Genomic DNA, 230,686 nt, shown 5'->3' with positions numbered 1-230,686 from the left:
TGTATGGATGTTGTCCAACCCCATGCCTGCATGCGAAATGGAAGTATCATACCCCACACCATCATCTTCAGCCAGTATTTGTAGTTGCTTGTCTTCAATGATGATCTGAAGAGTAGCCTGATGAGCTTTAGCATGCTTCAGTACATTTGCCAGTAATTCTGATATCATCCTATAAACCGAAAGTTGAAGCTCCGCAGGCAGCAGAGTGTCATCGCCCTGCGCTATAAGCGAGAACCGTGTCCTGTTGAGATCATTTAGCTCTGAAATTTTTGATTCTGCTGCATTAAAGAGTGTTGTGTTATGTAGGTTGGAGGTTGAGAAATTACCAATAAAAAAGCGGAGGTCATTACTCGCCCGGTTGATCAGGTTTACCAGATGTTCATCCTTTTTATAACTATTGGTAATAATCAGTTTTATGGCACTTATAGTAGCCCCCAGGTCGTCGTGTAGATCACGTGCAATTTGCTTCCGTTCCCTCTCCTGGGTGGCCAGCTCACGTTCAAAAAGTTCATTGAGGTGAATGGCTTTTTCCTGTTCAAGCTGATGGTTTTTATCAAGAGTTTTCCGGTACCTCCAGCCGATAAACAAACCAAACATTATGAACTCAACACATAGTACCCAATAGAAGTAGTTAGGATAGGTAATTTCGTAATAGGGTAACAAGCCTTCGTAATTAAGGTAATACCCGGCAGCATTAAAATATAGAAGTAAAAATGCCAGGGGGATGAAAAACAGTAGTTCTAGGGGTTTTTGAGCTGCATTAATAATATTGATAAACATGCTAATCATTATCGAAACGATAAGAATGATCGCTGTTTTCCAGAAGAACTGATAGGTGGCTGACTCGACGGAAACATATTTTTCAAAAAATGCATAGAACAGTATGTACAGCAGCGCGTAGGCCATACCCGTAATATTAATACGCCTCAGTATTTTCCGTATAGGGAGCCGGCCCCTTTGTTGCCCTAAGGTGTAGTCTATTACTACAAAATGCAGGCAGGAACCCAACAAGGTTAGCCCTGTGGTAGGAAGGTGCATTAATATATCAAAAAAGTACTCCCCCGGATAAAAAGATATCAGCAGCTCCTCCTGAAGTATAACTACCGCGACTATTAATATATAGGCTGCCAATATAAACAGCGTCTGTTGGCGCAAGATGATCCCCAAAACCGAACATAAAATACCCAGCAGGATTAAAGCTCCTATAAAAAAACCAATGGTCCAGAAAAACTTCTTCTCCCAAAGCAGGTTATGGGCGGGAGTAGTAATATCAGTGATGGCGTTTTGCGGTTTTTTAAAATTACGAACCTTAAGGAGTAATGAGGCAGCCTCGCCTACTTTCAGGTCTATGCGAGTGGCCAGAAAACGGACAGGCACGTTACGATGCCGGGCTGGTTGGTTAAAAGAAGATGTGTCAACCGGCAACCAGAAATCGTCGACCTTCCGGTAAAGAATGATGCTATCGGCGTGTGAATAAAGGCTCCACCAATAAGTCTGCCTTCGATCGGATATATTTTTCACTTTTAAATGGAGCCACAGCGGATGCGGGTTTGGACCAAGGTTTAATGTGGTATTCAGGTCCCAATGTTTAAATTCTCCGAGTGTTATCATTTGTTCTGCGTTGGCCACCTTGCCGTTTCCTCCTTCATCGATCCAGTAAGTCGCGTACTTGGACAAGTGCTCTAGTGATGGTCCATTCAGGTACAGGGTATCCATATAGTCGCTGATATCCTGCGAGAGTGCCTTTGGGGAAAGCAGGTGAAGGACAACAGAAAGCAGGATTAAACGGAGCCGCATTGAACAAAAATGGCTACAAAAAACCTGAAATAAAATACCTCCAAGTAGGTATTGTAATTAAACCGGCCTCTTTCAATCTTTGAAATAAAAGTTTTTTCAATAATGAAGGCTATATTTTTCATTCTCCTCACGCTGCTGTCTCTCAATGTATTTGGGCAAGAAAACTACCCTGCCCGAGTAGTTGGGGGGGCACTTTATGCCCATGATCTGTTCAAGTTTCAGGCTCAGGATGCTGCAGGCAAAGTATCTCACTTACATACTCTCGATATTGACGTGGGATTTACCAACTGGTACTGGACTGCCAACGCTTTCGTGGCAGGGGCAACAACAAATTTAAATATTGAAATTGAGGCGAAATTCAGAGGATTCACCATGAAAATGCCGGATGGTTCTTATCGTCACATCACCTTTGAAGAGGCCGGGATGAGCAAACCAGAAGGCTATGCCATCAATCATCTGGTATTGGATGTGGAGTTCGGAAAGATTGATGCATGGGCTGAAGTGATGTTTCAACTTAACGGAGGAAATTACAATCAGAAAAAGCACTGGACGAGTTCGGTCAGGTGGACATCCAATGGCAAGGCTTATGATAAATATGTGGTTGATAACAAGCTGAAAAATGTAACTGACATTATGAAATCACTCGATCCTCAGATTACAGTAAGGGAGAAAGGGCGCATTAGTGATCATAGTTTTTTCCTGGGGCAGATTGAAAAATATATCGGCAAAGTTTATGCTGACCACGAAAAGCAGCAACAAGAGGAACAATTGAAAAAAGAGGGAGAAACCCTTCTCGCCCAGGCCAGAGACGCAGAAGCAAGTGGAGATATGGAGTCTGCAGAAGCCTTGTACGAACAGGCCCAAACCAAGCTCAATGAACCATCAATACAGGAGGATATCCGGAGAGTTAAAAATATCCGTGAGGAGCAGAAAGGACAGGTCGAAGCCGGGGAAGCCGCTGAATATGAAGATGCCGATAACTACACTGGCACAATAAGTAGCAACAATAGCGGGGCACCACAATCACAGAACAGCACTGCTCAAAGTAATACCGAGAACACCTACAGCTATGACCCACAGGCATGGGCAAAATTTAATCAGTCGCAACAACAGGTAAAGCAGTGGTCTGAAAACTTTGACAGACAGATTACTATCAATCAGCAAAATCAGAAGATAAAACAGCAGAGATATGAGCAGATGGGAACGGAAATTGGCTCTGCAATTGGCAATTTTCTCAATGAGATGGAAAGAAGGAAGGAAGAGCAGAGGATCAATAAAAGGACAAGGGAAATTAATGGGGCAGTTGATGGTGCATACGGTCAGCTTTATGATGATGCAGATTACTGGCTCGATTTTCAAAAACAGCTTATTGATTTTGGCGGCAGGTATAAGAGCGTAATTACTCCCAAAGCTTTGGAGAATATTAATATGGCCGTAGCTGCTATTAAAAGTAACCTGGAGCGGATTGAAGATAAAGTAAAACAGCTTGATGCGGACGTTGAATATCAATGGGGTTTTGCCCGGGATATGAATGATGTATTTAAGTTTCCGCTCACAAGCTTTCAAAACATGAATTTAGGAAAGACTGACCCTGGGATCGGATATTACCTGGTCACAATTCTCAATTCGGGCGGAGGTATTCCAAACACCCGGGACAGGTCAGCTTATATTACTGATATAGCCTCTCTCCTCTCAGAATATGCCGTTGATGTTCAAAACTTCAACTACATATTGTCTTCAGCAGGGGTTTATAAATCAGGCAAGGGAGCCAGCAGCAGATATGAGGCTTTGCTATCAGGCGCCCAGGCTATTGAGGCCTATATTGCTTTAAAACATCAAATTCAGCTGGAGTATGATGCCTTTGAGAAAGATTTAAAGGAAAATAAGGGATTCCTGAAGATCACCAATTCCAACAGCCTTATCCATCTTGTGGATGTCTACCCTCTTACAGGGGCTCAAAAAAATCAGCAGCCTACGGGCAATACAGCCCATGCCATGCCTTATTCCCAATCTATGGAGACACTTTTCCCAAGGATTACAGAGCTAAATATTGCTTACAGCGACCTGAAGGACAAAATAGGTGAGTTTCGTCACTTGTACTCCAGGTATTCACCGGATAAATCAGCGGATTTCAAGGCAGGCGGGTACTATGTTGAACCCGGTACGGTGAAGATATTGCTTTCCCAGCGTTTTATGGAACCTGACCCTTTGGAAGTTTCTCTCAACGTTGCAAAAGGCAGCCATATTAGTGTTGATCTTGCAAGTTATTCAAACCGATTCAGGCTCAGCAAGCTTTTCAGACCTTTTGGAGTAACCCTGAAAGACGGAAAATTTCATCAAACTAAATCGTTCATACCAGCATCGCGAAACAGGGGATTTCCTAATAACTATAAGCTCAATTTTGCCTATACTGCCTATAATTTCGGAATATCCGAGTTTTCGACCACCCTTTTTGGCAAAAAAACTTATAAGGGGATGAGAGGATACGAAAGGAACAAATGGGCCTTTTTTAGCAGCTTTGATTTCCCCAGAGTCTTCTATGGTAAAGGTTCTATAATTACGGGCTATGAAGATATTTCCGGAGAAATTTACAAGCGCGATATCACTGACCTTTCGTATATAGGTACAGATTTGGCACAGGGAGGGGTAGGGATAACCAAAGGGCTTTTCGGTGGTACCTCACAGCTGGAAATAGGGGCCTTTGCCACATTGCTTAACTTTAGAAGCTTCTCCGTGGAAGCTACTCATGAAAACTCGTCAGGAGGCAGCAAAAGTCTGACAACCGGAGATTACAGGTATCCTGTTTTGAATTACGCTATAGGCCATGGCAAGGTAGCGTTCAATACACATATAGGGCAGTTGTTTATCAATTTAGAGTACTCATTAAACTATTATCCTGCCAAAGGAGCATCCGATATTGAACTGGGGGAAAACGGCGACATCAGCCAGCTAGATGATGATTATAAGGAGCGTTTCACCTCTTTTTTTGAAGATGTTCATGCCGATTACTTTAATAATAGCTTCACCATTTACATTTTGTTTTAAACCATGAGAAAAATTGCAGTAATATTATTGATCCTGCTTGGCTCCTGCGAAATAAATGATGTGCAGGTTGTTGATATTGAAACTTCAGCCCCGGCAAAAGATAGTCCATGGATATTGGAAAATGGTACTTTTGTGCGTGCAGTAACGCAAACGGCCACCGGTGACCCGGTGTTTTTAGGTTTGGATGAAAACAATACGTCCATTTTAGGTATGAGGAAAATAACGGGAGAAATAATAACCCGCGAAATTGGTGAATCAGCCTATGAGATAGGTTCATACGGCAGTTACACTGTTTTATTCGATGGTAATGTTACCGTGTACGACGATAACCTGGAGTATGTTGACTATTATACAGCCGATACCTATGCTTTTACAAGCCGTTACAATAAAGTGACCTGGGCACAGGGCTCCACTATCTATCAACTTTCATTACAAGCCGACCTTCAAAGCTCTTCGTTGGATGATCCCGGCGGGGGTACGGTATCTTTTGAGCCTTCCGGGTTTTTCCACCTACCCAACCGCACCTTTGCAAAAGCGAGAGTAGATACTAATGAAGCCACCTATTTTCATATGGTGCAGTATGATGATGCATTCAGGTTTGTTGACGACTTTATTATAGATGCCAACTACGCCTTATTATTTAATAATGCATCCAGGTTTTATCTGGGGCATGGCCTGGGTACACCTACTACCATTTATGAGTATGCATCAGACGGTAGCTTTTTAAGAGAGATTGAAGACTTCTCCATTCCGGATTATGACTATGCAGGCAAATATCAATTGCTGGAAGATGGCAATATTATGGTGTTGAGTAACTTAATATTGTCCATCCTGGATTTTGAGACCAGGGAGGAATTGTGGTCGCTCAGAGGTGTACAGGATTATTATCTTAATGCGGATGGTTCTGTGGTAATAGCCACTACCTATAACTCCGGGGTGCAGGGCGACGGACCAAATATTTATATAATAGAGCCATATAATTAATTAGCAATAAGTCTGAGAACTCAATATTTTATGCCGGCAACCTAAAGTTTAAGCTCTGGTAATTGTAATAAGTTTTCTCGATATTTTTTTGAGACTGGTATGCTGGCGGGAGGCAGAAAAACTGCATGGTTAGAAATAGCTTTGATATAACTCGTGTTAACTGCATATCGCTGGTGCACCCTGATAATGCTTATCGTGTGTAGCAATTCTAAAAACGACTCCAGCTTTTCCCTGATGGTATACCTCCCTTCGACTGAGTATATGTCAATATAATTACCATCAGATTTAATATATAAGATTTTGGCCACCTCAAGTTTTATCTGCATGCCTCGGTTCTTTATAAAAATAGAATGATCTTCAGAGGGTCTTGTCAGTTCAGAGCTATAAAATGACCTGATAGCAATTGAAATGGTCGTAATAAGCGTCGGCTCGTTATAAGGTTTCATCAGGTACCCATTAGGGTGGAGCGCCTTGAGCTGGTTCAGCGTATTTTTATCACCATATGCCGTTAGGAATATTAACGGCATATTACGGCCAGACCTTATCTTTTGCGCCAGCCAGATGCCGTCATGTTCTCCGGTAAGGTTGATGTCTACCAGCACAATATCAATATCAGTGTTTTTTATTTCGCTCCATGCCTTTTCTGCGCTGGCGGCGCTTCCCGCTATACCGTAGTCGTTATCTTCCAAAGATTGTATAAGCGCTGCACGGGCTACAGCCATATCTTCTACTACATATACTTTTTCCATCATTCGTCTGAAAATTGAACTGTTACAGTTACTCCATCTTTTCCCTTTATTTCTATGCTACCTTCCATTTCTTCCGCCAGCATATATATCAGGCGAAAGCCCATAGTTTTGGTCAGGTTTTTTTCAAAGTCATCGGGCAGTCCCTGTCCGTTATCACTGTATTTAAATACATACTGATTCGTTTTATTCATTACCATGCTCAGCTTTATGCTTCCCTTACCTGCTTCAAAAGCATATTTCATAGCATTAGTGAGGAGTTCGCTGGTTATTAAACCTATGGGTATTGCTTTATTAATGGATAAAAAGATGCGAGAGGCTGAAACCATAACAGTGATGTCATGTCCTTCGGGTGTGTCAAACAATTGTTCCGATAACTTATTGAGATATTTTTCCATCTGCACAGTGGAACCCTCTTCTTGCCGGTATAGCATTTCATGAACCGAGGCTATGCTGCTTATATAGTTCTGTGAATCATTCAGGAGCTTAAGCATATCTTTATTTGTGATTTTTTTTGACTGTATCCGGAGCAGGCCGGAGATCACCTGCAGGTTGTTTTTTACTCTGTGGTGTACCTCTTTCAATAACACCTCTTTTTCCCTGACCGAGGTCTGAAGGCTCTTTCTCTGGCGTTCTATAGTGTTTTTGTCCTTTCTTGATTTGAAGTACAGACAACCGGTAATAGTGAAGAGCAGAAGGAGGAACCCTAAAACACACCATTGCTGAGTTGCTACTTTTTCCTTTACAATTAAGGCCTCCTTCATCTTCTGAAGGTCTTTATCCTTTTTCTTGCTTTCATAGCTTACCTTGGCTACCAGGTTATCACGCTCCATGCGGAGGCGCCTCACAGAATCTTCCAGGTGATCCGCCTTTTCGAAATAGATCATGGATCGCTTTGTTTCGCCCTTTGTCAGCAATATTTTGCCTTTAAGCTGGTAGCTCTCAATCTTAGTGTCGGTGTGTACATAAGAATTGATGCTGGCAAGCGTACTGTCAATATACAGTTCTGCAAGAACAGGTTTATTGAGGAACATATAGGCTTGTGCCAGTTTATAGAGTACGGCCGTCTGGACAGGATACCCTCCGGTGCCAAAACATGATCTGCGTTCTTCCTTATACACGGACAGGGCTTTGTCAAACGCTCCACGATCAAAATCAATATCAGCAATATTCCCCTTTACTACCATCTCAAAGCATTTTTTATATGCTGCGGATCTTTCTGCAACACCGTTCCTGTTAGGTTTTTTGAGTTCTGCAAGAGCCATTCTGTAATGCTCCATGGCTTTTTTATAGTTAGAAAGGTGATAATAACAAAGCCCGGCATTGTTGTGCATGCTCGAAACCATCAGTTGATTCCCAATAGAGTCAAAGGCTTTCATTTGCCGGATGAAACCTTTGGCAGCCTGAATGTAATTTCCGCTTTTATAATTGATCATGGCAATGTCATAGACTGTGGTAAATCCCTTCGCCCTCCAGCCATTTTCCAGATGTTGATATTTTTCCAAAAGGGGTATCAATCCGATGATCTCACTGTACGCCTCCAGCTGCCTGTAATTGTTGTACAGAATACCCGATATCCTGTTAATGTCAATAGGTGAGTAATATTCTTCGTATTCCAGCAGCTGATTGCCCAATCTTAAGGTTTGCTCCTGCCATTGGAGTTTATCAAACAACATAAGTTTGAGCAGCTTGTTAGAGAGTACGTCATGTATCTCTCCTTTATTTTTGCTCCATGTTTCGGCCTCGGATACTATAGGCAGGAGGTCCTCGTAAAAACACATCCTCCCGATCATGTTATCCTTAAGAAGATTTTTCAGGTTTTGAACAGCGTTAAATTCACTCCTTGAGGTAATGCGTGCCGGAAGATTTTTTTTAAGCGAGTCAGGCACAATGAATTGCCCTTGCAAAGGGGAGAGGTTAACCATAATTGCAAACAGAGTAATAATGAAGGTAGTTAGCGCCCTGCATTTACTGAGGTAGTGAAATAGCATATCGATAGCCGTGGAACAAGTATAAAGTTGGCAGAAGTTTATATAAAAAAAGCCACGGATTCGCAGCTTTTTTACTTAGGAATACAGAGCAGGGTACTTCCTGCCTGTATTCCAGCGTGTTATATTATTCCCGCTCTTTTATGCGCCACCAGTTAAAATTCCAGCTCTCGCCATTTCCGGTAGAAGTGATCGTGAACTCTTCTGTACCTTCTTCCAGTTCCACATAATGTGAGATAGTCTGCCAGTTTTGCCAGCCTCCTGTGTTAGGTATGTCCAGTTCCTGTGTAGTACCATTAACAGCCAGAGAAAGCTTTTGACCATCATTAGGAGAAGCTACCCTGTACTCAATTTTATAAACAGAAGTACCGGGTATGTTTATCTGGTTATATTTTAACCATTGGTCAGAATATAAAGACTCAACATCAACGCCACCGCCATAGTCCGAACATGTTCCGTGAGTTACCTGACTGCTTTTGTCTGAATAATTTTCAGCCTGGATCAGTAGGGGAGCCTCCGATATTCTCCACCAGTCAATATTCAGAAACTCACCGTGGCTCGACTCAGCCAACAGGCGGATATTGCATATACCTTTGGTCAGGTAAGCTAATTGGGAAACGGTGGTCCAGTTATGCCAATCGCCTGTATAGGGTATATCTATAGTGGCTAAATCTGTACTGCCATTGTCAGTCTGAAGCTTTATTTTTCCTGAGCAGGAGCTGTCATCACCGGCAATCCTGAATTCAAAGTTATAATAACCATTAGCAGGAATATTGATGTGATCATACTGTAGCCAGTCGCCATTCGAGATATTACCTGCATGCACAACGCCCGACCCATCATCATGCATAATTATTCCCTGCGACTCGGAGCAGTCCTCGGCCTGAATTTTCAACCGGAAATGTTCTCCCTTCTGATCAGGCGCAATATAGGCAGTCATATAGTTGTGCAACTGATTGGCAAGCTTTTGAGCCTCTAAATTTGGTAAATTCATAGACTCCACCAGTACAGCTATGTTTTCATCGATAATCCGGATGCTTGGTGGATAGCCGGCGTGCTGAATGGATGGCAGCTCATCACGCACCTGTTCTTGATAGCCCAGGAGTATCTTAATTACAATGCTGTTGCGTGCTATACTGATGTCGTCGGGCCTGTGGGTCTGGTTAGGTATTGTTACATGCTTTACGTCATCTGTATTTTCGGCATTCTCTTCAGGAGGTACACGGTTTACATAAGTTACCCTGTGAAACACCCTCCAGACATCATTGGGCCTGGTTAAAGCGTCCTTCAGTGCAATGGCATTGGGGTCATCCGGGTTGTCAAGCCAGTCTTTATCAATAATTTGCCTATCCGGGTTATTCGTTTTGGCCAGGGCATTAAAGTTTTCCTTATCCGGATCGAGGTAGAAACTCATAAAGCGGTATCCTAACACTTTCCCCGGGCATGGGGCCGCCTGGTAATTGATCGGGTACTGTCCGGCTTCAACGCGTGGTGTAAAGCTCGCCAGGTTATCGTTTACTACCACATTAAATATGCCTGCGGTGTCTTCCAGGATATAATTTTCATTATCGACCTGGGCAATGGTATAGTTAGTTGTATACTCATCGGGTTGATACCGAACCCTGATTTTAGTTACTACTCCGGCATCGATCAAGGCGGCAGTCAACGAATTTGCAGGGTTGAGGTAATCAAAATTTCCCGGGGTTGCCGGTCGTTTTCCCCAGCCATCAACAGCTACATTTTCTATAGGTATTACCTGCTTGCCAAGAAAGCCTTCGCCATCTACTTTGGACTGGAGGTTGAAGGAGGCGGTGTCTCTGGAGGCGCTGGTATGAAGGCCTTCTATGTTACCGCTTAGCCCTAATTTAAAATCGCCTTCGCCACCGAAATTCCATCCCATTCCAATCAAAAATTCAAACTCTCCCTTTATATTGTAGGAAAGCTCTCCTTTGAAATTGAGGCCAACAGCCTCTCTTCTGGAGGCGCCTTCTGAGATTTCTTCGCTAAATAAGCCCCCGTCTGCTGTCCATACATAGGTATTGGCAATGCTTCTGTTTGCAACTTCTTTTAACCAGCCTTCCTTCGATCTTAAAGCATTGGGGGTGGCAGCTCTTAAGCTGGAAAAGTAGTTTTCATATTCAGCTTGCTGGCGCCTGATTTTTTCCTTTGTGGCATATGCTTCCTGCACTTTGTAGTAACTCCCTTTTTCAGAAACACCAAGGTCTCTGTAATTAATGTCCTTATCAAAGCCGATGCAACCATCCAGAGAACCGTTTTTTACATAATTAGGGTTAAGCTTAAACATAATGACATTAGTATCCGGCGGAATATTTGAATCTGCAACGGGCAGGTAGCCCAAAGTAGCCCCGGTGCGTTTTGAGCGGACTGCATAATAATCGGCAACCAGTGACTTGACAATGGCGGCTCCCATATTGTTGGGCCTGTAAATGCGCCTGGGCTGAACGCCAAGCTGGTTATGAGGAAAATTGCCCAGATTGTATAGGTTCTGTTCAAAAGCCCCATCCATCACAATGTCACTACTGGTTTGTTTATTCTGAGAAACACGACCACTGGCTACCAGTTGTGCACCTGCCTCCAGCTTTAATGTAAAACCTGCTGTCCCGGAAAAATCACCGGTAAAAATATTTGTTTTCACAGGAAACGAAATACCTATACTTGCTTCACCCTCTGCCCCTGAGGTTATCGTTCCTGATAAAGAGCCACCTCCGTGTAGGGTACTAATACCACTGTAAATCACCTCATCACCCTGCTCCAGGGAAACACTCGATGCCCCCAGATACTTATCAGGATTGCTGGCCTGCTCTATACTGAGATTCTCACTGGGCAATGGCGGTGCACCTTCTATAAAACCGATGATCTGTGCATTGGTCTGTATTTGTCCCAAATAAACCAGCTCCGTGGCATCGGGTTCCTGGTCAGTATCCAGCAGCCAGGAGGTGCCGTCCGACCTGATACCTATGTGTACGCGTCCTGCGCCTGCATCAAGTTCGGCAATTGCAGGGGGAGCGCTGAGGGCCATATTTGCAGCTTCCTGTGTGGTAATGCCATTACTGATATTGATGGCGTATTGCACGTCATCAGAAACGGGAGGTGGGTACAGAAGATTTGAGGTGGCGTCAGGCCAGGATTGCTCTGCTACATAAACTGTTCCTGAATACGATAAAAACTTAGCATCGCAGGGGTCAGTAGTCATGTCGGATAGTCCTACTGAGTTATCGATCCCGGCACCCTGGTTGTCATTGCAGGGCCAGTAGGCAACTAACCCTTCTTCATCACCACGTAAGGGGTGTTGCATGGTTTGCCTGATGTCTCTTTGTTTTCTCTCTACATTCCACAACCTTACTTCCGCCAGGTAGCCGTTATAAAAATTAGATCCATCGGGTGATCCCAGCCAGGCCCGATCTACCATATTCACGGTACCAATATTGACAGTATCTACTTTTTGGCCATCTACAAACAAAGTCCAGTATGAGGTGATTGGTGTTGGCACCCAGAAAGGATCTTTATCATCGGCATTGTCAATATTTCTGACACCCATAATTTTTCCCGGATTACCTCCCGTTTCATCATGTACCTCCTGGCCCTTACCTGCGTCAAAGCTCCAGTAAGCAGCGAGGTCAGCGTGTTCCGAGGGTTTTTCAATGGCTCTTTTTTGATAGTAGGTAAGCTGCTCCGGCAGTCTGACGGTGGTCCATATCCGGATGTCATCCACAATGCCTGAAAGTATGCCGGAACCGGCTTCGTCAGTTTTACCTATAAAAGGTGTTGCGTCACTATCATCCAGTTTGGCAGGTACTTTATTCTGATTTATCTGGCTATAGACAGGAGTATTGTTATCGATAAAAATTGCCAGTGAAGCCTCAACAGGTGCTGCATAAAAATAAGCATCTCCCTGAACTTCAGTGCTTACGGAATTAACAGCATTGGTAATACGAGGCTGGATGCTAAAATCTTCTCCAAAATCGGTATCGCTTGGTGGCGAATCCAGCTTCCAGTAACCGCGCAAGCCAGCTTCAGCCGTTGATACCGGGGTGTTCAAATGATCAATAATTTGCTGCTGTGTTCGGGCAGTGGACCAAAGCTTTACTTCTCTCATGCCGCCCTGATAGTGTTTTTGTATTCCTGTACCACTATCATCCAGTGCGGCACCCAGCAACCAGCCCGACGCCGGAAGGGCCGAAGGCTTTTGATAATTGGATACGGTTATAGTATCTTCCGATTGGGAAACACCATTGATATAAACATTATAATTTAGCTGAGAAGCACTTAACCAATCGAGCACTAATGCGATATGGGTATCAGCACTTGCATCTTCGCTATTATCTGCAAAAGGTATTTTTATACCTGTAGAGTATGTATTTAAATGGGCAACATGGGGAATGTAGATACGAACTTCCAACTCTCTGTCACTCTTCAGTACCAGTGAAAATAAGGAGTGCTGGCCATCCTGTCGTCCGCAGGATATTAGTGTTGATAAATCACTGCTGCTGGTTTTACTTTCAGGCCGGACCCACATCTCAACGGTCATGGCGTCTGACAGGCCTTCATTTTGTAACACTTGGGCATAGGCATTATTGGAATCGCTGAAGTAAAGCATATTTTGAGCCCCGGCGGCCTGGTATACACCACTGAGGTGGGTCCATTCTCCGGCCTTGAGCGTATGGGGACCTGTTGCTATATATTCATCACCGTTACTGTCATGGATAGTGAATACAGGTTTTCCGTCGGTGTCTAAGGCCAGCATAAACCTCCTGTCATTCTCAATATCTGCCCATTGTGATATGATCGGTTGAACTTTTTCATTATCAATACTTTGCTCATCCGGGCAAACCCAGGCTTCTACAGTTATGGCTTTGCCTGGCTGGCGCTGGAGCTGGCCACACTTCACATAGGCCTCATCATGCAGGTGTAGTCCCCAGCTGGAATGGTATGCAGCTGCCAGGTGTGTCCAGGTCGATGTATCCGGAATCGGCTTTTCTGAGATAGCTATTACGGTATCATCTCCTTCATTTTTGGCTGCGTATAATTTGTTCTGCCCGGTTAATGAAAAAATATATGGGGTGTCATAACCCTGATAAAGAATAGCATTGTCATTGTTATGCGTCTGGCTGATGGCCCAGGCTTCTATCGTTACATCGCCGCTGATTTTAAGTTTCTCACTTTCCGGGAGCTCAAACATTGCATTTTGAACGGCTGCAGGGACGGGATCCAACACCCAACGAGGGTCAGCACCTGCCATATAGGTATATTTTATGGTCGTCAGGTCTTCAGGTACGGACTGGTCCAGGTCTTCGTCCAGCTGGTGAATACCATTAACAGCAAACAGCAGTGAAGCATGCGGCCTTAAACGATCAGGCAGCTCAGTTTCACTTATTGTTTCTCCCTCATTTGTACGTGTTACATTGTTTGCATAGTCATATTTTGTGGGTGCATCCGGCTCTTCCGTTGAATCCGGCATGCGGCCATTAATAATGTCTACAATGTCAGAAAGTTTGGCTGGGAGGTTGGTCCACGTTTCGCACACTCCGGAGCCGTTAGTACCAAAGTCAGCCGTTTGGTTTTCTGCCATGATGATACTTAAGCGCCCTTCATTATCCGAGTCGTCTATGATCTCTATCTGGCATTTGTTAAAATCAGTACCTGCAGAGAGTGAGGTGAATAGCAGCCTGGCGGTATCTTTGGCCTCTTCAGGATTTTTCCAGGAAAGGACGGTTTTCACCCTTTGAGTGCGTGTGTCATAGTGCAAAGAACCCCAGTGGTCGTTATCCGTCCGATATGCTATACGGACCAGGCCGTCTGCACTTGGCAGTAGCGAAACGGAACCAATATTTTTGATGTCAGGTAGTAAAGTACCCCGGATACTTAGCAATCCGACATCTCTGGCCAGTACAGGCATACTTACTTGGGCAGGAGATGCTGCACTTATCCAGCGGCCACCTATCACTGCATTTTCATCGGAGGTATTGTCAGCACTGTTGGTTAAAGTATTACCCTGCCCTTCGTTTAGCTGATAGATTAGTTTGATATTGTTTTGGTTTGATACATCTATACTTTGATTACCAATAAGGTCTTCTTCAGAAAGATTTGTATTCCATACACGGATCTCACTTATGGCACCTTTGAAGTATGAATCACTTACCTTGCTGCTTTTTCCTATTGAACAGTGGATGTTATCGTACCTTAACGTTTGTCCATAGAAACCCTCGAATGCAGTTCTTCCATTGACATATAAATTTATGCAGCCGTTTGAAGCGATTGTCATGGACAGGAGCGTCCAGCTATTGGGTGATATGGGTGGTGACCCTGCCGGAATTCCTGTAAGTCCATTTAAATAAGCAAACAGGCTTAAGTTGAAATCTTTATCGATTTTTACACCAAAACTTTTGTTATTGTCAGTTTTCAATTCAATAACATATTGATCATGCTCAGGATCTTTGTATGGCATAATCCATGCTTCAATGGTGATGCCGCCATCAGGGGCAATCTGATGTGAACTTTGAGTAGGTAAACTTATATAGTCACTGCGTCCGTTTAGCTCCAGGGCGGTGCCGTAGAAAGGGGCATTTGCAGGATTTAAAGTGATGGGCGTTAAATCATTTTCCATCCATTTTTCGGTGGGCGAACCGGCAATCCTTCCGTTTAAGCCCAGGTCAAAGTCTAATACGCCGAAGGGTGTGTTATGCAGACTGAAACAAGCCAGAATACCTGCGTTGGTCAGCATACTGATAGAGTCTCCGTCTTTTGTATGTGCGGGTTCCTGTCGATAATAAACAGTAGCAGAAACGTTGCTTGCGTTGACGGCCAATTGATATATTGCCGAAGGCTCTATCAGAGGATATTTTGTGCCGGTGGTGTTAAGGCCAAAGCCATCCAGCTGCGACATGTCAAAAGGCACCTGGAATGATCCGGGAATAGAAAAGGTTGATAAACTGCCCGATGCAGCGAAGATGTGCCATACAAATTGCTTATCGACAGGAACCCTTACCACGTCAAAACAAGCCATGTATGACAGTTCTATATTAAGAGGTAAAAGGTATGCCGGTTCGGGAAAGGATTGTCCGTCCAGAGACTGACTTCCTAAGCTGTCCTTATCAGAGGCTGGTATATCTGCATTTTCGCTGCGTACGTAGCGGGTTTCCGTGGCATGGGCCAAATCCATGTTCTGCTGCCTGAAAACAAACCGGTCTACCAGTAAACCGAAAGGGAATGGCGTGTCGGCTGTATTATACCCCGATGAAGTGGGCGTATCGGGATTTAGCGATGTGGCTCTGAATAAGTAAATGTAGTCGCCATCAGACAGCACCACGAAAGGGTTGGCCTGGGTAAGTGATGCTGAGGTGTTGGGGTTTCCATCGGCATCCACGCCGGGTATGTCACGGGTGATCAAATTCATGCCCGGCACACGGAGTTGCGTGGCGCAGTCCAGAGCTACAAGTTCTGTCCAGCCGTCATCTATAGTGAGATCGCCGGAGTTGATGTCGTTTGCTACATCAGCACCTATTGCAGGATCAAGTACACACCAGTATACTTCGTCATACGCCTTACTGGTATCGTCTGAGCGTGTAGAGGCGAAGGCAAAGGTGTAGCCCTGATGTGTAATGGTTTTAACATTACTGAAGGTGCGTTCTTCGTTTCTGATTTTCATAGGTTATTAAATTTGTTGGTTTACTTGACTAATCTGACTTTTATGTGCCGCTTGTTCCGGTGGTACATGAAAGGGTGTATGAATCTCAATTTTTTAGCAGCGTTTTCACAAAAATTGTGAAGCATGGATGGTTTTTTGTGAAGTATGGATGATTCAGGTTTATCGCAAAGGGGCAAGAGACTTGAATGAGTCAATTCAAATAAACTGTGATACCGCTGTCAGGTATGCTTTTTTTACAAGCGCAAAGTTCGGCGGTAAGAGTAGGGAAGTGAGATGAACTGCCGGGTGTGCTAAATTGTAAGTGGCCTGTAGGCTACAGGCTTAAGGTTTTCTGCTTTTTCAATTACCAGGAATCAGCTCCGGCGGAGAGATGGTGTAATTTAGACTTTGATACTAATGATGGGCACTCGGTAATCAACATACCGGGTGCCAACCATATTTATAGTTTTTTCAACTCCACGCGCCTGTTTTTCGCTCTTCCGTCGGCGGTGCTGTTGTCGCCTACTGGCCGGGTTTCCCCATATCCTTTAGATTCCAGCTGGGTACTGCTCACCTTATATTCAGTAGTCAATATTTTGGCTACTTCCTCGGCTCTTTTTTGAGATAAGCTGAGGTTGTAGTTGTCGTCACCCTGTGAATCAGTATGGCCCTCAATAAGAATTTTGATAGCAGGATTATCGTTGAGCATTTTAGCGATTTCTCCTATCAGCGGGTATGACTCCGTCTTGACATTGCTTTTGTCAGTATTAAAATATATACCATATAATGCTATCTTCCCTTTCTCATCCAAAGTTACTTTGATAGTAGTCTTGTCTAATGAAGTAGTAACCGAAAATGGGACCGGCTCCAAAAGGTCGGGGCCCGTTTCGGCATAAAACATCCTGGCCTGATACTCCCCTTTAATTGAAGGTGCTTTTAATTTGAACTGCCCTTTTAGTTTGGGGTTCAGGTATTGGTAATCAAGGTATTGATTATACTTGTTTTTGCTATTTTCAAATATGCCGATCCAGGCACTTTTAGCTAAATTTTCATGACCGATATAATCAATGGTAATTTCTTCACCTGCCTCGTAGGCCTTTTTGTTTAAAGTAAAACTAATCCCTGTTAAGTCCGGTTGCCCCACTCTAAAGGGTACCCGGGCGGTCAGCTCTCCCTGCTCAGCCGGGTAAAACCTTAATTCATAATTACCGGCTTGGCCTGGTGCAGTGAGGGAAAGGGTTGCTTCATGGGGATTTGATACGTAACTGTATGATTCATACTGCCGGGCATTTTCAGGGTCAACCGTTGAATTAAAAATGCCTATCCATGAACGTGAATCCATGGCATAGGTGGTCTTGACGCTAACTTTAAATTCCTGCGACGGTTTTATCTCTTCGGTAAGAATGGTAATCGTATATTCATCAGGTGTTATAGCGCTAACTACCAATTTGGCAGCACTGACAAATTTACCCGGATCTGATGAGTAAAGCCTTAACTCATATTCTCCCCTTTGTGGTGGGGCAGTCATTTCCAACACACCATTTTGGTGTGCATTGATATAGTTATATGAATAGTAACCGGAGGCGTTGCTCTGGTTTAGATTTGGTTTGAAAATCCCCAGCCAGGCCTTATCATCCATTGAGCCTGCCAGGCTTACCCTTACCTTGAATAGCTGGCCGGGTTTAATATTTTCGGTTTCAACTTTTATAGAAGCTTCAAGATTGGGCTGCACAAGCTCAAAAGCAAATATGACGTTAGTCAGAAAAAGGAGGGCTATGCCAGTGAGGTGAAGTTTTATTTTCATTGCTTTAATTAATTCTTATTAACAAGCTCTAAAATACAATTAATTATTTGATATGAAATAGTTTGTTATATTTTAAAATAAGTATCCATTGCTAAAATAGACCAGGGAAATAACATCCTTAGGGTGCATGGGTATCTCCTTTAAAGAAAAATCCTTTTCATTTTCCGGTCATGCTTACAGTGAAAATTTCCATGGCTTCGTTTCTGCCCCTTAGTTCCTGAGTGCCTATGGGCTGTAAACTATATTTTTCATCAGGCCGCAACTCATTCACCAAATCTTTGGAAATGATGATGTCCACCTGGTAAGTGTTACAAAGTCCCTGAATTCTGGAAGTGGCATTCAGCACATCACCCGTAAAAATGATCTCCTTCTTGAGAGCACCGATCTCTCCCGTAGTGACCTTGCCGCAGTGTAGTCCGGCTTTAAAGGTTGGGGCAATACCAAATTTACTCAAATACCAGCCAGACCTTTTGTCCAGATCTGATTTCATGGCAAAAAAGCATTGGACGCAATGGTTGTTTTCAATTCCCTTCTCAAAGGGCCACGATACCACGATTTCATCACCGATGTACTGATATACCTCCCCATAGTTCCTCAGAATAGCATCCGAGAGGTCGTCATAATACTTTTTGAGCAATTCGAAGTACTTGATGTGGCCAAGCTTTTCAGCAATGGTGGTCGATGATTTCATGTCGAGGAACATAAAAACCCTTTTCTCTTCTACCGGTGTGTGATATTTGCCCGTAAAAAAGTTAAATAATATTTTCTGGCCGATATTTTCGCTGATTTCAGCGTAGAAAAGCGAGATGAACAGTGATACAGCCATTTGCGCGCTGGTGCTGACATTGCCCAGACTGGTCAAATAACCATAGAACCTCTCCCAGACCAGGGGATCGAATACATGAGTACGCAACTGTATACTTACAGCAATGGGGAAGGCCACAAGAACTACGGTAAACAGAAAAAGAGAATAGACCAGGAGTTTATAGATGATTTTTGTAGAGAAACTCTCATTGGAGAATACTTTTTTGAGCCACACCACCTCAACAGCACCTATAAAAAGCCCGACACCTAAAACCACAAGACTGGCAAAAACAAATATATCCGGGCTCATCCGTATGGCCGCAGCCGGGCCATAATTTCCCTGACCGATAGCAGCATACTCCACAAACAGAAATGTCCAGCCCAAAAGCAGCCATATGAGCCCGAATGGAACAATGCGGCTGATAGTCCTTTTGGTTTGCGGAGATAGAGACATAAGCTAAAAGCCTGAGTGATTAATCCCGACGAACTTAATGATAATTTAGGATTTAGGAAAATGAGTCTTTTGTCGTCGACCTCGGGGGCTATTTTATGCCCGCATCCCGGAAGAACTCAAAGTATAGGTGCTATAGCTTGAAAATCAGATAATTACATAGATCGTCGATCCGCAGGTAAAATCGTATGATCAGGGACAGACGATTTTAGCAGATAAATAATTGTATAGAGAAGTTGATTTATTTAGAAATTAGAGTGACTTTTACTTACAGGCCCAACGGCTGCTAATCGTACCTGAGAGGAATTGAAATATGGTATAAGCATGGAGCCGATACATACGATATAAACTGCTAATCGTACCTGAGAGGAATTGAAATACATGGGTGCTAGTCTCATCATTACTTCTGATTGTACCTGCTAATCGTACCTGAGAGGAATTGAAATTTGAATAACATCCTTCGTGTCGTCCTTCGCGCTACTGCTAATCGTACCTGAGAGGAATTGAAATTACAACAAGGGGGAGGAGGCGGAGACTTCCTAGGTCTGCTAATCGTACCTGAGAGGAATTGAAATCCTCGTATACGGCACCGGAACAGTAACCGGAAACACTACTGCTAATCGTACCTGAGAGGAATTGAAATAGGAATAACGAAAACAAAGTACTACAAAAATGATCTGCTAATCGTACCTGAGAGGAATTGAAATTATCTGCCAAGCTTCTGTAAACTTCGTCAAATCCCACTGCTAATCGTACCTGAGAGGAATTGAAATGTCCATGTAAGTTTTAATGTTAAAATGATCTATAAATCTGCTAATCGTACCTGAGAGGAATTGAAATTAATCACACTCTTGATTAAAATGATATCATCATTACTGCTAATCGTACCTGAGAGGAATTGAAATAGCACCGGAACCAGGTCTAGTGAGCTTTTCACGCTTACTGCTAATCGTACCTGAGAGGAATTGAAATATTCCTGAGTACCTTTCAAAATCCTCTCTTATGAACTGCTAATCGTACCTGAGAGGAATTGAAATTTCAACAATACCGGGCTTGACGGGAGGCTGTATGGCCTGCTAATCGTACCTGAGAGGAATTGAAATGTTGATACAGCCTGATATTATGCAGGAGGTTTCGCTGAACTGCTAATCGTACCTGAGAGGAATTGAAATGAAGTCTAACGAGAACAAAGACTATCGAGGCATTGTACTGCTAATCGTACCTGAGAGGAATTGAAATAACTATTAAATACCCTGTTGAGTCTTCGGAGTCGGTCTGCTAATCGTACCTGAGAGGAATTGAAATAAGGAAAAAAAATCCTAGGGGGCTTCGAACACAAACACTGCTAATCGTACCTGAGAGGAATTGAAATTGAGTATTGGTATTAGATCGCCCATCTTGCATGATACTGCTAATCGTACCTGAGAGGAATTGAAATCTCGACCTAACGGACATCGACAATTTTGAACAATTTCCTGCTAATCGTACCTGAGAGGAATTGAAATCCTCGTATACGGTACCGGAACAGTACAAGGCAACACTACTGCTAATCGTACCTGAGAGGAATTGAAATTCTTACAGGACAGTTTTTTCTCGTGTGATAAATCGACTGCTAATCGTACCTGAGAGGAATTGAAATCGACAAAACCGATGCGCAAAAATTTATTAAACGTACTGCTAATCGTACCTGAGAGGAATTGAAATCGTGTAGGTTTGTAATATTTAACCTTTCTTCGGCCCTGCTAATCGTACCTGAGAGGAATTGAAATTCGATTGTAAAGAGCTCGTACATTAAAAGGTTACGAACTGCTAATCGTACCTGAGAGGAATTGAAATAGGCGAACGTAAGAAGCAAAACCAGGAGTAAATCCGCTGCTAATCGTACCTGAGAGGAATTGAAATAGGAAGCGTGACAATTATTGAGCATAATGATTATCTCTGCTAATCGTACCTGAGAGGAATTGAAATATTGGAGTAGGAGCTGAAAGCTCTGCGTTATCTCCCTGCTAATCGTACCTGAGAGGAATTGAAATCACACTGATAAGATGTCAATATCAGGATGTAGATTACTGCTAATCGTACCTGAGAGGAATTGAAATACGAGATCGTTCAATAGGCGAGATTGGCATAGTATCTGCTAATCGTACCTGAGAGGAATTGAAATTGAGTAGCTTGTGCGCTTTCTTCCTCTTCTCATTTTACTGCTAATCGTACCTGAGAGGAATTGAAATTTTGATAAAGTACGTTTTACATACGCCTTATCAGGACTGCTAATCGTACCTGAGAGGAATTGAAATGAATATTGATGTCTGATATTCGATGTCTTTCAATACTGCTAATCGTACCTGAGAGGAATTGAAATAGTTATCAAATAGTGATCATGATTTTTCTTCTGTGTTCTGCTAATCGTACCTGAGAGGAATTGAAATGAAGAAACAAGTCAATTTTTAGAAAACAAGGGATTACTGCTAATCGTACCTGAGAGGAATTGAAATTGTTTCCGTGTGTTTGATTGTTTAACATGATACTACTGCTAATCGTACCTGAGAGGAATTGAAATATTAAAGAAGCCCGGCAAAGTAGATCATAGGGTGGCTGCTGCTAATCGTACCTGAGAGGAATTGAAATAAGAGCAGGCTATTGATGAGATTGAAAAAATAATACTGCTAATCGTACCTGAGAGGAATTGAAATGCTTCAAAAACCTTTGTCAGGTCTTTAGTTAGGTTCTGCTAATCGTACCTGAGAGGAATTGAAATTGGATAGAGCTGCACGTGCTGGATACAGAATGGTAGAACTGCTAATCGTACCTGAGAGGAATTGAAATTTTAGTATATAAATTTAATTATCATTTCACGAATACTGCTAATCGTACCTGAGAGGAATTGAAATTTTGATAAAGTACGTTTTACATACGCCTTATCAGGACTGCTAATCGTACCTGAGAGGAATTGAAATGAATATTGATGTCTGATATTCGATGTCTTTCAATACTGCTAATCGTACCTGAGAGGAATTGAAATAGTTATCAAATAGTGATAATGATTTTTCTTCTGTGTTCTGCTAATCGTACCTGAGAGGAATTGAAATTGTTGGCGCCAGTAATGCATAGAGTAAATGTGTACTTCTGTAAGCACCCCCGTAAATAGGACAGTTTAAAAGTAGAGAAAACAACTTAAATTTGAACTGTTTTTATGAAAAGGAAAAGATTTTCACCCCAGCAGATTGCCAGCATCTTAAAGGAGTTTGATGCAGGAAAAACGGCAGCAGAGATCAGTCGTGAACACGGCGTTAGCCAGGCTTCATTTTACAAATGGCGTCAGCGTTTTGGCGGAATGGAAGCTTCAGAGCTTCGCAAGTTGAAGGACCTTGAGGAAGAAAACCGAAGGTTAAAACATATGTACGCTGAACTGGCCCTTGATCTCAAACTTGCTAAAGAGATTATAGAAAAAAAGCTTTAAAGCCCTGTCATAAAAAGCAGCTCGTTAAAGAAGTACAGAATGAACTGAACTGTGGCATCAGCAGGGCGTGCCGTGTGCTAAATTTAGCCAAATCGGTATATTATTATCAGTCTATTAAGAATGATGAGTCTATAATATCAGCATTGCAGGCAAAGGCTGAGCAATTTCCTCGCGAAGGTTTTTGGAAAGCATTTAATCGTCTCAGAAATGAGGGTAATGAATGGAATCACAAGAAAGTTCATCGTATCTATAAAGCGTTGGGTTTAAACTTGCGTAGGAAAGTAAAGAGGAGATTGCCAGCAAGAATAAAAGAACCTCTGGAGGTGCCTGCTGCACTTAACCATACATGGTCTATTGATTTCATGAGTGATGCCTTATTCAATGGGCGTAAATTCCGCTCTTTCAATGTTATGGATGATTTTAATCGAGAAGCTTTGCATGTAGAGATCGATTATTCTTTAAAGAGCAATAAAGTGGTGTGGGTTTTAAATCACTTAATTAAACGCAGAGGGAAACCTTCGCGCATACGTATGGATAACGGTCCAGAATTTATAGCGGCATTAACACAAGAATGGAGCCGTATGCATGCAATAGAGTTCATTTATATTCAACCAGGTAAGCCTACTCAAAATGCATATGTTGAGAGACTGAATCGTACCTATAGAAACTATGTGCTTGATGCTTATGTGTTTGATTCTATAGATGAAGTACGACAAGCCACTGAAGATTGGATGTATGATTACAACTTTGTGAGGCCACATGAAAGCTTAAATGATAAGAGTCCTGTACAATACGCACAGGTGGCGTTAACAGTGGATAACTCTATCGAGTTACCCACAATTAACACCTACTATAATAATAATAATTAATATAAATTTATATTTTTATGTAGTCCTAAAACGGGGGTGCTTACATTATTGATAAAGTGCATGAAAAGCATTTTCAAGATGAGGAAAAGAATGAACTGCAGAATATTATTCAGAACCATTTAAAAGACATTGAAAGTCAATTGGATTTACACGATACTTTCAAAATTGAAATTCCTGAAGGTGAATTTTATGTCATAAAAAATCTTGGAGACGGTAACTATCTAGCCGTCGATACATACGGTAAGGTCTATGGTATGATCCATGATCCCTACGAAATTGATAAGTTATTTGAAAGTATAGCAGATTTTAAAGCAGGGATTGTTTCTGGATTATTTGATATTAAAAAATATTATGATCGAAAAATGTCAAACCCGTCCTAGCCGATATGACAAAATTAAAGGATGTCTCTCTGTGCTCATTTTCAGAGAGACATGATTCACAAAAGTTTAATCGCGAAACAGTTTGCGTGCAGGATTTATATTATAGAGTTTGTCTATTATTTCTTAGAAGCAAATTCTTTTTTCCTAAACTGCAAAATTCTTTTTATTAAATCTATGGGCAAAGGTTTGTCGAGCGGAAGCTGAATGGCAGACTTTGAAACCTTATAATCCTTCAATTCCGCTTCAAATTCTTTCAGCATTGCTTCGCTCCAAGGACTTGATATTGTCAAGTGCTTTGAAAATGCACAATAGTAGATTAAGTGATATTTCTCCCCCAATTTGAAAGCAGGGATTTGATAACTTATAACCTCTTGTGATTCAGGTGCTACCTTATGCACTAATTCACGAATGGCTTGCATTCTTTTGAGCGTGTCACCTGTAAAAGCTTTGTGATACTCGTCAATTGTTTTGTAGTCTGTCTTAGCCATTTGTTTTAATTTTTAAGTTATATACATATGAAATTGCAAGTATGCCACCGATTACCACTGGGGTTAAAATGTAGCCGATGTTCCCGTCCACTACAATGTGGCTTATTACAGCAAATATTAGGTTGAATGTCAAACCTGCATAAGCCCACTCTCTCAATTTGCTTGGTAATTTTCGTAACATTATCGCTGTTGCTCCTAAGACTTTGCAAATAATTAATGCATAAGCGAAATAGTCAGGATAGCCTAAAGGTTTTGTCCCTGCGTTAAAGTATTCGGGTGCAAACAGTAAGGTACTTAACGGCATCAGACCTTCCCATAAAAAGATGATGCTTGTGGCAATCCAAAAGATTATTCTATTCTTTTTCATTTTTGAAAAGTTTAAAGGTTGCTATTATTCATTAGGAAATTGCGTGATGTCCATATAGGCGAACTCCCACTGGTGTCCATCCAGGTCCGCAAAACTATGCTGGTACATCCATCCGTGGTCTTGTGGTTCACTGTAAAGGGTAGCCCCTAGTGTTTGGGCTTTTGTGACTATCTGTTGGACTTCATCTTTCGAATGTGTGTCCAACGCTATGAGCACTTCCGTACTTTCTTTTGCGTTGCAAAGTGGTTTTTTGGTAAAGGTTTTGAAGTACGCTTCTGTAAGCAGCATTACGAAAATGCTTTCGCTTACCACCATACATGCCGCATTTTCATCGGTAAACTGTGGATTAAAACTAAACCCCAAATTTGTAAAGAATTCCATCGATTTGTCAAGGTTCTTTACAGGCAGATTGATAAATACTTTTGTTGCCATTTTTTTGCTTTTTGAATGTTAATGATGGTACAAAGTTGTGGCAACCATGGGGTTAAAACTTTTACATATGTTGAGGAAATGAAAAAATTACTTATTCGCAAAGAATATTCTGCTTAATTGGGTGGGAGTGATGCCTAAATAGGAGGCAATGTGATGCTTTTTAAGCCTTTTTTCAAGATTGGGATATTTTTGAAGAAAGTCGTCATATCTTTTGGCGGCAGTTTCTGTTCTGAACGCAATTTCCAAGGGTTCTTTCTCAATTATCCAGTGGAGGTCGTTATACGCTATGTAGAAAAGAGCTAAATCCGGAAAAGAGTCAAATAATTTTCTCCACTCAAAAAAATTATATTCAAGAACCGTTGTATCCTCAAGTGCGGTAATGTAAAACCCACTAGGTTTTTTTGCCAACATTGCACCTAATGAAGCGGCCATTCGTTGTTCGGGGAAAAAATATTTTATAACCACATCGCCATTGTCCCCAATGTAGTTTTGTGAAAGCAATCCATTTACAACGAAAGACACTTTTTTGGGATATTGACCAATGTCAAGAATATTGTCACCTTTGTTATATTCTTTTAGTCGTAATAAATTTTTCCAAGCCAATTCTGCTTGTTCAGAAATGTTATGGTAAGTTCTTATTTTTTCAAAAAACAAGTAAGTATTCATTTCATTGCGTTCAATAATTTCCTGGTTGTTTTCAGTTTGCAGGTAATATCTATATAGTAGTATATTTATTATTTTACTATAACTATTTATCATTTACTCATTTGAATGATAGATAGTCATCTGATAATAAGCGTTTACAATCGATTATAACAGGCACTTTTAATTTACTCATTCGCATGACAACATCCTCCAAACTTTTCAAACCTCACAATCCACTTTCCAAAAGTTACTTTTTCGCGCGGAATTTAAAAATAGTCAATGCTAAATGACACACCATTGCTGAAGCCAATCCTTTAAATGTAAATGAATGGTTAGAAAAAACCATAAAAAGGAAAGACTTAGAAATAGGAGCTTTCATGATGCTTCCTATCGTCGTTGCTCGCATGTTCCCTACCGAAAAGGCTAACGCTATTTTAAATGAAATCTCATTTTGAAAAGATTGTAATGGCAAATAGCTGGAATTGGAACAAAAACTATTATTTAGCCTCAGAAATTAAAATCTAAAAAATATAAATATGAGTTATGATTTACATTGTTACTGCACACGCTTAAAAGAACCTACAATTGATGAGGTTGAGGAATTAATAGAGGATGAAGGTTATGAACAAAAAGAAAAATTCGACAGATGGAGTAATAATATTAAGCAACATATTATAAATAGCTTGCCCCAGGTTAATGACGAATTAGAAGTTTATCAACCAAATGAAGATACAACAGGTGATGATGGCTTCATAGACTAATTACACGTGAAGGTGATTTGCCGTCTCAGATTATGATTATGGATAATTATGTGACAATCATGGTTCCCTATGGGTATTCCGGAAAAGAAGCTAGATCAATCTTTAAGAATGTTGATGAATATATTAAATCCATATGTAAAGTCATAAATGGTGTAGTCTATGACCCACAAACGGAAAAAATATTTGATCCTCTAACAATATCAGCCTCACATGAGGCACTTTAGGCATATGAAAAAGTGGTAAATCAATTATATAATCCACCCGCTGGCAAAGAAAAAAAGTGGTGGAAATTTTGGTGGTAAGCTAGATTGATAAATGTATCCATTTGAAATTGCCCCTTTTCTGGTGCAGGTGTTCAGCGATAGTGTCACTTGTACTACTCTCATATCAGTTTAGACTGGCGCTGCATGTTGATTTTAAATATGAAAAATTTATTAATAGGTGTTTACCATTCGCGATCGGATCCACAATTTGCTAGCGGAGGTAGCTAAGCCTGATTGCATCTATGTAAAAATCAGACGCACTAAGCAGGCTGGGGAGCATAAGTAATAATTAGTAACCAGAAATCATAAAATGACCTTTAAAAAGAACTGGATGGTATTGGCCATCCCTATTTTGTTGTGTTTCAAGTGTAGTCCTCAAAGCTATCAGGCTACCGCCAGTCTGCCTGAGCCGGAGCCTGGGAAAAACCCAAGGCTGGTAAAGCTGATCATCCTCAATGAAGAGGTGATGGGCTTTAATAACACAACGGTTTTTATTGATATGCTCAACCATAAAATGTGGAAAGGCATAGAGGAAAAACTCCGGTATGTTAGTGATGAGCAGGCCCGTACGTTTATCAGGGGCATAGTATTAATGATGCAGAAGGAGTATGAGCAGGCATATCGTCAGCTTGCCAAAATTCCTGATTCGGCTTTTGGCTGCCAGGTAGGTATGCTTAAAACTGACTGCCTCTTTGAGTTGGGCAACAAAACCGTGAACTATCAGCACAATTATCAGCAGACCATGGACTGCACGGAAAATATAGACATAAAAGAAATAATAAACACCCGCTACAGATTTACCAGATATGAATAACAGACTACTAACGATGGCTACGGCCAGTATTATTGCTTCACTCTGTTCGTGTACTTCATCAAGAATGGTTCACCAGGAGCTGGCCGGCCAACCGGCCAGCCTGGAGTACCTGCACGACTCGAAGGTTTCGAAACAGGTTACTGATCTGCCTTTGTGCGTAGCCATGCCAGACGTTACCGATCACACATTTAAAGCCAACAGCCGCTTTGACAAAACCAAAAGTAAGGTGGTACCGGCCATATTTTATAATGGCTGGTACACTGAGTTTTTATATACTATTGGCAAATCGCAGATCAAAGAGGATATAGCTGTTTTTGTGCGTGAAAATGTAGCAGATGCAGCTACAAGAGACGGTCTTTTAAAGGCCGATACTGCTACAGCCGATACCAAACTGAGATTAACGATCACTATTGATAGCCTTGGAGCAAGCGGGCCATATGTATCAGAAGGGTATGTTGTGTACCTGCTGATAGCTTACAGCATGTCGCAGACGGAACGAGCAGGCCCCGGGGAAGCTTACTCAAGGTTTATCTATGAGCTTACCGATGACGGGGGTACGGTACTCACGGACACTGTTGAAAGCCTATTGATTACAGAGCCATTTGTACAAACAGCCGGAACAGTACAAAAGCTAAGGACTGATTTTAACGAACTCCTGGTAGAGACCTTGTCAGAGACTTTTAACGAAAATATTGAGCATATAGCAGGTGCTGTTACCAACTATGTAGAAACAACCTACCCCGATACCTTTTATGACAGACCGGTGGTAAAAGAGACGGCCGAATTGATGGAGCCACAGGCCCAGGTAGTGATTTACAGAAGAAGAAAGCGGCAGAAGGCCGAAGAGGTTGTATTAACCGTGAACGGACAAGGCCAGTTCACCTTAAACCCAAATGAGTATGAAAAACTTAAAACCAGCGCCGACCCGTTTGAGCTATGTGCTGATGGAAGTTGCATTACCATAACGCCTACACTAGCCGAGACCACATACGTTGAATGCGATCTGTCAAAGAAAGACGAACGAGCCGGCATAGACGTGGTAAAGCTAAAAGTGGGTAAGTTCTATGTGGAGCAGATCGATAATTTGACAGCGAGAAATTAGGTCTCTTAAGAGATGGAAAAACAAACTTTGATAAGGCCTTCTGCCAAAGCGGAGGCCACCATAAAACCAACCAAAATGAGGAAAATATTTTACGCGCTTATCGTGTGTGCCATGGGTTTGAAACCGGGTTTCGGACAGCAGTTACAAGAGGGAGAAAAATCTGGAGTGCGGAAGACAGGCTGAGCGTTGATGATTTTAAAATAAAGATCAGTGATGCAAATAGTGATGTCGTTTTTGGTCAATTCTACATGAAACACGCTGTTGGTGGATTTGACTTTATGAAGAAAAACTTCAATCACCAATGCTTTTTCAGGAAATGCCTCCTGGATAGATACCACCGGAGTAGTGAGTGTTGAAAAGATAATCGAGTATCAGCAAATGCAATTTGATCTCTCGGAAATACAGGCCCGAAAATTCAGAAAGCGTTTACTGGAAAACAAGGGGCAAATAGCCAAAGGGATGGGAATTGTAGATCAACTTAACAATGAAATTGCCACCGAGCTATCTGAGCTTCGCCTGAATATGGCGAGAGAAACCGAGAGCGGAAGAAACGAGCAAAAGGTTGCAGAGTGGAAAGAAAAGATTGCGGCAGAACTAAAAGCGCTGGATTTGTTCCGCTATGAGAACACAAAGAAAATCAAGCTTGAAAAATAAAGGTAACGGATAACAACTAATTCTTATGAATAAAAAGAACATTCCATCCATTGTAGGGGTAGTTATAGGAGCTGTAGCTTTCTTTTTAGTGTACAATTATTTTTTCGCCGGGCCGTCAACCGATGAAATACTGCAACATGCGGCAGCAAAAGTTAATGAGCAGTGTCCAATGTTAATTGATGATCAGACAAGGCTGGATAGTGCGACTGCTCTGCCCGATAATAATTTCCAGTACCGGTATACCTTATCCAATATTGATAAAAGTAATACGGATTTAGCTGTTTTGGAAGAAAACCTAAAAGCCATGATTATAGAGGCCATAAAGAACAACCCTGACATGACCACTTTTAAAGAGCTTGGCACCACGATTCAATACTACTACGAAGGCAGTGACGGAGAGCAGTTGTTTAACATTGTAATCACTGAGGATATGTGGTGATCATTAGAAGCTTCTCTAATCTGGTCTTAGGCTTAGCGCAACGGTCCTAAGACCCTAAGATGAAATAGGGCGTCCGCCCGGGCTAATTCTTTAATACTGTCTTTGAAACATGGGAAGAAAAGTATGCCATTCGGGATTAGCACGCCGTATCTGGAGCCGTTGCTATCTTCCGAAGACATCAGATGATTATTTAGGACAAGACACTTATTTGTACGCTTTCCGGGAGCAGTGAGTATTGCTCATAGAGGTTTTTGATAATACCGAGTCTAATGATTTACGTTTGCAATTGCTAATACTATTGCTGAAGCCCTTACCATTTTCTAGTAAGGCTTCACAAACAGGAGAGCTGCTAATCGTAATTGAGAGGAATTGAAATACATTAGCAGCATGGCAAGCGATTACACTTTTAATGAGGTCAGGTTTTCGATCAAGGATTGGAACGAGCCATAAGTAGAAAAACAAGTATGACATAAAGGATTGAGATGAAAGCTACACTGGTACAGGAAGGCCGGTTTTATCTGGATACTCTTTCCTTCTTCTTCCTGACAAAGAAAGTATTTAAAAACAAATGTTCCATTTGCTCCGGTCTGCCATATGGGTATGACCGGAGCCAAAAAACAAGGAGGATTCAATGAGAAATCTACTTAAACAACTGATGGCTGTCATAGTACTAACGGTTAGTCTGGCGGCCTGCAAAGACCATGATGTAAAACCGGTAAATGCAGATGCACCAAAGATTGATGTGCTGAATGGACAGGCGGATGGTACCGGAGATGGAGAAGATGAGGGTGATCCTATCATACAGGAAACTCCATAATTATAAAAGGGTGGGTTTCGGCTCACCCTTTTCTTTTAAAGCTCATTTCAAATTCAGATGATCCGTTTAATTTATTAGAAAGTAGTCTGGCGGCTACCTTAAAAATACCCAAGGTTGGGTATTGACAAGCGTTAATGTATTGGTCATTTTGCAAACTGCTGTACCTTGTTTTATAAACCTGACAAAGGAATAGTGGCTGTTCGGAAAGTAAACCTGGCCTTTCGGAAAAGTCAAGACGATACTCCTGATGTTTATATCTATTTTAGGTGCAGACAAAGTCAGGAAATAAGTTAACCCATACTAACAGATGCGCTTTCAAATTTTATTTTCACTTCCGCAAAGGGATAAATTCTTACCGGTTGATTATCAGTACTACATTAGTAGCTGGATATACAAACGCATAGGAGAGGCCAATCAGGAATTTGCGCAGTTTCTTCACAACGAAGGGTACGGTGAAGGCAACCGAAAATTTAAGTTTTTTAATTTCAGTCCATTGAATCTTAAGCCCTACCAGGCACATTGGGATCGGGGAGTTTTTGAATTGCTGGGGCATGAGATTAGCCTGACAGTGAGCTTTTACCTCCCAGAAATAGCTGAGCCTTTTGTGAAGGGGCTGTTTATGAACAATGAAATATTTATAGGTGATCGTATTAATAGTGTACAGTTAAAGGTAAAGGAGATTCGCATACTTGCTACACCAGACTTTAAAGAAATCATGTCTTATCGCCTGATCTCCCCTTGTTGTATTACTCGCCCCAAGCGAGACGGAGAAGCCCATGGGCAGTATCTCCCTCCGGAGGATCCTGAATTTATACCCCGATTGATCGAGAACCTCAAAACCAAGTTTGAGACAGCACAACACGTGCCTTCCTATGTGGGAGACTCAAATGGTGGTGAAATGGACATTGACATTCAAACCTTAGGTCGGAAGCCCAAATCTAAATTGATTAAAGTTAAAGCCCTCACAAAGGAAGCAACAGATGTACGTGGCTGGCTCTTTGACTGTAAGGTTACGGCCCCCGTGGAGGTGCATGAATTTATATGGAATGTAGGGTTAGGCGAGAAGGGGAGTATGGGGTTTGGTATGGTGGAAAACTAGATAAGTGATGAAATATTATGTTGTCAAATATACCGGCCCTTTCGGTTTTATTAAGCCCTGGACTGCGGTGCGGGATAGCGAAACCTTCAGCCAGCAGTTTTTAACTCCTTCTATTGTAGAGGGAATGGAAAAGAAGTTGTTTCCTCAACTTTTGAAGGAGCAGGGAATAAAGAAAATTGTTGGGCACCGACTATCATATGATCAAATAACAAGTCAGCAGGAAGTTATACAGACAAGAGGATGGAACTCTACCCGAAAAGGATCGCAGTACCTTTTTGACAGACCAACAGCAGTGCTTATAAGGGGTATTCTGCATAATCCTGTATTGCATATTGCTTTTGCTACATTACAAGATGCCGAGGATGCTTGTACGCAGCATATTTGTCTTTGTCGAAATGAAGATATACTCTTTCCGGAAGAGATTATTGAAACAACCGATGAACAGTTTCAAAATAATGATGAGCTTTTTGCCGGTTATGAACTGGTTTTTGAAAGGAAAGATAAATCCTTTCTGGTAGGTTATCATCGGGTAAGCCAGCAGCCTATGTATGGATGGATAAGAGTAGTAGGCCAACCTGTAAACGTGTACTGATGAAACAGATTTTTGCTAAATCGGCCCCTGAATGGACACCATTAAAAGACCATCTTTTACATGTTGCCAGTGCAGCACGCGCTTTTGCCAGATACCTGGGCATGGATGAACTTCTTGCTTATCATGGAGCCATTCTTCATGATATAGGAAAGGCTCACTTACGATTCCAAAAAAGGTTGAAAGAAAAAGACACTAACAATAGCGTTCTTCGGCACGAGATCTCATCTCTTCTGTTCTTGTCTGTCTTTCCTGAAAAAGAACATCCAGCTTTAATAGAAATGGTGGCAGGACATCATAAATCTGTACGCTATGATGCTGGCGATAAGGGGCTGCTTGATCTTGAGAATGGATATGACTATGAGGATTTTCATGTTGGAAAGTGGGAAGAATGGAGCCCAGATGCCTTTAATGTTTTAGAGGAACTGGGAATAAACTGTAAGCCATTTGATGAGGAAATTGCCCGTAACAACCTTGCCCTGGCTATTGATTATTGTAAAAGGAAAACAAAAGAAAAAGGTTATTCAGAATGGCGCGGACTTCTGATGGGAGCAGATCATTTTGCCTCCGCTTTAATTGATGATACAGATCATTACCTAAAAAAAGCTTTTATAAAACCTGATTTAAGTTTTTTTAACCGTACGGATGAGCTTTATCCACTGTCACGCAAGGACACCTCATCTTCAAAGAAACACACAATAGTAGTTGCTTGTACCGGGGCAGGTAAAACGGACTTTCTTTTTAAGCGTACACATGGAAGGGTCTTCTACACATTGCCCTTTCAGGCATCGATCAATGCTATGTATAAGCGTGTGCATAAAGATTTGCGGGAAACCAACCCTGATCTGGATATACGGGTATTGCATGCATCTTCCAGTATAGTGAAGAGGAGTGGGGCTGAAGAAGAAGCTGTTTTGCAACCTTTGTTTGGTTCCTCTATTAAGATATTAACCCCACATCAATTAGCTGCTATTGCCTTTGGCATGAAAGGGTATGAGGCGTTAATTCTCGATTTAAGAGGTTGTGACATTATTCTTGATGAAATACATACTTACAACGGTATATCTCAAGCCATTGTATTGAAGCTGGTTGAGATACTGAAATCAATTGATTGCAGTATACATATTGGCACTGCAACTATGCCTTCGGCATTATACCAAAAGATAGCGGCTTTGCTGGGAGATGATGTTTTGGAAGTGAAGCTATCAAATGAAGAAATGGATCAGTTTGATCGGCATGTCATTCATAAGCTTCAAACGTTAGATGAGGCTAATCCACTGATTAACAAAGCTATTGATAATAAGGAAAAAGTGTTGGTGGTCTGTAATCGAGTTGCCAAGGCTCAGGAAGCTTATCAATTGCTGAAAATGCAATATCCGGACGTTGATATTCTTTTGCTTCATAGCCGCTTTAAACGTGGTGATAGAAATAAAAAGGAAAAGGAACTCATTGGGCTTGATGACGATGGCAATTCAGCAGGGCGATTCAATACAGGTAACGACGCATGTATTGTGGTTTCTACACAAATTGTGGAGGTAAGTCTGGATATCAGCTTTGATTTGATGATTACGGAGTGTGCCCCTATAGATGCTTTGGTACAGCGTTTTGGGCGTATTAATCGCAAGCGGTCAAAGAACACAATTGATGTACTTAAGGCTATTTATGTAATTGCCCCTCCTGAAAATGATAAGGATGCCAAACCCTATGATTTGGAAATACTAAAAAGGTCTTTTGAGGTTCTGCCAAATGGCGAAGTTTTAAAGGAGAGGAGCTTGCAAGAGAAAATTGATAGGGTGTTTCCTTCAATCGATTTTTTGAATATTGAGGAGCTTTCCATTTTCAAATCTAACGGTCTGATATCTATAAAGAAGTTGATTCATAGCAGAGATCCTATTTTGATGAAGCTCTTGGAGATAGATTCAGTGACCTGTATAGTAGAGAGTGACCTGTCAGAATACTTACATTCCCAGAATGTGAAAAAGGAAGCGTTGTATGAGCATCGCCTGGAAATGGAAATACCCATTTATTATAATTACGTTCGGCATATAAAGCCAATTGAGAAAGGTAATAGGCCATTTCCTATACCTGATCATGCTTATGATCCGGAGTATGGTTTAATGGTGACCAAAATCAAGGAAAATCAGTTTAACCCAGACCTGCAAATGCTATGATCACATCAGTAGTTGGAAGAACATTTTTGAATGCTTACAATGAACAGTATGGCAAAACATATTCTCCAAAAGAGTTTTTTGAAAAGGAGTATTGGCAGCTTTTTTATAATTACCCAAAATACATGCAGTGGGTAACTAATTCTCCATTTGTACAAATGAGGTCAGGTCAAAAGCCTCATCTACTGAATGACGTGGAAAGAGTGGAGAAGCTTGAAGCACTCTATGAAAAGGCAAATAAAGAAGTTCCGGATGCCAGTTTTGCGCTGGGGTTTCCAGCTTCAGAGTCAAAAGAATATGCCAGTACTTCCGGTCTTGTTAGTGACCTTGCTATACCTGTAAATGAGGAAGAAGTGTATTTGTCATGGATAGGAAGTGGGTTGGGTATTGGGGTTGCAGGAGGCTTTACTATTCTTTTTGATAACCCTGCGATTACCCTTCAAACCTTTGAAGGCTGGAAGGTTTACAGGAAGTATTTAAATGATCCCACTTTAGAAAAATTAAGAGGCAATCAGGTCAATACATGGAACGGACAATGGTTAAGCTATTCAATGAATCCTCAGGAGTATGATTCAGATTTTGATCTGTTTGAACTGACTCAGCAAGGGATTTTCAAAGTAGATGCCTCCTTGGCCGAGGTAAATACAGTGAATTGGTCTCAACTATTTTTCAGTCTTTCGCAACAATTCTTCAAAGTTGAAATGATGGGCTATGTTTATGGGTTTGGACAAACCAATAAGACAATTGGATTTATACCTTTTCAATTCAAATCTGGTAGTGACATTAAGGAAGTGTATAAGCAATTATTTGGCGGGAAGTATTCGAACCCCAAAGAGTTTGAAAGTTTGTTTGGAATGCATATCAAACGAGCTTGTGAGTTGGGAAGTATTGGTCTTTTGGCGCTACGCCCTGAAGGACTTAAGAAATATCTAAAAGAAGGGAAAAACCTTTCATTCAAAAAAGATGAAGATCTAATTAATTATCAAGCATATAAAACCTGGTTAATGGCTATGTTATCAAAGAACAAAGAAGAAATTAAAGACTATACATTAGAGTTGGCGAAGACCATTCAGAAGTATAGGTCTGGGGGAACTAAGCTGGATCGAAAAACCCTCATTGAAAAGGAACTGTTTGCTTCGCCTTCTAAAAGGGGGTTTATAGAAGCATTGACCAAAATGGTGAAAGACCTCGAAGGGGATGACTTAATTACGATTAAAAAATTAAAGGATGAGGTGCACCTGATGACTAATGAAGAGTATGGATACTTCTGCACACTTCTGAAGTTCGATTATGCCTACGTTGAACAGCAATCTTAAATATATAACATAATGAATACCATTTATATAAGGACTCTAAAGAGGGCAGAACATACCGTATTTAACGTATCAGATGGCCAAAAATATTATTATGACAACCAATTTGCTCGGAGAATCCCATTTTCTAGTGGTCAGCAGGTAAAGCGATCCATGATTGATTCGCTATGTGAAGCAATTAATCAGGTTCCTTCCCCAACAACATTTCTTTTTGATGTTACCAAACAAAAAGAACTTAAAGAGGGGGAGGTCTACGGTACATGTGACCCTGCCTATGCCGACCAACTGTTTGGTGGCTGGATGAAGGCAGCAAAAGGAGGAAAAGATAGAACACTCAAACGGCGCAGTCCCCTCTCAATATCTGCAATGCGTGCCCTGCATCCTTTGTTAGCGGGAATGGACACTGAAAATGCTTCGTTTGATAGAAGTGATAGACCAAACAATAAAGTGATCGTTCGAGACGAAAAAGGAAATGAACTCAGTGCTGAGGATATTGTAACTTTTCTTGAAGGCAAGGATCGAAGTTTGAGCAGGAAATGGATTCCTGATAATAGAAGGGCAACAGGGCTCTTTGTATTTGACATAGCCATTGACTTACGCAGGCTCTTCTCAGTAAGTATTAATTCATTTGAACCTGAAATGACTGATTCAACCATTGAAAAACTTAAATCTGAGGGGTGGGTTAATTCTGAAAATGTATTTGGCCCATGTCTGGTTGCTCCAAAAGCTATTCGTGAAAAGTGGATCAAAGGTCTTGCCCATTCAATAATCAACTGGAGAATAACCTCTAACCAGTCAAGAACATTCAGTTTGATGGATACTTTGGCTATCGCTATTAGTGATAACGCTAATCTTGTGGCAGGAAGTATACGAGCCAAGCTTTCTGAAGAAGACTCTAAAAAAGCAGATCCAATTATTGATGAACACCTTGAAGGCGTTGAATCTTTTATCACGCTACAAGCAGGTGGATATATCCAGACAAAAGGGGAAACTGCTGATGCTCTTAAAAAGGCGGAGCAAAAATTAATTGATCTTATGTCTGCTTTTGGTTATGAAAACCAGATGGCCGTAGTGTAGTGTTTGAAATTCAAAACCCTCCAAGGGTTCAAAACCCTTGGAGGGTTATTAAGTAGAATGAACATCACCGCCACCCACATCAACTACTACCACATCTGCCATCGCAAGCTTTGGCTTTTTAGCCAGGGTATACAGATGGAGCATACCTCTTCAGTGGTGGACGAAGGTAACCTTATTCATGAGACCAGCTACCCGCAGCGTGCAGCCAAATTTACCGAGCTGGAATTGGCGGGTGCCAAAATAGATTTTTATGATGAGAAGAATCGTGTTGTGCATGAGATCAAGAAGAGCAACAAAGTAGAAGAGGCCCATGAGTGGCAGGTAAAGTACTACCTGCTGCTGCTTCTACGGGCAGGAATTGAAGGCGCTACCGGCATTTTAGAGTACCCCAAATTAAAGAAAATAACCCATGTTGAGCTTTTTGAAGATGACATACTAAAGCTCGAAGAAGCCGAAAAGCATATAGAAGAGATTGTAAAAGATGATATGGTACCCAAACGGATTAATAAAAGCTTTTGCAAGAAGTGTAGCTATTTTGATTTGTGCTGGGTGGAGTAACCAATATTTATTAACTAACCCTCCAAGGGTTTCGAACCCTTGGAGGGTTATGTGTCAAGTGGATGAAAAAAACATATTACCTCTTTAACCCCGGCCGGCTGAGCCGGCGTGATAATACCTTGAAGTTTACCCCGGTAGATGAAAGTGGTCAGGAACTTATGCCGAAGTATATCCCTGTGGAGTCAGTCTCAGACCTCTTTATTTTCGGTAGCCTGGATGCCAATTCTAGTTTGTATAACTTTCTGGGTAAACAACAAATCAATGTACATTTCTTTGATTATTATGAACACTATACCGGAAGCTTTTACGCCAAAGAATATCTGCTTGCCGGTAAACTACAGGTGAGCCAGACCCAACATTACCTTTCCCATAAAAAGAGGCTTGCCATTGCAAAATCATTTGTTAAAGGCGGTGCCGCCAATATGCTGAGAAACCTGAAATACTACCAAACGCGCGGCAAGGAGCTTACTGCCTGCATCGACACCATGGATTTGTGGTGCGAGAGTATAGACAGTGCCAATGCCATTGCTGAGCTCATGGGTATCGAAGGCAACATCCGCCAATGCTATTATGTGGGGTTTGATGAAATATTAAAAGAGCTGAAGATGGAGGGCAGGAGCAAGCAACCTCCCAAAAATGAAGTCAACAGCCTGATCAGCTTCGGCAACATGCTATGCTATACCATCTGCCTTGACCAGATCTATCACACCCAACTCAATCCTACCATCAGTTTCTTGCATGAGCCGGGAGCCAGAAGGTTTAGCCTGGCACTTGACCTGGCAGAGATATTTAAGCCCATGCTTGTAGACAGGGTTATTTTCTCCGTATTGAACAAACAGCAACTTAAAGCTTCGGATTTTCATGAGGGTACTGGCCGGATAACGCTAAAGGAAGGTGGTAAAAAGGCCTTTTTGAAAACCTGGGAAGAAAAACTAAACCAGACCATCAAGCATCGCAGCCTGGGTCGGCATGTCAGCTATAAGCATCTGATCAAGCTGGAATGCTACAAGTTGTGTAACCATATGATAGGTACGCAAGAGTACAAACCCTTTAGAGCATGGTGGTAGTATGTATGTGATCCTGATGTACGATATCAATGAAAAACGCGTAGGTAAGATGCTGAAACTATGCCGACGATACCTGCACTGGATCCAAAACTCCGTATTTGAAGGAGAGCTTTCCGAAGTTAAGCTAAAGAGACTTAAAAGTGAGGCCAAAAGCATCATGGAAGACACCGATAGCCTGATTATCTTCAAAAGCAAAGATGAACGCTGGCTGGACAAAGAGGTGGTGGGCGATGAAAAAAATAAAATAGATAACTTCCTTTAGTCGTCGGTCTGGTGTACTTCACCCTGAATCCATGTCGTACATATCTTGGATTGATTTTAATTTATTGTAAATCAGTTAGTTGTTGGTGTCGTCTAACCCCCGTATAAATTATATGATAAGAGGTAGACGATTTAGAGGGATAAATAAGTTCTTTGACATGTTGTTTTATTTATGAAATGAGCCGATTTTTACTCTTGAGCCTAACGGCTTCTAATCGCACCTGAGAGGAATTGAAATTAAATTCTGAGCTTGTTTGAATAAGTGAGGCCGTACTTCTAATCGCACCTGAGAGGAATTGAAATTGTCCGGCTTACATTCACCCTCAATAAAAACACTATCGCTTCTAATCGCACCTGAGAGGAATTGAAATAATAATGTTTAGTACTCGTACATCATATATTGACTAACTTCTAATCGCACCTGAGAGGAATTGAAATAGAATTTCGGTTTTGAATCCGTCTTGGATCACTTTCTTCTAATCGCACCTGAGAGGAATTGAAATAGTCCTGAGCGTAGGCGTATTCTGCTAAGTTTTTGTTACTTCTAATCGCACCTGAGAGGAATTGAAATAGAGATAAAGCATACATAAGAATCATTTTGACGGCACTTCTAATCGCACCTGAGAGGAATTGAAATGAGCTTACGATCAGACAATTGTGGATCGTACAAACAGCTTCTAATCGCACCTGAGAGGAATTGAAATCTACGTCTATAAGCATAACCGATGATCTGTTTAAAGCTTCTAATCGCACCTGAGAGGAATTGAAATGGAAATTGAGCCTGTTTTACGAGTAGCAGCCCGGCTTCTAATCGCACCTGAGAGGAATTGAAATGGATTTGAGCTTACTTTCCGGACACTTATTATATCGAACTTCTAATCGCACCTGAGAGGAATTGAAATGAAGGCGAAACAATGACCGCTAAGGAATATAAGGACTTCTAATCGCACCTGAGAGGAATTGAAATCCTTAAGCTTAAATTCATTGACACTTATGATTGTATCCTTCTAATCGCACCTGAGAGGAATTGAAATTGAAAAACTAATGTTTCATAAAATGAAAACAACTATTCTTCTAATCGCACCTGAGAGGAATTGAAATCATTATCATGCTATTTTATATAATATTCATAATGACTTCTAATCGCACCTGAGAGGAATTGAAATTGTGGAAAACTTTTTTTTACAGGTGTTCTGGTTTTCTTCTAATCGCACCTGAGAGGAATTGAAATAAAACGTAATCTTGCAGAGCCAGATAAGAAAATGGGTCTTCTAATCGCACCTGAGAGGAATTGAAATGGGGAACTGGGTAAACGCTTCTGTTTTTAGCTGCCTTCTAATCGCACCTGAGAGGAATTGAAATCAATACAGATGGCAGAAGCAACAACAGCGGCAGGACTTCTAATCGCACCTGAGAGGAATTGAAATGCGGATCAGGAGAGGTTGAATACTACGACAACTCATTACTTCTAATCGCACCTGAGAGGAATTGAAATCTTTTAAACGCAAACGCAATGAACAAACTCAAATCCTTCTAATCGCACCTGAGAGGAATTGAAATGCTTATAATATAGTTAGAAAGCATGAAGGGTATTACTTCTAATCGCACCTGAGAGGAATTGAAATCTGCTAATACCGAACTAATGATGTCCGATGGTACCTTCTAATCGCACCTGAGAGGAATTGAAATCAGCCAGGTATTAAAGGTACGATAGTCGCACTGCAGCTTCTAATCGCACCTGAGAGGAATTGAAATCCAGCACCCGCAACGCCACTTGTAGCCCCTGCAACGCTTCTAATCGCACCTGAGAGGAATTGAAATAAAATATCTGAGATGCTTTGCCCTTGAAAGGGGTTGACTTCTAATCGCACCTAATATTAAATTTGCTGTTAACTATATACAATTTAGCGCTAAATTAGGGAGCCCCATTTGAGAATTTGTTTAAGATAATTGCTTCAAAATCTTATGGGACAACAAACCATCCCGCTACAGCCCCAGGAAATTTACCACATCTATACCCATGCCAATGGCAGCGAAAATCTTTTTAGGGAAGACGAGAATTATCGTTATTTTCTAAGCAAGTATTCAGAATATATTCATCCTATAGCCGAGACTTTTGCTTATTGTTTGATGCCGAACCATGTGCATTTTATGATTAGGGTGAGGGATGAAGAGGAGGTTCTTGAATTCTTGAAATTGAAAAAGCCAACCCTCCAAGGGTTCGAAACCCTTGGAGGGTTTTCAATGGCAGTAAGCAAACAATTTTCACATTTGCTCAACGGCTATACTCAAGCCTACAACAAACGCTACACCCGCAAAGGCAGCCTCTTTACGCCAAACTTCAATAGAAAACCAGTGGAGAGCGACACTTATTTCACAAGCCTCATCGTCTATATACACAATAATCCTATTCACCATGGTTTTGTGACGGATGCCGAAGATTGGCCGCACAGTTCATATCATAGCTATTTACTGGAAAAACGGACTAAAATAGCCAGAGAAGAGGGACTACAATGGTTTGGAGGGAGAAAGGAGTTTGTTGAAGTGCACCGGGAACTAAAAAAGGAGGATGTTGTGTCGCTTGAATGAACACAACCCTCCAAGGGTTTCGAACCCTTGGAGGGTTGGTTTTATTTTATGCTGCGGTCTGGACGGGACTCGAACCCGCGACCTCCTGCGTGACAGGCAGGCATTCTAACCAGCTGAACTACCAGACCGTATTTATTTCCCCTATCGTTTAAGGGGCTGCAAATGTATAATTCCAAATCTTATTATGCAATACCTAATGAAAGGTATGGCATATATTTTTAATATTTTTTCACATGCTCTTGATATCCCATGTACAAGTATTAAAGAATGATTTAGATCTAATGCTTTAATAACAAAAGTTTTTCATCAAAAATTGGGTAATACCTGATTTTATCAACAGAAACAGTGTGATGGAATTACCTAGGATCAAAGGTTTTTTGTTCAATTTAACTATTAATGAAGCCACTGAGATAGTTTCTTACGTCGGTGAGCTAATGTGAGAACTATGATCTTGTGATCCCTGCCGCATCCTCCCCATACAAACGCCGTTTTTACCCCTCATAAGTTATGGTTTTACAACCCATCTTTACAATGTCAACAAAACATAAAAAACACAACTATGAAAAAGGATAAAATTATTTTCTGGATCGCGACAGGCTTTATATTTCTGTTTGAAGGTGTAATGCCCGCCCTTACTTCACAAACTGAGCTGGCAAAAGAAGGAATTGCTCACCTGGGTTACCCGGAATACTTTGGGGTAATGCTTACTGTTTTTAAAGTTCTTGGTGTATTGGCATTAGTTATTCCGTCTGTACCCAAAAGGTTAAAGGAGTGGGCGTATGCCGGTTTTGTATTTGATTTTATAGCGGCATGCGTCAGCCATTGGGTTATTGATGGCTTTGGGTTCCAAACTGTATTTCCATTGATCATTCTAGGTATTTTGATGGTTTCTTATACCTATTATCATCGCCTGGAAGGCAGAAAGGAAGTGCCTGCCAGAAGCGCACTAGCCTGAAAGCTCCATGAGCCATGAGACTGTTGCCAGTGTCTGCTGTTGTTACGCTTACCCTGCAGTGATAAAGGCTAAATACAGTCTCTGGCTCAACGCAAAGGAATGCAATAGAGTCCATGCGTACCTTCTAAGACCTGACGTTTGAAAAAAACCTGTTCACCCGGCATATTGGCTAGAAAATATTACAACAAGCCACATCCCGCAAACTTGATGATTTTTAGTAGATATCATTATCCGGGCAGCCGGCACTCTGGTCTGGTATAACGGCAATGTTTATCATTGAAAATTTTTTAACCTGTTGTCTCCAAGAAAGATATAAACCGCTATTAACAATGCCCAAGACACATTTTCGGCCTTTAAAACCGCAACATTGGGCTAAGTGGATCTAAGGGTGAAATAGATTGATCGATTAACATACCTGCGCAAGAGCCGGTCTGAAAATGACATGTTTTCCGGTACCAATATTGGCTAACTTCACCTTCGACAGAATCATAACCCAACTAAACCAAAAACATTATGAAACTAAAATTTAGCGCACTAGGCCTGTGCCTGCTGCTTTTTATTGCAGTAGGAATGACAGGCTGTAACGATGAATTCGAAGCCCGGCCTGAGGCTGACAAAACAGGAGTTGTAGATCCCAATGACCCCGTGGTCCGGCGCATTATCGATGCTGGCATAGCCATTGAAGATATTGTGGCGTATGACGATCACTATGTAGCTGAAGGTGATATCGTTTTTTATAAGGAAGAGCCACATTTTGATGGCGATGTGCACAATGGCCGCGAAGAGCAGGCGCGCTCTACCTATGTAGTAGCACCTGCTTACAGAAATATCAGAATTTATCTGGACCAGGCGTCCTTTAGTACATTGAACCTTAATGATGCCGTCAATACCGCCATTTCTGCTTTTAATGCGGTAGGTACTGAGATCCAGTTTTCAAGGGTATATTCCCAATCATCAGCTGATATCGTGGTTAAGAGGAATAATGCCATTGGAACCAATGTATGTGGTCGAGCCGGATTCCCCTTTTCAAACGGAAGACCTTTTAATAATGTTGACATCTCCGAAACTACTTTGATCAACTTTGGACTTACCAGTACGAGTCAGTTGAGGCTTTTGGTAGCTCATGAGATTGGGCATTGCATCGGTTTTCGCCATACCAACTGGCAGTCGCAGGGTGAATCTACCGCCATCCATATTCCGGGTACACCCACGTCTGACGGAGCGTCTGTTATGAATGGAAGCACCTGTGGCAACAACTGGGGCGGACTGTCTTTCTATGATAAAAAGGGCATGGAGGTTTTGTATGCTACACCCACCGTTCCTCCTCCCGGTCCGGATAAGCTACTTCCCGGGGAGCAGCTCACCAGTGGTCAGTCCATAAAATCTCCTGATAATCGCTTCACTTTTGTCATGCAAGGTGATGGCAACCTGGTGCTTTACAAGATTAATGTCCCACTGTGGTCGAGCAACACCCATGGTCTGCCTGTAACGAGGTGTATTATGCAGACTGATGGTAATCTCGTGTTATACGACAACCTGAACCGTGCCAGATGGTCATCAAATACCCATGGTAATCCGGGAGCATGGCTGGTTGCGCAAAATGATGGTAATGTAGTTATCTATCGCAATAATTCTGCTTTGTGGTCAACACAAACATGCTGCCACTAAACTGTGCTTAATGATGGAGAGCCCCATAGATATCACTTCTGTGGGGCTTTTATTTATACAAATAATCAGATAATATACATCCAGATCATACGGGCCATCCTGAAATTGAACATGCTCAATAGCAGGAGAACCGGTATCATAATATAAATGAAATGATTAAGGTTAACGCCCGGTATAAAATAGAATAAGATAAATATCGCGATCATTTCTACCAGGGTAAGCGCATAGCTTACATACATAGCTCCTATAAAATATCCGGGTTCTTTTTCAAACCTGAACCTGCAATGTGAGCAGTGTTCGTGCATTTTTGGCATTTTAAGAAGAGCCGGATTTCCCTTCGTCTCAAATACTTGTCCATTTCCACATTCAGGACATTTTCCTTTGATAATATTTACAATTGGATGGGCCATATTCATTGTGATTTTACAATACAAATGTCGCTATTTACGGATTAGTAACGGTTAGCATAATGTTGTATATATTTGTACTTTCAGGACATTATGTTATTTTAATTTATTCAAATGAAAATATTGAACATTGGCCTGTTTGAGTCAGAAAAGGTATCTGCTGATTTTTATTGCAATACTTTTAAAGATCATTTGCTCCATCACCACCAGTCCATTAGTGTCCCCCACAAGCACGATTTCTTTCTGACGGTACTTTTCACTAAAGGGTCAGGGGTACATGAAATAGATTTTGACAGTTATACCATCCTCCCGGGCAGTGTTTTTTTTCTTTATCCGGGACAGACTCACCACTGGGAGCTTTCTGAGGATATTGATGGATACATATTTTTCCATACCAGGGAGTTTTTTGAAATGGGCTTCACCGATCATTCCATTCGCAACTTTCCGTTTTTTTATTCAGTGCATAACCAGCCTGCGATTATGCTTAAGGCTGAATCCGTAAAGCACATTTTGCCTTTTTTTGAATCAGTTTATGGTGAATATATCCACAAAGGATTTTTCAGTCGACAAAAAATATCTTCGCTGCTAAATTTGATTTATATCGAGCTCAGCCGGGTTTACCTTGGTGAAAGCAAGGCTTTGACATTTAATTCGGCGGTTTATTCCTTGCAGGTCAACCGGCTGGAGCAATTGATAGAAACATATTACCGGAGTCAAAAATCTCCCGCGGCCTACGCCGATATGATGAATATTACCCCCAAACATCTTAACAGACTTACCCGCGAGACCTTAGGGAAAACGACTACCCAACTCATCACCGAACGAATACTGCTTGAGGCCAAAAGAATGCTTGTCTATGTAGGAGACCCGCTTTCTACCATTGCCGAGGCGCTGGGTTATGATGATTATGCATACTTTTCGCGTGTTTTTAAAAAGTGGACCGGATTGAGTCCATCTCAGTTTGCAGCGAAGTACAAATCTTTAAAGACATAACCAGTATGCCTGCAATTTATTTGATTAAGGTATAAGTATACTTTAATGTCAGACTCCAGCTTTCAGTTCCTGGTAATGCTGTGCCCTCAATATCCCGGTCAGCAGTATTGGTAACCTGGTTGTAAACCAGGTAAAGATCATTACCTTCCTTCTTGTTATACCGGAGGCCTGTATTGATTGCCACTTTATGGTTAACCTGGGAGTATTGCACCAATGATCTTAAGGACCACTGAGTATCCAGGGCGGCCAGTATCGTAGCGCTGGCAATGTCAGCCCTGAGCAGTTGATCTCTTTCAGCAAATTCAATCCGGTTGAAAGTATAATTCAGAGTAATTCCAAAATGTTTGGATTGGTTCCAGGCAGGTGATACTGAAAAGGAGGTTTTATCTCCATCATAAAACCGCCCCACTTCAGAGCTTAAGTTTACCTTCATTTTTTGGCCGGCGTTCATATTATAGCTGGCTTTGAATGAAGAATAGGTATAATTACCGGCAGGCACATAGCTCTCATCCGATAAACTGAAACCGTTGATTACTTCATCATAGACCCTTACTACCGAAAGAGAAAGATCAGCGCCGCTGACAAATGAAGTGAGTAATCCGGGTTCTGTTGATATGGTCTCCAAAGAATAATCATCATTTCTCAGGTAAATAGAATTGTTAATAAAAGGTTCGAATTTCCTTAGCCATTGGCCGTCAATAAAAATGCCGTAGATTACGTTTTGATTCAATGCCAGGTTATCTTTTCGAAGTATGAAACCTACTCCGGGTTCAAAATTTTTGCCTACATGTTCTGCTTCCACAAAATAACCTAGTCCCGAGACCGCCCTTCTTTCCCACCTGAGATAGGCGAGCGAATTGTCAGAGTTGTCGAGGTTATCAGAAAACACATGGCCACCTTTCAGGGTCAGGTAGTAGGGGCCTGATATGCGGAGAAAGGCATCTGCACCTGCTACCACATTATAATTGCCTTCGGAGTCCAGCCTGGAAGTGAACATGGTGCCGACGAATGAATAAGGATTAAACACCCTTTTACGGAGCCTGATCACCCCAAAGTTTTCTGAACTGATGTCAGGGGAGCTTCCTTCCGTCTGCATGGAGAGGACGGCTACATCAAAATTTTTGAACCGTCCGACCAGCCGTCCGCCGCCATAAACCCTGAGCAGGTTGCCATTTTCATCCAGGCCGATCCTGCGGCTGTGGAATATCCGGTTTTGAGAGATGGTGCTGGTAGCAAAATTAAATACCCCGGACCTTTCCTGGAAAAACTGCCTTTTTTCAGGAAAGAATAACGAAAACCGGCTGAGATTCACCTGTACATTATCAGCTTCCACCTGGGCAAAATCTGTATTCAGTGTCAAATCAAGCGTAAGGTTTGAACTTATGGCGTACTTGATATCCAGGCCGATTTCAGCATCAGTATCAGCATGGTTAATTATTCTATTTTCTGTACTGTCATGGATATTATTCTCACGTATCCTGCCCAATACATATGGGGTGAAATAAACAGGATTTTTTCGGTGGATGCCTTTGATCAATATTTTTTGCGCCCTTGAAGGTTTCCAGGGTGCCATGTTCCAGTTTGGAGGAATAGCCGGATAAGTCTGGCGCTCATTTTTTCTGCCTACCAGGCGGTGTACGATCAGGCCGAAAATTATGTCTTCATTTTTATCGTCAAAGCGCAGGCTGGAAAAGGGAATACGCATTTCGGCATACCAGCCCCGGTCGTCCTGAGTTGTGGCCACGCTCCAGAAGGTATTCCAGCTGGCATTGAATATTTTTGACTGGTCGCCTTCTGCATCATTCAGTATTTCGGCATCCAGCCGATTGCCGGAAGGCATGGTACTGAAGGTATTGAAATTTTCATTGTCATTGTAAGTGTCGAGCATTACGTTGAAAAAATCTCCACCCGGGTCACCGTCCCTGATCAAAGAATTGCCCTGGATACCTTCAGGGTCAGAGTCTAGAAAGATGCCGGAGAAATAGATGTATTCGTCATCGTAGGCCATCCGTATTTCTGTTTTTTCTGTCATTTCACCCTCATATACAGGAGTATACATGGTCATAGGAAATGGTGTGACGGAATCCCAGGCCGGTTCATCAACTATGCCATCGAGCACTACGGGTGAGTTAATCTTCGGGACTTCATAAAGGTCCTGACCTGAAATTGTAAATGAAAAGAGTAAAATTGAAAGGAGTAAAAGGTGTTTCATCTCTAATAGGCTGAGGTTTAGCGTGATAATACTATTACGAACCACAAACCTTCCAAGACCAATTACTTTGATGAATTGTTTTTAACAATTACATGAATTTTATTCATACAACGTAATGTGTCATTTCCGGGGATTACTCTAAAACATATATCTCTCCGAAACTTCCACGCAGCTTTAAAGTTTTACTTTTCAGAGTCACAAGCTATGTATTTTCAGATTATACTGCTCTCTGACAATGGAAGCCTTAAATGCTTGCACTCAAATCTTTTGATCCCTGTCTTTGAATTTGGATTTTTTAAAATGAAAAACCGGATAAAATATCAGGTGATGACTAATACAGTATCCGGAGTTCCTGGGTTTAGGTTAATTGGAATAAATAGTGGCAGCAGAATTATTTAAGAATAAACCTGACTACCAGCAACGCTTTACTTATTTCTTTATCCACATTTTTAATGATTAACTGTATGCTCTCTGCTTTGATCTCTTCATCTCTGATTGCAAAGGTTTTTGTATCTCCAATTTTCACTCCCTCTGTAAAGCTAATCTCCTCCTCATCCTGTGCCACGGCAAGATCGGAAGCTTGTAAATCAGTTGAAGCTGTTAATATCAGATCAGTGATTTTGATGTTTTTAGGATCTCGTGGCTTACCATCTTTATCCAACCTTACATAGTAGGGCAGATAATCGGTTAGTTTATTGATGGTGAGTACACGTTCTGTATCACCTTCATTAACCTGCATGGTCTTATACCATTCATTAGACAGATCATGTTTGAGGTCAATTATAGAAAATAACCCTTCTTGCTGGCCGATCTCTTCATTGTTCTTGTTGAAGTCAATTACCGATTCGAAAGCTGCTTTTTTCATCAATTCACCACCTTCACTTGAAGTGTATTTCATATGAACGATCACATCTGATATTGTATCGTAGTCGAACTGACGGAAGTTGGGAAGCTCTACCCGCCATTTGCTGATAACTCCCGCACCTTCAAAAGGCAGGTAACGCTCGTCTTTAAAGTTAAGCTCAAACATACCACTTTCGTTTTGTGCCGAACTGGCCGCTATGGCTGTTACAGGTATATTAAACGTGTTGAAGCGCTCATCTGTCTCTTCTGTTTTTTCTATGTAATCGTTTTTATCTTTCGCGATGGCACTGTTGCGGAACTTGTTTTCCAATAATCTTAATGAAGCATTCAGTCCGGTATATGGGCCTACAATACAAGGAATAGACATGGAGACTGACTTAATGCGTCGTTTATAATGTCCGGGGTAATCCATATCAAATAGTACCTCTGGCAGTGCAAACTCGCATTTACCGGTTTCCTTAAGCTGTATCAAAGCAATTGGGTTAAGGTTGCGAAGAGAAATGTGCTTGGTTACTTCATAATCGTACCCTTTTTGCTCCTGGTAGGCAGCTTCCAGCTGTTTTAATCCTACATACAGTTTTTCTCCAGCCAATAATCCGTCCCGACCTGCTTCCCAATATCCGGGTTGTATGAAATCTGAATTTGTGAGGCCTCTTTCAAAGCGGAATACTTTCTCAGCTTTTTTACCAAGCTCGTAAGCCAGGCTGTAAACCTGATAGTAAAGTGTGCGCAGGCTGCCTTTCATCCAGGTGTACAGTTCGTCATTGGTGTATTTGTTTTTAATAAATTCCTCGATTTCCTGGTTATGATCTATCAGCTTTTGCTGATTAAGTATCTCTTTCCTGGCGATGTCAATTCTAATTTGTTGAGATAGCATTTGCTTGTCTATTTGCTTGATCTCAAGTCCGGCAGCATTGGCTTGCATAATTCTGTCCTGTAATGACCTCAGGAAGCCACTCTTTTTAGTTGCTTTGGCAGACTGAAAGGACAGATCAGATACTCCGGAGGTTATAAATTTGGCATAGGCTTGTGCCGCGGCTCCCAGGTTGGAGCCTCCAAAACTTACCCCGGCTCCAATACCAATAGGTTTTGCATCAACAGAAAACGATGGAATAATGTGGAGTATACTGGCAATTTTTTCTGGAAGCTCTGCTTCTTTTTGCTTGCTATTGGCTTCCGACGCTTTGTCCATATCCTCTTTTTCGTATTTGATAAGCTTAAGACCGCTTTCATCTACGGGTTTTTCAATGGTATTGGCAAGTTCTGTAAAATCAGTTTCAAAACCCGGCACTTTGGCTACGTCTTCGCCTATCAACTGTAGGTAGTAGCGCATGCGGTGCTCGGGAGATTTCCTGTTTTGTCCTAAGCTTTCCAGTGCTTTCTCAGATTCTTCAAGCTGTTTCTTTTTGATTTCCATGATCATATTCTGCATGGTGCTTTCGTGCTTGGCTCTGATGAGAGAAAGCATTTCGCCTTCTTTTTTCTCCAGACTGGATAACATGGCACCACCAAGGCCTTTTAACTCACCGCACAGTTCAAGCGACTTTTGCAGTAAGTAGTAAAATCTATAATTGGGCATTGGAGTGTTCAGGTCGTTGAGTACTGATGCTATGCTCAGGCCTTGTGCAGCAGCTTTTACCAACAATGCTGGATCAATGGGTGGTTCAAATAATGGTAGATTACGGAAAACACCTTCAATATTCAGACAGTGGCGTATTTTGTACAACCTGTCTTCAATAATGTCCCAGTATCCTATAAGTTTTGGGTTGTTGGGTATACAGAAATAAAGTGTAGATGCAAAACCAAAAATATTGGCAAACCCAACCACACCATTGTCAATGCCCACGGGTAGAGTAGTCTGATTACTAAATGGCAAGGCTATTTCCAGCTCTACCATGGCGTTTGAAAACGCATCCCATTTGCCTAAAAGCGAATTATAGGTCTGAGGTTTGATCTTGCCACGTTTCGGGATCATTTGTGGTCTTTTTCCTAAGATATGATACCCCAGAACATACAATTGTGTGGCCTGATTGATGGTTTCAATGGTATCCTGACGAAATAAATAGTCGCCCCATTGCACCAGATTGTCGATATACTTCATCACTACCCATTTCATATAGGCTACAGGGCGGCTTCTTGCTACCAGGTGGGGTTTGAAGGGGTCGTTTCTCCATTCCGTAATCGCCTGGTCGGCAGTGTTGGGTTTCAGGTTGCTGAAGATCTGATCGAGTATATCCTGGGTGTTGATTTCCTTAAAAGGACTGAACTGCCAAAACCGTTTGTCATCACTTCCCTTGGCCATCGGGTTAAATACATAATGATACCATTTCATGGCTTCTTCGTAGTGCTGTGCCTTGCTTAATGCATCAGCGAGCATTAACGGGGTGTGGAAAAACAGCTCCCAGTTGTATAGTGAATATGGCCTTTTTAATTCGTGGTAGGTGCCGTTGTTACCACCGTAGGCTTTTTGCTTATCTATAACAGGGTTTAAATTATAATTGAAAAATCCCTGAAGCTGCCCTTTATTAAGATAAGTAAACAGTTTTTTGGTGAATGCGTGATACAGGTCGTAATACTGAGCCATGCTGAATGAATTGGTTAAGCTCACAGCAGGATCAATACCAAAGTAGGTTAGTTGCGAGCCACTGACTTGCATCGAATATAAAGTCGATGTAGTATAGTGAAAATCTATGGGCAGAGCAGGTAAGCTGCCCGGAAGGCTTGTTGCCAATGGTACAGTAATTTTATCACCATCGAAATTGAAGGTATTTACCCGGTTTTTATTTACACCATATACCCCAATTTCAATATAGTCGGTCTGACTTTTAGACACAAAGCTGTACTTTCTTAAATCAGGCGAAAACTTTTGTGTTTCTTTAATAGTGGTGCTTCCGGTGGTTTGTGATTTAGTAGTTGTGCCAAAGTCATAAACCGCATTTTTGGAGAGCTTTTTTTGTGTCCATTTGTTGTTTTTTAATTCACTCATGCCCAGTTTGATCTCCAAAAACTCAGAAGTAGCCCCTTCGCTCATAGGATATTTGGATAACTCTTCGGGAGTTAATTGCCTTTCTGACTCCGAGCCGATCTTGATCGTCCTGTTAACAGGCTCGGTTTTCTTGATAATCTGAGGAAAGAATATTATGAGCCGGCCGTTCCATACCACAGGTATCAGATAACAACCATTGCCTATAATTTTATTTTCTGAATCTTCTACGTCATATGACGGGATGTCCATGTCAACCTTTGTCCATGGGTACCAGTTCATCTGATCCAGTGCAAGGTATCGATAGTAAAATAAATAGGGAGCATTGCGAGTACGGCTAAATATGTGAAGCTTGCTTTCCTCCATCCACTGGCCATCAGGATTTTTAGTACCATCAATATATAGCCCAACGACTTCCATATTGGCGACTTCATCCACTTTAAAGAGATAAGATTTTAAGGCATTTTCAACATTTTCCTTGTTGATGTCATTTTGAAGCAGTTCGCCTTCAAGCTCTTTAAAGAATGGAGATTTGTCATCACGGAGGTTGCTTTCTATCCAGTTTTCAGGGTACAAAAATACTTTTCGGTTAGCTTCCCATACACGATAACGTTGCATCCATTCCCATCTGTCTCTATCTAATATATCGGGGGTAATGCCATTGTGCTCTTCTTCCAGCCCCAAAAAGCATCTTTGAATAAACAGCTGGGTAGATGAAAGTGCCTGTTTGATCCTTGAGGTCTCCATACAGGCGTCCATCTGAACATCTATCAGGAAATACTCAAAGAGGCCATCAGCATCTTCTACTCCCCAGGCTATGAGCTCAGGCTGCTGTAGCAGATAAGCAATAAGGGCCGATTGCTGATGATTTCTGATGGTATCATTAAGCGGCTTAACTACCTGCTCCCAATCTTCCTGGCGATATTTAGCGCGTAGTGAGTGTTGTATGCTGTCTGCTATCTTGCGGCATTTTTTGAAGTTGGAGGTAGGCTTAGCCCAGTCAAACAGCAGGTCAATGTCCATTCCAATCTTATCTGCTACTTCAAGTGCTTTTTGAAGTTTCAGGAGATTGATTTCATTATAAAAGGCGTCAGGATTATCAATCTCAAAATGATCTTCCGCAATCAGCTTTTCGATCGATGATTTCTTCCAGGTGGTCAATTCCTCAATCTTTGAGCTCAGCAGTGTTGCGTCCTCAGGGAAATGTGCCCACTTGAAAAAGTCGATCAGCGTGGTTTCGGTTTCTGGCAATGAATTTCGGAGTCGGACATAAGCCTCCAGTCGCAGCCATTGCTTCAAAGTCAGGCTGTTAAAATCCAGCCCGTCAAAATCTGCTTTGTTTTCGTCGAGATAACTGAATTCTTCGGCTTCAACCTCGAAAACGGAAGCTATTATAGCGGCTTTTTGCAGTTTGATATAAGCTTCTTTGCAGTAAGAAGTCGTGAAGTCGGGAAGTAGCATTGCAGGCGGAATATTCTCAATAGCTGAGGTAGGGGTTTTCCAGTATACATGCTTCAGGTCCAGTCCTGTTACCTGTAGCTTATAAAGCTTACCGGCCTGCAGTTTTACGGCATCTCCCCACCACTCATTGGTCGGGTCTTCCTGCTGGGTAAATGATATGGAAGCGCCATCTATGGATACGCCGGGGCTGTCATCACTTTCTTTTATTATTATGGTGAAGTTATCAGATTTGGAAGGGATGAGATAACCAGACCAATTATTGTCTGCGGGTTTTGAACTTTCTTTAATGGCTTCAAAGATGTTGTAGATCGGAGCAGCTGGCGTGCCCGAAGTGAGTACATCAGATACAAGTACATTGGTAACATCTGGTTTTAAGCCACTTGACTGAGACAAGGTCTCTATTACGAAAAGGTGTGTGAGCTTAGCCCGCAGATAGGGAAGGAAAATTTTCATGAAAGCCCGGCTCTTTTCAGGTGCAGTACCCGGATCTTCCTGGCCGTCGGGGATCTGCTCCAGCGGTATCATTATATCACCTGATTTCAAAATGGCTTCAGCCTCTTCAACTATGATTTTATATTCGGGTGATTTTTGTTTTTCTTCTTCAAATACGCCTCCCAGGGCTTCTTTGAACAGTTTGTCTTGCTGTTTTTCAATTCTGGCCAGCGATTTGGCCCATTCAGGATCGTTGCTCAGCGCCTGATAGTCTGTCTTTTCAGCCAGGGTTAATATGCCGGTAACTTGTATTCTTCCCCCTTCTGCATCATAAACCAGTTTATTTTTGAGCGATTTGCTGTCGTCAATGGTGAAAACCAGGTTTTTCGGAGCATTTGTAGTGAATACATTTGTGCCCTCTATAATGCCGGCTATTTGTTCTACTATTGTCTGAGGGAAAAGCAATATAGATTTTGCACGTACAATATCGGTGGTGACCTCTTCGTCATCCATCATATCGGGGTGTGCAGTGTCAATGCCATTGAGGCCGTCATAAAGCGTTTTGGCCAATTGCAATATGACTTTATCCGAAGGGGTGAGAGGTTTTTGCGGATCGTCATATCCCCTGATAATATAGTTAAGCTGACGATAGTTAAACCCGGCATTTTCCATTTTCTCCCATCGATTTGTAAATGTGAGGGTGCCATGTGCACTTTTGAATGGATTGCCAAACAAAGGGGTAATACTGATGAAGTAAGGAATCTTTAGACCGATGGCTTTTGAAAGCAGACGGTAACGATAAATGAGAGACAGGTTAGATAAAGTGAGGGAATCCTGTATCTGTTCGGCTTCCATGATCTCATTTAAATCATCTGCGGATAAGTTGAAAGCGGCCATGATCACGGGCACATGATCAGATATTTTGGCATTCTTAGTGAGATAATTACCATTTTTATCCGCCAGAAATACTTTGTCAATTCCCAAAATGTTATGGGATAGAAACAGGCGTTTGTAAAGCGACTTCTCACCTGAAATGCTGATATCAGTCCAAAAAGTGAGCAGCTTGATCAGCTCAAGGCCGGTGATATCCAGTAGTTTCTTAACTGCTACCAATTGGTGCAGAAATTTGGGTGTTATTTCGCAATGAACAGGATCGGCTATTTCAAAATCGTCGCACCCACAGTCTTCATTATCACTCTCACAATCACTGCATCCGTCTGATTCTTCAAATATATCATCACATCCATTGTTACAGTCATCATTGTCCGGCATGAGGTCATCAGGGCATGTGGTTTTTTCTTTGCCCAGGCCTAAAAGTGCTTTGTCTACCTCATCAATAGTCCACCCGAGTTTTATCCATAATCTGATAAACCTGTGGATGTGATCATATTCTTCAGAGGTGACGGCACTTCCGTCCAGATGTATCAGCCTTACGGTATCCAGGTCGCAGGAGTCAGCCTGACTCACGGCAAATGGCAGGTTTCTGTTTTCGCTTACGAGATATAGCTTGCCATTGACTTCCAGGATCTTCCCTTTTTCTCCTTTACTGCTTACAAACTTTATTAATTGCCATCCGCTGGCATCGGCATCAGGATCTGTTAAGGTGATCTCACCGGTATATTTATCAATATGGCCAATTACTTTTTCTTCACCGGTTTCTTCATCAATGAAGATTATCTGACAGTTTCTTATCTGGGCCAATACAAGTTCATATGTGTTGTCAGAGCCATTGTATTCATAAATGAATTTACCATCGATGCAGGGTGCTCCGTTTTCAAGCACTATTATTTTACCAACCTTTTCAAAGTAGCAGTACACCCATTTTTCAAAGTCCTTGTCATCATTACAGAAATCAGGTTTTTCTCCACATGGGTCAGGGTTAATTACGGCCTCCAATAAAGGAATGAGTGGCTGGTATTTATTCAGAAAATCAATCAGTTTTTTATATCTGGCCTTTGGTGTGGAACTGCTGTTATCCACCAAAGACTGGAGAAACCGATAACTGAAACCGATACTTTCCATTATGGTGAGTGCTTTACCCGTGGGTACATTAGGGTTGAGACATCGGGTTTTCAGCAGCTCGACGAGGTCAGTATATTTTATGCCGGTGCGTCGAAGAAATTGATCTTTTACAAAGGTGAGCCCTTGCTTAAGTCCTTCATCGGCATTAAGCATTTCTGCCTCAGTGCCATATCCGTAATATTCATGAACGGCCTTTGCCCCTATTTTAGTAAGATACTCATCTGCGGTATGTACTTTTTTACATTGTTTGTCCCAGTATTCTTTCGATATAAAGGCTTCCTTGGTTAATATGACATACTCCTCCTGGGTTATACCAAGAAACTCAGCATCAACGGCCCTGTCGATATAGTCCGTATGCAATTTGTCAAGCTCTTCTTTTTCATCATTGGTAAAAACCGGTGCCTCTTCTTCAGCATTCTCTTCATCAGAAACCAGCGGTGCTTTTTCTTTTCTGGGAGACCTGAAGGTATCGATTAACTCATGACGGCTGGTTTCGAGATAGTCGAGATACACCCGGGCAACATCAATAGGTTGGTGGTAGGGGAGCGAGAAGGGGTAAACCGCTTTGTGAAGTATGCAGTATGCCTCATATTCGGTATGTTGAGGTTGAGCTAAAAGTTCACCGCTTGTTTCGTTTTCAGTAACATTAAAAGGTTTGGTATGATGGTAAACCAGGTAGTTTTCCAGTATTTCGTTTACCAGGTCAATATAGGGCAGTATAGTATTGGTGTTTTTGCAGGTAAGCTGGAGGCAACCCAGGTCAGGTCTGCGGTTAAACAGCTTTTCCAAAGGGGTATTGGATATATCTTTTGGGTCGGGTTTGATAGCCACTGGCCCTGATGCGTTTGCATCGATATTGTTATTGCGTAAATATTGAAGCAGATCTACAAAATAGGCAGCTGCACTGTAAACAGAATTGCATTCACCGCATTCGCAGAAGTCGGCATCACCAAATAGCATATCCCAGCTCAGGTTGTGCTTCTGCAGTTCATTATACACAGTACTTTCAGCGTAATTGGCGTCTTTATTAATAGACATTGCCATCATTGTCATATCGGCTGAATTATTGGGAGCTGAAATGTTTAACGATTTGTCTATAAAATCAACTCCGGTGCCTTGTCCGACTTCCTTCATGGCAATGAGTGCCTGTTCATTACGAATTCGGGCATTTACAGCATTGTTATGAAGTTGTCTGGCTACAACATCCCCACTTTCGCCAAATTTTTGAGAAAAGGTTTTTACAAATTGTTCTTCAGGCATCTCGCTGATCCTGTATGCAGATGTCATTCGGGTTTCTAACAATACAGGCATTACCTCCGGTGCCGGACTGATGGCAGCCACGCGTTGTAAGTCCTTAAGGCCCGAAACCACATCTGCACGAGAGCTGTCAGGAATGTTGTCAAATGCATTCTCCTTTTTAAAAGCCTCATAAACTGAAGTGTTTCGTATATTAAAATCATCAGGTTGATTGGCCAGAAAAGTAGCCATGTTGCCACTCAGGGTCTTGTTGGGAACAGGTGTTTCTTTGGGGTCAGCGAGCATTCGGGCAATAGTTACTGTCGGCTCAAGGTGAAATAGCCGAGTGTGTATCTCTTTGGCTATTACCTCAGGGGTTTGCTCTTCAGTTTCTATTTTGGCAGCTTTAATTTTTTTTGCAAGATCTTCTTTGCCATAATTTTTGGCTATATCCCTCAGAGTATTTGTCTTGGAATCTTTTCTGAATATTTCAATAATTTTCTCATTGTCATGGGTGATTTCAGCCAGATTGTAAGTGAATTTTAACTTGGCAATAATCTCCGGCTTAAAATCTTCCTCCGATTCCAGGTCTTCAATTATTGCGTCCCAGTTGCCATTTCTTTCAGTATAGATGGTATCGAACTTTTCTTTAATGGCCTTGCTTTTACCAAGTTCTACATGTAGCAGGTTAAGGCGGGAGGATATATCTTGGTTGGTTGTGGTTTTCATTTTTGTAATGGTTAATAATGGTTGTGATGATTTTTACATATTGCTGTTTGCTTATAAAGTTTCTCTTAAAAATGAAATCTAAATGCATCAATACTTCCTGGTAGCGTCCTTTCATCATACCTCGGTAATATTTGAACAGGAGACTGTCTGTCTGTAGGGCCAGGAAACAGTTGTATTAGCGGCAATGGTGGCGGTGGTGCAAGTTGTTGTCTGAACCTCCTCCATACATCTTGTCTTAGCGTACTTTGTAATGTGTCGTACTCTTCATTCCTGATGCCATTCCTATATTGAGGTACACTTCCGTGTCTGGTACTATCTACTGAAAAATCTCTGAGTGTAGCATTGTTTATATTTTGCCCATTGGCGGCATAAATGGCAAAACTTGCCGATGCTTCCCGGTGACCGGGGTCGAACGTTATGCCAGTGCGTGGATCCAGTGATGTCATGAAATCGCTTTCAAAACGTTCGTGATGGCTATGTGCAGCATCGGGGGCATACCTTTCGTCAAAACCAAGGGTATGTCCTACTTCATGAATAATAGTACGGAAAAGAGCCTCCGGAGAGGAGCCGACAGCCGGGTTGATGGCCATAAGTGCCCTGCTTGTAGGCTCTGGGAAGGTCCGCATAATAGGGAGAAATGATGGTAGTAACTGAACGGTAAGCCCCACTCCAACATGTCCCGAGAAGGTTAATACGCTATCACCAGCTCTGTAACCAGACACTTGTGACGTACCGGAAGCGAAGCTTCTTTGATGTGCATCGCTATACAAACCGAGCAATCCAATAGCCTGTGTTATATTAGGAACTACCGGCGAATTAGGGTCAACTAGTTGATCTATAATGGATTGAATGCCGGTAGGCAGAGGTGATGCTCCGGTTTCATGATATTGAAAGTTTACATTATAATTAACGGTCCACCTGGTGCCATCGATAAGCACGGTGCCGGAAGCATCCGTGAAGAATTGTGTTGCTCTTTCTGCTGCCGGTCTTACCTGATCAATCTCAGCCTGGGTACCATAAAAGTGAACAGTACTGCTATAAGTAATGGTATGCGTAGCCTGATCCACAGTGAGCCTTGCATCCAACCCTGACGGATCTGTCAGAATGATGGGATTATTATTGGAATAACTGTAAGCATTTATACCGGCCTCTGTACCTTTAGGATCAGCGCTTAGCCATCTGCCGAGCCATGGCAGGTAGTACCTGGCTGAGTGATATTCCAGGCCTGTTTCTTCGTCACGCTCCATACCGGTGTACCGATAGCGCTTGGAAGCTGCTTTTATTGCTGCATTTTTGGCCTGGTAAGCTGTGGTGCCGTAGGGGTGATACTCTTCGTAGCTTATCACTTCAGCAGTTTCAGTAAGTTCCAGGCTTGATGAGCCTAAATGGTTGCTGAGCTGGTAGCGAATGGTTTGGGTAGAAGTACTGCCAATTTTAATTCCCAAAAACATCACCGGCTCAGTCTCTGTATCGATCATGGCTATGCGTTTCTGATCATCCATTATATGTAGTGATACCCTTTCCAGATCATCTTCATTTCGGTAAACTTCATAAGATCCTATGTAGAGCCGTTCATCTTTTACAGTGGGTGTATTTCCTGAATCAGCTTCATTTTCAGTGATTTTTCTTACTCTTTGACCGTTGCCGTTATACACATAATAGGTTGTTTCAGGTGAGCCGTCATTTTTTATTTGTCTGGCGGAAGCTGACAGTTCTTCCCTGAAATTCCAGTTCATAAGGGGCAGGTGTGGCATTTCAATAATATAGCCGTGTTGAGGGTGATGCTTATAGGTATAGCTCGAGTTGGCTATATCGGTACTCAGCAGCCGGTTGTTTTTGCTTTGATATACATAATCGCGTGTCCGGGAGTGGGTACCGGCAATATGTTTCATCTGTAGCAGATTACCCACCTGATCATACTGGTACTTTTGGGTATAAATATGCATGGCCATCGGATCGCCATTATTATGATTAAGAATAGCGTGACTGTCGTTCCAGTTATCACCAGGGCCAAAGCTGGCCTGGCTTGTGCTTTGTTCACGACCTGAAGCTGCTATCAGGCGATACAGCGCATCATATGTATATTCGTTTTTGCCAGTGATCTTTTGATTGTTATAAAATACGGTAGGTATGGCTTTATCCTCAATTTGAGTGACGTTTCCTGTCGGATCATAGGTGTATTTTAAATCCTGAAGTACCTCATTATTGCTTTTAGTAGTCCTTAGTGTTTTTAGTCTAAAAGTTCTGAGATCATAGTCATATTTGGTCTGCACACCGTTTCCGTATAAAATGCTCTTGCGTTGCCCTTTTTCATCATAATCAATATTTTGAACATAATCTGTGGTGCTGCTTCCCTTTTTTAATGTTACTGCTTCTAGCAGCCCGCCGGCATTAAATACATTTATAGTTTCGCTACCATCGGGATTAATCAGTTTTAAAGGGCGGTTAATAGCATCAAACTCTGTGCTTGAAGTAAATGTATAATTACTGTCCTCAAGCAGGTCATCCGGGCTAGGTACATCCCAGTTGGGCATGGTTTTATAGTCTTTTGCAAATACACGGGTAGCTGAAAGCAGGTTGCCCTTGAAGTCATAAGTTTCTGAAATTGTTTTTCCTGCAGAATCATAAACAAAAGCAGGTTTGCCTCTCAGGTTATTTAACTTGTCATTAGTCAGGCCCTCGCCGTAAATAGTGAGCTCAAACAGTATATTTACAGGTACGCTTTGTTCACCACCCTTAACCCATTTCTCGATAAGCCTATGTAAGACATCGTATACAAAGGAAAATTCATACTTGCGTTCATCCCATGTTTTCACGGGATTCCCCAATACATTATTGAGCATCCAGCGCTTGCCTGCATCCATGCTTGTTTGCATTACCCTGTGGCCTAACATGTCATATCGGTATTCCATTACCTTGTTGCCGCGGGCATCAGTTACCGACAAGGCATTGCCTTCGATGTCCAGGGTGGCATGTGTATATAAAAGTTCTTCCTTTAAACCTCCATTGCCATCATCAAACCGGTTGTGATCAATAACGAGAATAGGTCTTCCCAGTATGTCGAGCATAACTGTTGAAGGCGTATTGTAGTGAACCTCGGTTTTAACAGCCGATTTTTTTTCAGGATTATTGTCAGGCAAGTCTATGCGCTCCTGATACCATTGACTGTCCTTTATGGTGTCATTAGCATCGAAGGAGAGCCTGCTCCATGGATCAAACGCTGTAGTGATAAAAGTGCCGTCAGGAAGTTCGGTTTTAATGAGCCGCCCCGGAGCATCATAAAACATAAGTGCTGAAACCCCCGCCTCTACCAGTGCCGGGGCAGACTCATAAGCCGGAGATACGGAAAAATATGGTTCATATTGCCTGATGGGATTTCCCTTATTGTTGAGCACAGTGCGTCCGTTGCCCACCCATCTCAGTTGGTTGCCTGTATCTACCTCTTCAATTTTCCATGAACCATCAGGCTGAGGTGATGCTTTTTTTGTCATTCCGGGCTCAGCCTGGACTTTATTCATGGCTACTTTGCCAAAACCATCGCTGTACTCAAAGCTAATTTGCAGTGGGCTTTCTGTGCCAAGCATGGCGTGTTCTTCGCGTGTTATGCTGGCTACAACTATCGGTTTCTGATCAAATTTATAGACCATACGCACGCTGGCCGATTGTAAAAGTTGCCGGGCAACACTTTGCAGCTGCCCGTAATCACATACATCGTTGACCTGCGCCAGAGAGAAAAACTGATCGATCAACGATTGTTCGGCTGCATCAGTAAGCTCTGTAAGGCCAGACAGGTTGTCTCCATCCTCTCCTGAGAGGTCATTGTTACTATCCTTTCCTTCAAGGGTGCTGGCTTTGACAAGTCCTAATTCATCGACCAGGGCAGATCCGATATTGTCATTTGAATCCAGTGATTTTGAAGGCATCAGTGTCCTGTAGTTATAGGCCAATACCCGGGCTTCATTACCCAGGGCATCTAAAGTGCGGTTGGCAAACAGGTGGAAGGGGTCATAAAAGACCTCTAGTTTGCTCTCAAACGGATCGGTATAGGATAATGGGGTTAAGAAGCGGTTTTTGGCATCCTCAATGGTTTCCCCGATAGTCACAAATTGTATGATTCCTGAGCGTATCCACCATGCTGCATTGTCCTGATAAAACTTACCATTGAGCATGTCAGCGTCGGTAACCTCAAATGCTGCCGAATTTCCGTCAGGTGTAAAAATGTCTTGCAGCAGATTTGGTGTATAAGCCAGTTGGTAGCTCTCATAGCCAGTACCCCAAATTCCCAGCTGCCCATCAGTTAGCGGGCCGGATAGGTCGTTATTATAATATTTTGTTTTTATGTGTTCGATCAGCCTTTTCTGTCCGGCTCCCGAAGTCGCTGCTTGGTGATAGGCTATCTCCGGAAGTGAACTATCCAGCCCTTTTAATTCTTCAATTTTGAATATGACATTTGATGGAGAGACACCTGTAATTTCATAAGTGCGCGTTTGATGCAGCTTTCTTAGTAAATAGACAGTCGGGTCAATGATGTCATTGGTGAAATCGTTTTTTATGTATGTGATCAGGGGTTGTTTTTGAGCATTCCTGGTACGGAGTTTGGCATTTCTGATAGTGGCGTTGTCAGTAGCTTTATCTGCCAGCAGCTCTTCGGTTTTTATTCGTGGATATGCTGCAGTTGCAGATTCCAGCACATTGCCAAATTCGTCTATGCTCAGATTGAGTGTATGCGCTATACGCGGATCTTCAGCGTTGCGGTCATAATTGTAGGTAATGGCCTCACTTTCATTTACTGTAAATACAGCAAATTCATTATCGGCCATAGGCTGGATCAGTTGAATGCCACAATTGTGAGTGGATACCACATATGGTGTTAATTGTTTTTTCAGCTGCTCAGCGTTAGCAGTATCGGTTGCATCCAGCCCGAATACTTCTTTCCTGAGTATCATGCCTTTGCATGCCCGCAATGCTTCGCGATATGTGGTGGCCCAGAGATTATCCGGCTCAAAACCTGCGAGATTTTCAGTATTTATTTTAGCATCGGGAAGTGCGTACTCTTGAAAACCTGTTTCAAAGCCCTGCTTTTTTAGTTCTTCATACCAATACTCTTTTTTAAACTGGTTTAGAATGCTCTCCCGGTTAATGAATGCTCCGGTATGATACCAGGTTTTAGTAAGTACCGGGGGTTGATAATGTTCCGGAGGTGTTACATTACTGGCCCCGGTTTGCATAAATAAGTCATAGTCCTCGGTATCTGTTTGCTCTACGCGGCCGAAACCTCTGAATTCTCTTTCGGAGTGGTCAAAATACCCGTGATGGTAGCTGTATTGAGTAGTGAAACGGGCCTGTGTTATTTCTTCCGTTACAATTAATTTGCTTACGCATTGTACAGGAAATGGTAACCTGGTAATCCATGGGGTGCCTTTTCTTTTATCTTCCAGATAATAGGATGTAGAGTTCTTATATTCCAGTTCTGTTTTTTTGCCGGTACCGTTTTCATAGCTCACCATAATATGAGGCTTTTTGCCTCCCATCAGGTCAATGTATTTCATGGGTACATTTTTATGGATGCTCAGTTCCGACGACCATACAATACATGATGTTCCATTGCCCAGCAGGTCAGTCACCGTAATTTTATTTGGTGTTTCGGTGGTTACGAAAGGTTCTATGTGTGTACTCTCACTCCAGGCGTTACCACTCAGGTTGATATATGCCTGGAAGGAATTTTTGCCAAGATATAGCAGGTCTGATGCCCCGGTGCCGCTGATGTCTGCTAATTGCAAATAGGCAGGATTGAACAGGTCGGGAGTATCAAATAAGGGAGAATTACCCATAGTTACCTTAGCACTAAACCTGCCAAAGCCCATGTTGGCCCAGTAACAGACTTCACCATTACGGATACGCACAATATCTGTGAGCCCGTCGCCACTCATATCAGCCAGGAAAATGCGCTGTTCCTGATCCTGAAATACGATAGCAGGCCCTTTTTCCTCATCGTAAGGTTTGGGTATGTGCTGAGGAACGCCATAGCCCTCTTTTCCTTCATTTTCCCACCACCAGAAGGCTCCCTGGTCAGACAGTACAACTTCCGGTTTGCCGTCACCATTAACATCGAGCATGCGCACATTGGGATCGCGCAGGTTAATGTCCAGATGCTTTTTGAAGGCGACGAAGGGTTGCCAGTTTTCCGTATCATCCAGCTCTACATAGCCCTGTAGTCCGTCGGAATTTATTACTACTTGCTTTGAACCGCCAGATTCCAGGTCCTGTAGTTGTAAAACGCCGCTAGAAATTCCCGTCAGGGAAGGTTTGGACATTACAGGCTTAGCCGGAGTGAATTCTACATTTCCCAGCTCATCGGCTCCCAGGTTACTTTTATAAAACCAAATATTAGCCTGTTCGGTAAGTATACCGCTTATTCCTTCGCTATAGAGGTCGACCCATTGATAGTTATTTGACAGTCCGGTTGGTGCATTTAAAAGGCTCTCGGCTTTAACTGCTTTTATTTCTGTATTCCAGTTTAGCCACTGATAATCAAAGCTCATTTTGGGCATGACTTTTACTGAGTAAGAATTATCAGCTTTCTTAATATAGCCCTTCTGAATGATACCGGTGAGGTATGACAGCTCTGCGGGGCGTGTTGATTTTTCTTTTAATCCGTCAGATGTCAGGTATTCAAAGTCAAGTGAACGTACCAGAGTAGCAGTACCTGAATTAAGGTCCGGGAAACGATGAAACATCAGCACTCGCTTACATAGCCGGTTTGTCCTTATCTCGAAACCAGAACGAGCAGACGAAAAGGGGTCAGAGCGGTAATCCCATAGCTGACTATTAGACTCCTCAGGTACCGGTTGGCTTTCATCATGCTCTCCGTAATCAAAAACCGCCTCAAAGAAAAATGTATTTTCAGGAAGTTCAGGCTCATAAGGTTTGGCAGGGTCAGCATAATATGGTGTTTCATGGCCATATATGAGGCGTTTTAAGTATTTATTGGTGAAGGGTGAGATCCCGTTGATCCGGTTCTTTTCGTAAATGGTTGCTGGTACTTTATCAAGGTTCTCTTCCTTATAGTTATAAATGACACAATTTCCTTTATTGTCATAGGCGAAGGCCGGAAGCCATTCAAAGATCCGGGTATTTTCTGAGGGGTCTGCAATGCGTGAGAGGTGGTTTAAACCAAAAAATGTTACTATGTTTTCGCGGGTAGTTACTTTCCAGAACTCGCCCTGAATTGCGTGTCCTATTCGTTCTATTTTTGAAAAACCACCTTCAATACGAGGTCTGTAACATTTTACACTGAACCCGTTCTCTTCAAATTGTTTGGGTAGCCATTCACCCTCATTATTTTGTTGCAAGAGGGGCACCAGGTCTTCAGCCCCGGAAAAAATAAAGGTATCCTCCTTTTCATGAGTATCCTGGTAGAGCGGAAGGCCTTTGTCGGTTTTTCTTTTTATTGATGTAATGCCAAAAGCCCAACCCATGCCTAAAATTCCATTTCCGCTGCCTGAGTTATAATTTATGGAGACCGAAGGTGAAAACCCGCCGCGTCCTGGTGAAAGTGGCAAAGACATGCTAAAGCTTGAGGTGCCATTGGCAGCGTTAACGGCAAACTTTTCATCTATTCCTTTCAATGCGCCTCCGCCTTTTGGCAGAGAGATGGAAGGAATATCAATAGAATTGGATGCGGAAGAGCGCTCCTCAGTCAATACATTAAACCCTGAGGTTTTTAATGATTGCTTTTTATTATCCGGGCTTTGAATTTTCTCATTCATTTTAGTCTTTGTGAATTATCAGCGTAATACCAGAGGCTATTTTTACTTCACTTTTGCTATTGTCTTTTGGAAATCCTTTTAAAGGCAGATCTTAGGCAGGATAGCGAGCTTGTAATAGTAAATTTATAACTTTAAATAGTGTCTGATCAAGGGGAAAAACCCTGTTAATTGTTGTTGAAAAACTTAAAACTTATATTATTAAAATGCGTAGAAGTAGCTCAAATTCTTGTGTGAGAACCACGTATTATTAATTACTCTTACAGGTGAATAAGTTTATCTTCAAATGGCTACAACCTCCCGAAAACTTTCAGGATGCAATTAGAATAAAACTTCATTCGTCTCTCCGTCTGGTATAATTTAGCCTGGCTAAGGTTTATGCCCTTTCATGTGGATATTTGTTCTTTGATGATTTTACTGCATTAATATGAAATTTTTAAATTTTCATTTTTTAGAAAGGGTACCATCCTTTTTTGATTTCATACTCCAATCCTCCCATAAAGTCGGCAACCGGCTTAACAAATGTTTCTTTGGACCATTCCGCTACATCATTTGCGGTATCTGATGTTACTATGTCGTAACCGGTAGTGAGATCCAGAGGCCCGACACCAATTTCTGCTCCCACCCCTCTTATTATTTTCTGACCAGTGGTTGTATCTGGTTCAGGAAACAAAAACTCGCCAATAACACCTCCTACCGGAAAGGTTGATAGAAGTTTCTGTCCACCTTTTCTAATGCCCCATTGTGTTACTTCTTCAGTTGTTTCCTTACCAAGTTTTTCCAATGTTTCTTTTTGAAGTTTTTCAAAAGCTTCTTTTTTTACTTTTTCGCTGCCTTCTTTTACAATTTTTTCTCCGGATGGTTTCAAACCTTTACTTTCAAGGAATTTGCCCCACTCATCGGTAGAAGTGAAAAATTTAGCTTCACCATCAGCACTAATAAACTTATGTTTAATGGGTTTTCCTCCGGTAATTTCCGCCAGGGATTCGCCAAAGTTATTTAGATCGTGTACAGACATCCTGAAATAGTTGTCCCCTGTGATAGGGAGTACCTTTTTTGGATCTATTCCCAATCCCCCAGTTTTCTTTCCTGTAAACCTTAGTTTTCCTCCTGCTGCAGATTCAAGTACAGGTGTATATTTGGGCTGGTTTCCGTGAAGCTTGTTAATGTCTTTACCTTTAAGTTCAGGTATTACCAATTGTCCATTTCTGGGATCCCGGAAAACGATATCAAATCTGCCGGTAGTTATTACTTTACCGGCATCATCTAATAACTCAAAAGTGGCCTCCCCGGCAAATGTTATATTGTTCTTTTGCAGGTACTCTTTGACGGCTGGTACAACTAAGTCTGTTTCCGAACGATCCTCTCCGGTGATATCCTTATATCTTACGGGGCTATTTCCTGTCATTGCGTACATATTTAGCCCATCATTGATATCGGACGGATCACTACTCAACCACCGCCCTAACCATGGCAAATAATACCTCGCCGAATGATACTCCAGCCCCGTCTCTTCATCCCGCTCCATGCCAGTATAGCGATAACGCTTGGCTGCTGCTTTAATGGCTGCGTTTTTGGCCTGATAAGCCGTGGTGCCATACGGGTGATACTCTTCATAGCTGATGACCTCTGCATTTTCATTGAGCTCAAGGCTCGATGAACCTAAATGATTATTAAGCTGATACCTGATGGTGGTGGTTACAGTGCTGCCGATCTTAATGCCGAGGAAGAATTTAGGTTCTGTTTCCGTATCAATCATGGAGATTCGCTTTTGGTCGTCCATGATGTGCAGCGTTTCCCGCTCCAGACCATTTTCATGGCGGTAAACTTCAAAAGAGCCAAGATAAAGCCGTTCATCTTTGAAGGTTGGCGTATTGCCCTGATCCGCTTGATTTTCGGTGACCTTTCTAACCCTTTGCCCACCGGAGTCATAAACATACCATGTGGTTTCGGGTGTCCCTCCATTTTTTACCTGCCTGGAAGTAGCTGCCAGTTCTTCTTTGAAATTCCACTGCATAAAGGGCAGGTGTGGCATTTCGGTAATGTAACCATGTTGAGGATGATGTTTGTAGGTGTAGCTGGAATTGGCAATATCCGTGCTGATCAGCCGGTTGTTTTTGTTTTCGTAAGCATAGTCGCGCGTCCATGAATGAGTGCCGGCAACATGCTTTAGTTGTAGCATATTTCCCACATGGTCGTACAGATACTTTTGAGTGTATTCGTGCATGGCCATAGGGTCTCCGCTGTTGTGGTTTATCTGCGTATGGCCGTCATTCCAGTTGTCGGCGGCACCATAGTTGGGTGAGTTGGTATTTTGCTCACGCCCGGAGGCGGCGATTAACCGATAGAGTGCATCATAGGTATATTCACTTTTACCATTAATTTTCTGGTTGCTATAAAATACCGTGGGAATAGCCTTATCTTCTATCTGGGTAATATTCCCGGTAGGGTCGTAAGTGTATTTCAGGTCCTGAAGTACCTCATTGTTGTTCTTAGTACTGCGAAGCTGGCGGAGACGAAACGTTTTAGGGTCATAATCGTATTTGGTGAGCACATTATTGCCGTACAATATACTCTTTCGCTGCCCTTTTTCATCGTAATCTATATTTTGTACATAGTTCGTGGTGTTACTTCCTTTTTTCAGACTTACCTTTTCCAGAAAACCGGCAGGATTGAAATAATGAATGGTTTCACTTCCATCAGGAGTAGTGTGTTTTACAGGACGGTTTACTGCATCAAATTCAGTGGAGGACTCAAAAGTGTAGTCACTCCCTTCGAGCAGGTCATCAGGGTTGGGCACATCCCAGTTGGGTATGGTCTTATATACTTTTGCAAATATCCGGGTGGAAGAAAGCAGATTTCCTTTGAAGTCATAAGCCTCTGATATCACTTTGCCAGCTGAGTCATATAAAACCGCGGTCTTTCCACGCAGATTTTTTAGTTTGTCATCTGGCTGGCCTTCTCCATAGATCATGCGCTCAAAAAGCATGTTAACCGGTACGTTTCCTTCACCTCCCTTTACCCATTTTTGAGTAGGGCGATGCAAGGCATCATACTTAAATGAAAATTCATGTTTGCGCTCATCCCAGGTTTTGACAGGGCTGCCTAGGGCATTGTTTAACATCCACCGCATACCTGCATCCATACTTTTTTGAGCTACCCTATGACCGAGTATATCATACCGGTACTCCATTACCTTGTTTCCTCGTGCATCAGTTATGGAAAGAGCGTTCCCTTCAATGTCAATGTCGGAGTAGGTATATAGCAGCTCTTTTTTCAGGTTGTTGTCTGCATCCTTGTACCGGTTATGGTCAATTGCCAGCACAGGTCTGCCCAACGTATCCTGAATCATGCAGGATGGTGTATCATAATGCAGTTCTGCTTTTATGGCAGCCTTCTTTTCAGGGTTGTTGTCGGGTAAAGCCATCCGTTCGAGGTACCAGCTGCTGTCAATTACTGTATCGTTGGTATCATAGATGTATTGCTTCCATGAGTCAAATTGAACTTTGCTGAAGGAGCCGTCGGGCAGTTCTGTCCTGATCAGCCTTCCGACAGCGTCATAAAAAAGGGTGGGACTTACCCCTGTTTCCACCAACTCAGGGGCATCTTCATATGCCGGGGTAACAGAAAAATAGGGTTCAAACTGTTTGATCGGCTTGCCTTTGTTATTAAGTACATTACGGCCATTGCCAACCCACCGCAGCTGGTTGCCGGTATCCAGTTCTTGTACATCATATGATCCGTCGGGCTGTTGGGTAGCTTTTATGGCAAGGCCTGCTTCTGCCTGTACTTTCTTCATGGCCACTTTGCCGAAGCCGTCACTGTATTCAAAGCTGATGTTTAAGGGACTTTCCGTACCGAGCGAAGCGTGTTCTTCTCGGGCAATACTGGCGACCACTACAGGTTTTTGATCCAGATTGTAGAGCAGCCGGGCACTGGCTGACTGCAGTAAGTCACGAGCTACACTTTCCAGTTGTGAATAATTACATATACCGTCGGCCTGTGCTATGGAGAAGAAGTTGTCAATTCGGGCTTGTTCAGCATCATCAGTTAACGCCTCGACGCCCGAGAGATGATCTCCCTCTTCACCAGTAAGGTCATTATTATTGTCTTTGCCTTCCACGGAACTGGCTTTGACCATACCTAGCTCATCGGTGAGTATAGATGCTATATTATCATTTGGATCACGGCTCTTTATGGGGGAAAGGGTGCGGTAGTCAAACTGCAGCACATGCGTTTCATTGTCCAGGGCATCCTGCGTGCGGGTGATGAACAGGTGCAATGGATCGTAGAATACTTCAGTTTTGATGTCAAAAGGATCAGTATAAGCTATAGGGCTTAAAAACCTGCTTTTGACATCGTCAATACTTTCTCCGGTCTCAACAAACTGCATGGTTCCTGACCTGATCCACCAGTTTGTATTGTCCTGGTAGTATTTGCCATCAAGCATATCACTATCAGTGACTTCAAAGGGCAACGCATGTGTGCTGGGAGTGAACAGGTCCTGTAGAAGATTCGGCGTGTAGGCCAGTTGATAATTTTCATATTGCAACGGCCATTGTCCTAACTGGCCATCGGGTAAAGGAGCTGTAAGGTCATTGTTATAAAATTTTGTTTTGATGTGCTCTATTAACCTTTTCTGAGGTGCAGTGCCCGAAGCGGTTTTGTGATATTCTATTTCCTGCCAGGAGTCAGGGTTTTCAAAATCACTGAGCTTAAATACGGACTGCGGGGTTAGTCCGGTGATTTCAAAGGAGCGTGTTTGGTAACCTTGTCGCAACAGGTAAGTTTCCTGTGTTATGAAGTCATTGGTGTATTCACTTTCGGTAAAAGTTATCAGGCATTTCTTTTGGGCATTTCGGGCATGTAGCCTGGCTTTTCTGATGTGTGTGCTGTCGGTTGGTTCATCGATCAGCAGCTCCTCATCTCTTTTCCTGGGATATACCACAGAGACTGATTTAAGGATATTTCCGTATTCATCCAGTTTGAGATTGAAGTTATGTGCAATTCTGGGATCTTCTACATTTCGCTCATAGCTGTAAGTAATTGCTTCGCTTTCGTTTACTAAAAAGACGGCGTGTTGGTTAAGGCTTTTGGGTTGTATAAGTTGGATAATGCAGTTGTGTGTAGCTACGGTATAGGGCGTTGCTTGCTTTTTTATCTTGGCTGGCTCCGGCGTATCGTCTGCGTCCATGGCAAATACTTCCTGCCTCAGTACCATGCCTTTGCATGCCCTTAAGGCCTCGCGGTATTCATGGGCAGTCAGCTTATCGACATCACTGCCTTCCAGGTTTGGTGCTCCGACGATTTTGGCATCGGGTAGCTCGTATTCATCAGCTTCCGCTTCAAAACCAATGTCTTTGATAGCCTCGAGCCAATATTCTTTTTTGAATTGTGTGAGTATAGCTTTTTGATTGGTGCAGGCTCCGGTGTGGTGCCACGTTTTGGTCAGCATGGGCGGCTGATGGTGTTCCTTTGCAACAACATTGCTGGCTTCGGACTGAGAGAAAATATCAAAATACTCTGTGTCCAGTTGCTCTACGCGGCCAAAACCTCTGAATTCTCTCTCGGCATGGTCGTAATAGCCATGATGATAGGAATATTCACTGGCGAACCGTACCTGCGTTACTTCTTCGGTAACGACTAACTTACTCACACACTGCACCGGAAATGGAAGCTTTGTGATCCATGGTGTGCCTTCTTTTTTATCCTTTAAATAGTAAAGCGTGGAGCTTTTGTATGCTATTTCTGTTTTTTTTCCCGTCCCGTTATCATAACTGGTCATAATGTGAGGTTTTTTCCCTCCCATCAGGTCGATATATTTCATTGGGGAATGCTTGTAGCCGGGTAATGACGAAGACCAGACGAGGCATGAGGTGCCGTTGCCAACCAGGTCAGTTACATGCAGCCCGTTGGGCTTTTCTGCCGGAAAGAAAGGATCAATAAGCGTAGCACTGCTCCAGGTATTGCCACTAAAATTGAGGTAAGCCTTAAATGCATTGGTGCCCAGGTAAATAATATCGGTGGTCCCTGTACCGCTGATGTCTGCGAGATGAACTTGATCAGGATTATACAGGTCAGGCAGGTCAAATGTAGGGGAGTTGCCCATAGTCACTTTCGCACCAAAATGGCCGTAGCCCAGGTTGGGCCAGTAGCTTATTTCTCCATTCCGGATGCTCACGATGTCGGTAAGACCGTCGCCACTCATATCGGCCAGAAAAATACGCTGTTCCTGATCATTGAATACCATAGTTGGGCCCTGCTCTTCATCATATGGCTTGGGTACATGTTGTGCGGAGCCGTAGCCCTCTTTGCCTAAATTCTCCCACCACCATAATGCTCCCTGATCGGCCAAAACTACTTCCGGTTTGCCATCTCCGTTGACATCAAGCATGCGGACGTTAGGATCCGACAGGTTAATGTCCAGCCTGTGTATAAATGCTTTGAAGGGCTCCCAGCGGCCTGTATCATCCATAGCAAAATACCCCTGAGTACCGGGAGAATTGACGGTTATCTGCTTCAAACCTTCGCTTTCCAGGTCATGTAATTGTAGCACTCCTCCGGAGAGGCCTGAGAAAGCAGGTTTAGGGATGACCGGTTTTGCCGGGGTGAAATGAAGTTCTCCCTGCGCATCCTGCCCCAGGTTGCTTTTGTAGTACCACGAATCCGCCTGCTCCGTAAGTATGCCATTGATGCCTTCACTGAAAAGATCGACCCATTGGTACGCATTGGAAAGCCCGACGGGAGCGTGCACGAGGCTGGTATCCTGAACTTCTCTGATCGTGGTATTCCAGCTCAGCCATTGGTAATCGAAAGTAAGCCCGGGCAACGATTTCGCGGAGTAGGTGCCATCCTGCTTTCTTATATAACCTTTTTGTATTATTTCTGTCAGATAAGAGCATTCGCAGGGGCGGTCTGATTTTTCTTCTAATCCTGTTGAAGACAAATATCCGGCATCCAGTGAGCGGACCAGGGTAGGTATACCAGTATTCAATTCAGAAAATGTGTGAAACATCAGTACTCTTCTGCAACGCCTGCTGGTTCTGATCTCAAAGCCAGACCGATATGAGGAAAAGGCATCAGGGCGGTAATCCCAGGGTTGAACTTCTTCCGGTGAGGGTGCGGCTCCATGATGTTCGCCATAATCGAAAACCACATCGAAAAAAAATATCCCTGCATATTTCTCAGGATTGAATGGCTGGTCAGGATAGGGAAAATATGTATCTCTGTTGCCGTATTTAATCCTTTTTAGGTATTTATTGGTAAACAATGCCGTACCACTTTGCCTGTTCTTTTCAAACAAAGTGTTAGGGATATTTTCAAGGTTTTCTTCCTTGTATTCGTAAAGTATATAATCGCCCTTGTTGTCGTAGGAAAATTCAGGCAGCCACTCATAAATTCGGCTGCTGTCTGAGGGGTCAGTAATTTTGGAATTATCAGAATAACCAAAAAAAGTCACAATATTAGAGCCTGAAGTTACTTTCCAGTAGACATTGTTACCATCGCTGATCTTTTCTATCCTTGAAAATGAGCCTTCTATCCTTGGACGGTATTGTTTTATGGTTAAGCCGTCCTGCTTTAAAATCCTGGCTTTCCAGGCTCCCTGATCTTTGTCCAGCCAGGGTATCAGGTCCTCGACACCAGATAGCATAAAAGTATCTTCAGAGTCATTGTCCTGATACAGGGGTAATGTTTTATCTGTTTTACGTTTTATGGAAGTAATCCCAAGAGACCAACCCAATCCAAATATGCTGTTCCCTGCCCCGGAGTTGTAACTTAGGCTGAGAGATGGAGAGAAATTGTTCCTGCCCGGTGACAGTGGTAGCGGTATACTGAAGCCCGCTGTGCCATTGGCTGAATTGACCTGAAATTTTTCATCGATACCCTTAATCGCACCGCCTCCCTTAGGGAGGGTGATAGATGGTATCTCAATAGCGTTGGATTTGGTGGCATGCTCACGGGACAAAGCATCAATACCGGTAGCACCTGAGCTGTTTGTATCGATATTACTACTTTCAATTTTATTGTTCATATCAAATAGCACTAGTTTTAACTATTGAGAAATCAGGTCAATGGGCAAAACAAAATTCTTGAAAGACCATATCCGTGTTGGCACAGTCCGGGGATATGTTATCGGTATTGCCTGGTAGAATTAATGTAAAGTTATCTTCTGAAGGGCCTGACTTTCAAGGGGAAAAACCCCTGAAATATAGGTAATGAACCCGCCGGAGCGGTTCATCTTTAACAAGTGAAAATATAGGTAGGGGCAGGCTATCCGTTCACCCAGCTAAAAGCAGCTTCCAGGGTGTAAAATGGCCTGAATTCAAGCTCATCCGAACATTCTTCATTGGCCAGTATAGGGATTACGACCTGCTCGGGCTTTTGCATGATCAACGCTACTTTTGCATGATGGAACCAGGAAATGTTCTCTTTGTAGAAATTAGCTATCTCCATAGCCATGTGTGGAGGTGTTAGCAGGTTGGCTTTGCGGTAATCCAGGATAAACTTTTTGACTCCCTTGGGTATTTTGTTTTCGGCTATAAGCTTAGACCAGTCTTCTATCAGGTCTATGTATTCAATATCTCCGTAATAGTATTTGTAAAATATCTTCGACTCGGCGTCGTACCAATGTGTAATTTTTTTCTCCATCCTATGAATATGCATGAACTTAATCGTATGCCTTTTTTAAGCTTGCCAATATAAGTGAGATGATAACACCTTAAACTTAATAATAATAAATTTTTAGTTATCAAATTATTACTACCCATATAACTTCTTCAGCGGAACCATTCTTCAATAAAGTGTAAGGTGCTATTTGTGAATCGGTTAAAAAACAGGGGCATTCCTTTTGAAAACCTTAATAAAATAGCGTATTTATAGCTCTAAATGTCTGTATAGGGGCTTTTTGTTGAATTTATGACGGAAGCAGTGTTCTATTCAGGCACATTTCTACCTAATATTCTTCTCATTTAGGCTACATTTCTTAGAAATATCATGAGATTCTTAATTTTTTCCTATCTGCTCTTATTAATTCCGCTTGGTTCCCACAGTCAGATCAGGCCGGTGTGGAATGAATATAAGGAAATAGATGGTATGGTGTCCAATTACATCTACGATATCAAGGAGGACAGGAGAGGACTTTTATGGCTGGCGACTGAAAACGGGCTGGTAAAGTTTGATGGTTATCATGCCTCCAGGGTACTCGAACCGGATAGTACCGGCCGCCATACACCCGTATATTTTGTCTACATCATGCCTGGCGGGAGGTTATGGCTGGGTACCAAAAACGGACTGAAAATATATGACCCGGAGCTTCGCCGGCAAATAGATCACCCGCTATCCATTACAAGGCCCATTGAAGATATCATCTATCTGGGAGGCAATCGCGCATTGATTTCCTATTTACACGGTGTTTATCTCGTATCCACTGATGCTGACCTTAATCCACTGACTTTTCAGGCTTTTGATGTCAGCCATTTCGGGGAGAATCTGATCGTTAATGAGTTTTTGGTTAGTGAAGAGCGCGATCTGTTCATTTCAGTAGCAGGCTATGGCGTAATTCATGGCAAAACCAATGAGGTCGGGCAATGGAAAAGTTTTAACCTGATCAATAATCCGTTGAAAGATGACCGGCATGAATTTAAGCTGGGTAAGAACCTGCAACAATTACCCGGAAAGCAGCTCTTGATCAATTACATGACAGAAGGCCCTTTCATCTATGACCAGAATAAGCAAATGCTGGAAAGGGTTCCCGGGCTCAACTTTGGTGATATACCTACAATCAGGCCATATTCCGCGGCTTCCTATGCCGACGGATACCTCTACTTTTCGGTTACAGGTATGGGCATGTATCGCATCCACCTCAACACCCGGCACCCGGAGCCTGAGTCAATTTCTTTCGAATCCATTCCAGATTTCAATTTTCTCGATGATGGTATCTCGTCCATTTATGTGAAAAATAATACGCTGTGGATTGCTACCATAGGCGATGGCCTCAAAAGCACATCCATCAATGGCGAAGGGATCAAAACTATTGCCCTGCATGAATATATTGGCAATCTGACCAGCTTGTACTCCGTAAAGCCAGATAATAAAAACGGGCTTCTTGTTTGTACATTTGGCAAGGGTGTAATCTACCTGCAACACCAGGGTGACGGCGCATTTGACTTGTCAGAAGTAGGGAAAAATAGCAAAAGACTCAATCTTCCTTCCGACAGTACAAGTGAGATCCATTTTGACAGGAATAATAATTTATGGATAGCGACATATGGTGGCCTATGCTATTATACAGAGGCACAGTACAGGCGCTTTTTACAAGGTGAAGCGGTTTACCCTAAAATATATGCACCCGATGATGCCGATCCGTTGACCTCCGTTGTTGTTAACGATGTGTTTGAAGATACACGGGGGCAGGTTTATGCTACCACTCAGCAGGGGCTGAATAAAATTGACCCAAAAACCGGTGAGGTTACCAATCACCTGGACTCACTGGCCAAAGGTGCTTTTCAGATGGACAAGCCCATCTACTATGGTGATTTTTTGAGTGACAGCAGCATCATTCTTTTTAGCCATTGGGTCAACGGGATTGTAAAAGATGGTTTGTACACCAGTCATGACTACCTTTTCCCGGACAACTACGGAGTCTTTGTATTTCATTCCGTCATAGCCGGTGATGGTGCCAACTGGCTGGGTACAAACAGAGGCCTTTATAAGTATAACCCTAAAACAGGGAAGACGGTGGAGTTTGGAGAAAAAGCGTACTTCAAAAACAAGAAGATCAATGCTATCATTGAAGATGAGCACCACACCCTTTGGATGGGTACCAACCAGGGGATATTCTCTTTCGACCCTGCTACAGGCAGGATCAATCAGTACAGGGTACCCGGAGCGAAAGGCTGGCCATTTTTTCATTATGGCTCCGTAGGAAAGGATAGTCAGGGCAATATTTTCTTTGGCACCAATAAAGGAGTGGTATTTATCAACCCCGGCCGGTTGGCAGCAAATGATAAGCAATGTAATGCTCCGTGCAACATCATCATTTCTGATATACTGGTTAATGATGAACCGGTTAAAAATACACTGGCAGAAGGAGCAGTTGTAGAAATAAATGAAGATGATGTGATAGATATTCTGCTGGGCTTCCCCACACATCACCGGCACGACGGCATCAGCTTTGAGTATAGTATTGATGATGGAAAGTGGTTTCCGGTAGATCCGGTCAGCCCTCATATTTCTTTGCATCATTTCAGCCCGGGAGAGTACAAGCTCGATGTAAGGGTGATCCGTCATGGAGGAGAGGTGCTGGCCACTTCGTCCATACCCATGGCAGTTGACGGCCCCTGGTGGAAAACCTGGTGGTCGTTTGTGCTGTACAGCCTGGTGGCAGGCCTGATCGTAGCCGGGTATTACCGCTACAGGCTGGCGGGAGTGCGGCTAAAGCAGCAACTGGAACTGGAAAAAGTAGCACGAATCAATCAAAATCTCAAACTGGACTTCGTTTCCAATATCTCCCATGAGTTCCGGACTCCTCTTACCCTCATACTCAACGACATTGATAGCCTGAAAACCAACGGCAACGCACTGAACCCAAAACATCTGGATAAGATTGAGATCAACGCACAGCGCCTCAAGCGGTTGGCCAATGAGCTTATTGATGTAAAGAAGCTGGAGAAGGAAGGGCTTAAACTCATGGTGGCACAGCATGACATCGTCACCTTCGTGAAAGATACCTGTCAGGTTTTTGAAGAGCTGGCCCGGAAAAACCATATTGACCTGAAATTTGAAACGGATAAAAACTTTGAATTGATCTGGTTTAATAAAGACCAGCTTGAAAAGGTAATATTTAACCTGCTTTCCAATGCCTTTAAGTTTACCCCGGCTGAAGGCAGCATTAAAGTCAGGGTCAACTGCGGCTATCAGGCAGCAGGGCAGGATGCGGTGCAGATCACCGTGAAAGACAGTGGTATGGGTATAGCAGAAAGTGACCTGGGTAAGGTGTTTGACAGTACCTTTTCACAACCGCCGATCAATGAAGCCAGTGGTTTTGAAAGCACGGGTATAGGCCTGCACCTGAGCCAAAAGCTTGTCAATCTGCATCATGGAGAGATCAGTGTTAACAGTGTGAAAGGAGAGGGTACTGCTTTTTCGTTATTTCTCTATAAAGGGTCATCACATTTCCAAAGCGACCAGCTCCTCAAGTACCGGCTGCAGCATCACCTCAAACGAACATTGCTACGCTTTAATAAAGAGTTTAAACCCAGCGAAGGAGCCAAAGTGCTGGTGGTGGAAGACAATAAGGAGATCAGAAACTATATATGCAGCATTCTTTCAGAATACTATTCGGTAATTGATGCCAGGTCAGGAATTGACGGTGTAGAGCTGGCCAAAACCAAATTGCCCGACCTGATCATCACCGATCTTTCGATGCCCGGGAAAAGTGGCCATGCACTCATCCGCGAGATCAGGGAGGATGAGATGACCAGCCACATTCCTATCATAGTGCTTACAGCCTTTGCCTCGGATGCCAAAAAAGTGGAGGTGCTTACAGCGGGTGCCGATCTGCACTTGTCCAAACCCTGCGATAAATCGGTATTGCTGGCCAGTGTTCAAAACCTGATCAGCTCAAGAGCCAGTCTGAAAGCTATGTTTTCCGACTCCATGGCCAATATTGATGAGGCAGTACAAAACTCCCCGGACTCTGAGCTCCTGAAAAGGGCTATGGTAATTGTGAATGCCCACATGGCCGATCCTTACTTCGATGTGGCCGACCTGGCAGATAAACTTAAGGTCAGCCGATCGCTGCTGTACCTGAAATTTCCTGCGCTGACTAATTTTTCTCCCAAAGAGTTTATTCATGTGATGAGGGTACGCAAAGGAGCTAAACTATTGAAGTCAGGTCGTTATAACATCAATGAGACCAGCGATGAAATAGGTTATAACAGTCCTAAAAATTTCAGGAAGTACTTCAAGAGCTACTTCGGCATTTCCCCTTCAGACTTTCTGAGAAACAATAAGGTCAAAGGGTGAGTTTTGCACATAACAGCCCCTTTGTAAACAAAACGACCCCTTCTAAACAAAACGGCCTCATTTCCATGCACAGTTTTAGCGCTGCTGTTTAGGCAAAATGCACACCTTGGAGGGTGTTTATTTTTCAAACCTAAAACCAAATTACCAATATGAAAAGAATGTTTATGAGACAGATGAATGCTCATCTTCTCACATTGTTGTTATTATTTAGCCTGGGAATGGCTAATGCTCAGGATGTGAGCAGGTACGAGCAGAAAGGATTATTCCAGCATTTTACAGAATTTGAAAAAACGCCGGCACTTGGCAGCGTTGAATCATTTATTCGGCAGAATTATAAAGCCAATGCTGATTACGGTATTAAAGTTATCAATGTAGAAACTGATGAGCTTGGGATCACCCACTACCGCGTGAGGCAAACCTTTAATAATATTGCTATAGCCAACTCTATGCTTTTGCTGCATGTGAAGGACGGTAAAGTGCTAACCGCCAATGGAGAGTGGTACAGACAATTTCCCGTATCTACTCAAAAGTCGGCCTCGTTGTCAGAGACTGCAGCTTTGAGAAGAGCACTGGAGCATGTAAATGCCCGAACCTATATTTGGGAAACCGAAGAAGCCAGGCAGGTAAAAGCCGGAAAGCATGAAAACCACAGAAACATTAATTATGACAAACCGGAAGGTGAGCTGGTTTATATTACTACCGATAACGAACTGGATGCCGGCAAACTTACACTTACCTACCGGTTCGATGTATTTGCGATTGAACCTTATACAGAGCAAAATGTATACGTGGATGCAGTCAATGGAAAAATTGTATTCGAAGAATCCCTGATCCATGATGCCCTGGTAAACGGTACGGCCAATACAGGTTACTATGGAGCCAAGTCCATCACGGTAGACCAGAGCGGAAGCTACTACTATGCGAGACAAACCGGAAACAGGAATTTCCAGCTTTACAACAACAACAGCCCATACTACAGCACATCTTCTACCTTTTCAGGCACTGGAAATGCCAAATACTACATTGATGTGTACTGGGGCGCTGAAGTTACCTGGGATTACTACAAAGAGAAGTTCAGCAGGAACGGATATGACAACAGAGGCTCTAAGATCAATTTTGTAGTTAACAATCCTCAGGTAAATAACAACGCCTACTGGCAAAACGGAACAGCTTCATTCGGTAACAGCAGCAGCGGCACGCCTTTTACCTCTTTGGATGTGGTGGCGCACGAAGTTACCCATGGTGTTACCGGCACCTCTGCCGGCCTGATCTATCAGGGAGAGTCAGGAGCCCTTAATGAGGCATTCAGCGATATCTTCGGAACTTATGCAGAGCACTATGCAAACGTTGGCGATAAGTGGACTGTTGGAGAGTATATTGCCTTCCAACGGTCTATGAGCAACCCTAATCGTCATCGTCAGCCTGATACTTACAGGGGTACTTACTGGGCCAGCACTTCCGGTGGTGATAATGGCGGTGTACACACCAACAGTGGTGTATTGAACTACTGGTACTACCTGACTGCTGAAGGTGGAAGTGGTACAAATGATAATGGCAGTTCGTTCAGCGTAAGTGGTGTTGGCATTGAAAAGGCTGCTCAGATCGCCTACCGCGCGCTAACAAGATATTTGACAGCATCATCCGGTTATTCCGCAGCCAGAACGGCTGTAATCAATGCAGCACGTGACCTCTATGGAAACGGTTCATGCGAGGAGGCTGCGGCTACGGATGCCATGCATGCCGTTGGTGTTGGAAGTGCCTTCAGTGGCAATTGTGGTGGCGGAAATACGTGCGATGCGCTTACCGGGTTATCCGTTTCGCAGATAGGTACTACAAGTGCTACTGTTAGCTGGAATGCAGTTTCAGGAGTAAGTACTTACACGCTTGAGTACAAACCCAGTACCAGTAGCACATACACTACACTGAATGTAAACACCAATAGCAGAACCATTACAGGCTTAACCCCTGGCACAACTTATAATGTAAGAGCCAGATATACCTGCTCTAATGGCACTACTGCTGACTATGTTACAACATCCTTTACCACGAATTCAGATAATCCGGGTTGCAATGCCGTTACAGGTTTGTCTGTGGGTAGCATAACGCAGACATCTGCTTCTGTATCCTGGAATGGTGTTTCGGGGGTGAGTTCCTACACTTTACAATATAAAGCCTCAAGTGCATCATCTTACACCAGTGTAACTGTAAACGGGACCTCCAGAAGCCTTTCAGGGCTTAGCGCTGGTACCGGCTACGATGTAAGAGTACGCTATACTTGTAGTAGTGGTGATCCTTCTGAATACGCCACTACCACCTTTACTACTGACTCTGATGGTGGCGGAGGTTGCGATGGGCTTCCGGCCTGGAGCCAGTCGGCTTACTATGATGCAGGTGACCAGGTAGTATATAACAATAAAATATACGAAGCCCTCTATAACATCTACTACTGGCCTCCAACCTCAGCATACTGGAGAGAGATCGGTCCATGTGGTGGTGGAGGTAGCTGCAACGCCGTGAGCGGACTGGCGGCTTCTCAAATTACCAGCAATTCTGCCCAGATCTCGTGGAATGCAGTATCCGGGGTAAGTAGTTATAACTTTGGTTACAAGAGAAGCTCACAATCTACCTGGACTACTGAAACAGTAAGCTCCAACAGTGAGCCTTTCACCGGACTGGCAGCAAATACTTCATACGACGTGCGCATTAACTACACCTGCTCTAACGGGCAGTCAGCGCCTTACACCACAATCACGTTCACTACCGATGGTGGCAATGGTGGCGGATGTAACGGAGTAGCACCTTATCAGAATGGCCAGGTTTACTATGCGGGAGACCGGGTGGTTTACCAGGGATACTTGTACGAAGCCCAGATCGATGGCATCTACTGGCCTCCATACTACGGCTGGTGGACCAACCTGGGGCCATGCAACGGGGCTACTTCTGCATTTAGTGGCGGAGAACCTCTAGCTGACGGGCTTAACCTTTACCCTAACCCGGCCAGAAGCTATGTAGATATTAAAATTTATAGCCTTCGAAAGGCTAAAGCAGTAAAACTCCGCGTTGTCAATAGTACAGGGGCTACTGTTTACCAACAGCATGTAGAGCTTAATGAGGGCGTAAATGATATCAGAGTAGACCTGAGATCAGTAAAACCCGGCATTTATGTACTCGAACTGGATGGAAATACTAAGAGGTTGCTGGTACAGGAGTAACCCTTTAGGTTGATTAATTTTACGGGTTAGTTTTAGGGGCTGGTTGTATGACCGGCCCCTTCTTTTATGTCTTGACCGGCAAGGGGCTTAATGCTATTCAGTTATGGTACCAGACTCCATGCGCTCATTAACTTTCGGTTGGTAAATTTATTTTTATAATGGTAGCTTACAGAGCTAAATTGCGGCTTTACTAAACTTCCAAAAGTTTGGTAAAGCTTTGCTGTTCTGTAGCATTGGCTGATGTCGTATCAGCTTACTCGGCAAAGGCCTGTAGGTCGAAATTGGCTAGAATGGGCTTCATAAACAACTCAATCCGTTATTGTCTGTTGATCAAAACAACCAGCTAGTACCTTTTACCTACCAATTTTCCGATTCTTTTTCCAGATCTTCCTGGTCAGTGAAGGTTCCTGATTTAACTCTTGCAGATGCTGACCTTACTCTTTTCACTAATGTTGATTTCGTGATAGGCTCACCTTTGGTAGTATAGCCCGCAATGGGGTCAATAGAAGATGAAAGTCCCTTCTCAATAATCTTTAGATAGGCATTCAATAATTCTTCATCATCTATCCTGTCGATCAATTTGTGAAGTGACTCCTTTAGTTTTACAGTTAACATAGGCAAAATGCTTTCTACAAAATAATGATTACTTAACAATTTTAGATCATTAAAAAGAGTTAAATTAAACTTCTTTTTACGACTTGTGATTGAGGTATTCCCATACGGCATGAGATTCAGTGCCTGGGAATCGAACCGATGCTAACAAACTTAGCCAATCGTTGCGTGTTTTACCAAATAACCATTCCGCCATGATCCTGGCAAATCTCCACGACAACCAAACACGTTTTCATTGCCCTTTATATTTTCTCATAAAAATCGGAGCATTGAAGCCTCTTAAAATGTTTTTTTATTTAAAAATGGGCATATTCGTGTTCATTATTTGAGCATGCGCATTTTAATCAGCTTTATATTATTTGTTGTTGTACACACGGCTTACGGCCAGGTAGGTTTAGCCAAGAGGGCTTTAAAGCAACTGGAAAAAGGCAAGTGGGTCAAGTCGGCCGCTTTGGTGGATAAGGCTTTGGAGAAAGATAGCTTACTTCCGGCCTCTTTGTACGCAAGATCCAGGGTGCTCATTGATACCGCAAATAAACGCCCACAAATTGACTCGGCCCATTTTTATATCCTCAAAGCTCGGATAGCCTACGATAGCCTGGGGGAAAAAGCAAAGAGCAAGCACATAAATGCCGGGATCGACAGTACTGCCCTGGAGCAGTTGAAGGTACGGATTGACAGCATAGCTTTTCAAAGGGCACTGGAAACAAACACTGAGGCAGGTTTTATATATTTTTTAGCCAATTATAATACTTCCATGCAGGTTCCAAAAGCCAGAAGCCTGCGCAATGCGCTGGCCTACGCCTCGGCCAAAGCAGAAAATACCTATAAAAGCTACCAGCTCTTTATGGAAAAATACCCGGATGCCGAACAGGTAGAGGAGGCCAGGCAGCGGTACGAAAAGCTCTATTTCAGCAAAAGCACGGCTGATGGGAAGTTGATGAGCTACCTCAAATTCCTGAAAGAAAACCCTGATACACCATACCGCACGGAAGCCGAAGTGAATATTTACGAGGTGATGACGGCCGATAACCATGCTGACAGTTATTTTAATTTTATCAAACAGTTTCCCCGAAGCCGGGTAAGGCCGAGAGCGGTTGATTTTTTGTATCATGTGCTTAAAGAGCAAGGGAAGTACCTTCCAAAATCTATGGTAACAGATTCCCTGGCAAGGGTCATCATTCTGGAAGGCCGTACATTCATTCCCATCATGGACAACAGGATGTATGGGTTCATGGATACGTATGGTAATGCCATAATCCCACCGGCCTTTGCGGGTATTTTTGAAACAGAGCTTTGCGGTGGCATTGACCGTGATTATTTGCTTGCCGGTGATAAAATAATTGCCCCTGATAATGCAGTGATCTATGAGGGTAGGTACGATCAGGTCACCAACCTGGGCTATGGTTTGTTAAAAGTTGGCCATGACGATAAAACAGGCATGGTTCACAAATCGGGCAGAATCGTATTGCCTGTTGAATATCAGGATGCACGGCTTATCAAAGGAGCATTGATAGCTTTCAAAAAGAACGATCTGTGGGGTTTAAAAACTGTTTCGGGCAGGCAAATAACTGGCAGCAGTTATACCGACATTCTATCTCAGGGGGCATTCATCATCCTGGAAAAAGAAAACCTGATATATGTAAAAAATTTAAACTCATTGGTGGTTTCCGTGGATAACCAAAAGTTTGATCATGGGAAACCTTATGAAGATTTCGAACTGATAAATGATAACCAGATCTGGATGAGTGCAAAAGGAGGCGAAACCATAATAGATGCAAGGCTCAATGAGATCATACCTTTTGCTGACCAGAAAATTAAAATATTAAAGAAAGGTTTTCTGATCGATAAGCAAGGCCAGTTCTACGTGCTGAATGAAAATTACCGGCCGATAGATAAGGAGCCTGCCTTTAAGGCCAGCATAAATGAAGCCTGGGTAGCATTAAAGAATAAAGAAAACTGGCTACTCTATGATATGGACAACTATACCTTGCGAGGCAGGAACCTGGATTCCCTGAGTTTAATGGGGGACGCCTATGCAGTAATGTATAAAAATGATTCTGTTGCTGTAGTTACAAGGGAAAAACCGTTGCTTTTGTCCGCGAATGAAAAAGTCACTTTGCTCTCGTCCTTAAATGCTGCGCAATACCTCATTGTGGATGATGGAAGGAAAAAGAGTATTTACAATCAACTGGGGCAGCGGGTTTTCAGTGGCTCTTTTGATGAAGCTAAAGCACTGGGGCCTCATTATATTATAATCTCACAGCGAGGCAGGAAGGGTATACTATCCGACAGTGCAGAGGTGTTGCTCCGAACAGAATATGATGCCATAGCCAACTATCAGGATGGTTTTGTTTCTTTGCTTCGCAATAAGAAATTTGGACTTTATAATAAGGAAAGAGGCGTATTTATACCCGCGGAGTATGAGAAAAATGTACACCGCTATAATAACGAAGTTTTTATTGCAGCAAAAAAGGAAAGGCTGGGCCTGATCAGTAAAGAAAACAAACAACTTTCCGATTTTACCTATGATGATGTCAGGTACTGGAGCGATAGTGTAGCGCTGGTTAAAACCGGATACCAGTGGTCGCTTTTCAATCTCAAATCACAGCAAATTATTGACGAAGGAATAAAAACCCTGCAAATCGTAGGTCAGGCAGCAGGGGAGCAGATGGCTATCGTACTCAGGGAGTCTGGCTATGGCGTGCTGGGCAGTATACGGGGCCAGATAATTTCAGCAACCTACAATGATGTGATCAATGTGGGCACTGAAACGGAACCAGTATTTTTTGCCGAAAAAAATATTGCTGAGGCCGGTCTGTATGTAGTGATCTATTACGATAAAGATGGGAATCCCATCCGCAAGCAAACCTTTGAAACCGAAGATTATCCGCTGATATATTGTGACAACTGATTGTATCTGAACATGGGGCTATTCCGTTCTATTTTGTTAATATTGTGCGTATTGGATATACCCACTTACTCCTCTTAAACTAGAAATTTATCTGACAAATGAAAAAATTATTGCTGTTTGTACTCATTCTCAATCTGGGAGCTGTTGCCGAAGGACAAACTCAAAAACCAAAGCTTGTGGTCGGAGTCATTGTCGACCAGATGCGCCAGGAGTACCTGAGCCGTTTTGAGGCCAGATTTGGAGCAGACGGTTTTAACAAGCTAACCAGAGATGGGTACGCTTTTAAAAACGCACATTTCAATTATGTGCCCACCTATACAGCACCGGGACACGCCTCGGTTTACACCGGCTCCACACCCGGTATTCATGGCATCATTGGCAATAACTGGTACAATAAAGAGTTGAAAGACATGGTTTATTGCACCGATGATAATACACAACATACCGTAGGTAGTAGCTCTGCACGTGGTAAAATGTCGCCGCACTATCTGCTCTCAACAACAATCACCGATGAGCTCAGGTTGTTTACAAAAAAACAGTCTAAAGTAATAGGTGTTTCGATCAAAGACAGGGGTGCAATTTTTCCTGCCGGCCATCTGGGAGAGGCCTATTGGTACGATAAAGAAACAGGTGATTTTATAACCAGTACCTATTACAAAGAAAAGCTTCCTGCCTGGGTAGAGAAGTTTAACAATAAGAAACGGGCAGATCATTACCTGTCTCAGCTATGGGAACCCCTATATGATATTAAAACCTACATCGCCAGTGACCCGGATAAATCAAAGTATGAAATGCCGATAGGTGACCGTGACGCGGTTTTTCCTTACGATCTATCCAAAAATAAAGGCAATTATGAAAGCTTGGCAGCTACACCGTTTGGCAATGACATACTTGCCGAGCTGGCCCTGGCAGCCATTGAAGGGGAGAAGTTGGGTAAAAGCGAGTACACCGATTTCCTTGCGGTTAGCTTCTCGTCTACTGACTACATAGGTCATGATTTTGGCCCCTATTCTATTGAGCTTGAAGATACCTACCTGAGGCTGGATAAAAACATTGCGCAGTTGATCGCTACCCTTGATCAAAAAGTAGGCAAAGGCAATTATGTCATATTTCTCACGGCAGACCATGCGGTGGCTGAAGTGCCTCAATATCTGATAGATAATAAGGTGCCGGCCGGTTATTTTACTGAGGACGTAGAGAAGAAAGTGGAAGAAGCCTTAAGCTCAAAATACGGAGAAGGAGACTGGGTCGAAAATTTCAGTAACCTGCAGGTTTTCTTTAACAGGGCGCTAATGCTTGAGAAAAAGGTACCGCTGCACGAAGCCCAGGAGTTTATTGCCCATTACCTGATGCAGTTGGAAGGAGTGGCAGAGAGCTACCCTGCCTATGCTATTAATTGGATGGATTATGGAGCCGAAGGTATCAAAGGACTTTTGGCAAGAGGCTATCATCAGAAAAGATCTGGCGACGTATTGTTCAGTCTTCAGCCCGGCTGGTTCAGAAGCTGGGATAAAACAGGTACTACACACCATTCTGCATTTACCTACGATACCCATGTGCCTATGCTATGGTATGGGGCAGGTATCAAAAAAGGGGAATCTTACCGGTATCATCCGGTTACCGATATAGCACCTACGCTTTCCATGATGTTGGGCATCAAACTTCCAAGTGCGGCTACCGGGCAACCTATATTGGAGCTTTTGGAGGAGTAGTTCAATCACGAAGACGCTACACCTGCTTTGTTCAAAAAAAAATGCAAATAGGCTGTACGAGTCGATTGATCAAATGAAATCGTCCAAAGGTTAAAATTGTAATACATTTTTACCCGCTTGTATTCAAAAAATGGCGGAAATGATAGCGTTTATATTCTAATCATTAAATTAGCCGCTCGTGTGCAAACGTTTACGAACATTAAACCAATAATATGCAAGAGCAATTTAGTAATCGCTGGGGTATAGTACTGGCCTCCTTGGGTATGGCCATAGGGGCGGGTAATCTTTGGCGGTTTCCACGGCTTGCCGGTCAGTATGGCGGCTCATTCCTTATCCTCTGGATTGTTTTCCTGTTAATCTGGTCTATCCCGTTATTGATGGCCGAGTTTTCCATAGGTAAAAAATATAAGCTAGGCGTAATCGGCTCGTATGGAAAAATAGGAGGGAAGGGTATGACATGGGGAGGCTTTTTTATTACCCTCTGTACGTTGGGTATTGCCTTTTACTATGCTATAGTTACAGGATGGGCATTGCAGTACCTTGGACTTTCAGCTCAGAACCTATGGGCTTTTGTTGGTGGAGGCAACACTATTGCCGACGAACTAGCTGCTAACCCTGCATACCTGGATCAATACTGGGACACAATTGCCAATAACAATATATGGACTATAGTTTTGTACATACTTGCCGTTATCGTTGGCATCTTCGTGCTTATTAAAGGGATTCAGAATGGTCTTGAAAAAGCCAATAAAATCCTGATTCCTACTTTATTTGCACTTCTGCTCGTGATCACCATTATGGCTCTGAATATGAAAAACGGGTATAAAGGGCTTGAATATATGTTCTTTATTGATTTCAGGCACTTTTCAAACCCGACAATCTGGATTGAGGCGCTATCCCAATCTGCCTGGTCAACCGGGGCAGGCTGGGGATTGATCATGACCATATCATCTTATTCCCGTAAGAGTGAGGATGTAGTATTAAATACCTTCATTGGCGGCTTTGGTAACAATACCGCCTCGTTGATGGCAGGAATGGCAATTTTACCGGCAGTTTTTGCCCTGGCAGCCAGCGAAGGAGAGGCGATCTCCTATCTGCAAAGCGGCAATCAGGCACTGACATTTACCATCATACCAAAGCTGTTTGCTACAGTCAGCGGTGGAGCCATACTTTCTTTTATATTTTTTCTCGCCTTCTTTCTCGCAGCTTTCAGTTCTTTGTTGCCCATGCTTGAGCTGTTTATCAGTAACCTGAGAGATATGGGCATCACTAGGACATCCGCAGCGATAAGGACCGCCGCTTTCTGCATTGTTTTTGGTTTTCCTTCCGCCTACTCGCTAGACTTCTTCAACAATCAGGATTGGGTTTGGGGTATTGGTCTTATTGTTTCGGGACTGCTCATTATTGTCGCTGTTCTCCGGTATGGTGTTTCCAAATTTAAAAGGGACTACATCGATACGGATTCAGACTTTAATGTCCCTTCAAAGTATTTTGCAATTGCCCTGATCTTTAACGTGTTTTTTGGGGTTATCCTCATATATTGGTGGATGTCTCAGGGCTATTCCAAAAATCCATGGTTCGATGAAAATGGAAACTGGAATATTTTTGATGTGTATAGCAATGCATCAATTATTACCCAGTGGGGCCTTGTTATCATCGCAGGATTGCTTTTAAACAAATATTTGTACAACACCTTTGTAAAAAACAAGTCATGAGTACAGCAGCTGTTATTTCCATGATACTTATAGTAGGCACTGTAGTGGGTGGCTTCATTTTCTTTCTCAGGCTGGCCATGAAAAAGGAGGCTGACAGAAAAAAAAAGTACCGGCTGACACAATAATTTTATTTTAACTGTTATTGACTGAATAGCAGTTTGTTACATGAAATTTTTCAGGGTATATCAGGTTTGGATGAGGTATTCTTACATTGGAAATCGCCTCTTTTTTTCTAACTTATGGCTTCAACCATTAAACCTAAACCCAAATGAAAACAAAAACCAAACACTGGAAAGTGGTGTTACCCATTTTCCTATTCTCAATTTCTATGGCTTTTGCTCAAACCCCCACGGAGAAGCAAAAGATCAGTAGCCGGTACGACAAAGCCCGCCTTTCGGAATTACAGAAAGAATATAGCCAAAAGGCTTTGACGGCAAAGCAGAATGCTCTACAAATGGCAGCCCAAAAAGGCTGGGAAGTACTAAAGTCCAACGGAGATGGTTCATTTGATGAATTAATAGCCGTTTCGAAGGATGGCAGGCCTATTTACTACACAGTGTACAACGTAAGTGCGGCACGTTCAACCAGAGCCAATCACCTTCACTCTGGCGGAACCCTCGGGCTTAACGTAAACGGACAAAACATGACTGCCCATGTCTGGGACGGTGGCCCAACGAGACCTACTCACCAGGAATTTGATGGTGCAGGCGGTACCAACAGGGTGACCATTAATGATGGTGTTACTGCCCTGAATGGCAACAGCTTCCATGCCCAGCATGTTACAGGTACCATTGTTGCGTCAGGTGTTCAGGCCAATGCCAAGGGTATGTCGCCACATGCCAAGGCACTGACCCATGAATGGAACAATGACCTTTCAGAAGCTACCGCGGAGGCCGCAGATGGCATGCTTCTTTCAAACCATTCCTACGGTTACAGGGCCAGTCTGATACCTGACTGGTATTTCGGTGCATACATTGCTGAGTCAAGAGACTGGGATAACCTGATGTATAACTCACCATATTATCTCATGGTCGTAGCAGCAGGTAATGATGGTAACGACAACTCTTCGAACGGTGCACCTCTTAATGGAAACTCTGCTTTTGATAAGCTTAGCGGACACTCTACATGTAAGAACAATATGGTAGTTGCCAATGGGCAGGATGCCAATGTGGCTTCAGATGGTACGCTGAACAGTGTTACAATAAACAGCAGCAGTAGCGAAGGCCCTACGGATGACCTGAGGATAAAGCCGGATATTACCGGAAATGGTACAAGCGTGTATTCAACATATGATAACAGTGATGTTGCCTATAACTCAATCACCGGTACATCCATGGCATCACCCAATGTGACAGGTACACTGCTGTTGTTGCAGCAGCATTATAACAATGTCAATGGGAATTTTATGCGTGCGGCATCCCTTAAAGGTCTGGCGCTTCACACCGCTGATGATGCAGGTATTGCAGGGCCTGATGCTGTATACGGATGGGGCTTGCTGAATGCCAAGGCTGCTGCCCAGGCTATTACTGCCAATGGTACTGCTTCGCGAATAGAGGAGCTTACGCTAAGTGCAGGCCAGTCATACTCTATCACGGTCAACTCAGATGGCACAAGTCCGCTGTTGGCCTCAATTTCCTGGACAGATCCGGCAGGTACTGCCAACACCGGTACTGCTAACCTTACTACACCTGTATTGGTCAATGACCTGGACATCAGGGTTACCAAAGGAGGTACAACCTACAATCCTTACCGTCTCACGGGAGTAAACTCAAATGGCACCGGCGATAATAATGTTGATCCATATGAGAGAATTGACATATCAGGAGCAAGCGGTTCCTATACCATTACTGTTACTCATAAAGGATCGCTTTCAGGTGGTAGCCAGGATTATACGCTGATCGTAACGGGTGTTGCCGGTGCTGTAAGCTGTACGGCTACTGTCCCTACAGGACTTGGAGCATCAAATATTGGTTCTTCATCAGCTACAGTAAGCTGGAATGCCGTGCCCGGAGCTACCTATGATGTAAGGTATCGTCAGACAGGCACTTCCACCTGGACTACAAATGCTGTTTCAGGTACTTCTGCCAGCATCACTGGTCTTTCGCCGCTTACTCAGTATGAAGCTCAGGTGAGAAGTAAATGTAGTGATGGTACTACTTCAGCTTACAGCAGTTCTGTAACCTTTACTACCACGGACGTACAACTAAACTATTGTTCATCAAATGGCAATAGCGTGGTAGATGAATACATCAGTAATGTAACTGTGGGGTCAATCAATAATAACTCGGGAGCAGGCAGCGGAGGTTATACAGATTTTACGGCCATTTCAACTAACCTGAGTAAAAATACCTCTTATACTATTTCTGTGACGCCTACCTGGACAGGCACACTATACAACGAAGGGTATAGTGTATGGATTGATTATAACCGGGACGGAGATTTTACAGATTCAGGTGAGCAGGTATGGACGCAGGCTGCTACACAAAACTCACCGGTTGGCGGAAGCTTTACCGTGCCGGCAGGAGCTACGAATGGAGCCACAAGAATGCGTGTTTCTATGAAGTACAATGGCATACCTACTTCATGTGAAAGCTTTAGTTATGGAGAAGTTGAGGATTATACTGTGAACATACAGGCAGGAAGCGGAGATACTCAGCCTCCTACCGCACCGGGTTCACTGACTGCCTCAGGTGTTACCACAACAAGTGCTACACTAAGCTGGACTGCATCTACGGATAATGTGGGAGTAACCGGTTATGATGTCTATTTAGGAAGCTCCCTCGTTGGTACCACAGCAACTACCAGCTATAATCTTACAGGTCTTACTGCTTCAACTTCATACACTGCTTCGGTAAGAGCGAAAGATGCTGCCGGGAATCAGTCAACGGCAAGTTCAGTAAGTTTTACCACTCAGACCCCTGTCACCTACTGTACCTCGGGCGGTAATAGTGTTAACTATGAGTGGATAGACCTTGTGGCTGTAGGATCAATTAATAATGCTACAGGTGCCAATGGCGGATATGGCAATTTCACGAGCCAGAGCACTAATCTTACCCGTGGAGGTTCCCATACCATTAACTTTAGCGCAGGTTTCTCAGGCTCCAGCTATACTGAATACTGGAAAGTATGGATTGACCTTAACCAGGATGGAGACTTTGCTGACTCGGGAGAAGAAATGGTGAGCGGATCATCAAGCAGCAGTGGTACGTTGTCGGGCACACTGAATATACCATCATCGGCGGCATTGGGAACTACCCGAATGAGGGTGTCTATGAGATATAATGCGGCACCTCCATCATGTGGTGCTTTCACCTACGGAGAGGTTGAGGATTATACCGTAAATATTACCAACACATTGGCCAATACAGCTTTCGCTAACTTAAGAAATGCTGAAGAACTTGGTAATGAAGGACCAAAGGCATATTTCGTAGCTACGCCAAACCCTGTAAAAGATATGGTAGAAATAGCCATAGCAGATGAAGCGAAAGGCTATAGCCTCAAAATGATGACGTTAACAGGCGTTGTTATCGAAGAGATAGAGTCAGTAGGTTCGAATGTGCGGATTAATATGTCAAGGCTTCCTCAGGGAGCGTATATCATTTCCATGAAAACGGAAAGAGAAGTGATCAACAGCAAGATCATTAAAGAGTAAATACACCCACATTAAAAAAGAGAGGGGCTGTACCGGAGGAGTGTACAGCCCCTCTCTTTTTATTTTTCTACAGTAGGAGACTGATTAACCACAATGGCTATTTGATTGCCATCAGGGTTAATATCGAGGCGGCTTATACCTGATAAGCCAAATTCAGAAAGATCCGCCACTTTTACCCAGTCTTTATCAAAGGCAGCATGAAATTTATATAGAATGCTGTCGCTGCCCATGAATAACGTACCATCGGGTGCCCAGCATATATCTTCCGACCCATTGACCACATTAATGATCTTTCTTGTGGTACCCGCCACGGGCTCATAAGATTTGATTTGCCATGGTTCCTGAGCTTTGCTTATAAAACTTAGAAGAGAAGTATTTGGGATCAGGTGCAATGATCTTCCTATATTATTATGCCTGGGCAGGCATTCGCCTTTCTGAACGTTACAGATATACAGCGTGGGAGGTTCACCAAGTACAAATGCAGCAATGGTATTTTGATCCAACCAACAATGGTAGCCTATTTTCAACCCTGTTATTAATACCTTCGGCTCCTGAGTAGTATGATCATACCTGTATAATAATTGTAATCCACTGGTATCCAGTCTTATACAGGAAAAATCCTGGCTGCCGGGAATAGGCGTTGGAGAGTACTCGCTCCCGCCATCGGTCCAGGTAAGCCAGCTCCATGAGTATTCCTGAAACTCTACCTGGGCTACATCAGTTTGTCCATTACGCGTTGATACATAGTACATGGAGCCGTCTGGTAAAAAATGAGGTTGATTGTCGTACCCCGGATTTTGATAAGTGACATTAAACGGCTCCGAAACCGAGTAGTTGGTGCCATCCTGGTTCAGGTCAAATACATATATCTCAGTATCATTTTGAGCTACGCTGATTGTAGTAATGAGAAAGGGTGCAGTTAGAAAGAACAGAAGTTGAACTTTAGAAATTTGTATCATCAGAATAGGTGTATAGTTAGATTGAATGGGGACTTCAATTTACATCATTTTACACATGATACCATCTCTTTTGGCCAATAATTGTGGTTTTTGGCCAGTTCTCACTTAAGTTCTTTCACTATAGAAATATGTTGCTATTCATCTTTCAATGAATCGACAGGGTTTCTTAGAGCAGAGTGTATTGACTGCCAGCTAATAGTACTCAGAGCTATCAATACACATACGACGGCAGCCACAATAAATACTCCCGGACCAATTTCCATCTTATAAGCAAAGCCATTGAGCCAGCTGTTCATTGCAAACCAGGAAACCGGAATACCAATAAGCACAGCCACAAAGAAGAGTCTGATGTAATCTTTTGATAAAAGGGTAACTATGCTGAACAATGATGCACCCAGAACTTTTCTGATGCCGATCTCCTTGGTTTTTAGGGCTGTAGTATAGGTGGTAAGGCCAAATAAACCCAGGCAGGCAATCAGGATGGCAAGGCCTGAGAACACCGTAAAAATATTTCCGAACAGAACATCTGCCTCGTATTGTCGGTTGAAGCTGTCATCCAGGAAGCTGTAAATAAACGGACGGTGAGGAACCAGTTGCGACCAAAGTTGTTCCAAATCGGCAAGCGTTGCGGCCATTCCTTCCGGTGCTATTTTTAAAGAAAATCGTCGCAGTGAATTTGAAGGCGCATAACGAATAGAAAGCGGCTCTACTTTATCGTGAAGTGATTTGTAATTGAAGTCCTTTACCACACCTACAACAGTACCTTCACGTCCCCACTGAGAGAATTTTTTGCCGATTACATCCTCCATGTCTGAATATCCATACAATCTGGCTGCAGCTTCATTGATGAGCAGTGCTTTTGTGGTATCTGATGGAAAAGCATCGGAAAAAGCTCTGCCAGCGACTGTTTCTATCTCATAGGTAGGAACAAAATCCGGGTCTATTTCATAGATACCAGGATTGTGCACTATCATTTCCCCACTCGCTGACTCTATGCTTGTACCGGCATTGGGGAGGAAGGCACCGGGAACAGCTCTGGATGCACTGACCTTATTTACTTTTGGGTGTTTGCCCAGTTCTGTTTTAATAGATTCCACCTGCTCCTGAATCCGGGCATCCCACCCGAAATCAATAACCAGCATTTGATCTTTAGCAAAACCCATGTCGAGTGTACGAAGAAGTCTGAGCTGAGAGAAAACTACAACCGTGCCGACGATGAGAGACATAGAAAGTGCAAATTGAAATACTACCAGTGCTTTTCTTAATAAAATGCCTCCGGATGAAGATTTGAATCTGCCTTTTAACACCTGGCTGGATTTGAATTTAGCAAGTACCCAGGCAGGGTAACTACCTGCAAATAAGCCAACAAAAATCACCGATCCGGTAAATATGGATATAAACTGCCAGGAAAGCAGATCGGAGAAGTATAATGCTTTGCCAGATAGTTCTCTGGTGAATGGTAGTACAAATGCAGCTAATACCACTGCAAGCAGGGCGGCCAGCCAGGTCAGCATGATTGATTCTAAAAGGAATTGGGCCATGAGTGAATATCTTTGTGCTCCAATTGCCTTCCTTACACCAATTTCCTTTGCCCTTTCCATGGAACGCGCGGTAGAAAGATTCATGAAATTGATGCAGGCGATAAGCAGAATAAAACCAGCTATAAATGAAAAGATATAAATGTTGGTATAGCTTCCTGTTGTTCCCGGCTGCCTTGCAGCCCTGGAGTGAAGATAGGCAGCAGACAACGGCTCAAAAGCAATCGTATTATCTGACTTGTACCAATCCGGGCCATTGTGCTCAATAAAACCAGGTATTTTACTCTCCAGGGATTCGATGTGGGTGTTCTCCTTAAGAAGGAAATAAGTATAAAAATCTACATATCCCCACGAGTCAAATATCTCGGGTCTCCAGTTTTGAAATGTTGTCATGGAGATCAACCCGTCAAAAGTGAAATGAGTGTTGGACGGCACATCTTCCATAACCCCTGTAACTATAAAGGTCTCGGTTTGGTCTATGTTAATGGTCTTGCCCATTGGGTCTTCATAGCCGAAATACTTCATAGCCGTGCTTAGTGTAAGCACAATGCTATTGGGTTCCTTCAAAGCCGTTTTTGGATTTCCGGAAATGAGGTTCCAGCTAAAAACTTGAAAAGCAGAAGAGTCCGCAAAAACCATATTGTCCTCTTGAAATCTTTTACTGCCATACTGAAAGAGTAATTGAGAGGGGCTCGTAAAACGGAAATAACCTTCTATTTCAGGAAACTCAGCCTGCAATGCAGGGCCTACAGGTGCGCTGCCCCAGACCTGGAAGTCTTCCGGCGAAGGAGGAGGCAGGCTGCCGGGATTTTCAGCATTTCTATAGGTATGCAATATTCTGTAAATACGGTCAAAATTTTTATTGTAGCGGTCATAAGACAGCTCATCGTTAACATAAAGTAAAATGAGCAGGCAGCAAGCTATGCCTATTGCCAGGCCGGCAATGTTTATTACAGAAAAGGCTTTTTGCCTCAGTATATTTCTTACGCCTACTTTGATATAATTTTTAAACATGCCGTACTGGTTTAGTTGATCACTTCCGGATAATGGACGGATGATGCCTGGCCTGAAGAGTCGGGCTACATCTTTGGTAAAGTTCCATCGTGCCGTTTTTGAGCCCTTTACCACGGTGTCAGCCTCAAACCTTTCGATCAGATCGCCTTCGATATCTTCCAGGTAGTCTGGGTGGCAGTACCAGCGCAAAAAGCGACTCGGCCAATGTGGAGGAGTTGGGTTATCAGTTTGATTCATCATTTGTTTAAGGAAAAATTAGGAATAGCTTCCCAAAGGCTAAGTCGCTGCTCTTTAACTTCGGTCAGTACATTTTTGCCATAAGCAGTCAACGAAAAATAGCGTTTGCGCTTCCCGCCCCGCATATTAGTGGCTTCCCCAAATTGTGAAGACAAGTATCCCTTTTTCTCAAGACGCCTCAATACCGTTTGCAAAGCGCCTATACTCACCTTTCGATTCAATCGGGTTTCCATTTCGTCAATAATAGCCACTCCATAGGCTTCATCAGCCAAAATGGCCACCGTCAACATTACGATTTCTTCAAATTCCCCGAGATGATGTTTGCTCATATTAATATATTTTACTCAAATGTAGTTAAAATTCTTATGTGTGAAAGAAATGAACAGAAATATTATTCTTAAATGTAGTTTTTATTAATAAGCAGGATGAGGATTCCTGCTTATATTATTCTATTCATCTTTAAGACACTCAACTGGATTAGTAAGTGCTGCTTTTATGGTTTGGATGCCAACGGTAAGCCAGGCGATGACCAATGATGAAAGTGCAGCTAATCCGAACAACCACCATTTTAACTGGACGTGATAGGCAAAATCACTCAGCCAGTTTTCGGCCAGCATGTAACTCACTGGTAAAGCTATAACTATTGATGCAAGCACCATCTTGGTAAAGTCGTTTGACAATAAGGCAATGATCCTGAAGCTACTGGCGCCCAGTACTTTTCTCACCCCGATTTCTTTTTGCCTCCTTTCTGCTGTAAATGCTGCCAGACCAAATAAACCGAGACACGATATAATGATAGCAACTCCTGCAAAGAACCTTGATAAAGTGGAGATTCTCTGCTCAGCAACGTATTGTGCCTGATAATTCTGGTCGAGAAATTCATATTCCAGAGTATAACCGGAGTTAAATTTGTTGTAGAAAGATTCGATAGCAGAGATGGTTTCGCCTATCTGCTTACTATCAATTTTTATGAAAACATTCTGGAGAAATCCTGTATCAAAATGGAATAGCATGGGCTCTACCATACTATGCAATGAGGAATAGTGAAAATCTTCAACCACGCCGATTATTTCTTTTTCTTCGCCCCACATAATAACCGTTGTACCAATAGGGCTCTCAATTCCCATAGCTTCTATGGCTGTTTCATTAAATATGATCTTTGATTTTTCTGAATCGACATGATCAGAGAAGCTCCTCCCCATGGCCAGTTGGATGCCAAGAGTCTCCAGAAACCCATGATACACACGTGCCTGTTCAAAGCGGATAATTTGATCAGGATCTTTCCCGGCCAGCTCACACCGGTAGTGAATGACCCACTGGAGACAATGGAATGGGAAGTGCAGGAAGCTTCGATTACGCCCGGGACCTGCTTAAGCTCATTCAAAAAAACGGGTATGTTTTCAACGGCCTTGCCTTCTATAGGCACTTTAAGTACGTTAGTCCTGTCATATCCCAGATTTTTGGTCTGTGCAAAGTCGATTTGCTGGTACACTACCAGCACACTTACGATCATGATTATGGATAATGCAAACTGGAACACCACCAGTCCCTTTCTGATCCATACCTCTCCGAAAGAAGCATTGAGTTTGCCTTTTAAAATATTGATGGGCCTAAATCCGGAAAGATAGATAGCCGGATAGCTCCCTGCCAATATCCCCGTGATAAGTGTAATGCCTGATATAATACCAACAAGCTTCCAGGTAAGCTGGAGGGAAATGGATTTGCCTGTCAGTTCGTTGAATTGAGGAATGACCATGTAAACCAGGACCAGGGCAATGATCAATGCTGTTACAGACATGATGATGGCCTCACCCATAAACTGACTAAATAGTCCGCCTCTTTTTGCCCCAAGCGTTTTTTTGACCCCAATTTCTTTAAGCCTTCTGGATGCTCGGGCGGTGGTCAAATTCATAAAATTGATACAAGCGATCAAAAGTATGAAAATACCGATAACAGAAAACAACGTTACATAAGTGATCCTGCCGCCTGTGAGGACGCCATTTTGATAATTGCCATGCAGATAAATGTCAGAAAATTTTGTCACGAAAGCCGTTACATTACTTCCTTCGTCTTTCTGCTTAATGAAGTTTGCCAGCTTTTTATTCAACTGCTTTACATCAGCCCCTTTGGACAGTTCTGCATAGGTATAGCTGTTGAAATTTCCCCAGTGCATACCGTCACTATCCAGGTTATCTTTGAAGATGGCAAATGGAAGAATGAAATCGAATTGGTCCGTTGAATTATCGGATAGATCGTATAGTATGCCTGAAACTTTTGCCTGACCTTTAAAGTGCAATAGGTTCCAGTCTACGGATTTGCCTATGACATCTAAAGAGCCGAACAGCTTTAGCGCCAGCGATTCGGTCATCACTATTGAGCTTTTGTCATCCAACACCTGTTCAGGATCACCAGATCTGAGCTTAAAGCTGAAGAGGTTGAGGTAATCTTTGCCTGAAAATTTTCCTTTGGCTTTGATCTTTTCCTTACCGGCGGATAGTGCAAAATTATTGCCAAACCAGTCCATATCAGTATCCTCTACGGCTGTAACTACTTCCGGCACCTCGTTAGCCAGTGCTTCTGCCAGTATTCCCGGGGTGGGAGGGGCAGTCCTTACGGAACCATTCTCTTCATGGTTTAGATAAACCTGATAAAGCTGCTCATCTTTTTCATGGAATTTGTCCATGGCAAGCTCGTCGGCTATCCAGAGAAAGATTAGCAGTGTACAAGCCAGTCCGCTGGATAAGCCGGCTAAATTGATTAAAAATGAACTCTTATATCTGATAAAAGTCCGGTAACTAAGTTTAAAGTTGTGTTGTACCATAATAAATAGTTTTGAGTTTGACCTGTTTTTTTTCATAGCAAATGGTCTTAGGTACTTAAATACCTGGTACCAATAATTGACCTTGGCCCGCAGCACTGACCTTTGCGCTGCAGTGTGATAAAATTTCTCCTCCAGGTCGCCCAGCACTTCCTCGGCAAGTTCCTCTTTCAGGAACCAGAGTAGTAAGCGGCAGGCAAGCTTTGGAGGGACTGTTTTGTGCTTCGGTGGCATATCCGTTGGCTTTATTCTGACTGCAGATTTTTTACAGGATTAAGTAAAGCCGCTTTAATTGTACGATAGCTTACAGTGACCATAGTTACCGTAATAGCTGCAAGGCCGGCAAGACCGAATACCCACCAGGACATTTCAATTTTATAGTCATAGGCATGCAGCCAGTTGTTGAGCAGATAATAAGCAATTGGCGTTGCAATAAGGCATGCGACAACCACCGGATAGATGAAATTTAAAGAAAGCATCCTCCAGAGACTAACTATTGGTGCTCCCAATACTTTTCTGATACCTATTTCCTTGGTTCGTTTCTCAGTGATGAAAGAGACCAATCCAAACATGCCAAGGCAACTGATAAAGATGGCCAGGACGGCAAAAATGGAAACCAGCTGACCTGCCCGCTCTTCTGCACGGAACTTGGCATTGTATTCCATATCCACGAAACTGTAATTAAACGGTGCAGATGGAACAATATCTTTGATTACCGACTCCAGCCTTGTCAATGCTTCCGCAACAGTCAGGTCAGGATTAAGCCGGACAAACATATAAGGCAATTCATTGTTGGACAGGAACATGATAGCTGGTCTTGGTGCCTGAAAGGGATCACCTTTGATCATATCCCTGACCACACCTACAATCGTGAATTTATTGCTGCCAAAATAATCTTTGGAGAAATGTATTTCCGACCCAACCGCGTTTTCCAGTCCCATAAGCTTTTTGGTCGATTCTGTAATGATTACGGACCTGGAAACATCAGTGGTAAGATTTTTATCAAAATCCCGTCCTTCGGACACTTCCCAACCAATGGTTTTGCCATAATCATAATTTACAAGTATGGTATTAAAAGAGGGGTCAAACGATGGGGCTTTTCCCTCCCAATCAAAACCATTGTTGTTGCCTAAAGTGTTGGTGATGGGGTAATTCGCTTCGCCAACTTCCATTACAGCTCCTGATTTCTTCAGCGCATTGCTGAGCGTTTCGTATTTTCCATAGATTTCCCCGGACCTTTTAGGAATTACCAATAGGTTGGCCTTTGAATATCCCGTTGGGCGGTTTTTTGCATGTTGTACCTGTTGATACACTACAAAGGTTCCACTGACGAGCAGTATGGAAATAGTGAACTGAAATATCACCAGTGTTTTTCGAAGCAAAGCTCCCTTTTTACCGGAGCTGAAACCACCTTTTAGTGACTTAACGGGGTTGAGCGCTGAGAGGTAAAACGCAGGGTAACTGCCGGACAGCATGCCGGTGATCAGCGAAATGGTGAACCCGATAAACCAAAACCATAGGTTGGTTGAAGGGAATGCTATTTCTTTGGAAGCAATGTTGTTAAACCAGGGGAGGACAAGTACTGCAATGGCTGTGGCTATTAAAAAACTTAAAAATGACAGCAGGAATGCTTCGATTAAGAACAGACTCATTAGCTGTAAGCGTTGAGAGCCGAGGCTTTTCCTTATTCCTATTTCTTTTGCTCTCTTTTCAGAAGCAGCAGTACTTAAGTTCATAAAGTTAATACAGGCCAGCGCCAAAATAAAAATGGCTGTGGCACCAAAGAGCCAGATGAATTGAAGCCTTTGGCTGATTACAGGCTGGCCATTTTCGAATTCAGAATGTAAATGCCACTTATCCATCGGGTTAAGGAAAAGATAGCGCTTGCTGTGACCCTCAGTATGTTGCAGGATCAGGTCTTTGATCAGGTCTGATGCCTTTTGATGATTAGCGTGCTGTTTGAGCTTCACATAAGTATGTATGAAGTAATTGTCCCAAACATCAAGGCTGGACCACCCACTGATATATAGATCGAGCGGGGCAAAGTAGGAAGCATCATGAAAGGTTGAGTTATGGGGAAGATCTTCATAAACACCTGTTACTGTCAGTTCAATATTGCCATCCATCGTTATTATCTGGTTTAAAGGGTCGCTATCACCAAATAGTTTTTGTGCGGTAGTTTCAGATAACAGAATAGCGTTTATATCTTTCAGTCCGTTGATGTCTCCCTGTAGCATTTTAAGACCGAACATCATGGCACCAGCAGGTTGCATGAAGTAACCCGACTCGGCAAAATGGCCTTTGCTTGTGGTAAATATCCTCTCTTCCGGGCGTGACCGCATCATGGCCACCTGCTCAAAATGCTCTGAGTAACTATCCCTCAAAAGAGAACCCAAAGCGGGAGGGAGAACTGTGCCCATATGGATATCTTCACCCGGATTGTGATGTTCGATCATTACCTGGGCAATATTTTCCTTATGGATGTGATAATTGTTGAAAGAAAGCTCATCATAGACCCAAAGGCCAATGAGAATAACAACGGTCATACTTACCACAAGACCGCTAAGATTGATTAATGAATAGCCCTTGTTCTTTAATATGTTCCGCAGGCTGGTTTTAAAGTTGTGTTGATACATAATGTTGAATTTTGAGTTTGACCTGTAATTTCTGACGGCAAACGGCCTCAGATACTGAAATGCCTGGTACCAGTAGTTGATCCTGGCGCGCAACACTGACCTGTGTGCTACGGTGTTGTGAAATTTCTCCTCCAGGTCGCCCAGCACCTCTTCACCCAGCTCCTCTTTCAGGAACCGGAGCAAAAAAGCCTCAGCTAACCGGGGTGGAGTATGGCTGTTGTTATTATCCATTAGCAAAGCCGGGATATTGTTCCCAGAGAGATACTTTAAAATCACGGGCTTCTTCAAGCACCCTTTTGCCTATTGCTGTTATCGTATAGATACGCTTTCTGCGCCCACCTCTTTCAGGTGAGGAGCTACCCATCTCAGAGGTTAAAAAGCCCTTTTCGGAAAGGCGGTTGAGCGTTGAATGTACTGCACCTATGGATGCTGCTCTATGAGTCTGGCTTTTAAACTCTTCCGCAATTTTAAATGCATAAGCATCTTCGCCCAAAATACCTACCAGAAGGAGCAGGACTTCTTCAAATTCCCCTAAACGTGTCTCTTTCATTATATTCTAAATTGTAGAACTAATATATGCAATAAATATTTAATTTGTTCTACTTTTTAGAAACATATGTGATGAATAAGGGTGAATATCAGCGGGATAGTGTATGGGAAAAATAAAAAAAGCTAAGATCAGAGTGGATTATTTATTATGTTAGAAGTTTTTAAATCAGATCCGAAATGGAAAATCCTCAGCACAAAAGTTCTTCAGTTGATGAAGCATCGAAAGCAAAGGCTGTAGCCCAGGAAATTTTAATGCGTAGCCGTACTGAAACAGCAGAGAAGCATGTGAAAGCTTCGAGAAATACGTTGTATGTTTTGGCAGGATTGTTCTTTTTGTACGCTATCCTTTATGGTATGGGTGTGATGGTGCATGATATGGTTTCTTTAATTTTTTACTCGGTAATAGGAGTAGTTTATATTTTACTGGCTTTGTGGACAAAATCCAGTCCGCTGGCTGCCGTAGTTCTGGGGTTATTGCTTTATCTTTTAAATATCGGATTAAGTGCTTTTATCGATATTGATACACTGTACAAAGGGTGGTTAATCAAAGGAGTAATCATTGCTTATCTTGTGAGAGGTATAATTGAAGCCCGAAAAATACCAGGAAAAAATACAATTGAGGCAGACACTCTGGATGGAGGGTTAATGTAGTCAACAATCTGTAGAGGGGCATTCAAGCCTGTTTATGAATTATCAACCAAAGGAGCCTCCAGGGCTTCTGCCACGGTCTTAAGTTTATTAATCAGAGCTCCCTTATCCCTTTTTGACATAATATATTCTTTTACACCGTTGTTAAATTTGATGTTAAGCATCAAAATCTACGTTTTTAAATGTTGTAGAGCTATTAGTGTGTGCCGTAAATACGCGCTGGCTTACAACGTTGGCATTAATGTAGATTCTGTCTATACTTTCATACCTCATTGATTTACCGGTTTTTAGAAATAAAAATGAATAATACGGTCTGTAAGTTTTCGTTTGGTGATCAATCTGTATGCCTGAATATCCCGTAAAGACCAATACACTTATAAATATTAGTACTAACGAGAGTATCAGGTTACTTTGAATGTATGAGATACCTGTAACCAACACAATCCCACCGGCCAGTTGAAAGTACCATGGAAATAGTCTTCCCGAAACCAGGTCAAATTTTTTCATAGCGAGAGATGGTTTACGTAAAGATTAAAAATTATACTGAAAAATTTAAATCGGCTTATTCTCCTGTTGAGGAAAAGAATTCGTGAGTGAAGTTTAATGTCTCGTGATACTGGTCAAACAAGCTAAGGTCATTGTGTGTACCTTGTGGAATAATTACCAGTTTCTTTTTTCCTGAATAAGCCTGGTATAGGTTACGGGCATGAGATACAGGGATTAGCGTATCATCATCACCGTGGATCAGTAGTATCGGGCAACTGATGGAATCTAGTTTGTTGATGTTGTCAAAATGAAATTGAAGAAACAGTGAAGGAAAAAGGAACGGCATCTTTTGATTGGCAAGTTTTTTCAGGCTTGAAAAAGGAGATTCCAACACCAACCCTTTCGTTTGATGCCGGCTGGCCAATTCAGTGGCAATGCCGCTGCCAATAGAGCGTCCGTAAATAACGATGTTGTGAGGTGAAAACTTTTTGGTCTCTGTTAAAAATTGGTATGCGGCTTCTGCATCAAGGTATAAACCCTTTTCTGTAATTTCTCCGGAGCTCTTTCCATAACCTCGATAATCAATAATTAAGAGGCCATAGCCCTTATCCGTAAAATCATCCGATACCTGTTGCCACCCTGCCAGGCTCCCGGCATTGCCGTGGAAATACAGGACTACTTCATTTTTTGAACCCGGGAAAAATAAGGCATTAACCTTTTCATTGTCTGAAGTATTGAGAAAAATTTCTTCTGCACCCTCTCTGAGATCAAACCGAAAATCTTCGGGTAGTTTTTCCGGGTGAAATATCAGTTTTTCCTGAGATAAAAATGCAGCCATAACCAGTAATAAATATATGCACAGGGTTATGAAGATGAGTTTTTTAAATTGCCTGCCCATCTTCATAGCCCGTCTATGCTACTTGCATTTGCTCACTCAGCACCTTCAACCCTTCTTCAAAAGAATGTGGCTCATAGCCGAGGTCTTTGCGGGCTTTTTCAATGATAAAACCAGTTTTAGGAGGCCTCTTAGCCGGTTGTTTGAATTTTGATCCATCTGTTTTGTGGATCAGACTTTTGTTCAGCTTAAAGAAGTCGGCCGTTTTGATGGCCATGTCATAAGGTGTTAACATATCCTTGCCGCTGATGTTGTAGATGCCTTTGGCTTTCTTTTTGGCGATCAGGTAACAGCCATTTGCAAGGTCTTCGGCAAGGGTAGGAGTGCGCCACTGGTCATCAACCACATTAATTTCTTTGCCATTTTCCAGGCTGTTCTTCACCCACAATATGATGTTAGAGCGGCTCATGTCATTGGCAATGCCATATACCAGTACTGTTCTGGCGATGGCCCAGGAAATGTTGCTGTTGATCACCAGGGTTTCAGCCTCCAGCTTGCTCTCTCCATAAAAGTTAACCGGATTAGGCTTTTCGTTTTCATCCAACGGTCCATGAGTACCATCAAAAATAAAATCGGTAGAGCAATGCACAAGGTGAGATCCTGTTGCCTCACAGGCCTTGATCAGGTATTTTACGGCATTAACATTCAGATCAATACAACCTTCTTTTTCGCTTTCGCATTGATCCACATTAGTCATGGCAGCAGTATTAATGACGGCATCAGGCTTGTACTGATTCATTACATCCAAAACAGCCGCTTCATCGGTAATATCAAGAGGATGGAACTCGTAGCTGCCATAGTTTACAGGAAGCCGGTCACTATTCCGTGCAGTAGCGATTACTTCTATGTCTGCTTTAGCAGACATTAGTTTGACCAGCTTTTGACCTAATAAGCCGTTAGAGCCTGTTATGAGTATCTTCATTACTTTTCTTCTTTTGGAAATTCGTAACCGTAAAGTTTTGTTATTTTCTTTTTAGGTAACTCTTCTACTTCCACAATCATTCTGATATCTGAAGTAGGACGATCGCGCTGGTCGGTCGGTTGAGCAGCTATTTTGTCGATAACCTCCAACCCGTCGATCACCTTACCGAACACAGTATATTCATCATCAAGATGCGGTGCCCCGCCAATGGTAGTATAAGTCTTTAATCTTTCAGGAGCAATTTCTTTTGTGAGGTCTATCTGCATTACTTCAGAGATGTAATCTCGCATTTCGATAAGCTTGTTGCCATAAGCCTCCGGGCCTTCTGTCTGATAAATATTAATCAGCATTTGTTTCACCGAGTCCTGGTCTCCTCTTTCCATCAACTGCCTGGCAGCGGCACCACACTTATTCATATCCGTAGTAAGCTCTTTCTCAGTCCATTTCTTGCCCTGTACAATATAGAACTGGCTGCCACTGGATTTTTTTTCAGGATTATTCGTTCTGGCAGCAGATAAAGCTCCCTTAGCATGATAAAGGTCTTTGTCAAACTCTGCAGGAATCTGATATCCGGGACCACCCGAGCCTAATGGTCGACCTGGTTTGGCATTTTTAGAATCAGGATCGCCGGTCTGGATCATAAAATCTTCAATAACCCTATGGAATAACAAACTATCGTAGAATCCTTCTTTAGCCAGTTTGATGAAATTTTCTTTATGCTGAGGGGTTTCGTCATAAAGTATGGCGTGCATATCGCCATATTCGGTTTTAATTGTCACCAGATAGTCTTTTTCTGAAGCACATGCACCAAAGAGCATGGTACATATAACTAACAGGATCATTATGAAATTACTTACTCTCATGCGTTTGTTCTTGGTTTAACTTTTCTTTGATGTCTTCTAAAATTTTATCTCCTCCGGCTTTTAATACCTCTTCGGCCAACTCCTGCCCTATGGTTTCCGCATTTTCGGCAGGTCCCATAATTCTTTTTCGGATTATTTTTGTTCCTTCCAGATCAACTATACCACCTTTTATTGTAAGGGTACCTTCCTGTAAGTCTGCAAGGGCGAAAACAGGAATGCTACAGCCGCCGTGCAGGGTTTTTAGGAAACCTCGCTCACAACGCAGCCTTTTTTCTGTGTTTTCATGGTTTACGTACTGACGGATGGCCTGTCTTTTCTCTTCACTCAGAGATGTAGAACACTCTACGGCCACGCTTCCCTGACCAACAGCCGGAATAAATTTATCCAGGGGAAGCTTTGAAATGATCATGTCGTCATAATCCATGCGATGAACACCGGCATAGGCTAAAAGTAGTGCATCGCATACACCATCTTTCATTTTGGCAATTCGTGTCTGAAGATTACCCCGTACCGAAACCGTTTTAACATGGGGGTAGAAGTGCTTCAGTAAGGCCACCCTGCGGGTTGAAGAAGTACCTACCACAATGTCTTGCTTGTCAAGAGAAAGGCAGAGGTCCATGCCCACAAGCACGTCATTGACTACCTCACGTTCCGTAAATGCAATCAGTTCAAAGCCCTTTGGCAGCTCCGACTGCATATCTTTGGCGCTGTGTACGGCAATATCGATATTGCCTAACTGAAGCTGATCTTCAATCTCTTCTGTAAACACGCCTTTACTACCTATTTTGGAAATCGAAACGTCCAGTATTTTATCACCTTTTGTTTCGATGGTGATAATCTCAGATTCAATTCCTCCTTTCTTTAGCAAAGCGGCTACGTGGTCTGCCTGCCACAGGGCCAGCTTGCTTCCTCTCGTCCCTATTCTGATTTTTTCCATATTATTTGATGATTCTGGCGATATGTAATGAAAGATCTAAAAATACCATTTTAGGGCTTGCATTCCGCTCTAAATGATAGTGTGCTTCATTGATCAGTAAAGAAATCCGGCTGACTTTATCACCATCCATAACTTTGCTGAAATTTTCTATAAAGCTGTCAATTGCGCCATTGACCCTTTTAAGCTGAGGGGCCGTTTGGTAAACCAGAGATTCGCGCAACATGTTCAATGCATACAAAAACAGGCTTTTTTGAGCCACTTTGTTCATGCCATGAAACTGGTCGCTGCGGTTGACCAGTTGTGTATAGTCTTTCTTAAAGCAGTCGCGCATCCACTCTGTAAAGAGCAGATGGCTGTTGTCTTCTATGTTGCTGATGAGCTTAATAGCCTGGTTGAGATCTCCATCAGCCAAATGAGCTAATTCTGCAGCTTTTTGCGATTCCACATGGTGTTGCTCAATAAGCATGGCTGCGAGGTTTTCGTCAGTTAGTTTGGGTATAGTTACTATCTGGGTACGGGAAAGGATAGTGGTTAGCAACCTTTCCGCATCATTGGAAACCAGCAGGAATACGGTTTGCTCCGGCGGTTCTTCCAGTATTTTCAATATGCCATTGGCGGCCGAAGGGTGCATATACTCGGGAAGCCAGATGGTCATAACCTTATACGCACCTTCAAAGGCTTTTAGTGATAAGTTTTTTACTATCTGGCGGCTTTCCTCCTTGGATATATTTACCTGTTTGTCTTCGCCTCCAAACTGACCTGTCCAGCTATCAAGGTTACCGAAGGGTGATTCTGTAAGAAAAGTCCTCCATTCCTTGAGAAAGCTTGTACTTACAACATCCTTTCCGGTTACATTTTTAGTGGCACTTACCGGCATTACAAAATGCATGTCGGGATGAATGAATTTAGTATTTTTCGAGCAGGAGGGGCATTCTCCGCATGAATCGGTTTCTGTCCGGTTGGTGCAGTTAAGGTAAGCGGCATATGCCAGGGCCATAGGTAGGTTAGGGCTACCCGCTTTGCCTAAAAACAACTGGGCATGGGCTATTTGCCCGTGGTTCACCGCGTTGATCAACCGCTCCTTTACGTCTTCCAGCCCTTTGATATTAGCAAATCGCATAAGTTTTTAATTTTTCTCCCAGTACCTGAATTCGGCCGTTAAATCGAAAATATTTTTTATAATCTCCTGCTCAGAGCTATCGTATATCATTCCGCGCCTTTGCATCACCATATCTATAACTTCATTAGCTTTATCAAGCCTGTAAGTAATAAAACCGCCGGCACCACCCCATGAAAACGATGGAATAAAATTACGGGGAAATCCGGAACCAAATATATTGGCGGATACACCCACCACCGTACCGGTATTAAACATGGTGTTGATGCCACATTTGGAATGGTCACCCATGATCAGTCCGCAAAACATTTCATCGGTGTTTTTGAACCCGCTCTTTCCATAGTCCCAGATCTTTACATTAGCATAATTGTTTTTCAGATTAGAGGTGTTGGTGTCAGCACCCAGGTTGCACCACTCGCCTATAACGGAGTTTCCTAAAAAACCATCATGGCTTTTGTTGCTATATCCGAATATAACCGAATTGCTCACTTCACCGCCAACCTTACAATAGGGGCCGACCGTAGAATCTCCACGCATTTTGGCTCCCATGCTCAGCTGAGCCCCTTCGCATAATGCTAAAGAGCCTCTGATAATAGCGCCTTCATGGACTACTGTATTCTTACCAATATATACAGGGCCTGCTTCAGCATTAATAATCGCCGCTTTGATGGTAGCTCCTTCTTCTACAAACAGGTTTTCTTCTCCATATACCACGGTGTGCGGATCCATTATATCTTCAGATATCCTGTCATGGGTGATCAGGTCAAAGTCAAGCCTGAGTTGGGTTGCATTTTCTTTGAATATTTTCCATGGCTGATCTATGAGTGTGGCCTGACCGGCAAATGACTTGTGTTTTAGATTTTTGAGGTGGTCGTACTCCCCGTACCCGGTACGGGCGGCCAGTATCGTGTCGCCTTTTATCAGGGCAGTTTCAGGAGTAAGTGCATGAATGGCCTGAATCAGCTCCTGACTGGGGCAAAGAGCCCCGTTTATCCAGATATTATTGTCGCCGGCCAGACAAGGGTATTTTTCTTTCAGGTAATCTATGGTATGAAAGGAAATATTACCTTCAAGTCTCTTATCCCACTTGTCAGAAATTGTGAGTATACCCACACGGATTTCTGCTACCGGTCTGGTAAACGTTAGTGGTAAGAGAGATTGCCTGATGAAAGGATCATCAAAGAGAATAATATTCATGTATATCAGTTTACCTTCAATGGTCACATTGAACAACCAAATGTTGCCAAAAACAGTGGAAGAGCCCTCTATAGGCTGCTAATTACCATATCTGTTGATAGGGGTTTGTTTTTTGATTGTTCACATCACAAAAATAAAAAAGTCTTCAAGATAAGCTTATCCTGAAGACTTTAATTAAATGTTATATAACAGAATTACTTCTTCTTATATTTCTTGTTAAATTTCTCAACTCTACCAGCAGTATCCACAAATAGTTTTTTGCCAGTATAGAATGGGTGAGAAGCAGAACTAACTTCAACTTTTATCAAAGGGTATTCGTTGCCGTCTTCCCATTTGATAGTTTCGCCAGTAGTCATTGTAGACTTCGTCATAAACTTGTGCTCACTTGAAGTGTCATAGAAAACTACGTCTCTGTATTCCGGATGTATGTCTTTTTTCATTTTATTAGTACCTTTTCTGTTCAATCTTCCCAAAGAGGGCACAAAATTACCCATTTAAACTTTAAGTGCAAAACTTTTCAAAACTTTATTCTGCAAAGATAAACACTATTTTTCCTTATTTTGCAGGATATTCAAATTTCTTATGTAATTGGGATAAAACACTGACCTTGGCACATACTGTAAATATATTTTTGTAATGAGGTTCTTGTAAGTTTTTAGGTTGCATTTGAAGCTTAACAGATATTTTTATGAAGCATCTCCTTTCGGTTTTTTTTGCTTTGGCTCCTGTAATGTTGTTTGCCCAAAGTGTTAATGCTCCCCTCAATAGCGATTATTACCACCAGATAGACAGGTATGAAATAAAAAGCGGCAGGATCTACCCCGGTTTTTTCAGTGCCTGGAAGCCTTATCAGAGGAAGCACATTGCTGCCTTTGCCGATAGCCTTAAGCGTAGTGACATACAGTGGTCGGCTACTGACAGGTTTAATATTAACTATCTGAGTAATGATAACTGGGAATGGGCAGATAGTTTGAACAATGAAAGCCGAAAACCTTTTTTGAAGCACTTTTATAAAGTAAAGTCAGATCTTTACCATGTGAATACCGAGGATTTTGACCTGCACGTCAACCCCGTGTTATATTTAGGAGGGGGCAGGGAGACAGCAAATAATGTGAAGACCTTTATAAATACCCGTGGTGTTGAGGTGAGAGGAATGATAGACCGTAAGCTAGGGTTTTACTCATTTATAGGTGAAAACCAGGTGATTTTCCCTCAATACACCAGAAGGTATATTTTTTCGGGCAATAAGGTGGTTCCTCACGAAGGTTTTTGGAAAGACTTCAAAGATAATGGCGTTGATTTCTTTACAGCGCGAGGTTATATCAGCTTTGCAGCTACCAAACATGTAAACCTGCAGTTCGGGCATGATCAGTTTAAGGTTGGCAATGGATACAGGTCGATGATACTTTCTGATTTTGCTCCGGCATTCCTTTTCCTGAAAATGCAAACCCAGGTATGGAAGATCAACTATACCAACCTGTTTACAGAAATGACAGCTGATATTTTCACTTCAGGTAATACCCTTATTGGCAGTGGAGGCTACCCGAAGAAATATATGGCTTTGCACCACCTGGGTATAAATATTGGAAAGAAACTGAACGTAGGTGTGTTTGAGTCTGTGATCTATAGCAATGCAGATTCTCTTAGTGACGGGCACATTGAGTTAAAATACCTGAACCCAATTATTTTTTACCGGGCTGTAGAGCAGCAAAATGGAAGTTCTGATAATGTATTGCTGGGTATGGATTTTAAATGGCTTGCGGCCAGGAAAATATCTTTTTATGGTCAGCTTGTGCTTGACGAGTTCCTGCTCGAAAACATCAGGGAAGGAGATGGCTGGTGGGCCAATAAATATTCGGTGCAGCTGGGAGGCGAGTATATTGATGCCTTCGGTATCGATAACCTCGATCTTCAACTTGAAGGGAATCTTTCAAGGCCGTATACTTACTCTCATGGAGATGTTTATAATAGCTATTCTCACTACAGGCAGCCCCTGGCACATCCGTTGGGGGCAAATTTTACGGAGATTGTTGCCCTGGCACGCTATCAGCCAACGGGGAGGTTAAGCCTGTCAGGCAAGTTGATCTTTGCCAGCTACGGAACGGATAGCACAGGAGTGAATTATGGCGGCAACATTCTTAAAAGTAATACAACGCGGGAAATGGATTATGGTAATGAGATCGGACAGGGCATTGGTAATGATCTGCTTTTTGCTGATCTCACAGCTTCTTACCAATGGAAACATAATTTTTTCATTGACGTTAAGCACATTTTTAGAAAACTGGATAGTGATGTGCCTTCGCTGAATCAAAAAACCAACTACACATCAGTAGCTCTGAGATGGAATATTCCACAGCGTTTAAACGAGTTTTAGGAGTAAAGGCCTAAATTGCAGCGTCTTTAGAATATAAACTTGGAAAACAGGCTAAACTGATGATTTTGGAGCAGGATCTTGGATGTGATGATGGATCTTCGGAATGGAAATAAGTGATGAAAACATTTTTTAGAGTATTTAAATACGGGCGTAACCTGGCGGCATTCTTACCACAGTATGCGGCCTATATTTTATTAGCGGTTATTTTTAGTGCGATCAATTTTACGCTGCTTATCCCCTTGCTGAGTGTACTGTTTGAAACAGAGAGTGCCAAGGAGGTGGTGGACCCGGGATCGTTTGAGCTTAGCACTGATTATATTGTCGATTACTTTTACTACACCTTTGGTAATATCATCGAGCAACATGGCAAGCAGGAGGCTCTCTTGTTTGTTTGTATTATAGTTATTGTCTCTGTTTTTATTACAAATATTTTCAGGTATCTGGCCACGATAATTGTAACTAAAATAAGGCTTGATGTGGTTAAATATCTTAGGATGGATATCTATAACCGTGTTTCGTCCATGCACCTGGGGTATTTTACCAATGAGCGGAAAGGTGATTTGATGTCGCGGATCACGAATGATGTTCAGGAGGTCGAAGCTTCTATTCTAAGTAGCCCCAAGGCCCTTTTTAGAGAGCCGGTTACTATTATTATATATTTCATTTTCCTTTTTACCATTTCTGCAAAGCTTACAATATTTACTATTCTTGTGCTGCCGATTACTGGTGGTGCACTTGCAGAAATTGTGAGGCGTCTGAAAAAGAGAGCAGTGCAAAGCCAGGAATCCCTTGGGAGGATAGTAAATATACTTGATGAGACTTTGGGAGGTATGCGTATTGTGAAGGCTTTTAATGCTCGCAAGTATGTGACTGACAAAATTGACAGGGAAACAGATTATTACAGGAGAGTAAACTTGTCATATTCTTACAAAAGAGAGTTGGGGTCTCCCGTTTCCGAGTTTTTGGGGGTAGCTATTGTTTGTATAATTATTTACTACGGAGGGTCCCTGGTGCTTTCGGCTGACGGAAGTCTGGATGGGCCACAGTTTATCGCTTATCTGGCCATTTTCTCACAAATAATTTCTCCGGGCAAGGCATTTGCTGCAGGTATATCCGGGCTTCATAAAGGTATAGCCTCCGGCGAGCGGATATTTAAAGTAATAGACTCTACCCCCGCCATTGTCAATAAACCAGATGCCATCGAGATCAGTGATTTTAAGGAGGAGGTAGTGTTTGATCAGGTAAGTTTTGCCTACGATAAAGAGACAGTGCTGAAAGATATTTCCTTCACTGTTAAAAAGGGCAAAACCATAGCATTGGTGGGCCCATCCGGTGGCGGTAAGTCCACGCTGGCAGACCTTATCCCCAGGTTCTATGATCCCACTCAGGGTGCTGTTAAGATTGATGGCGTTGATATCAGGGACTATGATGTGGAGTCAGTACGCAGGTTAATGGGAATAGTGGCCCAGGAATCGATTCTCTTCAATGATACTATATTTAACAACATCGCTTTTGGTATTGAAAATGCTGACCGTGAAAAAGTGATCAATGCTGCAAAAATTGCCAATGCCCATAGTTTTATAATGGAAATGGAAAATGGCTACGATACAAACATTGGTGACAGAGGGATGAAGCTTTCAGGTGGACAGAGACAAAGGATAAGCATTGCCAGAGCAGTGATGAAAAACCCTCCGATCCTCATACTGGACGAGGCCACGTCTGCCCTTGACTCTGAGTCGGAAAAGCTCGTGCAGGAGGCGCTCTCAAATCTTATGAAAAACAGGACTTCGGTAGTTATAGCTCATCGGTTGAGCACGATACAACATGCAGACGAGATACTTGTTATACAGTCAGGAGAGGAGGTAGAGAGGGGTACACACGATGAATTAGTGGCCCGTGAGGGGTTATACAAAAAATTAAATGTGATGCAGAATACTTAATAAATTTTCTTACTTTTAATTATAATGAATTCATGCTTCATATTATATTGCCAGTTGTCTAAAAGAAGAGTTTTATGAGAAAACCAAGGTCCATTTTTTATATTATCTATTTCCTGTTCCATATCGGCCTTTTGTTGGTGTCTATTTATGTGAATTATAAGTCCGAAGATTTTGAATTCCTTTTAAAGCTTCGTGAAAGAATGGACCTCATGATCTATGTGGCTATAGCTGGCCTTATTCTGTTTTTTATAGATATTGTTTTGATTTCGATGGAAGTCAGGAATCATAAAAAGGAAAGGGAGAAGCTTGAACACGAGATCAATTCATTAAAAGCCAAGATGTTTGATTTGCAAGAGGCAACAAAATCCTCTACTGCTCCTGCAGAACTGAAACAGAAAGAACAGAAAGAAGATCAGGAATAACTTTTTAGCATGGATAACTACAAGTTGATAAAGCAGGAGCTCCTTCAGGCTTCTGATGTACTTGATAAATTTTTAACAGACCCCAATAGTTTAAAGCAAATCACTGCTGCCGTTGAACTTTTCGTTACTGCTTTTAAAAATGGCGGTAAGGCCATTTCCTGTGGTAACGGAGGCTCTCATTGTGATGCGATGCATTTTGCGGAGGAGCTTACAGGGAGGTTCAGGGATGAACGGGTCCCACTTCCCGCTGTTGCCATATCAGATCCGAGTTACATGTCATGTGTTGGTAATGATTATGGCTTCGAAAGGGTTTTTTCCCGGTTTACGGAAGCGTTTGCCGGAGAAAATGATGTTTTGCTGGCTATCAGTACCAGTGGAAAATCTAAAAATGTATTAGAGGCTGCCAAGGTAGCCAAAAAGAAAGGTGCCAAAGTAGTAGCACTTACAGGTAACGGTGGCGGAGAGCTGGCCGAGCTGGCCGATGTTGAGATCAGAGTGCCCCACTTTGGTTATGCGGATCGTATCCAGGAAATTCACATCAAAGTTATACACATAATTATTTTATTGATAGAAAAATCTTATTTATAGAATGCTGGCAAAAACTTTTGGGGCCGCTGTTTACGGTGTAGATGCCAAGGTAATTACTATTGAAGTTAATGTAGGGAAAGGTACCAGGTTTCATATGAGTGGCTTGCCCGATAGCGCTGTCAAGGAAAGTGAGCACCGGGTGGAGTCAGCCATAAAAAACTATGGTTTTAGAATGCCGCGGATTAAGGTAGTGGTAAACCTCGCGCCGGCTGACATACGGAAGGAGGGAAGTGCCTATGACCTGCCCATCGGGCTATGCATTTTAAAGGCTTCCGGTCAGATAACCGCAGAATTACTTGATCAATACATGATCATGGGAGAGCTTTCATTGGATGGTACTCTGCGCCCTATAAAAGGGGTGTTGCCCATAGCCATAGAAGCCAGGAAAAATAAATACAAGGGGCTGGTGCTGCCAAAAGAGAATGCTCAGGAGGCAGCCATTGTAAATGATATTGATGTTATTGGTGTCAGCAACATCAATGAAGCCGTTGAGTTTTTTGAGGGAAAAATGCAAATAGAGCCTCTGGAAGTAGATACCAGGGATGTTTTTATGGCCGAACTTAATAATTATGATGTCGACTTCAAAGATGTCCAGGGCCAGGAAAATATAAAAAGAGCTTTGGAAATAGCCGCTGCGGGTGGGCATAATGTTATCATGATTGGCCCTCCTGGAGCAGGAAAAACGATGCTTGCCAAGAGACTTTCTTCAATCTTGCCTCCATTATCGCTTCACGAGGCTCTGGAAACCACAAAAATACATTCGGTGGCAGGTAAAATGGGCTCAAATTCATCTTTGATCTCAACACGCCCTTATCGTTCCCCCCATCATACCATCAGCGATGTGGCTTTGGTGGGTGGAGGAGGTAATCCTCAGCCCGGTGAAATATCTTTGTCGCATAATGGGGTATTGTTTTTAGATGAACTTCCTGAGTTTAAAAGGACAGTACTTGAGGTGATGCGCCAGCCGATGGAGGAAAGGAAAGTAACCATCTCCCGGGCTAAAATATCATTGGACTATCCGGCTAACTTTATGCTCATAGCCAGCATGAATCCGTGCCCTTGCGGGTATTACAATCATCCTGAAAAAGAATGCGTGTGTGCTCCCGGCGTAGTACAGAGATACCTGAGTAAAGTGAGCGGACCACTACTGGACAGAATAGACCTCCATGTGGAAGTTACTCCTGTATCGTTTGATGAAATGACAGCAAACAGAAAGACCGAAAGTAGCACTGAAATAAGAGAGCGTGTGATCCGGGCAAGGGAAACCCAGGCCGGTCGCTTTAAAGATAATGCTACAATCCACTCCAACGCTATGATGCCGTCGCAGATGGTAAAGGATGTATGCGAAATCAATGAAGCCGGTAAAACATTGCTAAAGACTGCCATGGAAAGGTTGGGCCTTTCAGCGCGTGCATATGACAGGATATTAAAAGTATCCAGAACTATTGCAGACCTGGCAGGTTCTGACGAAATTAAAATTGAACATCTGGCCGAAGCCATTCAATACAGAAGCCTGGACCGGGAAGGCTGGGCAGGCTGATAAATCAGATACAGAAGAAGATTTTTGGTCCCCTTCTGTATCATGTTGTATTGTAAAACTATTATTTATAGGCCATTCACTATAAGGATACTCTCAACCCACCCAACAGGACAGTACCATTTCCATCAGCTCCCATAAACTCACGGCTTTGGTCGTTAAATGCATTTCTGGCGTTCACATATACATTAATGTTTTTTGTAACATCGTACGAGACTTTTGCATTCAGGATAAGTTTACTGTCTATTTCCCCTGACCTGGTGGCAGGGTTTATCTGGCTGTAAAAACTGTACTGATGCTGGCTGCTCATATAATAAGGATTGAGGTTAACGTTAAGTTGCTTAACAGGCTTGTAATTAATATATATACCTCCAAACAGGGATGGTGTTTGGTCATTGGTAACTGTTACGGTAGTGTTAATGTTGTTGACCGGGTCCACCGCTTCAGTGTTGAACCCCGTAGGAGTATTCTCTACTTCTGTATTTTGCCAGGTAACAAATGGCTTGATATGGAGCTTGCTACTGGCAACATAATTAGCGGATAGTGTGATGCCATTTTGAATAGCCTTTGTATCTATATTCTCAAAGTAAAAATACTGAGATATTTCTGCTATGTAAGGTTCCGGCGCCCTGTCCTGAAGAAGGAAATACATGTCTTTCCCGATTTGTCTGAAAATTTCAATATCAAGCTCCAGGTTACTCTTGATTTTTGAACGGAAGCCAAGTTCCAGCATATTTATTTGAAATAACTTCAGGTCTTTATTGCCGGAATAGCTGATCAATGCTTCTGCTCCCTGTATTCCGGGAATCGGCACTTCTGCATATATATTTGCATAGTTAGAGCCTATAAAAGAGCCGCTGCTGGATTTTGAATATACAGCTCTCACAATATTGTTTTTATTGAGGTGGTATGTGCCTGATATTTGATAGGACATGTAAATGTCATTGGGCGATGAAAATTCATCAAGGCGAACTCCACCGACCAGTCTTAAAGATTCAGTCAGGTTATAATCAGCGGTTAGTGAAAGGGCTGAATTTGTTATTGTTCGTTTTGCATTTAGAATGCCTATGATCCCGGATTGAGGTGACACATAATCTTTATCGCTGTAGGTGGCTGACTGATAAAAAGCACCCGGCCTTACGGACAAGTCATCTGTCAGGCTCCAGTCATATTCAACGGACGCGTTTAGGGTTTCATGGTCATATTTAAGCAGAGGGAATTGCATGCCTTTGTTGAAATGGTCCATTCCATTTACATAGGACACTCTCCCTTTAAGATTACCTTTGGTTGTACTGAGGTTTATATACTTTGTTTCATTCTCAGAAGTGGAAAGCGGAGACCAGTCATTGGTAATGTATACTTTTTGAACCTGAGACTTTTGCAGCCCGGCCTGTAGCTCAATATTTAGGTCATCAACAGGATGATAGTCCAGGAAAAGATTGGCTCCTTTTTTGTCGACAGATCTTTTATAATCAGTGATAAATTCTTGAGGCACGGATTGTTGCAATCCATCAACTGAAATCAATTCGTTAATAGGCTTGTAGGAGTCTGAAGCATATTCAAAGTACAAATCATCATGTCTGTCTCGAACTTCATAATTTCCCGATACATATGTGCTGATTTTATCATTAAATTTATACCCGGCTCCTATGCCGCCTATGTGGGTATTGGGCATACCTGCCCTGACATCGGCATTTAGCGTAAGCCCGTCTTTTTTTAATTCTTTTGTAATGATATTGATTACACCAGCCACTGCATTTGGTCCGTATAAAGGTGCAGCAGGCCCTCGTATAACCTCGATTCTATCAATATCGATCAGGCTTATAGGGATAGTCTCCCAATACACTCCGCCCTGATTATTATTGAAAATCGGCCGGTCGTCTATCATGATAAGTGTGATGTAATTTGCAGCATCTGCCCCCCTGCTGTACCTTGTCAGGTTGTCAAATCCTCTCAGGTGTACATCATACGTGCCGTTGGCCTGCTCTCTTACAATTAATCCAGGGATCAGCCTGAGAGCTTCGGGAATGCTGGTTGCTCCCGAATTAATTATTTCATCCGCGGTGAGTGTAGAGCTGGATAAAGGCGTATCGAAAAGTGATTCTGCTTTTTTTGTAACAGAATATATTTCAATCTGCATCAACTCTTCAATAGTCATCTCATACGGATCAAGTTCCTGTGCATACTGAAATTAGTAGCGATAATAAAAGAAGTCTCATATTTTTTTAATGTTTAAAATGTATCCATCTGTCTGTTGATCAGAATTAATCAATCTGCAATCTTAAGTCTCTTGACTCTTCTTTTATGATGTGGTGGGGTGACAAAAAGGGGGGTAATTAGGTAGACAAAATGGTGTACCTAATATTGATAATGTGCTGCTTATCGTTCAGGTTGGATGTTAATAAGCATAGCTTGCATATATGTAGCGGAAGTCTGACTTACCTTGGAGAGCTTGCGTTGTCGTATTATAAAGTACTTTCGGGCTGGTACAGTATGGTAAAGGTAAATGTACTTCCTTTGCCCTGTATTCCTTCTATTGTAAGGCTTCCTCCATGCAGCTCTGTAAACTCCCTGCAGAGCATAAGGCCAATACCCGAGCCTCTTTCTCCGCTAGTGCCATGTTTTGAGAAGAACTCTTTACTAAGTATTTTATTAATATCTTCGCTGGACAGGCCAACCCCGGTATCAGTTACTGATATATGAACTAAATGTCCTATAACCTGAGAGCTTATTGTGATTTTTCCTTTCTCCGGAGTGAATTTCACGGCATTTCCAATCAGATTTCGAAGCAATAACCTTATCAGGTCTTTATCTGCAAATACCTTGAGCTCATTGTCAACCGTACATATCAGTTGTAATTTTTTCTTCTCAGCCTGACTCACTGTTAGCCGAATGGTTTCTTCCACAATATCGATCAGCCTGAAGTGTGATTTACTTACTTCTATCCCTTTCATCTGGCTTTTGGCCCAATGCAATAAATTATCGGTCAGACTGGATAAGTTTTTAGAGGCCTCTTTAAGAGCGGGAATACAGGATTTAAACTCATCATGGGTGATATAGCCCGAGTCAAACAAATTCAAAAGTTCAGGAATCTGTTTGACGGAGCCTCTTAGATCGTGGGATATGACGGAGAATATCTTGTCTTTGGTGAAATTCAGTTCTTTAAGTTCTTCTGCTTGCCTGGCTATCTCGATATTATTTTTGTATATATGCTCATTCATGGCCAGTAACTCACCAGTTTTTTTCTTTACCTCTTTTTCCAACAGCATTTTTTGCCGTTCGACCTTTTTGGTTTTTGCCCGGACTACTATGCAAACGAGCAGTGTGATCAGGAGGAAATAACTGATATAGGCCCAATAGGTTCTGTACCATGGAGCGTTGATATAGAATTTAAATTGAACAGGCTTGCTTATGTTTCCATAAATATTCTTTGTCCTGACTGTAAATGCATACTTACCTTCGGGAAGATTAGTAAAGTTGGTTTTTGTTGAGTGGCTCCAGGCGGACCAGGTATCTTCAAAACCAGCTAACTTGTATTGATATGTATTTTCCTCGGCACTTTCATGAAAGGTACTTGTGAATTCGAAATGTAGATTGTTTCTGCTGTAGGGAATATTAATATCCCTACCCTTTTGTCCATAGGAGTATACCAGAGAGTCTTTGTCCCATACTTTCCGGATGCGTAAGTGAATAGGTTGATCGTAATATGTCTCCTGTTCAGCATTGTAAGTAATCAGCCTGTTTTTGCTACCAATCCATATCTCTTCTTGGCTGACTATGAATATTGGTGCTTTTACACCTACACTGTTCTTGCGGGTTTTTTCAGCTATTTTCTTAAAAGGTGTTGTTGGTAGATAATATTGCCCGTTAGGTTGTTTTTTTAGTATGCCGGCGGTTGCTTCTTCAGGTGAGATGGAGCCCCAAAAGTAAATATCGCCCTCGGTGCTCTCCTCCACAGCGTAAATACATACGCTTTCCTCAAATGGCTGGTTTATAATATCTTCGGTTATGAAACGATTGCTGTCTTTACTGTAGCTGTATATGCCATTAGTTGTACTTACTACAATTTCTCCGCTGTTTAATTTATATAACCTGTTATTGAGATTGGATGGTAGTCCTCCATGCTCATCATAAAATTCCTGTTCAACTACAGAGTCCTTCTGAGAGTTTAAGCGGAGTTTCCAAATGCCTTTGTGAAGATTACTGGCCCATATATTCTGTTCAGAATCTTCATACATGTAGTCTATACCTCTATCGAACTCCTTTATCTTTGTTTTTGTCCATGTATCTCCACGTTTTTTCAGCAACCACATGCCAGTGCCAAATGCTGTACTCATAAGCAAAGCGCTTGTGTCTTTTTTGAGTACGCACAATGCAAATGCATAATCGTGGTTTATGATTTTAGTTGCATTATCTCCGTTCAATTCAAAAATCCCAAAACTGCTGGCTGCATATGTATGATTGTCGTCGCAATAAAAGTCCCATGCTTCTGCTGAATATGTTCCGGGAAATACCTTAAATGCTGTTTTCCCTTTGCGATAATAGAGACCCCAATCAGTACCAAGATATTCGTAATCGCCTTTTTTAAAGATTGATAATATTTGCCCTTTAAAACCATCGTTACTGTCCATGTATAAAAGAGGAGAACTTGTGCTGATATGTGATATTTTATGAGGACTGACCACCCATAAGTTGTGTTCGGTGTCCAGTAAAGCATCCTGATAATAATAACCTTCAGTAAAATCGGGGGCCACGTCACTATATATCTCACCATTTTCTTTTATAAAAATGATATTATGAATGGTGAAGAGTGCTACCAGACCATTTTGAAGATACTTAATGGCAACGATTTTTTCATTTCCTAATTGGTTCCGGTAATTCCCAGGAAAAGGTTCCCATCGTTTTTCGTCGGGAGCATTTGTGTCAAACACCCAAAGCCTGTTTTGGTTGTCAAGTAAAATGGCCTTATTTTGTTTGTAGGGGGTTATACTCCACACGCTTATACTAGGATCCTTTTTTATCAGCCGGATCCCTTTTTTAGTATATTCGTAAAATTTGTTGTCCAGGCTTGATATATAAAGATGGTTTCCCACTACAAACAAAGATTTAAAAGGGTCAGTTTTAATATTCAATACCTTGAAATGTTCCCCTTGATAGATATATATATGTTGCTCGTCACAAAACAAGACAGAGTTATTAAATAGCTTAATTTCGTGTATCATACCAACATTTCGATGTTCCGGTTCAAGCTTATATATAAGTGATTTATACTGGTATATTCCCCTTGCATCCTTAGCATAGTACCCGAAATCTCGTGCGGACCCTACATAAATATTGTCATTGTAATCAACAGCCAGGGCAGTGGCACCTAGGTTGCCGGGAAGATAAAGGAGGTTCCATTCAGCCCCATCATACATGAGTACCCCATCCCCGTTGGCTAAATAAATAACTCCATACTCATCTTGGGCTATCTGATAGTTTTGTCCGGCATTGTAAACATCCTGGTAAAAATCACGTACGAACATATGCTGACCCTGCAACGGAATGTATGCAACAAGAAAAATGCTCAATATTATCCATCCCCGCGATGCATTCAGGGCCACTAAACCCAGGTTAGTAATTGTGTTATTCATTATTTTAAATACATAATTATTTCGAATGTCACCTGAAACGTAATCCTATGCAATGACTAAATTGGCCTTCTGTAGGTGCCCATACTTTACGTGCAATGAGGGATGGTAAACACAAACTTGCTCCCTTTGCTGTGAGGCCCCTTTAACAAAAAAGCTTCCTCCCCGTATTGACCAGTGTAGCAGCTCATAAGTCACACCGGACTGGTTTTTAAGTGTTTTTTTGAGATTAGGAATGCAAGATTTGAACTTCTCGATAGTTATAGATGCTGAGTCGAACAAATTCAGGAGATCGGGGGTCTGCATTTCAGAACATCTGAGATCGTGAGATATGACTAATAGTATCTTGTCCTTAGTTATGTTCAACTCTGGCTTTTCAGCCTGTTTGGATATTCTCCGATTTTTCTTATTTATATTTTCATTCATGGTAAGCAGTTCCTTGGTTAACTCAGTCACCTCCATTTGCAACAGAACCTTCTGACGTTCTACATTATTTTTTGTTTTCTTTCTGATAATAAGACATACAAGAGGTATACTTATAGTAATAGAAAATAAACCTATGTTACGGTTTTTTCCCGTACCTCCTTTTTGATTTACGATGGAAATAATTCTTCTCACAGGTTTAAAATATTTTGGATTCCTGCCGGCTTTAGATGGGATTACTCATTATCTTGAGTATGATTAACCATGAGTCGTTTTTCCCAAATAAGAGCGACCGTCAGTAATTAGAAGCCAGACAAATTCAGTGAGTTTTTGGCCAGTTATGGGGTCACATGCCGGTATAACATCACTTAAGTTAATCACCCTACATCGATGTATGGTGTCAAATTCACTTTTTCAACACCTTTTTTAATTTTGGATGGTTTACAAATCTGTCGCAACATAGCAGAAAAATGTTACATAGATAAGAGGCATAAGTAATTGTCTACCTAATTGTCAACCTTTCCATAGTGTGCGTAATGGATTTAGAGAAAGCATGTGCTAATAAACTTGACAGATACATGTGAAGAGTAAACAAAAGTGATTTATGCTGACCCTGCAGATGGATACAAAATACTGCTATTTCATATTTGTGTTTACAACGCCCTTTCATAAACTCAACCCGTATTATTCCCTTTCTTAAAAGCGTGTTTTTACCTGCATTAAAGGGGTTTAATGCCCTTGATGAAGATTGTGTATTCAGTGAAATTTGCTATCAAACATGTGTAACTAAAATAATAAATATTATGAAAAAATTAAATTATTATGGATTGCTCGTAATCTTATTTGCATTTGGTTGTAATGAGGAGAGCCATAATCCTGATCATGTAACGGATGTTAACGGATTGAATCAGAATGGGCAGCAGGTTATTTCTGAAATAACTTTGAATGGCAAGGTATTAACTTTCATTGAAAGAGATGGTAACGTAGGTATTCTGGAGAGGTATTTGCCTGGAGAGCGGCCTGTACTGACAGAAGATTTTGAGGGGTTGACATTCTCAGAGATCCATCAGAAACTGGCTCCAGGAAAAGAAGTTCCTAAAATGCTTGCCCAAATTGATGAGCGTTTTGAATTTGAAACAGAAATTAACGACAAGTATCAAAACCAACAGGTCATCGAGGGGAATCATATCGAGGAAAAGTCTATTTCCAGTGTCAGGGAGGCAGGTTTGAATGATGTGTGGTTTCGTGATAACTATTGCAACGTAACTAGCTTCTGGAACGGCTATAAAGCGTGCCTGCTTAACCGGTATGGGCCAGGTACTGACTGGGGGTGGGCCAACTGTTCTCGTTCAAGAGTGTATGTTTACCCATTTCAGGGAGGACAAGTGCATCTTAGAGGGAGTATAGATGGTTCTACTTTATTCGATGCAGACTTGCTTGTAGGCTATGTGTATTCCTATTATATGTTTAGTGGGAAAAATTTCTGGGGTTGTCGTCAAATTAAGAAGCATTACTACTCCATAACCAATACAAGCGGAGACGGATGGCATTGGAACCTGCGCTCAAACACGAACTGTTAAAGTTGTTTAGTAATGATAAGACCGGATATGTTTGTCCGGTTTTATCCTTTCTTTTCAATTCTCTTTACCCTTTCCTCTATGTCCTCCAGTCGTTTTTCCAGGAGCATAACCTTTTCATCAATGAATTTCGGAGGGTTGAGGTACGTACTATATACGCCTTTTACCAGCCATAGCTCTTTAATTTCTTTAAGAGATAGTTCCATGGAAGGGTAATTAGGATCATCACTTACAAAATTAAGAATATCCTTGTTAAGAGATTGAAGTCTTTTCGTATATATGCCGTCCTGATGCACAATTACAAATACATTTCCGGGGATTGGCGAGTTATTACCGTGATCAAATTGAAGACACAGTAAGATGTCATTATGATGTAAGCCGTTGTGCTGGTATTCCATTTCACTCCCATTAAGTTCAAAGGCCCGGGTAGATCCTCTGAAATTAACAGGAAGTTCAATATAAGGTAGCCGTGATAAGAAATCCTTGTTGGTATAATTAACAATGTATTCTACATATTGTGATGTTCTTACCAAACCTATCCCGCCCTTTCTGTATGCAGGGTCCTGTTTGGGTATAAATTCATGGGCTTCATTAAGCTTACGCGTTAGTATGTCGAAGCTGTAAAGCTCATTTACGGAAAGCTCTTTGTTAAGCAAAAGGTCTATAGATATGCCAAAATAATTAGCGATTTGAATTATAGTATCTATTTTCGGTTCCGCCCTGCCTTCCTCGTATGCGCCGATGCTTCCGCGCGTAATATCAAAGATGTCTGCGAACGCGGCTTGACTCAGCCTTTTGGCTGTTCGTATCTTTTTTATATTCTTTCCGATATAGGACATGATGTATCTGCTAATTTTTTTTGCTATTCTAAAACCTTTAGCATATGTTTGGCGTAAACATAACTTAAATTACCTAAAATATAAAATTTGCTATTGCTGAAAGTAGCCTCAGAGCTAAATTTAGTAAGGTCAAAATAGGAGGAAAACAATAGTAAATTTTAAATTTGGTAACTTTTAAATGTAAACCAAAACCATTTTCGATTATGGACAACAATTTCCTCAAGGTCAAAGATTACTTACTCGAACTAGATTATAGCATCACTTACGAAAACGAAGAAGATGGTGTTTTTATGGTTGAGAATGACGAAACCGGAATCAATAACCTGGTTCTTGTGGTAGCAGATCCACTTCTGATCGTAGAACAATTTGTTTTTGAGGTAAAAGCGGGAGCAGATCCTGATGTGTATAAAAAGCTAATGCAGAAAAGCCGTGATATTGTGCACGGGGCTTTCGTGTTAGATGAAACCGGTACCCGGGTACTGTTTAGAAACACACATGAGCTGCAAAACCTTGACTTAAACGAATTAGAGGCAACGGTAAACTCACTGGCCTTGCTTCTGGGAGAGTATTCAAAAGAATTAATCAAATTTTCAGGTACACATTAATACATTAATAAAACTATGGGAATATTTAAAAGACTATTTAAGATAGGGGAATCAGAAGCTAACGCGGCAATTGATAAATTAGAAGATCCTATTAAGTTAACTGAGCAAGGTATCCGTGATCTGAAGTCAGATCTGGATAAGAGCTTGCAGGCTTTGGCAGAGGTGAAAGCTATGGGTATCCGCGCCAGAAACGAAGTAAAAGCGAGTGAGGCAAAAGCCAGGGATTATGAAGAAAAGGCAGTCCTTTTATTAAAGCGTGCTCAGAGCGGGAATCTTGATCCGGCCGAAGCTGACCGTTTGGCAACTGAGGCTTTGACTAAGAAAGAAGAAGCACTCAAAGACGTAGAAAGGGCAAAGGGAGAGCAGGCGCATTTCGAAACTAATGTAGCCCAGCTTGACCAAAACGTAAAGAAAATCAGATCTACTATCAGTAAATATGAGAATGAGCTAAAAACGCTTAAAGCAAGAGTAAAGGTAAGCTCTGCTACCAAGAAGCTTAACAAACAAATGGCACAGATTGACTCATCCAGTACGGTGTCTATGCTGGAAAGAATGAAAGATAAAGTGGCAGAAGACGAAGCTTTGGCGGAATCGTACGGCGAGATAGCCAACGAAAGTAAAACCCTGGATGATGAGATTGACAAGGCTCTTGAGGGTAGTGGCAGTATAAAGGCTTCAAGTGATCTGGAAGCACTGAAAGCGAAACTAGGTATGGAAAAGAAAGATTAATCTTTCTTTTCCATTGCTTATGGTCCTTATTTTATGAAGGACCTTTTGTGTTTTATAAATTGGAGAAAGGACACCCCGGCGTCGTCTTTATCCTGACAATTCAAAAGAACCTGAAACAACTGTATCAATGGGATTATTTGATTTTTTTAAAAAGAAAAGCCCCGAACCATCATATGATGTAACTAACCTGAGTGTAAAAGACCTGAACAAAGGTTTTATTCTCGATTATGATATGAAATCGTGGGAAGTAAAAGAAGTTTATCGTTACGATTGGGGCAATAACAACTTTACTGATGAATACAAGCTTGATTCGGGAGATGATGTGGTATATCTGCATGTTGACGATGATGGTGAACTGGAGCTGACCATTACACGGCCTATAAAAATCAGAAAACTTGATGAAGATATTATAGATAAGACCATTGAAATGGAGCACCCTCCGAAGAAGCTTACTTATGAAGGGATAAAGTATTATCTGCATACTGATTGTGCAGGCTATTTTAATGATGTGAGCGCCGGTAAGGATGACTGGGAGGAGTTGATAGATTGGGAATATTATGATGATGAGGAAGAAAACATTCTGACCATTACACAATGGGGTGAAAGAGAATTTGATGCTGTAGTGGGAAAGGTTATAAAGGAATTTGAAATATCCAATATTATTCCGGCCAATTGATGAAAAGTCATTATATTAGCTGCTAAATTTTTATTCTATGGTTAAAGGCTATAACACTCTCTATTTGTTTCTGATCCTTGTGTTGTCTGGCTGTGGAGGGGACGACTTCTCTAAGCCTCCAGTAGACGACATAATACGTGATATGCCTTCAGGTCGTGTATTCTCAGTGATATTACATGATATGGATGTTAAGGGCACTTTTTTTCATGATTATTATCATCAGTATAAAGTTATACAGGAAAAAGAGCCCGGTAAACCCGAGGAATATATTACTGGCTGGAGCCAGGTAAGCAAGGATTACTTTACCAGGCATGCTGATAATATGGGAATGGAAATAGCCTCAAGGAGTGAAGATGGCAAAGTGCAGAAAAGTGTAAACCCTCCCGGCTATAACAATTATATTGGTAATGAAAAGTATGGAAGCTGGCACAATAGTGGGGGAAGTAGCTTCTGGCAGTTTTATGGCCAGTACGCATTTATGAGCCATATGTTTAATCTGGCGACCTATCCGGTTAGGCGGTCTTATTACGACGATTACAGAGGTTCTTATTATGGAACAGGGCGGTCTTATTACGGTCCGACCACGTCGGGTAGATCTTACTACGGTACTAACAGTGCCTACACACAAAGTACCCGTCCACGTTCTGCCTGGAGCCGCAATAAATCAAGCTTTAAACAGCGAGTAAATAGCCGTACTTCCAGGTCAGGATCGCGTTATGGCGGGTCAAGCAGCAGGTCAAGAGGCGGAGGTTTCGGTAAATAAGTTCGATATAAAATAAAAAGTATATGATATCCATTCTTGATGGTCTGCTGGCAACTTTAGTTTACCTTGTAGCTGCGTTCTTCCTATTCTTTATCGGCAAAATTGTTTACCAGCTATTTCACCCAAAAGTAAAGGTTGCACACGAGTTAGTCATTAATGACAATTTTGCTTTTTCACTGGCTTATGTTGGTTATTTCATAGGTCTGTTACTGGCCATCGGAAGTGCTTTGATGGGAGACAGTGAAGGTCTGGTTAATGACTTAATTGATATTGCCATATATGGAGCACTTTCCATTATCCTGCTCAACTTATCTATCTTAATTAACGACAAGATTATACTCAGGCACTTTAGTGTAAAGAAGGAAATACTTGAAGACCGGAATAACGGTACAGGCGTGGTCGAAGGGGCGATGGCGGTGGCTACCGGCTTGATCATTCTAGGAGCCATTCATGGTGAAGGGCATGGAGATGGCGGTCCGATTATAACGGCATTGATCTATTGGGCGCTGGGCCAGGTACTGCTTTTTGTAACTGCGTTGGTATACAATGCCATTACGCCGTACGACATTCATGAGCATATAGAAAAAGACAACGTTGCCGTTGGGATTGGATTTGCAGGAGCGCTGATAGCTATAGCCAACCTGATCCGATACGCGCTTATGCATGATTTTGAAAGTTGGATCATCACGTTGGAAGATGTGGGTATTGATGTTGGTATCGGGTTATTATTCCTGCCACTTGCCAGGTTACTCACGGATAAAATATTGCTGCCCGGACAAAATCTTACAGACGAAATTGTAAATCAGGAGACCCCCAATTGCGGAGCAGCCCTTGTAGAAGCTTTTGCCTATATTGGAGGTTCTGTTTTGATTACCTGGTCTTTGTAAAACTAACTACAGCAAGGGCAGGCAAGCGTAATGTGTTTTAATAATGTATTACGCTTTTTTATTTTTGTCACTTTGGAAAAAAAATCAATATTCCGGTATCCCTGAATGACCTTCTAAAATATACACATCAATGAAACTGAGGTCAAATCTTCTGAAGCTTGCCCTGTTTGCGACAGGTCTGTCGGGTATAGTAGCTGAATATGTCCTGTCCACCTTGGCTACATATTTTTTGGGTGATTCTGTTTTTCAGTGGACCATGATAGTTTCCATCATGTTATTTTCCATGGGACTTGGGAGCAGGCTAAGCAAATGGTTTGTTAATAATAATCTGCTCCAAAATTTCATTTACATTGAATTTATCCTTTCTATACTTGCGGCCTTTGTGTCTGTTATTACCTACTCAGCCTCAGCTTTTTATGGATATGTTGGTTTTGTGATTTATATCATGAGCATAATAATAGGTTTATTGATCGGCATGGAGATACCCTTGGTGATCAGGCTCAATGATGAATTTGAAGATCTCAGAGTCAATGTGTCGTCCGTGATGGAGAAAGACTATTATGGAAGTTTGCTAGGCGGTATTTTTTTTGCCTTTGTAGGCTTGCCGTATTTGGGGCTCACCTATACCCCGTTTATACTGGGCAGCATCAATTTTACGGTGGCCTGCGGGCTCTTTCTGATGTTGCGAAACAGCCTCAGGCCTCAGCTAACGCTTAAACTTTCGGGTATGAGCCTGGTGGTTCTTATTTTATTGGTCTCAGGCTTTGTATTCGCGCGGCCTATTATTGAATATGGGGAGGAAGCGAGATATCAGGATAAAATAGTTTACCAGGAGCAGAGCAAATATCAAAAAATTGTAATTACTAAAACGAGGGAAGATTTCTGGTTGTTTATCAATGGCAACCAGCAGCTTAGCAGCATAGATGAGGTGATGTACCACGAGCCGTTGGTACATCCTGTAATGAAACTCTCTAAAAACCCACAACAGGTTCTTGTAATGGGTGGTGGTGACGGTGGGGCTGTACGGGAAATATTGAAATATGACCAGGTTGAAAATATTACCCTTGTGGATCTCGACCCGGCAATGACCCGGCTTGGCCAGACCCATGAGTTGTTGCTTCGCATGAATGAAAATGCCCTGAATAACAGGAAGGTGGAAATTATTAACGCGGATGGCTTTAAATATCTGGAAGATAGCCGTCAGTATTTTGATGTGATCATTGTGGATCTCCCAGATCCAAAAACAGTAGAGCTGGGCCGACTGTACTCCTACGAGTTTTACAGGCTTTGCCATTCCAAATTGAGGCCCAATGGTTTGATTATTACCCAGGCCGGGAGTCCGTACTATGCTGCCAGAGCATTTAATTGTATAGATACCACAATGCAGGCTGCCGGATTCATTACCATGCCGTTGCACAATCAGGTTCTGACCCTTGGGGAATGGGGCTGGGTGATGGGATGTAAGACAGGTACAAGGGAGGAAATAAAGAGAGCATTACAAGGCCTGAAGTACGAGGATGTTGAAACCAGATGGATCAACCATGAGGCTATGACGCTAATTACCTCTTTTGGTAAGGAAATTTTCCCGGATGATCATCAGCCGGTAGAAGTGAACAAAGTGCATAACCCTGTTCTCTATAAATATTATCTGGATGGAAAATGGGATCTGTACTAACCCTTTAGCAGGTTTACGGCCGTTATTCCTGAGTCTATGGCCTCAAATAAAAGCGGCAGCCGGCTATTATCTACACCTGCGAATACCAGGTTTTTCTCCGTACGGATGTTGTTTTTATCCTTGAAGAGATATCCCGGTGATGGTATAGGCATGGCGTGCCCCATGGCTTTGATAAAAACCTTGTGGACATGTTCAGCAACAGATACTCCGAAATATTCACTAATCCTCCTAATTGTGACCTCTGCAATTTTCATCTTATTGTTTTCAACATTTACCAGATCGGTACGTAACGAAGGCGTCAGGCAATAATAGGCACTTAATATCCGCTGTCCGTTTGAAGTTGGTTGCTGAGATCTGGAATCTACAAAACCCATAAATGATTCATCCTCAGTCAGCATTTCATTTTGCCAGTAGCCGACAGCAGGTAAAGGGCTATCACTAACGACCATATTTACCACCATCCAGGGGGCATAGGTATTTTCCCGGAAAAGAGGGGCTGCCTCAGGATAAATATACTTCAGGGCATGCTTTTGGCCTGCGTATATAATGTTTTTGACTTGCACTACTTTGATCAACTGCTGCTTTACATCAATAATTTGTACTTCGAAGCCATTCTTTGATTTATTGATAGCGCTTATCATGTGGCTGGTGAGCAGTTGTTCCTCACCAACAAATCTCTTCATTTTTTTTATGAAGTAGTGGTTGCCCTCAGGAGGTGAGAAAAGCTCCACTGACTCGCTATAATACGGTCTGCAAGCGAAGTAGTGAATACCAGCCAGGGCTGATACCTGCTTGCAACCGGCTCCATAGTCATCCTTCATGTAGTAATCCAAGCCGCGAATAAAGCCTTCATCTACCGGCATTTTACCTGTTACGAAATCGAGAAGGGAAATGTCATTGAAGTGTTGATAGGCAGGATCTATTAGCCGGGTAGGAAGAACCATTTCGTCTATGTACGGCTCCATGATGTTTATCAACTGCTTCTTTTGCTCCTCGTTAGGGATAACATCGTGTCTGAAGTTGCCATCGCTGTAGCATTGATTTTTTCGACGGTGTTTAATCAGGTGTTGATGATCTTTAAAACTCCATGTTTCAGTCCACGGCAAAAATTCTATAATATTTAGCTCTTCCAGCAAGCTAAGCACCTCTGGTCCGTAATTTTTTGGATAGGCATAATCATAGTGAGCCCCCTGAGAAAAGAAGTTGCCATTAAAAGAGTCTGCGGAGGAGCTTCCACCAAGGTTATCGGATAACTCGCAGAGTAAAAAGTCATTATTTTTTAGTTTACAGGCGGCACTCATTCCGGATATACCACCGCCTACAATCAAGGTTTCAACGGGAGATATCCTTTGAAGAGGGAAATCTTTGCTTTTTAGTAGAAGATGTCCTGTCCCAATGTCAGAACTGACCTTAACGTCAAAATTGATGTCGGTGGCCAACCAGTTACATGATTTCAAAATAACAGGTAACGTAAGAAGTGAGGTGGTCTTGACAAATTCTCTTCGATTCATAGCTGCCTTAAAATTACCGTTTTGATATGAGGATTTGTTTTAGCTTTCCAGATATAGCCATCAAGAATATAATGAGTAACCTGTGGAACTGAAAGCGCTGCCAGGGCCATAGCTTGCATAAGAGAAGTTTCTGCTACGTCAAATGGATAGGAGAGCATATGGCCAAAAAAGGCTTCGTTTTCGCGAAATAAGAACATGTCCCACATATATTCTTCTCCAAAAGCAAGAACAAACATAACCAATACCATCAGGCAAACATTTACCACAACCCTAATCTGTCTGGCTTTTGATTTAGCTTGTTTTTTGCCTTCAACATAAAAAAATATCAGAGCCATGTAAGGCACCCCGTGAGCAACCACATTAGTAAGTGAAAATGCCAGATCTGAATTAAAGTATACAATGCCTAAATACCAGTTGCCGGCGGTGGTTAATATCCAGAGTACCTTCCCCCAGGGAAACCTGTGCCCGTGTTTTTTGTGCAGGCTGATCTCTTCGTATAGCCAGAATCCCAGAATAAAAAAGTACAACAAGATGCAGGTCTGATTGGTGATTTGCAAAGCGGAATCATTCCAAAAAGATACATTGCCTAACAAGGAGCTTATATTCAGGAAATCACCGTCAATAAACCAGTTAAAATGCCGGTCATGGTTGATATGCCAATAAAAAACCGGGTAGAGCATGCCAACATAGATAGCGGTCTTGTCGGAGATTCTCCTGGAAAAATTAAGGAAGCCATACTTTGCCCTATAGATTTGCATGAAGCCGTACTGCTGTTTGATGAAGTGGAAAACTGCCAGATAAGCAAGTGCAGTCCAGAATAATGCGGTAGAGAAAAAGGCAAGTATAAAGAAAACAAACAGCCCGATCAGCGGGGCGCTGATAAGCAGCTTCCTGTGCGTATGAAATTCTTCCTTGTCCAGGTAGGTTCGGAAAATGGTACTCCACACATGGGTAACATCAATGCCAAGTATTATTACTACCCAAAACCATAATGGCATACTTTGCTGCAGTGTATGATCAGGCAGAACAAAACAAACCAACCATGTAAGCCATACCGGAAAACCGAGTACCCAGAGATCTATTGATTTGTTGAAAATCCAGATTTTCCTCATAGGCTAAAAAGTCCATGTTCCCGACTTGTAATACTCATGGATAATGGACTGCTTTAAAGTGTTAACATCAAGTGAGTCAATACTTACAGAAGGTTTGCCAAATGACAGGATCATTTGCATAGCCTCATGGTTTAACCATCGGGTATCCACATCATCAAAAGTACATTGACTTGCCTGGCGTAGCAACTCCGCATCAGAAGTACCTTTCGCTCCGATAACCCATCCCCATTCTCCGATCGTCAATACTTGGTTATGCAAAGGTAATGTGGCAAAGCTGGCTGCTTTTATGGTGTTCTGTATAGTGTAAAAGGCAATAGTTGCCAGGTATGGGCTACCCGCCTGAGTTACCATCATCCCATCGGTTTTTAAGGCCCGGTGGCATAACTCGTAAAATTCCAAAGTGTAATATCTGCTAAATTCGATGTCTACAGGATCCGGAACATCCACAAAGATAAGGTCGTATTGAGCAGAATCCGCGTCGAGAAGATGAAATATGTCATCATTCCTAATTTGTAATTTGCCACTTTTAAGCGAGTGATGATTGAGGTCGGTAAACCAGTTTAGCGTAGCTGCAATATTGAGCAAAGCGGTATCCATGGGGACAAGGTCAACCTGTTCTACTATCGGGTGTTTCAGAACCTCCCTGATCAAAAGCCCGTTTTCCGCACCAATCACTAATACTCGTTTAGGTTCAGGGCTCATTTTCATGACCGGATGAACCATAGGTTCAAAGTAAAGGCTATAATCAATAGAGCTAAACTGATTGATGTTATCATAGTAAAACCACTCATGTCCCTTCCATGTTGTAATGTCTATTTGATGATATGGGGTCTTGGAGGAATAGAGGACTTTGTCATAATATTTCTTTTGGCTCTTATATCTGATATTATCACCAGGAATATTCAGGCTGACCAGCATGAGCACGAGCGAGGCTGTTACCCATACACCTGATTTCCACCACTGTCTGTACAGTGCTTCATGAAACAGGTAAAGTATTGCTACAGGTATAGTCAGCCATTGTGTAGAAAGAGCAGGGGCAATCCAAAATGCCAGAGATGAAGCCAAAATGATCAGTATGTTAACCCGGTATCTATTGGGCTTCAAAAAAATTCCCAGAACTACGGCCAGGATAGAAAGCATCATATATACAACTATATTTGCCCAGTCCATGTACCCATAGATCCGGAAAACTATGCCGGCACCAAAAAGTACTAAAGTAAGGAACAGCAGATTGGCGGTTAGGCTGGTGGCTCCCTTGAAATCTATATATTTTATTGCAAGCATAAACGCTGAAATAAAAACGATAAATACGGGTACCCAGTCTGCAAATCGAGTTTCATAAAAGTAATTTAGCAAATCAATCTGCAGTCTGAGCGCTGTGCCCAGAAGTATAGCGCCAAGAAGGTAGTAGGCATGCCGGCAAATGCTAAGAAATGTCATGCTTCTGTTTTTTTCGCTCGTATTCCTTCAGCAGGATAAGGAATTTGTCATACATGTCAGAATTGCAGCTACTTAACTCGATATACGTTTTTTGTTCTTCCGGGAAGGTATGAATAGCAAAATGACTCTCTGACAGCAGCCAAAGGCAGGTGTATCCCTGAGGACTGAAGTGATGCTCCATACAATTGAGGAGGCCAAAGCCGGATGCGATTAGCATCTGCTCAAAATCCCTCTTCAAACTCTCAGGATTTACATCTTTGATCCAACAGGAAAAGTTATCAATCTTAGCTTCCAAAAATGTTAGTCTTCAGTGCGTTTTTCAGTATTCAAAAACAAAAATATAACAATTTTTGGGCAATCTATATCTTGTTTACAGTCGTATGTAAATAAAAAGCAGCAGATAATTTACCTGCTGCTATACATAACCTGAAAATATAACTTATTATTTCATCCAGGCTTTCATCATCCAGAGCGTTTTCTCCTGCTCATCAATGAAGTCTGACATTAAATCTTCGGTTCCATCGTCACTGGCTTCAGAGGCCATTTCTTTTATTTCTCTTTCCAGGTCAAGGATATTTTTTAAGTCATCAATTATTGAAGAAACAGCTCCTTCACCATCGTGAATATTCTTTTTAGCCTTGATTGTAGATGTTTCAATATAATCCTTGAATGAGTGCAGGGGTTTTCCTTCAATAGTAAGGATCCTTTCTGCGATGTCGTCAATTTTTTGAGCAGAATCGGTGTATAATTCTTCAAATTTGTCGTGCAGCTGAAAAAAATGTTTGCCCTGAATGTTCCAATGAAATCCCCTCAGATTTTGATAATAAATCTGATAATCAGCCAGTAAGATATTCAGCTTATCAATAATTTTGTCGTTTTTCATTACGTATTTTTGTTTAATTGGATCTTCATTTTGAATAACGCAAAAATGCCATTTATTGATTAGCAAATCAAATTGATTGTGCCTATAAAGTCATAAGCCACCTCTATTCCGACAATTCTTGGCACTTCTATAAACTAAACTTAAATTCTTAGCAGTTTTGGTCTATATTTGATATAAATGTTATTCAAATAAGGATGGAAACGGAAATTTCAGCATTTGGAGAAGTATTAATCTTCATCATCGGAGGACTAATTTTTATTATTGGAGGATTGGTAACATCATGGATCGTAAGGCCGGAACGACCTAATGAAGAAAAGCTTCAAACCTATGAAAGTGGTGAACAGCCGTTGAGTTCAGCCTGGGTGCGTTTTAACTTCAGGTTTTATATAATAGCACTGCTGTTTGTATTGTTCGAGGTAGAAATCGTTTTCCTTTTTCCCTGGGCAACAGTATTTGGAAGAGCAGAGCTTGTGGAGCAAACCAATGGCCTTTGGGGCTGGTTCGCACTAATCGAAATGGTAGTTTTTGTGCTTATTCTGGCGTTAGGACTTGCCTGGGCCTGGGCCTGGGGTTATTTAGAATGGCCTAAAACTGACCAACAGGAAGTGAGTAACTATAAATCACCCGTGCCTAAAGCGCTTTATGACAATATAAATAGAAAATATAGCCGCAAATCTTCGTGAGCAATAAAACTTATGGGCTTATTAGATAGAAAATTCAACAGTGGAGGTGTCATAGTTACTAAGGTAGACGACCTTATAAACTGGGCAAGGTTATCCTCAATGTTCCCAATGACCTTTGGAATAGCTTGCTGTGCAATTGAGTTTATGACAACCGGTACATCTGTATACGATATGGACAGACTTGGCATGGCTCCCCGGGCTTCACCAAGACAGGCTGACGTCATGATTGTGGCAGGAACGGTAACATTCAAAATGGCTGACCGGATCAGAAGACTCTATGAGCAAATGTCAGAGCCACGGTATGTTATTTCTATGGGGTCATGTTCTAATTGCGGTGGGCCGTACTGGGAGCATGGCTATCATGTGGTTAAAGGAGTAGACAGGATTATTCCAGTGGATGTATATGTGCCAGGTTGTCCCCCAAGACCAGAAGCACTTATCGGAGGCTTCTTGAAACTGCAGGAGAAAATAAGAAGTGAATCTTTAATGGCACCCAAGGCTCTTGAGAGATTGTTGAAAAAACAAGAAGCTTAAATTATGGAGATAGAAAAAATCATATCCATACTCAAAAATAAATTTGGAGAGGCAGTCATAAAGGAAGTTGATGAAGCCGCCTCACCCAAGGCTATTGAAATCGGGGTGGGTGACGTGCATCGCGTATGCCTTGAATTGCATACCAATGAGCTGACCTATTTTGATATGCTCTCCTGCCTGACAGGCCTGGACAACGGCCCGGAAATAGGTACCATGGAGGTTATTTATAACTTATATTCGGTTCCATTCGAAACAGGGCTGATGATTAAAGTGAAAGTTGACAGAAGTAAACCACAAATAAGTTCGGTAAGTGATATTTGGAAGACTGCTGACTGGCATGAAAGAGAGGCTTACGACATGTTCGGGATAAGCTTTGAAAATCATCCCGATCTCCGCAGGATCCTCATGCCGGCTGACTGGGAGGGATATCCGCTTCGAAAGGATTATCAGCATCAGGAGTATTACAGAGGTATAAAAGTAGAATATTAGGTGGCCAACGAAATACAATATCAATATCGGGAAGATAATCTGATTAAGTCAGAACCCAATAAATATAACGAGGAAGACCTGAAGTCAGAGGAAATGGTTATTAATCTCGGTCCTCAGCACCCCTCTACACATGGTGTATTGAGACTTGAGGTAGTTTCCGATGGAGAAGTGATAAAAGATGTAATACCACATTTAGGATATCTTCACAGGTGTTTTGAAAAGCATGCAGAATCACTTCCATACAATCAGGTGATACCTTTTGTGGATCGGATGGATTACCTGGCTGCTATGAATTCGGAGCATGTGTATGTTATGGGAGTCGAAAAAATGCTTGGTATAGCAGACAAGTTGCCTAAGAGAGTTGAATATATCCGTGTTTTAGTAACTGAACTTAACAGAATAGCATCTCATTTTGTAGCTGTTGGTACCTATGCCATGGATATTGGGGCTTTTACACCGTTCTTTTGGCTGATCAGGGACCGTGAACATATTCAACGTATGCTGGAATGGGCCAGCGGAGCCAGAATGCTGTATAATTATATTTGGGTAGGTGGATTGTTTTACGATCTTCCCGTTGGGTTTGAGGAGCGCTGTGCCGAATTTGTCAACTACTTAAAGCCAAAGCTGGCCGAGCTGGAAGGGCTTGTAATGGAAAATAAGATATTTATTGATCGCACGGCAAATATAGGAGTACTTCCTTTGGACCTGGCCCTTAACTATGGTGTGACAGGCCCTATGCTACGTGGTTCAGGCCTTCGATATGACCTGCGAAAGGTGGATGGCTATTCTGTCTATCCTGAAATCGATTTTGATATTCCAGTGGGTGAAGGGAAAGTTGGTACGGTAGGAGATTGCTGGGACAGAACGGATGTGCGTGTAAGGGAAATACATGAGTCTCTGAAAATTATTGAGCAGTGTCTGGAAAAACTTACTAAAGAGCATAAACGAACCCGAGAATTTGACCCTCAAGAACTTGTGCCCAAAAAAATAAGACCAAAGGCCCAGGATTTTTATATACGGGGTGAAACACCCAGGGGCGAGTTGGGTTTCTTTTTTAGGGCTGACGGGAAAAGTGATATTCCTTTCAGGTGCAAAGGTAGATCTTGTTGCTTTGTAAACCTTTCTATCATTTCAGAGTTATCAAAAGGGAGCCTTATTGCTGACCTGATAGCGGTATTAGGGTCTATCGATATAGTATTAGGAGAAGTAGACCGTTAATATGAAAGTTTTATCTGCCAACCAGATCCGTAATGTAGACGATTTTACAATAAAGCATGAACCCATTCGCTCTGTTGACCTGATGGAGCGAGCTGCTAAGGCATTTACACGTTGGTTTACCGCCCGTTTTAGTCCTAAGTATCAGGTGGCAATAGTGTGTGGTACCGGAAATAACGGAGGAGATGGTCTGGTGGTAGCTCGATTGCTAAATGAGAAAAATTATAAGGTAAAGGCTTATGTTATCAGAAAATCTGCCTCTGCCTCCGGTGATTTTAAAATAAATGAGAAGCGCCTGGAGGGGCTGATAGACGTGGTGCCAATCAGTAATACTGATGAGATACCGGACTTTAACCTATACCATATTGTTATAGACGGTATTTTTGGATCTGGCCTGAGCCGTGAAGTCGAGGGCCTGTATGCAGAAGTTATAGAGGTCATGAATAATTCTGACAATACAATAATTGCTATAGATATCGCGTCAGGATTATTTTCAGATCAGCATACAGCAGGAGGCACAATTGTAAAGCCAGAATATACCGTTTCGTTTCAAATACCAAAGCTGGCATTTTTTATGCCCGAAAATAGTGAATATGTTGGAGATTGGCATATTGTAGATATTGGTCTCATGCAGGAAGCTGTTGAAAGAGAAACCTCTCACTACTTTATGCTGACAAGTGAATCCATCAGAGGTGTACTTAAGAAAAGATCCAAATTTGCTCATAAGGGCACGCATGGGCGCGCGCTGATAATGGCTGGTAGCTATGGGAAAATGGGGGCGGCCGTACTATGTGCCAAAGCGGCCCTCCGTAGCGGGGTAGGTTTGCTTACAATGAATATTCCGCGATGTGGCTATAGTGTCATGCAGTCTACAGTTCCGGAGGCCATGGTATTACCAGACGAGGGCGATCATTTCCTCACCAGCTATGGCGATGTAGCCGGATATGACGCTTTAGGGATTGGTCCCGGACTTGGAAAGGAGCAGGAAACGGTTTATAGTTTAATGCAGGCTATCCAGGCATTTGGTAAACCCCTGGTTATCGATGCTGACGGACTTAATATAATTTCTGAACACCGTGAAATTCTGGAAGTTTTGCCTGCAGGTACTATTCTTACACCTCACCCTAAGGAATTTGAAAGACTGGCCGGAGACTGGTCGAATGATTTTGAACGCCTGGAAAAGCAAACCGCCTTTGCCAGGGAAAACAATGTTATCGTTGTGCTTAAAGGTGCCCACACATCTATTGCACTCCCTTCCGGAGAGGTTTATTTTAACAGTTCGGGCAACCCTGGCATGGCCAGTGGAGGCACTGGTGATGTGTTAACAGGAATGATAACCTCACTGCTTGCTCAGAAGTACCTGCCGGAAAATGCAGCAAAGGTGGGGGTATATCTACATGGTGTGGCTGGTGACCTTGCTGCCGAAGTGACAGGTCAAATAGGAATGATCGCTTCTGATCTGGTTGATTTTATTCCTAATGCTTATCAGAGTATAAGATAATTTTCTTTTTATTTGGTATATGTACAACATTATAAAAGTTTCTACGTATTTAAATGGAGGTCTGCAACGAGAGGAGCTCAAAAAAATTGTGAGGGAGAAAGAATTGTGGATCGGTTTTTGTTCGATGGTTGATAAAAATTGATACCCGATTGCGCATGAAAATATTTATACTTACCGTACTTTCAGCACTTATATTGACCTTTGGAGGAACCTCTCTCTTTGCGCAGAATGGAGAGATTGAGCGTTTCAAAGATTCTTCACTGGAAAAGAAATTAAACGAAGTCAGCATGTTTCCCAACCCAACAGCTGATTACCTAAGTGTTAAAATCAATAATTCAACACTTAATAAAACAAGTTTTACCGTACATAATATAATAGGAAATGTAATTGATGTTCCTGTTGAAAATGTAGGAGAAAATGAATTTAGACTAAAGGTTAAAGATCTTGCACCCGGATATTACCTCTTGGCTATACGGGATGATCAGGGATATTTTAAAGAAACATATAAGTTTCTAAAAAGATAAATATAATACAGGTTATTGAAATTGTGCCTCTCAAGAAATTGAGGGGCTTTTTTTTAATGGCTTCGCCTTGCCAGTTATATTATAAAACATTGCCAAACCGCTATAGCGAGTCAGGCCGAAGAACTGGAACTGTGGAGCAAAAGATCGGAAATTAAAACATGCGATGTGAAGCGTGCTGCTGAAAAGCAGTAACTGCGGCTATTGTTATTTGATGTTAGCTTGTCAACTGCTACAAACAGTTATCTGTCAAACACAAAGACGAAGATTCTATACAGGGATGCTGACTGTAAATTCTGTAAATTTATTTTCCTGGCTTTGTACACCAATGCTGGCTTTAAGCTTATCAACACACATTTTGACAAGGTACAGACCCAAACCACTGCCCTTTGACTTATCAGAGCCTCTAAAGAACATCTGGAAGATCATGTTTAAGTGTGGGGCATGAATTCCGATACCATTGTCTTTAATTCTTATTTCAAATACACCCTCATGGATACTGGTGGATATATGAATATGGTGAGGCTCGCTGTTGGATGTTTTGCGGAATATTAACGCGTTCTCAATAAGGTTTTTTATAATTATGCTGAGCAGATACCGGTCTGAAGTAATGTTAACCACACTGAGGTCAAAGGAATATTTGGTATTCAGGCTTTTATCATGAAATTTAATTACATCCCTGATTTCGCTCAATAAAGAAGGAATATCAATTTCATCCTTGTGAGGCTTGCTGTTGATAATCTCATGCACTTGTGCCAGCTTCGACAGTAATACTTCCATGTCCTTAGCTGTGTGTTCAATCATGTCAAAATACTTGAGATTGATATCATCCGGAGACTCCAGTTTAGCTAAAGAAGTGATGCCATTGATCCTGCTTATAGGCCCCTTCAGGTCGTGCGACGCCCGGTATACAAAAGTGTCTAGTTCACCGTTGATCTGCTGCAGCTTTTTAAGGGTCGCCTTGATTTTGGAAGTTCTTTTTTCAACCTTTTTTTCCAGGTACATGTTCAGCTCAGTCAGCTTTTGGTTCATACTCAGTATTTCTTCCTGCGATTCTTTTAACTGAATATTTTTCTTCTGAATGTCATCTTTCTGAAAGCTGATCTCTTCATTCTTGGTCTTCAGAAGGTGGTTCTGCTGTTCTATCTCCTTCTTTTGTGTCATTACCTCATAAGTGCGGTCAGCTACGATTAACTGTAACTTCTTTCTTTGGGTACGCACCCTCACAGAGTAGGCAATAGTAATAAACCAAACAACGAATCCTGCCAGTATAGACCATAGTACATAGGCCCATGCAGTTTGGTACCATGGAGCCAATACTTTGAATTTGTAAGTGGCCAGTCTTCCCTCAGTACCATATATATTTTTTGACTTAACAAAGAAGGTATACTCCCCGGGATCCAGGTTATTGTATTCTTTTTTAGTTTCTGTTGACCAGTTAGACCAACTACGATCATTGTTCTCTAAATAGTAGCTAAACTGGTTTTTCTCAGGAACCTCGTAGCTTGTGGCAGAATACTCAAAAGTGATGCTATTATCGTCATAAGTGAGTGTTGGCTGCATGTTCTCAGGTTGAATAATCCCAATTCCCGGAATGTCAGAACCTTCAACTTTTACAGGGTAAAAGCCATGAAAGATTACTGAATCCCGAACGGAGGCCTTGGAAATTATTGTATTGAAGGGGAGTGTGTAATCTTTTTTTACTTTTGAGTCATATCGGAAAAGGCCTTCTGAACCAGCTATCCATACTACCCCATTTTCCTCTGGGTAAATAGCTAGGATTTCCATTTCAGGAAGTCTTTTGAACGGGATGGTTTCTCTTATATATTCATCTTCGATTTTGTGGAAACGTTCTATGTGCTGCGTAAGATCTTTATCAATTACTGAGGCATAATAATCTCCATCAGACGTTTTCGAAATTATACCAATCTTGATGGGTGATTTTAGAAGGCTTGAATCCTTGGGAAAATTAATGATGCCGGATTTTAATTCACTCCTGTATAAGCCATGCCCTGATGAAAAAAGGAGTTGATTGTTGTTTTGTGTTATATTGATCTGATTGACATCGGGTAGTCCATCGTCCTTATTGTATAACTTAGATTCGAGTTTACCTTCATTAATTGGAAAATGATATAAGCCTATAAATTTAGATGAGGCCCAGATATTGCCGGAGGAATCGGTTTCGATACTTTGAAATGTATTAATTGTAGGGAATTTTGCAACACTTTCTTTTTTTATAGTACGATCAAAATAGACTTTACTAATCTCCTTAGTTTCACCGACCACTATTTCTTCACAGGTAGAGTCAATACAGGCTAGCTTGGATACACCATAAAAGCCAGCTATGTTTTTTGCTTGTGACGGTGTAACATGGTATAACCCTTTATCAGTTGCAGCTAATAATATGCTTTCTTTTGCATTTTTTTTGTAAAGGGCTTTTATTGACCATACCCGTTCTCCAATACCAGGGATTTCAATGAATTTTTCATTTTTCAAATAATATAGAGCTTTTGTTGTTCCAATGTAAAGCGTGCCTTCATAGTTGAAAATAGACCAGGGAGTGCCTTTTAAGCCGTCATTTTCATTCCAATTACTCCAAGGGGATTGTATTTCAATTCTTGAGATACCTTCCTGCATCGCAGCCCATAGATTATAATGTTGGTCTAAATCTAAACTTTTGATGTTTTCATTTTGCAAGCCGGAAGCAGACGTTATAGCTGTTGGATTCTGGAATTCACTATTAACCTTAATGATGCCGTTGTCATGACTGGCAAGTAGGAAATAGGTGGAGTCATCATACGTATATTGAAGGCCAGTGTATAAGTAATGACTATCAAGGTAACTTGTTAATGGAGTATTTAGCAGATTAATATGTCCATTGGACATTTCGTAAATTCCATTTGAATAAGTTCCAAAAAGCAACTTATTATTCCTTTTAGTTAGAAAACTTATTGAACTCCAATTTAAGATAATTGGCGAATTGCTAACATTAAAAACTTCGTCATCAATTATCCGCTGGAGGCCCACATTTTTTTGTAGAAAGAAATTCTCATTATCAACCGAGTGGAATGAGTTAGGAAAGTCGTTTTCGTCTGAAGGGATGACCTTAATTTGGTCATTACTGTCTAAGAAGAAAATAGCATGATTTGAGCAGAAATAAATGCCATTTTTGGTTGGAACAATATTGAATATGATTGAAAAATCAATCTTCTCATTCAACCGTGATGAAAGAGACCTGTAGACTAACTCACCGGTTGAGTCGGCTTCTAAAAAGCCAAAATACTTTTTGCCTCCAATGTAAATTCGGTTTTTTTCGTCAGTGGCAAGTGAGTGAACTATAGCATTCTCTTTAATAACCTTTCGTTCCCAGTTTTGTCCATCAAATATGAGTAGACCATCAAAATTTGCGGCATATATAATCCCATTGTTTCCCTGTATGACTTGGAAGTTTGAGACCGATGCTTGATAATCAGATCTACTATAATTAGTTATAAATGGCTTTCCCAGAGACTGTGAGTATAAAGCTCTTATTTGTAAGACACATAAAAATACAAGTACTAATGTCTTTAACATTCCATGGATATACAAGCTATTTTAGGGCTTTAGAGGATAAATTTAATTGTTAGAAAAGCCCTAAAATACTCTTTGAGTTGAAATTAAAAAAGTCTATAATAAGAGAAATTCTATTATTAATGCTTTTTTATGGATTGAATGTAATCAGGGGTGTACTTTTCAGCCATAGTGTCGTACCATTTCAGCAAAGTTTCTGGTCCCAGGTGGTCATAAATTAAGTTATATTGCCTGGCTAACCTCTGTTCATGTTTTTGGATTTCTTTAGTAGGGTTTGTTAGGAATGCTTCAGTTTGCTCCTTCTTTACTTTTGGAGGAGTGGGGTTGTGGTGAATAATTCTTTTGAAGTTAGTAATACAGAATTTGTAGTATTGTTTTGTGTGTAGGATGAAATTGTGCCACATTTCATCAATTATTAATAGCGGCTGGTCAATGAAGAGTTGAGTATCATTTTTATCAGTTTTGGATGCGAGCCAAAGCCATTTTTTTGTTTCTAAGAAAATATCAAAAGCTTCTTCATAAGACACTTCATATCTTTCCATGAAGCCTTCAATAATAGCCTGCTCATTATCGCAGTCTATTGCTTCTATTAAATCTTGATTCATGATTGGAGAAATTATTTAATGATGTGGGTTGTGGGTAAGAAAAGAGGGGAGATAACATGAAATTATCTCCCGATGTGTTAATTAGTAAATTCCGCTGTTTGGATCCTCTGGATTTCCTTCACAAATAAGACATGTTATCTTAGTGTTTCTCAGATTCTTAGAGATTAATTTTTGAATTAAATCTTTTTTCTCTAGATTTAAAGACGGGTTGTTTGCCAACTGATAGTTCATAGTTTGTAAGTTTTTAGTTGTTGTTTGTAATTCGGGTGCAAAGGTAATTTATTATTTTTCGCATCAAAAACTTACACGCGTGATTTTTTCAAGAAATTGTAAGTTCTTGGACAAGTCATTTATTATCTTAGATTGGCAACAAAACTTTGTAATTCATTGAAGGTTTGTGAGGATTTTCTTGCAGGCTGGAAATAAAAAAGGGCTACCGACCGGTAACCCTTTTTTATTTTCTTACATTTTCTTACATCACCTTACATTAGAATTCCGCATTGTCTGGCGTCCTGGGGAAGGGTATCACATCGCGAATGTTGGTCATTCCTGTAACGAACAGAATCATGCGCTCAAAGCCCAGCCCAAAACCGCTATGAGGTGCTGAACCAAACTTTCTAAGCTCAAGGTACCACCAAAGGTCTTTCTCAGGTATGCCCATGTCGTCAATACGTTGTTTTAAAAGGTCATACCTTTCTTCACGCTGTGATCCGCCTATGATCTCACCTATGCCTGGAAAAAGCACGTCCATAGCCGCTACAGTCTTTCCGTCATCATTTTGGCGCATGTAAAACGCTTTAATGTCTTTAGGGTAATTGTATAATATTACAGGTTTTTTAAAATGTTTTTCTACAAGAAACCTTTCATGTTCCGATTGAAGATCAGCACCCCATTCTTCGATGAGGTATTGAAATTTCTTCTTTTTGTTTGGTTTTGAGTTTTTAAGAATATCTATAGCCTCGGTATAGGTGAGCCTTTCAAAGTCATTCTCGACTATGAACTTTAACCTTTCAAGAAGGCTTAGCTCATTTCGTTCTTGCTGTGGCTTGGTCTTTTCATCGTCAAGAGCACGCTGGTTAAGGAAAGCCAGATCATCTGCACAGTGGTCCAGTGCGTAGTTGACCAGGTACTTAACAAATGCCTCGGCAAGGTCCATATTATCGTTAATGTCATAAAATGCCATCTCCGGCTCTATCATCCAGAACTCAGCCAGGTGACGTGATGTGTTGGAGTTTTCTGCACGAAAAGTAGGTCCAAAAGTGTAAATTTCGGATAATCCCATACATGCTGTTTCTCCTTCAAGCTGACCAGACACAGTGAGGTTTGTTTCCTTACCAAAGAAGTCTTCTTTATAATTCACATTGCCGTCTTCATCCTTGTCGGGGTTTATAGGGTCCAGTGTGGTTACACGAAACATTTCGCCGGCTCCTTCTGCGTCAGAGCCTGTAATTATTGGCGTGTGTACATTGTAAAAACCTCTTTCGGTGAAGAATTTATGTACGGCGAAAATCATCGCATGGCGAATCCTGTAAATGGCACTAAAAGTATTGGTCCTTACGCGCAGGTGTGCTATCTCTCTGAGAAACTCAAGGGAATGCTTCTTAGGCTGCAAAGGATATCTTTCGGGATCAGCATCTCCAAGTATCTCAATGTTTTCTACTATTATCTCTACACTCTGGCCTTTGCCTTTCGATTCGGCCAGGTCACCGGTAATAGAAATGCAGGCGCCGGTTGTGATCCTTTTGAGAAGTTTCTCATCTGTATTGCCAAAGTCTACAACACCCTGAATATTGTTGATTGTAGAGCCGTCATTTAGTGCTATGAACTGATTATTTCGGAATGTTCTTACCCAACCCTTAACATTTACTTTTTTGCCTACAACAGGGGCATCAAGAAGTTCTTTGATCTTTGTTCTTTTCAAGTCTTTCACAACTAAAATATGATTGATTTGTTAATGCTTACGGAACCGTAAGCAGTCGGCAAAAAAACGATAATTTGCGCTTTTATTCAAAGAATCATAGAAATATAATAACTTTGATGTAAATTTATTTGAAGCACGATTTAAGAAAAATCAGAGGATGCAGAAGCTTGGATTAACCCAAAGTTTACAACAAAAATTATCTCCACAGCAGATACAATTTATCAAGCTGTTGCAGATTCCTACAGCCGAGTTGGATACCCGGGTAGAAGAGGAGCTGGAAGAGAATCCTGCTTTAGAAGAAGGCAAAGAAGAACTTGATGATATTACAGACGAATATGAAGATACTGACACTGACACGTCGGAAGACAATGAGCTTGATGTTGAGGACTATTTGAGAGATGACGACTTCAGTGGCTACAAAATGCATGGTGATGGCGATAATGAAGATAAGGAAATGCCCATTGCCATGCAGAGTACGCTGAATGAGCACCTGATGGATCAATTGGGTTTTCTGCGTCTTGATGAAAGACAATATACTATTGGAAAGCAACTGATTGGCAGTATTGAAAGTGACGGCTATATTCGGAGAGACCTGGAGGCCATCATCAATGATTTAGCATTCTCTCAGAATATTGATACAGATGTTGATGAAGTAGAGGAAATTCTTCGGAAAATTCAGGATTTTGACCCTCCGGGTATTGCTGCCAGGGATTTACAGGAGTGTCTTTTGCTTCAGTTGGAAAGACGGGCTGATGATCAGAATGTAGATGTTATTGTGGCTAAGCAAATTATATCGAATTGTTTCGATGAGTTTACCAAGAAGCATTACAGTAAGATCATGAAAAAGCTTGATCTGGAGGACGAAGATTATATCAAAGATGCGATTGAGCTAATCAGGAAACTAAACCCAAAGCCGGGAGGTAGTTCATCGGGCCTGGTTCGTACGCAATACCTTATACCTGATTTTATACTGACTAACAACAATGGTGAGCTTGAGCTGGCGCTAAACTCCAGAAATGCACCAGAGCTGCGGGTTAGTCGTTCATACTCCGAAATGCTTCAGGCATATGATAAGAGTGATAAGTCTGATAAAAAACTGAAAGAAACCGTTACTTTCGTTAAGCAAAAGCTTGATGCGGCAAAATGGTTTATAGATGCCATTAAGCAAAGGCAACATACTCTGCTCAATACCATGAGGGCCATAGTGGACTTTCAATACGAATACTTTCAGGAAGGTGATGAAAGCAAGCTAAGGCCTATGATATTAAAGGATATAGCTAATATTATCAATATGGATATTTCAACGGTTTCAAGGGTTGCAAATAGCAAGTCAGTACAAACCGATTTCGGCATATTTCCGCTTAAATATTTTTTCTCGGAGGGTATTGCCACTGACTCTGGTGAGGATGTAAGTAGCCGGGAGGTGAAGAATGAGTTGAAGCAGATAATTGATGCTGAGGAGAAGAAGAAGCCATTGAGTGATGATAAGTTAGAAAAGTTATTAAAAGCTAAAGGATATAACATTGCCAGAAGGACTGTTGCCAAATACAGGGAACAGATGAACATTCCGGTGGCCAGGTTAAGAAAAGAGTTATAGTGCTGAAAAATCTGGCCAATATCATTTCAGTGGTGTTCCATCCATTATTGATGACGACACTATTAGTAGCATCGTTGTATTTCTTTGCTCCTACGAGTATACTTCCTGTCAGCAGCGATTCCATTCTGTTGATTTTGCTACTGGTACTTATTCTGACCTATATTCTTCCTTTGCTTAGTGTAGGTATGCTGAAGTTAACCAAGAGTATAAGCAGTATTCACCTTCACAACAGGAAGGAAAGAATAATGCCTTTTTTCTTCATTACCGTGTATTATGGGCTTACCGCTTATTTCTTCTCTGAAAAACTTGTACTGGGTAACGCCCTGGTGATTATGTTGGGTTCTATAACTGCAACGATTTTTTTAGTTACCGTTATCAGTATGTTTTTCAAAATAAGTGCACATGCAACAGGCACAGCCGGAGTACTTGGTTTTTTTGTAGCCATTCACTTCAGGTACCTCGATAGCCTGTTATTCTGGCCGATAATCACTGCGTTGATCCTGCATGGTGTTGTTAGCTCTGCCAGACTATATCTGGATACACATAGCCCGGAAGAAGTTCATTTTGGTGCCCTTTTAGGATTTATTGTTAATTTCGGGGCAGCTTATATTTTCACATAAAGTAACAATTGATCATGTACGAATTTTTAAAATATGAAAATAACAACGGGGTTGCCGTAATAACACTTAACAGGCCTGAAGTATATAATGCCCTTAATGATGGTATCACATATGAGCTGCAGGATGTGTTCAAGCAGGTCGGTAAGGATGATTCTGTTCGGGTTATTGTGCTTACTGGTGAAGGTAAAGCCTTTTGCTCAGGACAAGACCTCAAGGCTTCTTCAGGTCAGGAAAAGAGATCTTTTATAGATTCTCTTCACAAACGCTATAATCCCATTATCCGGGCTATGAGAAATCTGCCGAAGCCGATCATCTGTCGATTGAATGGTGTAGCCGCCGGTGCGGGATGCTCTATAGCTTTGGCCTGTGATCTGATTGTGGCTGCAGAAGAAGCCATGCTTACAGAGGTGTTTGTTAATATAGGTTTAGTACTCGACTCGGGTTCATCTTATTTTCTACCGCGCCTGGTAGGTAGTGCCAAAGCTTTCGAATTAAGTACTATGGGTTCAAGAATAAAGGGGAAAGAAGCTTATGATATAGGGCTGGTAAATAAAGTTGTACCCGCTGGTCAGCTTGATGAGGCTGTAAAAGTTTACACTGATTATTATGCTCAGGCTCCCACCAGGGCTATTGGGTTAATGAAGAAAATGTTGAATAAATCAGGAAATTCTACACTTGATGAAATGCTCGAGTATGAAGCTTATTGTCAGGAGATTGCTGGTAATTCGGAAGATTATAAAGAGGGAGTTACAGCTTTTTTGGAAAAAAGAAAGTCAGAGTTTAAAGGGAAATAATTTTATAGATCAATAGAAAAGGGGATTTGAATTTCAAATCCCCTTTTCTATTGCTTCGGTTTTTTAGAATCCTGTAAAGGAAAGTCCGATGGTTATATTCGTCATGTTCTCAGTGTCCTCGGGTCCATCATCGAACATCTCTGAAAGGCCATGGTAATAGAAAAGGTTGAAGCCGCCAATGCCTACTCTTCCTGTAACTCCATAGCGAAATCTGTTGAGACCATAGTCCTTTTTTACTTTGGTTTTAATGTTCTCATCATCAGTTTCATACTTTAATTTAGTATGAGAGCTAAATCTGATGCCGGCTCTTCCTCCAACACTTACATTAAAGCTCCTTTTTTTATCATCGGGGTTAGTATAAAAACGCAATTCAAGAGGGATATCAATATAGTTGGCTGCAAGCTGAGATTTTTTAACATCCCAGTCTTCATTCAACTCTTCAAGGGTAACTACTGTGTTGCCGTTATTGTCAACATCCTGAACTAAGGTAACATCATCGTCAAATTTGAATTTGTTAAGACCAACGCCAATACCAGGCATAAATACAAAATTTGAATTACCAATTGGTACATCATAATAGTAGTACATGTTGATAGTTCGTGATCCTATAAGGCTGGTTTCAAATGCGTCCGGAGCACTTTGGAGCATATTCCAACCAATATCAATTAAAAATGTACCGGGAACGTCAGGTCGGGCTGCCCTGTCTCTGATCTTCATGGGGGACAGTTGAGCCAATGGTTTATCACCATTTTCAGGATGGTCATTGTCTCCTGCATAAGTACCGGTGGCAATGCCTAAAGTAAGTATGTAAATAAAAATTTTTTTCATAATATCTTAACCTAAATCCCTCATTTTTATTGTAGGTGGGCAAAGATAAGGTTTTTTAAAGAAGTACGAATCAATAAGACTTTTTTTAAGAAGAATAATTATTTACATTTGCACCGCGTTAGCAAATCGTTCGGCCGGCTTAAATGTCCGGTAAATTCCGGGCGAATAACTGCTAACTGAGATGGCCTCGTAGCTCAACTGAATAGAGCACCTGATTACGGCTCAGGAGGTTTCAGGTTTGAATCCTGACGAGGTCACAAAAGGTGAAGTTACAATTGTAATTTCACCTTTTTTATTATCTTGCAGCCCCATGTCTATACGTCTCTGCATCCCCTTGGCAGAATATAAAGTTGGGAATGCCTTACCCCTTTAGGCTTACCGCAGCTTTACATGACAGGAATTAGAAAGCGAGTTAACCTGCTAAACTGAATACGAGAGATGTTTCTGGACAAAATGTCCGAAAGATTAAGTCAGCTCTGCCGTCTAGATATAGCTGCTCCTCGCATTATAAATCAGTCTGGCTCAACAGTATAAATTGTAAAAGTTCTTACTCCAACCATAATCATATTGATCGACATGAAAGTAAATATTACAACTGTGATCTTGTCAATTGTAGCCTGTGCGATGCTGAATGCGCAAGCCCGGAAGGATACCAAATTTACAAATACAGATAAATTTATGAATCCTGTATTTTCAGGGGATTACCCGGATCCGAGTATTTTAGCAGATGGTGACGACTATTATGTCGTTCACTCTTCTTTTGAATATTATCCCGGTCTAACTATCTGGCACTCAAAAGACCTGATCAGCTGGAACCCTATTAAAAGCGCATTAACCAAATATATCGGTTCTGTATGGGCTCCTGACCTTGTAAAGCATAATGGTAAATACTACATCTATTTCCCTGCTAACAATACCAACTATGTTATAGTTGCTGATGCTATCGATGGGAAATGGAGTGATCCAATTGATCTGAAAATCGGAAATATTGACCCGGGGCATGTAGCAGATGATAAGGGTAACAGATACCTGTATTTCAGCAGCGGCGGATATGTGCAGTTATCTAAGGATGGTTTATCGGTAGTGGGCGAATTTAAACATGTATATGACGGATGGCCTATTCCTAGGGATTGGACGATTGAATGTTTTTGTATGGAAGGGCCAAAATTATTTAAAAGAGGCCAATACTATTATTTGACTGTGGCGGAAGGTGGAACCGCAGGCCCTGCTACAGGTCACATGGTTATTTCTGCACGCTCAAAATCACCTTTAGGGCCATGGGAAAATTCTCCATACAACCCGATTATCCGGGCTCAGAGCACTTCTGACAGATGGTGGTCAGTGGGGCATGGTACTGTTTTTGAAAATGCCAGCCATGAATGGTGGATGATGTTTCATGGATACGAAAAAGACCACTACAATATGGGGCGCCAGACTTTGCTGGCCCCGGTAGAGTGGACCGAGGATGGTTGGTATAAATTGCCCGATGACTTTGATCTGGAAAAACCAACTGCAAGACCGGCACAAAAGCCTTTTAAATCTACCTATTCGCTTAATGATGATTTTGAGGGTAATGAACTTGACATGCAATGGAAATTTTTTGGCAAGTATGATCCGGGCCGTTACAATATCGCAAACAATAGTATTGAGATTATAGCTAAAGGCGGTTCAATACCAGAGAGTTTACCGTTACTTACTATACCGGCAGATCATTCGTATTCAGCCCAGGTTGAAATTGAAATTGAAGGTGATGCCATTGCCGGGTTAGTATTGTTTTATAACCACAAGATATATTCCGGGATACTGGCTGATCATAAAAATATACTGGCAAATCTGCGAGGCTGGCAATTTCCCACAGAGAAAGATGTAATTAATGATCATGTGTATCTAAAGCTTAAAAATGTTAATAATGTAGTAGATATGTATTACAGCACAGACGGTACAAGATGGGTTAAAATTGAAAATTCTTTTGATGCATCGGGTTACCATCATAACGTATTAAGCGATTTTTTGAGCTTGCGCATCGGCCTGGTATCTATGGGGCGCGGCAAAGTAAGATTTAAGGATTTTAAGTACGAGCCAATAAAATAATGAAGGAGCATAAGCAACGAATTGAACTGAAATTCAAACATTGATCCGAAAAGGAACAAATAGCGGAGGTAAGTGCTGTTAGGGCAAGTCTGAAGGTAAAACCGGCTTTTCCCTGTTTGCATTTATATCCAATCAGGAGCAGAGTTGGATGGTTATCCTTTATATTCTTAAGCTATCTCCCTCGAATTCAGGTAAGTCACCCTTTCCTCATTATCATAGCAGGTAATCTCCACCTGATATTTGTCAGCTTTCTGCTGCCCGGTATTTCTTCTGTAAATATTGCTGGCCATTTTGTGATCCAAAGCTACAAAATGGATTTTGCCGTGTTGGGGTGCTTTGTTAAACTTGATGGTAACCTCATTTTCAACGGGAGAGGTATTACCATGAACAGCATTGATCTTTAGAGTGTAAAACATGACATAACTGCTTTTAAACAGTGCAAATGTTCAACTTTTAAAAGCAGTTATGTCAAACTGTAAATTATGGATAAATTAAGAAATTAATCCTGATTTTATTGAATTGTAAAGCCAGCGAACGTGCTTTCTTATATTTAATTTGATTCCGGTCTGTTGCAAAAGCTTACTTATCAAGGACCTGTTGACGTTTTTGTAATTTCAATTCGTTGCTTATGCTATAGTCATTATTATAAATAGCACCTTCCCATTCTCCATACATTGGGTTAGGTAAAATAACAAAGTTGTATAAGAGTTCTTCTTTATTTTTCAAGACTAGCTCCTTGCCCATATCACTACCTCTGTCAGCATAGAGCTCAGAATAGTCCGTAAGGTTGTCTCCCACAAAGACTAATATGGTGTGCGTGGAGGATACCTTCCCTCTTCGTGCGGTTTTATCACTTGTACTACTTTTTAAAATTACATGTTTCTCATCCGCATCGGGGAACCTGTATTTTTTTAAATTTTCAATGGTGGATTCAAGCTCATCCGTTTTCCTGTTTGAAATGTAAAATATTTCAACCCCCTTCTCTTTGGCGAAATTCACAAATTCAAGTGCTCCCGGAAGTGCTTTTGCCCGAGCTTCGTCAGTCCATAACTTCCATGTGGCCGATTCATATGTTTTACCTTTTTCGATTAGTTGGGCTTCATAGGGACTATTGTCAAGCACGGTTTCGTCAATGTCAAGTACTACGGCTAATGGTAGCCTCGATCTTATAGTCTTTAGCTTCGAGTCGACCAGCATTTCCGCATATTTGTAGGCCTGTAAATAGGCAGCAACCATTTCTGCTGATTTTTGGTACCATAAAACACTCGTTACAAGCTGTTGCGACATCTGCTTTTCGGCGGGAATCGATGTGGCAGGTGAAGCAACTTTGGTAGTTTGGTTCTCGGTGGCACAGGCAACCAGCAAGGTTGAAGCAATAAACAGGATGGAGTACTTTCGAAGCAACTGTTTCATGAAATTGGTTAAGTTTGGTTATGCATCCCTATCGCAGCGTCGGTGAATTTCGAATAGTCCCGACAAAGCAAGGCATGTATACAAGTGTTAATAAAGCAAATTTTGATTCTGTAGTACAATAATATCACAATTTGTACAACAAACGTATTTTCTTACCTGCTTTTGTTGGTCAGAATGGGGAATAGCTCATCGTTGGTTTATTTATCAGCTTGGTAAAACCACTTTTTGAATTTTTTTGAAACCTTTGTACTTTTGCAAGAGTTAAACAATGGGCAAGTCTTTGTAATCAATGAGTAACGGTAAAAATATGATCAGAAAAATTTCCGCCATAGGTTTGGCGGCGATCATATTTGTTACCAGTACAGGGTTTCAGCTTAGTGCCCACTATTGTTCAGGGCAGCTCAAATCCTTCAGGCTATTTGGTAAAGCAGAGGTATGTAAATACGAGCAACCTGTCAAAAAACCTTGTCCTATGCACAAGGAGATGGCTGCCAAAGTCAAAAAAGATTGTTGCGATAATGAGGATATCCAACTTGATCCATCGGCTTACGAAGCTGTAGCAACAGCGAAAATCATAGTAGACCACTCTTTTGATTTTATTGCTCCCCAACATTCAGTACACACGTCAATTACCCGTTGGGATGCACATGTAGATTTTACCACACAATACAGACCGCCTCCGATTGACCGTGACATTCCCGTTATGGTTCAGTCATTTCTTTTATAAAATAATCTGTTAGTAACATTTCCTGCAGAGTGATGGCTTGCTCTGTTAAGGTCTTATTCATCATGTTCAACAGATATTTTTATGTTAAATAACGTAATACGCTTTTTTCTCGAAAACAAGCTGGTTACAGCCCTGATCATAATTCTTTTTGCCGGTTGGGGTTTAGTGACTGCACCCTTTGACTGGGAACTGGACTTTCTTCCTCGCGACCCGGTACCTGTTGATGCTATTCCTGATTTGGGGGAAAATCAGCAGATAGTATTTACCGAGTGGCCCGGGCGTTCTCCTCAGGATATTGAGGATCAGATTACTTACCCGTTGACCACTTCTTTACTGGGTATTCCGGGAGTCAAGTCCATTAGAAGTACTTCCATGTTTGGTTTTTCCAGCATTTACATCATTTTCAATGAAGATGTGGAGTTTTACTGGTCAAGATCAAGGGTGCTGGAAAAACTAAGCTCTATGCCCTCAGGTTTACTTCCCGATAATGTACAACCTTCCCTTGGACCTGATGCTACAGCATTGGGGCAGATTTACTGGTATACGCTTGAAGGTCGTGATAAGGATGGTAACCCCACTGGAGGGTGGGATCCGCAAGAGTTGAGGACCATTCAGGATTTTTATGTCAGGTATGCACTTTCTTCCGCCGAAGGTGTATCAGAAGTAGCTTCTGTTGGTGGCTTTGTTAAAGAGTACCAGATAGATGTGCGTCCGGAAGCTTTGAAAGCCTACGGGTTGGGTTTGCAGGATGTAATGGCAGCGGTAAAAAACACCAATCGTGATGTGGGGGCAAAGACACTGGAGATTAATAAAGCAGAGTATCTTGTAAGAGGTCTGGGCTATATTGAAACAGTTGAAGATATTGAAAAAGCCGTTATTAAATCTGTAAATAATGTCCCTGTAAGAATTGGGGATGTAGCAGTAGTATCCCTTGGCCCGGCCACCAGGCGGGGAGTTCTGGATAAAGGCGGAGCTGAAGTTACCGGTGGAGTGGTTGTAGCCCGCTATGGCTCAAATCCGTTGCAAGTAATCAAAAACGTAAAGGGAAAAATTGCAGAAGTTGAAAAGGGCCTTCCGGTAAAAACCCTGGAGGATGGCAGCATATCCAAAGTTACCATTGTCCCTTTTTATGACCGCACCCAGCTCATCTACGAAACCCTTGGCACACTTGAGGAAGCACTTTCGCTTGAGATACTGATCACCATCCTGGTGATCATAGTGATGGTGCTAAACCTCCGGGTATCGATGATCATTTCTTTCCTCTTACCTCTGGCCGTGCTTATGGTGTTTATAGCTATGAGATATACAAATGTTGATGCCAACATCGTAGCCCTAAGCGGAATAGCCATAGCTATAGGTACCATGGTAGACCTGGGCATTATTCTTACCGAAAACGTTATTAAATACCTGGATGAGAATAAGGGAAAAAACCTGTTGGAAACTATTTACGAAGCCTCAGCAGAAGTAAGTGGTGCCATAGTTACGGCGGTTTCAACTACTATTATCAGTTTTATCCCGGTATTTACCCTTGAGGCGGCTGAAGGCAAGCTTTTCAGGCCTCTGGCTTTTACAAAAACCTTTGCCCTGGCCTCTGCTGTAATCATCGCTTTATTTATACTTCCCGCTTTGGCACATTGGCTGTTTGGGTTAAAAATTGAAAGACAGAAAATCAGAAAATGGCTCAATGTCGTAATCGTACCCGTGGGGGTTTTAATTGCTTTTACTTTTTCTACATGGGCAGGAATGGTGGTGTTGCTATTTGGAGTGGTAGGAGTCGTTAAAGGTTTTACCCGTTTTAACCATTGGGCCATTCGCCATGGGGAAGTAACTGTCTCCGTATTGGCAGTGGTTTGGCTATTGGCCATGCACTGGCTTCCTTTGGGGGCCGGTAAGAGCTTGCTGCTCAATATCATATTTGTAGCCCTGGTAGTAGGAGCAGTTCTGGGAGGCTCCTTGTTACTTGTCAGATATTATTCATCCATTCTAAGTTGGTGTCTCTACAACAGGTTCAAGTTCCTGATCATACCTACTTTCATTATACTTTTTGGTGTGGTGGTCTGGCAGGGCTTTAATAAAGTTTTTGGTTTTGTAGCCCATGGATTTGATGCTGTGAATGTGAACATTCGTACTACCTCTGTCTGGTCGGGTCTTGCCCACAATTTTCCGGGGATCGGTAAAGAATTTATGCCTTCCCTCAATGAGGGCTCTTTCCTGCTGATGCCAACGTCCATGCCTCATGCGGGTATAGAGGAGAACATTAAAACACTTCGATCCCTGGACATGCAGGTGAGTACAATCCCTGAAGTGGATATGGTCGTTGGTAAACTAGGCCGTGTTGAGAGTGCTCTTGACCCTGCTCCAATATCCATGTATGAAAATGTGATCAACTATAAACCCGAGTATGTAGTGGATGAGAGTGGTAGAAGAATGAGATTTAAGACGGATGATGAAGACAGGTTCATATTAAATTCAGGAGAAGTGTTGTCGAGAAATGAGATCATTGCTTTGCGGTTGCCTGCTGAAAAACTGGTTGAGGATGAGAATGGCAGTTTCTTTCGCAATTGGCGGGACGAGATAAAAAGTACGGATGATATCTGGAACGAAATTGTAAAAGCCACCGAGTTGCCGGGCGTTACATCTGCCCCCAAGCTTCAACCTATCGAAACCAGGCTTGTAATGTTGCAGACAGGTATGCGCGCCCCTATGGGGATAAAAATAGCAGGGCCTGACCTGGAAACCCTTGAATCGTTCGGGTTCGCCCTTGAGCAAATATTGAAAACAGTGCCTTCGGTAAAAAAGGAAGCAGTTTTTGCCGATAGGGTAGTTGGGAAACCATATATACAGATAGATATTGATCGTGACGCTATAGCCAGATATGGCCTGAGCATAGAGCAGGTGCAAATGGCTATTGAAACAGGTATCGGCGGAATGAAACTAAGTACTACTGTAGAAGGAAGGGAGCGGTTTCCTATCAGGATAAGGTATCCACGGGAGCTGCGGGACGATCCACGAGAACTGGAGCAGATTCTTGTGATGACACCTTCCGGTGCACAAATTCCCCTGGGGCAGTTGGCGAGTATAGAGTTCCTTCGCGGGCCTCAGATGATCAAGAGTGAGGAGACCTTCCTTACGAGTTATGTACTGTTTGATAAAAATACAGGGTTTGCAGAGGTAGACGTAGTGCATGATGCACAAAGAGCTATCCGGGAAAGGATCGATTCCGGAGCACTTGAGGTACCTGCAGGAGTTAGTTTTCGTTTTTCAGGCACTTACGAAAACCAGTTAAGGGCAGAGAAGCGCCTGGGCATTATAGTTCCACTGGTGCTGGTTATCATTTTTCTGATCATGTATTTCCAGTTCAGATCAGTTACCACATCCCTGCAGGTGTTTACGGGTATTGCAGTAGCATTTGGAGGGGGCTTTATGATGATCTGGTTGTATGGACAGGCCTGGTTTGCAGATTTTGCATTCGCAGATATTCCGCTTCGGGAGTTGTTCCAGATGAAGACCATCAACCTCAGTGTTGCGGTGTGGGTGGGCTTTATTGCACTGTTTGGGATTGCTACTGACGATGGCGTGCTAATGGCCACTTATCTCGACCAGCGGTTTGCAGGGCAGGTATTTAAAACAAAGGAAGCCATCAGGCAAGCGGTAGTTGATGCCGGAGAGCGCAGGGTAAGGCCTGCCATGATGACGACGGCCACTACCTTAATTGCACTCGTTCCGATCCTCACTTCTACAGGTAAAGGTTCAGACATAATGGTACCCATGGCCATTCCGATCTTTGGAGGAATGACCATAGCCATAATTACAATTTTTGTGGTTCCTGTTTTATATGGATGGAGGCAGGAGAACAGACTAAAAAAGAGGCAACATAATGAAAATGGTTAATATAAAATATTTTGTTCTGGCGGTTGCTGTATGGGCCTCAGGCTGTACGGCTAACCATAATGGCGATTATGAAGTGCTACATGCCGGGCAGCTAAGGGATATTATGCATAAAAATGATATTTCAGCTAAAGTGGCTGTTGATTCGCTTTTGGAAAGGCCGGGCTTATTTGCAGTGGGTTCCCTTGATGGCTTAAGTGGCGAGATAATGATTGAAGATGGTGTGCCATTCGTCAGCAAGGCGAAAGGTGATGTGGTGGCCGTTTCAAAGGATAGAGATGTTGCTGCCACACTGCTCGTGTATGCCTATGTAAGTGGATGGGAAGAGATGCAGTTACCTGACAGTGTAGTTTCCTTGGAAGATCTGGAAATTTTCCTGTCCCGGTTGAGGGGAGCAGATAGCTCAGGTAAGCCATTGCTATTTCGGCTAAAAGGCAAGCCGGCGTTTGTAAAGTTTCATATTATAAGGCCTTTAGCTGGGCATGCCACCCATGAGGAGATAAGGATAGCGGCCTTTTCTAATACACTGGAGGGTGCGAAGATATCAATCGTTGGCTTTTATTCTGAATATCATCAGGGCGTGTTCACACATCATGATTCCAATATCCATATGCATGTGATAAATGAAGAGAGGAGTAAGGCTGGTCATGTCGATGATATTCGGTTGGATGGTAATGTTAAACTATATGTTCCGGCAGAATGAGAAAATTAATTATCAATATCACTTTCTTATGCATGGCAATTCCAGGGTTGGGTCAAAGCCCCTTAAATGATTACCTCAATGTGGCAGCAAAAAATAATCCGGGGTTAAAGGCAAGGTATGCCGAATTTGAAGCGGCTATGGAGAAGGTACCTCAGGCTAAAAGCCTGCAGGAGCCTACGTTGTCTTTTGGGTATTTCATTAGTCCGGTTGAAACAAGGGTGGGGCCGCAAAGGGCGAGGTTTTCTCTTAGTCAGATGTTTCCCTGGTTTGGTACCCTTAAGGAGCGGGGAGATGTAGCTGCTTTGCAGGCCGAAGCCAGTTATATCAAATTTATAGACGCAAGGGAAAAACTCTTTATGCAGGTGAAAGGGCAATATTACCAACTATGGGAAGCCTATAAACTGATAGGGCTTGAAAAGGAGAACCTTGAAATACTCAGAACTTATGAAAATCTGGCTCAAACCCGGTTCAGTACCAGTGAGGGGCGTCTTTCAAGTGTTTTCAGAGTGCAGTTGGAGCAAAAGCAGGTAAATACGAAGTTGGAAATCTTAAAGGACAGGATTATTGTACTTGAACGTTCCTTTTTCAGACTGATCAACAGCGAACCGGACACGGCTGGGGTTATCGTAGCTGATTCAATCGTTCTTCCGGCCGGTGATCCTGTTTTTGCGCGGGATAGTCTGACGAACCATCCAAATGTCAAATTTTTTGAGCTTCAGCAGGCCGCAGCGATAGAAAGCAGAAGAGTAGCAGAGAAAAGCGGTTATCCCTCTATTGGGGCTGGTATTGATTATGTCATTGTAGGCAGGCGTTCTGATATGTCTATGCCGGATAATGGGAAAAATGTATTGATGCCTATGGCAACTATTAGTATCCCTATCTGGAGAAAAAAGTATAAGGCAGCGGTAAAAGAGGCTGAATTTAAGGGGGAGCAGTTTCAGTTGGAGCAGGAAAATATGAGCAATACACTGGCTTCTCAACTGGATATGGCGGTTTATGAAATGCAGTCTGCCAGGAGTGAGCTGGAGCTTTATAAAGAGCAAATAGACATTGCACAGAGGACGCTGGAACTAACAATTTCAGATTATACTAATGACCTGGAAGAATTTGAACGGATTTTAGAGGTACAGCAAAGGCTCATACAGTTCGAGAGAAGCTTTTATAAGTCATACAAAGAATACCTGCTGAAATATGCGGAGATCGAATACCTGACATACGAAATTAATGAAGACACGGCATTACATGAAAACTAAAGGGGAGCCTAAAACAATTTGAGCATAACACTGATTTAAATGTTAAATTATAAAAGGAATTTAAACATTAGAAATTATGATGACAGCTAACCAAACCACCGACAAAATTGCCTCATTACTTGGTGATGATGCATCAAAACTACTTGATCATACCTGCAAAACGGTAGACAAGGATTCTTTGTACACACCGGGGCCAGGCCTGATCGATGATATCTTTGCAACCAGCAACCGTTCGCCCCAGGTGATGCGGAGTCTTGCGGCCTTGTATGGTAACGGCCGTTTGGCAAATACAGGTTATTTGTCCATTCTTCCGGTTGATCAGGGGATAGAGCATTCTGCAGGCAGTGCTTTTGCCCCTAATCCTGTTTATTTTGATCCTGAAAATATCATTAAACTGGCCATTGAGGCGGGGTGCAATGCTGTGGCAAGTACGTTTGGAGGCCTGGCGCTGATGTCGCGTAAGTATGCACACAAGATCCCCTTCTTAGTGAAGATCAATCACAATGAGCTGCTTTCCTATCCGAATAAGTATGACCAGATCATGTTTGGATCGGTGCAGGAAGCCTGGGAACTGGGAGCGGTTGCAGTTGGAGCTACTATTTATTTTGGCTCTGAAGAGTCTGACAGGCAGATTGTGGAAGTGTCTCAGGCTTTTGAAGTAGCGCATGAGCTGGGGATGGCTACCGTACTTTGGTGCTATACCAGAAATGAAAATTTCAAACAAAACGGCTCTGATTACCATGCGTCGGCAGATCTCACGGGCCAGGCAAACCATTTAGGGGTGACTATCCAGGCTGACCTGATCAAACAAAAGCTGCCAACCAACAATGGCGGATATACCAACGTCAAGTTTGGCAAATCTCACCCTGACATGTATGATAAACTGGCAAGTGAGCACCCCATTGATCTCTGCCGGTACCAGGTGCTCAACTGTTATGCAGGAAGAGTTGGCCTTATCAATTCCGGAGGTGAATCAAAAGGAGTTTCCGATGTACAGGAAGCAGTAAAAACAGCAGTAATTAACAAAAGGGCTGGCGGCAGCGGACTGATACTGGGCAGAAAAGCATTTCAGCGTCCCTTCAAAGAGGGAGTAGAATTGTTAAATACCGTTCAGGACGTATATCTCAACAAGGATATCACCGTGGCTTGATAACATAAAAACTAAAATGAAAAAGTATCTCGAGAATAAATGGGTAATAGCTACAATAGCTCTGCTGGCAGGGCTGTTGTTGGGTTATATCTTTTGGCATAGCGATCGTGAGGAAACCCATACCCCTCACGATCTCGCTGTCCATGCTGGTGAAACTACATGGACATGTTCCATGCACCCCCAAATAAGGCAGCCGGAGCCAGGGCAGTGCCCCATTTGTGGCATGGATCTGATCCCTTTACGATCAGGTGAGGGAGATGTCAACCCTATAGCCGTTTCTATGACAAAAACGGCTATAAAACTGGCCGGTATTCAGACAATGATAGTGGGAAGAGGGGCAGGTGAAACTGAAAGATCCCTTCAGCTAAATGGTACAGTAGTGCCCAATGAACGGCTGGTGAAGACGCTTACCGCTCATGTAGCTGGCCGGATTGAACAGCTTTTCGTAAATACCACCGGTGAGTATGTCACACGGGGACATAGGCTTGCCAGCATTTATTCTCCTGAACTTATTGCCGCTCAAAGAGAGTTGCTCCAGACTGTTGCTATTAAAGATTCGCAGCCCGCGTTATACAGGGCTGCCGTTGAGAAACTCAAAGCGTTTAAACTTTCCGAAAGCCAGATCAGCAACATTGCTAAGTCTGGAGAAATAAGACAAACCATAGATATTTTGGCTGACCGGTCAGGTGTTGTGTTAGAAAAAAGAGTGAATGTGGGTGATCACCTCAAAACCGGAGAAGCATTATACACTGTGGCTGACCTTTCTAAGGTATGGGTTGAGTTTGATGCTTATGAAAGTGACCTTCCATGGATAGATGTTGGGGATAAAGTTAGTTTTACCGTTGCTTCCCTGCCCGGTCAGGAGTTTGCAGGGGAGGTAGCATTTATTGAGCCTGTAGTTAATCGTCAGAGCCGTGTGGCCAAAGTCCGGGTGGAAATACCAAATTCAGGGAAGAAGCTAAAGCCGGAAATGTTTGTCACCGGTTCTATAAAAGCAGCAATGCCTACTCAGGGAGATCGGGTTGTTTTACCCAAATCAGCCGTTATGTGGACAGGTGAGCGGTCGGTGGTATATGTACAAAACCAAACTACAGAAGAGCCTTCTTTTATGATGAAAGAAGTAGTGCTTGGACCTGCTTTAGGTAATTCTTATGTTATTGAAAAAGGGTTAAAACCTGGTGATGAAGTGGTGGTTAACGGTACATTTACCGTTGATGCTGCAGCGCAGTTGGCAGGAAAACCCAGTATGATGAACCCTGAAGGCGGGACCACAATGAAAGGGCATGACCCCGGGCAGACCGAAAAACCGGAAGCTGTTCAGACAGGTGATCAGGCCAGAAAACATATCGAGGGACTGATCATCAAGTATTATAAGCTGAAAGATGCACTGGTGGCTTCAAATAAAGAAGAGGCTTTGGCTTCAGCAAGTGCTTTTAAAAGGGAGCTGGAGCAAACGCCGATGAACATATTTAAAGACAAAGCACATGACAGATGGATGGCTTTGGAAGGACAAATGAGAGAGGCAATAAACGGTATAGGTTCAGCAGATAATATTGATCAGGCCCGTAAATCATTTATTTCACTATCGGAAGTAATGGTTAATACAGCTCAAACTTTTGGTCCATTTAGTAAGACAGTTTATGTACAACATTGCCCTATGGCTAATGATGACCAGGGAGCTAACTGGTTAAGTGAGGTTGATGAAATCCGAAATCCATACTATGGTGATATGATGCTCACCTGTGGGGAAGTAACTGAAACAATTGAGTAATTTTAAATCCAAAACTTATATAAACAAACGATGAGAACTCGAATTTTAAATCTTTTAATGTTTTTTCTGTTAGTATCTTTCGCAATGGCATGTGGCAATAAGTCTACCGATGCAACGGAAGGTGAAACTGTGAGCGATCATAGCCACGAAGAAATGGACCATGCAGATGGAGAAAAAGCAGAAGCGAGTGCAGATGTTATAGTCACTGCCGAGGACTTCAAGAACCTTTCAGAGAAAGTAGCGGCAGGTATTGCAGATTCTTATCTTCAGCTTAAGGATGCATTAGTGGCGAGCGATGCAGGGAAGTCAAAGGAAGCGGCTTCAAGTATGCTGTCGGCCCTTGAGGATGCCGAGACTTCAATGGCCGTGAAGAATCTTAAGGAAGATGCACAGCAAATAGTTGAAACTGATGAGCTTGAGCATATCAGAGAGCGTTTTGACCGAATGTCAAAGGATGTCTACGTTATGGCGAAGGCTAAGAATACCGGGCATACACTATATAAGCAGTATTGTCCTATGGCATTTGACAACCAGGGAGCATTCTGGCTGAGTTCAAGTGAGGAAATCCGAAATCCTTATTTTGGTGATAAGATGTTAAAGTGTGGGAAAGTCCAGGAAACAATAGCGGCAAATTAAATTAACTTACTGAAAATTTACTTGTGTCCCCTAAAATGAAGGGGACACAAATATCTTTAGGTCCGGGTTTTAACTCATGTTTGCCAGGCCTTTAACAAACTGAATACCCCCGAAAAGTATGGCACCCCAAAAAATCAGCCCTATGCCGGATGCGGTAGCTGCTATACCACCAACACACCATAAAGCGCCATAGAGCATATCTTTTTTCGCCCGTTCTTTTTTTGCTAGTTCAACCTGGTTCACAAGTTGATTTACTATTTGTGTGGCGCTGTCATGAGGTATCCCTTTACCTACCAGAATGTCCGTGACTTCTGATGGTGTCCTCTTTTCAGTAACCAGCAAGTGCGCCGTATGCTCATAAACCTGATTAATTAGCTGAGCCTGGTCATGTTGTGTGTTTTCCATTTTATTTTGACTAATTGTGAATAATGCAGAGGATGCAGCATTGTTGATAGAAGGGCTGGGGCAACCAGTTTAACAGTGGGGCGTTTCGAAAACAGCTACCTGCCCGGGAAAGTCAACTATACTAATTGAAGCAAAGTACTAAAATTTAATTAATGCCAAATTATTTTTTGGTTAAGTTTTGCTTCGGTAAGTAGAAATTATTCTTATTATAATTTCAAAAGCCATTTCATCAAGCTGGAAATGGCCTTTTGATGTGAAGAATTCTACTCCTTCAGTACCATATCTATGCACATTACAGCGGCCATAATGAGTATCCTTATCGAGTTATCAGCAGGGATTTTTTCGTCAATTTTAAGCATATAGTTATCAGCACTCGTAAATAACTCCCTTCCAAATCCAGCCCATTTTTTGCTTACATGTGCCATCTCGATATCATCTTTTACAAATTTGAAATCCCAGCTTGTCCATTTTCCTTTAAGGGTACATAAGTGGTTTTCTTTAGCATCAAGTACTTTAAACTTACCACCAATGGAAAACAGTTGTTGTTTGAATTTTCCAATGAGCTTTTCGTTTTCATCAAATACTTCAACAGATGAGAGAAAGACAGAGACCCCTCGCTTTACCGTTAGCACTTTATCACCGGTCGGGGTTTTGATTTCAATGTGAAATGGGGTCATCCTTTTATAGTCAGTAAACCTGAGTAGTTTAGTGAAGAACCCTAGTTTTTCTTCGCGGCAGTTCATAATAATTTGCTGAGTATCCGGATCATAGATATCATAATTATTTGCAGCTTTGAACATGCCAACATGTTCTTTAACCAGGTATAAATTTTGACTTAAGGTTGTATTCATGTATATGTTTAGTTTTTAAATAAGAGGCGAAGTAATATGATTTTGTGTCATTACCCAAAAGCAAATGGGCTCAGGCATCTTAGTTGAAAAACAAACCGATGCTTAAACCCAAAACTTACCGTGACTATCAAGAACTACTAAATGGTATTAACCGGATATCATGTATTGAATGTTTTATGACTAAATTTCTTCTTCCATTTCATATTCAATCATATTAATGTCCAGGCCGCTTTCTTCCATAAAATCTTCGCCTTCCATTAGTATTTCTTCATCATCAGGATCAGGGTAATACCAGTTAACGGTTAGGTTTTTCCCTTCGTCTTTAAGTTCCTTTAATGTGCGCAGCATTTCAAGAATAGCTCTTGATGAGCTGGTGTTGAAATAAGTAAGCTTTAAATCCAGTTGAAGCTTTTTGTCTTCGTTGAAGAATTCTGAAAACCATGAGGATATTCTTTCATAAAATTCAAATGGCTCCTCCAAGTATGATTCACCTGTAATGCTGCATATTCCAGTCTGCGCGTTTAGTTCCACATGCGGGGTAAAGTAAGTGTCTCGGCTCCCTTCAATAATTAAATTTTGCATAGTGTATAAGAAATTGATTTGATTATTTTAAAACATTTACTGAAATCGTGAAAAAAGAGTGTTCACTGTCAACTTGCTTGGCATCGAGTTCTAATGGCATATCTGATTTTAAGGCAACCTGTATCAGGCCGATGTTACCACCTTTATGATCTGCCTTTATCTCACTGCTTCTATACTCACGTTTCATGGCCCTTAGCCCATCGTGATCCAGTGTATTTATTTCCTCACACTTAGATACTATTTGCTCCAATACTTCATTTTTCACCAGATTACCTGAAACCAAAGTAAAAGAAGTCTCGGTTTCATAAACTGCAATGGTGCCTACACCCCATTTTGCCCCTGATTCCAATTGATTTTTTTCGGCAGAGTATAGTGCAATATTTTGAGCAAGTTCCATAAAAACAGAAAAAAGCCTGTTGCCTATTTTAGGCGGATCGAAAACCTTGTTCCTGATTTTGGTTCCTATCTCTGATAAAATAATTTCATCAAATGGCCCCTTGTAGTAAACTATTATATCCCGATTTCTCATGCTACTATAGAAATCGACAAGGTTGTCATATTTTTGCTTTTCCATTAATTTATAACTAGTTTGTTTTAATTGGTTGATTATTAAATTTTTACAGCTAACAGGGTTATGTCGTCCCTTTGTTCGGCATCTCTTTTATGCTCTGCCAATGCCGCGTCAAAACGCTCTTTTTGTGATTGCAGATCCAAATGTTTTACTTCGTCAATGAGCAGCTTGAACCTTTTCTTATTAAATCTTTTCCTGTTAGGGCAGTTTTGGTCTATGTAACCATCAGTAGTGAGGTAAAGTATTGCCCCTTTGTCAAGTTCCATAGTGTTGTTTGAAAAATTTCTATAGGCAGTTGTGTTGGCTCCACCTATTGATTTTCGATCGCCATTAATCTCCTGCAATTCATCATTATTGACTATGTACAGAGTATGCTTTGCTCCGGCGTAGGTAAGCTTTACCGTTCCATTTCCATTGGGTTCTATCAAACATATTCCAATATCCATTCCGTCATGATTCTGACTCTCTTCCTGGCTAAGTTTGCTCCTTATGCCTTCATGTAATTTGTTCAGCACTTCAGCAGGATCGGTGATACCTTTTTGATTTATAATTTCATTGAGCGTTGTACTTCCAATCATGGACATAAGGGCACCGGGAACACCATGACCAGTACAATCTATGATAGAAACTATCTTTTTCTCTTCAAGTTCCTCCATCCAGTAGAAATCTCCTGAAACAATATCTTTAGGGAGGTAGGTGACAAAGCTTTCCTGAAACAGTTTGTTTTTCAGGCTGTTAGAGGGTAGAATTGAGCTCTGGATTCGCTGTGCATATTGAATACTGAAAGTAATTTTTCTGTGTTGAACCTCCAATTGTTCTTTTTGATTTTCTAATTCTTCCTGTGTAGCCTGCAGCTCTTCCATATTTTGTTGCAGCTCATCATTTTGATTAGTGATTTGTAATTGCTGAGATTTGAGCATGCTATTAGCTTTTTTCTTTTGGATGAAACTAATAATGATGATGGCCAGTATAAGAGCAAATAGCCCGAACATCCAATAGGTATATTTTAATTGCTCATCCTGAAGTTTTTTGTCTGCCTCCAGCAATTGTATTGCTTTCTTTTGTTTCTCATCTTCCAGGGCTTTTCTTTTCAGTTCAAGGTTTTGAAGTTCCTTTTCTTTTTCAAGTGACACCAGTTCCCTGTTCTTTTTCTCGGTTTCCAGTTGCTGCTGTGCAAGGGCCAGTGCCTGCTCTGTACGTTCTTTTTCCAGTAGTTGGTTTTTATACTCAATTTCCCTTAGCTCTTGATCGCGCTTAAGCAACGCCAGCTCTTTTTCCTTAAGCTTTATTTCATTTTCTTTTCTTTCAGACTCTACAGCTTTTCTTTCTTCTTCTGCCAGCAAAGTTTTGATCTCTTCTTCATTCCGTTCTATTTCCAGTTGCTTTTTGAGCATTTCCTGTTTTTTTGCCTTTTCCTCCTCCTCTAGTTTTTCGTTAAGCTCCCTGTGCAACCCCAGGTATTTTTTAGCTTTGGCAGCGTTGTTGTCCTGCGTGTAGATCATGTTGAGGATCTTATAGCTGGTGAGCAAAACCTCTTCGGCGTTTATAGGCTCGGCTATTTCAATAGCATCATTGACTGATTTTAGCGCCTGCGAAATATTTCCGCTTATGTAGTAGTTGCCCGCGAGGTAGTTTTTTGTATTGGCTATTTCTATATTATTCGCCTCCTTTTCTCTTATCTTGAGTGCAATATGATAATTTTCCTTGGCCTTGGTGTATGATTTTAGGGTAGTGTATGCTACACCAATATTAATATGCAATAAGGCTTTGTCACTTTCCTTAAGGTTGGCCGGCTGTTTATTGACAAGTTCCGTTACCTTATTGAAATAATCCAGCGATGTCTTAAAGTCACCGGTTCTTTTATATATAAAGCCTATGTTATTGTAAGCAGAAGATAGGCCGACAAGGTCATTGTCTTTTTGATATACCTCAGCCAGTTCGGTGTTATACTTCAAAGCTGATCTGTATTGTTTATTTAGCTCACTGAGTAGTGAAAGCTCTTTATAAGTCTCCACAACTTTTGTTTTATTGCCAGTGCGCTCATATTCTGACAGCAGTTTGGTCTCTGTGGACATCGCATGCGGGTAATCTTCCATCTGCTTATATGAGTAGGCAATGTTTTCCAGCAATACAATTCGCAGGCGAGGTTCACTTTTGATTTCATAGGCTTTCTTCAAAGCTTTTTCAAAATAGGTAATAGCCTGGTTTTGAGCATCCTGGTTTTGATACAGGCTACCGATATCAGCAAGGGTACTGATGTTCATTTGTGGATTATTGAGCAGATCAAATGCCTGAATGGCCACAAAATAGTACTTCAGAGCCTCGTTGTATTCCTGTTTTTCGGTATAGGCCTCTCCCAGTACCTGGCTGCTATTTGCTTCTCCGGTAAGGTACGACGCTTTTTTTGCAAGCTCATATGCATTTCTGGCTGCTGAGATCGCCAGGTCTACGCTATTTTGTTTTAGCAGGTCTTGAGCCTCTTTTAATAGCTGATCTGATTTTACAGAGTCAGAGACTTCTTTTTCCTGTGCTACGGTATTGAATTGTATTGACATTGCCAGCAATACATAAAAACCGATATAAAAAGGGCGGAGTATTCTTCTGTTCATCTATGTATATATCCGGATGTTTAAAATTTGATTTTTGCTCCAATGAGGTATATGCCGGGGGCATCGTCAGCAAAAATGTATTCCTTGCTTGCAGACCCCAGCAGATTTCTTACGTTGATGAAAATCTCATTTTCCTGCCAGATTTTATATGAAACTTTTAAGGCAGGCAGTAATTTTCCTGATATTTTCTGTGTACTGCCGAGGGCCGTTACTTCATGCTGGCCGAAGGCGTAAAGACTCACCGTGATATTCAGTTTATCCAGCATGGTTTTGTAGTTTGCCGTTAAGCCTCCAAAATGCCTGGGGGAGAGCACGTTGCTGACGGCTGTAGTATCACCTTTATAACTTGTGTTCTGAAGAGTTGCATGTGCGCGGACTTTAAACTTTCCTGAGATTTTTGCAGTCAGGTTTGCCGTGAAGCCATTTCTATTTAGGGTTGCCGGGGAGTTTACCACTTGGCTGCCGATAGTATCGCTATTTACCGTAGTAATAGCGGCCACATAACCATTCGAATTTTGAACATGGAAGTAGTCCAGTCCTACGATGATCTTGTCTGTTATATTTACCCTGGTGCCTACACTATAGTTTTCGGAAATAACAACCTTCAGGTCATCATTAACTATGTTCCGTATTACAGGCCCGCTCGTATTGGTTATAATGCCTTCATTAAAAGTGTTGTTGGCAAATTCACCCTGGTTTCCTTTTGCATAGGCCGCTCTGAGCAGCACCTTCTTATAAGGCTGATACGCAGCTGCCGCCTGGTAACCCAATACATTTTCATGGTCATAAATGTCATAACTGAAGCCCCCGTCTATTGAGAGTTTATCTTCTAACAGCAACATATTTGCCTTAAGAAAACCACCATAGTAGGTAAGCTCTTTTTTTCCATTGATTATATTGGGGTAAGCATTATCATCCGAGAGATGTTTAGTATCGTCAAACATCGAGGCCTGGTATCGTAAACCGGGAGTTAATACTATACTTTTAAGAGCATGGTTATAGAATATCCTGGTATTGATTTTATCAACCTCAAAGCTATGACCCGGGTATCCCACGGCCAGGTTCTGATCCGCGGTCGAATATGAAGCCTGCAAATGAAGATTGCTTATCATGGAATTTAAATTGATAAGTTGCGAAGATGATGTGCGTCTTATTAATGTAAATTCCTCAAAATTATAATGGATGCTTTGGCCTTCCGAATCCTGAGACGAAAGCGAGATATTGACATCGGTTTTGTCATTTGGAGCATATTGTACAAAAGCATTGATTGCCATATCCTGTCTGGCAAGTGAGCCGTAGAGGTTGGTTTCTTCTGCATTGGATTGATAGAAAAGCAGGGAATCACTGGGTATGTATCTGCTTTCACCGGCTACATAGTATTCGTCCTGAAACCTTCGGGTATCAATATATTTACCGGATAGCCTGACCAGCACCTTGTCATTGATGCCAAAACCTATAGCTGCATTGTTCACCAGGGTATGGGGTACACCTCCCTGAATGTTGGCTGTCACACTAAGGCTATTGCTTTCGGGTTTTCTGGTGATAATATTGATGACGCCGTTGGCAGCATCTCTGCCATATGGCACTGAAGAAGATCCGGCTACCACTTCAATTTTTTCAACGTCCCCTATACTTATAGGCAATGTTTCCCAAAATATACCTCCGGTAAAATGATCATTTACAGGCATATTGTCGATCATGACCAGTACCATGGTACTCTTGTGCATTTGTAAGCTATGCTGCTCAGGTATATTATCAGCACCAAACAAATGAACCTCGTAAAGACCGTTTGTCTTTTGCCTTACCAGCACGCCAGGGGCAAGTCTTAACGCCTCCGGTATGGTGAGCGCTCCGGCGGTTTCCATCTCTTCGCGGGTAATTACATAGGCCTGATAGGGAGTGCGGTTTACATCCTCCTTTTTACCAGTGGCAGAGGATATATGTACTGTAGCATCTCCTTCAAAGTCCAAATTGAGGATATCCTGATCTACATTGAATCTGTAAATGTCATTAGACTGTATTTCGGTATCCTCGTTTTGAGCAAAAGCAGACCCAAACCACGCTAACAGCCCCAATGTAAGGGTGAAATATTTGATTTTCATAATAAGAGTAAGTTTTGCTTTGTTTTAAAAATTGCATCCGGTGAATTCGTACTGCAGGCTGTAATAACCTTTTCTGGCAATAGCCACATCTTTTTCGTTGATGTCGTATATAAATACTTCTTGTTCAGTAAAGAAGGGGTCATCCGCAGTGAAAGAACCTGCGGCGTAAACAGGATTATAAATTCCGTGGTAAGGCCTGAATGAATACCCGCTAAAGTTATCAAGTACAAAAGGTTGTATTTCAAAGGGAATTAGCATTTTAGGGTTGAAAGTCTTATCGTATTTAAATTCGCCTGTTTGTTCGCCTCCCATATTCAGCACCTTTAATACATTGCCCTTTTCATCCAATTCATAATCCTCGTAAAATGTGATATTCACTCTGCTTGGGTCGTCGTATTTGCGGAATCCTATTAGCTGTTTGTCAGCGTTATAAATGTAATCACTGACTATAGTTGATAAGGAATAATTGTCAAAAGACAGTGTAGACACCAATATACCGTCAGAGTAGGTTAATTTAAACCCCACGTAGGGGTAATTGTCATAGAAGTAGGTTATACTGTCCAAACGACCGTCTGCATCATAGTGCATGCTCCATTTTTCGTTGTGGAAAGAAGGGTCAGGAGCATAAAAGTGATTGATATCACTAATCTTAAGGTCATCGTTATAATCAAATGTAAGCTCATAATCATTAGAATAAATAATTCGGGCAAGCTTGCAGCTCTTGGAAATACAAGGTTCTACTTTGACTATATTAGAGTATGAAGAAGTTTTGTTCAGTCGCTTTGTTACTACTCTGTAGTAGTATGTTTCTGTATAATCCAGATCTTCGATAGCCACGGAGTTCCCAACGATCTCCTTGCGGTTATAATCACTCAGAATGTTGGTAAATCCGGAATCGGAAGCTACTTCTATCAGATAGCTGACAGCTTCATCTACAGTGCTCCAGTTGGCTACAAATTCAAATACCTTTAAGTCAGTAGGCTCCAGTGCAACCGGGGCCGGTAACAAACCTGTTTCAACAGAAATTATATTGGAATTATCCGATATGGTATTACCCTTCTTGGCTCTTACCCGGTAGTAATAAATTTCTTCCACTGAAAGCCCGGTAACTACAACCGAAGAACCTTGAACCTCAAATGAGTGAAAGCCACCCACAAAACTTACGAAATCCGGATCAGGGGAAACATCTATGAAATAAATGTCGCTACCCAGTACTGGTTCCCAGGAGGCTTTGAAACTTACCGATGTGATGTCGGTGGCATCGAGAGCAACAGGAGTAGGTCTTATGAAGTCTGTTTCCTGGAGTTCGCAACTGCTCAAAAAGACTAATGCAATACTAGCAAGTAATGAACATACCTTTCGGATTAAATAAAGTGGTGCCATTTACAATAGAATGTAGTGTTTATAGTTCAAAATGAACTTTTTGTCGAAAAAATGGGGCGATACAGATCAACTGTAGTGCATTGGCAGTGCACTTAACAAGAGCAGTGCCAAAAGGACAAACAGTTGAATTGGAGTGAATTTCAGGGCAAGGTTACCAAAAAAAATCCAATTTTGGGAGAATTGGATTCATTTTGGTAATAATTAATTTAATTATTCGTCATGTAAGTTCTACATGAATATCTGGAAAAGTGCTAAAAGATACTCTATTGTTATTTGTAAGGATCTGATAATTATTGATTTACATTTTTGTAAAATAAGCCGGGACCGTCACACATTTGCCAAGTGCCGGTTAAGTCACCCTCATTATTTACTTTGAGAAGCTCTTTGGTTGCAGATGTGCAACTGGCAACAAGATCACTTTGCACGTCATGGTTCAGCTCAAGATATTCTCCGTCGGAATGTGTAACATATTGATAAGTGCCGGTTGCTGTTTGTTTCAGGTTATTCTGTACCCGTGTTTTTACAAAAGTCCCATTCTGGTTTAGGGTAATGGTTTCCTGCCATGACATTTCGCTACCGGCAGTTTCAGAACCTTTAAAGCTTCCTGCCATCTTAACAAGCTTCCATTCATTGGTCTTTTGACCGGACTCTGAGCCTGGTTTTTCTGAATCCATATCATTGTCTATTGAACATGATAACAAACTTCCTACAATGGCAAATAATAATGTTATTGATTTCATAGTTCACTAAGTTTAGCATAATGGTTTGTTCTGTCCTATAGACCCTGCAAACTTGCTTAAGGTTGTAATTATTTACACCAAGGGGTTTATTGACTATTTCACATTAAACAGACTACATTCCGAACATGTTTACCTAAAAAAAGGATTACTTTCTTTTTTGCTTCATTTTCAGTAAATTACCTAAACAGGGGTACATGTATCTTGGGAAGTGAAAATCTCAAATAATGGCTGGCATGGTATCATTTGAACATTTAAATGGCATACTAAATAAAATTACTCCTGCCGGAGGTAATGATACTTTTAAAATAGAGTGCATCTATTCTGACGGTCAGGGCTATACAATTTTAATGATCTCTTTTTTTAATATACCGGATTTAAAGACCTTTGGCCGGATTGCATTTGAAGAGGAAAGCGGCAAAGTGCAGAAGTGTGTTTTTAGAAACCATTGCTTCAGGGATTGTGGCAACATTATAGATACACTTCTGGATGTATATAACTACCAAAGATCGGCCTGAATTGTAACGATTACTCTCTGACTAACGGCAAGGTACAACATCTGAAAGAACCTCCTGTAGAAGGAGCTCCGTTAAATGTTAATTCAATAACCTTTATACCAGCTGCCCTCATTAAATTATTTACACGTCTGCATTTCTCATGATCACGGCTGATAACAGTGTTTTTATCCAGCGAGATAACATTTGTTGCCAATTCGGCCTGTTCTTCAACGCTAACTTCAATCAAATGATAATGCTCCTTAATCTCATTTGGTATTTCCTTAAAGCCGTCCGTATATATAAGAGCATGATGCTCTCCTACTGGATTAAAGGCACAATCAAGATGAAGTACATTCTCTCCTTCACTCAGGCTGCGACAATATACGGGAATAACGGAAAACTCTTCTCCGAAATGCTTCTTAAGGTACTCAAACCCTTCCACATTGGTACGCTGGGATATGCCAACAAAGATATGCCCGTTATCCACTATTATGTCACCACCCTCCAGCAATATGCTATGATCGGGAACTAATATGGAAGGCTCATCCCCATTCATGGCATTGATAAAGGGAAAAACACCGGTTACCTCATAGCGGCGGCTTTTTTTTGCCATATTACACACTACAAATTTTTCTCCGATGGTAATACCGATATCCCGGGGGGTGAGCTGGTCGTACACGAACTTACCCACATATTGAGGTACCAGTACTTCTATGCCGTAATCCTCAAGGGTTTGTTTGAAAGCCTTAAATTCAGGAGAAAGTGTGTTCGCGTCTGGTAGGCCTTTTTTTTGTTCTTCGTTTACGATTTCTACATAGCTCTTGTCTGAGCAGTAGTCTTCCCATCGCCCTATAATTACTTTTTTTAGCCTGTCAGTTTCATTAAACTGTCTTAGAGTACTTTGCTGCATTACCTTTTTAGCTCATTAAAAACATTTACAACCGCATCAAAGTCAGCGGCTACATCTCTTCGTCTTCCTTTTGTTATAGAACCCAAAGATATATCATGTTGTTTTTTCTTAATTATATCTGCAACCAAATGCTGCAAGTCCGGGTAACCTGACAATAATTGGTCAATCATCTCTTTAGCTTTTAAACCATGGCCTGTAATAATTGATACAACTGTGTTTTCAGGTTGTATACATTTAATTTTTTTGATGGCCGCAATGGATATGAGCGAGGCAGGTTCTGGTAGCACGGCTTGTTCTCCTGCCAGTTGGCGTTCTTGCTGTAAAAAGTCTCTGAGTGTATTTTGAATGTCCTCGCTATTAACTTCAACCGCGATGCCATCAGAAGAGATTACAGCTTTGGCAGCTTCGATAGAGTCGTAGCCCTCTTCTGCAAGTATGGTGCTGCCTATATTGGCATCTTCGGTATTCAGCAACGACAGGTCGCACCTTTCAGGTCTTCCGGTTTGCTTCCTCCTTACTGCCTTAAATACCGGATTGGCCCCCTTAATACCAACCGAGACTATTTTAGGTAATTTTGAAATAATATTAAGCTGTTTTAACTCTCTGAAACCTTTCCATATACCAGCGAGGCAGCTGCCATTAGCCGTGGGCACAATTATATAGTCAGGTACCTGACATACCAGCGGGTTATCGCTGAATTGCTTAACAATCTCCAGGGCAGTTGTCTTATCTCCATGTACCCGGTATGGGTTTCTTACTGACCAGTTGTCAAACTTGCTTCGGGAAAAGATGTTTTCGGCATTTACACGCGCAAATAACCTGAAGCCGGTTTCGAAATTGGTGTTTTCATCACCAACTACGATTACATCAGAACCATGCTCTCGGATAAACTCAATCTTTTCAGGATAAGTATCCCCTGCCACAAAGGTGATGAGTTGAATGTCTTGCTTTTGGGCCAGAATGGCTGCAGAGGCAGCAGCATTGCCTGAGGAGTAGATTACTGCATGGCGCAAACCACGACGCCTTGTGTTTAATAATGCCAGCAAGGTCTCTCGGTCTTTAAAACATCCGCTGGGATTGTTGCCCTCATTTTTAATGTAAATCCGGGCTCCGTAGAGGCTACTTAGATTTTTTAAATAATGCAGAGGCGTCATGCCAATAGGCTCAAGATGCTCCGGGTACCATTCCCGAAAAGGCAGCGCTTTATATTGTGCTATCCCCTGTTGGTGTGTAAAACTGTAATTACGAAATGACTTGATTACCTCGCGGCGATAAATAGGGGTAACCAGAGGTTGAATGTCCAATATGCGATATTCTTTGAACCAATCCTCAAATTTGCAATTACAAGTGTAGTTTATTGAGTTGTTAAGCTCACCGCAATAAAGACATCTTTTTTCAAAAGCTATGGAGGTATGTGGTAATGCCGTCGTGGCTTTTGCCGAATCTGTCTCGGAGTCTTCTTTGTGTATGGGGTGTCGCAAAAAGTAATTTTTTTAATAGATCAAAACCCTAAGTAATCATCTACATGTTTTCTAATCAGAACCAATAATTATACCGTGTTCCGACAGTGGGTTATACCTATTAAGATACGGTTTTTTAGGGAGACAATTCCCCGCATTTCTCCGAAGTGTGGAATTTAATCATGAGCAGCTTGTGAGAGATTAATTTGTGCAGCGTTTAACAGAATTTGCTGCAAGCAAACCTGAGAACCAGTATTTGATGTGATTTGCAATAAGTGATGCACATTAATTTTCCCTAATTTTAAATGATAGAATTCGGAAGAATGAGATTTAACTGGTCAATTCCTGATATACTGAAACCATATTTTAAGGAGGAGCTGGATGCCTATAGGTTTGATATGCAGGCGGGTGACCTGCTTGCTGCCTGGCGCCATCTGGAAAGGGCACACATCATAGGCCAGTCTTATCCCCTGCAGCACTCCAGAGCACACTGGGAAATGCTAAAGTTCGGGATCCGGATTAAAAGTATAAAGGAGGTTATTGGGCAGATTCCCCGATTGCTTGTGGGGGGTATTAAGTCATTTGTTGGTAAGGTTCCTGTAGGTAATACAGGGGGTGCCAATGTGCCACCACTTAAACCCATGGAAATACCTGCCGACCTTCAGGTAATCCTCAATCAGGCTAATGAAGTATGATGTAACATCTAAGGGGCTGCTTAACCGTGCTTTTAATCTAAGCCTTATCACTGTAATTTATAATCTCATCGAAGGTATTGCCTCCACTTTTTATGGCTCAGAAGATGAAACACTGGCCTTGTTTGGTTTTGGAGCGGATAGTTTTGTGGAGGTCATTTCAGGTCTTGGTATTGCCCATATTCTCCGGTAGAAAACAGAGATAAATTTGAACGTAGAGCCTTGAGAATTACAGGAGGAGCCTTTTATCTGCTGGTTTTTGGGCTGGTCGTTGGAGCCGCTCTGAGTATTTATACAGGGGCTAAACCCCATACCACAAAAGCGGGGATCATTATTGCCGCTATTTCTATCGCTACTATGTACTTTTTATACAGAGCCAAAATAAAAGTTGGCAAAAAGCTAAATTCCGCGCCGGTCATTTCAGATGCCCATTGTACGAAAACATGTTTTTACCTGTCGTTCATCCTGCTAGGGTCGGCTTTGATCTACGAAGTTTTTCAAGTTCCTTATATTGATGCATTAGGGAGTATAGGTATAGCGTGGTATGCATTTAAAGAAGGGAGAGAAGCCTTTAAGAAAGTCAGAACGAATGCAATGAGTTGTTCGGATGATTGCTGCTAAACTCTTTAAAACAGGGTTTCGTCAAAATGAACACCTTCTTTGATAATTCCGAATGTCGGTGAGGGTTTCCAGGAGTCCCTTTTGTAGGCTTTGCTAATCGCCGGTGACCGGGTAAAGCAGGTAATGCTGGTCGAATTGTTTTCAAAAGATTAGTTGTGAACGGCTCCAGTGCACTGCGGGGCCTTCTAACGTTCATTTAGGTAGATAGAATAAAGTTCCGGCACAAGGAGTTGCCGGAATAACTCTTAAAAGCCAGCAAAAAGTGGCCTTTTGATTACGACTTCATTTTATTGTCAATATAATTTACTGCCTGATTGATGGTCTGGAGCTTTTCAGCATCTTCATCAGGAATACGTATATCAAAAGTCTGCTCGAATTCCATCACCAGTTCAGCATAATCCAGAGAATCAATACCCAGATCTTTTACAAAATTGGCATCCGGGGTTACTTCTGTCTCAGCTATTCCTAGCTTGTCTACTAATATTTTTGTGATGGTTTCGCTTATGTTCATCTCCTGTTGTTTAAAGTAATCCGTAAATCTAGGAAATATTGTGGTTTTTCTAAAACCTTAAAAAGAACTCAGTGCCTTCATCCATTTTAGACTTTACACCGAGCATACCCTGATGCTGCCGCATGATCTGCCTTGAAAGACTTAACCCTATGCCTGAACCACTTTTTTTGGTGGTGAAAAACGGAATGAATATCTTTTCAAGAGCCTCATCGTCAATGCCGTTTCCGTTGTCTTTGACACTAATTACCGGCCTACTTTTTTCATCAAAGTATGCATTGAGTTCTACCAGCCGGTTGGTTTGTTCGTCAAAGGCCTGGGTGGCATTTTTTATCAGGTTGATCAATACCTGTTCTATTAAATCTTTATCGGCGTTGATAGTCATGCTAGGAGGATCAACCCTAATATGGGCTTTAACCCCATTGTCTTCAATTTCTCTTTTAAGTAGTATAAGCATCTCTTCAAGGAGTTCCCTGACATTGACCTCACCTATTTTAGGTTTGGGGATGTGGGTGAGGTTCCTGAAGTCCTGCACAAACCGAATCAGCCCCTGACTTCTTTTTTTAATGGTTTGAATGGCCAGGTGGATGTCAGCAATTTCTTCATTGGAAAAATGGTTAACTTCCTGATCATTGTTTAGCTGATGGTTCAGCTCGTCTTCCACAGTGTTGGCGAGAGATGATATCGGAGTTACCGAGTTCATAATTTCATGTGTGAGGACCCGTACCAGGTTTTGCCATGCCTCCATTTCCTTTTCTTCCAGCTCATTCTGAATGTTTTGTACCGAAACCAGCTTAAATTCTTCACCACGCAGCGTAAGCTCTATGGCATAGATGGCCAGCTGTACGATATCTCCGCCAATCTCCAGGCGGATAAGGTCCCTGCCGCCGGTCCTTAGACGAATAAAGATATCTACCAGGTTTTCGCTTACCGAAGACAGGTCCTTGATATTGTCAATATTGTTTACCCGTAGAAGTTTCTTGGCAGCAGTGTTAATGATCTGAACTTTGCCCACCCGATTGAAGGTGATCAGGCCAATCCCTACATGTTGTACAATATTTTTGAGATATTGAAAATCGGCTTCCTTTTCTTTTCTTACCTCTCGCAGGTCCCTTAGAGCCTTGTTAAGCTCATGATTAAGCCGGTTGGTGTCCTCATTTTTAAAATCTGTTTTATAATTATGCGATATATCATCATGACGGATGGAATCCAGAAAACTAATCAGCTCTTCATTATTTCTCTCAAGTGACTTGATCAGCGAAATAATCTGTAAGCCCAAAAGCACAAACACTACCAGCTCTGTTACAAAATAGCCATTATTGAAGATCAGCCATGAGAATAAGAATATCGTGCCGGTGAGCGTAGCTACCCTGAATAATACGGCCTTTCTGGTGTTACTAAAGTCCATGTTTTTCAAGCCTTCTGTACAGAGAGGCCCTGGTTAAACCGAGTTCCTTGGCTGCTTTTGAGATATTACCATTATGAATGTTGATAGCCTTTTCAATCACTGACCTTTCAACCTCATCCAGGTTCAGGTTATCTGTGTTGAGATCATGAGACGATGATTTGTTATGGGTGAGGAAAAAGAAGTCTTCCGGCTCCAGTTCAGTGTTGTCGCTCATTATTATGGCCCGTTCAAGCGCATGCTGTAGCTCGCGGATGTTTCCCGGCCAGTCATATTTTTGGAGTTTATAAATGGTATCTTCATTAACAGAGCGGATCTCCTTCCTGTATTTTTTTGAGTAGATCTCTACAAAATGGTCTGCCAAAAGAGGAATGTCTTCGATCCTGTCTCGCAGAGGAGGCAGCTTTATCTCCACTGTATTGATCCTGTATAACAAGTCCTGCCTGAAAGTGCCATCGGCTACCATCTCCTGAACGGGCATGTTGGTTGCGCAGATAAGCCTGATATCTATAGGTATGGGGTTGTTTGTGCCAAGCCTTGTAACCTGACGATTTTGCAAAACTGTCAAAAGTTTGGATTGCAGAGGCATACTTAGATTGCCTATCTCATCAAGAAAAAGTGTCCCTCCGTTTGCTATTTCAAAACGGCCTGGTCTGTCCTCTTTAGCATCTGTGTAAGACCCTTTCTTATGTCCGAACAATTCGCTCTCAAAAAGTGACTCGGTAATCGCACCCATATCTACCGAGATAAAACCATTCTCCTTTCTCAGCGAGCGCTGATGAATGGCTCGGGCTACAAGTTCCTTGCCGGTACCGTTTTCTCCCAGGATCAGCACGTTGGCATCTGTTCTGGCAACTTTATCGATAAGGTTAAATACTTCCTTTAATGCTTTACTATGCCCAATGATGTCCTTAAACGGTTGATTAATATCCTCCTCTAACTGCTTCTTGGCTTTCTTTAACTTATCAACTTCTTTGTATGACTTGTTGAGTTTAATGGCAGTGGATATGGTTGCCAAAAGTTTTTCATTTTGCCAGGGTTTCAATACAAAGTCGGTAGCCCCTTCCTTCAGCGCTCTTACGGCCATTTCCACATCGCCAAAAGCAGTGATCATAATTACTACTGCTGAGGGGTCCTTTTCCAGGATCTGGCTCAACCAGTAGAAGCCTTCTTTGCCACTGGTGATGTCTTTGCTGAAGTTCATATCCAGAAGAATAACATCGTAAGTGTCGTTATTGAGCAGGAAAGGAATTTTCTTTGGGTTCTTTTCAATTATTACCTGATGAGCATGCTTCTTCAATAATAGTTTTGCGGCTAACAGCACATCTTCATCGTCATCTATCATCAAAATTTTGCCGATTTCTTTGTCCACGCAGTTGTCTTATTTAGGTTAACCAATTCTTAAGATAAAAATAGTGCCAAAAGCGAAAATAGGGGGCAATGGGCCTTTTGTACTATCGGTATGTTCTTATATGTACAAAACTGACCGATAATGAACACAAATTACTGAAAATTAATTCATTTTACACCATTGGTAATCTTTAATGTCTTACATAAATTTATTACTGATTAACGGTAAGGATCAATCCGTTAATCAAATTAAAATAATGCAGGGATGCTATTGTCCCATATAACTGCTAAACCTAACAAACATGAAAAGAGTATTTGTAATATTAATTGTTATTATTCTGAGCTTCGGTAAGGGGTTTACCCAATGTAATCCATTTTATAACCTGAAGGAAGGTTCCAAATGGGAGTTGACATCATACAATGCAAAGGATAAAGTTACCGGCCGGCAGGTCAACGAACTGAGGTCCCTCGAGGAAAGTTCAAATGGATGGGTAGCCACCATATACTTCCAGAGCTTTGACAAAAAGGACGACCTTGTTTATGAAAAAGAAGTTGAGCTGGAGTGTGAGGACGGAATAATTAAAATGGATATGGAGCGCTTTATTCCTGAAGAGTCACTTCAGGCTTTTAAAGACATGAATATGACTGTGGAGGTGGACAACCTCGAATGGCCTTCGGACCTTTCTGTAGGCAAAACCCTTGACGACGGAGCCATTACCCTTAGTGGAGACTTCCTGAACATGAAAGTAGATGTGACGGACCGGAGAGTTGAAAATAAAGAAAAGATAACCACACCCGCCGGAACCTTTGACACTTTTAAAGTGTCATACAACGTAAAAATGAAAATGATGATGAGCAGAGAAAGCAAAGCTATTGATTATATAGCTGAAGATGTAGGTATTGTACGCTCTGAGAGTTATAACGGCAATGGCAAACTCATGGGTTATACACTGCTTACAAAGCATGAGTAAAAAAGATTATTCTCAGCGATCTTTTTTATTCAATATTTGTTATATTAGTGTTGTTGTTATTGGATGAATTAAGAATTTATCCTATTTATTTTGAGTTTTTGACCTTGGAAGTGCTCTTGACCGGAGCACTTCTTTTTTTTGTCCTAATTATATCGCAATGACTTCAACTTCTGTGCTGATCACCGGTGCTTCCAAAGGTATAGGGCTAACCATAGCCAAACATCTGGGCCGGAATAAAAAATACAAAGTTTACGGTACATCGAGAAGGCCTGATCAGCAGTTGGCCAAAGAAAATGGCTTTACTATGTTGGCACTTGATCTTAATGATCCGGACAGTATTGTGCAGTTGGCAGGCCAATTTCCTGAGGGTGTAGACATCCTGATCAACAATGCCGGACAGTCCCAGCTTGGTGCTTTTGAGGATATTCCCTATGAGGCTTTTGAAGCCCTCTTTGACACAAACTTTTTCGGGACACTTAAGTTGACACGGGCACTTTTGCCCGGGATGCGAAAGCGTGGCAAAGGCCTGATCATTAACACGAGTTCTTTGATTGCTTCTTTTCCGTTGCCTTTCTATACCAGCTATACTACCTCCAAAGCAGCCTTGTCAGCTTTTAGTTTTAGCTTAAACATGGAACTCAGGCCCTTTGGAATCGATGTAGTAGTAATAGAACCTAATGACCTTAAAACTACTATAGAACCTGAGCTATTCCTGAAAGAAGGCAGTGCGTATGCTGATAAAGTGACAAAAATGAGGGAAAAAGTGCGCGCGAATATGAGTAAGTCCCAGGATCCTGCCGTGGTCACCGATATTATTGACAAGGTTATTAATTCGAAAAACCCCAAACCGAAGTATGTAGTAGGAGGCAACTCCAGTTTACTGATATTTGTGAAGAGGTTTTTAACCTCGGCTATGCAGGTGAAATTGACTATGGGGTCGTATAAGGATTAGTTCATGCTTCAACCGGGATATGCCTGCTACCCTTGGCCCAAAGGATATGCTTTATCTGGTCTAGGTCGTGTATTGTCAGATCAGGCTTAAGTCCGAATCCTGATAAATAAAAAAAACTTCCCTCGTACTTTGCGGAGCATCATATAGGGAAGTTTTTTTGAATCAATCAGAACTTGAAAGCAATATCCGAAATAAATAGCTGCGGCGAATCCCCCAAATAGGGGTATTTTTATTTTTCTTTAATTAAATAACCGGTTAGCATATTCTCCGATACCAGGGCAAGCTTGTTATCCTCGTACAAAAAGGCAAATAATGCTTCCTTAGGCAGAGGAAGTGCAGACTTTTTGCCGGAATAAATGTTGGTACTGATGAGAGCACCCTCTGCGATATAGTACAGGTCATCGCCTGTAAAGCTGAAATGGCTCACACCTTTTACCTGTATTTTCTTTAGGTAGTTGCCCAAATTATCAAATACCAGGATACCACTGTTCTTATCACTGATGAAAACCAGGTTTTGATACTCCCTGATAAAGGTTATTTCATATTTGTCAGGGTCAAGGATGAGGTCAAACGGAGTATTGATAGTGTAGTCACCAAAGCTGATATTATACTTTCGCAGGCCAAAGTTGATATAATCGACAATCCAAAGATTGTTATCAGTGCTCATGGTCATCATGCCACTAAAGCGGGAGAGCTCCGGGGCCTTGAATCGTTGGGAGGCAGAAAGAAACCTGTCTAAAAAGGCATATTCCTGAAAGTCGGCGTAAAAAACAAAGATTTTCAATGGATTCCATGCCTCTACCAGGGTTATGCTGCCTGTTTGCTGCGGAGAGAAGGTCTGAATAAGACTGGTATTACTATACTGATTAAGGTTGCCTTTTTTATCTGCAATGTAGATATGGTTCAGCCGGTCAATGGATGCACTTACAGGAGTGTCTATGATTGTGGAGTCAACCGGAATTAACTGCTGTCCAAAGCCTGATACATGGAATGTGATGCAGGCCGTGAACAAAAACAGATTAGTGGCTGTCCTTTTCAAAAGTATGAAGCTCAAATGTTTCCCCATCATAAATGCCGTATGTCTGGTAGTTGACCCATTCTCCCAGGTTAAAATAGCGGCTGTGTTTACCTACTTCCAAATCCAGAGGCAGGTGCCTGTGGCCGAAAATATAATAATCGTGGTGCTCTTTTTGTTCCACCTCTTTACAATATTGCCAAAGAAATTCTTTGTCCCCCATAAAGTGGTCGTCTTCACCACTGCTGCTGATCCGGCTTTTTCTTGACCAGAAATTGGCTATGCCGATGCCAGTGTTGGGGTGTATTCTTGCAAATAACCACTGACATAATTTACTGCTAAATATCTTTTTCAAAAGTTTATAGGTATGGTCTCCAGGCCCCAGGCCATCTCCGTGCCCAATCAGCAGTTTCTTATCACCCACTTTCAATTGTTTAGGCTTGCGGTAAATCGGGATGTTCAGTTCTTCAGTGAAGTAATTGAACATCCACATATCATGATTACCGGTAAAGAAAATTACGGGTATGCCTGCATCTGTTATTTCTGCCAGTTTACCCTGTAGCCTGATAAAGCCCTTTGGGATAGCATGTTTGTATTCAAACCAAAAGTCAAAGATATCTCCGAGCAGATAAATGGAGTGAGCATCAGACTTTATCTGATCCAGCCATCTTACGATCTTTAGTTCTCTTTCCAGGCTTTTGTTCCTGGAGGGTACTCCCAGATGGAAATCAGAAGCAAAGTATATTTTCTTTCCACTTAGAGTATCTATGGTGTGCGGCATATCTTTTTGTAAGAACGCTAAAATAAAAAGAGGTTGCTTCAAAAGCCAATCATAAAATGATTTTGCCTTCAAAACAGCCTCTTTTCAAACATGGTTATGCTTTATATATCTTTTTTCGTAGAATCAGTATCAAGAGGTTTTGTAGATTCCTCAGGTGCGGATGAGCCACCCATACTGGAAGGCTTATGACCTTCTTCTTCCTTCTTGTCCTGTCCGTTGGTAAAGGCCTCATAGTTGGTAGGGTGCGAGAATGGTCGCTTGCCAATGAGCCTTTCCAGGTCAGACTGGAAGATGATCTCTTTTTCCAACAGTTCCTTGGCTACTATTTCCAGTTCCTTCTTTCTATGCAAAAGCAGGTCCTTGGTTCTTTGGAAGGCATCTTCTATAACCTTTCTTGCCTCCTGGTCAATGGTTTCTGCCGTGGCCTCTGAATATGGTTTGGTAAAGCTGTAGTCAGATTGCTTGGAGTCATAAAAAGATACATGACCTACTTTATCATTCATACCATAGACAGATACTATACTGTATGCCATCTTAGTCACTCTTTCCAGGTCACTAAGGGCTCCGGTAGATATCTTGTCGAAGATGATCTCTTCTGCAGCTCTGCCTCCCAGTGCCATACACATAGCATCTATCAATTGTTCAGTTTGGTAGAGAAACTGCTCCTTTGGTAAGTATTGTGCATATCCCAATGCAGCAACACCTCTTGGTACGATACTCACCTTAACCAAGGGATCGGCATGCTCCAGAAACCATCCTGCCACTGCATGACCAGCCTCATGGTAAGCCACAATTTTCTTTTCTTCCGGAGAGATGATCTTATTTTTCTTTTCAAGTCCACCGATTACTCTGTCAATGGCATCGTGGAAGTCCTGCATTTCAACAGCGGGCTTATCCTTACGTGCAGCAATCAGTGCGGCTTCGTTACACACGTTGGCTATTTCCGCCCCTGCAAAACCGGGAGTTTGAGCAGCCAGTTTTTTAGGGTCAACATTTTTGCCCAGTTTCAAAGGCTTAAGGTGCACCTTAAATATTGCCTCACGCCCTACTATATCCGGCTTGTCGATGCTTATCTGACGGTCGAACCTGCCGGGTCTCATCAATGCCGAGTCTAGTACGTCAGGTCGGTTAGTGGCAGCAAGTATTATTACACCACTGTCTGTAGAGAAGCCATCCATCTCAACTAATAGTGAGTTTAGTGTATTTTCCCTTTCGTCGTTTGAGCCTGGCATCTGCCCTTTACCTCTGGAGCGACCAATAGCATCAATTTCATCAATAAATACGATACAAGGAGCTTTTTCTTTGGCTTGTTTAAACAGGTCTCTTACCCTTGCAGCTCCAACACCCACAAACATCTCCACAAAATCAGAACCCGAAAGTGTAAAGAAAGGTACAGCGGCTTCACCGGCAACGGCCTTTGCCAATAAAGTTTTACCTGTTCCCGGAGGGCCTACGAGGAGGGCACCTTTAGGGATTTTGCCGCCGAGCTTGGTAAACTTGCTCGGTGTTTTCAGGAATTCTACTATCTCCCTTACTTCTTCTTTAGCTTCGTCAAGGCCAGCTACGTTGTCAAAGGTGATTTTTACCTTATTTTCCGCGTCAAACAATGCAGCTCTTGATTTACCAATATTGAATATTTGTCCGCCGGGGCCACCGCCACCAGTCATTCGGCGCATAAGGAACCAGAACCCGAAAAGAATAAATATAAAGAACCCCCACTGGAAGATGTAATTAGTGATATCTGACTTGTCATCCACTTCATAGTCTACCTGCTGATCAGATGGCAGCTTTTCGTTCAGCTCCTGGTACTGGGATATGAAACTGTCGACCGAACCTATATTTAACTTGTAGTGAGGCCCGGAGCTTACACCAAAAGGGCTACTTGTTTCAAGTTCATTTCTGTACTTGGCATTATCAAGTGCCTCAGGCTTCAAGGTAATTTCAACGTATTTCTGATTTCTTATAAGCACTACTCTCTGCACATCATTGCTGACCATCATACTCTCAAACCTATTCATGGTGATAGGTACCAGCGTGCTCGACTGGTTGAATATCATTATACCAAATATCACGGCGATCAGGATCACGATAACCCATACCTGATAATTTGGCTTTTGAGGTTTATTAGGAATAATATTTTTCTTCTTATCTGGCATATCTGTTTAAAAAAAATTGCTCAACATCAACTGTCTAACGTTATCTATCTATTTAAGTTCTCTTTAAGCTCCGTCGTCAATAGCTTCGATTTTAGCATCGCCCCAAAGGTTCTCAAGAGCATAAAACTCACGTTTATCCTTTTTGAAGATATGGGCTACTACATCTACATAATCCAGCAACATCCACTCTTTATTGTTTTTACCCTCCTGATGCCATGGATCCTGGTCAAGTTCTTTTGAAACTATCTCATCAACAGAGTCTGCAATTGCATCTAACTGGGTATCAGAGTTACCTGAGCAAACCACAAAAAAATCTGCTATTGCATTTTTAACCTCTCTCAAATCCATTATTACAATATTGGAAGCTTTTTTCTCCTGCATACCTCTCACCACCGCATGACTCAATTTTTCGGAAGGAGCTAAATCTTTATTTACATTCATTAATTATCTTTGAAATATACTAAACAAAACTAACAAAAATACTTGTATAAAATTCCTGCCAAAACATTATTTCTGGGCAAAAAGATCATTTTCCTGCCAACTTGTCACTCTACAAATGATGAAGCCGCCCATCTGCTTGAAAAACATCCGGTTATTGAAGGGACAATTGTAATCACCAGTAACCAGACAGCAGGTAAAGGGCAACGTGGTAATGCGTGGTTAACAGAGCCGGGCAAAAATCTTACATTTACTTTAGTATTAAAGCCAAATTTCCTGTCAATAGTTCAGCAGTTTAATCTCAACATAATCATCTCACTGGGGATTATTGATTATCTGAATAGTATAAAAAATGGCTTCCAGGTTAAATGGCCTAATGACATATACTACAAGGAGCAAAAGGTCTGTGGTATTTTAATTCAAAATGTATTGAAAAATAACAGAATTGAATATGCCATTACAGGTATAGGGCTAAATATCAACCAGCAGAAATTCCCTGAAAACAAAGCAATTTCACTTGCACAAATAACCGGTGAAATATATGACCTTGAAACAGCCCTAAGCTCGCTGTGCGAACACCTGGAAAGGCGATATCTTCAACTGAAAAGAGGAGAAACAGGTAACCTCAGACATGAATATCTTAATAATATGTATCGCTTCGGTGAAGACCACCTGTACAAAGATAAGGAGGTTTTTCAGGGTAGAATAACGGGTGTCACGGAGCAGGGGCTACTGGAGGTAGAGACTTACAAGGGACTGAAGCAATTTAATTTTAAAGAAGTGGAGTTTCTGTGATAGCCTCACCGGGTATATGCAGCTACCGCGTAGCAGGAGATTTTAACCTTTTATAAAATTGCTACGGACTTCTCTGTGTTAAAGCTTGTATTAAGTTAATCATCTCAGCATCTTTAATTAAAGATCCAAACTCATATAAACATGTTAAAATCATTTCGAGGCCATCTCTTTGTGGTCACAGCAATATTACTTTTTACTGCCCGGGGATTCTCTCAAAAGCTTGACATAGAGAAGTTTAAAGAGATGAAACCCAGAAGCATCGGGCCTGCAGGGATGAGCGGACGGGTAACGGCGATTGATGCCGTGTACGACCAGCCTGATATTATTTATGCCGGTACCGCCTCAGGGGGCTTGTGGAAGTCTGAAAGTGGAGGTGTAGACTGGAAGCCGGTTTTTGATGAGGTTAAGTCAATGTCCATTGGTGCTGTAGCTATACAGCAGGACAATCCCGACGTGGTATGGGCCGGAACGGGAGAAGGTAATCCAAGGAACAGCCTAAACGGCGGATTTGGCATTTATAAATCGCTTGATGGAGGTAAAACATGGAACCTGATGGGGCTGGAGAAGACGCGGCATATTCACCGTATCGTGATTCACCCGGACAATCCGGATGTAGTATACGCGGGAGCCATTGGTTCTCCCTGGGGTGAACACCCGGAAAGAGGTGTTTATAAAACAACTGATGGTGGTCAGACCTGGGAAAAGGTGCTTTATGTAAATGAAAAAACTGGAGCAGCCGACCTGGTGATGGATCCGACAAACCCTAATAAACTTTTTGCTGCCATGTGGGAGCACAGACGTAAACCATGGACCTTCCATTCCGGAGGTTCAGGCTCAGGCTTGTACGTGACTGTCGACGGAGGAAAAAGCTGGAAGAAGCTTACTGATGAAGACGGGTTACCTGAAGGTGATCTGGGCAGGATAGGGGTGGCCGTATCGAGAAGTAATCCCAAACGGGTTTATGCGCTGGTAGAGTCGAAGAAGAATGCCCTTTACAGGTCAGAAGATGGCGGTTATAAATGGAAGAAGATCAATGAAGATACCAATGAGATAGGCAACAGGCCTTTTTACTACTCTGAGATTTACGTTGATCCCCAAAATGAAAACAGACTATATACTATATTCACTTATGTAAATGTGAGTGAAGATGGTGGCAGGTCATTTACCCAGCTTATGCCTGCTTATGGTACCAGCCGTGGCGTTCACCCTGACCACCATGCCTGGTGGATCAACCCCAATGATCCCAGTTTTATGATTGATGGCAATGACGGAGGTCTTAATATTACACATGACCGCGGGCAAACCTGGAGGTTTGTTGAGAACCTACCTATAGCTCAGTTCTACCACATTAATGTTGATATGGAGTACCCTTACAATGTATATGGGGGCATGCAGGACAATGGTTCATGGGTCGGGCCTGCGTATGTATGGAAGTCGCAGGGAATTAGGAACTCCTATTGGCAGGAGATTTCTTTTGGTGATGGTTTTGATGTTGTTCCGGATCCTGATAACTCCCGGTACGGCTATTCCATGGCTCAACAGGGATATGTGGTTCGGTACGACAGGGAGACAGGCCACCAGAGGTTTATTCAGCCTACACATCCCGACGCGGATATCAGGCTGAGGTTCAACTGGAACGCCGCCATCGCACAGGATCCGTTTGATAACGCTGTTATATATTTCGGTAGCCAGTTTGTACACAAAAGCACAGACAAAGGAAGTACATGGGCAATTATATCCCCTGACCTGACTACCAATGATCCTGAAAAGCAGAAACAGGATGAGAGCGGGGGGCTTACCATGGATGCTACCGGTGCAGAGAATAATACTACTATTCTGGCCATTTCGCCAAGCCCTTTACAGCAAGGCGTGATGTGGGTAGGTACAGATGACGGTCTTGTTCAGTTAACCAGGGATGGTGGTAAATCGTGGACTAATGTGACCCCTAAGATCACCGGCATGCCTAAGGCTGGATGGGTAGCGCAGATAAAACCTTCTACCTATAGTGCAGGAGAGGCTTTTGTGGTGGTCAATAATTACAGAAACTCCGATTACAAACCCTATCTTTTCCGTACTACAGATTACGGAAATACGTGGCAGAGTATGGTGAGTGAGAGCCAGGTCTGGAATTATACCTTGTCTTTTGTACAGGATCCTGTTGAGCCGCGGCTAATGTTTCTCGGCTCAGAGGGTGGGCTTTATGTGAGCATTGATGAAGGCAGAAACTGGACTCAATGGACCAATGGTTACCCAATGGTACCCACAATGGACCTGGTAATCCATCCCAGAGAACATGATCTTGTTATTGGTACCTATGGCAGGGCTGCCTATGTACTCGATGACATCAGGCCGCTTAGGGCTATAGCCAATGAGGGGCAGCAGGTATTAAATAAGAAATTAGACGTTTTCAAAGCACCCGATGCATACCTGACACTCAACCAGCAACCTACAGGAACGAGATTCGCAGCTGATGCTATCTATAGTGGTGAAAACAGAAAATCCGGTGCCATGATAACCTACCTGATCAATAAACCTGAAAAGAAGGAAGAGGCAAAGAAGGAAGAACCTGCCAGCAAAAAAAAGGGAAATAAAAAGAAAGATGTAGTGGAGGAAAAAGTGCCTGAAGATTCCACGAAAGTGGCCTATGATTCCCTGGCACTAGAAATCTTCAATCAAAAAGGCGAATTGATCAGGACCCTGAAGCAAAAGGCACCGAAAGAAAACGGCATCCAAAGGATGTACTGGGGGCTTGATGAAAAAGGTGTGAACGGCCCGGGCAGGGCAAAACCCGGGAAAAATAAATCTGAACCGGGAGGTGTGAGTGTTATGCCCGGTACATATAAATTGAAAATGACTTTCGGGGATATTTCCGACTCTACAACCATCAATGTGAGGTTTGACCCCAGGGTAGAAATGTCTACCGAAGTACTTAAGGCCCAAAGAACTTCACTGAAACAGATTGAAAACTACCAGGAGCTGGCCGGAAAAGCGACTGCGAGGCTGGCAGAATCTAAGGAAATAGTTGAGGGCTTTATAAAAAAGATGAATGAAAAGGATAAGGAAGCTTTTAAAGAGTCAATAGAGAAAAGTAACGCCGTGAAAGATTCAATTGAAGCCTTATTCATTCCGTTTGTGGGTGAGGACAATAGCAAGAAGCAGGGTATAATCAGAGCTCCGGTTCCCGATATTGGTGATCGTCTCGGAATTGCCGGCTATTATATCCAGTCTTCACTGACAGTGCCCGGAGATACCGAAAAAAGACTGATAGAACAGGCCGAAGCCAAACTTGAAAAAGCTTTGAAGGATGTCAACGCTTTCTTTGAAACGGAATGGAAAAATTACAGGCAGGAAATAGAAAAACTTGATCTTTCCCCTTTTAAAGATTATGAACCTTTACAGAAGTAGGTCGTTCGTATAGGCAGGATTAAAAAAACCAATTATAACAAATCGAATTGATATGAACTTTAGAATTTTAGTAGCAGCCCTTTTTCTTGGGTTTGCCACTTTTAGTGTTGACCTCAAAGCCCAGGATAAGGATTCTCTTTTCGTAAGGAGCAATTACGATAAGCACGAATACCAGATACCTATGAGAGACGGTACCAAACTATTTACCACCGTCTATACACCCAGGGATAAGTCAAAGAAGTATCCTTTCCTGATGCAACGTACCCCATACAGTGTAGCTCCGTACGGTGAGGATAATTATAAGAAAAGTCTGGGGCCCTCTCCATACCTGATGCGTGATAAGTATATTTTTGTTTATCAGGATGTACGTGGAAGATGGATGTCAGAAGGAGACTATGACAACATGAGGCCTTTCATCAAAGGGAACAACCCTAAGAATAAGAAAGATATAGATGAAAGCTCGGATACTTTCGATACCATAGAGTGGCTGTTGAAGAATATAAAGAATAACAATGGCAAAGTAGGACAGTGGGGAATCTCCTATCCTGGGCATTATACTGCAGCGGCTCTTCCTGAGGCTCACCCAGCCCTGGTGGCATCTTCTCCACAGGCACCAATAGCGGATTTCTTCTTTGATGATTTCCACCATATGGGAGCATTCCTGCAAAGCTACTTGTTTGCTTACCCCGTTTTCGGACATCAGACAGAACCTACCACTGAAAGCTGGTATATGGACAAGTGGACAAAACTACAGGCTTCAGGCAACACTGCTGACGGGTATGATTTTCACATGAACCTTGGTCCGTTGAAAAATGTAAAGCAATATTATCCTGATGATTTCTTTTGGGAGCAGACCGTTGAGCATCCTAACTATGATGAGTTTTGGCAGAAGAGAAATATACTACCACACCTGAACGGTATCGACCATGCTGTAATGACAGTAGGAGGATGGTACGATGCAGAGGACCTTTACGGACCGCTGAATATTTATAAAACGGTAGAGGCAAACAACCCCAAAGCTAAAAACAGTATAGTGATGGGTCCATGGAGCCATGGTGACTGGGCGAGGGAAAGAGGTTATCAGGCGGTAAACCATATCTACTATGGTGATAGCGTGTCCACCTTTTATCAGAAGAATATCGAAAGGCCGTTTTTTAATCATCATCTGAAAGGCGAAGGCCAGCTTGACTTACCCGAAGCTTATATGTTTGATACCGGGCTTAAAACCTGGAAGGAGTTTGCCGTGTGGCCTCCTAAGGATATACCTCCGGTGAAATTGCGTTTTGCGAAAAACGGAAAGCTATTGATCAATGAGCAAACGGATGAAGAAGCAACTTTCAAATACATCAGCGATCCTGACAACCCGGTGCCTTACACGTCGGAAACAGAATCAGTAACATTTACACCAAGAAGGTTCATGACAGATGATCAGAGGCATGCCTCCAGAAGGCCGGACGTCCTGACCTTTGAAAGTGATGTGCTCAGCGAGGATCTGACACTGGCAGGTGAAATCGTAGCCCGCCTTAAAGTGGCGCTGTCTTCAACCGATGCAGACTTTGTGGTTAAACTGATTGATGTTTATCCGGGAGATGCCAAGCCAAGTAAAATAACCCCTGAACATGTAGTGATGTCAGGATATCAGCAGTTGGTAAGGCATGAGGTATTCCGGGGTAGGTTCAGGAATAGTTTTTCCGAGCCTGAGCCATTTAAGCCCGGAGAAGTGGAAGATGTTAATTTTCCATTGCAAGACATACTGCATACGTTCAAAAAAGGCCATAAAGTTATGATCCAGATCCACAGCACGTGGTTCCCTTATATAGATCGTAATCCTCAGAAGTATGTGGATAATATTTATAAAGCGGATGAATCCGATTTTCAAAAGGCCGAAATTACCGTTTATGGCTCATCAGTTGTGGAAGTTGGTGAAGACCAATCGATGAACATTCCGGTGGATATATATAAAAAGTAACAGCATACTTTTTATTTAGTCATATGCCCTGGCCCCTTCTTTCGTACAAGGAAGGGGCTTTTTAGTTGTTCGCTTCTTATATTTTCCTACTTTTGAAGCGGCCTGTCGGCGGCTGAAAAACTCACATTATATGGACTATCAAAAGATACTGGAAGAGATACACCAGGAGGTACTGCCCTTGCTCGATAAGGGGAAGGTGGCAGACTATATTCCGGAACTGGCCAATGTGGACGCTGGTAAATTCGGGATCTACCTGCTTACACTTGAGGATAATGCATATGCAGTGGGCGATGTTCATGAAAAGTTTTCTATACAAAGTATTTCAAAAGTTTTTATGTTGGCGCTTACTATTTCTCATTTAGGAGAGAAAGTATACGAACGAGTGGATGTGGAACCCTCAGGCGATCCTTTTAATTCTCTCGTGCAGCTTGAGCATGAATGTGGTATACCGCGCAATCCATTTATCAATTCCGGTGCGCTGGTAATCACGGATATGATGATATCCTCTTTTGAGGATCCTCGTACTGAGTTTTTGGAATATGTACGTGACCTGGTAGGGAATTCAGGAATTTATTGCAATATGAAAGTGGCTGGTTCCGAAAAGCAGCACGGCTTTAAAAATGCGGCCATGGTCAACCTGATGAAATCATTTGGGAATATTGAAAATGATGTGGAGGAGGTACTCGACCTGTATTTTGAATTTTGCTCCATTGAGATGACCTGTAGTGAGCTGGCCAGGGCATTTCGTGTATTTGCCAATCATGGCCGTGGTGTGATAGATACCAAAAAGTACATTACTGAAAGCCAGTTTAAGAGAATAACAGCTATTATGCAGACTTGTGGGTTTTATGACGAAGCCGGAGAATTTGCTTTCCGTGTAGGTTTGCCAGGTAAAAGTGGAGTAGGAGGAGGTATAGCTGCCATACTACCAGATGAGTACAGCATTGTAACCTGGAGCCCGGGACTGAACAAAAAGGGCAATTCATTGGCGGGCATGAAAGCCCTGGAGCTTTTCACTACCAAAACAGGAACCTCTATATTTTAAGACTAACAATGCTCAAGTTCGCACGATTCGCTCTCAGTTTCAAACTCGATGGTGGCATGTTCTATAGAGAATGATTTTAACAAGGTCCTGACCCGGTCTTTTATCTCGGCCAGTTCTGCCATTCCTTTTTCCCGGGCAACTACAAGGTGTGCACTGAAAATATAATATTCGCCATCCATAGACCATAAGTGGCAGTCATGTACACTTTTAATCTCAGGATTTTTATTGATCTCAGCTATGATTTTATCAATTTCCACACCTTTTGGGGTTCCCTGGAGTATGATCCTGAAGCTCTTTTTAATATTTCCAAATACATTGTAAAGGATATAGGAGGCGATCAACAAGGATAAAATAGGATCAAGAATGGGTATGTCATAAAACCTCATTGCCACCGAACCTATCAGCACTGCCACCCAGCCCAGAACATCTTCCAGCAAATGAAGGGATACAACCTCTTCATTTAGCGACGAGCCCTTTCGTAATCGGAGTACAGCAATTCCATTGACCACAATACCAAGTATAGCGAGGTACATCATGCCTTCAGCATCAGGTTGCTCCGGGTTAAAAAGGCGAGGTATGGCCTCATAGATGATTATGCCCGATCCGGTGAGCAATACCACAGAGTTAATGACAGCACCCAACAGGGAGAACCTGCTATAACCATAGGAAAACGTTTTGTCGCGACCTCTTCCCGAAATTTTTTGAAAATACCATGAAAGTCCCAGGCTGAGGCTGTCACCAAGGTCATGCAGCGCATCGGAGAGTATCGCCACACTGTTGGTAAGCAGGCCACCAATAATCTCAATGACTGTAAAACCCAGATTAAGGAAAAAAGCTACCCGAAGGTTTTTAACCCCATGGTGATGATGGTGGTGGCCATGATGGTGTCCGTGGTCGTGTCCCATACAATTAGTTATATCTTCCCGGAATTAATAATTAATTTAACAACAAGCCATCCTGTTGCACAGTTTAAAGGCAATTGTATATTTGTTTAACTAATTTATCAACTATGCGATACATTTTATGCTTATTTCTGATCACAATTTTCATACACCCCGTCGCCTACGGCCAATTTAAGAATATAGTTCTTGACAGGCAGGACTCTGTAACCCGAGCCCCGGCTGAGCCTAGCGTGGCTATCTCGTATAAAGACCGTAATAATATAGTAGGATCGGCTATTTTGGATAAAGTGTACGTGACTAAAGATGGCGGGAAGACCTGGACCAAAAACAGGCTAACCTCAACTATGGGGGTGTGGGGTGACCCTGTGGTAATATCTGACAGAAAAGGGGATTTTTACTATTTCCATTTGTCGGACCCAACCGGGGAAAACTGGCAGAGTGAAGAAATACTGGACAGGATCGTATGCCAGAAATCATCAGATCAGGGAGAAAACTGGTCTGATGGAGCTTCTATTGGTTTTAACCACCCCAAAGATCAGGATAAGGAGTGGGCAGTGGCCGATCCCAATTCCGGAAGCATTTATGTAAGCTGGACACAGTTTGATGATTATGGATCAGCAGATTCCACATGCTATAGCAACATCCTGTTTTCAGAAAGCAACGGTGGTAAGAAGTGGTCTGACCCGGTACGCATAAACCAGCTTTCGGGTGATTGCATTGATGATGACAATACTGTAGAAGGAGCAGTACCGGCTGTAGGACCTTTAGGGCAACTTTACGTGGCATGGTCGTATGGAGAAAAAATATACCTCGACAGGTCACTCGATAAAGGTAAGACCTGGCTAAGGAATGATATTATGATAGTAGATCAGCCCGGCGGATGGACATTGAGCATTCCGGGACTTAACAGAACAAATGGTATGCCGGTACTTATATGCGATAACAGCAATAGCCAGTACAGAGGTTCTTTATACCTCAATTGGTCTGATCAGCGTAATGGGGAAGATGATACGGATATCTGGTTCATGAAATCCGCTAATCATGGCGACACCTGGTCAGCACCTGTTCGTGTGAATGATGACGCACCGGGCAAGCACCAGTTCCTGTCCTGGATGACTATGGATGAGACCAGCGGATTCATTTACATCATATACTATGACCGAAGAAATTATGATGACCTCCGGACTGATGTTTACCTGGCTTACTCTACGGACGGCGGTAATTCCTTTGTCAATAAGAAGATCAGCGAAACTCCTTTCACACCAGATGCAGAATATTTCTTTGGCGACTACTCTAACATAGCAGCTCACGATGGCAGAATAGTACCCATGTGGACCAGAATGGATAACGGTCAAACTGCAATATTAACGGCTATCATCGAACAGGAAGAACTAACAGGGGTTGAAAGAGCAGGCAGGAAAGGGAAGAAAAGCAGGTGATCCGGTGTATAGCTGCAGATGACCAGTGTCCGGTATGTGCCGGGTAAACAGTGGTGAGCCAGCACCTTACCAATTGGATATTAACTATATTTTAATAAATTGCGCCGACGTAATAAGTATTTAATGAATCAACCTCAACTAAGTTTAAGATTTCTATCCTACGTTGCATTTGCCAGTTTAGTTTTTTTTGGATGCTCTCAGCATTCTTCAAAAGAGGCACAGTCAGATAAAAATGATGCGGAAAAGCACACCCCAATTTTATCCTTTGCCAAGCCCGAAGAAGTGGGGCTAACTACTGACAGCTTAAAAAAGATTGATGAACTGGTTATGCAGTATGTGGAAAAACAGGGGTTTCCCGGAGCAGTTGTACTTATTGCCAAAGGTGGAAAAATTGTTTACGAAACCGAGATTGGTTGGAGTGATTCTATGCGTTCGGAGCCCTACCGAAAGGATCATATCTTCCGAATGGCCTCTATGACAAAGCCTCTGACTTCTGTGGCCGCCATGCAATTATATGAACAGGGTAAGCTAAACCTCAATGACCCTGTATCCAAGTACATCCCGGAATTTGCCAATAGTGCAGTGCTTACCGATTTCCATAAAGAGGACACAACCTGGGAGAGCCGCCCTGCACGGAGAGAGCCAACCATATACCATCTTTTAACTCACACTGCCGGGATTCCGTATGGGTTCATTACCCCTGAGGTGAATGGCACCATTATGGCGAAATATGATATACCGGACCTTGCAACACATCTGGATATTAAGCTTGAGGATAAAATGGCCGCATTGGGAAAACTTCCATTGGTCCATGATCCGGGCGAGAAATTTACCTATGGTCTCAGTACTGATGTGTTGGGCCGTGTGGTTGAAGTTGCCAGCGGTATGAGCCTTGCTGATTATTTTGAAAAAAACATTACCGGACCTCTGGGGATGAAAGATACTGATTTCTTCCTGGACGAGACACAGGCACCGCGATTGGTAGATACGTATATGCTAAATGACAGTGGACGAATAACATATACTTATGAAATGGGTAAGTTGTACGATGGAAACTTCCCTGTAAAGGGATCTTCTTATTATTCGGGAGGAAGTGGCCTGAGCGGGACAGCCAGAGACTATTTTATTTTCTGCGAAATGTTGCTGGAAGACGGGACATTACAGGGTGTACAACTACTGAAACCAGAGACCGCTAAAATGATGCATACAAACCAACTGGATACAGTTTCTTTCCCTTGGGCAGATTCTGGTTTTGGATATGGTTTTGAAGTATCTGAAATGCATCCCGTGAAGCCCACCGGTACTTATTATTGGGGAGGGGCGTTTAGCACTACTTTTTGGATAGATCCTGAAAATGATCTGGTCGCAATAATGTTAAGTCAGGTGCTTTTTGGCTCAAACGAGATGTTTAAAGAGTTTGAAAACCTGGTTTACAATGCGCTTGTTGAAGAAAATGTGGCTGAACTTACCGGCAATTAAGAAACCAGTGAGTGGCAGCGTTTTGATATAAAATTTCGTACTGTACAGGCGTGGTTTTTACGATGAAGCGAAGGGTTACCTTGTAATGGCCAGTGCATGTATGTGAATTACCGGGTTAGGAGAGGGTGCTTGCGGTATCTTTTTCTGGCTTTAGGGTGGTAATGGCCAAAACCTTGCCGGCATACCTTTTCGGTAGCCCGGATAAACAAGGACCTGCCCCATAAATCCGAGGCCATAGCCACACCTAAAAGAGGCTAAGGAGTTTTTTTCATCCTAAAGATTGTTATGTTCTTAAGTATCAAAGGGTATACAATTGTAATTTAGGTTTGAACTTGACGAGCTTTTTTTATTTGCATTAGGATACTAATATTTCTAATAATCTTAATAGACAGATGAAGGCAGGGATTCTCATTTTAATAGTTGTAAAACTTAGTTTGCTGGCGGGTCAATTAGTTTCGCAACCGCAAATGCCGATACCTTTTAAATTCGAATACCTGGATGTAAAGGATGGCTTGTCTCATGGACAGGTTGACTGCATTCTCAAAGACAGCCGGGGGTATATTTGGATAGGAACTTCCTCCGGGCTTAACCTTTTTAATGGTTATACTATTAAGAATTTCACCTACAATCCCCGGGATACCGCTACAGTTAATTCAACAATAATAACAGACCTCTTCGAAGATCCTGAAGGAAATATTTGGATCAACACACCGCAGGGCGTTAACGTGTACGATCCTAAACTGGAGATATTTCATCAGAATATTTCCAACTATACCAGGAAATACGGGCTGCCGGATGCAGTGATAACCAATATTGTTAAAACAGCCGAAGACGTCTACTGGTTCATCACTTTGGATCAGGGTGTGATTCGCTATAATAACCAGGACAATACATCAATACACTTTGGGCAAGGCCTGAAATACTCAATAGGGTCCAACACTGTGTCCTCTGTTCGCCAAGACAGCAAGGGAGACATATGGGTTATTCATAATAGCGGGTTACTTCAGAAAGTGGATGGAAAATCATTGAAAGTTACTGAGCAGTACCACTATCTTGCCGATCGGTTTGAAGGTCAGTTGCGAAACTTTGAAATGATCATAGACAGAGACAACGACCTTTGGATTTATTTGCCATTTGAGGATCATGGTGCATTCCGCTTCAAATCAAATGCCAGGCAAATAATCAACTATACCAGGGATTCCGACCCAATAAAGCTCAATACCAACCTTGTAACAGGGATTGTTGAGGGTGCAGATGGTAAAATATGGATCGGTACGGATCATGGCGGGATCAATATCTTGGATAAGGAGACCCAAACAATCAGCTATTTGCTGCACAATCCGGAAATAGAAAACAGCCTTTCGCACAATAGTATATACTGTTTGTACAAAGACGATCAGGATATTATCTGGGTTGGGACCTACAAAAAGGGTGTAAACTATTACCATGGGAAGATCAGAAGATTTCCTCATTACAAACACGGCCTGCCCGGTAGCCTGCCTTATGATGATGTTAATCGCTTCGTAGCAGATGCTAAAGACAATATTTGGATTGGAACAAATGGTGGCGGGCTGGTTTACTTTGACCGGACAGATAATGTATTTACACAATATAAAGCCAACCCTGCCGACCCCAGGAGCCTTAGTAGTGATGTAATCGTAAGTATGTTGATCGACAAATCCAATACCCTATGGATAGGTACATATATGGGAGGTCTCAACCAATTTGATGGAAAACATTTCAGGCGCTATCAGAGAGATATTGAAAACCCTGCGAGCATAGCCGACAATAATATTTGGGAGTTATTTGAAGACTCGAGGGGCAACTTGTGGGTAGGTACATTAACCGGCGGGCTGGACAAACTCAAAAAAGGAGATAATGAGTTTACACATTATAAATTTAGCGAAACAGGGTCAGATACTACCCTGCATGTCACATATATTCAGGCTATAGCTGAAGATGCTGAAGGCAACCTTTGGGTTGGTGGAGGTGACGGAATAGATATTATAGACCTGTCCACCAATAAAGTTAAACAAAATAGCGAAAACCCCGACGTACCATATTTGCTGCCGGCCCATACGGTAATCAGCTTATATAAAGATGGGTTGGGCCGCATGTGGGTTGGGACTCAGCAAGGCCTGTATGTTTACAATGAGAAGGGTACGCTTCTGGAAATGTTTACCGCTGACAACGGGCTTCCGCATAACGCCATATTAACCATACTGGAGGAAAATGATCACAACATGTGGTTTAGCACGCCCAATGGTATTTTCAATCTGGTGATAGACGGACCAAATGATCTTTCGCAGGTTAGGTTTGTAAATTATGATGAGAGTGACGGACTTCAGGGGAAAGTCTTTAATGAGAACGCCGCATTAAGAACACATAAAGGAGAGTTGATATTTGGAGGAGCTAACGGTTTTAATATTTTCGATCCCAATGAACTTAAAATTAAAGAGAATGCTCCAAAGATCGTTTTTTCAGATTTCCAGCTGTTCAATAGGAGTCTTGGCGCAGGAGAGCTAAATCAAGGCAGAGCAATACTTGATAAATCAATTTCCTTTACCAGGGAGATCACTTTAAAGCATGATGAAAATGTGTTTTCAATAGAATTTGCGGCCATAAGCTTTTTGCATCCAGGTAAAACCAAATATAAGTACAAGTTAGAAGGCTTTGATCATCAGTGGCGTATGGCAGATGAAACCAGGAGAGCTACCTATACAAACCTTGATCCGGGAAGTTATACTTTTAAAGTACTTAGCTCTAATAATGATGGAGTTTGGAATGATCAGAATGTTGCCAGTATTAAGATATCTGTTCTCCCTCCTTTTTGGAAAACCAACTGGGCATATGCACTCTATGTGATGCTGGGATTAGCAATATTGTATATAGTCAGGAGAGAGATACTTCAACGTGAAAGAGTAAAATTCAGGATAGAACAGGCACGCAGAGAAGCACAACAGATGCATGAGTTAGATCTTTTGAAGATCAGGTTCTTTACCAACCTGAGTCATGAGTTTCGTACCCCATTATCACTCATACTGGCGCCTTTGGAAAAGCTCATGGCCAACGCTCATAGCCAGTATCAGAAGATGCAATATCAGATGATAAACCGGAATGCGCGCAGGCTGCTCAACCTGCTCAACCAGTTGCTGGATTTCCGTAAACTCGAAGTGGATTCAATAGGACTTTATACCTCAGAGGGAAATATCATTAAGTTTATAGAAGAGTCCGTGCATTCTTTTTCAGACTTGTCCGAAAATAAAAATGTAACACTCCATTTTCACACAAAAGTGGATGAGCTGCATGTTGCATTTGATATGGATAAGCTCGAAAAGATCCTTTTCAATCTGCTATCGAATGCCTTCAAGTTTACCCCTGAAAGTGGCCGTATTGGCGTTGATGTGAACTGCTATGATGAAGAAAAAGGAATAAAACTGGTCGAGATCAAGGTAAGTGATACCGGCATTGGTATTCCAAAGGAGCAGCAGCAGAGAGTTTTTGAACGATTTTTTAGAAATGATGTACCTGGAAGTGTGATTAATCAGGGGAGCGGTATAGGATTGGCTATTACCAGGGAATTCGTTAAAATCCACGGAGGCACGATAACAGTAGAAAGTGAGCCTGGCAGAGGAACATGTTTTAGTGTGAGCATACCCATGGAAGAAGTGGGGCAAAAGGTGGATATAGCCATTAAGGAGGAAATTAAAGGTAGCGAAAAAGAAAACACACTTGAATGCCATGAGCCGGAGCATATACATGATGAAGAGACCCCTCTCATATTACTTGTGGAGGATAGTGAGGATTTTCGGTTTTATTTGAAGGACAATCTGGGGGTACATTTTAAAGTAATGGAAGCAAGAAATGGCCGGGAAGGTTGGCAAAAGGCGCTTTCCTGTCTTCCGGATTTGATTGTTAGCGATTTGATGATGCCGGAACTTAATGGTATTGAGCTTTGCGAAAAGCTTAAGAATGATACACGCACCTCACATATTCCTGTAGTACTACTTACAGCTGACTCTGCCGAAGATAAGCAAATTAAGACACTGTCGCTAGGTGCTGATGATTATATCACCAAGCCGTTTAATTTTGAAATTTTATTATCCAGAGTCAAAAACCTTATCCTGCAGCGCAAAGTGCTACAAGAGATTTATCAAAAGAAGATCAGTGTAGAGACCAGTGAAATGGAAATCACCTCTTTGGATGATAAGCTTATTCAAAATGCTATAATGGTGGTAGAAGAAAATATTTCAGATCCTGATTTTACCGTGGAGATGTTCAGCCGCGAACTAGGACTTAGCCGGGTACACCTTTATAAAAAACTCGTATCCTTAACGGGTACCACACCCATCGAGTTCATTCGTAAAATAAGACTACAGCGTGCAGCGCAATTTTTGAGAGAAAGCCAGCTGACAGTAGCCGAAGTTGCATATAAAGTTGGGTTTAACAACAGAAAGTATTTTACCAAACATTTTAAAGCAGCCTATAAAGTACCCCCGTCTGCATATGCATCCAGGCAGGGATAATCTAGGAAAAAATGCCCGCGATCACCCCATTTAAACCTTGATTGACATCACTGGCAGCCATAGATAACGCTCCGATACCTGCTAAAATATCACTAATCTATGGAGGAATTTCAGTGGATCGACCCACTTAACCTATAGTGGACACATTGGAAACATTTGATACCTCCCCTAAAACGCCAATCTTCCTACATTGTACATCGCAAACGTTTGCCGAAATGGCTGGAAACGTTTTAGATCATTTTTCTAAATGATTATCTCAACCAAGTTAAAAGCATATGTAATATGAAGAAAGTTTTACTATTGATGATGTCACTCTGCTTATATCAGGTGGCATTAGGACAGCACAACGTCAGGGGCAAGATCTCAGCCATGGGTGATGCCCTGCCTGGCGTCGGTGTTATCGTTAAAGATACCAACATAGGTACAGTTACGGACATTGAAGGAAACTACTCGCTGAGTATTCCGAGTCCCGACGCTACCCTTGTTTTCTCCTTTATTGGTTTTGAAACCCAGGAAATAGCTGTTGGTAGTCGCTCGGTTATAGATGTGGAGATGTCCGAAGATATTACCCAACTCGCAGAGGTAGTAGTGATCGGTTATGGTGTGGAACAAAAGAAATTGCTCACCGGAGCTACCGGGCAGGTAAAAGGAGATAAGATCGATCAACTCAGTACCACCGGAGCTTTGGAAGGTCTTCAAGGGCAAATATCAGGTGTTAATATTGCGGCCACATCTGGTCAACCAGGGGAAAGCCTCAAAGTGACCATTAGGGGAGCCGGTACAATCAATAACTCTGGTCCCTTATATGTTGTAGATGGCATTCAAACCGGAGACATCTCCTATCTCAACACAGCCGATATAGAAAGCATTGATGTACTGAAAGATGCGGCATCTTCTGCTATTTATGGTGCTCAGGCTGCCAATGGCGTGGTATTGATCACCACGAAATCGGGCATTGCCGGTAAGACACGATTTACGTTTGATTCTTACTATGGTTTGCAGGAGTCTTCAAAACAGATCAGGATGCTCAACAGTCGTGAGTATGCGGTAATCATGAATGAAGCAGCCATTAACTCAGGCAAAGTACCTTATTTCACGACCGATGAAATAGCTGCTATGGGAGAGGGCACTGACTGGATCGATGAAATGATGTACAACAATGCCGTAATGCAGAACTATGCATTTGGGCTGAATGGTGGAAATGATGTTTCTATCTATTCTTTATCAGCCTCATACACCGGACAGGAGGGTATTGTTGGTGGTCCGGATGTATCTAATTATGAGCGTTATTCACTGCGACTAAATACAGAGCACAAGTTTTTTGACGGTATACTGAAGCTGGGCCAGCACCTCACCGGATCGTATATTAAAAAGAACGGCATTTCTGTTGGAAACCAATATAACAATTCACTTCGGGGAGCTTTTAATACCAGTCCTTTTTTACCGATGTATGATGATAGCGGCAACTTTCTTAACAACAGTGTCGGCAAAGGGGTAATGTATAACGGCGTGGAATGGCAGCCATGGGCAACAGGAGAGAATAACCCTTACGCCTCTATGATCTTGAATAACCAAAATGACAACAACAACCAGAAGATCTTTGGAGACTTTTATGTGGAGTTGAGTCCTATTAAAAACCTTAAATTCAGGACCCGTTTTGCTTATGACTACTACGTTAGCGAAAGCCGCGGATATCAGCCGGTATATGAGCTGTCGATTTACGCACAACGTTTGAATGATGTGGTTAACCAGAGCATGAGCAAGGGGCTTGCCTTGACCTGGGATAATATTGTTACTTATGATTTGGAACTTGGCAGTCATAATATTACTGTTTTAGGCGGTACGTCAGCTTATACTAATGAGGGGTCTTTTGTGAATGCAAGCAATTCAAAGCTTTATTTTTCAGACCTTGATCATGCATATATAGATAATGCCACAAATACTGATCTGGCTAATCTGTCATTAGGCGGAGGCCCGTTCGATCCCTACAAGCTACTATCCTATTTTGGAAGGGTTTCCTATGATTATCAAAATAGGTACCTGCTCAATGCCACATTCAGGGCTGACGGATCTGCCAATTTTGCTGATGGTAAAAGGTGGGGTTACTTTCCTTCTGTATCAGCAGGTTGGGTGATATCCGAAGAGGACTTCTGGTCTAACCTGAACTTAGAGAATAAGATTGACTTCCTGAAATTGAGAGCGAGCTGGGGTCAGGTTGGTAATGCTTCAATCGCTGCTTTTCAATATATAACACCTATCGAAGTAGGCTCTTCCAATTATTACTTTGGCTCGGCGGACTATGATGGTGGTGGCAATACTGTTGGTGCTTATCCATCGCGTTTGTCTAATACAGACGTAAAATGGGAGACCTCTGAGCAGTTAAACATTGGCCTTGATGCGGCTCTGCTTGATGGCAAACTGGATGTGAATGCTGACTGGTATAAAAAGACCACAAAAAACTGGCTTCTGGAAAAACCAGGGTTCGCCACCGATGGAGCATTGCCTCCTTTCTTCAACGGCGGTACTGTAGAAAATACCGGAGTTGAGCTTACTTTATCATGGAAAGATCAGATAGGGGATATCAATTACTTTGTAAATGTTACCGGGGCCAAAAACAAAAATGAGGTGAAAGAAGTGCCAACAAGTGATGGTATTGTTCATGGTCTTGAAAATATGCTGTATGATAACGCCGGAGAATTTTACCATAGAGCAGAGACCGGCTTTCCTATTGGTTATTTCTGGGGTTGGGAAACGGCAGGTATCTTCCAGACTGAGGAACAGGTGAACGCTTACAGAAGCTCAGAAGGAGACCTTATACAACCAAATGCACAACCAGGTGATGTTATTTATGTAGATCGCGATGATAATGGTGTCATTAACAATGATGATAAAACGATGGTTGGTGACCCTAATCCTGATTATACTTTTAGCTTGTCATTTGGTTTGGATTATAAAGGTTTTGATTTTTCAGTGCTTGGCTATGGAGTAGCAGGAAATCAAATTGTACAATCTTATAGAAACCATTCAAATACCTATGCCAATTATACAACCGCCATACTCGACAGGTGGCACGGTGAAGGTACCTCAAACAGCACACCTCGTGTAACCGAGACTAATGTAAACTATCAGTTTTCAGATCTTTTTGTTCAAGATGGAGATTTCTTTAGGATTAATAACATTACACTGGGATATGACTTCACCAACTTGTTGAAGATCAATTTCTTTACAAAGCTTAGGCTATATGCAACAGTTCAAAACGCCTATGTTTTCACAAAATATGATGGTATGGATCCGGAGGTAGGCTACGGCCTGGAAACCGGTTCTTCAGGAGTTGACCTGGGCTTCTACCCAAGGCCAAGGACATACATGTTGGGCTTAAATGTGAATTTTTAACAACCTGAATAGCTATGAAGAATTTAAATAAATATCTACTTGTATTGATGGTCATAGTTTTTAATGCGGGCTGTACAGACGATTTTCTGGATACTGAGCCCAAAACTACTTTGACCGATGACAGCTTTTATCAAACCAAAGAACACGCCGAACTGGCCATTGTCGGATGCTACGATGGTGTACAGCAATTGTATGCATCAGGCGTAGCATTTCCGGTTTTATCAGAAGTTTTATCTGACAACTGTTTTGGAGGTACCGGTAATAACGATGGGCTGAACTTCAGGGTACTTGATGAGTTTGACCTGTCAGTATCTACAGGGGAGGTCAACATATTGAATGCTAACTGGGTAGCCTATTATCAGGCGATTTACAGAATTAATGTACTCCTCCAAAAGATTGATCAGATCAACTGGGAAGGTGATGACGCTTATCGTAACAGTATAGAGGCACAGGCCAGGTTTTTAAGAGCCTATTGCTACTACGATATGGTGAGAATCTGGGAAAAAGTACCTTTAGTTACTGAACCTACAACAGGAAATATACCTCAGGCAGAGGCTGATGACATTTACACTTTGATCGCGGAAGATCTACAATTCGCAGCAGAAAATGGAAGTGAAACTGTAGAGCCCGGAAGAGTAAATAAATGGGTAGCCAAAGCTTATCTGGCCAGAGTATTTTTGTTCTACACCGGATATTATGGAAGTAGTGACCTTGTAGGAGTGGTGTCAAAAGCTCAGGCATTACAAGGGCTCGAAGATGTTATTGCAAAAGGCTCTTACAGTTTAATAGAGGATTTTAAAAATCTATGGCCAGCTGCATCCTCAGCACCGGAAGGAGAAGGCCTTACTACAACATACGCTGGTAAGGATAATGCAGAAACGGTATTCGCTATTAAATACAACATTACTTCAGATTACGATGGCAATACGGATGGAAACCATTGGTTAGTCCTGTTGGGCTTCAGAAGCCAGTATTTCAGCCCTTACGGTAGCGGGTGGGGAGCCTGTACGGTAAGCCCTGACCTTTATATGACATATGACGATGAAGATGTCCGAAAAGAAGCTTCCATCATTGCCATTGAAGAAGAGGGACTGGATTTTGATAATGAAGATCAGAGAGAATATACCGGTTACACCGGTAAGAAATATATACCGCTGGCCAACCCGGATGGAACCGATGTAGCGGTAGCCAACGGAGCTTTAAATTTTCAGATCGGCCAATACCAGGATTATGTTGTAATACGCTATGCAGATGTACTGCTAATGGCGGCAGAGTTGGGAAGCGCCAGTGCTCAAAGCTACTTTGATGAGGTGAGAGACAGGGCTGGTCTGACATCACTTCCGGCTACATTCAATAACATAATGAAAGAGAGGAGATTGGAATTTGCCCTTGAAGGTATCCGGTACTGGGACCTTCTACGCCAGGGAGTTAATGTAGCAGCAGAAGCAATTGCGGAAGAGACTACAGTTATGAATGGTGGAGTGCCGGCTGATAAATCTATCCTGGCAGCTAACGTAATAGATACCAGAGGCTTTCAAATGATCCCTCAGAATCAGGTTACGCGTTCAAGTGGAGTGTTGATACAAAATTCGGGATGGGAATAAAATAAATCTTTAAAAACATGATTATGAAACGAAATATTTTCAAATACTGGTTTTTCATCATGTCCGTAGGTTTGATATTTACGGCCTGTCAGGATGAGTATGAATTGGGAGAGATACTCCCTGTTGAGAACCTGCAGTATGAAATAACGCAAAATCCTGATGATCCCAATATGATCATACTGGAGAGTTTAACGCCTAACGCAACACCTTTGTGGACAACACCAATGGGAAGGTCTACCAGGATAAAAGATACAGTGTTGCTACCTTTTGAAGGCACCTATAAGTTTGTTTATGGTGTACAAAGCGGTGGAGGATATGTAAGTGCGGATACAGTTGTGCTGAACATCACCACTCAGAACTTAAGCTATGTAGACCACCCTTTATGGAGCCTGCTTACCGGTGGCGGAGTAGGACATTCAAAAACATGGGTTCTTGACTTAAATGCTGAGGGTGTTTCAAAATACTTTTCAGGGCCACAGTACTTCTTTGGTACCGATAATGGCTGGCAGGGAGAATGTCTGGTAGAAGACGGCGATTGCTGGAGTTGGGAGCCGGACTGGCAAGGTAATCAGTGGCTTGCTGATTTGGGTGATTATGGTGAGATGACCTTTAGTCTGGAAGGTGGAGCGTTCCTTACGGCAGACCATAAAATGATCCCTGCAAGGGGGCAGGAGAGTGGCACCTATTTTCTGGATGCAGGCAGTTACAGGTTAACTACCAGTGATGTTACCACCCTGCACTCTCCTAATACCGATGCCTGTGTAACCAATTGGGGTTCAGCAAGAATCTTTTCTCTTACAGAAGATTATATGCAACTGGGTTTTGTAAGAAGTGCATCGTGCGATGGCGAAGCCATGCTTGTATTCAATTATATTTCTAAAGAGTACTCAGATAAATGGGTACCTGCCGATACCCCGGATCCGGAGCCAGACTTGCCTGATGGATGGATGGATGATGTATCTTCTATTGTTGACAACGAGCTAACATGGGTGCTATCACCCGAGACACCGTTTAACTATGCAGGACTTGATGGTTCTATACTTTACAGTTGGTCATCGCCTGCCAGCTATCCCGATTCAACAGGCTTTGACGAAAGTGTTCCGGCTACATATGAGGACTTCTCACTGACCTTCAACTCTGCCGATTACACCGTTGAATACGTTGATCCGGATGGTAATACATCTAACGGCACCTATACTTTGAATGATAAAGGATTCTATACTTTCACGGGTGTCACGCCGTCCTTTAATATTGGAAGCGTTATAACATTGCATACTTCTACCGACAATCAATGGAGGATACTTAAACTTGAAAAGGATCAAACAGGTGCCGTAACTGGCATGTGGGTAGGTGTGCGCATAGATGGAAAAGATCAGTATTTGGCGTATCACCTGCTGCTTCAGGCAGACGCCGGAGGTGGATCTGAAGGTACGGTGGTTCCTTTTAATAACGCAAAACTGGCTTTCGGTGACCTGGAAGACAATGGCAATCTGAGATTGGAACTATACAATGATTTCGGTTCTACAAAGGCAGATCCTCCTTTAGATCCGGTGGCTATTGTTTTCAGCAATAGGATCGAAATAACATTCACTCTTCAGGGTATTACATTGGCTGGGGGTGCCTCAGGCAGCTACAATACCGCCATTGGTCTAGCTGATGCAGACTGGTCAGCTCAATATTGGGGTGGTGGACCGGGAGAAGTTACTGTAACAGGTAATGGAACTTATACTGTTTATGCCGAACCGGGAAGCCTCTATGAAACTGCCCTGGTATTTGTAATTGACATGAGTGGTATGGCCGCGGATATCGATGATATCGGAGCTGTGACGGCCACGATTGACAATATTACCCTGTACTGACCCATTGACAAGAATAGGACTATACCTGATTTTAAATCAGTCGAAGGGTTTTAATGAAGGAAAAACAAGGGCTTTGAAAGTAGATATTTTCAAAGTCCTTAAAAAAGATTTTGAGCAAAATGAAATTTATGGAAAAGCGAAGAATGAAATATCTGGCACACCTTGGCGGCTTGCTGATAATATTATGTGGAATAACATTACCCTTAAGTAGCTGTGGTGATGACGAAGGAGAAGTTATAGAAAAGACGGAAGCCGAGCTTGCGGCAAGTCCTGTTATTTTAGATTTTGATGCGGAAGGCGGAAGCAAAGAATTGCAGATCACCAGTAACGTAGTGTGGAAGTTTGACTATAATGTTGACCTGTGGAGCAGACCAAATATTCATACGTCAAAGGGTAATGTTACCGTTCAGGTCACAGCCGATGCCAATGAAACTACCGCAGCTCGGAGCATGATCTTAAAGCTGGCCAGTGAGGGAGCAGATACCATACAGATTACAGTAAATCAGGCAGCAGGCACCATTGATGAAGAACCCGTAGAGCCTGAATTACCGGATTATATTGATCCGGATAACACGGATATGAGAGACCTGACCTCGGTGCAACTTACAGAATTAATGGGAGTGGGGTGGAATGTGGGTAACTCTTTGGAAGCAATTTCTAATAATGGTGGCGGAGAGTTGTCAGGAAACGAAACCTCATGGGGTAACCCGGTAGTTACCAAAACACTGATTGATTCTGTAAAAGCAGCAGGATTCAATACCATAAGAATTCCGGTTTCATGGTCGCATATGTTTGACGATCCTGCTACATACAAAATCAGCTATGAGTGGAAACTACGTGTTGAGGAAGTAGTAAATTATGCTCTGGATAACGACATGTTTGTTATGATCAATATCCACTGGGATGGAGGCTGGATGGATCATACCACATATGATCAGCAGGACGCTATCAATGAAAGGATTGGAATTATGTGGAAGCAGATTGCCAAATTCTTTAGAAATTACGATGACCGTCTGCTTTTTGCGGGGACAAATGAAGTGCATGAAGACGGGAATTTTAATGAACCAACAACTGAATATGCAGAGGTGCAAAATTCTTTTAACCAGACCTTTGTAAATACAGTAAGAGCTACCGGAGGTAGAAATACTTATCGTCATATTATTGTTCAGACCTATGTGACCAATATCTCTTATGGAGTGGATCATATGGTTATTCCCACCGATGATACTGATGACAGGCTTATGGTGGAGGTTCACTTCTATGATCCCTATGAGCTTGCCTTGCAGGAAACCGACCAGGTATCTCTTTGGGGTGTCGCTAACTCAGGTAGTGCTGCGCATGCCGGATGGGGAGATGAAGCCTGGGTAGATGAGCAGTTTGGTAAAATGAAAACAAACTTTGTTGACAACGGCTATGGAGTAATCCTGGGAGAGTTTGGCTCTATACTTAAAACTAATCCTATAAATTCAAACTATGAAGAGCACGTGGCTTCAAGAAATTATTACCTGAACTATGTAACGTCGGCAGCATTGAGCAATGGAATGGTGCCGGTTTATTGGGATAACGGACATACTGGCAATTATGGCTATGGCTTATTTAACAGAAATTCAGGAGTAACAGTGCATGCAGATGCGGTTGAAGCGATCGTATCTGCTTTGGGAGAATAAATTGATATAGCGCGTGAATCATTTACATAAGATTTTATCAGTATGTCTGTTGGCCCTGGCAGTTGTATCATGCCAGAAAGCCAACCAAACAAGAATTACACAAAATTTTAATGATAGCTGGCATTTTACACTGGCGGACAGTGCAATGGATGCCAGTACTATTGGATATGACCATACATCCTGGCGAAAGTTATATGTCCCCCATGATTGGAGCATTGAAGGGGAATTCTCCAGAGAGCACCCTGCCACTGAAGGCGGTGGTGCTCTTCCTGGGGGCATAGGGTGGTATAGGAAAGTATTTAAACTGGATGAGGCAACTAAAGGTAAAAAAGTATACCTCCGGTTTGATGGTATCTATATGAATAGCGAAGTATGGATCAATGGACATTATCTCGGGAAAAGGCCGTTTGGGTATATTTCATTTGAGTATGACCTGACCCCTCACCTCAATTATGGGGAAGAACCAAATACAGTAGCTGTAAAGGTAGATAACTCAAAGCAGCCTAACTCCAGGTGGTACTCAGGAAGCGGTATTTACAGGAATACATGGCTTGTGATAACCAACCCAATACATGTGTCCCAATGGGGTACCTATGTGAAAGTTCCTGAAATTACCAAAGAACGAGCCCTGGTTAAAGTGCAAACCACCGTATTGAATACAACAGGCGAGCCTGCAAAGGCCAGTGTCCATACCTCCATAAAGGATAAAGACAATAAAATAGTTGCGGAAGCCTCATCCCCTTTGGAATTGTCAGAGAGTGAAGCTGTTCTGGATCAGGAAATTATTATAAGCACCCCTGAACTATGGAGCCTCAATGATCCCAATTTGTATACTATACTTACCGAGATCAGTTTAAATGGTGAAAAAGTGGATACTTATACCACACCACTGGGCATAAGATCTTTCAGCTTTGATCAGCATAAAGGTTTTGCCCTCAACGGTGAGCAAGTTAAGATCAAAGGCGTGTGTCTGCACCATGACCTGGGCTGTCTTGGAACTGCTGTAAATACAAGGGCAATTGAGAGACAGTTGGAGATCATGAAGGAAATGGGAGTGAATGCAATCAGGACATCTCATAATCCACCGACACCTGAACTGTTGGATCTATGCGATCAAATGGGATTGCTGGTGATGGACGAGACCTTTGATATGTGGAGTATGAAAAAATCTGAGTACGATTATTCAGTCTATTGGGACGAATGGCATGTACGAGATCTGACAGACCATATTAAAAGGGATAGAAACCATCCCAGTGTTTTTGTGTGGAGTATAGGTAATGAAATTACAGACCAGTGGCATCCTGTAGGTGATAGCCTGGCCAGAGAGCTAACACAAATTGTGAGATCACTGGACGACCGCCCGATTACCTCGGCGATGAATCCTCCTAATAAAGGCAATACCATAGCCTTGTCAGGAACGCTGGATCTGATCGGGTACAACTATGCTCATGACAAGTATGAGTCGCATAATAACGAATATCCCAGTACCCCATTTATTGCAACAGAAACCACTTCTGCACTGGCAACAAGGGGATATTACGATCAGAAGTCCGATACCACGAAAAGGTGGCCTATCCAGTGGGATAAGCTATTTGTAGAGGGTAACCCGGGCAATACCGTATCAGCCTATGATCAGGTCAGTACGCCATGGGGTTCCACTCACGAAGAGACCTGGAAGATCATAAAAAAGCATGATTTTCTTTCAGGTATGTTTATATGGACAGGCTTCGACTATCTAGGGGAACCTACACCATATGCCTGGCCGTCAAGGAGCTCTTATTTCGGTATTGTAGACCTGGCAGGTTTCCCTAAAGACTCCTATTACATGTACCAAAGCGAATGGAGTGATAATGATGTGCTTCATGTATTTCCACATTGGAACTGGGAAGGCAGGGACTCCGTGGATGTATGGGCTTACTACAATCATGCGGATGAAGTGGAGCTATTCCTCAATGGTAAATCTTTAGGAACCAAAAGTAAGAAAGGGGAAGACCTGCATGTAATGTGGAGGGTAGCTTATGCACCGGGTGTGCTTAAAGCGGTTTCCAGGAAAAGCGGAGAGCCCGTTCTTGAAAAAACAGTAATAACTGCAGATGAACCAATAGCTGTTAAGTTATCACCAGACCGCAGTGAAATTTCAGCCGATGGGAAAGACCTCAGTTTTATAACAGTAGAGATTCTGGATAAAGACAATACCCCGGTGCCGGTTGGAGCTAATGAAATACATTTTTCAGTCGAAGGCCCTGGGAAAATTGTGGGTGTGGATAATGGTGATCCCACCAGCCATTTGTCTTTAAAGGGCGATAAAATGCAGATGTTCAATGGAAAGTGCCTCGTAGTGATCCAGGCAGACCGGAAAGCCGGAGAAATCATCGTTAGAGCTGCTTCTGATGGGTTGAAAAGCGGAGAAATCGTGATAAAATCATTATAGAAATAATAAGGTAATAAACTAAACAACAATTAAACATACGAAGATGGGTTTTTTAAAGAGATATAAAACGATGTTGATAGTGTGCGTTGGGGTTTTTGGCCACGAGATAGGCTTTGCACAATGGCAGAACTCGGGAGTGCTCAACGAGCCGCCTGATGTAAGCGAGGATTTTACCGATGTAAGGAACACCTATTATCTGGCTGACGACCTTACCAGCTTTGACCCGAATTCCGGAAAAGGAACTATTCAATTTAAAAGACATAACCTTACTACCAGGCAGGCATTTAACAATATGTTGGTGGGGCTGTCTCCTGTAGAGGCCAACGAATTTCCTACAACAGAATATGCTGCTTCTCCGGAACATCCATTTTCAATAGAGTTTGTATCTGCTAAAGCACTACGTATACGCTTGACATCGGGACCGCAGTTTGCGAAAAGCGGAGAGTCACTGATGTTGGTTGGTGGAAAAGCACCGGTAGACAAAACTTCATGGAGATATGCAAAAGTGGCAGAGGGACATGAGTATACAAGCCAGTTTGGAAGGATCGTGATCACTGAGAAACCCTGGCACATTTACATTTATGATGCAACTGGTAAACTCCTCACACATACTGTTCATAAAAACGATGTAAAAAACACCTATACACCCGTTACACCTTTTTCTTATGTGCGAAAAGCGGAGGATTATTCACGTAGTATGGATGCTGTTTTCAATCTTTCGCCAGGTGAAAAGATTTTCGGATGTGGGGAGTCTTTCAAGGCATTTGATAAGAGAGGGCAGAAAGTTACCTTATGGACTGATGATGCCAATGGAGTGCAAAATGAAAGTATGTATAAGCCCATACCTTTCTACATGAGCAGCAGAGGATATGGTGTATTCATGCACCATTCCAGCCCGATAACATGCGACTTTGGTAAATATTTCAACAGTGCCAACAGCATGATGATCGGTGATGATGAACTGGATTTGTTTGTATTCATAGGTACTCCGAAAGAAATCCTTGACGAGTACACCGACCTTACCGGAAAAGCACCCATGCCTCCATTGTGGTCGTTCGGTTTTTGGATGAGTCGTATTACTTATTTCTCAGAAGCAGACGGAAGAAAAGTGGCTGCGAACCTGAGAAAGCACAAAATACCCTCAGATGTGATCCATTTCGATACCGGATGGTTTGGTGTTGACTGGAGATGTGATTATCAATTTGCGACCGATCGTTTTGTTGACGCTCCTAAAATGATCAAAGATCTTAACAAGGATGGCTTCGAGATCTGTCTGTGGCAATTGCCATATTTTACACCTCAGAACACCCTTTTCAAAGAGTTAGTGGAAAATGACCTTGTAGTAAAAGACAAAAAAGGAAACATTCCCTATGAAGATGCAGTACTGGACTTCTCCAACCCTGAGACTGTAAAGTGGTACCAAAATAAAATTGGCAACTTGTTGGATGAAGGTGTCGCAGTTATCAAAGTGGATTTTGGTGAGGCTGCTCCTGCTACAGGCATCTACAAATCTGGTAAAACCGGCTTTTATGAGCATAACCTGTTCCCGCTCAGATATAACAAAGCGGTAGCTGACATCACGAAAGAAAAAACGGGACACGGATTTATCTGGGCCAGAAGTGCCTGGGCAGGAAGTCAGCGTTATCCCGTACATTGGGGAGGTGACCCGGCAACCACCAATTCCGCTATGGCTTCAACCCTGAGAGCAGGCCTTTCTTTCGGTTTGTCAGGTTTTTCGTTCTGGTCGCATGATATTGGAGGTTTCGTAACTGCAACACCTGAAAACCTTTACAGAAGATGGACTCCATTTGGTATGCTTACATCACACGTAAGAAGCCATGGCGAGCCACCAACAGAGCCATGGGAGTTTGGCAAAGACTTTATGGATGCTTTCAGGCTGGCAGATAACATGAGATACCAGCTTATGCCATACATTTATGCGCAGGCAAAACACTCCAGTGAGAATGGCCTTCCGATGGTACGTGCACTATTTGTTGAGTTTCCTGATGATCCAGGCTCATGGCTGGTGGATGATCAGTACCTGTTTGGCTCTGACATACTGGTAGCTCCATTGTTTGAGGATGTAACCAGCCGCGATGTTTATTTACCAAAAGGAGACTGGATCGATTACCAGACCGGGAAAACTTATAGCGGTGGCTGGCACCATATCGATGCAGGAAAAATCCCTGTTGTAATGCTGGTAAGGGATGGATCAGTAATCCCTCATATTAAGCTGGCACAGTCAACCAAAGAAATGGACTGGTCTAAACTGGAACTTAAAGTATTCAGCAAAAACAAAGGAGGGGAAGCCAAAGGATATGTATATCTGCCTGGAAAAGAGAAACTGGAGACAGTTACCGTTGGCAAGGACGGAAAGGTGGTTAATGCTGCTTCCTACGGCGTTTCATGGCAGATTAGTGGTTTATAAACCATTACAATAAAGTTATAGAACCGATGAAAATCAAATACTGGCTGACAGGTTGCATACTCATATGCAGCTTGTCAGCCTTTTGCCAATATAAGTACCCATTCCAAAACCCGGAGCTGCCTGTAGAAGAAAGGATAAGTAATGCCCTTTCTCTCATGACCCTGGATGAGAAGGTGCAATGTCTTACGACCAATCCTACCGTTAAAAGACTGGGGATCGAAGGAACAGGCCATGTCGAAGGGCTGCATGGGCTGGCCTTGGGAGGCCCGGGGAAGTGGGGCAGAGATAATCCTGTACCAACCACTACTTTCCCTCAGGCTATAGGACTTGCTTCTTCCTGGGATCTATCCGTAATAAAAAAAGTGGCTAAAATAGAAAGCATTGAAGCCAGATATGCTTTTCAAAGTCCCAAATACAAAAGAGGAGGACTGGTGGTACGGGCACCTAATGCCGACCTGGGTAGGGACCCGCGCTGGGGCAGGACTGAAGAGTGCTATGGAGAAGATGCCTGGTTCAACGCCCAAATGACAGTGGCGTTTATCAAGGGACTACAGGGAAATGATCCCAAATACTGGCGGACGGCTTCGCTGATGAAGCATTTTCTTGCCAACAGCAACGAAGACAGCCGGGACAGCTCATCATCTGATTTTGATGCTCGTCTTTTCCGGGAATATTATGCATACCCTTTTTATAAAGGTATAACAGATGGAGGTTCACGTGCATTTATGGCGGCCTACAACGCCTACAACGGCATTCCTATGACCGTCAATCCCGTGCTGAAAGAAATTGCCATCAATGAATGGAAGCAAAATGGCATCATATGCACAGATGGTGGCGCTTACCAAATGCTGGTCAGCAGCCACCGCTACTACCCTGATTTATACAAAGCCGCGGAAGGGGTTATAGATGCCGGAATTAATCAGTTTCTTGACGAATTCAAAGAAGGTGTTTATGGAGCAATTGCCAATGGATATCTTGAGGAGTCAGACCTCGATCAGGTATTGCGGGGAGTTTTTCGTGTTATGATCCGGCTGGGCATGTGGGATCCTGCAGACCGGGTTCCTTATAAAAGTATTGGCATGGAGGAAGATGATCCGGAGCCCTGGAACACTGCCGAACACCGGGAAGCTGTACTTGAGGTAACTCAAAAAACAGCAGTACTTTTGAAAAATGAAAACGACATACTTCCCCTGAACGCTGATAAAACAGCATCTATTGCAGTAATGGGGTCGGCTGCTCAGAACGTGTTTCTTGATTGGTACAGTGGCACGCCCCCTTATACTGTTACCCCTCTGGAGGGAATAAAAAGGTATTTGGGTGATGAGCGTGTAAATGCAGTTAGCGAAGATACTCCCATTGAAGATCAAATAGCCGTGGCCAAGAAGTCAGATTACGTAATCCTTGTGGTGGGCAATCACCCCTATTGCAATGATCGTACATGGAAAAAGTGTGATACCCCTAGTTTTGGAAAAGAGGCCGTCGACAGGAAGTCGCTGACTCTGGAAGAGGAGGAGTTAATTAAACGGGTATATGCAGTAAATCCAAATACCATTGTAGTATTGGTAAGCAGTTTCCCTTACGCCATCAACTGGACGCAGGAGCATGTGCCGGCTATTCTGCATATGACCCACAACAGCCAGGAGATGGGTACTGCCATAGCCAATATATTATTTGGAGACTACAATCCCGGAGGGCGGCTGGTGCAAACCTGGCCAAAATCACTGGACCAGTTGCCCACAATGATGGACTACAATATCAGGAATGGCAGGACCTATATGTACCTGAAAAAGGAACCGCTATACCCCTTTGGCTATGGCCTTAGTTACACCATATTTAATTATTCCGGATTAGAATTAAGCCAGAAATACCTTCCTGCTGACGGTGAGGTGGAAGTTACTCTGACACTGACAAATACAGGTAAACGGGATGGAGACGAGGTTGTCCAACTTTATGTCAGGCACAAAAAATCATCTTTTGAACGGCCACTCAAAGCACTTAAGGGATTTCAAAGAGTACATCTGAAAGCCGGTGAGTCAAAGCAAATAACCATAACACTGAAAGCGGAAGACCTGGCAGCCTGGGACGAGAAAAAGGGTAAATTTATAGTAGAAGAAGGAATGGTTGAAATGATGGTAGGTAGCTCTTCTGCTGATATTCGGTTAACTGAAGAAATTAAAATTAGACAATAATTATGTTCGGCTTATTCATTTCAACCTTAAAGAGAGCTGCCCTCACATGCTTGTTGATGGTTTTGGGAGTTTATTCCCTGTTGGCGCAAAGTACGTGGTTTGAAGCCCCTGAAAGAGGCATTACGAGCTGGAAGCCTGCTCCAAACTGGGAGCATGGGTTGCTGAGTGGGAATGGTACCACCGGGGCAATAGTTTTTGGTGATCCCCATGAGGAAGTCATTATTCTGAGCCATGACCAACTGTATGTGCCTCGGGAGAAGTCTTCTCAATTGATCAATCAGGCTGCACGACTTGATGAAATTCGTGAACTGATCAACAAGGGTCAATATGAAGAGGCAGCGAAAATACCCGTAGAGATAAGAAAAAAAGCAGGTTATGACGATGATTGTGACCCCTACATGCCGGCCTTTGATTTAAATATTACGCAACAACCTGCCAACATTCAACAATATGTAAGGGCTACTGATTTTGAAACCGGAGAAGCCATAACCACCTGGAAAGATGATCTGGGAACTTTTCAGAGAAAGCTATTTGTGTCGAGAACGGACAGTGTGATTGTACTGTCAATTAAAGCGGATACACCGATCAGTTGTAAAATTCAATTCAGCCACAGGCCGGTGGAGTGGAACCAGTGGGCATTTGTGGGTGAGCACATAGGTGAAATGACTGCCAAAGCCGAGGATACATGGCTGACCTACAAAAGTGAATTTAAAAAGAAGTACGAAGGAGGCCTGGAAGGCTACGAAGGTGTTGGAAGGTTAATTTTATCGGGAGGCACGGCAAAGACGGACGGGAGATCAGTTGAAATATCGCAGGCCGATGAAGTACTGCTTTTGATCAGGATCAGGCCCAACTATCATTATGAGCAGTCCTTAATTCCTCAAATCAAGCAGGAACTGTCAGCCATAGGTGGGGGCTACGACCAATTGCTGGAGAAGCATAAAACCATACACACCAAAATTTTTAACCGAATGCAACTTAATCTGTCAGGAAACCCAGAAGACAGGCGCCTGCATACAGAAGAAATATTGCTGAAAGCCAGGGAAGGTGATGTGCCTCTGGCTTTAATAGAGAAGGTGTTTGATGCAGGTCGATATAACATTTTAAGTAGTACAGGAATGAACCCTCCCAACCTTCAGGGGATATGGAGTGGTACATGGACACCTGCCTGGTCTTCAAGTTTTACCCATGATGGCAACCTTCCGTCAGCCATGTCTGTAGTAATGCCTGGCAATATGCCGGAGCTTATGCAATGCTACGTGCAGTACCATCAGCGATACCTGGAAGACTATAAAGAAAATGCAGAAAAGCTGTTCGGCACGAGAGGTATTAACCTGCCGGCTCACACCACCACCAAAGGCTGGCCAACAGACTTTAACGAGACCTGGTGCCTTACGCTCTGGACGGGCGGAGCTGCCTGGGCCGCAGACATTATGTATGATTACTACCGCTATACGCTGGACAGAGACTATCTGGAAAGGTATGCCTATCCCTGGTTGAAAGAAGTTGCCTGGTTTTATGAGGACTTCCTGTATGAAGGGCGTGATGGTCAATATGTATTTAACCCTTCATATTCACCGGAAAACAACCCGGCTAATGATGTTTCTCAAGCAGCACTTAATGCTACTATGGATGTAATGCTCGCCAGGCAAGTGCTACGTAGTGCCATTGAAGCCGGTGAAGTGTTAAAAGAAGATAAAAGCCAGTTAAAGAAGTGGCAGGAAATGCTGGACAAGCTGCCTGGATATGAAGTAAACCAGGAAGGAGTACTCAGGGAATGGCTCTGGCCAGGATTTGAAGATAATTATCGCCACAGGCACGTTTCTCAACTCTACAGCCTGTATAACCACAGAGATGCAGACATTATTGAAAATGAAAAGTTAAGAAAAGGAGCCGTTAAGCTGATTGAGAAGAAGTTAGCGTTCAGGAGGGACGAAGGAGGAGGCGAAATGGCATTTGGGCTGGTGCAGTTAGGACTTAGTGCAGCGCACCTGGGAGAGGCAGGGCAGGCGGAAGAAGCCGTGAATTGGCTTGGCAGCCGGTACTGGTCCACCGGATTTGGCTCATTTCACAATGTTGGAGCCTTACTGAATACTGACATAAGTGGCGGCCTTCCGGCAGTGATCATACATATGCTTGCTTACAATGGAGATAACAATGAAATTTATTTGCTTCCGGCGTTGCCTGAAGATTGGAAAGCAGGAAGCATTACGGGAATATCATTAAGAAACAGAATTACACTTACTGAGCTCAAATGGAATGAGCGTGAAGTGCTTGCCACCCTTGAATCACCCTTAAAGCAGGGAGTGAAAATAAAACTCCCGGATGGAGCAGAGGAAGTTTACCTGTTAAAAGGGACTAAAGAAGTTAAGCTAAAAGTTACTGGCAGGGAAGTTAAAGTTGACCTGCCAGCCCGGACAGGAACAAAATTGAGGCTGATAAGGAAAAAGTAATAACACACAATAAAAGAGGCCATTTCAAATGGCCTCTTTTGGTCACTGCTTCTAAGCAGTCTCTCGTACATTCATTTCTAATACTTCCCAGCCGAGTCTCCAGCGTCCATCCGAAGGAATAACACTCACCTGGTACGGCTTATTTCTCCGGCTTTACCTCACTAAATCTACCCATAACATTCATCTCACCCACATAAAAATTAGGGTCCACCTTAACCTCAAAATCCGCCGGCAAACCTTCCAGCGTGTTCCAGGTTGTAGTTGGCTCCAGCCATTTTTCCTCACCGTTGATATAGATTTTTATCGGCATATTGAAACCATAAACAGCATTACCCCATCGGTAAAACAGATTGCCGTCCCTTTTTCTATACTCCAAGGTAGGTATTTTGGTGTTTCTCAGGTACTGGTCAAAGAAAGAAGACATGTCCCTGCCTACACGCTTGCTCAGATAGCTTTCAACCTGTTGCGTGGTTACCACCTGGTGGTAAAAATCTTTATTTAATCCACGCAGGATACTCCTCCATTTTTCATCATCATTCACAATTTGTCGCAGCGTGTGAAGCATATTGGCCCCTTTGTAGTACATATCCCCAGATCCATGGTGGCTGACGTTGTAGTGACCGATTATAGGCCTGTCATTTTGTATGGCCGACCTTGTACCGAGTACATAGGCAGCACTGGCCTCCTTACCATTATGGTAATTGAGGAAAAGATTTTCTGAATATGCAGTAAATGACTCATGGATCCACATATCGGCAACATCCTTATCTGTAATGTTGTTAGCAAACCACTCATGACCGGACTCATGGATGATAATAAAGTCAAAAGTAAGTCCCCAGCCCGTACCGCTCAGGTCGTTGCCTTTGTAGCCGTTTTTGTAACCATTGCCATAAGTAACCGCACTTTGGTGCTCCATACCCAGATAAGGCACTTCGACTAATTTATAGCCATCTTCATAAAACGGATACGGGCCAAACCAATGCTCCAAAGCTTGCAATGTGCGTTTGGCATCCTTAAACTGCTCTTTGGCCTTTTCCAGATTATAGCTTAACACATAGTAGTTGCAATCCAGTTTGCCCTTCTCTCCATCATAAACTTCGCTAAAGTGTGCATAATCACCGATGCTGATGTTTACGCCATAATTGTTGATCGGATTGTTAACCTCCCAATGATAAGTTTTGGTTTGTTCTTTCTTGTTATGATCTACTTTAATCAGACGTCCGTTGGATACATCCATCAGGTTTTCGGGTACGGTAACGCTGATTTTCATATTCTCCACCTCATCGTAAGGATGATCTTTGCATGGCCACCATACACTGGCACCGATACCCTGGTTGGCATTGGCAATGAAATGATTGCCATTCTTGTCCTTTTGCCAGGTCAGACCGCCGTCCCATGGCGGGTTTTTAGCAATTATCGGTGAGCCTTCGAAATGCACCACAACCTCGTTGACACTGCCCTCGTGCTGCTTCTCAACCAGTTTTACCCAAAATACATTTCCTTCCCTTGTAAACTTAATCTCTTTATTACTTTGCGTGATTTTCGTGATCTTCATTGGCTCTTGGAGGTCAATTTGCATCACGTTATGGGGCTTAAGTACTTTGTAGCGTATAGTATTTTTGCCACTGATGGTTTTGTTTTCAGGGTCAACCTTTACATCAAGGTGATAATAAGTAAGGTTCCACCACTCACGTTCAGGAGTAATGGAGCCTTTCAGCGTGTCCTGCCTTGTGAACTTTGCCGTCTCCTGAGCAAACGACATAGTCGATATGAGTATTAAAATGAGGGTATAAAATGCTCCTTTATGCATGATGAAATGTTTTAGTGTGGCTTGAATATACAAAGCCCCATGAATGTGTGCCAGTCAAAAGTTTGAAAAACTTTTGACTGGTATTATATTAGTTTGAAAGGTTGGCGTAAGGCAGGTGATTGTTAAGATAGTATTGGATAGATGAAGCGGCAGAGTATAGTAGCCGTTCAATTTCAACAGCTTGTTGATCAGTCTTATAAGAAGTAGTACTAAACGGGCACTATAAAAACAGGACTTTCCCTGTATGGAAAAGTCCTGCTCAGATTACTAACCCCTTAAAAAGGAGGTCAGTGTTGTTGCTTGATTATTGTTTAATCACTTTAAAAGTGTTGGTTGCCTTGTCAGTTACTACCCTGATGATATAGACACCCTTTGCGTCTTTGCCCAAGGCCAGACGATTTTCTGCTTTTACACTGCCGTGGTCAATTTTATGCTCCAGCGCCCCTGAAGGACTGTAAATGTAAATACCCGAAACCGACGAAGGTTCAGCAATATAAACAGAGACTTCATCCGGAGAGGGGTTAGGGTAAATCAGTACCATGTCGCGACCGGCTTCAGTTGTATTCATGGCATTTGCACCCTGGCGTGCCGCAGAACTTTGTGCCGCCGCAGCCTCAAAGTGCGACCATGGAAATGAACCTTTGTAGTACACAAAATACTGACCATCCACTTTGGCAGGCAGGCTGTTAGACCAGGTGTTGGTAAAGTCCTGTCCATTGATCTCGACCTTCTCCATATTCCAGGAATTGATATAGCTTATATCCCCTGATATGCTATAGCAGAATTCACCTGCTCCTTCTTTGGTAAATGGTAATGAAACCGGAGTTGGTGAGTCGCATGTATTCCCACCGCTCTCCTCTTCAAATGTAGCCGTTACGGTTTTATTGGCAGCCATTACAATAGTAGCCGGGTTAGCCGTGCCACTAAGGTCTCCTGACCAACCGGTGAATATATAGCCTGTACCAGGAACAGCAGTGAGCGTAACCTCCGTATTGGCATTGTAAACCCCACCTGCCGGACTGAGCTGAATACTTCCCTGACCATTGATGGAAGTGGAAAGCGTATATTCGTCAGGCGTTGTATCCGTAGTTACTGTTACCTGGCTGCTTGCGGTATTGCCACCATCTTCTGTAGTCACTGTAATAGTTGCTGATCCTTCAGCCAAACCGGTTACCAATCCACTGGCACTTACTGAGGCAATGGCAGAATTACTGGACGACCAGCTTACGGTTTTGTTAGTAGCATTGGAAGGGGATACACTGGCCTGCAATTGAGCAGTCTGGTTAAGGTTAAGAGAGATTGCTGTTGGGGTCACACTCACACCGGTTACCGGAATATCACCGGAACCATCCCCGGGTGTTTCACCAAATACCAATTCACCGTCTACATACATGGGTATGTTGGGAACCTCCTTCAAAGTGCCATCTACACCCTGGAACGACCAGTCATTGGTAGGATCCCATGCAGATGCCGGAGCCTCATAGGGAAGCCTGATCCGCATTTGTGCCTCTTCTTTTGATTCTCCCTGACCGGCAGGGTATATTTTAATGTCAGGGTTGAAAGTGACTTCCGCGTAGTAAATATCCTGATTTACATCCCAGGGTAGCAGTTGCGTGTGGCTTACCACACTGGAATTATTGGTAGAGACAACATAATCGGAAGCGCTGTAACCTGCGGCTATACCCTCAGAGATATTCACAAAAAGCCGGAACTTGATCTCGGACGGTATTCTTGTAGGCCACGCCGTGTGATTAAGAGCCCATACTGCCCACTCTGTATGTGTACTGCCCTGGGCATTGAGCTTGGCTTCAATAAGATATTCCCCTGTAGGAGTTTCAGGAACAGGAAAGTTTTGAAGGGGCGACCCTTCATAGGTTTCTATAAGGGCTGCGAGGGCACCGGAAAATCCGGAGTTATAATCGCAGGCCACCTCATTATTGATGTAGTTGGAGCGGTCATCCTCATAGGTGTCGTCATTATTGGGGCCGCCTACCAACGCACCATAAAGAACGTGGCGTGTCTGCTCGGGAGGGCCGTTCTGGTTGTTGGCCCATGCTCCGTGGGCTGTGCGGTGATGAGGGTTTTTAGAAGGGTTATTTCCAAATCCTACAACATAGCTGCTGTTTCGGGGATTGTCACCCAGGGCGTAGTCGATCTGGCTCAGAGCGAAATCGCGGTACTTTTGGGCCTTGGAGGCAGAAGTGGCGTCAGGGGCGTAATACAAAGCCAGAAAACTGGTGTTCGCGGCATATCGCAGTGCGCCCCAGACATCGAGGTAAGCCAGTCCCCCCGGTGTATAATTGATCCTTTGGCCGTTGTATCCGTCAGTCCAGTAATCAAGGTGCCTTTCTACATCTGCTTTATACTGTGCTTTACCAGTGAGCTTGGCTAATAATGCATAGCACCCATACGACTTGTCATCCCAGGCAAGTCCCCATTTATATGATTTTATAGTACTCTGAGGCTCGGTACTCAGGTTGGCATAGTAGCTCTCGGCCTTGGCCAGGTAGGCGGCATCTCCTGTAGCACGATACAGCCAGATGGCTCCCCATACGAGTTCGTCATTATAACCGCTGAAAGATCGGTAATAACCTGCAGCATCCGTAATGGATTCTGAGTATATTCCTCTGTAGTTATCAGCGAAATTGTATAGTTGTATAGCGTGTTCCAGCAAGGTAGCACTGTAGGCCGGGTCATCATCCTGGAATACGATACTGGCCGCTGCCATGGCTGCTGCGGTTTCCCCTGCCAGGTCAGAGCCGGGCTGCGAAGCATCGATTTTGTAGGCCGGCCTTTCCATAGGCATGATTTCGGCAGAACCCCACCAGGCATGGTCGAGACCACCGTTACCCACCTGCCCCCATAGCTCATTGGGAGCAGTATGGCATTTGATAAAATAATCGTTGACCCACCTCAGGTTCCTTTTGATGTATGGCATCTGTCCGGCGGTTACATAGCCACTTTCAAAGTCAATGGCACCCCACGCCAATGCGGTGGCAGAAAAAGCCATGGGAAAATTAAACTTAACGTGGTCACCGGCATCGTACCAGCCACCTGTTAAATCGTGACCTACGTCTGCGCCATCATCGAGGGCAGAGTTGCCCCGCCAGTTTACCCGGTTGTCAGGCAGCAATTCGCCTGACTCCTGGCACTCATAGAAGAACATCGATTTCTGTAATGCTTCGGCATAATTATAATCCTGCGCATTTGATTGGAAAATATACGCTACCAGCAGCAAGATCGTAATAATGCCGGTACGTATGTTACTTACATTGATCATAGAATAAGGTTTATAGTTGAAAATTATCTGATAATGAAATTAGGAGCTTTGCCTGTCAGCAACTTCGACTATAATATCAATTCCATGTACTCATGTCCCGGTATAATTATTGTCTCGTGACTGGGACTATTGTAGCATAGATTGCGTGGATTTTTAAGCTGATCAATGGCTGTTCAGGTATTCTGACGGAGGACAGGAGTACATTTCTTTAAAACACTTGGTAAAATATCCCGGGTCGCTGAAGCCCACTTCATAGGCTACCTCGGAGATACTCAGGTCCTGTGTTTTCAGGAGTTTGCTGGCTTTTTTGAGACGAATATTCCTGATAAGAATACTTACGGAGAGCCCTGTAAGTCCCTTGACTTTCTTGTAAAGCTGAGACCGGCTTAAATTCATCTTGTCCGCAAGCTTTTCAGGGCTGAAACTTTCATCAGCTACATGCTCATGGATGGTTTTGACCAATTCCTGGAAGAAGCCTCTGTCCTGGAGGCTTTGCGGGACTATATCCAGCGGTTCAAAATCAGGATCGTGGTTCAGCTTATCTTTTAATGGTTGTTTTAGGGCCAGAACATTTTTGATCCTGGCTTTGAGCAAGAGCACATCAAAGGGTTTGCTGATGTAGTCACTGGCTCCCGTTTGAAAGCCTTCCAGTTCATTTTCACTTGAGGCCCGTGAGGTGAGTAAAATAACCGGCAGGTGCCTGGTAGAGGTATTGCTTTTGATTTTGTGACAAAGCTCCAGGCCGTTCATGTATGGCAACATCACATCCGCAATGATTAGGTCGGGGTTTAATTCTGCAGCTAGTTTAAGTGCATTTTCTGCAGAATCAGTTTCATATACTAGGTATTCATGTTTTAAATGCATTTTAATGTATTTTCTCAGGTCATCATGATCCTCAACCAGTAATAAAGTTGGTCGGCCGGAGATTGTCTCCATGCTTGTGGTTTCTGCATGGCTTCTATATGGCAGATCATGCTGTAATATTTCTCCTGGGTACCGGTCCTTACCCTGTTTTACGACAATATCACCGGGTATATACCTTTCTTCGGATACAGGAATCCACATGGTGAAATTACAGCCCTCGCCGGGTAAGCTATGTACTTCTATGGCACCGTAGTGGTGTTCAACCAGTTGTTTAGTCAGGGCCAGCCCAATACCTGATCCAGATCTGTGGTTTTGGGCTTTAAAGAACTTTTCGAATATTTTGGCCTGATATTCTTCGGCAATCCCCGGACCATTATCAGCTACAGTCAATTTAATAAACTGGCATGACTGGGAAGACGTCTTAATATGATCAGGACATTCAGGATTGCTTTGATCAGTAATGAATAGTTGTAGAGAAACCTGACCTGCCTTTGGCGTAAATTTAAGAGCATTGGATAGCAGGTTTGTTAATGCTTTTTCAAGTATATCCGTATCAAAAAATACACACTCTGACTCTTTGTTGCAGGAAAATCGTAATTCTATTTCTCTCAGGCTGGCGGCAAATAAGAAAGTTTCTGTGATTGACTGACAAAACTCCACAATGTCATGCTTACTTATGGCAAGTCTGGCCTGCCCGGAATCTATGGCTGATATATCCAGGAGCTGGTTAACAAGCCTGAGCAATCTTTGGGTATTTGACCTTAATATTTGGAAATGGTTTTCCTGTTCTGTATCCGACATACATCCTCTTTGGGTTAGCAGCCGGTTGACAGGATCTAAAATTAAAGTTAGGGGTGTGCGAAATTCGTGAGATATATTTGTGAAGAAGTTCAGTTTCATCATATCAATTTCATGTGCTTTTTTGATTTCCAATTTTTGCATCTCCACCTTGTTTTTAAATCTCTCCCTGGAAACGGCCGCTTGTTTATAGTAATAAATCAATCCCAGTATTATGACACCGTAAAGCAGGTATGCAGGGACGGTCTGCCATACAGGTTTAAGGATTGTCACCTTCAAAGACCTTACATGGGGGAGCCACTCCCCATTACCGGCGGTAGCCATCACTTTTAAAGTGTACTTGCCAGGGTCCAGATTGGTATAAGTGGCTTCTTTTTTATTCCCAACATAATTCCACTCGCTATCGAAGCCCTCCAGCATGTAGGCATACTGAATTTTTTCAGGGTTTTTGAACGCCAACCCTGAAAATAAGAAAGTGATCATGTTTTGATCATACTCCAGAAGAAGATGGCTGGTTTGATCCAGAGTGTGCTCCAGAGGTTTCTGGCCGGGCTTTACCGGGCGGTTAAACAAGTTTAATCCCGTAAGCTTTATGTTGATGATTGATGAATCTTCTTTGACCTGTTCAGGCTGAAAAAGAGTAACTCCATTAATACCACCGAAGTAAAGTGTGCCTGATTGGCCTTTATAGCATGCACCGGGAAAAAACTCATTGGATTGTAACCCGTCAAGAATATCATAATTGGTAAAAGTGTTTTTTTCAGGACTAAACCTGGCCAACCCATGGTTTGTACTTACCCATAACTGTTTTTTGGCATCTTCAAGTATACCATGAATGGTATTGTTAGGTAATCCATCTTTGCAAAAGAAAGAGGAAAACCGGGTCGTTTCCTTATCAAATAAATTCAGCCCATTATCAGTACCAATCCATAAGTTTTTATTGCCGTCCTCCAATATCGCTCTTACATTATTGTGGCTTAGATTTCTGTTTTCCTTAGTATAACTTACAAATTGATTCCTGCCGTGTTTCAAAACACTTAACCCGAATACGCTGCCTACCCATACGTTTTGTTCCCTGTCAATATAAAGTGTGTACACCCAGTCATTGGATAATGAATTTTGCCAGTTAAGGTAATCAGCTTTATAGCTCTTAAATGTCTTATTTTTTCTGTCAAATGCATTTACACCCTGGCCATGAACAGCTAGCCATAATGTTCCATCCGCATCTTCTGCTATAGCCCGGACATCATTGCCGCTAATAGTTTTAAGGTTATCAGGGTCATGTTTATACGTTACAAACTTGTTTTGTTTTGGTACAAACGTTTGCAGCCCTCCTTCATAAGTACCTATCCAGATATTTCCATCCGAATCCTCAAATATTTCGAAAACAGTGCCTTTGCCTAAGCTGCCGGGCATATCCGGATCATGAGCCAAATGAGTAACTTCATGGGTAGTAGGATTATAAATATCAAGTCCCATGGTATAATATCCGATCCAGATATTACCCTTGCTATCTTCAAGTACGCTGGATACACTGTTTTTTGAGAGTGATCCGGGCATATCAGGGTGGTGCTTAAGGTGGGTGAACGGGATATTGCCAAGTGTCAGATTGATGCCTCCCTGAGTACAACCTATCCACATGTTGTTCTGATCATCTTCAAAAATGGCTTTTACCGCCGTAGATGATAAGCTGTATTTATCGTTTTCGTTATGCTGGTATCTGTTAAATTTCTGCTCAGCCTTACTATATACACATAAACCGTAGCTATCTCCAACCCAAAGTGTACCACGACTGTCTGTTTTAAGAGATTCTATGTTCGATGAACTTTCCGGCAAATCATAATGGGTGAACTGGTGTGATTGTGGATTAAGTTTACACAGATTCCCGTCTCGTGATCCTATCCAAAGCCCCGTATTGTCCAGAGCAAGGCTTGAAATTTCATTGCTACAGATACTTTGTGGGTCGTTCTCGTCTTTTTTATAAATGCTTAACCGATTTGTTTTAGGATTGAAATAGCCAAGCCCCTCTTTTTCATAACCAATCCAGAGATTTCCTATGCTATCTGGTTGTAGTGCTCTTATGTGATCGGCCGTAGCTTTTAGTCCCGAGTATTTAAGTATTTCAGGTTTATAATATGTTAATTCTTTATTGGTAAGTTTTTTTCCCAGAACTCTGAATAAAGCCCTTTCATTTTGAAACTCCACACCTGTCAGTTGGGAGAGGGTTTGAACAATATGAGGAGGAGTCTTTTTAATAGTCAGACTGTCGATCGTTTGTTGAAAAATACTTACTGTTATTTCATGAAAATAGCGTTGAAATTCATCAGAGTTCCGATCATAGCGGTTTAAGCCCATGATCGTGCCTACCCAGAGATTTTTGTCGGCATCTTCGGTAATACTGGTTACGTAGTGGCTGCTCAGTGTAGAAGGGTCGTGTACTTCTGAACCATGGTGGTGGAAGGTGCCGGTTTTTTCATTATACAAGCTCAGGCCGTTATTCAGGGTGCCAACCCATAATTTTCCAAGATGATCTACGAATAAAGTACTTATGTAATTATCGCATAAAGAAAGTGAATCGTCCGGGTCGTTTCGAAATGTTTTGAAGGTGTGTCCGTCAAACCGGTTTAAACCATCGGTTGTGCCAATCCATAAATAACCATCCGGAGTCTGGGCAAAACAGGTGGATTTACTGCTTGATAAGCCCGATTCGCTGTTGAACCTTTTGAACTTTAATTCTTTATGCTGGCCCGGGCAGACCAGTATGCCAAAACATAAAAGGGTAGCCGTAAACAATAATTTTTTCAGATACATATTGCATTGTTATTAGCCAACCAGTAATTACAATATACAAATTCGTGTCTGAGATGTACAGAGGTGCCGATTTTCGCAGATCATAGGGATGTACCTTATGATTCATAAAATAAAAAAATGACTACTATCTGTTGAAAATAGGTAAGGCTGCCAGCCCAGCTTTGCGTAGAGCTTCCTGATTTGTAATTCTAAAACCGGGACCTGATGATAGGATCAGAAGAGTAACTAAAAATATCAGGAGCACCTGTCCGTTTTTATGAAAATTTGATGAAAAACTGTTATAACTGCCTTTGTTTTTGTGAGGGAAAGATTTTCAAGGTCAAGTCAGGTCGAGTCATAGAGCTCTTTCTGGTTTTGAAATAATGATAAAATGTATCTTTCAACATACCGCTGGACTCAATTGTTTGAGCCATCGAGGTGGCTCGGCTTCCTGTAGTTGAGGATAGCTTGAGAGCAGTTGCTATGAATGTTTATTGCGTATTAATTAAAAAACAACAATCTGCTATGCAAAACTATAATTAAATGAGTACAGCTTGCTGTTAGGATTTAGAAACCGAAGAAAGTAAGCACTGCCCAGATAAGTGCAACGGACACTATGCCAGACAGCATGAGTACAATGGCCTTGCGGCGCAGATCAGCTTTTTTCAGCTCACTCATTTTGAGATTGATTTGCTGTAGTTGTGCAGGCGTTGCTTTCTTAAAAGTCCACTTTTTTCTGGTCCCTGTAGAGTAAAAGGAATTTTTTCTCCTCTCAAAACCTGCCCCGCTATTCATCATTGCCCTGTTTTGTTTCAGGGATTTGTTCATTGCATCAAGTGCTCCGCCGCCGCCCATAGATATAAAATTTTAGTTATACAAAAGACTGTTTCAGACATGTATTGCGATTGGTCTGATCTCTAATATAACGAAAATCAATAATTTATAATCAGAAGATTTATATTTTTGTCACCTATTTGTCTTTTGTATAAACACAAATTATCGGTGTCCGGGAAGTGTACTCAGCGTAGACTAAAACAATGTTGTCTATATTTGCGGATGCCGTTTTTAAGTCTTTCCAATGTATCCGGAAAATATCCTGGTCAAAGCCTGGCCGCTGTAGATAATGTAACCTTCGACCTGCAGGAGGGAGAGATACTTTCAATAGTGGGTGAGAATGGCTCGGGGAAGACTACCTTGCTTAAAATTATCGGAGGTTTTGAAGATGCAGCTGAAGGCGAGGTTAGGTTTATGGATAAATTGGTTACAGGGCCTTCGCATAACCTCGTACCCGGCCATCCCGGAATTAAGATGTTGGCGCAGAACCTTCGGCTGATGCCTAAGCATACTATAATTGAGAACATAGGGTATAATCTGCGAGGATATGTTCAGGAGTTCCAGGATGAAAGGCTGAATCATCTCATTGACCTGTTCAGGTTGAGCGGTCTGGAGCACAAACGGCCCGGAGAGCTTTCGGGAGGGCAGCAGCAGAGGGCCGCACTAGCCAGCGCTTTGGCTGAGGAACCAGCACTACTATTGCTCGATGAGCCTTTTAGTAGCCTTGACATTATGCTCAAAGATGA

General features: G+C 42.3%; 152 protein-coding genes, 2 tRNA genes and 2 CRISPR repeat arrays (2 of these 156 cut by a window edge). Of the genes, 82 read left to right on the top strand and 72 right to left on the bottom strand.

The window, feature by feature from the left end:
• Positions 1-1,797 carry the 5' portion of a sensor histidine kinase gene (locus LVD17_RS04955; RefSeq protein WP_233765146.1) on the bottom strand. It extends 93 nt beyond the left edge of the window, so 1,797 of the gene's 1,890 nt are visible here — the first part of the coding sequence; it begins with the start codon at positions 1,795-1,797; the stop codon falls past the left edge of the window.
• A 102-nt stretch (positions 1,798-1,899) separates the two neighbouring features.
• Between LVD17_RS04955 and LVD17_RS04950 the strand changes: the two genes are divergently transcribed.
• Both LVD17_RS04950 and LVD17_RS04945 read left to right on the top strand, forming a co-directional pair.
• Entirely contained in the window at positions 1,900-4,842 is a 2,943-nt protein-coding gene (locus LVD17_RS04950; RefSeq protein WP_233765144.1) for a hypothetical protein, read from the top strand.
• A gap of 3 nt (positions 4,843-4,845) precedes the next feature.
• Positions 4,846-5,826, top strand: coding sequence for a hypothetical protein (locus LVD17_RS04945; RefSeq protein ID WP_233765142.1), 981 nt, complete (start codon positions 4,846-4,848; stop codon positions 5,824-5,826).
• A gap of 41 nt (positions 5,827-5,867) precedes the next feature.
• Here the strand turns inward: LVD17_RS04945 and LVD17_RS04940 are convergent, their stop codons facing one another.
• The 5 genes from LVD17_RS04940 to LVD17_RS04920 all read right to left on the bottom strand — a co-directional run bounded on the left by LVD17_RS04940 (position 5,868) and on the right by LVD17_RS04920 (position 19,267).
• Positions 5,868-6,578, bottom strand: coding sequence for a LytR/AlgR family response regulator transcription factor (locus LVD17_RS04940; protein ID WP_233765140.1), 711 nt, complete (start codon positions 6,576-6,578; stop codon positions 5,868-5,870).
• Positions 6,575-8,563 (bottom strand): histidine kinase dimerization/phosphoacceptor domain -containing protein, encoded by a 1,989-nt coding sequence (locus LVD17_RS04935; RefSeq protein WP_233765138.1) that lies wholly within the window; start codon positions 8,561-8,563, stop codon positions 6,575-6,577. Before LVD17_RS04935 ends, LVD17_RS04940 begins: the two co-directional genes overlap by 4 nt.
• Positions 8,564-8,687: 124 nt before the next feature.
• Positions 8,688-16,226: a LamG-like jellyroll fold domain-containing protein gene (locus LVD17_RS04930; RefSeq protein ID WP_233765136.1), complete on the bottom strand. Its 7,539-nt coding sequence runs from the start codon at positions 16,224-16,226 to the stop codon at positions 8,688-8,690.
• A 439-nt stretch (positions 16,227-16,665) separates the two neighbouring features.
• Entirely contained in the window at positions 16,666-18,009 is a 1,344-nt protein-coding gene (locus tag LVD17_RS04925) for an OmpA family protein (protein ID WP_233765134.1), read from the bottom strand.
• Positions 18,010-18,166: 157 nt separating this feature from the next.
• Positions 18,167-19,267 (bottom strand): adenylate/guanylate cyclase domain-containing protein, encoded by a 1,101-nt coding sequence (locus LVD17_RS04920; RefSeq protein WP_233765132.1) that lies wholly within the window; start codon positions 19,265-19,267, stop codon positions 18,167-18,169.
• A 280-nt stretch (positions 19,268-19,547) separates the two neighbouring features.
• A CRISPR array of direct repeats spans positions 19,548-22,353; the repeat unit is 30 nt; unit sequence CTGCTAATCGTACCTGAGAGGAATTGAAAT.
• A gap of 104 nt (positions 22,354-22,457) precedes the next feature.
• Between LVD17_RS04920 and LVD17_RS04915 the strand changes: the two genes are divergently transcribed.
• Together LVD17_RS04915 and LVD17_RS04910 are read left to right on the top strand one after the other, a co-directional pair.
• Positions 22,458-23,593, top strand: a protein-coding gene (locus tag LVD17_RS04915) for an IS3 family transposase (RefSeq protein ID WP_233765131.1) whose coding sequence is annotated in 2 segments (ribosomal slippage) — positions 22,458-22,719 and positions 22,719-23,593 — 1,137 coding nt in all. Because the reading frame shifts where the segments join, the coding sequence is not laid out codon by codon here.
• Positions 23,594-23,649: 56 nt separating this feature from the next.
• Positions 23,650-23,973: a hypothetical protein gene (locus LVD17_RS04910; protein ID WP_233765130.1), complete on the top strand. Its 324-nt coding sequence runs from the start codon at positions 23,650-23,652 to the stop codon at positions 23,971-23,973.
• A 116-nt stretch (positions 23,974-24,089) separates the two neighbouring features.
• On the opposite strand, the gene LVD17_RS04905 is transcribed toward LVD17_RS04910, so the two are convergent.
• The 4 genes from LVD17_RS04905 to LVD17_RS04890 all read right to left on the bottom strand — a co-directional run bounded on the left by LVD17_RS04905 (position 24,090) and on the right by LVD17_RS04890 (position 26,019).
• Positions 24,090-24,461 carry an iron chaperone gene (locus LVD17_RS04905; protein WP_233765129.1) on the bottom strand — a complete coding sequence of 124 codons (372 nt, stop codon included), beginning with the start codon at positions 24,459-24,461 and terminating at the stop codon, positions 24,090-24,092.
• Positions 24,454-24,828: a DoxX family protein gene (locus LVD17_RS04900; RefSeq protein WP_233765128.1), complete on the bottom strand. Its 375-nt coding sequence runs from the start codon at positions 24,826-24,828 to the stop codon at positions 24,454-24,456. The genes LVD17_RS04905 and LVD17_RS04900 overlap by 8 nt, the downstream gene beginning before the upstream one ends.
• A 24-nt stretch (positions 24,829-24,852) precedes the next feature.
• Entirely contained in the window at positions 24,853-25,260 is a 408-nt protein-coding gene (locus tag LVD17_RS04895) for a VOC family protein (protein WP_233765127.1), read from the bottom strand.
• A gap of 87 nt (positions 25,261-25,347) precedes the next feature.
• Positions 25,348-26,019: a Crp/Fnr family transcriptional regulator gene (locus LVD17_RS04890; protein ID WP_233765126.1), complete on the bottom strand. Its 672-nt coding sequence runs from the start codon at positions 26,017-26,019 to the stop codon at positions 25,348-25,350.
• 422 nt (positions 26,020-26,441) lie between these two features.
• On the opposite strand from LVD17_RS04890, the gene LVD17_RS04885 reads away from it, so the two are divergent.
• From LVD17_RS04885 to LVD17_RS04815, 15 genes are all read left to right on the top strand, one after another.
• A complete protein-coding gene (locus tag LVD17_RS04885; RefSeq protein WP_233765125.1) occupies positions 26,442-26,666 on the top strand; it encodes a hypothetical protein in 225 nt (74 codons plus the stop codon).
• Positions 26,667-27,239: 573 nt separating this feature from the next.
• Positions 27,240-27,743 carry a tetratricopeptide repeat protein gene (locus tag LVD17_RS04880; protein ID WP_233765124.1) on the top strand — a complete coding sequence of 168 codons (504 nt, stop codon included), beginning with the start codon at positions 27,240-27,242 and terminating at the stop codon, positions 27,741-27,743.
• Complete coding sequence (locus LVD17_RS04875) at positions 27,736-28,845, top strand: hypothetical protein (protein WP_233765123.1); 1,110 nt, start codon at positions 27,736-27,738, stop codon at positions 28,843-28,845. The genes LVD17_RS04880 and LVD17_RS04875 overlap by 8 nt, the downstream gene beginning before the upstream one ends.
• A 345-nt stretch (positions 28,846-29,190) precedes the next feature.
• The gene (locus LVD17_RS04870) at positions 29,191-29,499 is read left to right on the top strand and encodes a hypothetical protein (RefSeq protein WP_233765122.1); all 309 of its coding nucleotides are present in this window, start codon (positions 29,191-29,193) and stop codon (positions 29,497-29,499) included.
• Positions 29,500-29,524: 25 nt separating this feature from the next.
• Positions 29,525-29,938 carry a DUF8479 domain-containing protein gene (locus LVD17_RS04865; RefSeq protein ID WP_233765121.1) on the top strand — a complete coding sequence of 138 codons (414 nt, stop codon included), beginning with the start codon at positions 29,525-29,527 and terminating at the stop codon, positions 29,936-29,938.
• 631 nt (positions 29,939-30,569) lie between these two features.
• Positions 30,570-30,755, top strand: coding sequence for a hypothetical protein (locus tag LVD17_RS04860; protein WP_233765120.1), 186 nt, complete (start codon positions 30,570-30,572; stop codon positions 30,753-30,755).
• A gap of 307 nt (positions 30,756-31,062) precedes the next feature.
• Positions 31,063-31,854 carry a CRISPR-associated endoribonuclease Cas6 gene (cas6, locus tag LVD17_RS04855; protein ID WP_233765119.1) on the top strand — a complete coding sequence of 264 codons (792 nt, stop codon included), beginning with the start codon at positions 31,063-31,065 and terminating at the stop codon, positions 31,852-31,854.
• Positions 31,855-31,861: 7 nt separating this feature from the next.
• Complete coding sequence (locus tag LVD17_RS04850) at positions 31,862-32,446, top strand: hypothetical protein (RefSeq protein ID WP_233765118.1); 585 nt, start codon at positions 31,862-31,864, stop codon at positions 32,444-32,446.
• Complete coding sequence (cas3, locus tag LVD17_RS04845) at positions 32,446-34,614, top strand: CRISPR-associated helicase Cas3' (protein ID WP_233765116.1); 2,169 nt, start codon at positions 32,446-32,448, stop codon at positions 34,612-34,614. Before LVD17_RS04850 ends, cas3 begins: the two co-directional genes overlap by 1 nt.
• Positions 34,611-35,927, top strand: coding sequence for a hypothetical protein (locus LVD17_RS04840; RefSeq protein WP_233765114.1), 1,317 nt, complete (start codon positions 34,611-34,613; stop codon positions 35,925-35,927). Before cas3 ends, LVD17_RS04840 begins: the two co-directional genes overlap by 4 nt.
• A 12-nt stretch (positions 35,928-35,939) precedes the next feature.
• Complete coding sequence (locus tag LVD17_RS04835) at positions 35,940-37,001, top strand: CRISPR-associated protein Cas7 (RefSeq protein ID WP_233765113.1); 1,062 nt, start codon at positions 35,940-35,942, stop codon at positions 36,999-37,001.
• Positions 37,002-37,058: 57 nt separating this feature from the next.
• A complete protein-coding gene (cas4, locus tag LVD17_RS04830; protein WP_233765112.1) occupies positions 37,059-37,559 on the top strand; it encodes a CRISPR-associated protein Cas4 in 501 nt (166 codons plus the stop codon).
• A gap of 62 nt (positions 37,560-37,621) precedes the next feature.
• Positions 37,622-38,626 (top strand): type I-B CRISPR-associated endonuclease Cas1b, encoded by a 1,005-nt coding sequence (gene cas1b, locus LVD17_RS04825; RefSeq protein WP_233765111.1) that lies wholly within the window; start codon positions 37,622-37,624, stop codon positions 38,624-38,626.
• Between the two features lies 1 nt (position 38,627).
• Positions 38,628-38,888 carry a CRISPR-associated endonuclease Cas2 gene (cas2, locus tag LVD17_RS04820; RefSeq protein WP_155171387.1) on the top strand — a complete coding sequence of 87 codons (261 nt, stop codon included), beginning with the start codon at positions 38,628-38,630 and terminating at the stop codon, positions 38,886-38,888.
• A gap of 207 nt (positions 38,889-39,095) precedes the next feature.
• Positions 39,096-40,708: direct repeats of the CRISPR family, unit length 30 nt; unit sequence CTTCTAATCGCACCTGAGAGGAATTGAAAT.
• A gap of 144 nt (positions 40,709-40,852) precedes the next feature.
• A complete protein-coding gene (locus LVD17_RS04815) occupies positions 40,853-41,476 on the top strand; it encodes a transposase (RefSeq protein ID WP_233765110.1) in 624 nt (207 codons plus the stop codon).
• A 54-nt stretch (positions 41,477-41,530) separates the two neighbouring features.
• On the opposite strand, the gene LVD17_RS04810 is transcribed toward LVD17_RS04815, so the two are convergent.
• Positions 41,531-41,604: transfer RNA gene (locus LVD17_RS04810), tRNA-Asp, on the bottom strand.
• A gap of 431 nt (positions 41,605-42,035) precedes the next feature.
• Here LVD17_RS04810 and LVD17_RS04805 point away from each other — a divergent pair.
• Positions 42,036-42,431, top strand: coding sequence for a DoxX family protein (locus tag LVD17_RS04805; protein ID WP_233765108.1), 396 nt, complete (start codon positions 42,036-42,038; stop codon positions 42,429-42,431).
• Between the two features lie 513 nt (positions 42,432-42,944).
• A complete protein-coding gene (locus LVD17_RS04800; RefSeq protein ID WP_233765106.1) occupies positions 42,945-44,099 on the top strand; it encodes a M57 family metalloprotease in 1,155 nt (384 codons plus the stop codon).
• A gap of 65 nt (positions 44,100-44,164) precedes the next feature.
• Here LVD17_RS04800 and LVD17_RS04795 read toward each other — a convergent pair whose 3' ends face one another.
• Entirely contained in the window at positions 44,165-44,509 is a 345-nt protein-coding gene (locus tag LVD17_RS04795; RefSeq protein ID WP_233765104.1) for a DUF983 domain-containing protein, read from the bottom strand.
• A 111-nt stretch (positions 44,510-44,620) separates the two neighbouring features.
• Here LVD17_RS04795 and LVD17_RS04790 point away from each other — a divergent pair, with 111 nt between their 5' ends.
• Complete coding sequence (locus LVD17_RS04790) at positions 44,621-45,499, top strand: helix-turn-helix domain-containing protein (protein WP_233765103.1); 879 nt, start codon at positions 44,621-44,623, stop codon at positions 45,497-45,499.
• Positions 45,500-45,515: 16 nt separating this feature from the next.
• Here LVD17_RS04790 and LVD17_RS04785 read toward each other — a convergent pair whose 3' ends face one another.
• The 5 genes from LVD17_RS04785 to LVD17_RS04765 all read right to left on the bottom strand — a co-directional run bounded on the left by LVD17_RS04785 (position 45,516) and on the right by LVD17_RS04765 (position 73,853).
• Positions 45,516-47,711 carry a carbohydrate binding family 9 domain-containing protein gene (locus LVD17_RS04785; RefSeq protein ID WP_233765102.1) on the bottom strand — a complete coding sequence of 732 codons (2,196 nt, stop codon included), beginning with the start codon at positions 47,709-47,711 and terminating at the stop codon, positions 45,516-45,518.
• A gap of 391 nt (positions 47,712-48,102) precedes the next feature.
• Positions 48,103-57,438, bottom strand: a complete 9,336-nt coding sequence (locus tag LVD17_RS04780) for a Tc toxin subunit A-related protein (protein WP_233765101.1) — start codon at positions 57,436-57,438, stop codon at positions 48,103-48,105.
• A 65-nt stretch (positions 57,439-57,503) separates the two neighbouring features.
• Entirely contained in the window at positions 57,504-65,207 is a 7,704-nt protein-coding gene (locus LVD17_RS04775) for a SpvB/TcaC N-terminal domain-containing protein (protein ID WP_233765100.1), read from the bottom strand.
• 448 nt (positions 65,208-65,655) lie between these two features.
• Positions 65,656-73,236, bottom strand: a complete 7,581-nt coding sequence (locus LVD17_RS04770) for a SpvB/TcaC N-terminal domain-containing protein (RefSeq protein WP_233765099.1) — start codon at positions 73,234-73,236, stop codon at positions 65,656-65,658.
• A 239-nt stretch (positions 73,237-73,475) separates the two neighbouring features.
• The gene (locus tag LVD17_RS04765; RefSeq protein ID WP_233765098.1) at positions 73,476-73,853 is read right to left on the bottom strand and encodes a hypothetical protein; all 378 of its coding nucleotides are present in this window, start codon (positions 73,851-73,853) and stop codon (positions 73,476-73,478) included.
• A 345-nt stretch (positions 73,854-74,198) separates the two neighbouring features.
• Here LVD17_RS04765 and LVD17_RS04760 point away from each other — a divergent pair, with 345 nt between their 5' ends.
• Together LVD17_RS04760 and LVD17_RS04755 are read left to right on the top strand one after the other, a co-directional pair.
• Positions 74,199-78,230 (top strand): ATP-binding protein, encoded by a 4,032-nt coding sequence (locus LVD17_RS04760; RefSeq protein WP_233765097.1) that lies wholly within the window; start codon positions 74,199-74,201, stop codon positions 78,228-78,230.
• Positions 78,231-78,379: 149 nt separating this feature from the next.
• Positions 78,380-81,442: a M4 family metallopeptidase gene (locus LVD17_RS04755; protein WP_233765096.1), complete on the top strand. Its 3,063-nt coding sequence runs from the start codon at positions 78,380-78,382 to the stop codon at positions 81,440-81,442.
• A 357-nt stretch (positions 81,443-81,799) separates the two neighbouring features.
• Here the strand turns inward: LVD17_RS04755 and LVD17_RS04750 are convergent, their stop codons facing one another.
• Complete coding sequence (locus LVD17_RS04750; RefSeq protein WP_233765095.1) at positions 81,800-82,057, bottom strand: hypothetical protein; 258 nt, start codon at positions 82,055-82,057, stop codon at positions 81,800-81,802.
• Positions 82,058-82,385: 328 nt separating this feature from the next.
• On the opposite strand from LVD17_RS04750, the gene LVD17_RS04745 reads away from it, so the two are divergent.
• The 5 genes from LVD17_RS04745 to LVD17_RS04725 all read left to right on the top strand — a co-directional run bounded on the left by LVD17_RS04745 (position 82,386) and on the right by LVD17_RS04725 (position 92,047).
• Positions 82,386-84,968 (top strand): WG repeat-containing protein, encoded by a 2,583-nt coding sequence (locus LVD17_RS04745; protein ID WP_233765093.1) that lies wholly within the window; start codon positions 82,386-82,388, stop codon positions 84,966-84,968.
• A 98-nt stretch (positions 84,969-85,066) separates the two neighbouring features.
• Entirely contained in the window at positions 85,067-86,680 is a 1,614-nt protein-coding gene (gene pafA, locus LVD17_RS04740; protein ID WP_233765092.1) for an alkaline phosphatase PafA, read from the top strand.
• A 212-nt stretch (positions 86,681-86,892) separates the two neighbouring features.
• The gene (locus LVD17_RS04735) at positions 86,893-88,395 is read left to right on the top strand and encodes a sodium-dependent transporter (protein WP_233765091.1); all 1,503 of its coding nucleotides are present in this window, start codon (positions 86,893-86,895) and stop codon (positions 88,393-88,395) included.
• A complete protein-coding gene (locus LVD17_RS04730; RefSeq protein ID WP_233765090.1) occupies positions 88,392-88,520 on the top strand; it encodes a MetS family NSS transporter small subunit in 129 nt (42 codons plus the stop codon). The genes LVD17_RS04735 and LVD17_RS04730 overlap by 4 nt, the downstream gene beginning before the upstream one ends.
• 143 nt (positions 88,521-88,663) lie before the next feature.
• The gene (locus tag LVD17_RS04725; RefSeq protein WP_233765089.1) at positions 88,664-92,047 is read left to right on the top strand and encodes a GEVED domain-containing protein; all 3,384 of its coding nucleotides are present in this window, start codon (positions 88,664-88,666) and stop codon (positions 92,045-92,047) included.
• Positions 92,048-92,106: 59 nt separating this feature from the next.
• Here LVD17_RS04725 and LVD17_RS04720 read toward each other — a convergent pair whose 3' ends face one another.
• The 7 genes from LVD17_RS04720 to LVD17_RS04690 all read right to left on the bottom strand — a co-directional run bounded on the left by LVD17_RS04720 (position 92,107) and on the right by LVD17_RS04690 (position 101,799).
• Entirely contained in the window at positions 92,107-93,006 is a 900-nt protein-coding gene (locus tag LVD17_RS04720; protein ID WP_233765088.1) for a TolB-like translocation protein, read from the bottom strand.
• A 134-nt stretch (positions 93,007-93,140) separates the two neighbouring features.
• Entirely contained in the window at positions 93,141-95,798 is a 2,658-nt protein-coding gene (locus LVD17_RS04715; RefSeq protein ID WP_233765087.1) for an ABC transporter permease, read from the bottom strand.
• Positions 95,795-96,124, bottom strand: coding sequence for a PadR family transcriptional regulator (locus tag LVD17_RS04710; RefSeq protein ID WP_233765086.1), 330 nt, complete (start codon positions 96,122-96,124; stop codon positions 95,795-95,797). The genes LVD17_RS04715 and LVD17_RS04710 overlap by 4 nt, the downstream gene beginning before the upstream one ends.
• A 120-nt stretch (positions 96,125-96,244) precedes the next feature.
• A complete protein-coding gene (locus LVD17_RS04705) occupies positions 96,245-96,922 on the bottom strand; it encodes an ABC transporter permease (RefSeq protein WP_233765085.1) in 678 nt (225 codons plus the stop codon).
• A 5-nt stretch (positions 96,923-96,927) separates the two neighbouring features.
• Positions 96,928-98,847 (bottom strand): ABC transporter permease, encoded by a 1,920-nt coding sequence (locus LVD17_RS04700; RefSeq protein ID WP_233765084.1) that lies wholly within the window; start codon positions 98,845-98,847, stop codon positions 96,928-96,930.
• Between the two features lie 11 nt (positions 98,848-98,858).
• Positions 98,859-101,480, bottom strand: a complete 2,622-nt coding sequence (locus LVD17_RS04695; protein ID WP_233765083.1) for an ABC transporter permease — start codon at positions 101,478-101,480, stop codon at positions 98,859-98,861.
• The gene (locus LVD17_RS04690; protein WP_233765082.1) at positions 101,473-101,799 is read right to left on the bottom strand and encodes a PadR family transcriptional regulator; all 327 of its coding nucleotides are present in this window, start codon (positions 101,797-101,799) and stop codon (positions 101,473-101,475) included. The genes LVD17_RS04695 and LVD17_RS04690 overlap by 8 nt, the downstream gene beginning before the upstream one ends.
• A gap of 176 nt (positions 101,800-101,975) precedes the next feature.
• On the opposite strand from LVD17_RS04690, the gene LVD17_RS04685 reads away from it, so the two are divergent.
• Positions 101,976-102,449: a hypothetical protein gene (locus LVD17_RS04685; protein WP_233765081.1), complete on the top strand. Its 474-nt coding sequence runs from the start codon at positions 101,976-101,978 to the stop codon at positions 102,447-102,449.
• Between the two features lie 32 nt (positions 102,450-102,481).
• Here the strand turns inward: LVD17_RS04685 and LVD17_RS28465 are convergent, their stop codons facing one another.
• From LVD17_RS28465 to LVD17_RS04645, 9 genes are all read right to left on the bottom strand, one after another.
• Positions 102,482-102,610, bottom strand: coding sequence for a hypothetical protein (locus LVD17_RS28465; protein ID WP_255702560.1), 129 nt, complete (start codon positions 102,608-102,610; stop codon positions 102,482-102,484).
• Positions 102,603-102,953, bottom strand: coding sequence for a hypothetical protein (locus tag LVD17_RS04680; RefSeq protein WP_233765079.1), 351 nt, complete (start codon positions 102,951-102,953; stop codon positions 102,603-102,605). The genes LVD17_RS28465 and LVD17_RS04680 overlap by 8 nt, the downstream gene beginning before the upstream one ends.
• Before the next feature lie 55 nt (positions 102,954-103,008).
• Positions 103,009-103,770 (bottom strand): alpha/beta hydrolase, encoded by a 762-nt coding sequence (locus tag LVD17_RS04675; RefSeq protein ID WP_233765078.1) that lies wholly within the window; start codon positions 103,768-103,770, stop codon positions 103,009-103,011.
• 73 nt (positions 103,771-103,843) lie between these two features.
• A complete protein-coding gene (locus LVD17_RS04670) occupies positions 103,844-104,749 on the bottom strand; it encodes an SDR family oxidoreductase (protein ID WP_233765077.1) in 906 nt (301 codons plus the stop codon).
• On the bottom strand, positions 104,749-105,612 hold the full coding sequence (locus LVD17_RS04665) for a peptidylprolyl isomerase (RefSeq protein WP_233765076.1): 864 nt from the start codon (positions 105,610-105,612) through the stop codon (positions 104,749-104,751). The genes LVD17_RS04670 and LVD17_RS04665 overlap by 1 nt, the downstream gene beginning before the upstream one ends.
• Entirely contained in the window at positions 105,599-106,549 is a 951-nt protein-coding gene (gene hemC, locus LVD17_RS04660) for a hydroxymethylbilane synthase (protein WP_233765075.1), read from the bottom strand. The genes LVD17_RS04665 and hemC overlap by 14 nt, the downstream gene beginning before the upstream one ends.
• Before the next feature lies 1 nt (position 106,550).
• Positions 106,551-107,669: a DNA polymerase III subunit gene (locus tag LVD17_RS04655; RefSeq protein WP_233765074.1), complete on the bottom strand. Its 1,119-nt coding sequence runs from the start codon at positions 107,667-107,669 to the stop codon at positions 106,551-106,553.
• A gap of 6 nt (positions 107,670-107,675) precedes the next feature.
• Positions 107,676-108,863: a GlmU family protein gene (locus tag LVD17_RS04650; protein ID WP_233765073.1), complete on the bottom strand. Its 1,188-nt coding sequence runs from the start codon at positions 108,861-108,863 to the stop codon at positions 107,676-107,678.
• 194 nt (positions 108,864-109,057) lie between these two features.
• Positions 109,058-109,303: a type B 50S ribosomal protein L31 gene (locus LVD17_RS04645; RefSeq protein ID WP_233767930.1), complete on the bottom strand. Its 246-nt coding sequence runs from the start codon at positions 109,301-109,303 to the stop codon at positions 109,058-109,060.
• Between the two features lie 248 nt (positions 109,304-109,551).
• Between LVD17_RS04645 and LVD17_RS04640 the strand changes: the two genes are divergently transcribed.
• From LVD17_RS04640 to LVD17_RS04620, 5 genes are all read left to right on the top strand, one after another.
• Positions 109,552-111,237: a hypothetical protein gene (locus tag LVD17_RS04640; protein WP_233765072.1), complete on the top strand. Its 1,686-nt coding sequence runs from the start codon at positions 109,552-109,554 to the stop codon at positions 111,235-111,237.
• 116 nt (positions 111,238-111,353) lie between these two features.
• Positions 111,354-113,177 carry an ABC transporter ATP-binding protein gene (locus tag LVD17_RS04635; protein WP_233765071.1) on the top strand — a complete coding sequence of 608 codons (1,824 nt, stop codon included), beginning with the start codon at positions 111,354-111,356 and terminating at the stop codon, positions 113,175-113,177.
• A 74-nt stretch (positions 113,178-113,251) separates the two neighbouring features.
• Entirely contained in the window at positions 113,252-113,599 is a 348-nt protein-coding gene (locus LVD17_RS04630) for a hypothetical protein (RefSeq protein WP_233765070.1), read from the top strand.
• Positions 113,600-113,608: 9 nt separating this feature from the next.
• Complete coding sequence (lpcA, locus tag LVD17_RS04625) at positions 113,609-114,187, top strand: D-sedoheptulose 7-phosphate isomerase (protein ID WP_233765068.1); 579 nt, start codon at positions 113,609-113,611, stop codon at positions 114,185-114,187.
• A 1-nt stretch (position 114,188) separates the two neighbouring features.
• On the top strand, positions 114,189-115,727 hold the full coding sequence (locus tag LVD17_RS04620) for a YifB family Mg chelatase-like AAA ATPase (RefSeq protein WP_233765066.1): 1,539 nt from the start codon (positions 114,189-114,191) through the stop codon (positions 115,725-115,727).
• Between the two features lie 79 nt (positions 115,728-115,806).
• Here LVD17_RS04620 and LVD17_RS04615 read toward each other — a convergent pair whose 3' ends face one another.
• The 3 genes from LVD17_RS04615 to LVD17_RS04605 all read right to left on the bottom strand — a co-directional run bounded on the left by LVD17_RS04615 (position 115,807) and on the right by LVD17_RS04605 (position 121,972).
• Complete coding sequence (locus tag LVD17_RS04615; RefSeq protein WP_233765065.1) at positions 115,807-117,882, bottom strand: TonB-dependent receptor plug domain-containing protein; 2,076 nt, start codon at positions 117,880-117,882, stop codon at positions 115,807-115,809.
• Between the two features lie 307 nt (positions 117,883-118,189).
• Complete coding sequence (locus LVD17_RS04610; RefSeq protein ID WP_233765064.1) at positions 118,190-121,357, bottom strand: sensor histidine kinase; 3,168 nt, start codon at positions 121,355-121,357, stop codon at positions 118,190-118,192.
• A 45-nt stretch (positions 121,358-121,402) separates the two neighbouring features.
• Positions 121,403-121,972, bottom strand: coding sequence for a ParA family protein (locus LVD17_RS04605; protein WP_233765063.1), 570 nt, complete (start codon positions 121,970-121,972; stop codon positions 121,403-121,405).
• Between the two features lie 608 nt (positions 121,973-122,580).
• Between LVD17_RS04605 and LVD17_RS04600 the strand changes: the two genes are divergently transcribed.
• On the top strand, positions 122,581-123,357 hold the full coding sequence (locus LVD17_RS04600) for a hypothetical protein (protein ID WP_233765062.1): 777 nt from the start codon (positions 122,581-122,583) through the stop codon (positions 123,355-123,357).
• Between the two features lie 41 nt (positions 123,358-123,398).
• On the opposite strand, the gene LVD17_RS04595 is transcribed toward LVD17_RS04600, so the two are convergent.
• Positions 123,399-124,193: an XRE family transcriptional regulator gene (locus LVD17_RS04595; protein WP_233765061.1), complete on the bottom strand. Its 795-nt coding sequence runs from the start codon at positions 124,191-124,193 to the stop codon at positions 123,399-123,401.
• A 203-nt stretch (positions 124,194-124,396) separates the two neighbouring features.
• Here LVD17_RS04595 and LVD17_RS04590 point away from each other — a divergent pair, with 203 nt between their 5' ends.
• From LVD17_RS04590 to LVD17_RS04565, 6 genes are all read left to right on the top strand, one after another.
• Entirely contained in the window at positions 124,397-124,798 is a 402-nt protein-coding gene (locus LVD17_RS04590) for a YbjN domain-containing protein (protein ID WP_233765060.1), read from the top strand.
• Between the two features lie 15 nt (positions 124,799-124,813).
• Positions 124,814-125,527 carry a PspA/IM30 family protein gene (locus LVD17_RS04585; RefSeq protein WP_233765059.1) on the top strand — a complete coding sequence of 238 codons (714 nt, stop codon included), beginning with the start codon at positions 124,814-124,816 and terminating at the stop codon, positions 125,525-125,527.
• A 127-nt stretch (positions 125,528-125,654) separates the two neighbouring features.
• The gene (locus LVD17_RS04580) at positions 125,655-126,203 is read left to right on the top strand and encodes a DUF4178 domain-containing protein (protein WP_233765058.1); all 549 of its coding nucleotides are present in this window, start codon (positions 125,655-125,657) and stop codon (positions 126,201-126,203) included.
• A gap of 37 nt (positions 126,204-126,240) precedes the next feature.
• Positions 126,241-126,966: a hypothetical protein gene (locus tag LVD17_RS04575; RefSeq protein WP_233765056.1), complete on the top strand. Its 726-nt coding sequence runs from the start codon at positions 126,241-126,243 to the stop codon at positions 126,964-126,966.
• Between the two features lie 23 nt (positions 126,967-126,989).
• Positions 126,990-127,853, top strand: a complete 864-nt coding sequence (locus LVD17_RS04570) for a DUF350 domain-containing protein (protein WP_233765055.1) — start codon at positions 126,990-126,992, stop codon at positions 127,851-127,853.
• Positions 127,854-127,983: 130 nt separating this feature from the next.
• Positions 127,984-129,528 (top strand): polyamine aminopropyltransferase, encoded by a 1,545-nt coding sequence (locus LVD17_RS04565; RefSeq protein WP_233765054.1) that lies wholly within the window; start codon positions 127,984-127,986, stop codon positions 129,526-129,528.
• Here LVD17_RS04565 and LVD17_RS04560 read toward each other — a convergent pair.
• From LVD17_RS04560 to LVD17_RS04540, 5 genes are all read right to left on the bottom strand, one after another.
• Complete coding sequence (locus LVD17_RS04560; protein ID WP_233765053.1) at positions 129,525-131,039, bottom strand: NAD(P)/FAD-dependent oxidoreductase; 1,515 nt, start codon at positions 131,037-131,039, stop codon at positions 129,525-129,527. The genes LVD17_RS04565 and LVD17_RS04560 overlap by 4 nt on opposite strands.
• A complete protein-coding gene (locus LVD17_RS04555; RefSeq protein ID WP_233765052.1) occupies positions 131,036-132,151 on the bottom strand; it encodes a hypothetical protein in 1,116 nt (371 codons plus the stop codon). Before LVD17_RS04555 ends, LVD17_RS04560 begins: the two co-directional genes overlap by 4 nt.
• Before the next feature lie 3 nt (positions 132,152-132,154).
• Positions 132,155-133,591: a spermine/spermidine synthase domain-containing protein gene (locus tag LVD17_RS04550; protein ID WP_233765051.1), complete on the bottom strand. Its 1,437-nt coding sequence runs from the start codon at positions 133,589-133,591 to the stop codon at positions 132,155-132,157.
• Positions 133,578-133,886 carry an S-adenosylmethionine decarboxylase family protein gene (locus LVD17_RS04545; RefSeq protein WP_233765050.1) on the bottom strand — a complete coding sequence of 103 codons (309 nt, stop codon included), beginning with the start codon at positions 133,884-133,886 and terminating at the stop codon, positions 133,578-133,580. Before LVD17_RS04545 ends, LVD17_RS04550 begins: the two co-directional genes overlap by 14 nt.
• A 147-nt stretch (positions 133,887-134,033) precedes the next feature.
• Positions 134,034-134,474, bottom strand: coding sequence for a Dps family protein (locus tag LVD17_RS04540; protein ID WP_233765049.1), 441 nt, complete (start codon positions 134,472-134,474; stop codon positions 134,034-134,036).
• A gap of 194 nt (positions 134,475-134,668) precedes the next feature.
• Here LVD17_RS04540 and LVD17_RS04535 point away from each other — a divergent pair, with 194 nt between their 5' ends.
• The 6 genes from LVD17_RS04535 (at position 134,669) to LVD17_RS04510 (ending at position 139,420) form a co-directional block, all read left to right on the top strand.
• Positions 134,669-135,157: an NADH-quinone oxidoreductase subunit A gene (locus LVD17_RS04535; RefSeq protein WP_233765047.1), complete on the top strand. Its 489-nt coding sequence runs from the start codon at positions 134,669-134,671 to the stop codon at positions 135,155-135,157.
• Positions 135,158-135,169: 12 nt separating this feature from the next.
• Complete coding sequence (locus LVD17_RS04530) at positions 135,170-135,691, top strand: NADH-quinone oxidoreductase subunit B (RefSeq protein WP_233765045.1); 522 nt, start codon at positions 135,170-135,172, stop codon at positions 135,689-135,691.
• Positions 135,692-135,694: 3 nt separating this feature from the next.
• The gene (locus tag LVD17_RS04525; protein WP_233765044.1) at positions 135,695-136,180 is read left to right on the top strand and encodes an NADH-quinone oxidoreductase subunit C; all 486 of its coding nucleotides are present in this window, start codon (positions 135,695-135,697) and stop codon (positions 136,178-136,180) included.
• Positions 136,181-137,398 (top strand): NADH-quinone oxidoreductase subunit D, encoded by a 1,218-nt coding sequence (locus tag LVD17_RS04520; protein ID WP_233765042.1) that lies wholly within the window; start codon positions 136,181-136,183, stop codon positions 137,396-137,398.
• Position 137,399: 1 nt separating this feature from the next.
• Positions 137,400-138,896, top strand: coding sequence for an NAD(P)H-hydrate dehydratase (locus LVD17_RS04515; RefSeq protein ID WP_233765040.1), 1,497 nt, complete (start codon positions 137,400-137,402; stop codon positions 138,894-138,896).
• Positions 138,897-139,051: 155 nt separating this feature from the next.
• Positions 139,052-139,420 (top strand): T9SS type A sorting domain-containing protein, encoded by a 369-nt coding sequence (locus LVD17_RS04510; protein ID WP_233765039.1) that lies wholly within the window; start codon positions 139,052-139,054, stop codon positions 139,418-139,420.
• A gap of 267 nt (positions 139,421-139,687) precedes the next feature.
• Here LVD17_RS04510 and LVD17_RS04505 read toward each other — a convergent pair whose 3' ends face one another.
• The 3 genes from LVD17_RS04505 to asnS form a co-directional block, all read right to left on the bottom strand.
• The gene (locus LVD17_RS04505) at positions 139,688-142,990 is read right to left on the bottom strand and encodes a sensor histidine kinase (protein ID WP_233765037.1); all 3,303 of its coding nucleotides are present in this window, start codon (positions 142,988-142,990) and stop codon (positions 139,688-139,690) included.
• A 116-nt stretch (positions 142,991-143,106) separates the two neighbouring features.
• On the bottom strand, positions 143,107-143,592 hold the full coding sequence (locus tag LVD17_RS04500; protein ID WP_233765035.1) for a UCP032817 domain-containing protein: 486 nt from the start codon (positions 143,590-143,592) through the stop codon (positions 143,107-143,109).
• Between the two features lie 487 nt (positions 143,593-144,079).
• Positions 144,080-145,522 carry an asparagine--tRNA ligase gene (asnS, locus tag LVD17_RS04495; RefSeq protein WP_233765033.1) on the bottom strand — a complete coding sequence of 481 codons (1,443 nt, stop codon included), beginning with the start codon at positions 145,520-145,522 and terminating at the stop codon, positions 144,080-144,082.
• Positions 145,523-145,670: 148 nt separating this feature from the next.
• Between asnS and rpoN the strand changes: the two genes are divergently transcribed.
• Genes rpoN through LVD17_RS04480 form a run of 3 tightly spaced genes read left to right on the top strand, consistent with a single transcriptional unit; the run spans position 145,671 to position 148,524 of the window.
• Positions 145,671-147,110 carry an RNA polymerase factor sigma-54 gene (rpoN, locus tag LVD17_RS04490; RefSeq protein ID WP_233765031.1) on the top strand — a complete coding sequence of 480 codons (1,440 nt, stop codon included), beginning with the start codon at positions 145,671-145,673 and terminating at the stop codon, positions 147,108-147,110.
• Positions 147,110-147,730, top strand: coding sequence for a PA-phosphatase (locus LVD17_RS04485; protein WP_233765029.1), 621 nt, complete (start codon positions 147,110-147,112; stop codon positions 147,728-147,730). The genes rpoN and LVD17_RS04485 overlap by 1 nt, the downstream gene beginning before the upstream one ends.
• A 14-nt stretch (positions 147,731-147,744) precedes the next feature.
• Positions 147,745-148,524, top strand: coding sequence for an enoyl-CoA hydratase/isomerase family protein (locus tag LVD17_RS04480; protein WP_233765027.1), 780 nt, complete (start codon positions 147,745-147,747; stop codon positions 148,522-148,524).
• 63 nt (positions 148,525-148,587) lie between these two features.
• Here the strand turns inward: LVD17_RS04480 and LVD17_RS04475 are convergent, their stop codons facing one another.
• Entirely contained in the window at positions 148,588-149,352 is a 765-nt protein-coding gene (locus LVD17_RS04475; RefSeq protein WP_233765025.1) for a porin family protein, read from the bottom strand.
• A gap of 183 nt (positions 149,353-149,535) precedes the next feature.
• Here LVD17_RS04475 and LVD17_RS04470 point away from each other — a divergent pair.
• Both LVD17_RS04470 and LVD17_RS04465 read left to right on the top strand, forming a co-directional pair.
• Positions 149,536-149,609 (top strand) — tRNA-Arg (locus tag LVD17_RS04470).
• Positions 149,610-149,928: 319 nt separating this feature from the next.
• Entirely contained in the window at positions 149,929-151,443 is a 1,515-nt protein-coding gene (locus LVD17_RS04465) for a family 43 glycosylhydrolase (RefSeq protein ID WP_233765023.1), read from the top strand.
• Positions 151,444-151,610: 167 nt separating this feature from the next.
• Here the strand turns inward: LVD17_RS04465 and LVD17_RS04460 are convergent, their stop codons facing one another.
• Both LVD17_RS04460 and LVD17_RS04455 read right to left on the bottom strand, forming a co-directional pair.
• Positions 151,611-151,859, bottom strand: coding sequence for a hypothetical protein (locus LVD17_RS04460; protein WP_233765022.1), 249 nt, complete (start codon positions 151,857-151,859; stop codon positions 151,611-151,613).
• Positions 151,860-152,022: 163 nt separating this feature from the next.
• Entirely contained in the window at positions 152,023-152,856 is an 834-nt protein-coding gene (locus tag LVD17_RS04455; protein WP_233765021.1) for a 5'-nucleotidase, lipoprotein e(P4) family, read from the bottom strand.
• 307 nt (positions 152,857-153,163) lie between these two features.
• On the opposite strand from LVD17_RS04455, the gene LVD17_RS04450 reads away from it, so the two are divergent.
• The 7 genes from LVD17_RS04450 (at position 153,164) to LVD17_RS04420 (ending at position 162,984) form a co-directional block, all read left to right on the top strand.
• Complete coding sequence (locus tag LVD17_RS04450; RefSeq protein ID WP_233765019.1) at positions 153,164-153,583, top strand: HYC_CC_PP family protein; 420 nt, start codon at positions 153,164-153,166, stop codon at positions 153,581-153,583.
• A gap of 81 nt (positions 153,584-153,664) precedes the next feature.
• Positions 153,665-157,474 carry an efflux RND transporter permease subunit gene (locus tag LVD17_RS04445; protein ID WP_233765017.1) on the top strand — a complete coding sequence of 1,270 codons (3,810 nt, stop codon included), beginning with the start codon at positions 153,665-153,667 and terminating at the stop codon, positions 157,472-157,474.
• Complete coding sequence (locus tag LVD17_RS04440) at positions 157,461-158,174, top strand: acetolactate decarboxylase (RefSeq protein ID WP_233765016.1); 714 nt, start codon at positions 157,461-157,463, stop codon at positions 158,172-158,174. The genes LVD17_RS04445 and LVD17_RS04440 overlap by 14 nt, the downstream gene beginning before the upstream one ends.
• A complete protein-coding gene (locus tag LVD17_RS04435) occupies positions 158,171-159,427 on the top strand; it encodes a TolC family protein (protein ID WP_233765015.1) in 1,257 nt (418 codons plus the stop codon). Before LVD17_RS04440 ends, LVD17_RS04435 begins: the two co-directional genes overlap by 4 nt.
• Before the next feature lie 76 nt (positions 159,428-159,503).
• The gene (locus LVD17_RS04430) at positions 159,504-160,577 is read left to right on the top strand and encodes a class I fructose-bisphosphate aldolase (RefSeq protein ID WP_233765014.1); all 1,074 of its coding nucleotides are present in this window, start codon (positions 159,504-159,506) and stop codon (positions 160,575-160,577) included.
• 16 nt (positions 160,578-160,593) lie between these two features.
• Positions 160,594-162,348, top strand: coding sequence for an efflux RND transporter periplasmic adaptor subunit (locus LVD17_RS04425; protein WP_233765013.1), 1,755 nt, complete (start codon positions 160,594-160,596; stop codon positions 162,346-162,348).
• Positions 162,349-162,405: 57 nt separating this feature from the next.
• Positions 162,406-162,984, top strand: a complete 579-nt coding sequence (locus LVD17_RS04420; protein ID WP_233765011.1) for a DUF3347 domain-containing protein — start codon at positions 162,406-162,408, stop codon at positions 162,982-162,984.
• A 69-nt stretch (positions 162,985-163,053) separates the two neighbouring features.
• Here LVD17_RS04420 and LVD17_RS04415 read toward each other — a convergent pair whose 3' ends face one another.
• The 8 genes from LVD17_RS04415 to LVD17_RS04380 form a co-directional block, all read right to left on the bottom strand.
• The gene (locus LVD17_RS04415; protein WP_233765009.1) at positions 163,054-163,389 is read right to left on the bottom strand and encodes a hypothetical protein; all 336 of its coding nucleotides are present in this window, start codon (positions 163,387-163,389) and stop codon (positions 163,054-163,056) included.
• 263 nt (positions 163,390-163,652) lie between these two features.
• The gene (locus LVD17_RS04410; RefSeq protein WP_233765007.1) at positions 163,653-164,240 is read right to left on the bottom strand and encodes an LURP-one-related family protein; all 588 of its coding nucleotides are present in this window, start codon (positions 164,238-164,240) and stop codon (positions 163,653-163,655) included.
• Positions 164,241-164,420: 180 nt separating this feature from the next.
• On the bottom strand, positions 164,421-164,822 hold the full coding sequence (locus LVD17_RS04405) for a DUF1987 domain-containing protein (protein WP_233765005.1): 402 nt from the start codon (positions 164,820-164,822) through the stop codon (positions 164,421-164,423).
• Between the two features lie 22 nt (positions 164,823-164,844).
• Positions 164,845-165,396, bottom strand: a complete 552-nt coding sequence (locus tag LVD17_RS04400) for a SiaB family protein kinase (protein WP_233765004.1) — start codon at positions 165,394-165,396, stop codon at positions 164,845-164,847.
• 35 nt (positions 165,397-165,431) lie between these two features.
• The gene (locus LVD17_RS04395) at positions 165,432-168,002 is read right to left on the bottom strand and encodes a SpoIIE family protein phosphatase (protein WP_233765003.1); all 2,571 of its coding nucleotides are present in this window, start codon (positions 168,000-168,002) and stop codon (positions 165,432-165,434) included.
• A 20-nt stretch (positions 168,003-168,022) separates the two neighbouring features.
• Positions 168,023-170,104 carry a TonB-dependent receptor plug domain-containing protein gene (locus LVD17_RS04390; RefSeq protein WP_233765002.1) on the bottom strand — a complete coding sequence of 694 codons (2,082 nt, stop codon included), beginning with the start codon at positions 170,102-170,104 and terminating at the stop codon, positions 168,023-168,025.
• A gap of 24 nt (positions 170,105-170,128) precedes the next feature.
• Positions 170,129-171,487: a fibronectin type III domain-containing protein gene (locus LVD17_RS04385; RefSeq protein ID WP_233765001.1), complete on the bottom strand. Its 1,359-nt coding sequence runs from the start codon at positions 171,485-171,487 to the stop codon at positions 170,129-170,131.
• A gap of 290 nt (positions 171,488-171,777) precedes the next feature.
• Positions 171,778-172,227: a hypothetical protein gene (locus LVD17_RS04380; protein WP_233765000.1), complete on the bottom strand. Its 450-nt coding sequence runs from the start codon at positions 172,225-172,227 to the stop codon at positions 171,778-171,780.
• Positions 172,228-172,460: 233 nt separating this feature from the next.
• Here LVD17_RS04380 and LVD17_RS04375 point away from each other — a divergent pair, with 233 nt between their 5' ends.
• Entirely contained in the window at positions 172,461-172,742 is a 282-nt protein-coding gene (locus LVD17_RS04375; protein WP_233764998.1) for a hypothetical protein, read from the top strand.
• A 10-nt stretch (positions 172,743-172,752) separates the two neighbouring features.
• Here LVD17_RS04375 and LVD17_RS04370 read toward each other — a convergent pair whose 3' ends face one another.
• Positions 172,753-173,631: a dimethylarginine dimethylaminohydrolase family protein gene (locus tag LVD17_RS04370; RefSeq protein ID WP_233764996.1), complete on the bottom strand. Its 879-nt coding sequence runs from the start codon at positions 173,629-173,631 to the stop codon at positions 172,753-172,755.
• Positions 173,631-175,112, bottom strand: coding sequence for a pyridoxal-phosphate dependent enzyme (locus LVD17_RS04365; RefSeq protein WP_233764995.1), 1,482 nt, complete (start codon positions 175,110-175,112; stop codon positions 173,631-173,633). Before LVD17_RS04365 ends, LVD17_RS04370 begins: the two co-directional genes overlap by 1 nt.
• Before the next feature lie 302 nt (positions 175,113-175,414).
• Between LVD17_RS04365 and LVD17_RS04360 the strand changes: the two genes are divergently transcribed.
• The 3 genes from LVD17_RS04360 to LVD17_RS04350 are packed head-to-tail and all read left to right on the top strand — an operon-like array spanning position 175,415 to position 176,404.
• Positions 175,415-175,786 carry a DUF3703 domain-containing protein gene (locus tag LVD17_RS04360; protein ID WP_233764994.1) on the top strand — a complete coding sequence of 124 codons (372 nt, stop codon included), beginning with the start codon at positions 175,415-175,417 and terminating at the stop codon, positions 175,784-175,786.
• A complete protein-coding gene (locus LVD17_RS04355; RefSeq protein ID WP_233764993.1) occupies positions 175,776-175,976 on the top strand; it encodes a hypothetical protein in 201 nt (66 codons plus the stop codon). Before LVD17_RS04360 ends, LVD17_RS04355 begins: the two co-directional genes overlap by 11 nt.
• Before the next feature lie 29 nt (positions 175,977-176,005).
• Positions 176,006-176,404, top strand: coding sequence for a cation efflux transmembrane domain-containing protein (locus LVD17_RS04350; protein ID WP_233764992.1), 399 nt, complete (start codon positions 176,006-176,008; stop codon positions 176,402-176,404).
• A gap of 274 nt (positions 176,405-176,678) precedes the next feature.
• Here LVD17_RS04350 and LVD17_RS04345 read toward each other — a convergent pair whose 3' ends face one another.
• From LVD17_RS04345 to LVD17_RS04335, 3 genes are read right to left on the bottom strand one after another with little or no spacing between them, the layout of a single operon-like run.
• Positions 176,679-176,915, bottom strand: coding sequence for an acyl carrier protein (locus LVD17_RS04345; RefSeq protein ID WP_155170658.1), 237 nt, complete (start codon positions 176,913-176,915; stop codon positions 176,679-176,681).
• A 49-nt stretch (positions 176,916-176,964) separates the two neighbouring features.
• Positions 176,965-178,320 carry a sensor histidine kinase gene (locus LVD17_RS04340; RefSeq protein ID WP_233764991.1) on the bottom strand — a complete coding sequence of 452 codons (1,356 nt, stop codon included), beginning with the start codon at positions 178,318-178,320 and terminating at the stop codon, positions 176,965-176,967.
• Entirely contained in the window at positions 178,310-179,662 is a 1,353-nt protein-coding gene (locus LVD17_RS04335) for a sigma-54-dependent transcriptional regulator (protein ID WP_233767928.1), read from the bottom strand. Before LVD17_RS04335 ends, LVD17_RS04340 begins: the two co-directional genes overlap by 11 nt.
• A 307-nt stretch (positions 179,663-179,969) precedes the next feature.
• On the opposite strand from LVD17_RS04335, the gene LVD17_RS04330 reads away from it, so the two are divergent.
• Both LVD17_RS04330 and LVD17_RS04325 read left to right on the top strand, forming a co-directional pair.
• Positions 179,970-180,638: a TapB family protein gene (locus LVD17_RS04330; protein WP_233764990.1), complete on the top strand. Its 669-nt coding sequence runs from the start codon at positions 179,970-179,972 to the stop codon at positions 180,636-180,638.
• A gap of 157 nt (positions 180,639-180,795) precedes the next feature.
• On the top strand, positions 180,796-181,590 hold the full coding sequence (locus LVD17_RS04325) for an SDR family oxidoreductase (protein WP_233764989.1): 795 nt from the start codon (positions 180,796-180,798) through the stop codon (positions 181,588-181,590).
• Between the two features lie 229 nt (positions 181,591-181,819).
• On the opposite strand, the gene LVD17_RS04320 is transcribed toward LVD17_RS04325, so the two are convergent.
• From LVD17_RS04320 to rsfS, 4 genes are all read right to left on the bottom strand, one after another.
• Positions 181,820-182,629 (bottom strand): NHL repeat-containing protein, encoded by an 810-nt coding sequence (locus LVD17_RS04320; protein ID WP_233764988.1) that lies wholly within the window; start codon positions 182,627-182,629, stop codon positions 181,820-181,822.
• Entirely contained in the window at positions 182,610-183,386 is a 777-nt protein-coding gene (locus LVD17_RS04315) for a UDP-2,3-diacylglucosamine diphosphatase (protein ID WP_233764987.1), read from the bottom strand. Before LVD17_RS04315 ends, LVD17_RS04320 begins: the two co-directional genes overlap by 20 nt.
• Positions 183,387-183,487: 101 nt before the next feature.
• Positions 183,488-185,542 (bottom strand): ATP-dependent zinc metalloprotease FtsH, encoded by a 2,055-nt coding sequence (ftsH, locus tag LVD17_RS04310; RefSeq protein WP_233764986.1) that lies wholly within the window; start codon positions 185,540-185,542, stop codon positions 183,488-183,490.
• A 63-nt stretch (positions 185,543-185,605) separates the two neighbouring features.
• Complete coding sequence (rsfS, locus tag LVD17_RS04305; protein WP_233764985.1) at positions 185,606-185,983, bottom strand: ribosome silencing factor; 378 nt, start codon at positions 185,981-185,983, stop codon at positions 185,606-185,608.
• Between the two features lie 42 nt (positions 185,984-186,025).
• Here rsfS and LVD17_RS04300 point away from each other — a divergent pair, with 42 nt between their 5' ends.
• The 4 genes from LVD17_RS04300 to LVD17_RS04285 all read left to right on the top strand — a co-directional run bounded on the left by LVD17_RS04300 (position 186,026) and on the right by LVD17_RS04285 (position 193,194).
• Positions 186,026-186,775, top strand: a complete 750-nt coding sequence (locus tag LVD17_RS04300) for a biotin--[acetyl-CoA-carboxylase] ligase (RefSeq protein WP_233764984.1) — start codon at positions 186,026-186,028, stop codon at positions 186,773-186,775.
• Positions 186,776-186,916: 141 nt separating this feature from the next.
• A complete protein-coding gene (locus LVD17_RS04295) occupies positions 186,917-190,180 on the top strand; it encodes a WD40/YVTN/BNR-like repeat-containing protein (protein ID WP_233764983.1) in 3,264 nt (1,087 codons plus the stop codon).
• Between the two features lie 52 nt (positions 190,181-190,232).
• The gene (locus tag LVD17_RS04290; RefSeq protein WP_233764981.1) at positions 190,233-192,149 is read left to right on the top strand and encodes a CocE/NonD family hydrolase; all 1,917 of its coding nucleotides are present in this window, start codon (positions 190,233-190,235) and stop codon (positions 192,147-192,149) included.
• Between the two features lie 130 nt (positions 192,150-192,279).
• Positions 192,280-193,194 carry a glutaminase gene (locus LVD17_RS04285; RefSeq protein ID WP_233764980.1) on the top strand — a complete coding sequence of 305 codons (915 nt, stop codon included), beginning with the start codon at positions 192,280-192,282 and terminating at the stop codon, positions 193,192-193,194.
• 2 nt (positions 193,195-193,196) lie between these two features.
• Here the strand turns inward: LVD17_RS04285 and LVD17_RS04280 are convergent, their stop codons facing one another.
• Positions 193,197-194,099: a cation diffusion facilitator family transporter gene (locus LVD17_RS04280; RefSeq protein ID WP_233764979.1), complete on the bottom strand. Its 903-nt coding sequence runs from the start codon at positions 194,097-194,099 to the stop codon at positions 193,197-193,199.
• Positions 194,100-194,203: 104 nt separating this feature from the next.
• Between LVD17_RS04280 and LVD17_RS04275 the strand changes: the two genes are divergently transcribed.
• The 11 genes from LVD17_RS04275 (at position 194,204) to LVD17_RS04225 (ending at position 219,564) form a co-directional block, all read left to right on the top strand.
• On the top strand, positions 194,204-195,535 hold the full coding sequence (locus tag LVD17_RS04275) for a sialidase family protein (protein WP_233764978.1): 1,332 nt from the start codon (positions 194,204-194,206) through the stop codon (positions 195,533-195,535).
• 123 nt (positions 195,536-195,658) lie between these two features.
• On the top strand, positions 195,659-197,014 hold the full coding sequence (locus LVD17_RS04270) for a serine hydrolase domain-containing protein (protein WP_233764977.1): 1,356 nt from the start codon (positions 195,659-195,661) through the stop codon (positions 197,012-197,014).
• Between the two features lie 392 nt (positions 197,015-197,406).
• Complete coding sequence (locus LVD17_RS04265) at positions 197,407-201,540, top strand: hybrid sensor histidine kinase/response regulator transcription factor (protein ID WP_233764976.1); 4,134 nt, start codon at positions 197,407-197,409, stop codon at positions 201,538-201,540.
• 282 nt (positions 201,541-201,822) lie between these two features.
• Positions 201,823-204,933, top strand: a complete 3,111-nt coding sequence (locus tag LVD17_RS04260; protein ID WP_233764975.1) for a SusC/RagA family TonB-linked outer membrane protein — start codon at positions 201,823-201,825, stop codon at positions 204,931-204,933.
• 14 nt (positions 204,934-204,947) lie between these two features.
• The gene (locus LVD17_RS04255) at positions 204,948-206,537 is read left to right on the top strand and encodes a RagB/SusD family nutrient uptake outer membrane protein (RefSeq protein WP_233764973.1); all 1,590 of its coding nucleotides are present in this window, start codon (positions 204,948-204,950) and stop codon (positions 206,535-206,537) included.
• 23 nt (positions 206,538-206,560) lie between these two features.
• Positions 206,561-208,396, top strand: a complete 1,836-nt coding sequence (locus tag LVD17_RS04250) for a hypothetical protein (RefSeq protein WP_233764972.1) — start codon at positions 206,561-206,563, stop codon at positions 208,394-208,396.
• A gap of 128 nt (positions 208,397-208,524) precedes the next feature.
• Positions 208,525-210,063 (top strand): cellulase family glycosylhydrolase, encoded by a 1,539-nt coding sequence (locus LVD17_RS04245; protein WP_233764971.1) that lies wholly within the window; start codon positions 208,525-208,527, stop codon positions 210,061-210,063.
• A gap of 13 nt (positions 210,064-210,076) precedes the next feature.
• On the top strand, positions 210,077-212,494 hold the full coding sequence (gene galB / locus LVD17_RS04240; protein ID WP_233764970.1) for a beta-galactosidase GalB: 2,418 nt from the start codon (positions 210,077-210,079) through the stop codon (positions 212,492-212,494).
• 43 nt (positions 212,495-212,537) lie between these two features.
• Complete coding sequence (locus LVD17_RS04235; protein ID WP_233764969.1) at positions 212,538-214,922, top strand: glycoside hydrolase family 31 protein; 2,385 nt, start codon at positions 212,538-212,540, stop codon at positions 214,920-214,922.
• 26 nt (positions 214,923-214,948) lie between these two features.
• Positions 214,949-217,111 carry a glycoside hydrolase family 3 C-terminal domain-containing protein gene (locus LVD17_RS04230; RefSeq protein WP_233764968.1) on the top strand — a complete coding sequence of 721 codons (2,163 nt, stop codon included), beginning with the start codon at positions 214,949-214,951 and terminating at the stop codon, positions 217,109-217,111.
• Positions 217,112-217,113: 2 nt separating this feature from the next.
• Entirely contained in the window at positions 217,114-219,564 is a 2,451-nt protein-coding gene (locus tag LVD17_RS04225) for a glycosyl hydrolase family 95 catalytic domain-containing protein (protein ID WP_233764967.1), read from the top strand.
• 139 nt (positions 219,565-219,703) lie between these two features.
• Here the strand turns inward: LVD17_RS04225 and LVD17_RS04220 are convergent, their stop codons facing one another.
• From LVD17_RS04220 to LVD17_RS04205, 5 genes are all read right to left on the bottom strand, one after another.
• Positions 219,704-221,374, bottom strand: coding sequence for a M1 family metallopeptidase (locus LVD17_RS04220; protein WP_233764966.1), 1,671 nt, complete (start codon positions 221,372-221,374; stop codon positions 219,704-219,706).
• Between the two features lie 304 nt (positions 221,375-221,678).
• Positions 221,679-224,654 carry a glycoside hydrolase family 9 protein gene (locus LVD17_RS04215; protein WP_233764965.1) on the bottom strand — a complete coding sequence of 992 codons (2,976 nt, stop codon included), beginning with the start codon at positions 224,652-224,654 and terminating at the stop codon, positions 221,679-221,681.
• 162 nt (positions 224,655-224,816) lie between these two features.
• A complete protein-coding gene (locus LVD17_RS04210) occupies positions 224,817-229,127 on the bottom strand; it encodes a two-component regulator propeller domain-containing protein (protein WP_233764963.1) in 4,311 nt (1,436 codons plus the stop codon).
• Positions 229,128-229,405: 278 nt separating this feature from the next.
• On the bottom strand, positions 229,406-229,591 hold the full coding sequence (locus LVD17_RS28655; protein ID WP_370688827.1) for a TetR family transcriptional regulator: 186 nt from the start codon (positions 229,589-229,591) through the stop codon (positions 229,406-229,408).
• 82 nt (positions 229,592-229,673) lie between these two features.
• Positions 229,674-229,961, bottom strand: a complete 288-nt coding sequence (locus LVD17_RS04205; RefSeq protein WP_233764962.1) for a hypothetical protein — start codon at positions 229,959-229,961, stop codon at positions 229,674-229,676.
• Between the two features lie 201 nt (positions 229,962-230,162).
• Between LVD17_RS04205 and LVD17_RS04200 the strand changes: the two genes are divergently transcribed.
• Positions 230,163-230,686: the 5' portion of an ABC transporter ATP-binding protein gene (locus LVD17_RS04200; RefSeq protein WP_233764961.1), read on the top strand. 493 nt of this gene lie beyond the right edge of the window; 524 of the gene's 1,017 nt are visible here — the first part of the coding sequence; the start codon lies at positions 230,163-230,165; its stop codon lies beyond the right edge, outside the window.

The sequence above is a fragment of the Fulvivirga ulvae genome (genome assembly GCF_021389975.1).
GTDB lineage: Bacteria > Bacteroidota > Bacteroidia > Cytophagales > Cyclobacteriaceae > Fulvivirga > Fulvivirga ulvae.
Note: the sequence above shows the minus strand (reverse complement) of the source record. Positions and strands in the feature narration are given on the sequence as shown.

What these genes read in the sequence shown, in the direction of transcription:
- LVD17_RS04950 (WP_233765144.1), top strand. Translation starts at nt 1,900, where the DNA reads ATGAAGGCTATATTTTTCATTCTCCTCACGCTGCTGTCTCTCAATGTA.
- LVD17_RS04945 (WP_233765142.1), top strand. Translation starts at nt 4,846, where the DNA reads ATGAGAAAAATTGCAGTAATATTATTGATCCTGCTTGGCTCCTGCGAA.
- LVD17_RS04940 (WP_233765140.1), bottom strand. Translation starts at nt 6,578, where the DNA reads ATGATGGAAAAAGTATATGTAGTAGAAGATATGGCTGTAGCCCGTGCA.
- LVD17_RS04935 (WP_233765138.1), bottom strand. Translation starts at nt 8,563, where the DNA reads ATGCTATTTCACTACCTCAGTAAATGCAGGGCGCTAACTACCTTCATT.
- LVD17_RS04930 (WP_233765136.1), bottom strand. Translation starts at nt 16,226, where the DNA reads ATGAAAATCAGAAACGAAGAACGCACCTTCAGTAATGTTAAAACCATT.
- LVD17_RS04925 (WP_233765134.1), bottom strand. Translation starts at nt 18,009, where the DNA reads ATGAAAATAAAACTTCACCTCACTGGCATAGCCCTCCTTTTTCTGACT.
- LVD17_RS04920 (WP_233765132.1), bottom strand. Translation starts at nt 19,267, where the DNA reads ATGTCTCTATCTCCGCAAACCAAAAGGACTATCAGCCGCATTGTTCCA.
- LVD17_RS04905 (WP_233765129.1), bottom strand. Translation starts at nt 24,461, where the DNA reads ATGGCTAAGACAGACTACAAAACAATTGACGAGTATCACAAAGCTTTT.
- LVD17_RS04900 (WP_233765128.1), bottom strand. Translation starts at nt 24,828, where the DNA reads ATGAAAAAGAATAGAATAATCTTTTGGATTGCCACAAGCATCATCTTT.
- LVD17_RS04895 (WP_233765127.1), bottom strand. Translation starts at nt 25,260, where the DNA reads ATGGCAACAAAAGTATTTATCAATCTGCCTGTAAAGAACCTTGACAAA.
- LVD17_RS04890 (WP_233765126.1), bottom strand. Translation starts at nt 26,019, where the DNA reads ATGATAAATAGTTATAGTAAAATAATAAATATACTACTATATAGATAT.
- LVD17_RS04885 (WP_233765125.1), top strand. Translation starts at nt 26,442, where the DNA reads ATGAGTTATGATTTACATTGTTACTGCACACGCTTAAAAGAACCTACA.
- LVD17_RS04880 (WP_233765124.1), top strand. Translation starts at nt 27,240, where the DNA reads ATGACCTTTAAAAAGAACTGGATGGTATTGGCCATCCCTATTTTGTTG.
- LVD17_RS04875 (WP_233765123.1), top strand. Translation starts at nt 27,736, where the DNA reads ATGAATAACAGACTACTAACGATGGCTACGGCCAGTATTATTGCTTCA.
- LVD17_RS04865 (WP_233765121.1), top strand. Translation starts at nt 29,525, where the DNA reads ATGAATAAAAAGAACATTCCATCCATTGTAGGGGTAGTTATAGGAGCT.
- LVD17_RS04860 (WP_233765120.1), top strand. Translation starts at nt 30,570, where the DNA reads ATGAGAAATCTACTTAAACAACTGATGGCTGTCATAGTACTAACGGTT.
- cas6 (WP_233765119.1), top strand. Translation starts at nt 31,063, where the DNA reads ATGCGCTTTCAAATTTTATTTTCACTTCCGCAAAGGGATAAATTCTTA.
- LVD17_RS04850 (WP_233765118.1), top strand. Translation starts at nt 31,862, where the DNA reads ATGAAATATTATGTTGTCAAATATACCGGCCCTTTCGGTTTTATTAAG.
- cas3 (WP_233765116.1), top strand. Translation starts at nt 32,446, where the DNA reads ATGAAACAGATTTTTGCTAAATCGGCCCCTGAATGGACACCATTAAAA.
- LVD17_RS04840 (WP_233765114.1), top strand. Translation starts at nt 34,611, where the DNA reads ATGATCACATCAGTAGTTGGAAGAACATTTTTGAATGCTTACAATGAA.
- LVD17_RS04835 (WP_233765113.1), top strand. Translation starts at nt 35,940, where the DNA reads ATGAATACCATTTATATAAGGACTCTAAAGAGGGCAGAACATACCGTA.
- cas4 (WP_233765112.1), top strand. Translation starts at nt 37,059, where the DNA reads ATGAACATCACCGCCACCCACATCAACTACTACCACATCTGCCATCGC.
- cas1b (WP_233765111.1), top strand. Translation starts at nt 37,622, where the DNA reads ATGAAAAAAACATATTACCTCTTTAACCCCGGCCGGCTGAGCCGGCGT.
- cas2 (WP_155171387.1), top strand. Translation starts at nt 38,628, where the DNA reads ATGTATGTGATCCTGATGTACGATATCAATGAAAAACGCGTAGGTAAG.
- LVD17_RS04815 (WP_233765110.1), top strand. Translation starts at nt 40,853, where the DNA reads ATGGGACAACAAACCATCCCGCTACAGCCCCAGGAAATTTACCACATC.
- LVD17_RS04805 (WP_233765108.1), top strand. Translation starts at nt 42,036, where the DNA reads ATGAAAAAGGATAAAATTATTTTCTGGATCGCGACAGGCTTTATATTT.
- LVD17_RS04800 (WP_233765106.1), top strand. Translation starts at nt 42,945, where the DNA reads ATGAAACTAAAATTTAGCGCACTAGGCCTGTGCCTGCTGCTTTTTATT.
- LVD17_RS04795 (WP_233765104.1), bottom strand. Translation starts at nt 44,509, where the DNA reads ATGGCCCATCCAATTGTAAATATTATCAAAGGAAAATGTCCTGAATGT.
- LVD17_RS04790 (WP_233765103.1), top strand. Translation starts at nt 44,621, where the DNA reads ATGAAAATATTGAACATTGGCCTGTTTGAGTCAGAAAAGGTATCTGCT.
- LVD17_RS04785 (WP_233765102.1), bottom strand. Translation starts at nt 47,711, where the DNA reads ATGAAACACCTTTTACTCCTTTCAATTTTACTCTTTTCATTTACAATT.
- LVD17_RS04780 (WP_233765101.1), bottom strand. Translation starts at nt 57,438, where the DNA reads ATGAAAACCACAACCAACCAAGATATATCCTCCCGCCTTAACCTGCTA.
- LVD17_RS04775 (WP_233765100.1), bottom strand. Translation starts at nt 65,207, where the DNA reads ATGAATGAGAAAATTCAAAGCCCGGATAATAAAAAGCAATCATTAAAA.
- LVD17_RS04770 (WP_233765099.1), bottom strand. Translation starts at nt 73,236, where the DNA reads ATGAACAATAAAATTGAAAGTAGTAATATCGATACAAACAGCTCAGGT.
- LVD17_RS04765 (WP_233765098.1), bottom strand. Translation starts at nt 73,853, where the DNA reads ATGGAGAAAAAAATTACACATTGGTACGACGCCGAGTCGAAGATATTT.
- LVD17_RS04760 (WP_233765097.1), top strand. Translation starts at nt 74,199, where the DNA reads ATGAGATTCTTAATTTTTTCCTATCTGCTCTTATTAATTCCGCTTGGT.
- LVD17_RS04755 (WP_233765096.1), top strand. Translation starts at nt 78,380, where the DNA reads ATGAAAAGAATGTTTATGAGACAGATGAATGCTCATCTTCTCACATTG.
- LVD17_RS04750 (WP_233765095.1), bottom strand. Translation starts at nt 82,057, where the DNA reads ATGTTAACTGTAAAACTAAAGGAGTCACTTCACAAATTGATCGACAGG.
- LVD17_RS04745 (WP_233765093.1), top strand. Translation starts at nt 82,386, where the DNA reads ATGCGCATTTTAATCAGCTTTATATTATTTGTTGTTGTACACACGGCT.
- pafA (WP_233765092.1), top strand. Translation starts at nt 85,067, where the DNA reads ATGAAAAAATTATTGCTGTTTGTACTCATTCTCAATCTGGGAGCTGTT.
- LVD17_RS04735 (WP_233765091.1), top strand. Translation starts at nt 86,893, where the DNA reads ATGCAAGAGCAATTTAGTAATCGCTGGGGTATAGTACTGGCCTCCTTG.
- LVD17_RS04730 (WP_233765090.1), top strand. Translation starts at nt 88,392, where the DNA reads ATGAGTACAGCAGCTGTTATTTCCATGATACTTATAGTAGGCACTGTA.
- LVD17_RS04725 (WP_233765089.1), top strand. Translation starts at nt 88,664, where the DNA reads ATGAAAACAAAAACCAAACACTGGAAAGTGGTGTTACCCATTTTCCTA.
- LVD17_RS04720 (WP_233765088.1), bottom strand. Translation starts at nt 93,006, where the DNA reads ATGATACAAATTTCTAAAGTTCAACTTCTGTTCTTTCTAACTGCACCC.
- LVD17_RS04715 (WP_233765087.1), bottom strand. Translation starts at nt 95,798, where the DNA reads ATGATGAATCAAACTGATAACCCAACTCCTCCACATTGGCCGAGTCGC.
- LVD17_RS04710 (WP_233765086.1), bottom strand. Translation starts at nt 96,124, where the DNA reads ATGAGCAAACATCATCTCGGGGAATTTGAAGAAATCGTAATGTTGACG.
- LVD17_RS04705 (WP_233765085.1), bottom strand. Translation starts at nt 96,922, where the DNA reads ATGGGAATTGAGAGCCCTATTGGTACAACGGTTATTATGTGGGGCGAA.
- LVD17_RS04700 (WP_233765084.1), bottom strand. Translation starts at nt 98,847, where the DNA reads ATGCCACCGAAGCACAAAACAGTCCCTCCAAAGCTTGCCTGCCGCTTA.
- LVD17_RS04695 (WP_233765083.1), bottom strand. Translation starts at nt 101,480, where the DNA reads ATGGATAATAACAACAGCCATACTCCACCCCGGTTAGCTGAGGCTTTT.
- LVD17_RS04690 (WP_233765082.1), bottom strand. Translation starts at nt 101,799, where the DNA reads ATGAAAGAGACACGTTTAGGGGAATTTGAAGAAGTCCTGCTCCTTCTG.
- LVD17_RS04685 (WP_233765081.1), top strand. Translation starts at nt 101,976, where the DNA reads ATGGAAAATCCTCAGCACAAAAGTTCTTCAGTTGATGAAGCATCGAAA.
- LVD17_RS28465 (WP_255702560.1), bottom strand. Translation starts at nt 102,610, where the DNA reads ATGCTTAACATCAAATTTAACAACGGTGTAAAAGAATATATTATGTCA.
- LVD17_RS04680 (WP_233765079.1), bottom strand. Translation starts at nt 102,953, where the DNA reads ATGAAAAAATTTGACCTGGTTTCGGGAAGACTATTTCCATGGTACTTT.
- LVD17_RS04675 (WP_233765078.1), bottom strand. Translation starts at nt 103,770, where the DNA reads ATGGCTGCATTTTTATCTCAGGAAAAACTGATATTTCACCCGGAAAAA.
- LVD17_RS04670 (WP_233765077.1), bottom strand. Translation starts at nt 104,749, where the DNA reads ATGAAGATACTCATAACAGGCTCTAACGGCTTATTAGGTCAAAAGCTG.
- LVD17_RS04665 (WP_233765076.1), bottom strand. Translation starts at nt 105,612, where the DNA reads ATGAGAGTAAGTAATTTCATAATGATCCTGTTAGTTATATGTACCATG.
- hemC (WP_233765075.1), bottom strand. Translation starts at nt 106,549, where the DNA reads ATGGAAAAAATCAGAATAGGGACGAGAGGAAGCAAGCTGGCCCTGTGG.
- LVD17_RS04655 (WP_233765074.1), bottom strand. Translation starts at nt 107,669, where the DNA reads ATGCGATTTGCTAATATCAAAGGGCTGGAAGACGTAAAGGAGCGGTTG.
- LVD17_RS04650 (WP_233765073.1), bottom strand. Translation starts at nt 108,863, where the DNA reads ATGAATATTATTCTCTTTGATGATCCTTTCATCAGGCAATCTCTCTTA.
- LVD17_RS04645 (WP_233767930.1), bottom strand. Translation starts at nt 109,303, where the DNA reads ATGAAAAAAGACATACATCCGGAATACAGAGACGTAGTTTTCTATGAC.
- LVD17_RS04640 (WP_233765072.1), top strand. Translation starts at nt 109,552, where the DNA reads ATGAAGCATCTCCTTTCGGTTTTTTTTGCTTTGGCTCCTGTAATGTTG.
- LVD17_RS04635 (WP_233765071.1), top strand. Translation starts at nt 111,354, where the DNA reads ATGAAAACATTTTTTAGAGTATTTAAATACGGGCGTAACCTGGCGGCA.
- LVD17_RS04630 (WP_233765070.1), top strand. Translation starts at nt 113,252, where the DNA reads ATGAGAAAACCAAGGTCCATTTTTTATATTATCTATTTCCTGTTCCAT.
- lpcA (WP_233765068.1), top strand. Translation starts at nt 113,609, where the DNA reads ATGGATAACTACAAGTTGATAAAGCAGGAGCTCCTTCAGGCTTCTGAT.
- LVD17_RS04620 (WP_233765066.1), top strand. Translation starts at nt 114,189, where the DNA reads ATGCTGGCAAAAACTTTTGGGGCCGCTGTTTACGGTGTAGATGCCAAG.
- LVD17_RS04615 (WP_233765065.1), bottom strand. Translation starts at nt 117,882, where the DNA reads ATGACTATTGAAGAGTTGATGCAGATTGAAATATATTCTGTTACAAAA.
- LVD17_RS04610 (WP_233765064.1), bottom strand. Translation starts at nt 121,357, where the DNA reads ATGAATAACACAATTACTAACCTGGGTTTAGTGGCCCTGAATGCATCG.
- LVD17_RS04600 (WP_233765062.1), top strand. Translation starts at nt 122,581, where the DNA reads ATGAAAAAATTAAATTATTATGGATTGCTCGTAATCTTATTTGCATTT.
- LVD17_RS04595 (WP_233765061.1), bottom strand. Translation starts at nt 124,193, where the DNA reads ATGTCCTATATCGGAAAGAATATAAAAAAGATACGAACAGCCAAAAGG.
- LVD17_RS04590 (WP_233765060.1), top strand. Translation starts at nt 124,397, where the DNA reads ATGGACAACAATTTCCTCAAGGTCAAAGATTACTTACTCGAACTAGAT.
- LVD17_RS04585 (WP_233765059.1), top strand. Translation starts at nt 124,814, where the DNA reads ATGGGAATATTTAAAAGACTATTTAAGATAGGGGAATCAGAAGCTAAC.
- LVD17_RS04580 (WP_233765058.1), top strand. Translation starts at nt 125,655, where the DNA reads ATGGGATTATTTGATTTTTTTAAAAAGAAAAGCCCCGAACCATCATAT.
- LVD17_RS04575 (WP_233765056.1), top strand. Translation starts at nt 126,241, where the DNA reads ATGGTTAAAGGCTATAACACTCTCTATTTGTTTCTGATCCTTGTGTTG.
- LVD17_RS04570 (WP_233765055.1), top strand. Translation starts at nt 126,990, where the DNA reads ATGATATCCATTCTTGATGGTCTGCTGGCAACTTTAGTTTACCTTGTA.
- LVD17_RS04565 (WP_233765054.1), top strand. Translation starts at nt 127,984, where the DNA reads ATGAAACTGAGGTCAAATCTTCTGAAGCTTGCCCTGTTTGCGACAGGT.
- LVD17_RS04560 (WP_233765053.1), bottom strand. Translation starts at nt 131,039, where the DNA reads ATGAATCGAAGAGAATTTGTCAAGACCACCTCACTTCTTACGTTACCT.
- LVD17_RS04555 (WP_233765052.1), bottom strand. Translation starts at nt 132,151, where the DNA reads ATGAGGAAAATCTGGATTTTCAACAAATCAATAGATCTCTGGGTACTC.
- LVD17_RS04550 (WP_233765051.1), bottom strand. Translation starts at nt 133,591, where the DNA reads ATGACATTTCTTAGCATTTGCCGGCATGCCTACTACCTTCTTGGCGCT.
- LVD17_RS04540 (WP_233765049.1), bottom strand. Translation starts at nt 134,474, where the DNA reads ATGAAAAACGACAAAATTATTGATAAGCTGAATATCTTACTGGCTGAT.
- LVD17_RS04535 (WP_233765047.1), top strand. Translation starts at nt 134,669, where the DNA reads ATGGAAACGGAAATTTCAGCATTTGGAGAAGTATTAATCTTCATCATC.
- LVD17_RS04530 (WP_233765045.1), top strand. Translation starts at nt 135,170, where the DNA reads ATGGGCTTATTAGATAGAAAATTCAACAGTGGAGGTGTCATAGTTACT.
- LVD17_RS04525 (WP_233765044.1), top strand. Translation starts at nt 135,695, where the DNA reads ATGGAGATAGAAAAAATCATATCCATACTCAAAAATAAATTTGGAGAG.
- LVD17_RS04515 (WP_233765040.1), top strand. Translation starts at nt 137,400, where the DNA reads ATGAAAGTTTTATCTGCCAACCAGATCCGTAATGTAGACGATTTTACA.
- LVD17_RS04510 (WP_233765039.1), top strand. Translation starts at nt 139,052, where the DNA reads ATGAAAATATTTATACTTACCGTACTTTCAGCACTTATATTGACCTTT.
- LVD17_RS04505 (WP_233765037.1), bottom strand. Translation starts at nt 142,990, where the DNA reads ATGTTAAAGACATTAGTACTTGTATTTTTATGTGTCTTACAAATAAGA.
- LVD17_RS04500 (WP_233765035.1), bottom strand. Translation starts at nt 143,592, where the DNA reads ATGAATCAAGATTTAATAGAAGCAATAGACTGCGATAATGAGCAGGCT.
- rpoN (WP_233765031.1), top strand. Translation starts at nt 145,671, where the DNA reads ATGCAGAAGCTTGGATTAACCCAAAGTTTACAACAAAAATTATCTCCA.
- LVD17_RS04480 (WP_233765027.1), top strand. Translation starts at nt 147,745, where the DNA reads ATGTACGAATTTTTAAAATATGAAAATAACAACGGGGTTGCCGTAATA.
- LVD17_RS04475 (WP_233765025.1), bottom strand. Translation starts at nt 149,352, where the DNA reads ATGAAAAAAATTTTTATTTACATACTTACTTTAGGCATTGCCACCGGT.
- LVD17_RS04465 (WP_233765023.1), top strand. Translation starts at nt 149,929, where the DNA reads ATGAAAGTAAATATTACAACTGTGATCTTGTCAATTGTAGCCTGTGCG.
- LVD17_RS04460 (WP_233765022.1), bottom strand. Translation starts at nt 151,859, where the DNA reads ATGTTTTACACTCTAAAGATCAATGCTGTTCATGGTAATACCTCTCCC.
- LVD17_RS04455 (WP_233765021.1), bottom strand. Translation starts at nt 152,856, where the DNA reads ATGAAACAGTTGCTTCGAAAGTACTCCATCCTGTTTATTGCTTCAACC.
- LVD17_RS04450 (WP_233765019.1), top strand. Translation starts at nt 153,164, where the DNA reads ATGATCAGAAAAATTTCCGCCATAGGTTTGGCGGCGATCATATTTGTT.
- LVD17_RS04445 (WP_233765017.1), top strand. Translation starts at nt 153,665, where the DNA reads ATGTTAAATAACGTAATACGCTTTTTTCTCGAAAACAAGCTGGTTACA.
- LVD17_RS04440 (WP_233765016.1), top strand. Translation starts at nt 157,461, where the DNA reads ATGAAAATGGTTAATATAAAATATTTTGTTCTGGCGGTTGCTGTATGG.
- LVD17_RS04435 (WP_233765015.1), top strand. Translation starts at nt 158,171, where the DNA reads ATGAGAAAATTAATTATCAATATCACTTTCTTATGCATGGCAATTCCA.
- LVD17_RS04430 (WP_233765014.1), top strand. Translation starts at nt 159,504, where the DNA reads ATGATGACAGCTAACCAAACCACCGACAAAATTGCCTCATTACTTGGT.
- LVD17_RS04425 (WP_233765013.1), top strand. Translation starts at nt 160,594, where the DNA reads ATGAAAAAGTATCTCGAGAATAAATGGGTAATAGCTACAATAGCTCTG.
- LVD17_RS04420 (WP_233765011.1), top strand. Translation starts at nt 162,406, where the DNA reads ATGTTTTTTCTGTTAGTATCTTTCGCAATGGCATGTGGCAATAAGTCT.
- LVD17_RS04415 (WP_233765009.1), bottom strand. Translation starts at nt 163,389, where the DNA reads ATGGAAAACACACAACATGACCAGGCTCAGCTAATTAATCAGGTTTAT.
- LVD17_RS04410 (WP_233765007.1), bottom strand. Translation starts at nt 164,240, where the DNA reads ATGAATACAACCTTAAGTCAAAATTTATACCTGGTTAAAGAACATGTT.
- LVD17_RS04405 (WP_233765005.1), bottom strand. Translation starts at nt 164,822, where the DNA reads ATGCAAAATTTAATTATTGAAGGGAGCCGAGACACTTACTTTACCCCG.
- LVD17_RS04400 (WP_233765004.1), bottom strand. Translation starts at nt 165,396, where the DNA reads ATGGAAAAGCAAAAATATGACAACCTTGTCGATTTCTATAGTAGCATG.
- LVD17_RS04395 (WP_233765003.1), bottom strand. Translation starts at nt 168,002, where the DNA reads ATGAACAGAAGAATACTCCGCCCTTTTTATATCGGTTTTTATGTATTG.
- LVD17_RS04390 (WP_233765002.1), bottom strand. Translation starts at nt 170,104, where the DNA reads ATGAAAATCAAATATTTCACCCTTACATTGGGGCTGTTAGCGTGGTTT.
- LVD17_RS04385 (WP_233765001.1), bottom strand. Translation starts at nt 171,487, where the DNA reads ATGGCACCACTTTATTTAATCCGAAAGGTATGTTCATTACTTGCTAGT.
- LVD17_RS04380 (WP_233765000.1), bottom strand. Translation starts at nt 172,227, where the DNA reads ATGAAATCAATAACATTATTATTTGCCATTGTAGGAAGTTTGTTATCA.
- LVD17_RS04375 (WP_233764998.1), top strand. Translation starts at nt 172,461, where the DNA reads ATGGTATCATTTGAACATTTAAATGGCATACTAAATAAAATTACTCCT.
- LVD17_RS04370 (WP_233764996.1), bottom strand. Translation starts at nt 173,631, where the DNA reads ATGCAGCAAAGTACTCTAAGACAGTTTAATGAAACTGACAGGCTAAAA.
- LVD17_RS04360 (WP_233764994.1), top strand. Translation starts at nt 175,415, where the DNA reads ATGAGATTTAACTGGTCAATTCCTGATATACTGAAACCATATTTTAAG.
- LVD17_RS04355 (WP_233764993.1), top strand. Translation starts at nt 175,776, where the DNA reads ATGAAGTATGATGTAACATCTAAGGGGCTGCTTAACCGTGCTTTTAAT.
- LVD17_RS04345 (WP_155170658.1), bottom strand. Translation starts at nt 176,915, where the DNA reads ATGAACATAAGCGAAACCATCACAAAAATATTAGTAGACAAGCTAGGA.
- LVD17_RS04340 (WP_233764991.1), bottom strand. Translation starts at nt 178,320, where the DNA reads ATGGACTTTAGTAACACCAGAAAGGCCGTATTATTCAGGGTAGCTACG.
- LVD17_RS04335 (WP_233767928.1), bottom strand. Translation starts at nt 179,662, where the DNA reads ATGATAGATGACGATGAAGATGTGCTGTTAGCCGCAAAACTATTATTG.
- LVD17_RS04330 (WP_233764990.1), top strand. Translation starts at nt 179,970, where the DNA reads ATGAAAAGAGTATTTGTAATATTAATTGTTATTATTCTGAGCTTCGGT.
- LVD17_RS04325 (WP_233764989.1), top strand. Translation starts at nt 180,796, where the DNA reads ATGACTTCAACTTCTGTGCTGATCACCGGTGCTTCCAAAGGTATAGGG.
- LVD17_RS04315 (WP_233764987.1), bottom strand. Translation starts at nt 183,386, where the DNA reads ATGCCGCACACCATAGATACTCTAAGTGGAAAGAAAATATACTTTGCT.
- ftsH (WP_233764986.1), bottom strand. Translation starts at nt 185,542, where the DNA reads ATGCCAGATAAGAAGAAAAATATTATTCCTAATAAACCTCAAAAGCCA.
- rsfS (WP_233764985.1), bottom strand. Translation starts at nt 185,983, where the DNA reads ATGAATGTAAATAAAGATTTAGCTCCTTCCGAAAAATTGAGTCATGCG.
- LVD17_RS04295 (WP_233764983.1), top strand. Translation starts at nt 186,917, where the DNA reads ATGTTAAAATCATTTCGAGGCCATCTCTTTGTGGTCACAGCAATATTA.
- LVD17_RS04290 (WP_233764981.1), top strand. Translation starts at nt 190,233, where the DNA reads ATGAACTTTAGAATTTTAGTAGCAGCCCTTTTTCTTGGGTTTGCCACT.
- LVD17_RS04285 (WP_233764980.1), top strand. Translation starts at nt 192,280, where the DNA reads ATGGACTATCAAAAGATACTGGAAGAGATACACCAGGAGGTACTGCCC.
- LVD17_RS04280 (WP_233764979.1), bottom strand. Translation starts at nt 194,099, where the DNA reads ATGGGACACGACCACGGACACCATCATGGCCACCACCATCATCACCAT.
- LVD17_RS04275 (WP_233764978.1), top strand. Translation starts at nt 194,204, where the DNA reads ATGCGATACATTTTATGCTTATTTCTGATCACAATTTTCATACACCCC.
- LVD17_RS04270 (WP_233764977.1), top strand. Translation starts at nt 195,659, where the DNA reads ATGAATCAACCTCAACTAAGTTTAAGATTTCTATCCTACGTTGCATTT.
- LVD17_RS04265 (WP_233764976.1), top strand. Translation starts at nt 197,407, where the DNA reads ATGAAGGCAGGGATTCTCATTTTAATAGTTGTAAAACTTAGTTTGCTG.
- LVD17_RS04260 (WP_233764975.1), top strand. Translation starts at nt 201,823, where the DNA reads ATGAAGAAAGTTTTACTATTGATGATGTCACTCTGCTTATATCAGGTG.
- LVD17_RS04255 (WP_233764973.1), top strand. Translation starts at nt 204,948, where the DNA reads ATGAAGAATTTAAATAAATATCTACTTGTATTGATGGTCATAGTTTTT.
- LVD17_RS04250 (WP_233764972.1), top strand. Translation starts at nt 206,561, where the DNA reads ATGAAACGAAATATTTTCAAATACTGGTTTTTCATCATGTCCGTAGGT.
- LVD17_RS04245 (WP_233764971.1), top strand. Translation starts at nt 208,525, where the DNA reads ATGGAAAAGCGAAGAATGAAATATCTGGCACACCTTGGCGGCTTGCTG.
- LVD17_RS04235 (WP_233764969.1), top strand. Translation starts at nt 212,538, where the DNA reads ATGGGTTTTTTAAAGAGATATAAAACGATGTTGATAGTGTGCGTTGGG.
- LVD17_RS04230 (WP_233764968.1), top strand. Translation starts at nt 214,949, where the DNA reads ATGAAAATCAAATACTGGCTGACAGGTTGCATACTCATATGCAGCTTG.
- LVD17_RS04225 (WP_233764967.1), top strand. Translation starts at nt 217,114, where the DNA reads ATGTTCGGCTTATTCATTTCAACCTTAAAGAGAGCTGCCCTCACATGC.
- LVD17_RS04220 (WP_233764966.1), bottom strand. Translation starts at nt 221,374, where the DNA reads ATGCATAAAGGAGCATTTTATACCCTCATTTTAATACTCATATCGACT.
- LVD17_RS04215 (WP_233764965.1), bottom strand. Translation starts at nt 224,654, where the DNA reads ATGATCAATGTAAGTAACATACGTACCGGCATTATTACGATCTTGCTG.
- LVD17_RS04210 (WP_233764963.1), bottom strand. Translation starts at nt 229,127, where the DNA reads ATGTATCTGAAAAAATTATTGTTTACGGCTACCCTTTTATGTTTTGGC.
- LVD17_RS04205 (WP_233764962.1), bottom strand. Translation starts at nt 229,961, where the DNA reads ATGGGCGGCGGCGGAGCACTTGATGCAATGAACAAATCCCTGAAACAA.